Genomic DNA, 222,430 nt, shown 5'->3' with positions numbered 1-222,430 from the left:
GCGCGGCGATTACCTGATCCGCATCAACAACCGCAAGGTTCTGAACGGCATCCTTGAGGCCATGGGCGTCGAATCCGGCAAGCCCGCCGATGACGTGCTGCGCACCATCGATAAGTTCGACAAGGTCGGCGAGCAGGGCGTGCGCCAATTGCTCACCACCGGCCGCAAGGACGAATCCGGGGCCGAGATCGAAGGCGTGGGCCTGCGCCCCGAACAGGCCGATCCGGTCATCGCCTTCCTGACCTCGAAAGGCGTGGATAATGCGGCGACGCTGGAAAATCTGCGCGCGGCGGTTGGGGCATCGGTGACCGGTGCCGAGGGGGTCGAGGAACTTTCCCAGATATCGGACATGCTGGCGGCGATGGGTGTGGGCGAGGATCGCGCGATCATCGATCCCTCGATCGTGCGCGGCCTTGGCTATTACACCGGTCCGGTCTTCGAGGCCGAGCTGACCTTTGAAATCCTTGACGAAAAGGGCCGCAAGCGGCAGTTCGGCTCGGTCGCGGGCGGCGGGCGTTATGACGGTCTGGTCGAGCGCTTCACCGGCCAGAAGGTCCCGGCGACGGGCGTGTCCATCGGCGTTGATCGCCTGCTGGCGGCTTTGCGTGCCAAGGGCCTGATGGGTGGCACCGAACAAGGCCCCGTTGTCGTCACCGTCATGGACCGCGACCGCATGGCGGATTACTACGCCATGGCATCCGAACTGCGCGCCGCAGGCATCCGCGCCGAGGTCTATCTGGGTAACCCCAAAAACTTCGGCAACCAGTTGAAATACGCGGATAAACGCCAATCCCCCGTCGCCATCATCCAGGGCGGAGACGAGGCCGAGCGCGGCGTCATTCAGGTCAAGGACCTGATCCTGGGCGCGAAAATCGCCGCCGAGGCCACCCACGAGGAATGGAAGTCCCAGCCCGCGCAGACCGAGGTTCCGCGCGCCGATCTGGTCGCCGAAGTCCGGCGCATTCTGGGATGAGCAAACGCGAGAAACAGGCGATCGGCCAGCAGATCCTGACGGCGTTTCGCGCTGCCGGGGCCGAGGAGGTCGCGCCCGACCTGCTGCTGCCCGCCGAGACGCTGCTGGACCTGTACGGTGAGGACATCCGTGCCCGCGCCTATGTGACGCAAGACCCGATCCGGGGCGAGATGATGCTGCGCCCCGATTTCACCGTGCCCGTCGTGCAGATGCATATGGAAAACGGTGCGGAACCGGCGCGCTACTGCTATCTGGGCGAGGTCTTTCGTAAGCAGGACCATGGCGAACGCCAGCCCGACCACCCGCGCGACAACGAATATCTGCAGGCCGGATTCGAGCTTTTTGCCCGCGACCCCGATGCCGATGCCGAGGTCTTCGCGCTGTTCCACGACATTCTGTCGCCGCTGAAACTTCAGGCCAGCATGGGCGACATGGACCTGCTGATGGATGCCGTCCGTGCGCTGCCGCTGTCGGGCGCGCGCCGCGCGGCGCTGTTGCACCATATCTGGCGGCCCAAACGCTTTGCCCGCCAGTTGGCCCGTTTTGCCGCGCCGCCCGCGCCACGCAATTTCGCGGAAACTCCGGCGATCTGGACGGGCATGCGCTCGCAGGCCGAGATGCAGGCCCGCATCGACCGGCTTCAGGCTGATGCCGGCGAATTGCCGCTTGCCCCGCAATGGGTCGAGCGTCTGGAGCGGCTTTTCTCCATTGAGGCCCCGGCGCCGCAGGCGCTGGCGGAACTGCGCCAACTGGCTTCGGAAATTCCCGACATTCATGAGGCGGTGGACCGGCTGGAGCGCAATCTTGCGAACCTCGCGCGGCGCGGCATCGACGTGGATGCGGTGCATTTCGACGCGAGCCACGGTCGCCACACGATGGAATATTACGACGGCATGACCTTCAGCTTTGCCGCCCCCGGTCGCCTTGACTGGCCGCCGGTCGCCTCGGGCGGACGCTATGACGCGCTGGCCGCGGTGCTGGGGCAGGCGCAGGGCCGCTCGATCCCCGCTGTCGGTGGCATTATCCGCCCCGGCCTTGTCTACGAACTCGGGGGGCTCGCATGATCCGGCTGGGCGTGCCGTCCAAGGGGCGGCTGATGGAGCAGACCTTCGACTGGTTTGCCGAACGCGGGGTGCGCTTGTCGCGCGCCGGGTCAGAGCGCGAATATGCCGGGCGGGTCGAGGGGGCGGAAAACGTCTCGCTGGTGCTGCTTTCGGCGGGCGAGATCCCGCGCGAGCTTCGCGCCGGGCGTATCCATCTGGGCGTGACCGGCACCGACCTGATCCGCGAGAAGCTGGCCGGCTGGCGCAGCCATGTCGAGGAACTGGCCCCGATGGGCTTTGGCCATGCCGACCTCATCCTCGCCGTTCCCGCCTGCTGGAGCGATTGCGACGATCTGGACGATCTGGCCACCATCGCCCGCGATTTCCGGGCCGAGCATGGCTTCCGCCTGCGGATTGCCACCAAATATCACCGGCTGGTGCGGGCATGGCTGTCGGATCACGAGGTCGCCGATTACCAGTTGGTCGACAGTCAGGGCGCGACCGAAGGCACGGTGGCGAACCTGACCGCCGAGGCGATTGCCGACATCACCTCCTCGGGCGAGACGCTGCGCGCCAACCACCTCAAGATCATCGGGGCCGATCCGATCCTGAAGTCTCAGGCGACTCTGTTGCGTTCGATCGCCGCCGGGGACGAGGCGGCTGTGCGGGATTTCGCCACCCGGCTGGGACTTTAGAAACCGGCACGGGGCAGGGGCGTTGGTCTTGGCACGTCCAAGGAGGAAACCATGCGCCTGCCCATCCTGCTGATCGCCCTTTCTGCTACGCCCGCGCTGGCCGCATCCGATGCGGCATGGGATGAATTCCGCGCCGAGGTCGAAAAAACCTGCACGGCCCTTGCGCCGACGGAAGGCGAAACCGCGATCGAGGTGAATCCCTTTGGCTCGGAAAACTATGGCGCCGCGCTGCTGATCACGACGCTGCCCGATGGGGGTGCGGATCGCTATGTCTGCATCTATGACAAGAAGGCCAAGACGGCCGAACTGACCGCGCCCTTCACCCCTCCGCAGGACGTACAGATGCCCGCAGCCGATGCATCGGGCAATGTCGCGCCGGTCGAGACCACCACGACCAAGGCGCATCCGGTCAAGCCATAGGCTTGGGCCGGTTGCGCGGTTGCTGGGGTATTTGAGAAACGAAGAAGGCCGGGCTTAGCTGTCCAACCCGACGAGGGCGCGCGCGAAATCGCGGGCGTCAAAAGCGTCGAGATCGTCGATCTGTTCGCCAACCCCGATGGCGTGGATGGGCAGGCCGAAGCGGTCTGCCAATGCCACTAGCACGCCGCCCCGCGCCGTGCCGTCCAGCTTGGTCATGACAAGCCCTGAGACATCGGCCAGTTTCTGGAAGGTCTCGACCTGGCTCAGCGCGTTCTGGCCGGTGGTGGCGTCCAGCACCAGCAGGGTGTTGTGCGGGGCCGAAGGGTCCTTCTTGCGGATGACGCGGACGATCTTGGCCAGTTCCTCCATCAGGTCCTGACGGTTCTGCAGACGCCCGGCGGTGTCGATCATCAGCAGATCCGCGCCTTCGGCTTCCGCGCGGGTCATGGCGTCGAAAGCAAGGCTGGCCGGGTCCGAGCCCTCGGGGGCGGTCATCACCGGCACGCCTGCGCGCTTGCCCCAGATCTGCAGCTGCTCAACGGCGGCGGCGCGGAAGGTGTCGCCAGCGGCGATGACGACATTCTTGCCCGACGCCTTGAACTGGCTGGCAAGCTTGCCGATGGTCGTGGTCTTGCCCGAGCCGTTCACACCGACGACCAGCACCACCTGCGGGCGCTTGGGATAGATCGGCAGGGGCTTTGCCACCGGTGTCATGATGCGGGCGATCTCATCGGCCAGCAGTTCCTTGAGCTCGGTGGCCGAGACCCGGCGACCCAGTCGCCCCTCGGCGATATTGGCGGTGACGCGCAAGGCGGTCTCGACGCCCATATCGGACTGGATCAGCATCTCCTCGAGCTCTTCGAGCATCGCGTCGTCCAGCTCACGCCGGGGTTCGGTGTCACTGGTTCCGCGTCCGAACAGCCGACCCAGAACGCCGGGGCGCGGTGCCGCCTGTTCCTGAGGGGCGGGGGGCGCGGGACGCTCAGGCTCGGGTGCGCGTTCAGGCGCTGGGGCTGGCATGGGGGCAGGGGCAGGTACGGGGGCAGGGCTGACGGCTACGGCCGCTTCGGGCGCGTCATCCTTTTCGACCGCACCTTCCGCGACGATATCGTCCAGCCCCGCGCCGATCTTCGACGAGGACCGCGTCAGCCGGTCGCGCAGCTTCGAGAAAAACGACATGCACCCATCCTTCATTCTTTGGCGCAGAACCTAGGCTTTATTGGCCAAAAGGAAAAGGGCGCCCCAGCGGACGCCCCCTTGTTTCTTGGCGGATTCCCTTGCGGGACGCTGCGATCAGGCCTTGCCCAGATAGATGTCGACCAGCTGTTGCAGCATGGCCAGCGCATCCTCGCGCGAGCGCTGGAAGCTGTTGCGGCCGATGATCGAGCCGTTGCCGCCGCCGTCGCGGATCGCGCGGGCGTCGTCGTAGACCGCATCAGCGCCTTTTGCAGCGCCGCCCGAGAAGACGACGATGCGGCGGCCGTTGAAGCTGGCCTGCATGCAGTGCTCGACGCGCTTCGCCTGAGTCGCGATGTCGATTTCCTTGGCTTCGTAGACCTTTTTGGCCTCGGGCAGCATCAGGTGGTCGGTCGACAGCTTGATCTTGATGATATGCGCGCCGATCAGGGCGGCGATCTGGGCGGCATAGGCTGCCACGTCGATGGCGGTTTCACCGTCCTTGGTGATCGCCTCGCCGCGCGGATAGGACCAGATGACAGTCGCGACGCCCTTGGCGGCCGCTTCCTTACGCATCTCGACGATCTCTTCGAACATGTCGAGCGCCATGTCCGAACCCGGATAGATGGTAAAGCCGATGGCGGCGCAGCCCAGACGCAGTGCGTCATCGACCGATGCGGTGATCGCCTGGTTCTTGCCAGCGGTGTCCGACATCAGCGAGTTGGCCGAGTTCACTTTCAGGATGGTCGGGATCTGGCCTGCGAACGTATCCGCGCCAGCCTCGATCATGCCCAGCGGTGCGGCATAGGCGTTCAGACCGGCGTCGATCGCCAGTTGGTAGTGGTAATGGGGGTCGTAGCCCAGCGGGTTCGGAGCGAAGCTGCGCGCCGGGCCATGCTCGAAGCCTTGGTCGACGGGCAGGATGATCATCTTGCCGGTGCCCGCAAGCTTGCCGGTCATCAGCATGCGCGCCAATTGCGCTTTCACGCCGGGGGTCTCGCCTTCGTAATTGGCGAGGATCTTGCGGACAGTATCGGTCATCTGCATCTGAAACTCCAATCCAGTTTGGCCGTGACTTAACAAAACCACGGCCAAGGGCAATTCGGGTTGCGCTAACAGCAACGCTGACTTTTCAGTGCATAGCGCGCGAAGCTGTCGTTCCGGTGAAAATATGTCGCATCATGGGGCTGGCGCACAAAGTTTCCGCGCCGCCGTGGCCTTTCTGGAACCGCATCGGGCACCAAGCGTTTCGATGACACGGCATCAAGATGGGGGAAAGACCCATGGCCAACGAAGACCCGGACAGCATTCCCGAACAGGTGCGCCAGAACCGGCCCTTCTTTCTTGTCTTTGCGCTGGCTTTTGTGATCGCGGCAGGCACGTTCATGTATGTGCTGTCCCGTGATACCGAGTCGCGCGACATCGAACGGAACCTGCCGACCGCGCCCGCTCCGGCCCCGGCTGCTGCTCCGCCCGCAGGCACGGCCCCGGCCGCGAATTAGGGCGGAATGAAAAAGGGGGCCAGCGGCCCCCAAGATCACGGCGCGATCAGCGCTTTTGCAACGCGGCGACGCCGGGCAGTTCCTTGCCCTCCATCCACTCAAGGAAGGCACCGCCCGCCGTCGAGATGAAGGTGAAATCGCCCGAGACGCCCGCCTTGTTCAGCGCGGCGACAGTATCGCCGCCGCCCGCGACCGAGATCAGCTTGCCCGCACGGGTCAGTTCGGCTGCCTCTTGGGCTGCGGCATTGGTGGCGGCGTCGAAGGGTTGGATTTCGAACGCGCCCAGCGGGCCGTTCCAGATCAGCGTGCGCGAGCTTTCGAACACGGTGCGGATCTTTGCGACTGTTTCCGGACCGGCATCAAGGATCATCGCATCGGCAGGGCAGGCATCGGTGGGAACGGTCTGATTCTCGGCACCGGCCTTGAATTCGCGTGCCACGACGACATCGACCGGCAGGTGGATGGTGCAGCCTGCGCCGCTGGCCTTGGACATGATCTCGCGGGCGGTGTCGGCCATGTCGCGTTCGGCCAGCGATTTGCCGACCTCGATGCCTTGGGCGACCAGGAAGGTGTTGGCCATGCCGCCGCCGATCACCAGATGATCGACCTTGGAGATCAGGTTCCCCAGCAGGTCCAGCTTGGTCGAGACCTTGGCCCCGCCGACGACCGCAACGACCGGGCGCTGCGGTGCGCCAAGGGCAGCGTCCAGCGCCTTGAGTTCGGCCTCCATCAGGCGGCCAGCAGCGGCGGGCAGCAACTGCGCGATGCCTTCGGTCGAGGCGTGTGCGCGGTGCGCGGCCGAGAAGGCGTCGTTCACATAGGCCTGACCCAGCGCGGCCAGTGAGGCGGCGAAGGTCGCGTCATTGGTTTCCTCGCCCGGATAGAAACGGGTGTTTTCCAGCAGCAGCACATCGCCCGGCTGCAGGTCGGCTACGGCGCGCTTGGCGGTGCCGCCGATGGCCTCGTCCGAGAATTTCACCGGCTGGCCAAGGGCCGCTTCCAGCGCGGGCAGCACGATTTGCAGGCTCATGGAATCGACACGCTTGCCCTTGGGACGGTCGAAATGCGCCAGCAGGACCGGAATGCCGCCTTTGGACTGGATGTCCTTGATCGTCGGCACGATCTTCTCGATCCGGGTGGCGTCGGTCACCAGTCCGTTTTCGACGGGGACGTTCACGTCCACGCGGGTCAGGACCACCTTACCGTTAAGGTCGAGGTCGTCGATCGTGTTGAAATCCGCCATGCTTGTCCCTTTCCTGAGCCGTTCACGCAGCCGTGCGCGGTTTTCACGCAAGTTGATATTTTCGTCAACCTGCACCGGCGGTGAACCGCCCGGCAATGGCGGCGTTGTGTGGGCGGCACGAAATGCTTATGCCTTTGCGCCAAGCCATCAGAAGGAGAGTCCCATGGCCGAGATCAAGGATCCCGAAAACACGGTCATCATCGAGCTGAAAGACGGCCCGGTCGTGATCGAGCTTCTGGCCGATGTTGCGCCCAAGCATGTCGAGCGGATGAAGGAACTGGCCCGCGCCGGGAAATACGACAACGTCGCCTTCCACCGCGTGATCGAGGGCTTCATGGCCCAGACCGGCGACGTGGAACATGCGAACATGGAATCGGGCTACAATCCGGGCCGCGCCGGCACGGGTGGTTCGGACCTGCCGGACCTGCCGGCGGAATTCTCGCGCCTGCCGCATGACCGTGGCACGCTGGGTGCTGCACGTTCGATGAACCCGAACTCGGCCAACAGCCAGTTCTTCATCAATTTCAACGACAACCATTTCCTGAATGGCCAATACACCGTTTATGGCCGCGTGATCTCGGGCATGGAAAATGTCGACAAGATCGTCCGTGGCGAGCCGCCGGCGAATCCCGACCGCATGATCTCGGTCAAGGTCGCTGCCGATGCTGAATAAGGCCCTGATCCCCGCACTGCTGCTGGGTGCAGGTGCCGTTCACGCCGAGGGTCTGCCGGGCGTGACTGACGGTCCGGGTCCGAATCTGGTGATCGAGGTCGCGGATTCCTCGGGCGCCGCCAAGGGCAAGATCGTGCTGGACCTGTATACCGACAAGGCCCCCAAGCATGTCGAACGTCTGGTGACGCTGGCCAAGGCCGGGTCCTATGACGGCGTGGTCTTTCACCGCGTGATCGACGGCTTCATGACCCAGACCGGCGACGTGGAATTCGGCAAGCATGGTGCGGATACCGCGCGTGCGGGCATGGGCGGCTCGTCCATGCCGGACCTGCCGGCGGAATTCAACGATGTCAGCTTCCAGCGCGGCACGGTCGGCATGGCTCGCTCGCAGGACCCGAACAGCGCCAACAGCCAGTTCTTCATCGACCTGGCCCCGGCCGAGTTCCTTGACGGGCAATACACGGTCGTCGGCCAACTGGTCGAGGGCTGGGAAGTGCTGAACGCCATCAAGAAGGGCGACCCCGCCGCCAATGGCTCGGTCGTTGAGCCCGACTTCATGGTCAAGGTGACCGTGCAGGAGTGATCCTGCCTCACCGACCTGACATGGAGGCCCCGCTTTGGCGGGGCTTCTTTCAAACGGAGCCGCCCCGATGACCACCCTTTACATCGACGCCGATGCCTGCCCGGTCAAAGCCGAGGCCGAACGCGTCGCCACCCGCCTGCGCCTGCCGATGGTGCTGGTCTGCAATGGCGGTTTGCGCCCGTCGCCCAATCCCTTCGTGTCGCTGGTGATCGTCCCCGAAGGGCCGGATGTGGCCGATCAATGGATCGCCTCGCATTGCGGGCCGGGGGATGTGGTGGTGACCTCGGACATTCCGCTGGCGGATCGCTGCCTCAAGGCCGGGGCGCAGGTCGTGCAGTCGAATGGCGAGGTGCTGACGCTGGCCAATATCGGCGGGCGGCTGGCCACGCGCGACCTGATGCAGGATATCCGCGCCGCCGATCCGTTCCATCAGGGCAAGGGCGGCGGCTTCAGCAAGGCTGATCGTGCGATGTTCCTGCAATCCTTGGACCGGGTGATGGCAGCGGCACGGCGCGTGTCGCCTCAGGCAGGCGAGTAACGCAGAACGCCCGCGATTCCCGACGGACCGTCGGCGGGGTGATGCACCCCGTCATTCACGATCACCTCGGGGAAATCGAACGGGCTGACACCGTTGATGCAGGCGACATTCACGCCGTATTGGCTGGGGTCAGAGCGGCGCTGGTGATGGGTATAGATGCCGCAGGTCTTGCAGAACCAATGCTTGGCCGTGCCGGTATTGAATTGATACAGCGTCAGGTTTTCCTGGCCCGACAGAAACTCCAGATCGCCCAGCCGGGCCGAGACCACCACCGCGCCGCGCATCCGACAAAAGGAACAGTCGCAGCGGCGGATCGTATTGAACCCGTCGGCCAGCCGCACCCGGAAGCGGACTGTTCCGCAATGGCAGGCGGCATCGTGAAGATTCGGGTCGTCGGTCATTCTGCTCTCCGATGAAAAAGGCCGGGGTTTCCCCCGGCCTTTCGTTTATCCGATCTGCACCATGCGGTGCTTTTTCTTGCCGACCGAGACCTTCAATCCGTCCCCGATCAGCGCCGCATCGACGGCTAATTGGGGGTCGCTGACCGCCTCGTTGTTCAGCTTCAGCCCGCCCTCGGCAATCAGGCGCTTGGCTTCCTTGCCCGAGGGGGCGATGCCGGTCTGGACCAGCAATTGCACCACCGACAGGCCCGAGGCCAAGGCATCCGTGCTGACCAAGGCCACTTCCAGATCACCGCCCGCGCCGCCTTGTTCGAAAACTTCGCGCGCGGTTGCCTCGGCGGAGGCTGCGGCTTCGGCCCCGTGCAGCAGGGTCGTGACCTCATTGGCCAGGATGATCTTGGCCGCGTTGATTTCCGATCCCTGCAACGCGCCCAGACGGTTGCATTCATCGACCGGCAGGTCGGTGTACAGCTTCAGGAAGCGGCCGACATCTGCATCGGTCGAGTTGCGCCAGAACTGCCAGAACTCGTAGGGCGACAGCATCGCGCCATTCAGCCAGACCGCTCCGCCGGCCGACTTGCCCATCTTGCGCCCGTCCGAGGTCGTCAGCAGCGGCGAGGTCAGGCCAAAGATTTCCCCATCCAGCACGCGGCGGGTCAGGTCGATCCCGTTGATGATATTGCCCCACTGATCCGAGCCGCCCATCTGCAAGCGGCAGTCGTAGCGCCGGTACAGCTCAAGGAAGTCATAGGCCTGCAGGATCATGTAGTTGAATTCAAGGAAGGACAGCGACTGCTCGCGATCCAGCCGCGACTTCACCGATTCAAAGGACAGCATCCGGTTGACCGAGAAATGCCGCCCGATGTCGCGCAGGAAATCGAGGTAGTTCAGGTTATCCAGCCATTCCGCATTGTTCAGCATCTTGGCCTTGCCATCCCCGTAATCGAGGTAGCGGGCAAAGACCTGACCCATCCCGTCGATATTCGACTGGATGGCATCGGCGGTCAGCAGCGGGCGTTCCTCGCTGCGGAAGGACGGATCGCCGACCTTGGTGGTGCCGCCGCCCATCAGGGTGATGGGTCGGTTGCCGGTCTTCTGGAACCAGCGCAGCATCATGATGTTCAGCAGGTGCCCGACATGCAGGCTGGCCGCCGTCGCGTCATAACCGATATATGCCGTGACCGGACCTTCGATGAGGGCGTCGTCCAGGGCCTGCAGATCGGTGCAGTCCGCCAGATAGCCGCGCTCCATCATGACATGGAGGAATTCGGACTTGGCATAATAGGTCATGAGCTTTTCCTTTCGAATGGCGCGGATATACCGTCGCCAAGGGCAAAGGGAAAGTGATGGATATGCTGCAAGCGCTGGGGATGATGTCGGGGACCTCGCTGGACGGGGTGGATGCGGCGATGATCGAAACCGACGGACGCCGGATCGGTGGTTTCGGGCGCAGCGCCTATCGCGCCTATTCGGGCAATGAATCGACGATGCTGCATTCCGCCCTTGGGCAATGGCCGGGTGGGCCGGATGTGGCCGAGGCGGCGGAACTGTCCGTCGCTGCCCATGCCGCATTGGCGGATGACTTCCCCGAGGCGCAGCTGATCGGCTATCACGGCCAGACCCTGGCCCATGACCCGCACGGCCGCGGCACGCATCAGGCCGGCGACGGCGCGGCCTTGGCGCGCAGGCTGGACCGCCCGGTGGTCTGGGATTTCCGCAGCGAGGATGTACGACAGGGCGGCGAGGGCGCGCCGCTTGCACCCTTCTTTCACTGGGCCTGCGCCGAATGGGCGATGGGGCAGGGGCTGCTGCCGCGCGCGCCGGTCGCTTTCCTGAACCTTGGCGGGGTCGGCAACCTGACATGGGTTGATCCCTCGGCCTCCGCGCCCGAAACGGAAGGGGCCTGTATTGCCTTTGATACCGGCCCGGCCAATGCGCCGGTGAACGACCTGATGCGGGCGCGACGTGGTCTGCTGCGCGATGAGGGAGGCGCGCTGGCCGCGGCCGGGACCCCCGATGAAGAGGTGATCACCCGTTTCCTGACCCATCCGCATTTCGCCCGGCCCCTGCCGAAATCGCTGGACCGGGACGCCTTTCCCGATCTGCTGGCAGGGGTCGCGGAGCTGGCGGATGCTGACGCGGCCGCGACGCTGACCCATGCCGCGGCTGCGGCGGTCGCTGCTGGGGTGGCGCTGCTGCCGCAAGCGCCGGAACTGGTGCTGGTCTGCGGCGGGGGGCGGCATAATGGCGCGATGATGGCGGCGCTGGCCGCGCGGTTGCCCTGCCGGGTCGCCCCGGTCGAGGAAGCCGGGCTGGATGGCGACATGCTTGAGGCGCAGGCCTTTGGCTGGCTTGCGGTGCGGGTGCTGCGGGGCTTGTCGACATCGGGGCCGGGCACCACCGGGGCGCCGGGACCGGTCTGCGGTGGGCGCATCAGCCATCCCCGGCTGGGCGGGTAACCAGCCCCGACCGCGCGATCCCCGCCTGCGGCTTACCTATTCGTGATCGAAAAAGCTTCCGCAGGAACGGAACGAAGCGAGATTTCGTGACGTTTCAGAGCCATAGGATGGCCCCGCCGTCACCCCAAGAAAACGACAACCGGAAAGGACATCGTCCATGAAACCCTTTGTCATCGCTGCCGCTGCTTTGGCCTTTGCCGTACCGGCCTATGCACAGACTGCCGCACCCGTGGCCCCCGTCGAGCAGGCCGCCGAGGCTGCCCAGACGGCCGAGACCGCCGCTGAGCAGGCCAAGGACGCAGCCGATGCTGCAGCAACCGAGGCCGGGGCCGCAGCCGAACAGGCGGTGGATGAGGCTGCCTCGGCTGCCGATGCTGCGGCGGATGCTGCGGCAACCGCCGCCGACGAAGCGGCGAATGCCGCGCAGGTAACGGGCGATGCCGCAGCCGAGACTGCCGCCGACGCCGCCAAGGAAGCCGAGGCAGCTGCCTCGGACGCGGCGGATTCGGCGGTTGAGGCGGTGGCCGCCGCTCCGGTGACGCCGCCCGATGTGAACCCGCCCGCGATTTCCGAGGCCGATCCGGGCCTGCTGGGCTCGTGGCTGACCAGCCGCCGCATCTGGACCACCAACCAGCCCTCGTCGACCGATTGGAGCCAGCCCGCGACGCTGGAGCAGCGCCCCGCCGAATGGCAGGACATCGCCAAGGTCAATGATATCGTGCTGAACGATTCCGGGCAGGTGCTGGGCTATATTGCCGATATCGGCGGTTTCCTTGGCATCGGCGCGAAAAAGGTGCTGCTGGGCGTGGACGCGATCCACATGATCTCGGTCGGCAATGACACCTTCTTTGCCACCAACTACACCAAGGAAGAACTGCAGGCCCTGCCTGACTTCGACGAGAAGACCGTCCGCAAGTAACGACGCCTTTGCAAGTGGCATGCGCCAACCGGTTGTGGGGCGTCCTTTGGGGCGCCCCTTTTTGCTTTCCACAGAAGTTTTTTGCGTCGATGTGTTTTTTGCCGAAAACGGCCTTGACGCCACCCGGCTCTCTGCGTAAACCGCCGGCACTCCAGAGACGAACTGGGGAAGCAGAGAGCGGTTGTAGCTCAGTTGGTTAGAGTACCGGCCTGTCACGCCGGGGGTCGCGGGTTCGAGCCCCGTCAACCGCGCCACTCTGCTTCAGGTTTTCGTCAAAAATGATGCGCGGTTGTAGCTCAGTTGGTTAGAGTACCGGCCTGTCACGCCGGGGGTCGCGGGTTCGAGCCCCGTCAACCGCGCCATCATTTCCCTTTAAAATGCAGAAACGCTATGCCCCTTTCGGGGCCGTTTCGCGTTTTCGGCGGATCTTGGCATGGGTATTTGTGAAACGGTGAAGGCGCTCTTGCGACCCGTTGGCAACCTTTCGCACCGGTGCTAGGGGTTTTCAAAGGGGCGCAATCCCCTATGCTGACCGACAGGATCTAGGGAGAAGCCCATGGTGCGGGGAATCGATTACGGCGGGATGATGCATCGGGCCATGCAACGGCTGATTGCGGATGTCCTGAGGGCCGTGGCTGAGGAAGGGCTGCCGGGAGAGCATCATTTCTTCATCACCTTCGACACCCGCGATCCTGATGTCGAAATCGCCGACTGGCTGCGCGAACGTTATCCCGATGAGATGACCATCGTCATCCAGCATTGGTTCGACAATCTGGAAGTGACGCCGGTCGGGTTCAACATCACGCTGAATTTCGGCAACTCGCCCGAGCCGCTGTATATCCCCTTCGACGCGGTGCGGACCTTTGTCGATCCGTCGGTCGAATTCGGCCTGCGCTTCGAAAGCCAGCCCGATGACGACGAGGACGAAGACGAGGAAGAGATCCTTGACGAGGCCGAGGATGACGATGGCGGCGATGATGCGCCCAAGGGCGGTGCCGAGGTCGTCAGCCTCGACAAGTGGCGCAAGTAGCCCGTCACATTCCTGAAACCCGGACGAATTACAGGCGGGCTCTAGCATGATAGCTGGAGGCCGCCTTGTCCGATCTGTCGCTTTTTCTGGGTCAGTTCCTGCGTCGTCCCCGCGAAATTCGCGCGATTGCTCCGACGGGGCGGGCGGTGGCGCGGGAAATGGCGCGGCTGGTCGATCCCCGGATGGAGGCCGTGGCCGAGATCGGCGCGGGCACCGGCACCATCACCAAGGCGATCCTGGCACGCGGTCTGCCGCCAGAACGGCTTGAACTCTATGAGCTGAACGCCGCCTTTTGCAGTCGTTTGCGCCAGCGTTTTCCGGGCGTGCAGGTCCACAACCTGCCCGCACAGGAAATGGTGAATGCGGGGCGGCGGGGGCTGGAAGCGGTGATTTCTGGGGTGCCGACCCTGCCGATGCCGGACGACCTGCAAGCGGCCATTCTGGGCGCTTCGCTGGCAATGATGAAGCCGGGCGCGCCTTTCGTGCAAATCACCTATGGTCCGGTCGTGCCGCTGTCAGAGGCGGTCAGGACGCGCTTTGGACTAAGGCACGAAAAAAGCCGCCGGATCTGGGCGAATCTGCCGCCGGCGCGGGTCTACGTCTTTCGCCAGAAACTGTGATCGCTAACGGCATACATTCGTATACCATTTGCGAATCCGCGGCGTGGGGGATAGAACGCCCGCAAAACCGCGAGGGAATATGACATGACCAATACCCGCACCGAGACCGACAGCTTCGGCCCGCTCGAGGTTCCTGCCGACAAGTACTGGGGCGCGCAGACCCAGCGCTCGATCATCAACTTCCCGATCGGCTGGGAAAAGCAGCCCGTCGCGATCATCCGCGCGCTTGGCATCATCAAGCAGGCGGCTGCCGAAGTGAACATGGCCACCGGCAATCTGGATGCGGATCTGGGCCGCGCGATGGTTCAGGCGGCCTCGGAAGTCGCGGCTGGCAAGTTTGACGACAACTTCCCGCTGGTGGTCTGGCAGACCGGCTCGGGCACGCAGTCGAACATGAACGCGAACGAAGTGGTCTCGAACCGCGCCATCGAGATCATGGGCGGCGTGATGGGTTCGAAAAAGCCCGTCCACCCAAATGACCATGTGAACATGGGTCAGTCCTCGAACGACACTTTCCCGACTGCCATGCACGTGGCCATCGGTATGCAGGCGCGCGACGTCCTGATCCCCGGTCTGGAAAAGCTGCATGCCGCGCTGGTCGCGAAGTCCGAAGAATTCAAGGACATCATCAAGATCGGCCGCACCCATACGCAGGATGCGACGCCGCTGACCCTGGGTCAGGAGTTCGGCGGCTACGCCCATCAGGTCGCCAAGGGCATCGAGCGCGTCAAGCTGGCGCTGGGTGACATCTATGAACTGGCGCAGGGCGGCACGGCTGTCGGCACCGGTCTGAACACCAAGAAGGGCTGGGACACCGCAATTGCGGCGGAAATCGCCAAGATCTCGGGACTGCCTTTCGTCACCGCGCCGAACAAATTCGAGGCGCTGGCCGCGCATGACGCGATGGTCTTCTTCTCGGGCGCGCTGAAAACTGTCGCAGGTTCGCTGTTCAAGATCGCCAATGACATGCGTCTGCTGGGTTCCGGCCCACGCTCGGGTCTGGGCGAGCTGATCCTGCCGGAAAACGAGCCGGGCTCGTCGATCATGCCGGGCAAGGTCAACCCGACCCAAGCCGAAGCGCTGACCATGGTTTGCGCACATGTCATGGGCAATGACGCGGCCATTGGTTTCGCCGGTTCGCAAGGCCATTTCGAGCTGAACGTCTATAACCCGATGATGTCCTATAACGTGCTGCAATCCATGCAGCTGCTGGGCGACGCGGCGGGTTCGTTCACCGACAACATGGTCGTCGGCACGCAGGCGAACATTCCGCGCATCGACAAGCTGATGAAGGAATCGCTGATGCTGGTGACGGCACTGGCCCCGACCATCGGCTATGACAATGCGACCAAAGTGGCCAAGACCGCGCATAAGAACGGCACCACGCTGCGCGAAGAGGCGATTGCCCTTGGTTTTGTCGATGGCGAGACCTTCGACCGCGTCGTGCGGCCGGAACTGATGGTTGGGCCGGAGGATTGAGTTGACCGGAAACGGATCAGCCAAGATCATCAACCTGCGGGCGGCGCGCAAAAGCGCCGCCCGTGATACCGCCCGCAAGCAGGGCGATGCGAATGCCGCGAAATTCGGCCGCAGCAAGGCCGAGAAGCTGACCGACGCCGATGCCAAGGCCCGCGCCGCCCGGCATCTGGACCAGCACCGGCGCGAGGATGGCGACGATGCCTGACCTGCCTGCGATGTCCCCGCCCGTGAAACGATCGGTCACCATCGGCGGACATCGCACCTCGGTCAGTCTTGAAGATGCCTTCTGGCGCGAATTGCGCGATATCGCCAAATCGCAGGAAGAAACGGCGGCCGCGCTGATCGCCGCCATCGACAGCAAGCGCCCGCCCGAGGTCGGACTTGCGACCGCATTGCGGCTGTATGTCCTGTCCGAAGTGCTCAAGCGGCAGTCGCGCGGGGCGTAGTGCTTGCGGCGCGGGCGCTGTCTGACTAAAAGCGCCTGCAATAATCCACAGCAATATTGGGTAGTACCATGGCAGGCCATTCCAAGTGGGCCAACATCCAGCACCGGAAGGGCAAGCAGGACAAGCTGCGCTCCAAGCTGTTTTCGAAACTGGCCAAAGAAATCACCGTCGCCGCGAAGATGGGCGATCCCGATCCCGACAAGAACCCGCGCCTGCGTCTTGCGGTGAAGGAAGCCAAGTCGAACTCGGTCCCCAAGGACGTGATCGACCGCGCGATCAAGAAATCGCAAGGCGGCGACGCCGAGAACTATGACGAGATCCGCTATGAGGGCTACGGCCCGAACGGCATCGCGATCATCGTCGAGGCGATGACCGACAACCGCAACCGTACGGCGTCCAACGTGCGCAGCTATTTCACCAAGCATGGCGGCGATCTGGGCCAGACAGGCTCGGTGAACTTCATGTTCGACCGCAAGGGCGAGATCATGTACGCGGCCAGCGCCGGTGACGCGGACACCGTGATGATGGCTGCGCTGGAGGCTGGCGCCGAGGATGTCGAAAGCGACGAGGACGGCCACTGGATCTATACCTCGGATACCGATCTGGCCGAGGTCTCGACCGCGCTGGAGGCCAGCCTTGGCGAATCCGAGCATGCCAAGCTGATCTGGAAGCCGCAGGCCCCGACCGAGATCGATCTGGAAACCGCGCAGAAGCTGATGAAGCTGCTGGACGCGCTGGAGGAAGATGACGACGTGCAGAACGTCACCGGGAACTTCGACATTCCCGAAGACGTGGCCGCGCAGTTGTAACGCCGCCCCCGCCTTTGGCGGGGCAGTGGGAAAGCAAGGAAACGGGCCGTGATGCATCGCGGCCCGTTTCTTTTTCCGGGCCGGGGCAGGGTGGCTTGCGCCTGCACCGGCAAGCGGTCATGGCTTGCGTCATGAGAGAGATGTCCGAGACAACGCGCCGAGATCTGATCGGCATTTTCTGGATGCTGGCCGCAGGTCTGAGCTTTGTCGCCGTGAATGGCACGGTGCGCTGGCTGGGACAGGCGTTGCCCGCTGCCGAAGGCGCCTTCATCCGTTTCGCCTTTGGGCTGGTCTTTCTGATTCCCCTGCTGCTTCCCGCCTTGCGCCGCGGGTTTACGCCGCGCATCTGGTCGATGTTCGCCCTGCGTGGCGGGTTGCACACGCTGGCGGTGATCCTGTGGTTCTATGCCATGGCCCGCATCACCGTGGCCGAGGTGACGGCGATCGGGTTTCTGAACCCCATCGTGGTGACCATCGGTGCGGCGCTGCTGATGGGTGAGCGGATCTCGTGGCGGCGGGCGCTGGCGATTGCGGTTGCGCTTTGCGGAGCGTTGATCGTGCTGCGTCCCGGTCTGCGGGTGCTGGAGCCGGGGCATATCGCGCAGCTGGGGGCCTCGGTGACGTTCGGCGCGTCCTATCTGGTGGCCAAGCGCCTGTCCGAGCAGGTCCCGGCCGCCGTGGTCGTGGCAATGATGTCGCTGACCGTCTGTATCGGGCTTGCGCCCTTTGCGGCGATGAACTGGGTCCAGCCGACGCTGCTGCAATGCGCCGTGCTGGCCTGCACCGCGTTTTTTGCGACTGCCGGGCATTACGCGATGACGCGGGCCTTTGCCGCGGCACCGCTGACCGTGACCCAGCCCGTCGTCTTTCTGCAGCTGATCTGGGCCAGTCTGCTGGGCGCGCTGGTCTTTGCCGAGCCGGTGGACCTGTGGGTGCTGATCGGCGGCGCGGTGATGATCGGGGCGATCTGCTACATCACCTTGCGCGAGGCGCGGATGCGGCGGGTTGTGACCCCGCCGCCCGATGCGTTGAAGGAAGTCTAGTAGCGGAGCCTGTCGCCACGGGTGCTGCGGCGTCCCGGCTCAAGGCCGATGTCGCGCAGCAGATGCGGCGTGAGGCCGGTGACCGGCGGAGGGCGGTTTTTGCCGCGCCGCAGGGCCGCACGCATCAGCGCAATTCCGACGCGGACCAGTCCGTGATTGTCGATAAGGTCGTCAAGAGGCGCGCGCAGGTCGCGCACGGGGCGTTCTAGAGTCAGTTGCATCTTGTCAGGCCGCCTGCTGACGCAGGTGGCTCCTCTGGTTGGGTTGGATTTGGACATGACGAAGCACGGCGCAAAATTGCGCTGAACGGTCGTCAGTTATGATCGGGAATGCCCTTGGGGCTTTCGGATCGCGTTCCCCAGGCTTTATCGCAGGTTGCGATGCATGCCTTGGTAATCCCAGGAAAGGGCGGCCGGAACGGCGAAAATATTGGTCATGCCAATGCCCTTTCAGTTGGGGTTACGGAACAGGATGATTTTTAGGCATGAATTCTGATTCGGAGCAAGCGGCGAAAATTGCCGCTTGCAAGTCGTCATGGCGAATCGGCAACAGTCAGCCGGAAGTGCGCGCGCGGCCCCCGCTAGCAAGGCGTTGCAGGATGCCCTGCCGGGTCACCGCGCCGCCACCGTCCAGGGCCAATGCATCGGCCCCGGATTCGGTCATGATCCGCATCGCCTCGCGGATCGGGGTGTCGCGAGAGATGGGGCTGCCCGCAGGATCGCCGGCCTCGGCCATGTCGCCCGCGGTCAGGACGGCCAGCGGGTTCATATGGGCCACGAAATCCGCGACATATTCATTGACCGGATTGGCGATGATCTGACGGGCGGTGCCGATCTGGACGATGCGGCCACCCTCCATCAGGGCGATGCGATTGCCCAGACGAAAGGCCTCGTCCAGATCGTGGCTGACGAAAATGATGGTGCGCCGGTCCTGCCGCTGCAGTTCCAGCAACTCGTCCTGAAGGCGGTTGCGGATCAGCGGATCAAGGGCCGAGAAGGGCTCGTCCATCAACAGGATCGGCGCTTCGGTCGCAAAGGCGCGGGCAAGGCCGACGCGCTGCTGCATGCCGCCCGACAGATCCCCCACCTTGCGTTCGGCCCAGTCGGTCAATCCGACGGTGGCAAGCTGGTTGTCGACGCGACGCTGGCGCTCAGCGGCGGGGATGCCCGCCAGTTCCAGCCCCAGCCCGACGTTTTCGCGCACGCTGCGCCAAGGCAGAAGCCCGAATTGCTGAAAGACCATGGCGACCTGACTGCGGCGCAACCGACGCAGCGCCGAGGGGCGGGCGGTGGTGACCGAGGCCATGTGATCGCCGTCCCAGACGCGAACCTCGCCCCGGCAGACCGGGTTCAGCCCGTTGACCGCGCGCAGCAAGGTGGATTTGCCCGAGCCGGACAGGCCCATGAGGACCAGAATCTCGCCCTCGCGCACGGTCAGCGAGCAGTCATGGACGCCCAGAACCTGCCCGGTCTCGGTCTTGATCGGGCCGCGCTCTAACCCCTGATCCATCAGCGGCAGGGCCGCGGTGGGGGCATCGCCAAAGACGATGCAGACCTTGTCGAATTCGACTGCGTTGCGTTCAGTCATCGCGCCGTCCCACCCGAAGCATGCGGTCGAGCATGATGGCCACGACCACGATGATGAAGCCGCTTTCGAAACCGAGCGCGGTATTGACGCTGTTCAACGCGCGCACCACTGGCACGCCCAGCCCCGAGGCACCGACCAGCGCCGCGATCACCACCATCGACAGCGACAGCATGATGGTTTGGTTCAGCCCGGCCATGATCTGCGGCGCGGCCGAAGGCAGTTCGACCTTCCACAGCAATTGGCGCGGGGTCGCGCCGAATGCAGTCGCGGCCTCGACCAGCGGGCGAGGGGTCGAGCTGATCCCCAGATGGGTCAGCCGAATCGGTGCGGGCAGGACAAAGATCACCGTCGCGATCAGCCCCGGCACCATGCCGATGCCAAAGAAGACGATGGCCGGGATCAGGTAGACGAAGGTCGGCAGCGTCTGCATCAGGTCAAGGACCGGTCGCATCCACGCGTAAAGCCGGGGTCGGTGGGCGGCGGCGATGCCCAGCGGCACGCCGATCGCCATGCAGACGACGCAGGCGGCCAGCACCAGCGTCAGGGATTGCATGGTCTCTTCCCAGTAGCCCTGATTCAGGATGAACAGGAATCCCGCAGCGATCAGCAGGCAGGTCTTCCAGTTGCGTTGCAAGGCCCAAGTCAGCGCGACCATGAGTACCGTGAAGATCAGCGGATGCGGAAACTCAAGGGCAGCAAGGATGGCGTTGATCAGCCATTCCATACCGTTCGAGATGGCGTTGAAGATGAAGGCCGCATGGGCGTTCAGCCAGTCGAAGATGGCCTTGGCGGTCTTGCCGACCGGGATCTTGGTCCCGGTCAAAAGCTGGGTCAGTTGGTCCATGCGTCTATCTCTCTCCTGCGTCGGGGTGCCGACCGGGACGGGGCGGGCAAAGGATCGCGCCTTTGCCCGCGTCCGGATTTACTGCGCCAGCGCTGCGTCCAGCGCGGCCGCGGCATCGCCGCCATCAGCGGTGGTGACGCCAGCCAGCCACGGTTTTGCCGCTTCGGGATTGGCCTTCAGCCAGGCCAGCGCCGCCTTGGCCGGTTCCTCGCCATCGTTCAGGATTTTGCCCATGACCTCATTTTCCATGGGCAGGGTGAATTCAAGATTCTGCAGGAATTTCCCGAGGTTGGGGCATTCGCCGACAAAACCGGCACGGGTGTTGGTATCGACGCGCGCGCCGCCGAAATCGGGGCCAAAGATGTCGTCGCCGCCAGCCAGATAGGTCAGCTTGAACTGCGTGTTCATCGGGTGGGGTTCCCAGCCCAGGAAGACGACCGGCTTGCCCGCACCATCGGCGCGCGCGACCTGCGCCAGCATCCCCTGTTCCGAGCTTTCGACGACTTCGAAGGTGCCAAGGCCGAACTTGTCGCCCGCTACCATTTCCAGCAGCAGGCGGTTGCCGTCATTGCCCGGCTCGATGCCGTAGATCTTGCCGTCCAGCGCGTCCTTCTGCGCGGCGATTTTCGCGAAGTCGTCGATGCCCAGCTTGGCCCCGGCCTCGTTCGTGGCCAGCGTGTATTTTGCGCCGACAAGGTTGGTGCGGACCGTGTCGACCGTGCCCGAGTCGCGATAGGGTTTGATGTCGGCTTCCTGCGTCGGCATCCAGTTGCCCAGATAGACATCGACATCACCCTTGGCCATCGCGGTATAGGTGACGGGGACGGACAGGACCTTGATCTCGGTCTTGTAGCCAAGCGCCTGCAGGACAGTGGTGGTCAGCGCGGTGGTCGCGGTGATGTCGGTCCAGCCCACATCCGAGAAGACAACCTCGCGGCAATCCGCCGGTTCGGCGGCCGCGGCCATGCTGGTTGCGGTCAAGGTGAAGGCCAGTCCGGCGACCAGCGCGGTGGCGATGCGACGTTGTGTCATGCTTCTCTCTCCCATGTTTCCATGTAGGTTGGTTTTTTATTGATTGACGAGTCAATCAAAACGCGGCTATCTCCGCTTGCATTCTTGCGCTGCAGACATTGCGGGTGAAGCGAAATGCCCAAGCTTGGTGCAGAGCCTATCCGAAAGGCGGCGTTAATCAACGCCACCATCTCGACGGTGGGGCGTGCCGGATCTTTGGATGTGACGGTCGCGCAAATCGCGCGCGAAGCCGGGATGTCAACTGCCCTCGCTCATCATTACTTCGGCTCGAAGGAGCGGATGTTCCTTGCCGCCATGCGCCATATCCTGAGCCAGTATCGAGAGACAACCTCTATCGCGCTGAAATCGGCGCGAAATCCCCGCGAGCGGCTGCGCGCAATCGTCGGCGCAAGCTTTGATCGCATCCATTTTGAGCATGAGACCATCGCCGCGTGGCTCAGCTTCTATGCGCTGGCTTTGGTCGATGCCGAAGCCGCGCGCCTGCTGCGCGTCTATCACCGCCGTCTGCAATCGAACCTGCTGGTGGCGCTGCGGCCATTGGTGGGTGATGCCGCCGACAGCACCGCCCGGACCATGGGCGCATTGATCGACGGGGTCTATCTGCGCGCGGCTCTAGCCGATGAATATGACGGCCCCGCCGCCGAACGCCTGACATTGGATTATCTGGAGAAAGTCCTGCCATGAGCCATTCCGCCCAGCCCGCCGCCAGCCTGTATATCAACGGAGCGCCGGTCGAGGGGCAGGGGGCGGAACTGGCCGTGCATTACCCCTATACCGGCGAGGTCATCGCCCGGCTGCATGAGGCCAGTGTGGCGCAGGTGGCCGAGGCCACGGCCTGTGCTGCGGCGGCCCAGCCCGCATGGGCGGCGCTACGTCCGATCGAGCGTGGCCGGGTGCTGATGCGCGCCGCCGCGATTATCCGCGAGCGCGCCGAGGAACTGGCCCGGCTGGAAGTGCTGGATACCGGCAAGCCCATTCAGGAAACGCGGGTGGCGGACTGGCCCTCGGGGGCGGATGCGCTGGAATATTTCGGCGGGCTGGCCGCCACCGTGACCGGGCAGATGATCCCCTTGGGCGGCGATTTCGTCTATACGATCCGCGAGGCGCTGGGGGTTTGTGCAGGCATCGGCGCGTGGAACTATCCCAGCCAGATCGCCTGTTGGAAGGCCGCGCCTGCCTTGGTCATCGGCAATGCGATGGTGTTCAAGCCCAGCGAGGAAACGCCGTTGGGCGCGTTGAAACTGGCCGAAATCCTGACCGAGGCTGGGCTGCCCGCGGGTATCTTCAACGTCGTGCAGGGGCGCGGCGCGGTCGGCGCGGCGCTGGTCAGCGATCCGCGCGTGGCCAAGGTCAGCCTGACCGGATCGGTCGCCACCGGGCAAAAGGTCTACGCAGCGGCGGCAGCGGGCATGCGCCATGTCACCATGGAACTGGGCGGCAAGTCGCCGCTGATCGTCTTTGACGATGCCAGTCTTGAGGATGCCGTGGGTGCGGCGATGCTGGCGAATTTCTACTCTTCGGGGCAGATCTGTTCGAACGGGACGCGGGTTTTCGTGCAACGGGGCATCCTGCCCGCATTTCTTGCGCGGCTGTCCGAAAGGGCGGCGCAGATCACGATCGGCGATCCGCTGGACGACGCCACCCAGCACGGGCCAATCGTCAGTCCGGCGCAGCTGCAAAAGATCCGCGATGCCATCGACAAGGGGCTGGATGAGGGGGCGCGACTAGTTTGCGGCGGTCCGGGCGAGGGGGTCTTTGTGCCCCCGACCGTGCTGGCGGACGCGAGCGATGAGATGTGGATCGCACGCGAGGAAATCTTTGGCCCGGTGATGACGGTGCTGGCCTTTGACGAGGAGCGCGAGGTGGTCGCGCGGGCCAATGCCTCGGCCTATGGGTTGGCGGCGGGCGTGTTCACCCGTGATCTGGCGCGGGGGCATCGGGTCGCGGCGGCGTTGCAGGCCGGGACGACATGGATCAATACCTATAACCTGACCCCGGTCGAGGCGCCTTTTGGCGGGGTGAAGCTGTCGGGAATCGGGCGCGAGAACTCGGCCGCCGCGATTGAGCATTATTCGCAGCTGAAATCCGTCTATGTCGGCATGGGGGGCGTCGATGCGCCCTATTGATCGATGTTCCGCCCGTTGCGCGGTCGCGATGGGTATTTGTGAAACGAAGAAGACCGTGGCGTTGCGAGAGGCATGCAGATGACCCCGGATTACGTCATCGTGGGGGCGGGATCGGCGGGTTGCGCGCTGGCCTACCGTCTGGTCATGGCCGGAAAGCGGGTCGATCTGATCGAATATGGCGGCTCGGATATCGGGCCGTTCATCCAGATGCCCGCCGCCCTGAGCTATCCGATGAACATGCGCCGCTATGATTGGGGGTTTTCGTCCCAGCCCGAACCGCATCTGGGCGGGCGGCGGCTGGTCACCCCTCGCGGCAAGGTCGTGGGTGGGTCGAGTTCGATCAACGGCATGGTGTTCGTGCGCGGCCATGCCAAGGATTTCGATCACTGGGCGGAATCGGGGGCCAATGGTTGGGCCTATGCCGATGTGCTGCCTTACTTCAAGCGGATGGAGAATTCGCACAGCGCCGTCAGCGATTATCGCGGGACCGAGGGGCCGCTGCATGTGACGCGCGGCTCGCGTCGCAACCCCCTGTTCAACGCCTTCATCCGGGCCGGTCGCGAGGCCGGCTATGGCGTGACCGAGGACTATAATGGTGCGCGTCAGGAAGGCTTTGGCGCGATGGAGGCCACCATCTGGGAGGGCCGCCGCTGGTCCGCCGCCAATGCCTATCTGCGTCCCGCGCAGGAAACCGGGCGGTTGCGGCTGCGGCGCGGGTTGGCGCGGCGGGTGGTGTTTGAGGACGGGCGGGCTGTCGGTGTCGAGGTCGCAAATACCCGCGGGATCAATGTGTTCCGCGCCAAGGAAGAGGTGATCCTTTCGGCGAGTTCGATCAATACGCCCAAGCTTCTGATGCTGTCGGGGATCGGGCCAGAGGCGCATCTGGCTCAGCACGGGATTGAGGTGCGGGCCGACCGGCCCGGTGTGGGCGCGAACCTGCAGGATCATCTGGAAATCTACATGCAATACAGCGCGACCCAGCCGGTGACGCTCTACAAGCATTGGAACCTGTGGGGGAAGGGCTCGATCGGGGCGCAGTGGATGGCGACGGGGACGGGGCTGGGGGCCTCGAACCAGTTTGAAAGCTGCGGTTTCATCCGCTCGGCCGCCGGGGTCGAATATCCCGACATCCAGTATCATTTCCTGCCTTTGGCTGTGCGCTATGATGGCAAGGCGGCAGCCGAGGGGCATGGTTTTCAGGTCCATGTCGGGCCGATGCGGTCGAAATCGCGCGGCACGGTGCGGCTGGCGTCATCCGATCCCAAGGCCGCGCCCGAGATTCGCTTCAACTACATGTCCCATCCCGATGACTGGGCCGAGTTCCGCGCCTGCGTCCGGCTGACCCGAGAAATATTCGAGCAGCCCGCCATGGCCGGATACAAGGGCCATGAGATCCAGCCGGGCGATGGTGTCGCCAGCGATGAGCAGATCGATGCCTTTATCCGCGAGCATGCCGAATCGGCCTTTCATCCCTGCGGTACGGCGCGGATGGGGCGGGCGGATGATCCGATGGCGGTGGTCGATCCTGAATTGCGGGTGATCGGGGTCGATGGGCTGCGCGTCGTCGACAGTTCAGTCTTTCCGCGCATCACCAATGGCAACCTGAACGCGCCCACGATCATGCTGGGCGAAAAGGCCGCCGATCACATCCTTGGGCAGGGCATGCTGGCCCCCCTGAACCTTGGCCCCGAAACGGCGGCGGGTTGGCAGGAAAGCCAGCGTTCGCAGTGAGTTGCGAGGGTTACTTGTCCTCACCCTTGAGCAGGTCCGCAAGGCCCGCGAAGGGCTTGCGGGTCTCACCATCGGGTTCGGCTTCGGGGGCGTCCAGCGCTGCGCCCGCGGCTCGGGGATACAGCGGCAAGGCCAGCGAAAGGCTCTCGATCATCATGGCTTCGACATCGATGAACGAACCCAGCGGTTCGGTTTCGTCATCGCGCATCTCGACCTCGTCGCCTTCGGGCGTCGTGGCATGGGGCGAGAAGACGCGATGCACGTCCTCGTTCAGCGAGGTCTTGACCGCAGCGAGGGTAACCACGCAGGGTTGCACGACCTTGGCGGACAGGCGGCCGGTCACTTCCCATGCGTCGCTGGCGACGGGACGGATCTCGCCCTTGAAGCGCAGGGCGGGCAGGGCGCTGATGCCAAGCTCGGCCGCGATGGCGGCACGGGCGTCGGCATCGGGGGCAAGCTCGAAGGTGGTGGGTTGCCGAGGGTTCAACTGGGCCACCCGGTAGCGGTTTTGAGAGCGGGCGGTTTGCGTCATGGGGGCCTTTCCGGCGCTTTCGCAGCCGTTACTTGGATATTCTTGAGCGCGGGGCATGAGTTTGCTAAGTCAGTCGCGCGGCGTCAACAGGCGCGTAAGGGACAGGTGCAAGATGAAATTTTCCCGGAGACAGATCATGGCTTTCGCGCTGACTGTTCCCGTTATGCTTGCCGCCTGCACCGCCACCTATCGCAATCACGGCTATGTGCCAGCAGAAGACGAGCTGATGCAAGTCGTTGTCGGCAAGACTAACCAGTCCGAGCTTGACGGGTTGATCGGTCGTCCCAGCTCGCAAGGGCTGCTGACGGGGTCGGCATGGTATTACGTCGGTTCGCGTTGGGAGTATTTCGGGGCGCGAGAGCCGCGCGAAATCAACCGCGAGGTCGTCGCGATCAGCTTCGCCGAAGGCGGGACGGTCACCAATGTCGAGCGTTTCGGGCTTGATCGCGGGCAGGTCGTGGTGCTGTCGCGCCGCGTGACCGACTCGGGGATCAGCAGCATCGGGGTGATCCGGCAGCTGATGGGCAATGTGGGCCGCGTGCAGGCCGGCGACATCATTCAGGACTGATAGTCAGTCCACAGACAAAGCGAAGGGCGCCACAAGGGCGCCCTTCCTCCCTCAGACGGCGTCAGGAACGAAGCGAAGAGCGACGCCGTTGATGCAATAACGCAGACCGGTCGGCGGCGGGCCGTCCGGGAAAACATGGCCCAGATGCGCGTCACAGCGATGGCAGCGCACCTCGGTGCGGGTCATGCCGTGGCTGGCGTCGCGATGTTCGTCGATCGCGCCTCCGGGCCGGGAAAAGCTGGGCCAACCACAATAGCTTTCGAACTTGGCATCGCCGTCGAACAGCCTGGCCCCGCAGCAGACACATTCGTAATGGCCCGGACCCTTGGGAAAGCCCGGATGCGAGAAGGGGCGTTCCGTCCCTGCCTGCCGGGTGACGCGATAGGTTTCGTCGTCCAGTTCGTCACGCCATTCCGCATCGGATTTGATCACGCGATCCGTCATCTTTGCCCTTCATAATGTTGCGCCCGTGTTACAAGATAGGTGCAGGGAGGACAGGAACAAGACGGGCACGCGCCTGTGGGCCGCGCCGTCTTCCGGGTATTGGGCAGGAGCGCCATGATGACATTGCGCAAAGGCCGTTACGACGTCCGAACCGCCGAAACCGCCGAGCAGATCCGCGAGGCGCAGCATCTGCGCTGGCTGTGCTTCATTGGCGCGCGAGACGGCTCTGATCCGTCGCCTGACGCGCTGGATGCCGATGATTACGACAGCCGCTGCACGCATGTGCTGATTCGCGACATCGCTTCGGGGCAACTGGTTGCTTGCTTCCGCATGTTGACCCTGTCGGGCGGCGCGCAGATCGGGGACAGCTATTCGGCGCGCTACTACAACCTGTCCCGGCTGCGCGATTTCGACGGCAAGATGGTCGAGATCGGCCGCTTCTGCATCCACCCCGGCCTGCGCGATCCCGATATCCTGCGCCTCGCCTGGGGGGCGCTGGCACGGCATGTCGATTCCGAAGGCATCGAGATGCTGTTTGGCTGCTCAAGCTTCATGGGCACTGATACGCAGGGCTACGAGGATGCCTTTGCCATGCTGCGGGAACGTCATCTGGCACCGAAACGCTGGCTGCCCCGGGTCAAGGCTCCGAATGTTTTCCGCTTTGCCCGGGCGCTGCGGCTGCGCAAGCCCGATCCAAGGCTGGCCATGGCCGCGATGCCGCCCTTGTTGCGGTCCTATCTGGCGATGGGCGGCTGGGTCAGCGATCATGCGGTGGTCGACAGCCAGCTGAACACCCTGCACGTGTTCACTGGGCTTGAGATCCGGGCTATTCCTCCGGCACGGGCGAAGCTGTTGCGGGCGGCGGGCGCCTAGTCGTCCCCTTTGCAAAGCCCCCCTTTGCAAAAAAGGGCCAAACCGCCTATGAGCCGGGGCCATGAGCGACAGATTCCAGTTTTCCGTCTCGGCCACCGATGGCCGTGCCCGCACCGGCGTGATCCAGACTCCGCGCGGTGAGATCCGCACCCCCGCCTTCATGCCCGTCGGCACTGCCGCCACGGTCAAGGCGATGATGCCCGAATCAGTGCGCGCGACCGGCGCGGACATTCTGCTGGGCAACACCTATCACCTGATGCTGCGGCCCGGTGCCGAGCGCGTCGCGCGGCTGGGCGGACTTCACAAGTTCATGAACTGGGAACGGCCGATCCTGACCGATTCGGGCGGATTTCAGGTGATGTCGCTGTCCAGCCTGCGCAAGCTGACCGAGGATGGCGTGACCTTTGCCAGCCATATCGACGGCAGCAAACACTTCCTGTCGCCGGAAACCAGCATGGAGATCCAGCGGCAGCTTGGCTCGGACATCGTCATGGCCTTTGACGAATGCCCGGCACTGCCTGCGACCGATGCCGAGGTGGCGAAATCCATGCGCATGTCGATGCGCTGGGCGCAGCGCTCGCGCGATGCCTTTGGCGACCGTCCGGGCCATGCGCTGTTCGGCATCATGCAGGGCGGCGTCACCCCCGAACTGCGCGAGGAATCGGCCGAGGCGCTGAAATCCATCGGCTTCGAGGGCTATGCGATCGGCGGTCTGGCGGTCGGCGAGGGGCAGGAGGCAATGTTCGGCGTTCTGGACTATGCCCCCGGATTCCTGCCGGAAAACAAGCCGCGCTACCTGATGGGCGTGGGCAAGCCAGACGATATCGTCGGCGCGGTCGTGCGCGGCGTCGACATGATGGATTGCGTGCTGCCGTCGCGTTCCGGTCGGACCGGGCAGGCTTGGACCCGCCGTGGTCAGGTCAACATCAAGAACGCGCGTCACGCCGACGACCCGCGCCCGCTTGACGAGCATTGCACCTGCCCGGCCTGCACCGGCTACAGCCGCGCCTATCTGCATCACGTCATGCGCGCCGGAGAGATGATCTCGGGGATGCTGCTGACCTGGCACAACCTGCATTACTTCCAGGAGCTGATGGCAGGTCTGCGCGCGGCCATCGCGGCGGGCACGCTGTCCGATTTCGTTGCCCAATTCGAGGCGCAGCGGGCACAGGGTGACATAGAACCGTTGTGAACTGTCACGTCGTGCCTTGATTTTCCACCAAGTCTGGGGGAAGGGCGATGGGTAGTTAAGGCGGATGCCCCGCCCATGTCCCGAAAGTCATCAATGTCCGCCAGCCCAAAACCTGCCCGCCACGAAGACATCCGCACGATCACGACCACGGCCGAACTGGCCGAGTTCTGCGAACTGGCCAAGGCACAGCCCTATGTGACGCTCGATACGGAATTCCTGCGCGAGCGTACTTATTACTCAAAGCTTTGCCTGATTCAGGCGGCCTTGCCCCCGTCCTCCGCCAAGGGCGAAGGCGGGCTGGCCGTCCTGATCGACCCGCTGGTCGAAGGGCTGTCGTTGGAACCGCTTTACGACCTGTTCCGCCACAAGGCGACGGTCAAGGTGTTCCACGCCGCGCGTCAGGATCTGGAAATCTTCTTCCATGACGCGGGTGTGCTGCCCGATCCGCTGTTCGATACCCAGATCGCCGCCATGGTCTGCGGCTTTGGCGAACAGGTCGGCTATGAAACGCTGGTCAAGAAGATCGCGCGGCAGCCGCTGGACAAGTCCTCGCGCTTCACCGACTGGTCGATCCGGCCGCTGTCGGATGCACAGGCACAATATGCGCTGGCCGATGTGACGCATCTGCGCGCGATCTATGAATTCCTCGCCGATCAGCTGAACAAGACCGGGCGTGCACCGTGGCTGGGCGAAGAGGTCGCAGTGCTGCTGGACCCCGAAACCTACATCACCCGCCCCGAAGAGGCATGGCAGCGTATCCGTACCCGCTCGGGCTCGCCGCGTTTTCTGGCCGTGGTGCGCGAATTGGCCCGCTTCCGCGAGGCTTTCGCGCAGGAACGCGACATTCCGCGTGCCCGCGTTCTCAAGGACGATGCGCTGATCGAGCTGGCCTCGACCAAGCCGCTGACCGAGGCTGATTTGGGCAAATCCCGCCTGCTGCTGCGCGAAGCGCGTCGGGGCGAGATCGCCAATGGTATCCTTGCCGCCGTGAAGGCCGGGATCGAATCGAAGGACCTGCCCAAGCCCGCCCCCGATGAGCCCGGCCGCCCCGGCAATGCCGCGCTGTCGGAACTGTTGCGGGTGCTGCTCAAGGCCAAGTCCGATGAGGCCGGCGTCGCGCCGCGCCTGATCGCCTCGGCTGCCGAGCTTGACGCGATTGCATCGGGCGCGCGCGACCTGCCGGCACTGCATGGCTGGCGGGCCGAGGTCTTTGGCGACGATGCCCTGCGCCTTGCCGGGGGCGAAATTGCGCTGTCGGCACATAACGGTGCGGTCAAGGTGGTGACCGTCGCAGGCTGATGGGGACGGGCTAGTTCCCGTCACCCTCGTCGCGGGCGATTGGCTTGACCAACGCCCGCACCAGATACAGCACAATCAGCGCCATGGCCGTGGCAATCATGGCCAGGCGCAGATCACCCGTCCCGCAGCACAATCCGATCGCCCCGCATAGCCACATTGAGGCTCCGGTGGTGATTCCGCGCACATTGCCGCCACTGATGACGATGGAACCCGCCGCCAGAAAGGCCACGCCCGCCGTCACCGCCTCGATCAGGCGCAAGGGGTCGGTGCGCTGCTGGTCTTCGTTGATATTCGAGAAATCGACCAGTTCCATCGCGACCAGCGTGAAGCAGGCCGCTGCAAGGGCGATCAGCATATGGGTGCGCAGACCGGCAGCGCGGGCGCGGACCTCGCGTTCCCAGCCGATCACGCCGCCAAGGATGACCGCCATGCCCAGCCGCAAGACCACCACCCCAAAGGGCAGGGTCATCGGACGCGAGAATTCCCCGGCCAGCTGATCGAGCATCCTGTCACTTCCGTGCGGCTTTTTCCTCGATCCCCGAACGCCCTTCGCGCCGGTCCAGTTCATTTTCGACATCGGCCAGCGTCAGGTCGCGCGCGGCCAGCATCACCAGCAGGTGGTAAAGCGCATCGGCGGCCTCGCTGACCAGTTTCTCGCGGTCGCCCTTGACGGCCTCGATTATCGCCTCGACCGCCTCTTCGCCGAATTTCTCGGCGCATTTTTCGGGGCCTTTGGACAGCAGCTTGGCGGTCCAGCTGGTCTCGGGATCGGCGCCCTTGCGGGCGGCGATGGTCTCGGCCAAGCGGTACAGCGCGCTCATGTCAGCCGCACCGGGATGCCCGCCGCGGCCATATGTTCCTTGGCCTCGCGCACGGTGAAGGTCCCGAAATGGAAGATCGAGGCCGCCAGAACCGCCGAGGCATGCCCCTCCAGCACGCCTTCCGCCAGATGCTCCAGCGCACCGACCCCGCCCGAGGCGATGACGGGGATGTTCACCGCGTCCGATACGGCGCGGGTCAGCGGGATGTTGAAGCCCGATTTGGTGCCGTCGCGGTCCATGCTGGTCAGCAGGATTTCCCCCGCGCCCTTGGCGGCGACAGTGCGGGCGAATGCGATCGCATCGATGCCGGTGGGCTTCCGGCCGCCATGGGTGAAGATTTCCCATTTGCCGGGCGCGACGGTCTTGGCGTCGATGGCGCAGACGATGCATTGGCTGCCGAAACGGTCGGCCGCCTCGGCAATCACGTCCGGGTTCGCCACGGCGGCCGAGTTGAAGCTGACCTTGTCGGCCCCCGCCAGCAGCAGGGCGCGCACGTCGTGATGGCTGCGCACGCCGCCGCCCACGGTCAGGGGCACGAAGCAGGCCTCGGCGGTGCGGGTGACCAGATCGAACATGGTGCCGCGATTTTCATGCGTGGCATGGATGTCCAGAAAACAGATCTCGTCCGCGCCTGCCGCGTCATAGGCGCGCGCGGCCTCGACCGGATCGCCAGCATCCACCAGATCGACGAAATTCACGCCCTTGACGACGCGGCCATCGGCCACGTCAAGGCAAGGGATCACCCGCGTCTTGAGCATCTTGCCCCCTTATGCCAGCGCGCGTAGCGCCTCGCCCAGATTGATCGCGCCATCGTAAAGCGCCCGCCCCGAGATCGCACCCGCAATCACGCGCGTGTCGCGCAGCGCCAGCAGATCCTGCATCGAGCTGACTCCGCCCGAGGCGATGACGGGAATGTTGACCGCCCGCGCCAAGGCCTCGGTCGCGGCGGTGTTCGGACCCTCCATCGCGCCGTCGCGGTCGATATCGGTGTAGATGATGGCAGCCACGCCCGCATCCTCGAACTGGCGGGCCAGATCGGTGGCCATGACGTCGGTTTCCTCGGCCCAGCCGCGGGTGGCGACCCGACCGCCGCGCGCATCGATGCCGACGGCGATCTTGCCGGGAAAGGCCAGCGCGGCTTCGCGCACCAGTGATGGGTTCTCAACGGCAACCGTGCCAAGGATTACGCGGGCAAGGCCACGCTCCAGCCAGCTTTCGATGGTGGCCATGTCGCGGATGCCGCCGCCCAGCTGGACGGGGATGCTGACGGTGGACAGGATCGCGCCGACGGCCTCGGCATTGACCGGGTGACCGGCAAAGGCGCCGTTCAGGTCGACCAGATGCAGCCATTCGGCGCCAGCATCCTCAAAGGCTTTGGCCTGCGCCGCGGGATCGGTTCCGAAAACGGTCGCGGCTTCCATGTCGCCGCGCAGCAGACGAACGCAGTTGCCGTCCTTGAGGTCGATGGCGGGATAAAGGATCATCGCGTCTCTCCTGATGGTTGGCGCCCCTTTGCCACAGAGAGGCGACAATCGGAAGGGGCAGGGCGCCCCGATTGCCCTACGCCACGTCATGCTTGCCTGCGCGCGAGGGCGGAAAGCAATCTCAGCCGCAGGGGACTCGCTCCCCGCATGGGAGGAAAACATGAAGAAACAAATGGCGCTTGCCGCGCTACTGGCGCTTGCTGCCCCGGCCGCGCAGGCCGATGGCATCAGCGGGATCTATCGGACCCAGCCAAATGACAACGGGCAGACCGGCTTCGTCCAGTTCTACGATTGTGGCGGCAAGACCTGCGGCAAGCTGGTCCGGTCCTTTGACAAGGCGGGCAAGGAAATCACCTCGCCGAATACCGGCCGCAATATCGTCGCGAACATGAACGATGACGGCAATGGCAAGTTCTCGGGCGGAACGATCTGGGACCCCGGCTCGAACAAGACCTACAAGTCCAAGATGCAGGTGAATGGCGCGGTCCTGAATGTATCGGGCTGCGTCGCGGTCTTCTGCAAGACGCAGAAATGGACGCCGGTGAAGTAACGCCTCGGCGCATTCTTCGTTTCGGAAATACCCCGGGGGGAAGCCCCTGTCGCCCCATCGAGGGGCGGCAGGGGCTTGGGGGCAGAGCCCCCACTTTCGCGACGCTCGATCCTCAGGGGTTCCAGCGCAGGAAGTTCGCGATGATGCGCAGCCCGACGGCCTGCGACTTCTCGGGGTGGAACTGGGTGCCGACGATATTGTCGCGCCCGACCACTGCCGTTACCGGCCCGCCGTAATCGACGCTGGCCAGTAGGTGCGCCGGTTCGCGGACCTGAAACTGCCAGCCATGGACGAAATAGGCGTGATCGCCGGTCGCGATCCCCTCCAGAACCGGATGGGGCTGCAGCACGGTCAGATCATTCCACCCCATATGCGGCACTTTCAGTCCGGGCGCGCGGATGGCGTCGATCTCGCCGCCGATCCAGCCCAGACCGTCGGTCTCGCGATATTCATGGCCGGTATCGGCCAGCATCTGCATGCCGACGCAGATTCCCATGAAGGGCACGCCACGCGACAGCACTGCCTCGCGCAATGCCTCGACCATGCCGGGAACGGCGTCTAGCGCCACGCGGCAGGCGGGGAAGGCACCATCGCCCGGCAGGACGATCCGGTCCGCAGCACGCACGGCCTCGGGGTCGGCGGTGACAAAGACCTCGGCCCCGGTCTCGCGACCCATCAGGGCGAAGGCTTTTTCCGCCGAATGCAGGTTTCCGCTGTCGTAATCGACCAAAGCGACGCGCATCACAAAGCCCCCTTGGTCGAGGGCAGCACGCCCGCCATGCGCGGGTCGGGCTCGACCGCTTCACGCAGCGCGCGGGCCACGGCCTTGAAGGCGGCCTCGGCGATGTGATGCGAGTTCAGGCCGTGCAGGCGGTCCACATGCAGGGTGATGCCGCCATGCGTCGACAGCGCCTGAAAGAATTCGCGCACCAGTTCGGTGTCGAAGGTCCCGATCTTCTGGGTCGGGAAGTCGACGTTCCAGATCAGGAAGGGCCGCGCCGACAAGTCCAGCGCCGCGCGGATCAGGCTGTCGTCCATGGCAAGGTGAAAGCTGCCATAGCGGCGGATGCCCTTTTTGTCGCCAAGCGCCTTGGCCAGCGCCTGCCCGATGGCGATGCCGCAATCCTCGACCGTGTGGTGGTCGTCGATATGCAGGTCGCCTTTGGCGCGCACCGTCAGGTCGATCAGCGAATGGCGCGACAGCTGGTCCAGCATATGGTCGAAAAAGCCCACGCCGGTCTGGTTGTCGTATTTGCCCGTACCGTCCAGGTTCAGCTCGACCTCGATCTGCGTCTCGGCGGTGTCGCGGGTGATGGTTGCGCGGCGCATCGTTCTCTCCGTTCGGGACCCCAAGCCTTATAGGCAAGCATCCTTTGACTGAAAAGTGAGAGCAGGACTAGGATGCAAAGATAAGCGCGCGAAAAACCGATCCTTTCACCGCCGTCCTGAAGTCCAGACTTCCTGCCGCACCAAGGAGAGCGCATGACCGATACCGCAAAGGGCGCGAGCGAGAGCGCCACCGATACCGCTGCCGACGGTGTCGATGCGCTGCCCGCCCCCGAAGGTCCAACAGCGATCATCGAGACGGATTACGAAATCGGTCAGGACAATATCGCGCGTGAAGGTGTGCTGCCCTTTGATGTGCATCATGTCGTCTTCAGCGTCTCGGCGGTGACCATTGTGATCTTCACGCTGGGCACGCTGGCGCTGCAATGGTTCACGGCGCAGGCCGCGATCGACGGCGTGGCCCAGCCCAGCGGTTCCGAGTTGTTCTTCATCAGCCTCAGAGGCTGGCTGACCGGCAATCTGGACTGGTTCTTCATGCTGGCGGGCAATGTCTTTGTGCTGCTGTGTCTTTGCCTGATCCTGTCGCCCTTGGGCAGCATCCGGCTGGGTGGGCCGCATGCCACGCCCGATTTCACCCGCAACGGCTGGTTCGCGATGCTGTTTGCGGCGGGCATGGGGATCGGGCTGATGTTCTATGGCGTGTCCGAGCCGCTCAGCCATTACAGCGACGCCTATGCCGGGCAGGTGCTGGAGAACGGCGTCCGGGTCGACAGCGCACCGCTGAACGGGGCCGAGGGGAATGCGCTGGAATCGCGCCGGCTGGCGATGGCCGCGACCATCTTTCACTGGGGGCTGCACCCTTGGGCGATCTATGCCGTGGTGGCGTTGGCCTTGGCGCTGTTCAGTTTCAACAAGGGGCTGCCGTTGACCATGCGCTCGGTCTTTTACCCGATCTTTGGCGAAAGGATCTGGGGTTGGCCCGGCCATGTCATCGACATCCTTGCGGTCTTTGCCACGGTCTTTGGTCTTGCCACCTCGCTGGGCTTCGGGGCCGAGCAGGCGACGGCGGGGATGCATTTCCTGTTCGGGATCGGCGACGGCATGGTGACCAAGATCGTGCTGATCATCGCCATTGTCGCGGTGGCGACGATCAGCGTCGTGTCCGGCGTGGACAAGGGCGTGCAGATGCTGTCGCGCGCCAATATGCTGCTGGCGCTGGTGCTGCTGCTTTTCGTCATCCTGACCGGGCCGACGATCCAGATCGTCAGCGGCTTTTTCGCCAATCTCGCGGCCTATACCCGCGATCTGGTGCCGCTGTCGAACCCGTTCGGGCGCACCGACGACCAGTTCCGACAGGGCTGGACGGCGTTCTACTGGGCGTGGTGGATCAGCTGGTCCCCCTTTGTCGGCATGTTCATCGCGCGGGTGTCGCGCGGGCGAACGGTGCGGGAATTTCTGCTGGCGGTGCTGATCGTGCCCTCGATCATCTCGGTCCTGTGGATGACGGCGTTGGGCGGGACCGCGATCTCGCAATACCAGCACGGCATCGATCGCGTCGCCAATGCCGCGCTGGAGCTGCAACTGTTCGAAATGCTCAGCCATCTGCCGCTGCACGGCATCAGCAGCTTTGTCGGCATCGTGCTGGTGGTGGTGTTCTTCATCACCTCGGCGGATTCCGGCTCTTTGGTGATCGACACGATCTGCTCGGGCGGCAAGGTCCACTCACCGACCCCACAGCGCATCTTCTGGTGCGGCTTCGAGGGGCTGGTCGCGGTGGCGCTGCTGCTGGGGGGCGGGCTGACCGCTTTGCAGGCGATGGCGGTGTCCACCGGGCTGCCGTTTACCATCGTGCTTCTGGGCGCGGTCTGGGCGGTAATCCGCGGATTGATGGACGAAAGACGCGAGATCGCCAATGTCTGAGCCTATCAGGCAAGCATAAAAACGCAGACGGGCAGGCCACTACCTCTGCCCGTCCTTGTCATGAAGCCAAAGCGATGCGAAAAAGTCACAAACCCGTGCCCTTGACCAGCGACCCGAAAAGGAATTCCGGCCGATGAAAGACGACCTGAATGCCAGCGAAAAGCGGCTGATCGCGGCTCTGGACCGCATCGACAATTTCATCGACCGGACGGCCCTGCTGCGATCCGCGGTACCCGATGCGGGCGGTGGCGAGGCTGCTGCCGAATTGCAGGAAAGCCGCGCCCATAATCAGCGCCTTTCCGATGAACTGGCTGCACTTCGCGCCAGCCACAGTTCGGCCGTGGCGGGGTTCGAATCCCGCCTCAAGGTGATGAACGAACGTCTGGCCGAGGCCGAGGAGCGCGCCGTCGAACTGGCCGCCGCGAATGAGGCGCTGACCAGCGCCAACCGCGCCCTTGTCGAAGCTGACGGGCCCTTGGCCGAGGACGCGATCCGCCGCGCCCAGAAGGCCGAGATCGAATCGCTGCGCGCCGCCCGTCAGGCCGAACGCGGCAAGCTGGGCGAGATCATCGACACGCTTGACCGCATGTTGGGGGTGGGGCCGGCTGCCGGTCACACCGATCCCGAACCCGCACGGCCCTCTGATGCGGCAACGGATGTCGACATGGCCGATGCCGATGCCGCCGAAATGAGCGACGCCACAGATGAGCAGAGGGGCTGAAGCCATGGCCGAGGTTGAATTCTCGATCGGACACAAATCCTACACTCTGGCCTGCCAGGAGGGCGAAGAGCGGTTGCTGAAACGCGCCGCGAACCTTCTGGACACCGAGGCACAGGCCATTCTGGGGCAGGCGGGCCGGATGCCGGAACAGCGCCTGCTGCTGCTGGCCGGGCTGATGCTGGCCGATCGCACCTCGGCGCTTGAGGACAAGCTGGTCTCGGCCGAACGTGAGCTGGGGCGGCTCAAGGCCAATCCGCCGCGCCACGAGGTTCCGGTGGTCCCCGCCAGTCTGTCGGAAGCGATGGCCGAACTGGCCGCACGGGCCGAAGCCCTGGCCCAGAAGGCCGAGGAACAGCTGGCCGAGTGACCTTCGGCCCATAGAATAATCTTCGCCGCGTCCCTGCCGGGGGCGCGGCTTTTTCGTGCCGAAGGGGAAAATGATTCTCTTTTAAATCCGGGGCGAGTCCCGGATTCGGGCTGTGAAATGCGGCGCAATCCCGCCGGGCATCGCGAAATCAGCGCCACAAGTTGTTGAAAATTAATAACTTTAAAAACGATTGGTTTATTCGTCTTTTCTCTTGAAATAAACGAGTAACCCTGTCGTAATTACGGCGATGAGGGCCTGCGCCTCGACGGGAGAAGGAAGACCGCCATGATCCGCACCATTCGCGTGAACGACACCCAGCTGGCCCATGGCCGCGTTGTCCGCCGCCACCTTGATGGCCGCGTGACGATTCAGGACGGAACCAAAAGCATGACCGGCTATCCGCTGCGTCCCAGCCTTCTGGACCGCTGCTTCGGGTTCGGATCGCGTCGTGTTCTGGCCGCGCTGATGACGGTCGGTGCGCTGTCGCTGGCCGGTGGTGGTCAGGCTCAGGCCGAAAACACCCTGCTGAACGTCAGCTATGACCCGACGCGCGAACTTTACCGCGACGTGAACGCCGCCTTCGCCGCCAAATGGGAGGCCGATGGCAACAAGGCTCCGACCATCGAAACCTCGCATGGTGGTTCCGGCGCACAGGCCCGCGCGGTGATCGACGGGCTCAAGGCGCAGGTGGTGACGCTGGCCTTGGCCTCGGATATCGACAAGATCGCCGAGAAAGGGTTGCTGCCCGCCGATTGGCAGGCCCGCCTGCCGCACAACTCCTCGCCCTATACCTCGACGATCGTGTTCCTGGTGCGCGAGGGGAACCCCAAGGGCATCAAGGATTGGGACGATCTGGTGAAGGATGACGTTCAGGTCATCACCCCCAACCCCAAGACCTCGGGCGGGGCGCGCTGGAACTATCTGGCCGCATGGGCCTGGGCCGAGAAGAACGGCAAGGACCCGAAACAATTCGTGGCCGACATCTACAAGCACGTCCCCGTGCTGGATAGCGGTGCGCGTGGCTCGACCACGACCTTCACCCAGCGTGAGATCGGCGACGTGCTGCTGGCTTGGGAAAACGAGGCCTATCTGGCCCTGAACGAACTGGGCGACGATCAGTTCGACATCGTGGTGCCCTCGGTTTCGATCCTGGCCGAACCGCCGGTCGCGATCGTCGACAAGAACATCGCCGATGAGGAACAGAAGAAACTGGCCGAAGGCTATCTGAACTTCCTTTACTCGCCCGAAGGGCAGGCGCTGGCCTTCAAGCACTACTACCGCGCATGGGATGAAAGCGCCGCGAACCCCGAGGACGTGAAGCGCTTCCCGAAACTGGACCTCGTGACCATCGCCGATTTCGGTGGCTGGAAAAAAGCGCAGCCCGAGCATTTCGGTGACGGCGGCATCTTCGACCAGATCTATACCGGGATGTGACCGATGGCGCTTGCGATGCTCCGCGCGCAGAAATCCCCCATGCCAGGCTTCGGGCTTGGCATGGGAATTACTCTGACCATGCTGTCGCTGATCGTGATCCTGCCGGTCGCGGCGCTGCTGGCCAAGGGGATCAGCTACGGACCCGAGGGCGTCTGGAACACGGTCAACACGCCGCGGGTCTGGGCGGCGCTTTACCTGTCCTTCCGGCTGGCTTTCCTTGCCGCGCTTTTCAATCTGGTCTTCGGCACGCTGCTGGCCTGGGTGCTGGCGCGCTACGACTTTCCGGGTCGGCGCATCGTCGATGCCGTGGTTGATCTGCCCTTCGCCCTGCCGACCGCCGTCGCCGGGATCGCGCTGACCGCGCTTTACGCCCCGAACGGCGCTTTCGGCAGCATCGCCAAGTCGATGGGCCAGAAGATCGCCTATACCGAATGGGGCATCCTGATCGCGTTGATCTTCGTGGGCCTGCCCTTTGTCACCCGCACCGTGCAGCCCGTCATCGCCGAGATCGAAAGCGAGGTCGAGGAAGCATCGGCCACGCTGGGGGCAGGGCGCTTCTATACCATGCACCGGGTGATCCTGCCGATGCTGCTGCCTGCCGCGCTGACCGGTTTCGCGCTGTCGCTGGCGCGGGCGGTGGGGGAATACGGCTCGGTCATCTTCATCGCCGGCAACCTGCCGATGAAGACCGAGATCGCGCCCCTGCTGATCGTTATCAAGCTTGAGGAATTCGACTACGGCGGCGCGGCGGCCATTGGCATTGCCATGCTGCTGATCTCGTTCTCGATGCTTCTCGTCATCAATCTCATCCAGATCTGGAGCCGGCGGAGGATCGGACATGTTTGACAGTACCCTGAACGAGCCCTTCCTGGCCCCGACCGAGCGCGCCACCCATAAATGGCGCCCCGTAACCGAAGAATCCCCGCTGGTCCGCGCGCTGCTGATCGCCGTCGCGCTGGGCGGCTTGGCATTTCTGGTGCTGGCACCGCTGGCCGTGGTCTTTGCCGAGGCCTTTGCCAAGGGCGCGCTTGAGGCGGTGAAATCGCTGGCCAAGCCCGAGGCGCTGTCGGCGATCAAGCTGACGCTGCTGGTCGCGGCCATCGCGGTCCCGGTCAATGCCATCTTCGGTATCGCCGCCGCCTGGGTCATCACCAAGTTCGATTTCCGTGGCAAGGCCTTCCTGATCACGCTGATCGACCTGCCGTTTTCCGTCTCTCCGGTCGTCGCCGGTCTGGCCTTGGTGCTGCTTTTCGGCAGCAACAGCCTGCTGGGCGGTTGGCTGGTTGCCAGCGGCTTCCCGATCATCTTTGCGCTGCCGGGGATCGTGCTGGCCTCGGTCTTTGTTACCTTCCCCTTCGTCGCCCGTGAACTGATCCCGGTGATGATCGAGCAGGGCCGCTCCGAGGAAGAGGCCGCGCTGACGCTCGGCGCTTCCGGCTGGCGGGTGTTCCTGACCGTGACCCTGCCCAATATCAAATGGGCGCTGCTTTACGGCGTGCTTCTGTGCAACGCCCGCGCCATGGGCGAATTCGGTGCAGTCGCCGTTGTCTCGGGTAAGATCCGGGGCCAGACCGCGACCATGCCGATCACCATCGAGATGCTCTATAACGAGTATCTTTCGGTCGCGGCCTTCAGCATGGCGGGGGTCCTTGCGGCCCTGGCGCTGCTGACGCTGCTGCTCAAGACCGTGCTGGAATGGCGTCACGCCGACCAGCTTGCCGCAACCCGCCGTCACTGATTGCCCGAGGTTCCCATGCATATCGAGATCGACGAAATCGCCAAGAGCTTCGGCGCGACGACCGCGCTGCATCCGGTCAGCCTGGCCATTCCCTCGGGGGCGCTGGTGGCGCTGCTGGGGCCGTCCGGCTCGGGCAAGACGACGCTGCTGCGCATTCTGGGCGGGCTGGAATTCCCGTCCTCGGGGCGGGTGCTGTATGACGGGCAGGACGCCACCGGCATGTCGGTGCAGGAGCGCCGTGCGGGCTTCGTCTTCCAAAGCTACGCGCTGTTCCGCCACATGACCGTGTTCGAGAACATCGCCTATGGCCTGCGCGCGCGGCCCCGCCGCTCGCGTCCGCCGGAAGCCGAGATCGAGCGCCGCGTGACCAAGCTGCTGGAGCTGATCCAGCTGCCGCAGATCGCCAAGCGCTTCCCCAGCCAGCTGTCCGGCGGTCAGCGTCAACGCGTGGCCCTGGCCCGTGCCTTGGCGATCGAGCCGCGCATGCTGCTGCTGGATGAGCCCTTCGGCGCGCTGGATGCCCGCGTCCGCAAGGAGCTGCGCCACGGCCTGCGCGAGATCCACGACACCACCGGCCTGACCACGATCTTCGTCACCCATGACCAGGACGAGGCGATGGAACTGGCCGATCTGGTCGTCGTCATGTCCATGGGCAAGATCGAACAGGTCGGCCGTCCGCAGGACATCCGCGCCCGTCCCGCCACGCCCTTTGTGCGTGAGTTCATCGAGGCCTGACGGTCCGGATATCCCCCTGCCAAGGCCCTGCCACGAATGGCCGGGCTTTTCGTTTGCGCGATATCCATGCTGAAAAATTTATAAATATTATGCTATTTGGATAGGTTGAACTGAGCTGCCGTCCCGGTCTTCATTGACCGCGCGGGGGCATGATCCGGGCGCGTTCCCTTGCGCGGCACGGCGTTGCCACCCTCGCGTCCCATTTGACAGGATGTTATTTAGAAATGGCAAGAGTTCAGACCTTTCTTCCCTTTGATCAGAAGGAGGTGGACCTCAACGAACTTTATTGGGGCGATTCCGCTTTCTATAATAACCAAGATCTGGAGATTCTCGGGCGGACCTACGAGGACCTCCAGATGGTCAAGTATGACGTGGCCGGGCTTTACTTCCTCAACGTGGTTGCCGGGCATGGCTTGCGCGCCAATGGCAGGGGCGAGATCGTTTCGGGTACGGTCACGGGCTTTTTCCAGGCCGCTTCGATCAATGGCGAGGACTATTACGACCATCTCTACGTCACCGGAATCTCGGTCTCGGGGGCCGAGTTCTACCGGGCGACAAGCACTTCGGGCACGCAGGACGACCGCGAGTTGTTTGGCCGGGCATTGGCGGGCAATGACCGTTTCGATCTTGGCGGCTATCAGGATCGTGCACAGGGTTATGCTGGCAATGACCTGATGTTCGGCAATGGGGGCAATGATACGCTTGAAGGTGGACAGGGGGACGACAAACTGCTCGGCGGGGCGGGCGTCGACGGGTTGCTTGGCGGTGCTGGTCAGGATCAGCTGACCGGGGGCGCCGGCAATGACAGGTTGATGGGCGGAACAGGCACGGACCGGCTGACCGGCGGGGTGGGGGCCGATGCCTTTATCTTTGCGACGATCTCGGATCTTGGCCTGCGCCCTGGCACGACCGACACGATCACCGATTTCACCCGTGGGCAGGACAGGATCGACCTTTCGCGCATCGACGCCGCGTCCGGCTGGGCGGGGGATCAGGCATTCCAGTTCAACGGCCGTGCCGGAATCGGCATCTCGGGCCATGGCGAGGTGTCGTTCCGGACCTACGACCGGGCCGGCACAGCCGACGATATGACGGTAATAAGCATCGATGTAGATGGCGACCCCGCGGCCGAGGCGGTGATCCGCCTGAACGGTGTGCACAATCTGACCGCCAACGACTTCATCTTGTGAATCGTGCCGCACCCGGTTGGTCGGTCCTTTGCCTGTTCTGGGCGCGGCGCATTTCTGACGGGCGGGATTGATCGCACCCGTCAACCTTTCAGCTTGCAGTTCCCGGCGGGTCGATTCTAGGCTCTCGGTTCTGCGTCGCGGGCTCGCGCCAAGGCGCAACCGATAACTTCCGTCACCGACAGGAAGGCGATTTTTGGCAGGGGGTCGGTTCTGACCCTTGCGCCTTGGCTTGCCATGGCTATAACCCCGGTCGATTTATCAGCCGCCAGCCCGAGGATGCCGACATGCCGAAAAGAACCGATATCAAATCCATCCTGATCATCGGCGCCGGACCCATCGTCATCGGTCAGGCCTGCGAGTTCGACTATTCCGGGGCTCAGGCCTGCAAGGCTTTGCGTGAGGAAGGCTACCGGGTCATCCTGGTGAACTCGAACCCGGCGACGATCATGACCGACCCGGAAATGGCCGATGCCACCTATATCGAGCCGATCACCCCGGAAATGGTCGAAAAGATCATTGCCAAGGAACGCCCCGACGCGCTGCTGCCCACGATGGGCGGACAGACCGGCCTGAACACCGCACTGGCTCTGGCAGATGCGGGCGTCCTGAACCGCTACGGCGTCGAGCTGATCGGCGCGCAGCGCGCCGCCATTGAGATGGCCGAGGACCGCAAGCTGTTCCGCGAGGCCATGGACCGCATCGGGCTGGAAAATCCGCGCGCGACCATCGTTGCCGCGCCGAAGCTGTCGAACGGCAAATACGACATCAATGCCGGCATCGCGCAGGCGCTTGCCGATCTGGAAGAGATCGGCCTGCCGGCGATCATTCGTCCCGCCTTCACGCTGGGCGGCACCGGCGGGGGCGTCGCCTATAACCGCGACGATTACGAACGCATCGTGCGCTCGGGGCTGGAAGCCTCGCCCGTCGCGCAGATTCTGGTCGATGAATCGCTGCTGGGCTGGAAGGAATATGAATTCGAGGTCGTCCGCGACCGCGCCGACAACGCCATCATCGTCTGCTCGATCGAGAACGTCGATCCGATGGGCGTCCATACCGGCGACTCGATCACCGTCGCCCCCGCGCTGACCCTGACCGACCGCGAGTATCAGCGCATGAGGAACGGCTCGATCGCCGTACTGCGCGAGATCGGCGTCGAGACCGGCGGCTCGAACGTGCAATGGGCGGTGAACCCGAAGGACGGCCGCATGGTCGTGATCGAGATGAACCCGCGCGTGTCGCGTTCGTCCGCTCTGGCCTCCAAGGCGACCGGCTTCCCGATTGCCAAGATCGCGGCGAAACTGGCCGTCGGCTATACGCTGGACGAGCTGGACAACGACATCACCAAGGTGACGCCGGCGTCGTTCGAGCCCTCGATCGACTATGTCGTGACCAAGATCCCGCGCTTTGCGTTTGAGAAATTCCCGGGCTCGAAGCCGGAGCTGACCACGGCGATGAAGTCGGTGGGCGAGGTCATGGCCATCGGTCGCACCTTCCACGAGTCGCTGCAAAAAGCTCTGACCTCGATGGAGAACGGGCTGACCGGTCTGGATGAGATCGAGATCCCCGGCGCACCCGAGAAATCGGCGGTCATCAAGGCGATCAGTGCCCAGACCCCGGACCGCTTGCGCCTGATCGCGCAAGCCATGCGCGAAGGGCTGTCGGACGACGAGATCCAGCACGCCACCGCCTTTGACCCGTGGTTCCTGGCCCGCCTGCGCGAGATCGTCGATGCCGAGAACGCCGTGCGCGAAAACGGCCTGCCCAAGGATCTGGACGCGCTGCGCAAGCTCAAGATGATGGGCTTTACCGATGCGCGTCTGGCGAACCTTTCGGCCCAGTCGGAAGCCGCCGTCCGCAAGTCGCGCCGTGCGCTGGACCTGCACCCGGTCTTCAAGCGCATCGACACCTGCGCCGCCGAGTTCGAGGCCCAGACGCCCTACATGTATTCGACCTATGAAGCCCCGGCGATGGGCGATGTCGAAAACGAGGCCCGCCCCAGCGACCGCAAGAAGGTCGTGATTCTTGGTGGCGGCCCGAACCGCATCGGTCAGGGCATCGAGTTCGACTACTGCTGCTGCCATGCCTGCTTTGCACTAACCAAGGCTGGCTATGAAACCATCATGATCAACTGCAACCCGGAAACGGTGTCGACCGATTACGACACCTCGGACCGGTTGTATTTCGAGCCGCTGACGCTGGAGCATGTGCTGGAAATCCTGCGCATCGAGCAGGAAAACGGCACGCTGCACGGCGTCATCGTCCAGTTCGGCGGCCAGACCCCGCTGAAACTGGCGAACGCGCTGGAAGAGGAAGGTATCCCGATCCTCGGCACCACGCCGGACGCCATCGACTTGGCCGAAGATCGCGAGCGTTTCCAGAAACTGCTGAACGATCTGGGCCTGAAGCAGCCGATCAACGGCATCGCCTCGACCGACGCGCAAGCCATCGAGATCGCCGGTCGCATCGGCTTCCCGCTGGTCATCCGCCCCTCCTACGTGCTGGGCGGCCGCGCGATGGAAATCGTGCGCGACATGGACCAGTTGAACCGCTACATCCGCGAGGCCGTGAAGGTCTCGGGCGATAGCCCCGTCCTGCTCGACAGCTACCTGTCCGGCGCGATCGAGGTTGACGTGGACGCGCTTTCGGACGGCAAGACCGTCCATGTCGCGGGCATCATGGAGCATATCGAGGAAGCTGGGGTCCATTCGGGCGACAGCGCCTGCTCGCTGCCGCCGCACACGCTGGATGCTGCCACCATCGCCGAGATCAAGGTCCAGACCGTGGCCATGGCCAAGGCGCTGAACGTCGTCGGCCTGATGAACGTGCAGTTCGCGATCAAGGACGGCGTGATCTACGTGCTTGAGGTCAACCCGCGCGCCTCGCGCACCGTGCCCTTCGTCGCCAAGGCCACCGACAGCGCGATCGCGTCCATCGCCGCGCGCCTGATGGCTGGCGAGCCGATGTCGAACTTCCCGGCCCGCGCCGCCTACCCGGAAGGCGTCGGCCCGGAAACCGCGCTGCCCTTCGCCGACCCGCTGACGCTGGCCGACCCGAACACGCCTTGGTTCTCGGTCAAAGAGGCCGTGCTGCCCTTCGCCCGCTTCCCCGGCGTCGACACCCTGCTTGGCCCGGAGATGCGCTCGACCGGCGAAGTCATGGGCTGGGACCGCACCTTCGCCCGCGCCTTCCTGAAGGCGCAGATGGGCGCGGGGACGCAACTGCCCGATAGCGGTCTGGTCTTCGTCTCGGTCAAGGATGCCGACAAGTCCGAGGCCTTGGCCGAGGCCGCACGTGATCTGACCACGATGGGCTTCACCCTGATCGCCACCCGCGGCACCGCCGAGTTCCTGCGCGGGGCAGGGGTCGAAACTGTTCTGGTCAACAAGGTCTATGAGGGCCGCCCGAACGTCGTCGACCGCCTGAAAGACGGTGAAATCGTCATGGTCCTGAACACCACCGAAGGCACCCAGGCCATCGCCGACAGCCGCGAGATCCGGGCCGTCGCCCTGAACGACAAGATCCCCTACTACACCACTGCCGCAGGCAGCATCGCCGCCGTGGCCGCGATCAAGTCGCGCGGTGAAGGGGAAGTCGGGGTGCGCTCGCTGCAGGCCTGACGGCCTCTCCGCTATTCATGATGTAACACCGAAGGGCCTCTCATCTGAGAGGCCCTTTGTCGTTTCCGGTTCAGACCGATCGTTTATGTTGGTTGCAGTCAACCCGACCGGCCAATGTCGGTCGCTGCACCTGTAAAATGTGGCGCCGCTGATGGTCTCCGAACATGCTTCTGCGCCAAAGCGGACTGACGGCGGCGCAGTACCGCAATCGCGGCAAAACCGGATCAGCGGTCGTAGCTAAGGTCCTAACCCATCACGCATTCTTGGATTCAACCTGCGACGTGTTGGCCTGTTTTTGTCTTTCCGTAAAAACAGGTGAGCATGATGAGTCTTAGATCATTACAGACATTGGCCGTGTCGGCCGCTGTGGCATTCGCCATGCCGGCCTATGCGCAGGACGCGAAGAAGCCCAATATCCTCGTGATTTGGGGTGACGATGTCGGAATGTGGAACCTCTCGGCCTATCGCCGGGGGATGATGGGCGGCACGACCCCGAATATCGACCGCATCGCCAATGAGGGGATGCTGTTCATGGACCACTACGCCCAACCCTCCTGTACGGCAGGGCGGGCGTCCTTCATCACCGGCCAGTATCCGATCCGCGTCGGCCTTGCCACGGTCGGCCTTCCCGGCGCCGAGCAAGGCATGAACGCCGCTGACCCGACTTTGGCGGAACTGTTGAAACCGCTGGGCTATGCCACCGGCCAATTCGGTAAGAACCACCTTGGCGACCGCGACGAGCATCTGCCCACCGCGCATGGCTTCGATGAGTTCTTCGGCATCCTCTATCACCTGAATGCGGGCGAATATTACGAGGAATACGACTATCCCAAAGACCCGGCGGCGCTTGGTCTGGCCGAGGAACGCGGCATCATCCATTCCTGGGCTCAGGCCGATGGCACTCAGAAAATCGAAGACAAAGGCCCTTTCGGTGCCGAACGCCAGAAGACGCTTGATTCCGATTTCCTAGCGGAATCCAAGCGCTTCATCACGGATGCGGTCAAGGCCGACAAACCGTTCTTCGTCTGGCACAATACGATCCGGACGCACCTGCACACCCATTTGTCCGAGAAGTATCTGGGCAAAAGTGGCTACGGCCGCTATGCCGATGGCGTCATGGAGATGGACGACACCGTCGGCGAGTTGCTCAAGCTGCTCGACGACCTCGGCGTCGCGGACAATACCATGGTGATGTTCTCGACCGATAACGGCGCATATTCCGTGGCATGGCCGGATGGCGGCAACCACCCGTTCCGCGGCGAAAAGGGCGTCGGCGGCTATGAGGGCGGCTTCCGGGTACCGATGATGGTCAAATGGCCGGGCGTCATTCCTGCAGGTCGTACGACTGGCGAATTCATGACCATGGAGGACTGGATTCCCACGATCATGTCGCAGTTGGGCCAACCCGACGTGAAGGAAAAGCTGCTCACCAGCTATACGGCCGGCAACAAGACTTTCGAGAAGATCCATCTCGACGGCTATGATCAGACACCGCTGATCACCGCCACCGGCCCGAGTAACCGCAAGGAATTCCCCTACTTCACCGAAACCACGCTTCAGGGCGTCCGCTATGGCGATTACAAGCTGCTGTTCAAGTCTCAGGACGGCTGGTTCGGCGGCACAAGGCAGGACTTTGTCATCCCGCTGCTGATCAACCTCAAGCTGGACCCGTTCGAGCGTTTCACCCAGTCGCGCGGTTATGAGACCTGGCTTGAGGATCGCTCGTGGATGTTCAACCCGCTGATGCAGGTGGTCGCAGGGCTGGTTAAGTCGCTGCAGGAATATCCACCGCGCATGGCCAGTTTCGAGTTCGACATCGACGAAACGATGAAGGCGATTTCTGCTGGCGGGAAGTGATGCTTGAAGCAAGAACCCCCGGTCTAAGCGGGCTGGGGGATTTTTATTGCCAACTGCTGCGTGGCCCAAACGCCAGAGGGCCGTGCCGATTGCATCAGTGCAGGGGCGGCACAGATGGGCTGCGCATTCGCTGCGATACCGGAGAATGTCGGCAACGGGCTCGAAGCGGCAGGCACGCGATGCCGACATTGATGCACCAAAAGTGCGGCATTTCTGGCTGACGTGGTCACAGGAGACCAGCCACTCGCGTATGTGCTTTGAGCATCTCGGTTCTGCAGTCTGGAAGCATGCGTCCACATCGTTCCGCCACATTTCAATGCCGGGGTATCTCAGCTACGGTTCGATCAGCATCGAGCAGGGGGAAAACATGATGGACCAGCTGGCCCGCAACAGCGCTGCTTCCGATGGCGGACACCCCGAAGGCGGGTTTGCGGCGCTCGTGCCCGAGCTTTCCGTCACCGACCTCGACCGGAGCCTTGCCTTCTGGTGTGACCTCCTGGGATTTCAGGTCGCCTATTCGAGGAAAGAGGCTGGCTTTGCCTATCTCCAGCGTGGTGCGATTCAGATCATGTTGTGCCGCGCAAACGGCGAATGGGAGACTGCGGAGCTGCAAGTCCCATTCGGTCGCGGGATCAATTTTCAGATGCAGGTCGATAGTCTCGACCCTCTCGTCGAAAGCCTGACCCACGCCGGGTGGAAGCTTTACCGCCCGATCGAAGAAAAGCGCTACCGTGTCGGAGAAAACTGGTCAATCTGCAGAGAATTCCTCGTCCAGGATCCAGACGGCTATCTGCTGAGATTCGCAGCAGACGAATGAACGGTCCCGTCAGAGTGCGGCGCTTTGGGAGTGATCAACTGAAGGTCGAATGCCCACAATAGGCCATGAGCGTCGCTCGCAACCTCCTACTTCCCCCTCCGCCCATCCAACTCCACTCGCCGCACCGCCGAGGCCGCCCGTTCCGCGTCCAGCACCTCGTCCTTCAGCCGTTGCAACTCGCCCCAGCACGGGCGGGGGCCGTCCAGATATTCCTCGACCCGGCGCCTCATGTAATCCCCCGTCTTGGTGCCCCGGTTCATCCCGGCCAGCCGGGCATGCATCCAGACCGACAGCACCCAGTTCAGCCGAGGCTGCCAGTCGTCTCCGGTCGAGCGAAAGAACCGCACGATCTCCTCGTCCAGCCGGATCGTCACGCGGGTTTTTTTGACTGGCCCTTCTGCGGGTGATCTCGTGCCATTCCTGGGGGATGCACAGATCGTCCATCAGCCGCTGATGCAGGTCTCATTCCAGCGTCAGGACGTCCGCCATATGGTGTTAATTCACCCGGCGCTGTTCATCCGCCTTGCTGGCCATTGTCCGCTCCGCGCCCAAAACTCGGCAACAATTGCGCAGCACGGGGGAATGCGACGCGCGTTGCCTGTTATGTAGGACACGCTGCGCGGGCGGTTCGGGGGAGGGGAAAGGGCGCGGGTGTCTCCGGCCCGCGCCCTCCCTCACCTCTTCTCCGCACCCCACCACAAGCACGAAGAAGTGGGTGTTCCTGGATGTCCGTCCCGGCTGATTCCGGGCAAATCGCCATTGCGGTTGCAGAACGTGCTGCGCCTGCATCATCGCACAAATCGGGGCCTAGCGCTGCCGAATATTATCAAATGCATGATGTAAAATGGAATAATTTCGACCTGCCTGATTCGTCATGTCAAATTTCTCCATACCAGTATCAGGATTAGCCGTTGCCTGACGCGGCCCGCCCGTTTATCGCAGCGCAAAAAGGGGCAGAACCATGAGCTTCAACACTTTCGGCCGCGTCTTCACCTTCACCACCTGGGGCGAAAGCCACGGGCCCGCGCTTGGCGCTACGGTCGACGGCTGCCCCCCCGGCGTCCCTTTGGACGAGGCATTCATCCAGCAATTCCTGGACCGCCGCCGCCCCGGCACTTCGAAATTCACCACTCAGCGGCAGGAGCCGGATCAGGTCCGCATCCTGTCCGGCGTCTTTGAAGGCAAGACCACCGGCACGCCGATCCAGTTGATGATCGAGAATACCGACCAGCGCAGCAAGGACTATGGCGAGATCGCCCAAGCCTTCCGCCCCGGTCATGCCGATATCGCCTATCACCTGAAATACGGCATCCGCGACTATCGCGGCGGCGGGCGTTCCAGTGCGCGGGAAACCGCGGCGCGGGTCGCCGCGGGCGGCGTGGCGCAGGCGGTGCTGGGCGAACTGGCTCCCGGTCTGAAGATCACCGGCTACATGATCCAGATGGGCAACCTGCATCTGGACCGTGCGAATTTCGACGCCGAGGAAATCGGCAACAACCCCTTCTTCCTTCCCGACGCATCGGCCGTTCCGGCATGGGAGGATTATCTCAATGCCATCCGCAAGGACCAGAACAGCGTCGGCGCGGCGATCGAGGTGCTGATCCAGAACTGCCCTGCGGGTCTGGGCGCGCCGGTCTATGCCAAGCTCGATACCGATCTGGCTGCCGCGATGATGTCGATCAACGCCGTGAAGGGCGTCGAGATCGGCGAGGGCATGGCAGCCGCCGCCCTGACCGGGACCGAGAACGCCGACGAAATCCGCATGGGCAATGACGGGCCGCGTTTCCTGTCGAACCATGCCGGCGGGATTCTGGGGGGCATCTCGACCGGGCAGGACATTGTCGTCCGCTTCTCGGTCAAGCCGACCAGCTCGATCCTGACGCCGCGCCAGACCATCAACCAGAAGGGCGAGGAAATCGAGCTGATCACCAAGGGCCGGCACGACCCTTGCGTCGGCATCCGCGCCGTTCCCATTGCCGAGGCCATGGCCGCCTGCGTGGTGCTGGACCATCTGCTGCTGGACCGCGCCCAGACCGGCGGCCAGCGGGGGCGGATCGGCTAGGGGTTTTTCCACAGCTTTCTTGCCGTCGGGACGTTTTCGGCGGTATTGTCACATGGCTGTCATAGTTCCTTTGCATAAGCGTCGCACCACGACACTAGGGATCGCGCAGGCCGATCCCGGCCACAGGAAATGTTCAGGAGTGATCCTATGAAATCCGCGAAACTCGCCGTGTCGGCCCTTGCCATGATCGCCGCTTCGGCGACCGTCGCCACTGCGCGCGACCAGATCCAGGTCGCCGGTTCCTCGACCGTGCTGCCCTATGCCACGATCGTCGCCGAAGCCTTTGGAGAGAACACCGACTTCCCGACCCCGGTCGTGGAATCGGGCGGTTCCTCGGCCGGCCTGAAGAAATTCTGCGAAGGCGTCGGTGAAAACACCATCGACATCGCCAACTCGTCGCGTCCGATCAAATCCTCGGAAGTCGAGGCCTGCAAGGCCGCCGGCGTCAGCGACATCATGGAAGTCCGCATCGGCTATGACGGGATCGTCTTTGCCAGCGACATCGCCGGGAATGATTTCCAGTTCACCGCCTCGGACTGGTTCAACGCGCTGTCGGCCCAGGTCGTCAAGGACGGCCAGCTTGTCGCCAACCCCTACACCAAATGGAGCGAGATCCGCGCCGACCTGCCGGATCAGGACATCCTGGCCTTCGTTCCGGGCACCAAGCACGGCACCCGCGAAGTTTTCGAAGAAAAAGTGATCCACGCCGGCTGCAAGGAATCGGGCGCCGAGGAAGCTTTCAAGACCGCGCTGGCTGACGAGAAAGCCGCCGCCAAGGCCTGCGCCACGCTGCGCACCGACGGCAAATCGGTCGATATCGACGGCGACTACACCGAGACCCTGGCCCGCATCCAGTCGGCCAAGAACGGCATCGGCGTCTTTGGCCTGTCCTTCTACGAAAACAACACCGACAAGCTGAAGGTCGGCACGTTCGGTGGCGTCGTCCCCTCGACCGAGACCATCGCCAAGGGCGAATACCCGGTTTCGCGCCCGCTGTTCTTCTATGTGAAGAAAGCCCACCTGACCGAAATCCAGGGCCTGAAAGAGTTCGTCGAATTCTTCGTCTCGGATGAACTGGCTGGCCCGGAAGGCCCGCTGGCCGCCTATGGCCTGGTTTCGGACCCGGAACTGGCCGCGACCCAGGGCGCCGTCGCCAATGAGACGACCCTGACCAACTGACCCCTTCGGCGCGGGGGCCGCCCCCGCGCCGCTTCCCTTCCTTCCCTCCCCAATCCGAGGCTCACATGCCTGCATCCTGGACCTTGCTGATCGTCCTGGCCCTGGCAGCCGCTGGATTTCTCATCGGCCGCTCGCGTGTTCTCGCGGCGGTCGGTGGCGATTCCCGCAAGCTGCATTCGCGCACCGGCTATTATGGCTGGAACATCGCGCTGTTTACCGCTGTACCTGCCCTGTTCCTGATCGCGATCTGGCTTTTTGCGCAACCGGATGTGAACCGCATGGTTCTGGCCGGGGTCTCGTTGGTTCTGGCGGGGGCAGGGCTCTTCCTGTCGCTTGGCCGCACCGCGCCTGACTTCCGCGCCCGCAACGCCGTCGAGGCGTTCGTTCGCGGTCTGCTGATCCTGTGCTCCAGCATCGCAATCCTGACCACGGCGGGCATTGTCCTGTCGATGCTGTTCGAGACCGGGCATTTCTTTACCCAATACCCCTGGAAAGAATTCTTCTTTGGCACGACCTGGTCGCCCCGCTTCGGCGGTGGTTCGCAACTGGGGATGCTGCCACTGCTTTGGGGCACGCTGTATATCTCGATGATCGCGCTGGCGGTCTCGATCCCGATCGGGCTGTTCGCCGCGATCTACATGTCGGAATATGCCTCGCCGCGGATGCGCAGCGTGGCCAAGCCCCTGATCGAGGTGCTGGCCGGTATCCCGACCATCGTCTATGGCCTGTTCGCCCTGATCACCGTCGGCCCCTTGCTGCGCGACTATTTCGCCCAGCCGCTGGGCCTTGGCACCTCGGGTTCGTCCGTGATGACCGCGGGTCTGGTCATGGGCATCATGCTGATCCCCTTTGTCAGCTCGCTTTCCGATGACATCATCAACGCCGTTCCGCAGTCCTTGCGCGACGGCGCGCTTGGCCTTGGTTCGACCAAGTCCGAAACCGTGCGCAAGGTCGTCCTGCCCGCAGCCCTTCCGGGCATTGTCGGCGCGATCCTGCTGGCTGCCAGCCGCGCCATTGGCGAGACGATGATCGTGGTGCTTGGCGCGGGTGCCGCCGCCAAGATGGGCCTGAACCCGTTCGAGGCGATGACCACCATCACCGTGAAGATCGTCAGCCAGCTGACCGGCGACACCGATTTCTCGGCACCCGAAACGCTGGTCGCCTTTGCGCTTGGCCTGACGCTGTTCGTCCTGACGCTGGGCCTGAACGTGCTCGCCCTTTACGTCGTGCGCAAATACCGGGAGCAATACGAATGACCGACGCAACCAACCCGGCCGCCCCGGTCGAGCGCCCCTCGCTGCTGGTCCCCGACGCGCGCACCGCCAAGCGCAACGCCGCCGAGGCCCGTTTCCGCGCCTATGGCCTGAGCGCCATCATCATCTCGCTTCTGGCGCTGGTCGTCCTGCTGTTCACCATCTTCGCCGGTGGGGCAGGGGCCTTCCGCCAGACCTTCCTGCATGTGCCGGTGACGCTGGACGCGGCGCAGCTGGACAAGAAGGGCAATGGTGACATCGAGGACATCAAGAAGGTGATGACCCTGACCTATGGCAAGCTTCTGGACCAGTCGGTGCAGGATCTGATCGCCAAGCAGGGTATCACCATCGAGGGCCTGACCGACAAAGACGTGGCGAACCTCGTCTCGAAGGAAGCGTCGGCCCAGCTGCGCAACATGGTGCTGGCCGATCCTTCGGTCATCGGCCAGACCGTCGACGCTCGCGTTCTGGTGAATGGCCGTGTCGATGGCTACTTCAAAGGCCGCGTGACCATGGAATCGGCGGCGCGCGACAGCAATACCTCGCCCGCGCAGCTGCAACTGGCCGAGACGCTGAAGGACAAGGGTCTGCTGGCCAAGGAATGGAACTGGGCCTTCCTGACCAATCCCGATGCGTCGGACCAACGCCCCGAGGCGGCTGGCGTGGGCGTGGCCATCCTTGGCTCGCTTTACATGATGCTGGTCGTGCTCTTTCTGGCCGTGCCGATCGGCGTGGCGGCGGCAATCTATCTTGAGGAATTCGCGCCCAAGAACCGGCTGACCGACATTATCGAGGTGAACATCTCGAACCTCGCGGCCGTGCCCTCGATCGTCTTCGGTATCCTTGGCCTTGCCGCCTTCATCAACTTCGCCCATCTGCCGCAATCGGCGCCGATCGTCGGCGGTCTGGTGCTGGTGCTGATGACGCTGCCGCGCATCATCATCCCGGCGCGTGCCGCACTCAAGGCCGTGCCGCCCTCGATCCGCGATGCGGCTTTGGGTGTGGGCGCGTCCAAGATGCAGTCGGTGTTCCACCACGTTCTGCCGCTGGCGACGCCCGGCATCCTGACCGGGGTCATCCTTGGTCTGGCGCAGGCCTTGGGCGAAACCGCGCCGCTGTTGCTGATCGGCATGGTGGCTTTCGTCAAGAACTTCCCCTCGGCCCCGCCTGCGGGCCTGTTCGATCCCGCCTCGGCCTTGCCGGTTCAGGTCTATAACTGGACCCAGCGCGCCGACCCCGCCTTCATGGAACGTGCCTCGGGGGCGATCATCGTCCTGCTTGTGTTCCTACTGTGCATGAACCTTTTTGCCGTCTTCCTGCGCCGCAAGTTCGAGCGCCGGTGGTAAATCCAGAAAGGAATTACCAATATGAACGATATGAGAATCCTGGAGCGCGCCGTGAGCCAGACGGACATCAAGATTTCCGCCCGCAAGGTGCAGGTTTATTACGGCGAGAAACACGCCCTCAAGGATGTCGATGTCGACATTCAGGACAAGACCGTGACCGCCTTCATCGGACCCTCGGGCTGCGGGAAGTCGACTTTCCTGCGCTGCCTGAACCGCATGAACGACACGATCGACAGCTGCCGGGTCGAGGGCCGCATCGCCCTTGACGGCGAGGACATCTACGACAAGCGCGTGGACCCGGTGCAGCTGCGCGCCCGCGTCGGCATGGTGTTCCAAAAGCCGAACCCCTTCCCGAAGTCGATCTATGACAACGTGGCTTACGGCCCGCGCATCCACGGTCTGGCCCGCAACCGCACCGAGCTTGACGAGATCGTCGAGAAGTCGCTGCGCGGCGCCGCCCTGTGGAATGAGGTCAAGGACCGTCTGGCCGAACCCGGCACCGGCCTTTCCGGCGGTCAGCAGCAGCGTCTGTGCATCGCCCGCGCCGTCGCCACCCAGCCCGAGGTGCTGCTGATGGACGAACCCTGCTCGGCGCTGGACCCCATCGCCACCAGCCAGGTCGAGGATCTGATCGACCAGCTGCGTTCGGAATTCTCGGTGGTGATCGTCACCCACTCGATGCAGCAGGCCGCGCGCGTCAGCCAGAAGACCGCCTTCTTCCACCTGGGGAATCTGGTGGAGTTCGGCAATACGGATGACATTTTCACCCGTCCGCACGACCCGCGCACGGAAAGCTACATTTCCGGCCGCATCGGCTGATCCGGTCCCGAAAGGAATTTCCATGACCACCGAACGTCATATCATGTCCGCTTTCGACCGCGATCTGGAAACCGTCCAGGCGCTTGTCGTCAAGATGGGCGGGATGGTCGAAAGCGCCATCCACGATGCCGCTATCGCGCTGGAAACCCGCGACGAGGAACTGGCCGAGGATGTCCGCCGCCGCGACAAGGCCGTGGATGAGCTTGAGCACCAGATCAACGAGGAAGCCGCCCGCCTGATCGCGCTGCGTGCCCCTCGCGCGACTGATCTGCGCATGGCGCTGACCGTCATCAAGATCTCGGCCATTCTGGAACGCGTCGGCGATTACGCCAAGAACATCGCCAAGCGCAGCCATGTGCTGGTCCATATGCCCGCCGTCGAAAGCTCGGGCATGGCGCTGCGGCGGATGTCGCAGACTGTCGAGGGCATGATGAAGGATGCGCTGGACGCCTATATCCAGCGCGACGCCGCCTTGGCTGCCGATGTGCGCAAGCGCGATCTGGAAGTCGACCAGATGTACAACGCGCTGTTCCGCGAATTCCTGACCTACATGATGGAAGACCCGCGCAACATCACCGCCTGCATGCATCTGCACTTCATCGCCAAGAACATCGAGCGCATGGGCGACCACGCCACCGGCATTGCCGAACAGGTGATCTATCTGGCGACCGGCGAACTGCCCGAGGATGCCCGCCCGAAAAGCGACAGCGTCACCCGCGCGACCCTGAACGAAGGCGAGGACTGACATCATGGCGCAGACCCAACCCTGCGTGCTGGTCGTCGAGGACGAGGGCGCTCAGCGCGAGGTTCTGAAATACAACCTCGAAGCCGAAGGGTTCTCGGTCGTCATGGCCGAAAACGGCGATGAGGCCATGCTGCTGGTCGCCGAGGAACAGCCCGACCTGATCGTGCTGGACTGGATGCTGCCGAATGTCAGCGGCATCGAGGTCTGTCGTCGGGTCAAGGCCGATCCCGCCACCCGCCAGATCCCGATCATCATGCTGTCCGCGCGATCCGAGGAAGTCGACCGCGTGCGTGGCCTGGAAACCGGGGCCGACGACTATGTCGTCAAACCCTATTCCGTGGTCGAGCTGATGGCGCGTCTGCGCACGCAGTTGCGCCGTACCCGTCCCGCGACGATGGGCGAACGGTTGTCGTTCGCCGATATCATCCTTGATGCGGGCGAACATCGGGTCTTTCGCGGTGGGCAGACCCTGCATCTGGGGCCGACCGAGTTCCGTCTGCTGTCCACCCTGATGGAAAAGCCGGGCCGCGTCTGGACGCGTGAGCAGCTTCTGGACCGGGTCTGGGGTCGCGACATCTATGTCGATACCCGCACCATCGATGTGCATGTCGGCCGCTTGCGCAAGGCGCTGATGGTGAATGGCGGCGACAACCCCGTTCGCACGGTGCGCGGCACTGGCTACTCGCTGGGCTGATCGCGACCGTATCTGACGAAAAAACCGCGGGGTCGCCCCCGCGGTTTTGCATTTTCAGCTGCCGCTTTGTTCCAGCAGGTCGGTGATCCGGCGCACGCCGACGCGGCGGTTTTCGCGCTGCGGCCCGTCGCTGGGCACCAGCAGGAAATCCTCGCCATAGCCCTGCACGACCATGTTTTCCGGGGGAACCTGGAAATACTCGGTCAAGGCAAGGGCCAGCGATTCCGCGCGGCGATCCGACAACGCCAGGTTCGACGCCTTCGATCCGACGGCATCGGTATAGCCTTCGATCATGAACATCTCGTTCGGGTTCTGGGCGATGGCATCGGTGATGACCTTGCCCAGCGTCGAGAGCTGTTCCGCCTGGCTTGAGGCCAGCGCCGCCGAGCCGGTATCATAGGTGATCTGCGGCACGTTCACCGGGGCGACAAGCGCGCGCACCTCGGGAATGTCGCGGATCTGACCCAGCGTGAAGCGACGGTCGGCTGCGGATTCCTGCAGCAGCGCAGTACGCAACTCGTCTTCCTGCAGCGGGCGGTCGTAATATTCGACCGGCTTCGGCTTCGGCAGGGTCGAGACGCGGACCGGCTGCGCCGCCGTATCGTTGATCAGCGGCACCTGCGTTCCGTCCCGGCGGATCAGCGTCCGGCGCAGGATATTGGCATTGGCATCGCGGATGGTGACGACGCGGCTGCCATCCTCGCGCAGCACGGTGGTGCGGGTCGAGCCGTCCTGGAAGGTCTCGGTCTGCACGTTCGAGCCGGGCTGATACAGCAGCGCATTGTCATCACGCACGATTTGCTGGCTGCCGTCCGGCATGGTCATGACCACGCGGTCGCCGGTGTTCAGCGCGACCTGCCGCCCGTCCAGCATCTTGCCAACGGCCATGCCCGCAGCGCCCGCCAGCAGCAGCGCGCCCACGGTTTTCAGCGTGTCATTGTCGTCGTCATCATTATCGCGCGCTTCATCGCGATCACGGTTGCGATCGCGCTCGCGGTCCCATTGATCGTCCCGACGATCCAGCTGGTCGTCCCGACGATCCAGCGCGCGTTCGCGGCGGTCAGCGCGGGTCTCATCCTCGCGCAGTTCCCGTTCGCGGCGTTCCAGATTGCGGCGCAGGTCGTCGCTGTCGCGATTGTCGCCATCCTGAATCCGGGTCCGGAAATCCTGATCCGAGCGGCGGGCGTTGTCGCGCGTCACCCGGCGTTCCGAAACCTCACCCTTGCCATCGCCGACCAGAGCGGCGGCCGCGGTCGGGGCTTTCTTTTCAGCGGCGCGGCGGGTCACGTCATTGTCGCGATGGCGTGCCTCGGGGGCCTGAACGCGGGCCTCGCCGTCGCCGCGATCCAGACGACGCTTGAGCTCGTCCGAGGTCAGCTTCTCGCGCGGCTTGCCATCGTCGTCGCGACGGGCCTGTTCCGGCTCGGGGCGGCGGTCGCGCTGGTCGTCATCGGCGCGGGGGCGGTCGCGGCGCGGCTGGTCGTCCTTCTGCTTGTCAGCCTCCATCGCGCGGCGCAGTTCCTCGATATTGGCCGGGCGCTTGTCATGGTCCTTGCGCTTTTCGCCTTCGCGCTGGGGCTCATCCTGCGCGCGGTCACGCTGGGCGTCGCGGGCAGGCTCGGCCGGGGTCGCCGGTCGGGCGCGCCCTTCCGGGTTTTCCGAGGCCGGAACCGCCGGAATGGCCGGGGTGGCGCGACGATCGGGATTGTCATCGTTCGCCTCACGGCGCGAGCGCTGCTCGGCATCCTCGCGGCGATTGCGGTCACCGTCGCGATCGTCAGCATTGCGGCGCGGTTCCGGGTCCGCGGCACGGTCCTCGCGGTTCTGGCGCGGCTTCGGCTGATCCTCATCGGCCTGTTTCCGACGCGACTCGGGCTCAGCCTCATGCTTGGGCTTGCGGGGCGCGTCGTCCTGCGCTTCCTGCTGGCGGGGCTTCTGACGCTCGCCCTCGGGCTGGCGGCCCTCGGGTTCGGCCTGCTGCTTGGGTTTGCGCGGCGCATCATCATCCTGCGCCTGCTGCTGGCGGGGCTTCTGGCGGGCCTGCTCGGGCTGCTCGTCGCGGCGCGCCTCGGGTTCCGCCTGATGCTTGGGCTTGCGCGGGGCGTCGTCGTCCTGCGCCTGATGCTTGCGCTGCTGCTTGGGCTGGTGCTCTTCGGCCTGATCCGCGGGGCGCTCACGGCGTGGCTTTTCCTCGCGCGGGCGCTGCTCGTCGGGCTTTTCGTCGCGGTTGGCGGCCTGCTGCTTTTGCTTCTGCTCGTGTTGGCGGCGCTGCTTTTCCTGTTGTTTCTCCTGCTGTTCTTTCTGCTGCTGCAGCTTCTTCTGTTGCAGGATGATCTGTTCTTGATTTTGCGGATCAGCCTGAGCCACAGCAAGCTGCGGCAGGACCAGCGAGATGCTGGTCACGATGGCTGTTGTTGTCTTCAATATGCGACGCATTTCGGTTCCTTTTCCGATGGACGCGTAAAGCCGGTCGCACCATAACCGACCCACGGATGCCCGGTTCATGAACAAGCTTGTGACCGCCAAGTGAGCAAGCTGCATTCCGCCGAGCAGGGAAAAACCGGCAAAGACCCGCCGAGCAGGAGGACGATATGGCGCTGAAACCGAAGGATGCACCGGAACTGGGAAGCTTCGATTGGGAAGACCCCTTCCGGCTGGACCTGCAGCTGTCCGAGGAAGAGCGGATGTTGCGCGACGCGGCCCACGCCTATGCTCAAGACCGGTTGCAGCCCCGCGTCATCGCCGCCTATCGCGATGAGGTCACCGACCCCGAGATCTTCCGCGAGATGGGCGAGATGGGCCTGCTGGGCATCACCGTCCCCGAGGAGTTCGGCGGTCTGGGCGCGTCCTATGTCGCCTACGGCCTTGTCTCGCGCGAGGTTGAGCGCGTCGATAGCGGCTATCGCAGCATGATGTCGGTGCAATCCTCGCTGGTGATGTATCCGATCCATGCCTATGGCTCGGACGAGCAGCGCCGGAAATATCTGCCCAAGCTTGCCACGGGCGAATGGATCGGCTGCTTCGGCCTGACCGAGCCCGATGCCGGTTCCGACCCCGCCGGGATGAAGACCGTCGCGAAAAAGACCGATGGTGGCTATGTGCTGTCGGGTTCCAAGATGTGGATATCGAACGCGCCGATCGCGGATGTCTTCGTGGTCTGGGCCAAGTCCGAAGCGCATGGCGGCAAGATCCGCGGCTTCGTGCTGGAAAAGGGCATGAAGGGCCTGTCCGCGCCCAAGATCGGCGGCAAGCTGTCCCTGCGCGCCTCGATCACCGGCGAGATCGTGATGGATTCGGTCGAAGTCGGCGAGGATGCGCTGCTGCCCGGTGTCGAAGGGCTGAAGGGGCCGTTTGGCTGCCTCAACCGGGCGCGCTACGGCATCAGTTGGGGGGCGCTTGGTGCCGCCGAGTTCTGCATGCATGCCGCGCGCCAATACGGTCTGGATCGCAAGCAGTTCGGGCGGCCGTTGGCCAATACCCAGCTGTTCCAGCTGAAGCTGGCCAATATGATGACCGAGATCTCGCTGGGGCTTCAGGCCAGTCTGCGCGTCGGTCGCCTACTGGACGAGGCGCAGGCCGCGCCGGAGATGATCTCGATCGTCAAGCGCAACAATTGCGGCAAGGCGCTGGAAATCGCCCGCATCGCCCGCGACATGCATGGCGGCAATGGCATCCAGGAGGATTACCAGGTCATGCGGCATGCCGCGAACCTGGAGACCGTGAACACCTATGAGGGCACGCATGACGTCCATGCGCTGATCCTTGGCCGCGCAATCACCGGGCTGCAGGCGTTCTTCTGATCCAGAGACCAGTCCGGCTGTCCGGGTGATTTGTGCCCGGACAGCCGTTGTAGCCTTCCCGGTTTCGGCGAAGGGCTAACGACCTGACCGGATAGTGGGTTGGGTGTCGACAGGCCTGACGAACAGGAAGCCCCCGTGCATTTTTGCAGGGCTGGCGGCGGGTGCATGTTCAGGTCAGGGTGGCTTGATCGCGTTTGTCCGCGGCCCCTTTGGTCAAAGAGCCTGCGTAGGGCCCATGGACCATTCCGAACGAAACTAGACGGCGCGGACGATTCGTCCTCCGGCCAGCCGCTGCACCTGACCAGCCAACTCCAGCGACAGAATTGCCGGAGCGAAGCTGGCGGCAGGCATGCCAAGATCGCGGATCAGCAGGTTTTCCTCGGTCGGGGAGGGGCCGAGCAGGGCGAGGATGCGGGCCTCAAGACTGACGGGGCCGCCCTTGTCTGCTTGCGGCGTCGGTGGTGGATCGGCAATTGCCGCAGCCGTGATCTGTCGCGGCGAGGGCCGCGAGGGCGGGGCGAGCGCCGTTGGTTCCAGCACCATAGCCGGGATGGGGCGGGGTTCAGCGGCAAGCGCGTCGAACACGTCCTGTGCATTGCGTACCAACAGCGCGCCGTCACGGATCAACGCATTGCAGCCGGCGGCGCGGGCATCCATCGGGTGGCCCGGAACGGCCATCACCTCGCGGCCCTGATCAAGCGCGGCCTTGGCGGTGATCAGGCTGCCCGAACGATGCGCGGCCTCGATCACCACGACCGCGCGCGACAGGCCCGAGATGATGCGATTGCGCGCGGGGAAATGCCGCGCGACCGGCTCGGTCCCCGGCGGTTGTTCGGTGACCAGAAGCCCGGTTTCGCAGATTGCTTCGGCCAAGGCGGTATTCTCGGCCGGATAGATCTGGTCGATTCCCCCGGCCATGACCGCGATGGTGCCGGACCGCAACGCGGCCTCATGGGCGACGGTGTCGATGCCGCGGGCCAGCCCGGCAATGACCGCGGCCCCGGCTTCGGCCAGACCAGTTGCCAGACCGCGTGCCATGCGCAGCCCCAGCGACGACGCATTCCTTGAGCCGATCACCGCCACTGGCAGGCGGTCAAAGATCGCCATATCACCGCGAACCCAAAGGGCAGGGGGAGCGTCGGGGATGTCGCGCAGGTGGGGCGGATAGTCGGGGTCGTCCCAGCACAGCAGCCTTGCCCCTGCGCGGCGGCCCGCCTCGATTTCGGACAGGGCCACGCTGGGCGGGCAGGGGGTGTAATCCCCGATCCCTGCGGCGCGGGCCAGTTCCGGCAGGACCTCAAGCGCCGATTCAACACTGCCATGTTCGGCCAGCAGGCGATGAAACGTCGCCGGACCCACGCGGCGCGAACGGATGAGGCGCAGCGTGGCCATGCAACGCGCGGCGTCAAAGTGACTGTGGTGGTCCCTGAGTGGTCGCATGATCCATGCCCTCGCCCCATCCGTCATGGGGTGATGGCATGAATTTGGTTAATAATCGGTTAGCGGGTCGAAGGCCCTCAGGCGGCCGAGCCGCCGATGGTCAGCCCGCCGATCATCAGGCTGGGCAGGCCGACGCCGACCGGAACCCATTGCCCCTGCTTGCCGCAATTGCCGATGCCGGGGTCCAGCGCCAGATCGTTGCCGATGGCGCGGATATGTTGCAGCGCGGTGGCACCGTCGCCGATCAGGGTCGCGCCGCGGATCGGATCGCCGACGACACCGTTCTTGACCCGGTAAGCCTCGGTGCAGGAAAACACGAACTTGCCATTGGTGATGTCGACCTGCCCGCCGCCGAAGCCGACGGCATAGATCCCGTCCTTCAGATCGGCGAGAATGGCCGAGGGATCATCCTGCCCGGCCAGCATGAAGGTGTTGGTCATGCGCGGCATGGGTGCATGTGCATAGCTTTGGCGACGCCCGTTGCCGGTGGGCTCGACGCCCATCAGGCGGGCGTTCTGGCGGTCCTGCATATAGCCGACCAGAATGCCGTCCTCGATCAGCACGTTGCGGGCCGGGGCATTGCCCTCATCGTCGACCGAGATCGAGCCGCGGCGATCCGGGATCGTGCCGTCATCGATCACCGTCACGCCGGGCGAGGCGACGCGGCTGCCCAGCAGCCCCGCGAAGGCTGAATGGCCCTTGCGGTTGAAGTCGCCCTCCAGCCCGTGGCCCACGGCCTCATGCAGCAGGATGCCGGGCCAGCCGGGGCCAAGGACCACATCGAACACCCCCGCAGGCGCGGGAACCGAGCGCAGGTTCACCAGCGCGATCCGCAACGCTTCGCGCACTTGCGCCTGCCAATTCTCGGGCGCGATCAGCCCGTCCAGCGGGATGCGCCCGCCGCCACCGGCATTGCCTGATTCGCGGCGGCTGTTCGATTCCACGATGACCGAGACGTTGATCCGCGCCATCGGCCGGATGTCGGTGGCCAGCCCGCCCTCGGGGCGCAGGATTGCGACCTCTTGCACCGAGGTCGAGATGCTGGCCGAGACCTGCACCACGCGCGGGTCCAGATCGCGGGCGAATGCGTCGATTTCCCGCAAAAGCGCGACGCGGGCAGCAAAGCTGATGCCCTCGGCCGGGTCGATCGCGGCGTAAAGCGGCGTGATCCGGCCCGAAGGCGGCAGCGCCAGCGTGCCACCGCCATCGCCGACGGCCAGCCGCACCGTTTCCGCGGCCTTGCGCAAGGCTGTTTCGTCGATCTCGGTGGAATGGGCGTAGCCGGTGACCTCGCCGCCGACGGCGCGCAGGCCGAATCCCTGCTCGGCGTCGTAGCTGGCGGTGCGCAGGCGACCATCGTCAAAGACCAGCGTTTCCGCGCGCGAACGCTCAAGGAACAGCTCTCCGTCATCGGCCCCGGCCAGCGCATCCTTCAGGATCTGCAACGCCCGGTTGCGGTCAAGATGGGTTTCAAAGGGCGAGAACGGCGAGTCGGTCATGCGAAAGTCCTTATGCCAGAAGGCATCGACTATGGGTTTTTTGGCTGTAAGTCGATAGGTATGGCTTGCCCGGCAGGGGAAGATATGCTTGTCAAACTATACCGATGTCGGCCGGGCTGGAGGACTGGGCCCGCCGGCGGGACATAGGCAACGGGATGGGATAATGGCATTTGCGACGATGCGCCGGGCGATTGCGGCGGGAACCGGGCTTGGACTTGCGGCACTGGCGGGCCTTCCGGCCGCCGCGCAGGAAGTGCTGGGCGATCTGCCCGTGATCGGCAAGCCGGTGAATGGTGGCATGGGTTTTCAGCCCGCATCCAGCCCGCTGGCCCATGACCAGCAATGGCTGGACCATTTCGTGCTGTACATCATCACGGCCGTCACGATCTTTGTCTGCCTGCTGCTGCTGATCTGCATCCTGCGCTACAATAGCCGCGCGAACCCGGTCCCGGCGCGCTTTACCCACAACACCCCCATCGAGATCGCGTGGACGCTGGTTCCGGTGCTGATCCTTGTGGGCATCGGGGCCTTCTCGCTGCCGGCGCTGTTCCGCAGCCAGGAAATGCCCAACAACCCGGATCTGGTCATCAAGGCCATCGGCCACCAGTGGTACTGGTCCTATGAATACCCCAACGACGGCATTGCATTTGATGCGCTGATGCTGGAAAAGGACGCGCTGGCCGAGGCGGGATATTCCGAGGACGAATATCTGCTGGCGGCCGACAACCCCGTGGTTGTTCCGATCGGCAAGAAGGTTCTGGTCCAGGTGACCGCGACCGACGTGATCCACAGCTGGACCGTCCCCGCCTTTGCCGTGAAGCAGGACGCCGTGCCGGGCCGTATCGCGCAGCTCTGGTTCGAGGCGGATCAGGAAGGCGTCTATTTCGGCCAGTGCTCGGAACTGTGCGGTATCAACCACGCCTATATGCCGATCGTCGTCAAGGCGGTTACCCAGGAGAAATATGATGCCTGGCTGGCGGGCGCCAAAGAGGAGTTCGCCGCCGACGCATCCGATTACCTGCCGACCCAGCCCGTGAAGCTGGCCTCGGCGGAATAAGGACCGAAAGTGGCCGATATCAACGCATATCACGGTCCGGCCGAGGCCGGATTCGGGGACTACGTCGCCCTGCTGAAACCGCGGGTCATGTCGCTGGTCGTGTTCACGGCCTTCGTCGGGCTGTGGATCGCACCGGTGCCGATGAATCCCTTCGTGGCCTTCTGCGCCGTGCTGTTCATCGCCCTTGGCGGTGGCGCATCGGGCGCGCTGAACATGTGGTATGACGCCGATATCGACGCGGTGATGAAACGCACCGCCAACCGTCCCGTTCCTGCGGGGCTGGTGCCCAAGGGCGACGCGCTGGCGCTTGGTCTGGCGCTGTCGGGCCTGTCGGTGATGATGCTGGGGCTGGCTGCGAACTGGTTCGCGGCCGCCTTCCTCGCCTTCACCATCTTCTTCTATGCCGTGGTCTACACGATCTGGCTGAAACGCTCGACGCCGCAGAACATCGTCATCGGCGGTGCGGCTGGGGCCTTCCCGCCCATGATCGGCTGGGCCTGTGCCACTGGCGGCATCGGCATTGAATCGCTGCTGATGTTCGCGCTGATCTTCTTCTGGACGCCGCCGCATTTCTGGGCGCTCGCGCTGTTCATGAACAATGACTACACCAAGGCGGGTGTGCCGATGCTGACGGTGACCCATGGCCGCAAGGTCACGCGCCGCCACATCTTTGGCTATGCGCTGGTGCTGGCGCCGTTCGCGATCTGGCTGGGCTTCACCTCGGTCGGGGGTTGGATCTACCTGTCGGTTTCCGCCGTGCTGAACCTACTGTTCATTGCGGGCGGCTGGCAGCTCCTGCGCCGCACCGATGATCAGGCACAGGCCGACAATTACCGGATCGAGAAGCGGTATTTCCGCCTGTCGCTTTACTACCTGTTCCTGCATTTCACCGCCCTTCTGATCCAGCATTGGGTGGGGGCATGGTGATGTTGCCGCGGGTCGAGCACGAGCTTCACAAGCGCCGCCGCAGCCGCAATCTGGGTCTGCTGGTCGTGCTTCTGGCCTTTGTCGCGCTGGTCTTTGGCCTGTCCATCGCCAAGATCACCAGCGGCGACATGATGGAGGGCTATGACCACCAGCCCCGCGCCACGATGCTGCCTGCGGACCCCAATCCTCCGGCGCCGAACGCAGCCCCGGTCGCCGTCCCCGGAACACCGGGGGCCGAGGCTGCGGGAACGGTGGCCAAGCCATGACGCAGCCGCGCTCAAACGCCCGCATTGTTGGCATGCTTGTCGGCGTCGTGGTCGTCATGGGCGCGCTGTCCTGGGCCGCCGTGCCGTTCTACGACTGGTTCTGCCGCGTGACCGGCTATGGCGGCACGACCAATGTCGCCGCAGCGGCCTCGGACGTGGTGCTGGACGAAAAGGTCCGCGTCCGCTTCGATTCCAATGTCGATCCGGACATGGGCTGGACCTTCCGCCCGCTACAGCGGGAAATGGAGCTGCGCATCGGTGAAAACGCCATCGCCTTCTATGAGGCGATCAACACCACCGATCAGCCGATCACCGGCACCGCCAGCTACAATGTCGCCCCGGAGATCGCGGGCTACTATTTCAACAAGATCGAATGTTTCTGCTTCACCGAGCAGACCCTGCAACCGGGCGAGCGGATCGAGATGCCGGTCAGCTTCTTTGTCGATGCGGGTCTGGTCGATGACCGCGACGCAGGCCGCGTCCGCGACATCACCTTGTCTTACACTTTCCACCGGAGCGAACCCGCAGCCCCGAAACAGGCGGCCCTGCAGGTCAAGACCGACACACCAATCAACTAGAGCAACAAGACGCATCAACAGCGGAACGCAGCCATGGCCCATGTAAAGAACCACGACTACCAGATCCTTCCGCCGTCGATTTGGCCGTTCCTCGGAGCGATCAGCGCCTTTGTGATGCTGACCGGCGCCGTCGCCTGGATGAAGGGCATCACCGTCTTCGGTGCCCCGATCGAGGGGCCTTGGATGTTCCTGATCGGCTTTGTCGCGGTGCTTTACGTGATGTTCGGCTGGTGGTCGGACGTGATCCAGGAAGGCGAGACCGGCGAGCATACCCCGGTCGTCCGGCTGGGCCTGCAATATGGCTTCATCCTGTTCATCATGTCCGAGGTGATGTTCTTCGTCGCCTGGTTCTGGGCTTTCATCAAGAACGCCATGTATCCGATGGGGCCGGACAGCCCGATGAAGGACGGCGTGTGGCCGCCGGAAGGCATCACCACCTTTGACCCTTGGCACCTGCCGCTGATCAACACGCTGATCCTGCTGCTGTCGGGCGTTGCCGTGACCTGGGCGCACCATGCCTTTGTCCATGAGGGCGACCGCAAGACCACCATCAACGGGCTGATCGTCGCGGTGATCCTGGGCCTGTGCTTCACCGCGCTGCAGGCTTATGAATACAGCCACGCTGCCTTTGGTCTGGCCGACACCGTCTATGCGGGCACCTTCTACATGGCGACCGGCTTCCACGGGCTGCACGTCATCATCGGCACGATCTTCCTGTTCGTCTGTCTGATCCGCTTCTCGAAGGGCCAGATGACGCAGAAGCAGCATATCGGCTTCGAGGCCGCCGCTTGGTACTGGCACTTCGTCGACGTGGTCTGGCTGTTCCTGTTCGTCGTGGTCTATATCTGGGGTCGTTGATCCCAAGCTGATTTTCCGACGGCGCGGGGCTATTCTCGCGCCGTTTTTCATTGGAATTGCTTATGCGCCGTTACCTGTTTCCTTTGATTGTCGGCATCCTTGGTTGCGCTATCCTGATTTCGCTGGGGCTGTGGCAGCTTGACCGGCTGAAATGGAAACAGGCGATGCTGGACCAGATCGAGAGCCGCATTGCCAGCGCGCCCGTCCCGCTGCCCGCCGCGGTCGATCCCGGCATGAAATACATGCCGGTGCTGGTTTCCGGCACGACCACGGGGCAGGAAATCGACGTGCTGTCGGGCACCAAGGACAGCGGCGGCGGCTATCAGGTGATCTCAAGCTTTGTCACCGATGACGGGCGCAAGATCCTGCTGGATCGCGGTTTCGTCGATCAGGACCATCGCCATGACCCGCGCCCGGCGACCCGGCTTGAGGTCGCGGGCAACCTGCACTGGCCCGAGGAAAAGGGCAGTGCCACGCCCGCGCCGAACCTTGACCAGAACATCTGGTTCGCCCGCGACGTGCCCGCCATGGCGGCGAAGCTGGGGACCGAGCCCGTTCTGGTCGTCGCGGCCGAGATCCGGGGCGACGCTCAGGGCGTCCAGCCGATGCCGGTCGCCGTGCAGGGAATTCCCAACAACCACCTGAGTTATGCCGTCCAATGGTTCATGATCGCTGCGGTCTGGGCAGGGATGACACTGGCGCTGATCTGGCGTATCAGGCAGCGACAATTCTAGAGGATCACGATGCGCTACGTTTCCACTCGCGGCCGGGCAGAGGTTCTGGATTTCGCGCAGGCCATGATGACGGGCCTTGCCCGTGACGGCGGACTTTACCTGCCCGAAACGATTCCGACCTTCTCGGCAGCCGAAATCGCGGCGCTGGAGGGGCTGTCTTATGAGGAGGTCGCGCTGCGCGTCGTCACGCCATTTGTCGGCGACAGCTTTACGCAGGACGAGCTGAAAGGCGCCATCGCCCGTGCCTATGCGGGTTTCGATCACATCGCCCGCGCGCCGATGGTGCAGTTGGCACCGGGGCATTTCCTGCTGGAACTGTTCCACGGCCCGACGCTGGCCTTCAAGGACTTCGCGATGCAGCTGATCGGTCAGCTGTTCCAGCTGGCGCTGGCGAAATCCGGCAATCGCGTCACCATCCTTGGCGCGACCTCGGGCGATACCGGTTCCGCCGCGATCGAGGCGTTCCGCGGCCTTTCCAATGTGGACGTGTTCATCATGTATCCGCATGGCCGCGTCAGCGAAGTGCAGCGTCGCCAGATGTCGACGCCCGCCGATGCCAACGTCCATGCGCTGGCCGTCGATGGGACTTTCGATGACTGCCAAGCGCGGTTGAAGGACCTGTTCAACGACCATGAGTTCCGCGATGGCGTGGGCCTTGCGGGCGTGAACTCGATTAACTGGGCGCGGGTTCTGGCGCAGATCGTCTATTACTTCACCGCCGCCGCCAGCCTTGGTGCGCCCCTGCGCGAGGTGGACTTCACCGTGCCCACCGGCAATTTCGGTGATGTCTTTGCAGGCTCGATTGCCCGCGCCATGGGCCTGCCGATTGGCCGTCTGGTGGTCGCGACCAACCAGAACGACATCCTGCACCGGGCGCTTTCGACCGGCGAATACCGCACTGGTACGGTCGAGCCCTCGATCAGCCCGTCGATGGATATTCAGGTCAGCTCGAATTTCGAGCGCGCCTTGTGGCTGGCCTACGGGCAGGACGGCGCTGCCGTCAGCCAGCTCATGGATGAGCTGAAATCCGGCGGATTCGCGATCAGCCAAGGTGCGCTGGAACATCTGCGCGAGATCTATGTCTCGGGCCGCGCCTCCGAGGCTGAAACCACCGCGATGATCGCCACCATCCGCGATGAGACGGCCGAGGTGATCTGCCCCCATACCGCCGTGGCGGTGAAGGTGGCGCGTGAAAACCTGCGTCCGGGCGTGCCGATGATCAGCCTGTCCACGGCGCATCCGGCGAAATTCCCCGATGCGGTCGAAGCCGCCATCGGCATCCGCCCCGACCTGCCCAAGCATATGGCCGACCTGTTCGACCGCGACGAGCGTATCACCCGAGTTGAAAACAACCCGGAAAAGATTAAATCGCTGATCCTTGAACGGAGAACAGTGTGAGTCAAACCCGCATCAGCACCCTGCCCAACGGTCTGCGCGTCGTCACGCGCGACATGCCCGGCCTGCATTCGGCCGCCATCGGGATCTGGGTCAATGCCGGCTGCCGCGATGAGCGTGCAGAACAGAACGGTATCGCCCATTTTCTTGAGCATATGGCATTCAAGGGCACGCCGACCCGCAGCGCGCTGCAGATCGCCGAGGCCATCGAGAATGTCGGCGGCTATATCAACGCCTATACCTCGCGCGACGTGACCAGCTATTACGCCCGCGTTCTGGCCGGCGATGTCGGGCTGGCGCTGGACGTGATTTCCGACATCGTGCTGAACCCGGTCTTCGACCAGCGCGAGATCGAGGTCGAGCGCGGCGTGATTCTGCAGGAAATTGGGCAGTCGCTGGACACGCCCGACGACGTGATCTTTGACTGGCTGCAAGAGGCCGCCTATCCGAACCAGCCGATGGGTCGCACCATCCTTGGTCCGGCCGAGCGGGTCAGCCATTTTGGCCGCGATGACCTGTCGGGTTTCATCACCGAACATTACGGCCCCGAGCGGATGATCCTGGCTGCCGCAGGAGCCGTCGACCACGACCGCATCCTGCGTCAGGCCGAGGCGATCTTTTCGCATCTGCCCGCACGCCCCGTCACCTCGCGCGAGCCCGCGCGCTGGCAGGGCTCGGAGGCGCGCCGCGTCAAGAAGCTGGAACAGGCCCATTTCGCGCTGGCCTTCGAAGGTCCGGGTTATCAGGACCCCGATTTCTACGCGGCGCAGATCTGGACCTCTGCCTTGGGCGGCGGCATGTCCTCGCGGCTGTTCCAGAAGCTGCGCGAGGAAAAGGGCCTGTGCTATTCGATCTTTGCCCAGTCCGGTTTCCACGACGATACCGGCATGGTCACGATCTATGCCGGGACCTCGGGCGATCAGATCGCGGATCTGGCCAATGTCACCGTGGACGAGATGAAGCGTTCCGCCGATGACATGACCGAGGCCGAAGTCGCCCGCGCCCGTGCCCAGCTTAAGGCGGGGCTGCTGATGGGGCTGGAAAGCCCGACCGGTCAGGCCGAACGCATGGCCCGGTCGCTGGCGATCTGGGGCCGGGTCTCGGAACCCGCCGAGGTGGCCGAGCGGATCGACGCGGTGACTGTTGCCGATGTTCGCGCCCATGCCGAGAAGCTGATCCAGAATGCGCGACCGGCTCTTGCACTTTACGGCCCGGTGCGCTCTGCTCCGTCCCGAGAGAAACTGGCCGAAAGGCTCGCCGCCTGATGTTCAACCGCCGCCGTCCGCCTCGACTTGAAACCGAGCGGATGGTGCTGCGTTTGCCAGCGCATGGCGATTACGATGCATGGTCGGGATTGCGCGCCGAAAGCCGCGCTTTCCTGTCCCCGTGGGAGCCGGTCTGGGCCGCCGACCATCTGTCCAAGAAAAGCTTCACCAACCGCGTCTACTGGGCACAGCGCGCGAACCGCAATGGCAACGCGCTGCCGCTGTTTCTGGTGCGCCATGACGGCACGCTGCTGGGGGCGATCACGCTGGACAATATCCGGCGCGGCCCGGCGCAATCGGCGACCATCGGCTATTGGATCGGGCAGCCCCATGCGCGGCAGGGCTTCATGCGCGAGGCGATTGGCGCGCTGGTCGCCCATGCCTTTGGTGCGATGGATTTAAGTCGAATCGAGGCCGCCTGCCTGCCCGAAAACGTCGCTTCGCGCGGGGCGCTGGAGCGGGCTGGCTTCAAATATGAAGGCGTGGCCCAAAGCTATCTGCAGATCAATGGCCGTTGGAGGAACCACGTGCTTTACGCCAACCTGCGCCATGATCGTCGCGGCAAGACCGAGGTCCGTTGATGCTGAACCCCGCCGATGACCAGTTGGCCGCATCGCTGCCCGAAGGCGTGCTGCGCCCCGTCACCCCCGCCTATCTGGATGAGCCGCGCGGCCGCTATCGCGGTCAGGCCGGTTTGGTCGCAGCGCCGCGTTCCACGGATGAGGTCGCGGCGATCGTCCGCGCCTGTGCGGATGCCCGGGTGGGTATCGTCACGCGCGGCGGCGGCACCGGTCTGGTTGGCGGGCAGGTCATGTCCGACGGTCCCGCGCCGCTGGTCCTGTCGCTGGAACGCATGACCGCGCTGCGCGGCATCTGGCCCGAGGAAAACGTGCTGGTCGCCGAAGCGGGCATGACCCTGCAAGCGGTGCGCGATGCGGCAAACGGGGCGGGGCGGCTGTTCCCCCTGTCGCTGGCCAGTCAGGGCACGGCGGCGATTGGCGGCTGCCTTGCGACCAATGCGGGCGGCGTCACTGCGCTGCGTTATGGCACGGCGCGCGCGCTGTGTCTGGGGATCGAGGCGGTGCTGCCTGATGGCAGCGTCGTTCATGACCTCAAGCGCCTGCGCAAGGACAATACCGGCTATGACATCCGCGACCTGCTGATCGGGGCCGAGGGAACCTTGGGCATCATCACCGCCGCCAGCCTGAAGCTGGTCGTGCCGCCGCCGAATGTCGGCACCGCCATGCTGGAAGTGCCGGGGCCGGACGCCGCGCTTAGCCTGCTGGCCTTGGCCGAGGGGCATATGGCCGGGGGCGTCACCGCATTCGAACTGATCGGCGGGCAGGGGCTGGCGTTTCTGGCCGAAACCCTGCCCGAGATCCGCCAGCCCTTGCCGAATGCGCAATGGTCGGTGCTGATCGAGGTCGGCCTGCCCGAGGGCATGTCCTCGGACACGGCGCTTGAAGGGCTGCTGACCGAGGCGATGGAGCGCGGACTGGTTACCGATGGCGTCATCGCGCAATCAGGCCAGCAGGCGGCAGGCTTCTGGCATCTGCGCGAGCACATCCCCGAGGCCAATCGCCGCATCGGCGCGGTTGCCAGCCACGATATCAGCCTGCCCTTGTCGGAAATCGCCGGGTTCATCCGCGATGCGGGCGCGGCGCTAGCGGCGCGCTCGGATGTGCGGATCAACTGCTTTGGCCATCTGGGCGACGGCAACCTGCATTTCAACCTGTTCCCCGCAGCGGGCCGGAACCGCGCCGAATATGACGATCAGCGCAAGGATCTGTCGCTGATGGTGCATGAGATGGTCGTGGCGCGCGGCGGGTCGTTTTCTGCCGAGCATGGCGTCGGGCGGCTGAAGGTAGCCGAGCTGGAGCGCTGGGGCGATCCGGCACGGCTGGCCGCGATGCGGGCGATCAAATCAGCGCTGGACCCCTTTGGGATCATGAATCCGGGGGCGGTGCTTTCCCCAGCGCGGGGCTGAGATTCTTGCGCAGATGCTCCAGATAGGCTGTCAGCCGGGCCGGGATGAAGGGCTGCGGCAGGTATAGCGCCTGAATGTCCAGCTGCGGGCCGGGAAAACCCTCCAGCAGCCGCTCCAGTCGTCCCTCGGCCAGATCGCGATCCACGACGAAGCGTGGGATGATGGCGATGCCATTGCCGTCCATCGCCAGCCTGCGCACGGCCTGCGGGCTGTTCACGGTGATGCGGCCGGGCAGGGGCACGCTGACCGCCTTGCCCTCTATCACGAAGGTCGCGCGATGGGCTGAGGCGGCGTTACTGTCGCGGATGTTCACGTGCTCGCGCAGGTCGTCGGGATGGCGCGGGCGGCCCTTGGCGGCCAGATAGGCGGGGCTGGCCACGACCAGCGACTCCGTGCGCCCGATCCGCCGGCCGATCAGGCTGGAATCGGCCAGCACCCCAATGCGCAGCGCCAGATCGAAACCCTCGGCGGCAAGGTCCACGTAGCGGTCGGTCAGACGCAGGTCGATGCTGATGCCGGGATTGGTCTCGATGAAGTCGCGGGTCAGGACATGGACGAACATTTCCCCGAAACTGACAGGGGCGGTGACCAGCAACCGGCCGGTCAGGGTGCCCTCGTCGGCGCGGGTCTGGGCATCCAGTTCCTCGACCGCGGCCAGCACGCGACGTGCGGCCAGCAGGAAGCGGTCGCCTGCGGGGGTCAGCGACAGCGAACGCGTCGTGCGGTTCAGCAGCGTAATGCCCTGCTGAGCCTCCAGCGCCGCGACATACTTGCTGACCAGCTTGTTCGAGATCCCCAGCCGCTTGCCCGCGCGGGTGAACGACCCTGAATCCACCACGGCCACGAAAGAGCGGATTCCGTCCAGACGATCCATTCTATCCTCAAATTGGCGGTAATGTTTCGCCGATCATGTCCATTTTTGCGACAGTGTCCATGCGCTAAATTCACCGCATCGAAACAACGAACTTCCTTCACCCCTCAAAGGAACCTCGACATGTCTGATCTGTCTCTTACCGGTGCTACCACCGCTGAAAATCGGGCCGATCTTGCGGCCTTCGTCCTGCGCGCCTCGACCGGCCTGTTCTTCCTGATCCATGGCCTGATCAAGGTCTTTGTGTTCACCCCTGCCGGGACCGCCGGTTACTTCGAATCCATCGGTCTGCCCGGTGCGCTTGGCTACCTGACCATCCTGATCGAGGTGCTGGGCGGTATCGCGCTGATCGTCGGCTACCAGACCCGCTGGGTGTCGCTGGTCATGGTTCCGGTGCTGCTGGGTGCCGCAGTCTTTGGCCATGGCGGCAATGGCTTCACCTTCTCGAACCAAGGCGGCGGCTGGGAATACCCCGTGCTTTGGGCGGTGGTGATGTTCGCCCTGTCGCTGCTGGGCGACGGTGCCTGGTCGGTATCGCGTCGCAAGTGACCTTGCAGGAAATCCCCGAAAGCCGGCCTTTGGGCCGGCTTTTCGCTATGCGCATGGCAGCCTTGATTTGTCGTTCATCTGGCCAGAGCCTATTGCGGTCGGATCGAGGAGACTGAGGACATCATGGTCGAAGAATATCTGCACCGCATCCGTCACAAGGGGTTGCGCGACCGCGTGGTGAGCGCCGATCAGGCCGCCAGCCTGATCAAGGACGGCATGGTCCTGGGGATGAGCGGCTTTACCCGCTCGGGCGAGGCCAAGGCCGTTCCGCTGGCACTGGCCGAGCGCGCCCGTCGTGAGCCGCTGAAGGTCACGCTAATGACCGGCGCATCCTTGGGCAACGATCTGGACAAGATCCTGAACGACGCGCATGTGACGTCGCGGCGCATGCCCTTCATGTCGGACCCGTCGCTGCGCCGCTCGATCAATGCGGGTGAGGTCATGTATATCGACCAGCACCTGTCCGAAACGGTCGAGCAGTTGCGCACCGGCCAGTTGCCCGGCGTCGATATCGCCATAGTCGAGGCCGCTGCCATCACCGAAACCGGTGGCATCGTACCGACCACCTCGGTCGGGAACTCGGCCAGCTTCGCCATTCTGGCCGATAAGGTCATTGTCGAGATCAACCTGAACCAGTCCGAGCAACTGGAAGGGCTGCATGACATCTATATCCCGACCTATTGGCCGGTGCGCACGCCGATCCCGGTCGTGACGCCCGAAAGCCGCGCGGGTTTTCCCTATATCCCGATCCCGCCGGAAAAAATCGCGGCGATCGTGCTGTCGAACAAGCTGGACAGCTCATCCACGGTGACCGAACCCGATGACGGCACGCGCGCGATTGCCGGGAACCTGACCGAGTTCCTGAAGAATGAAGTCGCGCGGGGGCGGATGCCTGCATCCCTGCACCCGTTGCAGGCCGGGATCGGCAGCATCGCCAATGCCGTGATGCACGGCTTTATCGACAGCCCCTTCCACGACCTGACCATGTATAGCGAGGTCTTGCAGGATTCGACCTTCGACCTGATGGATGCGGGCAAGATGGTCTTTGCCTCGGGGTCGTCGATCACCTTGTCGGAACCGAAATATGCCGAGGTCATGGGGCGTTTTCAGGACTACAAGCGCAAGCTGGTCCTGCGCCCGCAAGAGATATCGAACCACCCCGAAGTCGTGCGCCGTCTGGGCATCATCGCGATCAATACGGCGCTGGAATTCGACATCTATGGCAATGTGAACTCGACCCATGTGATGGGCACGAACATGATGAACGGGATCGGCGGCTCGGGCGATTTTGCGAGGAACGCTTATCTGTCGGTGTTTGTCACCAAGTCCATCGCCAAGGACGGGCGGATTTCATCGGTTGTGCCGATGGTCAGCCATGTCGATCACACCGAGCATGACGTGGACATCCTTGTGACCGAGCAGGGGCTGGCGGATCTGCGCGGGCTGGCCCCGCGCGAGCGGGCGCAATTGATCATCCGCAATTGCGTGGCCCCGGAATGGCGCGACGGGTTGCAGGATTATTTCGACAGGGCCGTGGCGCGCGGCGGGCATACGCCGCATCTGCTGGAAGAGGCATTGAGCTGGCATGACCGGCTGCGCCGTACCGGGACGATGAAGCCGGAATGAAAAAACGCCCCGCGAGTTTTGCGGGGCGTTTCTTTTTCTGCGCGGTTCCAAATGGGTATTTGGAAAACGAAGAAGATCACCAGGCCGGGATGACGGCGCCCGAGTATTTCTCGGTGATGTATTTCTTGACCGCGTCCGAGTTGTAGGATTCGACCAGCGTTTTCGCCCATGCGGCATCCTTGTCGACCGTGCGGACGACGATGACGTTGGCATAGGGGCTTTCGGCTGCTTCGATGGCGATCGCGTCTTTTTCCGGGTTCAGGCCGGCTTCCAGCGCGTAGTTGGTGTTGATGATCGCGATATCGGCATCGGCCAGCGCGCGCGGCAGCTGGGCGGCGTCGAGTTCCAGGAACTTCAGGTTCTTGGCGTTCTCGGTCACGTCAAGCGGGGTGGGGACCAGACCGGTACCTTCGGCCAGCTTGATCAGGCCCTTGTCCTGCAGCAGCAGCAGGGCGCGACCGCCATTGGTCGGGTCGTTCGGCAGCGCGACCTTGCCGCCCTCGGGCAGTTCGTCGAGCGATTTCAGTTTTTCCGAATAGACGCCCATCGGGGTGGTGATGGTCTTGCCGATGGCGACCAGATCAAAGCCGCGATCCTTGATCTGGTTGTCCAGATAGGGCTGGTGCTGGAAGCTGTTCGCCTGCAGGTCGCCGTCGTTCAGCGCCTGGTTCGGCACGACGTAATCGGTGAACTCGACGATGTCGATGTTCAGGCCCTTTTCCTTGGCGACGGCCGCGACCTGTTCCATGATCTCGGCATGCTCGCCGACCGAGACGCCGACCTTGATGTCCTCGGCCGAGGCCATGCCCGCGATCAGCGCGAAGGCGGAGGTCAGGGCGGCAATGCGAAGTTTACGCATGGTTAGTCCTTTCGGGTTGGAAATTACCGAGTTCAGTTACCGGCCCCGGTTGCGGGGGGCGCGTTTGTCGAAGCGGGCGGCGATCCATTCGCCGAGGCTTTGGACCAGTTGGACCAGAACGATCAGGATGATGACGACGGCCAGCATGACTTCAGGCATGAAGCGCTGGTAGCCGTAGCGGATGCCCAGATCGCCCAGACCCTCGCCGCCGACCGCGCCGACCATGGCCGAATAGCCGATCAGGCTGACCACGGCGAGCGTGAGGCCAAGGATGATGCCGGGCATGGCTTCGGGGATCAGCACCTTGCGCACGATCTGGCCGGGGGTCGCCCCCATGGCGCGGGCGGCCTCGATCAGGCCGGCATCGACTTCACGGATGGCGGTTTCGATCAGGCGGGCGATGAAGGGGGCGGCGGCGATGGTCAAAGGCACGATGGCTGCCGTGGTGCCGATCGAGGTGCCAGCAATCAGCCGCGTCAGCGGGATGATCGCCACGACAAGGATGATGAAGGGGGTCGAGCGCGCCGCGTTCACGATCAGGCCCAGCACGCTGTTCAGCACCGGGGCGGACAGCAATTCGCCGCGCCGCGAGGTCGCAAGGAAGATCCCCAGCGGCGCGCCGATCAGCGTGCCCAGAGCCGTCGACATGGCGACCATGTACAGGGTTTGCAGCAGCGATTCCCACAGGATCGGGATCAGGTTAGCCGACATAGCCAAGCACCTCGGTCAGAAGGCCGTGTTCCTCGAGGAAGCGGCGGGATTCGTCGAGCCGGGCCAGCGGCAGGCCGACGATCAGGCTGCCGAAGGGCTTGTCACCGATTTCCTCGATGGCGCCGGCAAGGATGTTGACGCTGACCCCGCGCTCGGAGGTCAGGCGCGCCAGCATCGGGTCGGTGGCATGGCGGCCGGTAAAGGTGATCTGGACGACCGCCTCGGCCTGCGGGCTGTCGGGTTCGGGGCGCAGCTGGCCCGCGACGAATTGCGGGACGGCGACGCCGGTGACGCCCTGCAGGAACGAGCGCGTCGTCGGATGGGTCGGGCGCGAGAAGACGGCATAGGTTTCGCCGGCTTCGACGATCTTGCCGGCCTCGATCACGGCGACATGGGAACAGATGTCGCGCACCACGGCCATTTCATGGGTGATGAGCAGGATGGTCAGGCCAAGGTCGCGGTTGATGTCCTTGAGCAGGTCCAGCACTTGCCGCGTGGTGTCGGGGTCAAGCGCCGAGGTCGCCTCATCCGACAGCAGCACGCGTGGGCCGGTCGCAAGGGCGCGGGCAATGCCGACGCGCTGCTTCTGGCCGCCGGACAGTTCCGCCGGGTAGCGCGAGGTTTGCGCGGTCAGGCCGACGCGCGCGATCAGTTCCTCGACGCGGCGCGAGATGTTCAGGGGATCGACGCCCGCGATTTCCAGCGGCAGGGCGATGTTTTGCGCCACCGTGCGCGAGGCCAGCAGGTTGAAGTGCTGGAAGATCATCCCGACTTCGCGGCGGATGCCGCGCAGGGCGCTGTCAGATGCCGCGCCGACGTCATGGCCGTTGACGATGACCTGGCCCGAGGAAGGGCGCTCAAGCCCGTTTACCATGCGCAGGAGCGTGGATTTCCCCGCACCCGAACGCCCGATGATGCCGGTGATCGCGCCTTGCGGCACGTCGAGCGCGATGTCCTGCAGGGCCACCACGTCGCCCGCCCCGCCTTTCTGCGGGTAGCGGCGCGTCACGCCCTGAAATGAGATTGCTGGCTCTGCCATGGGTCCGTCCTGAATGTCAGGCGTGACCTATGCGCGGGACGGTCGTCTTTGCAAGAGGCACTTGGCCCGCAAAACGCACATGGCGTTCCATCCGAGGGGTCCCGGATGGAACTTCTTTCCTTTTGTGCGTTTTACGCGGCGGAAAGGGCCGAAATGATCGGTCCGAAATCGGCGGCTTTCAGGCTGGCACCTCCGACCAGCGCGCCGTTGACATGCGGGATGGCAAAGATTTCGGCGGCATTGCCGGGCTTGACCGAGCCGCCGTAAAGCAGCGCCATGTCCGCGCCATCGGCAAAGCGGGCCGACAGACGGTCACGCATCAGGGCATGGACCTCGGCGATCTGGTCGTTGGTGGGGGTGCGGCCGGTGCCAATGGCCCAGACCGGCTCGTAGGCGATCACGGTATTGGTGGCGGTGGCGCCATCCGGGATCGAGCCCGCCAGTTGCGCCGCGATCACGTCCAGCGTCTCGCCAGCGTCGCGCTGAGCCTCGGTCTCGCCAACGCAGATCACGGCGATCAGGCCGGCATCATGCGCGGCCAGCGATTTCGCGGCGACCTGCGCATCGGTTTCGGCATGATCGGTGCGACGCTCGGAATGGCCAAGGATGACGTGGCTGGCACCCGCATCGGCCAGCTGGGCCGCGGCGATGTCGCCGGTATGCGCGCCCGAGGCCTTGGCGTGGCAGTCCTGACCGCCAACGGCCAGCTTGCCTGCAGCGCGGACGACCATCGGGTGGACCAACGTGGCGGGGGAGCAGATCAGCACATCGCAACCCGCGGCGGGCAGGTCGGCCAGAAGCTGGTCGATCTGGTCCAGTGCGGCCAGAGTTCCGTTCATCTTCCAATTGCCGGCAGCGAGTTTGCGCGGGGCCATCAGCCTCTCCCTTTTTTCATCTGTTCGGACAGGGGATTAGGCCGGGCCTTCCGCGCGATCAAGTCAGCGGAAAGGATGTGTGCGCTAACGGAGGTGAAGAAAGTGTCAGACCTGCGCGCGGGTGCCTTCGATCGGGCCGAAGCTGATCGATTCACCGCAGCCGCAGCTGTCGGTGACATTCGGGTTGCGGAACTTGAAGCCGGATTCCAACAGGCCGGATTCGTAGTCGATCTCGGTCCCGAACAGGAACATCTGCGCGGTGGGCGCGATCAGCACACGGGCGGCACCCTGTTCGACGACCTCATCGCCGGGGGCGGGGGTGTCGGCCAGTTCCATCGTGTATTCCATGCCCGCGCAGCCGCCCTTCTTCAGGCCGATGCGCAGACCGCTGGCGGATTTCGCCTCCATCAGCCGGGCGATCTGGCGCTCGGCTGCGGCGGTGATAGTGACGGGGGTCTTGCCGGGGATCGAGAACATTGCGTCTTCCTTGTTCGCTGCCTTTCACATAAGGGCATGCGGGTCCCGTCTCAAGGGGTGCTTGACTTTACCCCGGTCGCGGCTATAAGCGCCGCTTCATTGGTGTTGGTGGACCCCGCAAGGGGAACCCTGTCGGGCCGATCCTTACGGGTCGAGGCCAAAGGACAACGCCCTTCGAGAAGATAACACAAGAAGGAGATCAGCGATGACCAAACGCACCGCTGCCAAGTACAAAATTGACCGCCGCATGGGCGAAAACATCTGGGGCCGCGCCAAGTCGCCGCTGAACAAGCGCGAATACGGCCCGGGCCAGCACGGTCAGCGCCGCAAGGGCAAGCTGTCGGACTTCGGTACCCAGCTGCGCGCCAAGCAAAAGCTCAAAGGCTACTACGGCGACCTGACCGAGAAGCAATTCCGCCGCATCTATGCGGAAGCCGAGCGCGTCAAGGGCGACACCGGTGAGAACCTGGTTGGCCTGCTCGAGCGCCGCCTGGACGCCATCATCTACCGCGCCAAGTTCGTTCCGACGATCTTTGCCGCCCGCCAGTTCGTGAACCACGGCCACGTGGAAGTGAACGGCAAGAAAGTCAACATCGCCTCCTACCGCGTCAAGGAAGGCGACGTCGTCTCGATCCGTGAGCGTTCGCGTCAGCTGGCCATCGTGCTGGAAGCCGTTGCTCTGACCGAGCGTGACGTTCCGGACTACCTGGAAGTCGACCACAACAAAATGGTCGCGAACTTCGTCCGCACCCCGGCTCTGGGTGACGTGCCCTACCCGGTCGTGATGGAACCGAACCTGGTCGTCGAATTCTACGCGAAGAACTGATCCTTTTCAGTTCGCAAGGTTTCAAGGCCGTCCCTTCGGGGGCGGCCTTTTCGTTTGCGGCGCGGTCCCATGGGTATTTGAAAAACGGTGAAGCCCAAGGGTCGTGCCTGGCAGATCACAATCGGCGGAAGTCATGCAGCTGTGGATTGCAGCTTGCGGCATGATTTCGGATGGATGGGCGCAATTCTGAACTTGGGGGATGCGATGCGGCAGGCTTTCGCACTGATGTTGATCGGAGCGGTTTTGGGCACGGGGTTGCCCGCAACGGCGCAGGAGGCCGAAGCGCCCGCCTCGGATGAACGGCTGTGGACCTGCGAGACTTCGATCGCCGGTGAAAAGACCGAGATCAACTATGTCCGCGATGCCGAATTCCGCGAGAATGTCGGCAAGCTGGAAAAGAACCTGTCGGGTTGGGGGCGGATCACCTGTCCGGGCTATGTCTCGCTGCGCGAGATCCTGCGCCGCAACCAGATGACCGATGATGGCAGCTACTGCCTGCTATGGGACAAGGCGAGCGATACCTATGTCGGCGCGCAGGTCGGCGAACGCAAAGGCAATGCCGTTTGCCGCAAAACCTTCTGCGAGAAGGTGAACGGAGCCAAAGCCGCGACCATGCGCAGCGCCAACGATCTGGCGGTGGCCGGTTTCGATGCCGTGACCCAAAGGCCGGGGGCGACGATTCTGGCGGCGACCTCGGGCGGGGTTGTCGGGATGGCGCAAGCGGCGGGAACAGCGGCGGCCACGGCGGCGGCCGGGGTCGCAGCCTCGCCGGTGGCAGTGGGATCGCTGATGGTCGGCACGGCGGCTGCGGGCGGGACCATGTGGTATTGCGCCGACGAATGACGTGACCGGCCTTTTGCCGGGATGTGCCGTCGCGGGGGACTGCGGCGGCATTTTCGCGTCTGATTGATTTGATGCGGGCGGTGCGGGCTATGGCGCGGTGGCGACGGGAACGCGTGGTCTTGCAAGCGCGTGCCAAGCCGCTGTCGTTGAGGCCTGTCCGGTGTGGGGGTGGCGATTGTTCGACTCGGGTTGCCATGCGATAATTTCGCGCCGGATGTTTCTGGCGATTGGGCAAGGTCACGGTCTTGGATCCGAACGCGAAGGCGATCTACGATCTGTATGAGAATGGAAAAGGCCGCCGCTACGGGCTTCTCTTTGGGGTCAATGGTGGTGCCTATGCGCTGGTCGGGCTGCTCATCGGGAAGGATGCGCGGCTGGACGCCTTGACCTGGTCGCCCTTGACGGTCTGGGCCTTTGTCCTGATCCCGATCGCCATGATTATTTATACAGGGCTGATGTATCAGGATATTCTGGCCTTCGGGATGAAAATGCGGGGCTATGCCCAAGAACTCGAGCGTGACCCGGACATCTTCGGTCCCGCGGGCGTCGCGCATCTGCGCTATGTGTGTCTGCTTTTCGCGGTCGCTTGGGCGATGGCGGCCGTGCTGGCTTGCGTTGAAATGTCCTGAGCGTGCCCGTTCGCCCAATGCAAAAGGCCCCGGATTTCTCCGGGGCCTTTGTCATGTGAAGCAGATCAGGCTTTCGCCAGGTTGCGCAGCACGTAATGCAGCACGCCGCCGTTTTCGAGATATTCGATCTCGACCTCGGTATCGACGCGGGCCTTCAGCTGGATCACCTTTTCGGTGCCGTCGGCGTATTTGATCGTCGCGGGGACCAGAGAGAGCGGCTTGAAGTCGCCCTCGAGGCCGTCGATCGATACCGTTTCGGTGCCCTTCAGGCCCAGCGTCTTGCGATTGTCGCCGCCGGTGAACTCGAAGGGAATGACGCCCATGCCGACGAGGTTCGAGCGGTGGATACGCTCGAACGATTCCGCGATCACGGCTTTCACGCCCAGCAGGTTCGTGCCCTTGGCCGCCCAGTCGCGTGACGAGCCGGCGCCGTATTCGATGCCGCCAAAGATCACCAGCGGAATGCCCGCATCCTTGTAGGCCATCGCCGCGTCATAGATCGAGGTCTGCGCGCCATCGGGGCCGGTGGTATAGCCGCCCTCGACGCCGTCCAGCATCTCATTCTTGATGCGGATATTGGCGAAGGTGCCGCGCATCATGACTTCATGGTTGCCGCGGCGCGAGCCGTAGCTGTTGAAGTCCTTCGGCGCGACCTGCCGCTCGGTCAGGTAGACACCTGCGGGCGTCGTCGGCTTGAACGAACCGGCGGGCGAGATGTGGTCGGTCGTGATCATGTCGCCCAGCAGCGCCAGAACGCGCGCGCCGGTGATATTGTGGATCGTGCCCTTTTCCTTGCCCATGCCCTGAAAATAGGGCGGGTTCTGGATATAGGTCGAGGTCGCGGGCCAGTCATAGGTCTCGCTGTCGGTGACCTTCACGGCCTGCCAGCGCGCGTCGCCCTTGAAGACATCGGCATATTTCGACTGGAACATCTCACGCGTGACGATGGTGTCGACCAGTTCGGCGACTTCCTTCGAGGTCGGCCAGATGTCTTTCAGGAAGACCGGCTTGCCATCGGCGGTATGGGCCAGCGGCTCGGTCGTCAGGTCGATATTCATGTCGCCCGCGATGGCATAGGCCACGACCAGCGGCGGCGAGGCCAGATAGTTCGCGCGCACGTCGGGCGAAATGCGGCCCTCGAAGTTGCGGTTGCCCGACAGGACCGAGACCGCGACCAGATCATTCTCGTTGATCGATTTCGAGATTTCGGGTTGTAGCGGACCCGAGTTGCCGATGCAGGTGGTGCAACCGAAACCGACAAGGTTGAAGCCAAGCGCGTCCAGATCTTCCTGCAGGTTCGCAGCCTTCAGGTATTCCTCGACCACCTGCGAGCCGGGGGCCAGCGAGGTTTTCACCCAAGGCTTGCGGGTCAGGCCAAGGGCGCGCGCCTTGCGGGCGACCAGACCCGCAGCCATCAGCACATAGGGGTTCGAGGTATTGGTGCAGGAGGTGATCGAGGCAATCACGACCGAGCCGTCATGCAGCTTGTAATCCTGACCGTCGACGGTGCCTTCGTTATAGCCCTCGTGATGGCCCGCCAGATCGGACGGGGCAGGGGCGCCGCCTTCCGAATTCCAGCGCTTTTCGCCATTCGCGGTGGGCTCGGGCAGCTTGCGGGTGCCGTAGATATATTTGCGGAACTCGAAGGCCGAGTCGGTCAGCGCGACGTGATCCTGCGGACGTTTCGGACCCGAGATGGCCGGGACGACCGATCCCTGATCCAGTTCCAGCGTCGAGGAGTAGACCGGGGCGTAGTCCTTGGTGCGCCAGAAGCCGTTCGACTTGGCATAGGCCTCGACCAAAGCGATGCGCGATTCCTCGCGGCCGGTCTGGCGCAGGTAGCGCAGGGTCTCGTCGTCGATCGGGAAGAAGCCGCAGGTCGCGCCATATTCCGGGGCCATATTGGCGATGGTGGCGCGGTCCGCCAGCGGCATATGGTCCAGACCCTCGCCGTAGAATTCGACGAATTTACCGACCACACCGTGCTTGCGCAGCATCTGGACGACCTTCAGCACCAGATCGGTGGCGGTGACGCCTTCGGTCAGCGCGCCGGTGATCTTGAAGCCGACGACTTCGGGGATCAACATCGAGATTGGCTGGCCCAGCATCGCGGCCTCGGCCTCGATCCCGCCCACGCCCCAGCCCAGAACGGCAAGGCCGTTGACCATGGTCGTGTGGCTGTCGGTGCCGACCAGCGTGTCGGGATAAGCCACTTCGACGCCGTTCTGATCCGTGTCGGTCCAGACGGTCTGGGCCAGATATTCAAGGTTCACCTGATGGCAGATGCCGGTGCCCGGCGGAACCACGCGGAAGTTGTTGAACGCGTTCTGGCCCCATTTGAGGAAGGTGTAACGCTCCATGTTGCGCTCATATTCCAGTTCGACGTTCTTCTGGAAGGCGCGGGGGGTGCCGAATTCGTCGATCATCACCGAGTGGTCGATGACCAGATCGACAGGGTTCAACGGGTTGATCTTTTGCGCGTCGCCGCCAAGGGCTTTGATGCCGTCGCGCATGGCTGCAAGGTCGACCACCGCCGGAACGCCGGTGAAGTCCTGCATCAAGACGCGGGCCGGGCGATAGGCGATCTCGCGCGGGTTCTTGCCGCCGAGTTTTGCCCATTCGGCGAAGGCCTTGATGTCATCGACGCTGACGGTGCGGCCAGCGTCCTCAAAGCGCAGCAGGTTTTCCAGCACGACTTTCAGCGAGGCGGGCAGTTTCGAGAAATCGCCCAGTCCGGCCTCGGTTGCGGCGTCGATCGAATAATAGGCGACGCTTTGTCCGCCGAACTCAAGCTGGCGGCGCGTTTTCGCGGTATCGGTTCCGATTTCGATGGTCATGACTCGGCTCGCTTTCCTTGTATCAAGGTGGCTGATTGGCGGTGTCATCCCGAGATGTGCCCCTTTTCCAAAGACGGATCAAGAGGCCCGGGTAAGATTGTATGCGATTGTATACCGTTAAAATGCTGCAAGTGCAAGATGTGGGTTTAACGCAACGATCACGCCTGCCGCACCACGACCTAACAAAGCATTGATTTGAGAAGACTGCGAGACAAGCGTTAGGTGAGGCGGGACGGAAATATCGGGAACTGCGGGAATTATGGCTTTTGGCATGGCACTGGGCGGCACGCCTTTCGGCGGCTGGCGGCGGACGGAACATCGGGCCGGTCTGCGCCGCAGGTTGACCGTGCTGGCAGTGATCGCAAGCGCCATGATCGCCCAGCCTGTGCTGGCGCAGGATGCCGGTCCGGGCGACTCGCCGATGGGCGGTGTCTCGGACGGTGGACATGTGGGCGAGGGCTGGGGCGACAGTCCGATCGGCGACACGGCGACAGCGGACGTCTCCGGCAGCGATGACGGCCAGATCGGGCTGATCGAGGCACCCGAAGGTGCAAACCACACCAGCCCCGCGACCTCCGATCTGAATGTCGGCACGATCGACGATATGGACGGCCTGCCCGCTTTTGCCGAACGCCGCACCGCGCAGGGCAGGGGCCGCATGGTCGGGCCGATCGGCCATCCGCCCGTGGTGGTCGAGCTGTTCACCTCGCAGGGGTGTTCGTCCTGTCCGCCGGCCGATGAGATGCTGAACGACCTGGCCGAGCGTGACGACATTCTGGCCCTGTCATGGCATGTCGATTACTGGGACTATCTGGGTTGGGCCGATGATCTGGCCCGCCCCGAATTCACCCTGCGCCAGCAGGCCTATGCCCATACCTGGGGTGAGCGCGCGATCTATACGCCGCAGATGGTCGTCGGCGGCGCGGACACGCTGATCGCCGTCCGTCCGGCCGAGTTGATGGCCCTGATCGAAACCCAGATGGCCCGACCCGCGCCGGTTCTGGTGACCTCGGCCCCGCAAGGCGAAGGCTTCCAGATCGACCTGACCCCGCGCGAGCCGATCCGCAACCGCGTCGCCATCCTGCTGGTGCGCTACCTGCCCGAGCGCCAGATCGAGATCCGCGCCGGGGAAAATCGCGGCATGCAGGTCACCTATCGCAATGTCGTCCTTGCCGCCGAGCGCGTCGGCGAATGGGACGGTCGCGCGCCGCTGCGCATGACCGTCACCGCCGAGGGGCCTGCCGGTCAGGACTTCCCGCCCGAAACCCGCCACGCGATCCTTGCGCAGGAAACCAGCAACGATGCCAAGGGGCGGGCCTCGGGTCCGATCCTTGCCGCGATCCGGCTGGACTAGACCGCGCGGCATTAGTGGGCCAGAACATGGCCCGACCGACAGAGATATCCCGAGGCCGAGATGACCGAACCCCGCAAGATCAAACCCTGGCTGAAAGCCACGCTGGAACTGGGGCCGCTGGTTCTGTTCTTTGTCGTCTTCATGCGGATGCGAGAGCAGACCGTCACCATTGCGGGCACGGAATATTCCGGCTTCATCTTTGCCACGCTGGTTTTCATCCCGGTGCTGGTCGCCTCGACGCTGGCGCTGTGGCGGCTGACCGGGAAGCTTGCGCCGATGCAGATCGCCACGCTGGTTCTGGTCGTGGTGTTCGGCGGGCTTTCGGTCTGGCTGAACGATCCGAAGTTCTTCAAGATGAAGCCCACGATCATCTATCTGATCTTTGCGGGCCTGCTGGGTGCCAGCCTTGCGCTGCGCCGCAACTGGCTGGGACTGGTCATGGCCGAGGCCCTGCCGATGAGCGATGCGGGCTGGCGCATCCTGACCGGGCGCATGGCGCTGCTGTTCCTTGGACTTGCCGTCGCCAACGAGTTCGTCTGGCGCAATATGTCTGAGACCGCCTGGGTCAACTTCAAGACCTTCGGCCTGCCTTTGCTGATGGTCGGCTTCTTCATCCTCAACGCAAAGTTGTTTGAACGCCACGCTTTGCCCAAAGACGGCGAATAAGCGCGACGCGCTCTTGCGCCACTTCCTGCGCGGGGGTAACCGGACATCTTACGCACAGGAGTCCGCCCCATGACCGATAAGCCTTTGCATTCGCGCACGCGCGCCGTCCATCACGGCATCCGCCGTAGCCAGTACGGCGAGATGGCCGAGGCTTTGTTCATGACGCAGGGCTTTTCCTATGACAGCGCCGAACAGGCCGAGGCCCGCTTCATCAAGACCGGCCCGGACGAGTTCATCTATGCCCGCTATGGCAACCCGACCTCGCGCATGTTCGAGGATCGCATTGCCAATCTGGAGGGGGCCGAGGACGCCTTCGCCACCGCCAGCGGCATGGCGGCGGTCAATGGCGCGCTGATGAGCTTTGCCAAGCCGGGCGATCACATCGTCTCGGCCAAGGCGCTGTTCGGCTCGTGCCTGTATGTTCTGGACGTTCTGGCCCGTTTCGGGGTCGAGGTCACCTATGTCGACGGCACCGATCTGGATCAGTGGCGTGCCGCCATCCGTCCCGACACCAAGGCCATCTTCTTCGAATCCGTTTCGAACCCGACATTGGAAATCGTCGACATTGCCGGTGTTTCCGAACTGGCCCATGCGGTCGGCGCGCTGGTCGTGGTCGACAATGTCTTTGCCACGCCGGTCTTTTCGCGCGCGATCGAGCAGGGGGCCGATGTCGTGGTCTATTCCGCGACCAAGCATATCGACGGTTCGGGGCGCTGCCTTGGCGGTCTGATCTGCGGCACCCGCCAATTCGTTCGCGAAGTGGCCGAGCCCTATCTGAAGCATACCGGCGGCGCGATCAGCCCCTTCAACGCATGGATGATGCTGAACGGCATCGCCACCATGGACCTGCGCGTGCGCGCCCAGACGCAGACCGCGCTGGAATTCGCGACCGCTCTGCAGGGTGATGGCCTGAAGGTGATCTATCCCGGCCTTGAGAGCCACCCGCAGCACGATCTGGCACTGCGCCAGATGGGGGCGGGCGGCACCATGGTTGCGGTCGATACCGGCAGCAAGGACGCGGCCTTCGCGGCGATGAACCGGATGAATATCTTCCAGATTTCGAACAATCTGGGCGATGCTAAATCCATCGTCACCCATCCGGCGACGACCACGCATCAACGCCTTGCGCCCGAGGTGCAATTGGGTCTTGGCATCACGCCGGGCCTGCTGCGCCTGTCGATCGGACTTGAGGATGCGGGCGACCTGATTGCCGACTTCCGGCAGTCCCTGGCCTAAAAGCCATTACGCAACGTCATGGGGCGGTTGCGCCGCCCCTTTATTTTTCGGACCCAGACCCCAGATTGTTCCCGACCTGCCAACGGAGACGACGATGACCGAGGCCCGCCCCATTGCGACCGACCGCGCCTATCCGGCGCTGTCACGTGAATACCCCGCGGATTTTCGCGTCGATGACGGCTATAAGGCCAGTCTGCCAGATCTGCAGAATGGCCCGGCCAGCCTGATCGTGGGTGCGCGCGCCCCGATCCAGCACGTCGGCATCTCGAATTTCCGCCTGCCGATCCGCTACCAGACCCGTCCCGATTCCACCCATGAATGCGGTGAGATCACGCTGGAGACCAGCGTCACCGGCACGGTCAGCCTTGAGGCCGACCGCAAGGGCATCAACATGAGCCGCATCATGCGCTCGTTCTATGCCCATGCCGAAAAGCGCTTCTCGATCGGCGTGCTGCAAGCGGCGCTGGACGATTACAAGACCGATCTGGAAAGTCTGGATGCCCGCATCCAGATGCGCTTCAGCTTTCCGATGCGGGTGGAATCGCTGCGCTCGGGCCTGAGCGGCTGGCAGTATTACGACATCGCATTGGAACTGGTCGAACGCGCCGGTCAGCGTTTGCAGATCCTGCATCTGGACTATGTCTACAGCTCGACCTGCCCCTGCTCGCTGGAACTGTCCGAGCATGCCCGCCAGATGCGCGGGCAGCTGGCGACGCCGCATTCGCAGCGCTCGATCGCGCGGATTTCGGCAGTGATCACCGGCGATCACCGCATGTGGTTCGAGGATATGGTCGAACTTTGCCGCGACTCGGTGCCCACCGAAACGCAGGTCATGGTCAAGCGCGAGGACGAGCAGGCCTTTGCCGAACTCAACGCCGCCAACCCGATCTTTGTCGAGGACGCCGTGCGGGCCTTTGCCGCCGGGCTGATGGCCGATCCGCGTATCGGCGATTTCCGCGTCGTGGCCAGCCATCAGGAATCGCTGCATTCGCATGACGCCGTCTCGGTGCTGACGCAGGGCGAGACCTTTGCCCATGTCAGCCTTGACCCCTCGATCTTTGCGGGCCTGCGGGCGTGATGTGAACATCGCGTGAACATGGGCTTTCCCCACGCGCCAGCAGGGGCTATGTTTGCGCCATGAACGAGTACGACGAATTTGACGCCTTCGAGGCGGCTTCACGCCCATCCGTGCCGCTGTCACAGCGTGCGATGGGCATGCGGCCTGCACCCTATCTGGACGGGCTGAACGCCGCGCAGCGCGAGGCGGTCGAGGTGCTGGACGGGCCTGTCCTGCTGCTGGCCGGCGCAGGCACGGGCAAGACCCGTGCCCTGACCACGCGCATCGCGCATCTGCTGACGCTGGGCAAGGCGCGGCCGGGGCAGATCCTGGCCGTGACCTTCACCAACAAGGCCGCGCGCGAGATGAAGGACCGTATCGGCCGCCTGTTGGGCGAGATGGTCGAGGGCATGCCTTGGCTGGGCACCTTCCACAGCGTCAGCGTCAAGATCCTGCGCCGCCATGCCGAACTGGTGGGCGATGCCACCCTGCATCTGAAGCCCAGCTTCACCATTCTGGACACCGACGACCAGATCCGGCTGTTGAAGCAGCTAATGCAGGCTGAGAATGTTGATGAGAAAAAGTGGACGCCGCGCTGGGTAGCATCGCACATTGATAACTATAAAAACAGATGCTGGCGGCCTGATGTCGTTCCCGCCTCTGCGGAGGTGATAGTCGAACGTGTGCCGGGAACATTCACGACCAAGCGTGATGGAGGTTCGGGTCATACAGTAAAAATAACGGAGATCTATCGCCAGTATCAACGCCGCCTGCTGGAACTGAACGCCGTCGATTTCGGCGATCTGTTGATGCATTGCGTCACCATCTTTCAGGCGCATCCCGATGTACTGCAGGCGTGGCAGGACCGCTTCCGCTACATCCTTGTGGACGAATATCAGGATACCAACGTCGCCCAGTATATGTGGCTGCGGCTGCTGGCGAAAGCGCATCGCAATATCTGCTGCGTCGGCGATGACGACCAGTCGATCTATGGCTGGCGCGGGGCCGAGGTCGGTAACATCCTGCGGTTCGAGACCGACTTCCCCGGCGCACGGGTGATCCGGCTTGAGCAGAATTACCGCTCGACCGCGCATATCCTTGCCGCCGCCTCGGGCCTGATCGCGGCGAACAAGGGGCGCTTGGGCAAGACGCTCTGGACCGAGGCAGATGGCGGTGAACCCGTCCGCCTGATCGGCCATTGGGACAGCGAGGCCGAAGCACGCTGGATCGGCGAAGAAATCGAATCCTTCCAGGGCGGGCATCGCCATTCCATCGGCCGCCACAACTTGAACGACATGGCGATCCTTGTCCGCGCCTCGCATCAGATGCGGGCCTTTGAGGATCGCTTCATGACCATCGGCCTGCCTTACCGGGTCATTGGTGGTCCTCGCTTCTATGAGCGGCAGGAAATCCGCGACGCCATGGCCTATTTCCGGCTGGCGGTCAGCCCGACCGACGATCTGGCCTTTGAGCGTATCGTGAACGTCCCGAAACGCGGTCTGGGCGACAAGGCCGTACAGACCGTCCAGCGCGAGGCCCGCGACCGTGGTCTGTCGCTGCTGGAGGGCGCGGTATCCGCTGTCGCCACCGGTGCGCTTGGCGGCAAGGGCGGGGCAGCCCTGCGGCAATTCACCGAAGGCATGGGGCGCTGGCATGCCGATGCCATCGACAGTACCCGCAGCCATGTCGAACTGGCCGAGCGGATTCTGGACGAATCCGGCTATACGACCATGTGGCAGAACGACAAGTCGCCGGATGCTCCGGGGCGGCTCGACAACTTGAAAGAATTGATCAAGGCGCTGGAAGAATTCGAAAATCTTCAGGGTTTTCTGGAACATGTCGCGCTGGTCATGGACAATGACAAGTCCGAGCAGACCGATCAGGTCAGCATCATGACGCTGCATGCCGCCAAGGGGTTGGAATATCCCATCGTCTTCCTGCCGGGATGGGAGGACGGATTGTTCCCCAGCCAGCGCAGCATGGATGAAAGCGGCATGAAGGGCCTCGAGGAAGAACGGCGGCTGGCCTATGTCGGCATCACGCGGGGCGAGGAACTGGTCACGATCACCTTTGCCGGCAACCGTCGCCTGTACGGGCAATGGCAGTCGTCCATGCCGTCGCGTTTCATCGACGAATTGCCCGAGGAACATGTCGAGGTGCTGACGCCCCCCGGCCTTTACGGCGGTGGCTATGGTGCGGCGGCGCAACCCTTCGCGCAATCCTCGATGCATGATCGCGCGGCCAAAGCCGATGTCTATAATTCTCCGGGGTGGAAGCGCATGCAGGACCGCAGCGCCACCCGTCCGGCGGTCACGCCGCGCGCCGCGCCCATCACCATCGATGCCACGCCCGCCACCAGCTATGCGGTGGGCGACCGGGTCTTCCACCAGAAGTTCGGCAATGGCACCATCATGGGCATTGCCGAGGACACGCTGACCATCCAGTTCCCGACCGGTTTCAAGACCATCAAGGCGGGCTATGTGCAGCCCGCATCAGCAGGCGGCAATCTGGACGACGTTCCGTTCTGAGAACCGAAAACCGGGATCATGCGTTGGGATCTGCCATGATGGGAGTTCCCGAAATGCTTGATATCCAGATCGACGAAAAGCGGAACGTGATCCTTGCCCGTCCAGAGGGGCCGCTGCCGGCCTCGGACTTCGAGGGGCTGGGCAAGACCATCGACGATTACATCGCCCAGCATAAGCGCATGCCGGGGCTGGTCGTGCTGCCCAAGGGCGTCCCCCATTGGGAGGGGTTGGCCGCCCTGCGCGCGCATTTCGACGTGGTGCGCAAGCATGCCGCCATCCTGCCGCGGGTGGCGGTGGTGACCGATGCAACGGGTCTTTCCTTCATGCCCGGCATCGCCAATGTCTTTGTCCGCGCCCGGCTGCGTCATTTCGACGTGAAGGATCAGGACAAGGCCATCACCTGGGCCGGCTCGACCGAGGTCGAGCCCGAGGGCTACCGGATGCTGGCAGGCTTCCCCGACAATGTCATCGCGCTTGAGGCTTTGGGCGAGGTCACCTCGCGGGACTATGAGGATGTGCTGATCCCCCTGGTCCGCGACAAGGAAAAGGCACATGGCAAGCTGCGGCTGGTCATGGTGCTGGGGCCGGATTTCGACGGCTACAGCGCCGGGGCGATCTGGGACGATGCGCGGCTGGGTCTGACGCATTGGCGCAGCTTTGAGCGGGTGGCGCTGGTCACCGATATCGGCTGGATCACGCGCTCGGTGAAGCTGTTTGCGCCGCTGATGCCGGGCGAGGTCGCGGTCTTTCCCGGCAGCGGGCTGGAGGCTGCCAAGGCCTGGATCAGTGCTGAGGGTGCTTGACCGCCCGCAAGCGGCGGCTTATCTGGCCCTTGCGCGGATGGCCGGATGACCGCGGCGAGCAATCGTCGAGGAAAGTCCGGACTCCATGAAGGCACGGTGCCGGGTAACGCCCGGCGGGGGCAACCCCAGGGAAAGCGCCACAGAGAACAGACCGCCCATGCATGCATGGGTAAGGGTGAAACGGTGGGGTAAGAGCCCACCGCGGGACTGGTAACAGGACCGGCAAGGCAAGCCCCACCGGGAGCAATGCCGAATAGGGACCGCGTGTCGCAAGACAGGGCTGCTTTCGCCCCAGCAGGTCCGGGTTGGCAGCTAGATCCCGTCAGCAATGGCGGGACCAGAGGAATGGTCATCGAAGGGGGCAACCCCGGAACAAGATCCGGCTTACAGGCCGTCCGCGCGTTTTGATCCGTCTTGAGTCAGTATGGTTTTGTCCCCTTTACATGGTGGAGGGGTGCGTAGCCATTTCGCGTTTTAATGCGGGTCGTTGCGCTTGCCGGCGAACGCCGACGATTCCCCTGTTTGCGATGTCGAGAGGCAGGGCCAGCCGGGAATCACCCTTTGGCATGTCTGGCGACATCCGCCTCATCTGTGCGGCAGGGTGGCATCACTGGGCTGAGCGACGCCCCGAGGGTCGAATACGTTTACTGCCGGGGCTTTCCGGGTGGTTTTCCGAGGAAACGGCGGCTTTCGACCTGATTCCCCGTTGACTTCGACGCCCCGACGGATAAAAGGCGGGCTCCAAGAGATTCCACGGGGTTTGCTATACGCGTTTTGCCCCACAGCAGGAGCGAAGCAAATGGCGAAGCCGACGACGATCAAGATCCGCCTGAACTCCTCGGCCGGGACGGGGCACTTCTACGTCACCAAGAAGAACGCCCGCACGATGACCGAGAAAATGACGGTTAACAAATATGACCCGGTTGTGCGCAAGCACGTCGAATACAAGGAAGGCAAGATCAAGTAAGATCTGCCGATCCGTGACGATCAAGCAGGACCGCGCCTCGAAAGGGACGCGGTCTTTGCGATTCTGGCCCCTAGATCAGTGAAAATCGCGCGAACGGGGCAAAATACGGTGCTGGCGCGGATGGCCGGGACGTGGTGCAGGCAAATCGCCGCGCTGTTGCTCACCCGACAATCGAAGCAGCGCATCCGAGCGGTCGCCCAGCCAGTCCGCCACCACATGAGTCACCCCGTCGCTGCGTTGCAGGTGGCCATGCACTTCCAGCAGCCGCGCCGTCATCGCTACCTTACGGAAGGTGGCAAAGACCTTGGGCCAGACCACCAGATTGACGCTGCCCGTCTCATCCTCAAGCGTGATAAAGCAGACGCCCTTGGCGCTGCCGGGGCGCTGGCGGATCAGCACGATCCCGGCCATGCGCAGTGCCGCGCCATTCGCGACCCCGGCAAGCCCGCTTGCGCCGACATAGCCCTGCCGGGTCATGTTGCGGCGTAGGAAGGTCATGGGATGGGCCTTCAGTGACAGGCGCAGGGTTTGGTAATCGGCAGTTACATGTTCGCAAAGCGGCATGGCGGGCAGGGTGACCTCGGGCTCGTCGCCCTCATCTTTGTTCTGAAACAGCGGCAGGTCAGGCGCATCGCGCAGCGCGCGGGCTTGCTACAGCGCCCCGCCCCGATCGAGTTCCATCGAGCGCATAGCATACGCGACCGCGATCTGGCTGATGGAGCGGGCATCCCAGCCGTACCCGCGGGCCTGAATATCGGCCAGATCGGCAAAAGCCGCGTCCCGCGCCGTCACCAGCCGCGTCGCTTGTGCCCGCGGCATCCCGTCCACCTACCGCAGCCCCAACCGCAGGTGAAGAGCGACCCCGCAAGGCTCCAGCAGGCTGTCCAAGTCGCTGAAATTCACATCCACCGGCAGTACCCTGACGCCATGCTCGCGGTCGTCGCGCACGATCTGGGCCGGGGCATAGAAGCCCATCGACTGGCTGTTCAACAGTGCCGCCGCAAAGGCTCCGGGTAATGGCAGTGCAGCCAGACCGAAACATAGACCAGAGGCGCGAAGACCGCCGCAGGGCTTTCGGAAAAGCCGTATTCTCCGAAACCCTTGATCTGGTCGAAGCAGCAGTGTGTGATTCCGGCTGGTTAACCGCGTTCTACCACGCGCCCGACCATCAGGTATTCCAGCTCGCCAATGGTGCCGCGCGACCGGAATGTGGCCATGGTCTTGCGTAGCATGTTCGCCTCGACTGGGGAAAAGCGCGCGGCGAACATGACGATCTTCATCGCTTGATGCTGAAAGATCGGCATACCCAATGGGCGGCCAAAATCTTTCGCCGTTCGTCCGGGGCACCATCACGGGGCGGGGCATTTGCTCCCCCTGATCCCGTGACGATCATTCTGACCTGAAGCCCGGCATTCTTTACATCCTGCCCTGAAGGTCATTTCACCAGGCAGCAAAATACCTAGCGTTCTGAGTGCAACTCAATAACGCTAGGTATCGCGGGAATATGCAGCCTAAATCTTTACAGATTCAGGCGCAGTGAGTTTTAGAACGGGATCTCATCGTCGAAATCCGGGCGCCCGCCAGCAGGTTGGCCGCCCGAGGACTGGCCGCCGCGGCCACCGCCGGAATAGCCGCCGCCCGAGGAACCACCCTCATAGCCACCACCGTAACCGCCGCCGCCATAGCTGTCGTCACGACCGCCACCGCCACCCGCGCCGCCGCGGCCGTCGAGCATGGTCAATTCGCTGCGGAAGGGGCGCAGGGCCACTTCGGTCGAATAGCGGTCATTGCCTTGCTGGTCCTGCCACTTGCGGGTTTCCAACTGGCCCTCGACATAGATCTTGGAGCCCTTTTTCAGGAACTGCTCGGCCACACGGACCAGCGGCTCGGAGTAAATGGCGACGGTGTGCCATTCGGTGCGCTCCTTGCGCTCGCCGGTATTGCGGTCCTTCCAGGTCTCGGACGTGGCGATGCGCAGGTTGGCGACCTTGCCCCCGCTGGGGAAACTACGGATTTCGGGGTCTTGACCCAGATTGCCGATCAGGATCACCTTGTTGACGCTGCCTGCCATGCAAACGGTCCTTTGTCTTTGTATGTCTCGTTTCCGCTGGTTTACCGCTTCTTGCCCCGTGGCGGCAAGGGGAATGCCGGTCATGTCCGCTGGGTCGCAGGGGACATGATTTGGGCGGGAATCTGCCGATATCGAGTGTGATCGGCCCTTAGTCAAAACAGGCTTGCAGCGTTTTGCCTGCTTTGCGCTATACTGCCACGCAAAAAACCAATGTCGGCATGAGGGACGAGAGATGCTTTTACCTGCACGCGCCCGGCTGCGTTCTCTGGGCCATGCGGTGCTGGCCCTGACTTTGGGGTGCAGCCTTGCGGTACCGGCCTCGGCCGAAGGGCTGCGGCTTCAGAAAAGCGGCAAGTCGCGGATCGCCCAGTTCGAGCGCCAGACCCGCCTGATGGATTCCCGGCTTTCCGGCCAATATCAGCAATCGTCCCGGCTGAAGCCCGCCGGGACATCGTCGAAAAGCGTGGTGGACATCGCTTTGCCCACCGCGATCCCGGCCTATCGCGGCAGTCGCCGCAGCGAATATTTGCCCCATGCCCGCGCCATGGCGCGCAAGCATGGCGTGCCCGAGGATCTGTTCCTGCGCCTGGTCCAGCAGGAATCCGGCTGGAACCCCTCGGCGCGGTCGCATAAGGGCGCGCAGGGGCTGGCGCAGCTGATGCCCGGCACGGCGGCCAAGCTGGGGGTGAACCCCAACGATCCCAAACAAAATCTGGAAGGTGGCGCGCGCTACCTGCGGATGATGTACAACACTTTCGGCAGCTGGAAGCTGGCTCTGGCGGCCTATAATGCCGGGCCGGGGGCGGTGGCAAAATATGGCGGCGTGCCGCCCTATCGCGAGACGACGAATTACGTCCGCATCATCCACGGCAGCTGAAATCAGACAAAATGGGCCGCTGGCAATGCCGCGGCCCTTTTCCATTCCGCCTCAGAAAGTCGAGGGAATCACCCGGCTGTATTTCGTCCCGGCGATCGATGCCCCGGCCATCAGCCCGGATTGGCCAAAGATCATGGCGACGACCGGCTGCTGGGCGGTAATGGTATCGGCGCCAAGCGCCAGCCCGCGTGAGGGCAGGGCGTAATAGGCATCCGCCTCGGCCACCCAGCCGGGGGCGCTGCGGAAATCGGCCAGCGCCGCATCAGTCTGGAAGATCAGCACATGCGCATATTGCTGCGCGCCGATCTGGAAACCGACGCTGGCCTGCGTGGCTGAATAGTAATCCACCGTCGCATTGTTGATGCGCAGCGCGCCCTGACCGTATGCACCGCCGAAACCGAAACCCGCCTCGGTCATCAGGGGCATGTACAGCACGCCCTTTGCATTCTCGATCATGGGCGCGGCACCCGGATAATTTTGCAGCAGGAAGTTGCGCGTGGCATCCACCCGTGCGTCCAGCCGCCCCTCGGCATCCTGCCCGACCGCATTCGAGCAGGCCGCCAGTCCCAGCGCAGCCCCGCCAAGCAGCAGCATGTTGCGCCGGCTTAGCCCGTTGATGGATTTCATACTTCCCTCATCCCTTTGATCGACGGTTGACCCGCCCGTTAGGCGCGGATGATAGGGGCAATCCGCCCCTCATGCCAGCATTTCAGCGACCTGTGGCGCGTAATAGGTCAGGATGCCGTCGCAGCCCGCGCGGCGGAAGGACAGCAGGCTTTCGGCCACGACATCGCGCTTGAGCCAGCCGTTGCGGATCGCCCCCTCGAGCATCGCGTATTCGCCGCTGACCTGATAGGCATAGGTCGGCGCGGCGAACTGGTCCTTCACCATCCGGCAGATGTCCAGATAGGGCAGGCCGGGCTTGACCATGACCATGTCCGCCCCCTCGGCCAGATCGCGGGCGACGCAGCGCATGGCCTCCTCGCGGTTCGCCGGGTTGATCTGGTAGGTCTTCTTGTCGCCGACCAGCCGCCCCGAGGCCCCCACGGCATCGCGGAAGGGGCCATAGAAGCCGCTGGCATATTTCGCCGCATAGGACAGGATCGCCACGTCCTTGTGGCCCGCACCCTCAAGCGCCAGGCGCAGCGCACCGATGCGCCCATCCATCATGTCCGAGGGGCCAAGGATATCTGCCCCGGATTCCGCCTGCACCAGCGCCATGCGCACCAGCGCCTCGACGGTTTCGTCGTTCAGGATCACCCCGTCGCGGACCAGCCCGTCATGGCCATTGGCGTTATAGGGGTCCAGCGCGATATCGGTCATCACCGCCAGATCGGGCGCGACCTCCTTGATCGCGCGGATGGCGCGGTTGCCGATATTGTCCGGGTCCCAGGCGCGCTCGCAGGCTTCGGTTTTCAGGTCGGGATCGGAATGGGGAAAAATGCAGATGGCCGGGATGTTCAGCCGCATCGCGGTTTCTGCCGCCCGCTTCGCGCCGTCCAGCGTCAGCCGGTCCACACCCGGCATCGAGGGGATCTCGCCCTCGCCGCCAGCGATCTCGGTCACAAAGATCGGCCAGATCAGGTTGCCGGGGGTCAGGGTGGTTTCGGTCGTCATGGCGCGCAGTGCGGGCGTGCGACGCAGGCGGCGCAGGCGGGCGGCCGGGAAGGGGGCGACGATCGGGTTGGCGGACATGGCAGCACTTTCCTGACGAGGCACCCGGCAGGGCGGGCGCAATTCCGGCCCCGAAACTGCACCCTCAGTTGCAGAGGCGCAACCCCTGCCGCCGGACCGTCTCAATTCCCGGTTTTCCTTTGTGCAACCCGCGATTAGGGTCCGGGCGATGTCTCAGGAGACGACATGACCTTGACCGAAGGAATCCTTGCCCTTCTCGACAGCAGATCCTTTGGGTCGATCTGGTTCTGGCTGCTGCTGGCGCTGGTCTGGTCGCTGGCGGCGCGCAAGGTCGTGGGCGTGCCCTATGATGTCGTCCAGCAGGTGCGCCGAATGCCGCAGGATGCGAATGACGATGCCGCCGCGTTCCAGCTGCTCGACTGGCTGTCGCTGACCCTGCCGCGCTGGCGGCTGGCCGGGGTCGAGGGCGTGCTGATGCTGTTCGTCGCGACCTTTGCCTTCAGCGCGCTGTTCCTGCTGGGCTTTGTCTATGGGCTGGAGATGGCGCAGGCGCTGGTCCTGCTGATCCTGCCCTTTGTCGCGCTGTTCCCGGTTGAACTGCGGCTGGCCCGGAAGCTGACCCCGCTGGTCGAGGCGGCAGGCGCGGGCGAGTTGTCCGTGGACGAGGCCGCCCGCCGCGCCGCCCGCCTGATGCGTTGGCATCGGGCCGGGGTCACGGTGGTTTCCATCCTTGTCGTGGTGATGACCGCCTATCGCGGCGCGCTGTGGTTTTTGGCCCATCCTTTCGGCTTCTGACGCGCGCCGCTTGACTTCACCGGCAGTGGCTTTACCTCAGCAACCATGTCCGACCATCTGATCCTTTCCGGCGCCCCCGAGGGGCTAGATGCCGCGCTGATCCTGCGCGAGCTTTCCCGTGGCCAGCCGGTGATCCATATCGCCCGCGACGACCGGCGCATGGCCGCGATGCGGGCGGCACTGGCTTTTTACGATCCCAAGGCGCTCGTGCTGGATTTCCCGGCATGGGACACCACGCCCTATGACCGGGTCTCGCCCGCGCCCGGCGTGATGGCCGCGCGCATGGCGGTGCTGACCGCCTTGGCGCATCAGGCGCTGAAGGGGCCGTTCGTGCTGCTGACGACGCTGTCGGCGGCGATGCAGCGCGTCCCCCCGCGCGAGGCACTGCGCGAGGCCAGCTTCGCGGCCTCGGTCGGCAGCCGTCTGGATGAGGGGGCTTTGCGCGCCTTCCTGACGCGGATGGGTTTCTCGCAATCCCCGACCGTGACCGAACCCGGCGATTTTGCCGTCCGGGGCGGGATCATCGACATCTATCCGCCGGGGGATTCCGGTCCGATCCGGCTGGACATGTTCGGGGACGTGCTGGAAAGCGCCCGCCGCTTCGATGCCGAGACCCAGCGCTCGACCGAAAAGCTGGATCATGTCGAACTGGCTGCCATGTCCGAGGTGATCCTGGACGAAACGGCGATCACCCGGTTCCGTCAGAACTACCGCGCCGAATATGGCGGCGGCGCGAATGACCCGCTGTATGAGGGCATCAGCGCCGGTCGCAAGATGGCCGGGATGGAGCATTGGCTGCCTTGGTTCCATGAACGTATGGACAGCCTGTTTTCCTATCTGCCCGACGCCTCGGTGGTGACTGACGATCATGTTGAACAGGTCCGCGATGCGCGCTGGCACACCATTGGCGAACAGTTCGACGCCCGCCGCGAGGCGCTCAAGCGCAAGGGTGGCACGGACAATGTCTATCGTCCGGTGCCGCCCGAACTGATGTTCCCCGATGAGGTCGAGTGGAAATCATGGCTGAGTGCCCATCGGGTGTTGCGGCTGTCGGTGCTGAACCAGCCGCCGGGACCGGGCGTGCTGGATGCGGGCGGGCGCGTGGGCCGGAATTTCGCGCCCGAACGTCAGGCCGAAAAAGGCGATCTGTTCAAGGCCTTGGCGGATCATGTCCGCAGCCTTCAAGCCTCGCGCCGGGTGGTGATCGCCAGCTTCTCGGAAGGTGCGCGCGAACGTCTGGCCGGGCTAATCGCCGATGAGGGGATCAAGGGCGCCAAAAACATCGACACGATGCGCGACCTGCCCGATCAGCCGGGCAGCTTGGGTCTGGCGGTCTGGCCGCTGGACGAAGGCTTCGTCTCGGACGGTCAGGCGACGGGGCCTTTGGCGGTCATCTCGGAACAGGACGTGTTGGGCGACCGGCTGATCCGGGGCGCGAAAAAGCGCCGCAAGGCCGAGAATTTCCTGCGCGACACCCAGACCCTGTCCCCCGGCGATCTGGTTGTTCACGTGGAACATGGCATCGGGCGCTATACCGGCCTTGAAACCGTCATGGCGCTGAAGGTCCCGCATGATTGCGTGGCGCTGGAATATGCGGGCGGTGATCGGCTGTATCTGCCGGTCGAAAATATCGAACTGCTCAGCCGCTATGGCCACGAAGAGGGGATGCTCGACAAGCTGGGCGGTGGCGCTTGGCAGGCCCGCAAGGCCCGGCTGAAAGAGCGCATCAAGCTGATCGCCGACAAGCTGATGCGGGTCGCCGCCGAACGCCTGCTGCGTCCCGCGCCCGTGCTGGAGCCCGAGCATCACGAGATCGAGGGCTTCGCCGCCCGCTTCCCCTATGCCGAAACCGACGATCAGGCGACCGCGATCAGTGACGTGGCCGAGGATCTGGCCGCCGGTCGCCCGATGGACCGGCTGGTCGTCGGCGATGTGGGCTTTGGCAAGACCGAGGTGGCCATGCGCGCGGCCTTTATCGCGGCGTCTCAGGGGCGTCAGGTCGCGGTGGTCGCGCCGACCACGCTGCTGGCGCGCCAGCATTTCCGCACCTTCGCCGACCGCTTCCGCGGCACGGCGATCAATGTCCGGCCCTTGTCGCGCTTTGTCAGTGCGAAAGACGCCACCGAAACGCGCAAGGGGTTGGCCGAAGGCACGGTCGATATTGTCGTCGGCACTCATGCCGTGCTGGCGAAACAGGTGCGGTTCAAGAATCTGGGCTTGCTGATCGTCGATGAGGAGCAGCATTTCGGCGTCGGTCACAAGGAACGCCTGAAGGAGTTGCGCAGCGACATCCACGTGCTGACCCTGACCGCGACGCCGATTCCGCGCACGCTGCAACTGTCGCTGACCGGGGTGCGCGATCTGTCGATCATCGGGACGCCCCCGGTCGATCGGCTTGCGATCCGCACCTATGTCAGTGAATTCGACAGCGTGACGATCCGCGAGGCGCTTTTGCGCGAGAAATATCGCGGCGGGCAAAGCTTCTTTGTCGTGCCGCGCCTGACCGACCTGCCCGAGATCGAGGACTGGCTGAAGGAACACGTCCCCGAGGTCAGCTATATCGTCGCGCATGGACAGTTGGCGGCGGGCGATCTGGATCAGCGGATGAACGCCTTCTACGACCGGGGTGCCGATGTTCTGGTGGCGACAAGCATCGTGGAATCGGGGCTGGATATTCCAACCGCGAACACGATGGTTGTGTGGCGGGCCGACATGTTCGGCCTGTCGCAGCTTTACCAGATCCGGGGACGGGTCGGGCGGTCCAAGACGCGGGCCTATTGCTATCTGACGACCAAACCGCGTGTGCCTTTGACCCCGCAGGCGATGCGGCGGCTGAAATTCCTTGGTGCCATCGACAGTCTGGGTGCGGGCTTCAATCTGGCCTCGCAGGATCTGGACCTGCGCGGGGCCGGGAACCTGCTGGGCGAGGAGCAGTCGGGCCATATCAAGGAAGTCGGCTTTGAGCTGTACCAGCAGATGCTGGAGGAAACGATCGCCAAGCTGAAATCCGGCGAGATCGAGGGCACGCCCGAGGATGAATGGGCACCGCAACTGAACCTTGGCGTGCCGGTGACGATCCCGGAAAGCTATATCCCCGATCTGGACGTGCGGCTGGGCCTGTATCGCCGTCTGGCCGAGTTGACGACCAAGGTGGAACTCGAGGGCTTTGCCGCCGAGTTGATCGACCGCTTCGGCCCGCTGCCGCGCGAGGTGAATACGCTTTTGCTGGTCATCCGCATCAAGGCGATGGCGAAGCGGGCGAATATCTCGAAACTGGACGCCGGCCCCAAGGGCGTGACCATCCAGTTCCACGGCGACAAATTCCCCAATCCCGCCGGTCTGGTCGAGTTTATCCACGACCAGAAGGGGCAGGCCAAGGTCACCGATAACAAGATCGTGGTGCTGCGCGACTGGCCGACGGATGCCGATCGGATCAAGGGGTCATTCGCCGTGGCGAAGGATCTGGCCGCGAAGATCAAGGAAGGCCGGGCGAAGAAATGAGCCCCGCGACGGGAGGTTCCGCAATGCAGGCGCTCATCATCATCGACATGCAGATGGAAATGCAGCACCGGATCGAGAGCGGGCTGGATCATGTGAATCCAAAGGCGGGGAAACACATTGCCGCGCTTGCGGCTGCTTTTCGCGGCACCGGACTGCCCATCATCCATGTCCGCCATCAAGAGGCCGAGCCGGCTTCGGCCTTTCATCCGGATGGACCGGGTTTCCCGCCCATGGCCTGCGCCGAGGCTAAAGGCCATGAGGCCGTTTTCATCAAGCGCACCTCATCGGCCTTTGCCTCGACCGATCTTGCCGCATATCTGGCGGCGCATCGGATAACCGATCTGGTCGTGGCAGGCGCGATTGCGGGGTTTTGTGTGAACTCGACCGTCCGGGCAGGGGCGGATCTGGGATTTCGCATGACGGTGGCAAGGGATGCCGTCATCGGCTTTGCGTTACCTGCCGCCAATCTTTCCGCCCAAACGATCTTTGACGTCACCATGGCCCATCTGGAGGCCGATTTTGCGCGGCTTGCGGATACGTCGACGCTGCTGGGCGAGGTTGCCCTGTCGGCGAAGACCGAGGCCGATTGCGCATGAAAAAAGGGCGGTGCTGATGCGCCGCCCCTTTGGATCATGTTGTGCCGATCAATCTGCGGTCAGCAGCGGCGGCTTTGATTTGCTGATGCGCGGTGCCTCCGGGCCGGTGATGTCGAAGACGGGCTTGTCGTCCTCGATCCGGACGCGGACCACGCCGCCTTTGGTCAGGCGGCCGAACAGCAGCTCCTCGGCCAGCGGTTTCTTGATCGTTTCCTGAATCACGCGGCCCAGCGGACGCGCGCCCATCTTGTCGTCGTAACCCTTCTCAGCCAGCCAATGCGCGGCCTCGTCGGTCAGTTCGATATGGACGCCGCGATCAATCAGTTGGGCTTCCAGTTGCAGGACGAATTTCTCGACCACCTGCACGATGATATCGCGCGACAGCGGAGCGAAGCTGATTACCGCATCCAGACGGTTGCGGAATTCCGGCGTGAAGGTGCGCTCGATGGCGGCGGTATCCTCGCCCTCGCGGCGGTCGCGACCAAAGCCGAAAGCGGCTTTTGCTTGGTCGGCAGCGCCCGCGTTCGAGGTCATGATCAGGATCACGTTGCGGAAATCGACCTGACGACCGTTATGGTCGGTCAGCTTCCCGTTATCCATCACCTGCAGCAGGATATTGTAGACATCCGGGTGGGCCTTTTCGATCTCATCCAGCAACAGCACACAATGCGGATGCTGGTCGACGCCGTCGGTCAGCAGCCCGCCCTGATCGAAGCCGACATAGCCCGGAGGCGCGCCGATCAGCCGCGAGACCGCATGTTTCTCCATGTATTCCGACATGTCGAAGCGCAGCAGTTCCACGCCAAGGGTCGAGGCCAGTTGCTTGGCCACCTCGGTCTTGCCGACGCCGGTCGGGCCCGCGAACAGATAGTTGCCGATGGGCTTTTCAGGTTCGCGCAAGCCGGCACGGGCCAGCTTGATCGAGGAGGACAGCGCCGAGATTGCTACGTCCTGACCAAAGACCAGCCGTTTCAGCGTGGCTTCCAGATCCTTCAGCACCGCCGCATCGTCCTTGGACACGCTTTTCGGGGGAATGCGGGCGATCTTGGCCACGACGGCCTCGATTTCCTTCGGGCCGATGGTTTTGCGGCGCTTGCTTTCGGCGACCAGATGCTGGGCGGCACCGGCTTCGTCGATGACGTCGATGGCCTTGTCGGGCAGCTTGCGGTCATGGATGTAGCGCGCCGACAGTTCCACCGCCATGCGGATCGCGTCATTGGTGTAGCGCAGGTCGTGGTGCTTTTCGAAGCTGGGTTTCAGCCCCATCAGGATCTTGATCGTGTCGGGCACGGTCGGCTCATTCACGTCGATCTTCTGGAAGCGACGGGAAAGGGCGCGATCCTTTTCGAAATGCTGGCGGAATTCCTTATAGGTGGTCGAACCCATGCAGCGCAGCTTGCCGCCCGACAGTGCCGGTTTCAGCAGGTTCGAGGCATCCATCGCCCCGCCCGAGGTCGCGCCCGCACCGATGACGGTGTGGATCTCGTCGATGAACAGGATCGCGTCGGGGTGGTCCTCAAGCTCTTTGACCACGGCTTTCAGGCGTTCCTCGAAATCGCCGCGATAGCGGGTCCCGGCCAGCAGTGCGCCCATGTCGAGCGAGAAGATGGTGGAACCTGCCAGCACATCTGGGGTTTCGCCCCGCGTGATCTTCAGCGCCAGCCCCTCGGCGATGGCGGTCTTGCCCACACCGGGATCGCCCACCAGCAGCGGGTTGTTCTTGCGGCGGCGGCAGAGGACCTGAATGCAGCGCTCGACCTCATCGGCGCGGCCGATCAGCGGGTCGACATCGCCCTTGGAGGCCTTCTTGTTCAGGTTGACGCAGTATTTCGCCAGCGCGGATTCGTCCTTGGCGGGGGGCGTCTCGTTTTGGGTTTCCTCACCGGGCTGGTCCGAGCCCTGCACGGTGCGGTTTTCGGAATAGGACGGATTTTTCGCCACGCCATGCGCGATGAAATTGACCGCGTCGTAACGGGTCATGTCCAGTTCCTGCAGGAAGAAGGCGGCGTTCGATTCCCGCTCGGCGAAGATGGCGACAAGGACATTGGCCCCGGTCACTTCAGTCCGGCCCGAGGACTGGACATGGATTGCGGCGCGCTGGATCACCCGCTGGAAGGCAGCGGTGGGGACGGCTTCCGAGCCCTCGACATCGGTAATCAGCGTCGAAAGATCGTCCTCGATGAATTCAACCAGCATGCGGCGCAATTCGTCCAGATCGACGTTGCAGGCCCGCATTACCTTGACTGCATCGGGTTCCTCGGTCAGCGCAAGCAGCAGATGCTCGAGCGTGGCGAGTTCATGGCGATGCTCATTGGCCAAGGCCAGCGCGGAATGGATTGCCTGTTCCAAAGTGTTCGAAAAGGACGGCACGATTCAGCTCCTGTCAGTCGGCTGGCGGTATGGGCCGCAAGGGGGCGGTCCACCTGACCAGACTGTCACGATACAATTAAGTTTTGGCGGAATCTCGCGCAATTCAAGCGGTATTTGCCTTGCCTGATGCCGAAACTCCGACGGTTGAATGAGATGTGATTGCCGCATGCCGGAATTTCAAGCAGCCCCTCTGCGCAGCCGACAATCATTGGACGGGGACAGGGGGATGGCATAAATCTCTTGCTGCGCTGCGGCGATGGCCTCAGAACCTGTCCTTTCGTGCGCGAAGTTCAGCAAAAACAGCGGCATCCCCGGCATCGGCCATACCCAGAGGGTGACGCAATTCTGCAACGCGGAGAAACGGATTGGTCGCGCGTTCGTCATCCAGCGTCGCCGGGGCACAGGGACGTCTGCCCGCTGCGGTGTCATCAAGGCGTTGCCTCAATGCATCATTGTCCGGATCGACCGAAAGGGCGAATTTGCCATTGCCCAGACAGTAGTCATGGCCCGAGCAGATCAGCGTTTCTCCGGGGAGTGCGTTCAGCCGCGACAGGCTGTCCCACATCATCTGCGGCGTGCCCTCGAACAGGCGTCCGCAGCCAAGCGCCATCAGGCTGTCGGCGGTGAACGCCATGCGTGAGGCGGGCAGGTAAAAGGCGACATGGCCGATGGTATGGCCGGAGACGTCGATGACCTGAGCCTGCTCGTCACAGATCGAAATGGTCTCACCGGGGTGGGGCGCGATGTCCAGTGGCGGTAGCCGTGCGGCGTCCAGCGCGTTGCCCGCGACCTTGGCGCCGGTTGCGGCGACGATCTCGGGGACGGCCTGAATGTGGTCGGCGTGGTGGTGGGTCAGGGCGATCAGATCCAGCGTCCAGCCCCGTGCTGCCAGCTCATGCAGGATGGGGGCGGCCTCGGGTGCGTCGATCAGGGCGGTCTGGCCGTTGCCGTGCAGCAGCCACGCATAATTGTCAGTCAGGCAGCGGACTGGGACCAGTTCCAGCGGCATTGGCAAATCCTTCGCTTTGCCGCAGTCTGGCCCGAGCTGACGAGAGGCGCAATGCATCACGACGTGATCGAGCTGCGGAAATTCTACTACAACCGGGCGCTGGGGCGCGTGGTGCAAAAAGTGCTGCGAGACCGGCTGACCCAGCTTTGGCCGCCCGATAAGACCGCAGGCATGACGCTGGCCGGATACGGCTTTGCTGCGCCGATGCAGCGCCCCTATCTGGGCCGGTCGCGGCGGGTGATCAGCCTGATGCCGGGGCCGCAGGGGGTCATGGCATGGCCGCCGGGCATGCCCAATTGCGCGGTCCTGTGCGAGGAAACCGCTTGGCCGCTGGACACCGGAAGCGTCGACCGGCTGATCCTGCTGCATGCACTTGAGACCGCTGACCATTCGCAGGCCGTGCTGGCCGAGGCGTGGCGGGTGCTGGGGCCGGGCGGACGGATGCTGGTCATGGCGACGAACCGCACCGGGCTTTGGGCGCGATCCGATGCGACGCCCTTTGGCTTTGGCCGCAGCTATACGGTCGGCCAGCTTGAGGCATTGGGGCGCAGCGCGGGTTTTGTTGCCGAGACGACAGGAGCGGCACTGTATATCCCGCCCTCGGACCGCCGCTTCTGGTTGCGCAGCGCCCAGATGTGGGAGCGCATGGGCAGCCGCGTCAGTCAGGTTCTGGTCGCAGGCGTGGTGCTGGGCGAGTTCAGCAAGCAGATGCAGGCCCCCATTGGCCGGCTGCGCCGTTTGACGGTGCCCAGCCCGCTGGACCTGCTTGAGGGGATCGCGCGCCCCAAACCCGCCGGCAGCGGCAAGATCGCGCGGGGGCGCGGCGAGCCGTCGCACCTGCATCGCGCAGCTGTCCCCGAGGCCGGAAAACCCGGTTCCACAGACCGTTAGCGCAATCCTCCAACTCATTGTCGCCGCGTTATCCGACGAAGGGCGCAAACCCTCGCAATTCCGTGTTCAATGCGGTTGCGGCACGGGAAAGCACCTGCTAATGACGCGGCAGATTTTTCGGGATACTTGCGGCCGGGCACGGCCTAAGGAGCCCTTTGACCCGCGCTCCGTGACTGACCTGCCCAAGCCAAGGGTAGGCCCGCCAGCGGAGCTTGCGCAAACCGGAAGGATGACCGTGGCCAATTCCGCTTCGATTTCCGCTGATATCGCCGGGCGTTATGCACAGGCCCTTTTCGATCTGGTGAAGGATTCGGGTCTTGACGCCCTGTCCACGCAAATCGACAGCCTGGCTGCCGCCCTTGACGAAAGCGCGGATCTTCGTGACCTGACCGTCTCGCCTTTGTATGGCCGCAACGCGCAGGAGTCCGCGATTGCCGCGCTGGCCGAGCGCATGGGCCTGTCGGTCGAGCTGACCAACACGCTGCGTCTGCTGGCAAAGAACCGCCGGCTGTTCACGCTGCCCCAATTCATCGCCAAGCTGCGCGGCCTGATCGCCGATGCGCGTGGCGAGATGACCGCCGATGTGGTCAGTGCAACTGAGCTGACCGAAGAACAGAAGACCCGCCTGGCCGATACTCTGGCCAGCAAATCGGGCAAGAAAATCAAACTGAATGCGCGCGTCGATGAGACCCTCATCGGCGGCATGATCGTTAAACTGGGCTCGAAGATGATCGACAGCTCGATCCGCTCGAAGCTCGCCTCCCTCCAGAATGCTATGAAAGAGGTCGGATAATGGGAATCCAGGCAGCCGAAATCTCGGCCATCCTCAAGGATCAGATCAAGAATTTCGGTCAGGACGCCGAGGTGGCCGAGGTCGGGCAGGTGCTGTCCGTCGGTGACGGTATCGCCCGCGTCTACGGCCTGGACAAAGTCCAAGCCGGCGAAATGGTCGAATTCCCGGGTGGCATCCGCGGCATGGTGCTGAACCTTGAAACCGACAACGTCGGCATCGTGATCTTCGGCGACGACCGTTCGATCAAGGAAGGCGACACCGTCAAGCGCACCGGCGCCATCGTGGAAGTCCCCGCCGGCAAGGGCCTGCTGGGCCGCGTTGTCGACGCTCTGGGCAACCCGATCGACGGCAAAGGCCCGCTCGAGAACGTCGAGCGCCGTATCGCCGACGTGAAGGCCCCCGGCATCATGCCGCGCAAATCGGTGCACGAGCCGATGGCGACCGGCCTGAAATCTGTCGACGCCATGATCCCCGTTGGCCGCGGCCAACGCGAGCTGATCATCGGCGACCGTCAGACCGGCAAGACCGCGATCGCGCTCGACACCATTCTGAACCAGCAGAACTACAACGGCCGCGAAGCCGATGGCATGAAGACGCTGCACTGCATCTATGTCGCCGTGGGTCAGAAGCGCTCGACCGTTGCCCAGCTGGTGAAAAAGCTGGAAGAAACCGGTGCGATGGCCTACACGACCGTCGTCGCCGCGACCGCTTCGGACCCGGCTCCGATGCAGTACCTGGCACCCTATTCGGCGACCGCCATGGGTGAATACTTCCGCGACAACGGCATGGACGCTCTGATCATCTATGATGACCTGTCCAAGCAAGCCGTTGCCTACCGTCAGATGTCGCTGCTGCTGCGCCGTCCGCCGGGGCGTGAAGCCTATCCGGGCGACGTTTTCTATCTGCACTCGCGCCTGCTCGAGCGTTCGGCCAAGCTGAACGACGCGAATGGCAACGGCTCGCTGACGGCTCTGCCGATCATCGAAACCCAAGCCGGCGACGTTTCCGCCTATATCCCGACCAACGTGATCTCGATCACCGACGGTCAGATCTTCCTGGAAACGGAACTGTTCTTCCAGGGCATCCGCCCGGCCGTGAACACCGGTCTGTCGGTGTCGCGCGTTGGTTCGGCCGCTCAGACCAAGGCGATGAAATCGGTCGCAGGTCCGGTCAAGCTGGAACTGGCCCAGTATCGCGAAATGGCTGCTTTTGCACAGTTCGGCTCGGACCTCGACGCCGCAACGCAAAAACTGCTGAACCGCGGTGCGCGCCTGACCGAGTTGATGAAACAGCCGCAATACTCGCCGCTGACCAACGCCGAGATCGTGATCGTCATCTATGCCGGCACCAAAGGCTATATCGATGCCGTTCCGGTCAAGGACGTGACGAAGTGGGAGCAGGGCCTGATCCAGTTCCTGCGCAACCAGAAAGCCGATCTGCTTGATGACATGACCCGGAACGACCGCAAGATTGCGGGCGAACTGGAAGCATCGATCAAGGCAGCGCTGGACGGTTACGCCAAGACCTACGCCTGAGGGAGGGATAGATGCCCAGCCTCAAGGACCTAAAGAACCGGATCGGCAGCGTTAAGAACACGCGCAAGATCACCAAGGCGATGCAAATGGTCGCCGCCGCGAAACTGCGCCGTGCGCAGGAAGCGGCGGAAGCCGCGCGTCCCTATGCTGACCGGATGGCCGCTGTCATGGCCGGGTTGACTGCTTCGGCAGCCGGCTCGGACATGGCGCCGCGCCTGCTGGCGGGAACCGGCGAAGATCGCCGGCACCTGCTGGTGGTGCTGACCTCGGAGCGCGGGCTTGCGGGCGGGTTCAACTCGTCCATCGTCAAGCTTGCACGTCTGCGCCTTGCCGAGCTGCGCTCGCAGGGCAAAGAGGTGACCATCCTGACCGTGGGCAAGAAGGGCCGCGAACAGCTGAAACGCGATTTCGGCGATCTGTTCGTGCATCACGTCGATCTCAGCGAGGTCAAGCGCATCGGTTACGACAATGCGCGCGGCATCGCGGATGAGATCCTCGACCGCTTCGAAGCAGGCAGCTTCGACGTGGCCACGCTGTTCTACAACCGGTTCGAATCCGTCATCAGCCAGATTCCGACTGCCCGGCAGGTCATCCCCGCCGTGATCGAAGAAACGTCCGAGGCCGGTGCCTCGTCGCTCTACGACTACGAGCCGGATGAGAATGCGATCCTGAACGATCTGCTGCCCCGTTCGGTGGCCACGCAGATCTTTGCGGCGCTTCTGGAAAACGCGGCGTCCGAGCAGGGCGCACGGATGAGCGCCATGGACAACGCCACGCGCAACGCCGGCGACATGATCGATCGCCTGACCACCGAGTATAACCGCTCGCGTCAGGCTGCGATCACCAAGGAACTGATTGAAATCATCTCGGGCGCCGAGGCGCTCTGACACGTAGGGGTATAACATGGCAGAGGCCAAAGGAAAAATCACGCAGGTGATCGGCGCCGTCGTGGACGTACAGTTCGACGGCCAACTTCCCGCGATTCTGAACGCTCTTGAGACCGAGAACAACGGCAAGCGTCTGGTTCTGGAAGTTGCACAGCATCTGGGCGAAAACACTGTCCGCACCATCGCCATGGACGCGACCGAAGGTCTGGTCCGTGGTCTGCCGGTCACCGACCTGGGCGAGCCGATCATGGTTCCGGTGGGCGACGTCACGCTGGGCCGCATCCTGAACGTCGTCGGCGAGCCCGTTGACGAAGGTGCGCCGCTGACCGTCACCGACAAGCGCGCGATCCACCAGCCGGCTCCGGACTTCGCTTCGCAGGCGACCGCTTCGGAAATCCTGGTCACCGGCATCAAGGTCATCGACCTGCTGGCGCCCTATTCCAAAGGCGGCAAGATCGGCCTGTTCGGCGGCGCCGGCGTGGGCAAGACCGTTCTGATCATGGAACTGATCAACAACATCGCGAAAGTGCACTCGGGTTACTCGGTGTTCGCGGGCGTTGGTGAACGGACCCGTGAAGGCAACGACCTGTATCACGAGATGGTTGAATCGGGCGTTATCGTTCCCGACAACCTGTCGGAATCGAAAGTGGCGCTGGTCTATGGCCAGATGAACGAGCCGCCGGGTGCCCGTATGCGCGTCGCGCTGACCGGTCTGACGCTGGCCGAACAGTTCCGCGATGCCTCGGGCACCGACGTTCTGTTCTTCGTCGACAACATCTTCCGCTTCACCCAAGCGGGTTCGGAAGTGTCGGCACTGCTGGGTCGTATCCCGTCCGCCGTGGGTTACCAGCCGACGCTGGCTACCGACATGGGCGCGATGCAGGAACGCATCACCTCGACCAAGAACGGCTCGATCACCTCGATCCAAGCCGTCTACGTCCCGGCCGATGACCTTACCGACCCGGCTCCGGCCACGACCTTCGCCCACCTCGACGCCACGACCGTTCTGTCGCGCGCGATCTCGGAACTGGGCATCTACCCGGCCGTGGACCCGCTGGACTCGAACTCGCGTATTCTCGACCCGGCAGTTGTCGGCGAAGATCACTACAACGTCGCGCGTGCGGTTCAGGGTATCCTGCAGAAATACAAGTCGCTGCAGGACATCATCGCCATTCTCGGCATGGACGAACTGTCGGAAGAAGACAAACTGACGGTGACCCGCGCCCGGAAAATCCAGCGCTTCCTGTCGCAGCCCTTCGACGTGGCGAAAGTCTTCACCGGTTCGGACGGCGTTCAGGTTCCGCTGGAAGACACGATCAAGTCGTTCAAGGCGGTTGTTGCCGGTGAATACGACCACCTGCCGGAAGCGGCCTTCTACATGGTCGGCGGCATCGAGGAAGTGAAAGCCAAGGCGCAGCGTCTCGCCGCTGACGCGGCGTAAGGGGGCGATATGGCCGACACGATGCAGTTCGACCTCGTCTCGCCGGAACGGAACCTTGTTTCCGTTCCCGTGCGCGAGGTGCGCCTTCCCGGCGCCGATGGCGACCTGACGGCGATGCCCGGCCATGCGCCGGCCATCGTCAACCTGCGGCCCGGTGTTGTCACCGTGGTCGCGGCTGACGGGTCGGAGACGGAGTTCGCGGTGACCGGCGGTTTCGCCGAGATCAACAACGAATCCGTCACCCTTCTGGCCGAGCGGGGACATCCGCGCGCCGAGATGACGCAAGAGATCTTCAATGACATGATGGCTCAGGCCCAGCGTCAGGTGAAGGTCGCGCAGGAGCGTGGCACTGCCGGGGAAGAGATCGTCGCCGCAGCCGTCAAGCTGCTGGCCGACATGGAGGCCCTTGGTACCCATATCGGGCTGGACCCCAACCAGTCTAATTTTCTGCATTAAGCAGGAAACCTGACCGGAAGATCAATTGAAGCCCCGGTAATTCCGGGGCTTTATCTATATAGGGGCGCCGCAATCCGGCGCTTTGGGGGAAAAGCTTTGAGACGGTTCGGTCATTACGCCGTGGGCATCGCCAACGGTTCCATCGACATGTTTTCGGCCTTTGAGGATCTCGGCCCGATGTGGACGGGAGAAGGTTCTCGGCTGGAGGCGCGGGAGGTCAGATTCGACGAGAGCTTCGTCGAACCGCCTGTGGTGCAGATCGGGCTGTCGATGTGGGACATTGGCGTCAACGGCAATCAGCGGGTCGACATCAAGGCAGTCAATGTCACCCGCGAGGGGTTCCGCGCTGAATTCCGCACCTGGGGCGATACGCGTGTGGCGCGGGTCCGGGCCAGTTGGATAGCCGTCGGACCCGTGCCACATCTTGACGATTTCTCGGACGACTAGGCCCTAGCTCTGCTCAATGTTCATCCGGATCAGCCCTGCGACCTGATCCGGGTGGGTAATCGGCAGCATATGCCCGGCCCCCGGCACTGTCGCGAGACCGACCTCCTGCATGCGCTCGGCCAAAGCCTCGGCGATGGACCCGATGACTGGCGGGGAATCCCCGCCCATGATCAGCATCACTGGCGCGTCGATCGCCTCAAGCCCGCCCTCGCGCAGGATATTCGCGCTGTCCCGCATCAGGGTGTCATTGCCCGATACCACCATGGCGATCTGCCGGATCAGCCGGGCCCGGCCTGTGGTGGTCTGTCGGTCCAGATCGACCTCTCCCCAAAGCGACAGGAACTGACGGGTCGCTTCCTCATCCATGCCGTCAAGGGACAGCCGGCGGATGGTCTCCAACTCGGTCTCGGCGGTGGGGTCGGGGGCTGCGGCAAACAGCACCGGCTCGATCAGGGTCAGGCTGCGGACGGCCTCGGGGGCGGCAACGGCGATGCGCAGTGCGATGGTCGCGCCGATGCTGTGGCCGATCAGGTCCAGTGGCCGCGTGATCAGCGGCGCGATCAGGCGGGTGGCATGGGTGTGAAAATCAGGCTCGCCCGGCCAGTCCGGGCTTTGCCCGTGGCCCGGCAGGTCGGGCGCGGTGATCTGCACCAGATTGGCAAGACCTGCCGCGATGGGACCCCAGTAGCTGGCATTGCCCATCATGCAATGCAGCGCCAGCGCCGGGCGCTCGGTTTGGCCCGGCCAGTTTCGAATATGCATGGGCGTCACAGGCTCGACAGATGGCGGTCGAGGAAGTCCAGCCGGTCCTGACCCCAGAACCGCTCGCCGCTGTCGCGGACGATGTAGAAGGGCGCGCCAAAGACCCCGGCCTCGACCGCTTCCTCCAGATTGCGCTCATAGGCCTGCGCGCCGACGAACAGCCCGCTATCGGCCAGACCGGGATCGAAGCCCGCTGCTGTCAATTTCGCGCGGATCACCTGGTCATCGGCGATATTCAGTTCCTCGGCCCAGACGGCGCGGACAAAGCTGCGCACCAGCGCGGGCAGATCGCCACCACCTGCCTTTTGCGCGGCGATGATCGCATAGGATGAGGGGGCAGGGTTCACCGGCCAGAAGGCGGGCTTCAGGTTCAGCGGCATGTCCAGATATTCGGACCAGCGGCGCAGTTCCTGCCCCCGGTATTCCATGCGCGAGGCGTGGCGATTGGCCGGGCGGATACCGCCGGTGCGGTCGAAAAGCTGCAGCAGGTCAAGCGGCTTGTATGTGATCTGGGCGCCATGCCGGGCGGCGATGTCTTCGAGCCGGCTGCCCGCAAGATAGGTCCACGGGCTTTGTGTCCCAAAGTAATAGTCGATATGCGCCATAAGCGGCCCTCCGGGGTTTGCGGGCAAGCTAACGCGGTGATAAGCGGGGCGCAATCTTACGAATCCAGCACCAATACGCCATATTCAGAATGACGGAGCAAGCCATGCCGGCCATGACCGAACCCAAGCTGATTGCGGGCAACGCGAACCGGCCTTTGGCCAATGCGATTGCCCGCCGCATGTCGATGCATCGCGGCATGAATGTCGCCCCGATCGAAGCCCGCGTCGAGCGCTTCAACGATCAGGAAATCTTCGTCGAGGTCTATGAGAACGTCCGCGGCGAGGACATGTTCATCATCCAGTCGACCTCGAACCCGGCGAACGACAACCTGATGGAACTGCTGATCATGACGGACGCGCTGAAGCGGTCGTCGGCACAGCGCATCACCGCCGTGATCCCCTATTTCGGCTATGCCCGTCAGGACCGTCGCTCGAAGGCGCGGACCCCGATCAGCGCCAAGCTGGTTGCGAACCTGCTGACCGAGGCCGGTGTCGACCGCGTCCTGACGCTGGACCTGCATGCGGCCCAGATCCAGGGCTTCTTCGATATCCCGGTGGACAACCTTTACGCGGCTCCGGTCTTTGCACTGGATATCCTGCACCACTTCAAGAACCGCCTGTCGGACGTCATGGTGATTTCGCCCGACGTCGGCGGCGTGGCCCGCGCCCGCGATCTGGCGCAGCGCATCGGCGCACCGCTGGCGATCGTGGACAAACGCCGCGAGAAACCCGGCGAGATCGCCGAGATGACCGTGATCGGTGACGTGACCGGCAAGACCTGCATCATCGTCGACGACATCTGCGACACCGCCGGCACGCTGTGCAAGGCCGCTCAGGTCTTGACCGAGCATGGTGCGACCGAGGTTCATGCCTATATCACCCATGGCGTCCTGTCCGGCCCGGCGGTCGAGCGCGTGCAGAACTCGGTCATGAAATCGCTGGTCATCACCGATTCCATCGAACCGACCGACCATGTCAAAAGCGCCAGCAACATCCGCATCGTTCCGACCGCGCCGATGTTTGCCCAAGCCATCCTGAACATCTGGAACGGCACCTCGGTCAGCTCGCTGTTCGAGGTCGATACGCTGGGCCCGATCTATGAGGGGCTTTACACCAACGTGTAATCCCAAGGCATGCGGCGTGGCCCATCCACGCCGTGCGGAACCCCGGATGCTGCCGCGTCCGGGGTTCTTTTCATTTACAGAAAGCGCGGGAACTCGATCTTGGGGCAGCGATCCTCGATCACCGTCAGCCCCTGACGCCGTGCCCATTCCGTGGATTGAGGATGGCGGATGCCAAGCTGCATCCAGATGGTGCGCAGCCGCGGCAGATAGGCGATCGCATCATTGACGATTCGCGGCACCGCCTCGGCCCGGCGAAAGATATCGACCATGTCGACCGGGATATCGGTCGGGATGGCCGAAAGGTCGGGATAGACCTGCTCGTCAAGGATGTGGTTGCCCGCATGGCCCGGATTGACCGGAATGACCCGAATACCCTGAGACTTCAGGAAGCGCGCCACGCCCCATGCCGGGCGGTGTTCATTCGGCGACAGGCCGACCATGGCGATGCAGCGGGTCTCGCGGGCGATTCGTGCAATATCGACGTCCATCGGCGAACTGCCGACGTCGCGGAGTATGGCGAATTCCATGTGATCCTCCCCCAGATCTCAACCTAAAGTCGCACATAAAAAGCGCCCGGTCCAGAGTTGGCCGGGCGCAAGTCGCGGAACGAGGGACAGTGATCTGACATGAGCGTTCCGTGCTCATGTCATGAAATAAATGACAACTGTGGCCTGAAAGTTCCACTCCTCTCGCGGAAAAGTGAGAATCTAGGGATGAAGCCGTGCCCAGACCGCTTTGGCCTGCATCAGGATGTCCTGCGGGTCGGCCAGCAGGCGTTCGCGGGCCGCTTCCGAGCGCAGCAGATAGGTGCGCTGGCCGATCACCGCGAAATAGCGGGGGTTTCCCGGCTCCGAGCGGCCTTCGGACAGGGCCACGACGCATAGCCCGCCCAGCCCCGGCGCAAAGGCCTTGGGGTTCGCCTCGAACCGCTCGCGATTGCCTTCCGAGACGAAATGCCACGCCTGACCGCGCCACATGGTCACGATGTCGGGCCGGCCGGGCAGGGCCGCGCCCTCTTGCCGGTAGCCGACCGGATCGATTCCGTTCAACGCCCAATCCTGCGCCGACGCGAGTTGCGGCCCGGCGGCAAACGACAGGAGAAGGGCGGCATAACGAAGCATGGCGGCTGCTGGTTGTGGAAAGGCTGGTTTACCCTGCATTTGGCAAATCGGCCCGTGATTCTCAACCACTGCCCCAGCAGCCTATCCGCGATGTGAAGGCTGCGCTCAGTTCCGTGAGGCTGCGTAAAGCGCCACAGCCGCCGCATTCGACACGTTGAGCGAACCGAAATCCGCGGCAAAGGGGATGCGGACGATCTTGTCGCAGGTCTCGCGGGTGCGTTCGCGCAGTCCCGGCCCCTCGGCCCCGAAGACAAGGCAGATGGCCCGGCCCGGCAAAGCCTCCAGCGCCTCGGGCAGGGTTTCCTCGCCGGTGCCATCAAGGGCAATGATCGTGTAGCCCATTTCTTTCAGCTCGATCAGCGCATCGGCCAGATTGCCCACGCGCAGATAGGGCTGGCGTTCCAGCGCACCCGAGGCGGTCTTGGCCAAGGCACCGGTCTCCGGGGCGCTGTGGCGCGACGGTGCGATGACCGCACGCGCGCCAAAGACCTCGGCCGAGCGCAGGATCGCGCCGACATTATGCGGGTCGGTGACGCGGTCCAGCGCGACCAGCAGCGGCTTGCCCGGCCCCGACAGTGCCAGATCGGCCAGCTTGCCCCATGTCAGCGCCTTGACCTCAAGCGCCGCGCCCTGATGGACGCTTTCGGGGGGCAGGGGCACGACGCGGTCGAAGGTGCGCGCGTCGGTGATTTCAGGCTCGATACCGTCGGGAATCTCGCCCAGCCGGTCCAGCGCGTTCTGGGTAACGACCAGCCGCAGCTTTTGCCGTTCGGGGTTGGCCAGCGCGTCGCGCACCGCATGCAGGCCGAACAGCCACACGGTCTCGGCCGCAGCGGCGCGGCGTGCGCGCTCTTTATCGATGACCCAGGTGGGCTTCTTGGTTTTCTGCGGTTTCTCGGCCATGGCGTTTCCTCGATTTCGGTTCTGGTTGCGCAGAAAACACGGAAAAATGCAACCTTTCGCAGGGTCGCAGCAACTTCCTGTGGATGACGCGTTTTTTTGCGCTTCTGCGCTTGACGCCCCCGCTCGCTATGGGTAATCACCGCCCCACGCCGAAAGCGATCGGCGGGCGACGTGCTGCAAGGTGCGGCAGCGGACTGTAACTCCGCCGGGGAGACCCATGCCTGGTTCGATTCCAGGGTCGCCCACCACTTTCCCTTATTTTCGAATAAAGTCAAAGTGGTGGCGCTCTGCCCGAGGGCCGGAGCAATCCAGAAATCCAAACTTGAGCACACTGCTGAATGGCGCATGTCATTGTTTTTCCCTGACTGGGAAAACGCAAGAATATCGAAATCGGCGCAGATGATGCGCCGTGCAGGCCTTGCCAATGCGGCCTGAGGTGACGGGCTAATAGCGACCCGTTCTTCCTGACAAAACGGAAACACCGCCCCGAGGGTGGGGCGGTGTCCCTGTTTCCCGTAATCGCGCGACCGGTTTAGCCGAATCCCGCAAAGGGACATCGGTCGCGCGGCTGCGGGATCACTCGGCGGCGAACTGGTTCATGGTGTTCGCGTGGCCGCCGGCCTTCAGCGCGCGCTCGCCGCCGACCATTTCCTTGAAGGTGTCGCCCAGATCGGAACCCACCTCGTGCTGGTGCTTGACCGCCGAGACGCCGCGACGAATTTCCTCGCGCTGGACGGTTTTGACATAGGCCAGCATCTTCTGGTCGCCGAAGTAGCCGCGCGACAGTTCGTCCACCGATTTCGCGGTCAGGTGGAAGGTCGGCAGCGTGATCAGGTTGTGGAACACGCCAGCGCGGGCCGAGATGTCGGTCTGGAAGCGCTGCAGACGGGCATCCGCCTCAAGGCCCAGTTCGGTCGCGTCGAAATCAGCCTTCATCAGCTCATTACCATCCGGGTAGTCAGCGGCGCTGATCTTGCCCTCGGCCAGCCATTGTTCGCGGACCTGTTTGCGCAGGTTCAGCGTCCAGTTGAAGCTGGGCGAGTTGTTATAGGTCAGCTTGGCATTCGGGACAGCCTTGCGGATCTCGTTCACCATGCCGGCGATCTCATCGACATTCGGGGTGTCGGTTTCGATCCAAAGCATGTCCGCGCCGCCTTGGGTCAGGTTGACGATGCAATCCTCGATGACGCGGGCGCGGCCGGTGCCTTCCTTGAACGGGAACAACCCATTGGCCATGCGCGCGGGCTTCACGAACTGGCCGTTCTGGAAGATCGCCAGCTCACCTTCCTGCATCGGGTTCGCGTCGGTGATCGCCTCGGTCTTGAGCCATTTGATATATTCGGCGGCCAGATCGCCGGGGCGTTGGCTGACCGGAACCTTCTGGGTCAGGCCTGCGCCAAGGCTGTCGGTGCGGGCGACGATGACGCCCTCGTCCACGCCCATTTCCTCAAGCGCCAGACGGCAGGCGCGCAGCTTCTCGATGAAGTCTTCGCGCGGCACGGTGACCTTGCCGTCCTGATGGCCGCATTGCTTGGCGTCCGAGACCTGGTTTTCGATCTGCAGCGCGCAGGCACCGGCCTTGATCAGTTCCTTGGCCAGCAGGTAGGTGGCGTGTTCGTTGCCAAAGCCTGCGTCGATATCAGCGATGATCGGAACCACATGGGTCTCGAAGCTGTCGATGGCCTCGATCGCCTTCTTCTCGGCCAGCGTATCACCGGATTTGCGGGCCTCTTTCAGGTCCTTGAACAGGTCGTTGATCGCCACTTCGTCGGCCTGACGCAGCGAGACGTAGATCTCGTTGATCAGGTCGGCAACGGCAGTCTTTTCGTGCATAGACTGGTCGGGCAGGTGGCCGAAGCGGTTGCGCAGACCGGCGACCATCCAGCCCGACAGATAGACATAAGTGCCGCGCGCGGTGCCGCGCATGCGTTTCACCGCCTTGATCATCTGCTGGGCGTGGAAGCCCGACCAGCAGCCCAGCGATTGCGTGAACTTGCTGCTGTCGGCGTCATAGGCCGCCATGTCGGCGCGCATCACCTTGGCCATGTCGCGGGCGATATCCAGATGGGTGTCATAGCTGTTCTGCATCCGCAGCTGGACGATATCGTCGACCGTGACGCCACCGGGGGTCTGGCCCGAGGGGTAACGCGCGGCAACTTCGGCGCGCAGTTCGGCATAGGTCTTGCGATTGGACATGAATTTCCTCCTCAGGAATTTTGGATAGGGGGCGGGCCGTGGCCCGCCGAAAAGGGTGCGCTCAGTCGAGGGCGTTCAGCACGTCATAGGCGGACGTGGTGATGAAATCGGGCAGGGTGGGCGCGGTCGCGGCCTCCAGCACGATCCGCGCCGCCGAGGGGTAGCGCCCGCGATGGAAGCGGTCCGGCCCGAGGTGTTCGAGGATCGAGACGATTTCGGCCTGGACCAGCTCGCCCAGCCAGTCGGCGGTCAGGCGGCGCTCATCCCCGAATTCGGTCGCGACCAGCGCGCCATGGCGGATCCATTGCCACAGCTGGGCACGGCTGATCTCGGCGGTGGCGGCGTCCTCCATCATGTTGTGGATAGGAACCGCGCCGCGGCCCTGCAGCCATTGCGCCAGATATTCGATGGCGACCGAGACGTTCAGGCGGACACCGGTTTCGGTGATCTTGCCCTGATGCGGTTTCAGCAGCATCGCGGGTTCGATCCGCCATTCCTGACGCGGACGTCTGATCTGGTTCGGGCCGGGCATGGCGTCGTCAAAGATCGCCTGAGCAACGGGGACCAGATCGGGATGGGCGACCCAGCAGCCGTCAAAGCCCATGCCGACTTCGCGGCGCTTGTCGGCGCGGACCTTGTCGAAGGCGGCCTCATTGGCCTCGGGGTCGTTCTTGACCGGGATCGCGGCCGACATGCCGCCCATCGCATGGATGCCGCGGCGGTGGCAGACCTTGACGACGCGCGCCGCATAGGTGGCCAGGAAGGCCTCGTCCATGACAAGGCTGGAGCGGTCGGGCAGGACATAGGCGGCGTGATTGCGCAGATTCTTGATATAGCTGAAGATGTAATCCCAGCGCCCGCAGTTCAGCCCAGCGATATGGTCGCGCAGTTCCCAGACGATCTCGTCCATTTCGAAGGCTGCGGGCAGGGTCTCGATCAGGACGGTGGCCTTGATCGTGCCTTGCGTAATGCCCATGCGTTCCTGGGCAAAGACGAAGACTTCGTTCCAGAACTTGGCCTCGCCGTGGCTTTCGAGCTTCGGCAGGTAATAGAACGGCCCGCGCCCGGTGGCGGCCAGCGCGCGGCCGCAATGGAACAGCGACAGGGCAAAGTCGAACAGCGCCGCGGAAACCGGCTGGCCGCCCATCAGGACATTGGCCTCGGACAGATGCAGGCCGCGGGGGCGGATGATCAGCAGGGCCGGGTTCGGGCCGACGCGGTAGGCTTTGCCCGTCGTCTCATCGGTGAAATCCAGCGTCCCGTCGCGATAGTCGATCAGGTTCGCCAGACCCGAGATGATGTTCTTGAAGCTGGGCGAGGTCGCGTCTTCGAAATCCGCCATATAGACCCGCGCGCCCGAGTTCAGCGCATTGATCATCATCTTGCGATCGACCGGGCCTGTGATCTCGACCCGGCGATCCTCAAGGGCGGCGGGGACGGGGGCGGCCTGCCAGATGCCCTGACGGATCTCGCGGGTATGGGGCAGGTAATCGGGAAGCTCACCCCGGTCCAGCCGTTCCTGACGGCGGGCGCGGGCGACCATCAGCGCGTGCAGGCGCAGTCCGAAACGGGCCTGCAGTTCGGCCATGAAGGTCATCGCATCGGGGGTCAGCACATGTTCCGAGCCTGCAACGGCGCGCAGGACAACGGGGGGCAGCGGGGGTGCGTTGCGATCGAGCGGCATTTTCGGCTCCTGTTGATTGGCCTATGAATGTCACGTTAGTAATGTCAGAAATGTAATGCACCATTTGATTGGGGATCGCGGACCTTCATCGGGTATGGTGGTAGGGTTTGTCACAGGCTTTGCGGCCGCTTTGTAAGGTTTGTCACATGACAAAACGCAACGAGAAACTGATCATCGGCCAGCGGTTGCGGATGCTGCGGCAATCGCTGGGGCTGACGCAGGCGCAGATGGCGACCGAGCTGGGGGTTTCCGCCAGCTACATCACCCTGATGGAGGCCGATCAGCGCCCGGCCTCGGCGCGCTTTCTGATGAAGCTGGCGCAGGTCTATGACCTGAATATCTCGGAGCTGGCGCCCGCGACCGATGCGCAATTGGCGGCGGATTTCTCGACCGCACTGAAGGACCCGGTTCTGGGGGTCGCGAACCTGCCGCGGGCGGAGCTTGAGGCGGTGCTGCAGGCCTCGCCCCGGATCGCGGCGGCCTTTGTGCGGCTGCATGACAGCCACCGCGAGGCGATCCTGCGCCCGATGGCCGATGACAACCCGATGACCGACCGCGACAAGGTCGAGGCATTTGCCGAATCCTCGCGTCCCGTCGATGTGGTACGGAACTGGTTCTATGCGCAAAAGAACTATGTCGATCCGGTCGACCGCGCCGCCGAGGCCTTGGCCGAGGAACTGGCGCTGCATCGCAATGAGCCGCATCTGGCACTGACCAACCGGCTGGCTGGACATGGCATCCATGTCCGCATCCTGCCCTCTCATGTCATGGGCGATCAGCTGCGGCGCTTCGATTTCCACCGCGGCGAGCTGATGATTTCCGAATTGCTGGGCCAGTCCAGCCGCCGCTTCCAGATCGGGGTGCTGCTGGCGCGGCTGGAACAGGAGGAGTTGATCGCCGGGTTGGTGGCACAGGCAGGGCTGTCCGATGCTGCCGCAGTGTCGCTGCTGCGGGTCAGTCTGGCGAATTACTTCTCGGCGGCGTTGATGATGCCTTACGCGCGTTTCCTCGCCGCCTGTGAATCGGCGCGCTATGATGTCGAACTGCTCAGCCACCGCTTTGGGGCAAGCTTCGAGCAGGCGGCGCATCGCATGACGACCTTGCAGCGCCCCGATGCACGCGGGATTCCGTTCTTCTTTGTGCGGGTCGATCAGGCGGGGAACATCTCGAAGCGGTTCAGTGCCGGGCGGTTCCCGTTCTCGCGCTTTGGCGGGACCTGTCCGCTATGGAACATCCATTCCGCCTTCGAGACGCCCGAGCGCGTCCAGACGCAGGTGATCCGCATGCCCGAGGGAGCCAGCTACTTTTCCATCGCGCGCACGGTGACGCGGGCGGGCGGGATGCATGGCGCACCGGCGCAAAGGCTGGCGATCGGGCTGGGCTGCGACGTGTCCTATGCCCCGCGCCTTGTCTATGCTGACGGGATCGACCTTGAACGGACGCGGCCGGTCGATATCGGGCTGAACTGCTATCTGTGCGAGCGGCCCGATTGCTCGGCCCGCGCCCATGCGCCCATCAACCGCCGCATGAAGGTCAATGAGCGCGAGCGCAGCCTTGCGATCTTCAGCTTCGAGGAAGAGGCCGGTTAGGCCGGGCTGTTCCCGGTCAGCTCGTCGATGACCTGCATCCACAGGCTTGCGGGCTGCGCGCCGCTGACGACATGGGTATCGGCGACGACGAAGGTCGGGACCGAGTTGATGCCGCGTTGGCGGGCGTGGATCTCGCGCGTGGCGACCTCATCGCGGTCCTCGGTGGTGGCGAGCAGGCGGCGGACCATCTGTCCATCCATGCCCGCGCCCTCGGCGATGGCGACCAGCACGTCGGGATTCGAGATGTTCTTGCCCTCGCGCCAATGCGCGCGCATCAGGCCGGACATGACCGGGGTCTGCGCAGCCTCAAGGCCCGCCCAGTAAAGCAGGCGATGGGCGTTCAGCGTGTTCGGTACGCGCTCGATCAGCGAGGGGTTGATCCACAGCCCCAACCGTTCGGACGCCTCCATCACCGGTTTCATCGCAGCGATGATGCCCTTTTCGTCGCCGAACTTCATCTTCATGTAGGCGACGTAATCCATCCCCGCCTGCGGCATCTGCGGGTCCAGCCGGAAGGGCTGCCAAGTGATGGCAAAGAGATGCTCGGGGCGGCTTTCCAGCGCCCGGTCCAGCTCGGCCTTGCCGATCAGGCACCAGGGGCAGACGGGATCGGCAAAGATGTCGAGGCGAACCTGTTGGGTCATGTTCTGTCCTTGCGATGGAAAGGCTGTGGCAGGGCGAATGCGCCTATTCGCGCTTTTACCGGGGCGGCGCAAGTCCTTCGGTCTTGAGCAGGGGCAGGCCGGTGCGGTCCTGCCAGCGGGCCGCCAGATCGTCCGGCACCGCATCTGTCGCGACAGCTTGGCGCAGCGCGGGCCAGGGCTTCCAGTCCTGCGCCATCAGCTGATCCAGTTCCTGATGCGCAACGGCAAGAACCGTCGCGCCATGGCGCGATGCCAGCAGCGGCCATTGCGCAGGTGTCGTGGCAGGGCCTGGAACCAGTGCCGCTGCCCCCTGTGCCCATGTCGCGAAAAGCGTGGTCAGCAGGTCCATGCCGGTCCCGCCCGTGATCAGCATCCGGTCCTGCGCAGTCAGGCCGAAGGGGTTGCCGGTCGGGCTGGTGCCGGGATCGAAGTCGTCAAGCGGTTGACCTTGGGCGAGTTCGCGCAGGTCAAGCCGTGGCCGGGCTGTGTCGGCGGTTTCCCCGGACAATAGCAAGGTTGCCGTGGGATGGTGGGTTGCCTTGGACGGATCGGTCACGGGCAGCAGTCCAGCCGCAGTGGCGGCAAGAAAGGCGATGGCGTGTTCGGGGCGGTCGCAAGCGGCAAAGACCAGCGCGTCGCCCGGCGCAAGGCCGGATGCCCGCATCGCCCCGGCCATGGACAGGATCGTGTGATGCAACCGGGCATAGGACCAGCGGTCAGCACGGCTGAGACCGATCACCGACATGGCCAGACGGTCCGGTGTGGCCAGTCCGGTCCGAATAAGCTGTAGCGCCGGTTGCGTCATCCTGTCCCCTTATGTCTGCGGCGTCGGGATAGGGGCAAGCGGCGCGCAAAGAAAGGGGGCTTTGCGCCCCCGTCGCTGACGCGACTCCCCCGCAGGATATTTTTGCAAGAAAGATGCCAGGCAGAACGCAAAACGGCCCGCCAGGGCGGGCCGTTCGAAAATTCGGCGTGCGATCAGAGCAGCTTCAGATCCGAGGCCGAACTGCGACCGTCACGACCCGATTGCAGTTCATAGGCGATCTTCTGGTTGTCGTTCAGGCCGGTCAAACCAGCGCGCTCAACTGCCGAGATATGGACGAAAACGTCCTTGCCGCCATCATCAGGTGCGATGAAGCCATAGCCTTTCGTGGCGTTAAACCATTTTACGGTGCCGGTAGCCATAATACCGTCTCTCCTTCGAAAACTACCCGGTGCGAGATTGCCCCGGGCCGTGCAGCCCTTTCTCGTATATTCCGGCTGCCCGTAGAGGGAGGCGGTAGAAAGTCGTGCTCACGCGTCCGAGAGGATGAATGATTCGCTAAAAAAGGCAAGCGGTAATGCGCCGAGCGTCATGAAGACGCTCGACGTTTTCGGCAATATGTCGCTGATATTGCGGCAGCCTCAGCGCATGTCAGGCGGCGTTGCCTCGGAGCAAAGCATCTGAACCGCTTCGTCCAGTTTCAAGCTTTCGCTGCCCTGTTTGTCAAGGCGTCTGACAGAAACGCTGCGTTCCTCGACCTCTTTCATGCCGATCGCCATGATGGCCGGCACTTTGCCAACGGAATGCTCGCGGACCTTGTAGTTGATCTTTTCGTTGCGCGTATCTGCCTCGGCACGGATGCCGGCGGCGCGCAGCGTCTTAACCACTTCATGGACGTAATCATCCGCGCCCGAAACGATCGAGGCGACGACGACCTGACGCGGCGCCAGCCACAGCGGCATCTTGCCCGCGTAGTTTTCGATCAGGATGCCGATGAAACGCTCAAAGCTGCCCAGCACGGCGCGGTGCAGCATGACCGGCATGTGCTTGTGGCCGTCCTCGGCGACGAATTCCGCGCCCAGACGGTCGGGCAGGTTGAAGTCGCATTGGAATGTGCCGCATTGCCATTCGCGGCCGATGGCGTCGGTCAGCTTGAAGTCCAGTTTCGGGCCATAGAAGGCACCGTCGCCGGGATTGACCTCATAGGGCAGGCCCAGATGCTCGATGGCACCGGCAAGTGCGGCCTCGGCCTTGTCCCAGATCTCGTCCGAGCCCACGCGGACATCCGGGCGGGTCGACAGCTTGATGTCGAACTTCTCGAAGCCGAGATCCTTGTAGACCGAAGACAGCAGGCTGATGAAACCGGCGCATTCCGCCTCGATCTGGTTCTCGGTGCAGAAGATATGCGCGTCGTCCTGCACGAAGCCGCGCACGCGCATCAGCCCGTGCATCGAGCCCGAGGATTCGTAGCGGTGGCACGAGCCGAACTCGGCCAGACGCAGCGGCAGATCGCGATAGGATTTCAGGCCTTGGTTATAGACCTGAACGTGGCAGGGGCAGTTCATCGGTTTCAGCGCATTGATGCGCTTTTCCTTGGCACCTTCCTCGTCGACTTCGACGATGAACATGTTCTCGCGATAGGCTTCCCAATGACCCGACTTCTCCCACAGGATGCGGTCGACGACTTGGGGCGTCTTGATTTCCTTGTAATCCGCGCGGATCAGGCGGCGGCGCATATAGGCTTCAAGCTCGCGATAGATGGTCCAGCCATTCGGGTGCCAGAAGACCATGCCCGGCGCTTCTTCCTGGAAGTGGAACAGTTCCATTTCCTTACCAAGCTTGCGGTGGTCGCGTTTCGCGGCCTCCTCCAGCATGGTCATATGCGCTTTCAGGTCGTCGCGATTGCGGAAGGCGACGCCATAAATGCGTTGCAGCATCGGGCGCGAGGCATCGCCCAGCCAATAGGCGCCTGCGACATGGGTCAGCTTGAAGGCATCGGCCGGGACCTGCCCGGTATTTTGCAGATGCGGGCCGCGGCAAAGGTCCTGCCAGTCGCCATGCCAATACATGCGCAGATCCTCGCCTTCGGGGATGCGGGCGATCAGCTCGACCTTGAAGGGCTCGTTACGCTCTTCGTAATAGGCGATGGCACGGGCGCGGTCCCAGACCTCGGTGCGGACCGGGTCGCGGGCCGCGATGATCTGCTTCATCTTGGCTTCGATCTGGCCAAGGTCTTCGGGGGTGAAGGCTTCGGCGCGGTCGAAATCATAGAACCAGCCCTGATCGCGGACCGGGCCGATGGTGACTTTCACGTCGGGCCACAGCTCTTGCACGGCGCGGGCCATGATATGGGCGAGGTCGTGGCGGATGAGTTCCAGCGCAGGTTCGCTGTCCTTCATCGTGTTGATGGCGATCTTGCCGCTGCGATCGATCGGCCATTGCAGGTCGATATGCGCACCATCAAGGCTGGCGGAAATCGCGTTCTTGGCAAGGCTGGGGGCGATGGAGGCTGCGACCTCGGCGGCGGTGATGCCGGCGGGATAGTCGCGCGAATTGCCATCGGGGAAAGTAAGCGAGATCTGGGACATGCAGTCCTCCTCGTCGGTTTGGCGCCCACGGAACGCCCGGTTGCGGGTTATGTCCGGCGGATTTGGACGGATTGAGACGGCTTGTCAATGCGGTTAGGCAAGGGTGTGATGCCGCGCCTTGTGCCCGTCGGCCAAAACACAGGAACGAATTCAATGACCGAGTTTCTTGAAACGCCGCAGGGTCGGCGCATCGCCTATAACCGCATTGCCGGGCAGGGGCCGGGCGTGGTCTTTCTGGGCGGCTTTCGGTCGGACATGCAGGGCACCAAGGCGATCTGGCTGGAGGAATGGGCGCAGGCGCGGGGCCGTGCCTTTCTGCGCTTCGATTATTCGGGCCATGGGGAATCGGACGGGCGTTTCGAGGACGGCTGCATCGGCGACTGGCTGGAGGACGCCGTTGCCGCGATCTCGGCGCTGACGACGGGGCCGCAGGTGCTGGTGGGGTCGTCCATGGGAGGCTGGATCAGCTTGCTGGTCGCCCGCGCCATGCCGGAACGGCTGGCCGGTTTGGTGACGATTGCCGCCGCGCCGGATTTCACCGAACAGGGCTTCTGGGCCGCCTTCGGCCCGGCCGAGCGCGAGATGCTACTACGCGACGGGCAAGTCGCCATTCCCAGCGAATATGGCGCGCCCTATGTCATCACCCGCCGTTTGATCGAGGATGGGCGCAACCATCTGGTCATGTCCGCGTCGCTGGACCTGCCGTTTCCGGTGCGCTTCCTGCAAGGGACAGCGGATGAGGACGTGCCGGCCCATTGGGCGATCAGCCTGCTGGACCATGCCACGGGGCCGGATATGCGGCTGGCGCTGGTCAAGGGCGCGGATCACCGCTTTTCGACCCCCGATTGCCTTGATCTGATCGGGGCTTCGGTCGCGGAAGTGCTGGAACGGGGCTGATCGCGGCTCAGATTGCGAGCTTACCGTCCTCATCATTGGCGACGGTGCGGCCGCAATCCTCGGGCTTGTTGATGCGGCGTTTTTTCGCCGGGCCGCTGGTGCTGGCCTGTTCGTCGATGAAGTCCAGCACCAAGGGGCGGATGTTCAGCCGCCAGCTTTTCCCGGCAAAGATGCCGTAATGCCCGGCGCCGGGTTCCAGATGTTGCTGCTTGCGCCCGTCGGGCACGCCGCTGCACAGGTCAAGCGCGGCGACGCATTGGCCGGGGGCCGAGATGTCATCATTCGCGCCCTCGACCGTCATGATGGCGACATCGTGGATTTTCGACAGATCGACCCGGCGGCCATGCACCTTGAACTGGTTCTGCGCGATCTCGCGTTCCTTGAAGATGCGCTGGACGGTCGACAGGTAGAATTCGGCGGTCATGTCCATGACCGCAAGATATTCGTCGTAGAAGGTGTTGTGCTTATCGCCTTCCGAGCCAAGGCCGCGGGCCTCGGCGAAGATCTTGTTGATGAAGGCGCGGGCATGGGTGTCGGCGTTCATCGCGATGAAGGACGAAAGCTGCGCAAGGCCGGGATAGACCATGCGCCCGGCACCGCGATACTTGAAGCCGACCTGCTGGATCAGCAGGAAGTCCAGCTCTCCCATGGTCATGCGGTTGCCGAAATCGGTGACTTCGGTCGCGGCGGCGTCGGGATCGATCGGGCCGCCGATCAGGATCAGTGAACGGGGCTGGGCCGCTGGCTCATGCTCGGCCAGTATCGCGGTCGCGGCCAAAGCCAGCGGCGCGGGCTGGCAGACGGCGATCACGTTGGTATCGGGCCCCAGATGGCGGATGAAATCGACGAGGTATTGGGTGTAATCCTCGATGTCGAACTTGCCGGCGCTGACCGGGATATCGCGGGCATTGTGCCAGTCGGTGACATAGACATCGCAATCCGACAGCAGCGAGGTGACGGTGGTGCGCAGAAGCGTCGCGTAATGGCCCGACATGGGTGCGACAAGCAGCACCTTGCGCGGCATCGGTTCGCGACGGGCAACGCGGAAGCGGACAAGGTCGCCGAAGGGGAGGGTCAGTTCCGGCTCGACATAGACGATGTGGTCCTGCCCGTCCTCAGAGACGATCGGCGGGATTTCCCAATCGGGCTTGATCACCATGCGCGAGAAGCTGCGCTCGGTCACGCGACCCCAGGCGGACATCAGCTTGAACATCGGATGCGGGATCATCGCGAAGGCGGGATAGGATCCCAGCGCCCGCGCCGTCGCCCCCAGCCATTCGTTGGTGTTCCGGTACGTTTCCATCACGTCGTAGGAAATGATGCCCTTGGCACCCTTGTAAGTCGCCATCTTGCCTACTCATGATGTTCAGGCCTGCCGGAGAGGAGTCGGCTTTACCTGCGTTTCGGGACAGGCATAATGATTTGACGATGACGGAGGATTGTCAATTATGGCCGCAGAGGACGACAAGCCCAAGGGTGTGACGGGCAAGGGGAATGCGGCGAAATCGGGCAATCGTCCAAAGGCCGGTAAAGCGGCCCCGACGACCACCGAATCGCCCGCCGTGGAAAAGGCTGCGGCCACGAAGCCTGCGGAAAAGCCCGTGCGGAAGCGTGTCGCGAAGCCCAAAATCGAGACGGCATCGGTCGATCAGATGCTGACCCCTGCCAAGCCCGCATTGGCCAAGCCCGCCAGCGTTTCGGCCAGCAAGAAGCCGGGTGCGCGCAATGGTCTGGGCCGCACGCATACGACCGCCCGCGTCGATACCCGGACCTCGCTGCACCGCAAGCCCAGAAAGAAGCCGGCCCCGGTGGCAGAGCCGGTCGCGCCGGTCGCGCCCGCCGAGATCTTGGCCCCTGTCGCGCCGCCCTCGCGCCCGCCAGCCACTGTGCAGGGCGACGCACCGCATAGCCACACCACCGCCGAATTCATGGAGGCGGCTTTTGGCGAACATAGCCGCCTGCCCGAACAACTGGTCCAGAACATCGAGAGGATCGAATCGCTGACCCAGCGGCTGCTGGGTGCGCTGGCCCTGCGTCGGCCCAAGAATCCCGGAGTCGAGGGGCCGGGGGCCGACCTGTTCACCACCGCCGCCGCCGCCTGGGTCAAGCTGGTGGCCGAGCAGCCCGAACGGGTGATGGAACAGCAGGTCAGCTATTGGGGCGAAACCCTGCGCCATTTCGCTGAGGCACAGGCTGCGCTGGCGCGCGGCACCTTCCGCGCCCCGCCCGATGAGGGCCCCAAGGATCGCCGCTTTGCCAACCCGCTTTGGGAAAGCCACCCGTTCTTCAACTTCGTCAAGCGCCAGTACCAGATCAATGCCGAGGCGATGCAGAAGGCGGCCTCGGATCTGGATGTCTCGGAAATGTCCGATCGGCGTCGGATCGAATGGTTCACCCGCCAGATGATCGACATGATGGCGCCGACGAATTTTCTGGCCACCAATCCCGACGCGCTGGAAAAGGCCTTGGCGACCGAAGGCGAAAGTCTGGTCAAGGGGCTGGAGAATCTGGTCCGCGATGTCGAACAGCATGGCGGCGAATTCATCGTCTCGCTGGCCGATCGCGATGCTTTCCGGGTGGGTGAGGATATCGGCACCACGCCGGGCACCGTGGTCGCCCGCACCAAACTTTATGAGCTGATCCAGTACAAGCCAACGACGGAAACGGTGCATGCGATTCCGCTGGTGATCTTTCCGCCATGGATCAACAAATTCTACATCCTCGACCTGAAGGCGCAGAACAGCCTGATCAAATGGATCGTCGATCAGGGCTACACGCTGTTCGTCGTTTCGTGGAAGAACCCCGGACCGGGCTATGGCGATATCGGGATGGACGATTACGTCTCGGCCTATCTGGACGTGTTCGACCGGGTGCTGGACCTGACCGATCAGCCCAAGCTGAACGTGGTTGGCTATTGCATCGCGGGCACGACACTGGCGATGACACTGGCGCTGCTGAAACAGCGAGGCGACGACCGGGTCAATTCGGCGACGTTCTTTACCACGCTGACCGATTTCTCGGATCAGGGCGAGTTCACCGCCTTCCTGCAAGAGGACTTCGTGTCCGGCATCGAGTCCGAGGCCGGGCGCAGCGGTGTGCTGGCCTCGCAACTGATGGCGCGGACTTTCAGTTTTCTGCGCGCCAATGATCTGGTCTGGGCGCCGGCAATCCGCAGCTACATGCTGGGCGAACGTCCTCCGGCCTTTGACCTGTTGTTCTGGAACGGCGACGGCACCAACCTGCCGGGCCGGATGGCGGTCGAGTATCTGCGCGGGTTGTGCCAGCGCAACGCCTTTGTCGGCGAGGGGTTCGAACTGTTCGGCCAGTCGCTGAGCGTGCGCGATGTGACTGTGCCGCTGTGCGCCATTGCTTGCGAAAGCGACCATATCGCGCCCGCACGGGACAGTTGGCGCGGCGTGGCGATGATGGGTTCGACGGACAAGACCTTCATCCTGTCCGAATCGGGCCATATCGCCGGGATCATCAATCCGCCGGGCAAAAAGAAATACGGCCACTACGTTTCGGCTCAGGGCTTCCAGCACGGGTTCGACGCCTGGCGCGAGGGAGGTGAGTTCCGCGAGGGCAGCTGGTGGCCGGAATGGGACAAATGGCTGGCGCCGCAATCGGGCGAACAGGTTGCTGCCCGCGATCCGGGCGAGGGGCTGGGACCAGCACCGGGGACCTATGTCCACGAGCGGTCCTGAAAAGAAATGCTGCATCGCAGCGAAATCTGTTGAAATGCTGCAGCGCAGCATTTATATTCGAAGCTGTAGAGTTTAACCGGCGCTCCAGCACTCTGCGCCTATCCAGGAGACGGACTATGGCCAAGGCCCCAGACTTCACGAAGACCTTTCAGGAAATGATCGCTAAATTCCCGGTGGACACCTCGTCCTTCCAGGACGCGTTCAAATCGCAGACCGCGCTGGGCGAGAAAATGGCCAAGGTTGCCCTGGCCGCAGCCGAGCGTTCGACCGAGATCACCTCGCAATGGGCTAAGGACACCATCGCCCGCATGGGTGAACTGGCCAGCTCGAAGGACGAACCGGCGGAATACGCCAAGGCCGTCAGCGACTTCGCGACCGCCGCCGCCGAAATGGCAGCCGAGCACATGGCCGCCTTTGCCGAAGTGGCCAAGAAGGTCCAGATGGACACCGTCGACCTGATGCTGACCGCTGGCAAGGATCTGGCCTCTGACGCCCAGAAGGCCGCTGAGACCGCCACGCGCGAAACTCAGGCTGCTGTCAAGAAAGCCGCCGCGGCTGCTGCTTCGGCCGCCAAGGTCTGAGGGACGGAACATCGTAGGGAAGGGGGGCAGGCGACTGCTCCCCTTTTTTCATATCCGGGTCATGATGCGGTCGCGGCGATTTTCTTTGCAATTCCGCAACCGTTTTTTCATCATGCTGCAAATGCATAGCCGGAGGAGACATGGCCGAGGTTGACAACACGTCGCCACTTTTGATCAAGCGCTACGCGAGCCGCCGTCTCTATAACACCGAGACCAGCGATTACGTCACGCTTGAGGATGTCGCGATTTTGATCCGCAAAGGGCGGCAGGTCCAGATCGTGGACCTGAAATCCGGCGACGACCTGACGCGCCAGTATCTTCTGCAGATCATCGCCGAGCATGAAAGCCGCGGCGAGAACGTCCTGCCGATTGAGGTGCTGACCGATCTGGTGCGCAGCTACACCACGCAGGCTCAGTCCGTCGTGCCGCAATTCCTTGCCGCCAGCTTCGAGATCCTGCGCGAGGGTCAGTCCAAGCTGATGGAGAACATGGCGACTTTCCCGAACCCGATGTCCACGATGCCGGGCTTTGAGGCGCTGCAGCGTCAGCAGCAGATGTTCCTGCGCGCCATGACCGCCGGCTGGGCCGGCAGCAGCGGCCCCGAGCCGGAAGGCGACGCCGAGGTCGGCAAGCCCCCTTCCGGTGGCAAGACTGCAGCTTCGGCCGACATGGATGAAATCCGTCGTCAACTTGCCGAGCTACAGAAGCGAATTTCCAAGCTGTGACCGCTTGCACAGGCCCGTCGATCACGCTAGACGGGCCTCCACGGACAGTTGGCCGAGTGGTCGAAGGCGCACGCCTGGAAAGTGTGTAGGCGGGGAACCGTCTCGAGGGTTCGAATCCCTCACTGTCCGCCATAATCTCCTGATTAATCAATAAATATCAGATAGATAGAAGCACAGTGGAGCTGCCTCAGATTACACATGAGGTTACACACACGTGCAACTCCTTTTCCAAATCGGGTCTATCTGTGCCAAGTGTCGGCACATCCAGCTCAATGGAAATATTTGGTAGTACCGTCGCCGAATTCCCGAAGATTGCCAGGACCTTCATCGTGATCCGGTGTCTCGGAAGAAGCAGACCCAACTCTTCTCTCTGAAGACCATCAACCAGACGGAAGCCAGCAAGAGGGCCAACAGCCACACACTGAGGCTGGACGCCACTTGGAAAGCCTACAGGGAGGGCATGATCTTATCCCCGGAAACTGGACCGTTTGAATTTGGAGTTTTCCGGTAGGCTTCCTTGGCTGGGAGACTGAGGAGGATCAGAAAACAGTCCGGGGGACTGTTTTCCCTACGAAGCGGAATTGGCATGAAGGCGACAAGTTTTCGGACGCACAGAAGGCGTTCATTCTGAAACAGGGCGAGGAAGGAACACCGGCCGCTGAGATCTTTCGTAAGGCCGGGATCAGCCAAGCCACCTACTTCGCTTGGAAGAAGAAGTATGCAGGGCTTCTGCCCGATGAGATGCGGCGACTGAAGCGACTCGAGGACGAGAACACATGGTTGCAGAAGATCGTGGCCGACCTCACGCTCGACCGCGAGATGCTTCAGGGATGCCATTCGGCGCAAGCTCGTTCGCCGGTTGGCTTGAACCAATGGTGCCCACCGGCTCACTCTGGTCGCATGCGCGAACTGGTTCGCGGGATGTGCAACGATTGGGCGGTATCGATCCGGACGGCTTGTGGGGCCATCGGGTTCGAGCGGTTTTCGTTTCACTACAAGTCCCGCCGCACCGATCAGGCCGCCGTGGCGAAGCGGATCGGTGAGATCTGTGAATATGAGCCGTCGAGGCGCCATCGGTCCGAGCCCGACAGCGATTGGTGTCCGGTATGGCTACCGGCGCGTCCACGTTTTGTTGGATCGTGAAGGCTGGGGCATCAACATCAAGAAAGTCTATCGTATTTACAGAGAGTTGGGGATGCAGCTCAGAAGCAAAACGCCGAAGCGGCGGGTCAAGGCAAAGCTGCGCGACGATCGCACCGAGGCCGTCGGCCCCAATGACGTTTGGGCGATGGAATGAGGCGGATCAGAAAACAGTCCGGGGGACTGTTTTCCCGCCAAATGGGCACGACCAGTTGGCGACAGGCAAGAAGCTCCGCGTCCTTACCGTCGTCGACACCTTCTCGCGGCTCACGTACCGGTGCTGGACGTGCGTCTCAGCTACCGCGGCGAGGATGTGGTCACCACCCTTGACCGCGTATGTCGGAAGATTGGCTATCCGAAGACGATCCGCGTCGATCAAGGCACCGAGTTCGTATCGCGTGATATGGACCTCTGGGCCTACCAACGCGGCGTCATTCTGGACTTCTCGCGCCCAGGAAAGCCGACCGACAACGCCTTCATTTTACGTCGGGAAAACAGTCCCCCGGACTGTTTTTTGATCCCCCCTCACCTTCAATGGCCGGTTCCGAACCGAATGCCTGAACCAGCACTGGTTCATGACCCTTGCAGACGCGGCGGAAAAGCTGGAGGCTTGGCGTAGATGCTATAACGAAGAACGGCCACACGGCGCGATCGGCAACAAGGTCCCGATCATGCTGACGAAACCAGGGGGCGCAACCCGCCCGTCACCCTGAGCGAGGTCGAAAAACTCTGCCTTCGGGCGGGCCAAGGTCGGGGATCAGAGCAGGAGAGCAGGCTCTCCCCAGCCTCTTTGGGCCACCTTTCGAGTTCCGTCTTTCCCGGTCCGATCATGGCTGTCACTGCGGCCTTGACCACTGGGCGGGGCGCCCCCTCCACCTGATTTAGATTTCCTTCCGGCAATCCGGTGTTGGTGATGTGGTGGAGAATGGTCAGTTGTGATGCCTTGATGTCCAACTCAACGACAGAAAGGCCATCTATCAGGATCTGCTTGCGTTGCTCTGGCTTGACGCTTTGGAAATCCCCATTAAGCCGACCTCCCTTATTGAAGTTGCAGGATTTGGTATCTGCTAGGTTGAAGACCCTGCGAACCTCTGGGAACGGAATGCCGCTGAAGGTGTGGCGCGCATAGATGGCGTAGATCCGCTTCATCTCAGCAGCGAGTGCATTTACCTTGCCGAACTTGGGCAGAGGAAGCGGCTTCAGCTTCGCTCGGCCCGATCTGGATGGGCAAGGCATAACCGCAATCGTCGCCCAGCTAGTCGAGGTAGGGTTTGTTGCGATCTATTTCGGCTGGACGGTGAACCGGCCGACTTCTGAGCAGGAGTCAGATATCAGGTCCGGATCGTGTTTCGCTTAATATTTTCAGGATTGTACGAGCTGGTGGCCGATGAGGTCCGGCTGGGCAGTTCAGCAGGAGGACCGTGATCGGCGTGTGGGCGTTAGCTAGGCTGTCGCAAGATGCTTGGGACGCGCCGCACGCTGAGGCATGCCGATCCTTCCAGGCAGAGCTCAAGTGATCAGAAGCGCCTGATCATGATTCCCGATCATGCAACAGGTGTACAGGGCGGCATATATCGAATGGTCATTCCGCTGGTTGCAGCAGCCCTGAGCCTGTCTGCTTTATAGATCTCAGGCCAATGGCAAGAAAGCCGCCCTTTCGGGCGGCTTTCCGGTCTTTCTGTCCCTCGGCTGCGGATCAGCAGCTGTAATACATCGCGTATTCGATCGGGTGGGGGGTGTGCTCGTAGGCGTAGACTTCTTCCCACTTCAGCTTGATGTAGCCTTCCAGCTGATCGCGGGTGAACACGTCGCCGGCGAGCAGGAAGTCCATGTCCTTCTCAAGCTCTTCCAGCGCCTCGCGGAGCGAACCGCAGACGGTCGGGATCTCGGCCAGCTCTTCCGGCGGCAGATCGTAGAGGTCCTTGTCCGAAGCCGGACCCGGATCGATCTTGTTCTTGATGCCGTCGATACCTGCCATCAGCAAGCCGGCAAAGGCCAGATAGGGGTTGGCCGACGGATCGGGGAAACGGGCTTCGACGCGCTTGGCTTTCGGCGATTCCGTCCACGGAATCCGCACTGCGCCCGAGCGGTTGCGGGCCGAATAGGCCAGCAGAACCGGTGCCTCAAAGCCCGGGATCAGGCGTTTGTAGCTGTTGGTGCCCGGGTTGGTCAGGGCATTCAGCGCCTTGGCATGCTTGATGATGCCACCGATGAACCAGAGCGCTTCTTGGCTCAGGTCGGCATATTTGTCGCCGGCGAAGAGCGGCTTGCCGTCTTTCCAGATCGACATGTTCACGTGCATGCCCGAGCCGTTGTCGCCTTTCATCGGCTTCGGCATGAAAGTCGCCGATTTGCCGTAGGCGGCAGCCACGTTGTGGATGACGTATTTGTATTTCTGGATGTTGTCGGCCTGCTGAACCAGCCCGCCGAAGATCATGCCCAGCTCGTGCTGCGCGGTCGCAACCTCGTGGTGGTGCTTGTCGACCTTGATGCCCATGCGCTTCATGGTCGAGAGCATCTCGCCGCGGATGTCCTGAGCGGCGTCGATCGGGTTCACCGGGAAGTAGCCGCCCTTATGGGCTGCGCGGTGGCCGAGGTTGCCGTCCTCATAGGAGGAATCGGTGTTCCAGGCGGCGTCGACGGCGTCGATCTCGAACGAGACTTTCTGCGGCGTGATCTGGTACTTCACGTCGTCGAACAGGAAGAACTCAGCTTCCGGGCCGAAATAGGCCACGTCGCCGATGCCCGAGGCCTTCAGATAGGCTTCGGCCTTGACGGCGGTGCCGCGCGGGTCGCGCGAATAGGCTTCGCCAGTGTCCGGCTCGACCACGTTGCAATGCACGCAGAGAGTTTTTTCAGCGTAGAACGGGTCGATGTAAGCCGAGGCCGGGTCCAGGATCAGCTTCATGTCGGACTGGTCGATGGACTTCCAGCCAGCGATCGACGAACCGTCGAACATGAAGCCTTCCTCGAAGAAGTCTTCGTCGACGAGGTCGGCGACCAGCGTCACGTGCTGCAGCTTGCCCTTGGGATCGGTGAAGCGAACGTCGACATATTCGACATCCTCCGCCTTCATCAGATCCAGTACGTCCTTGACTTGCATTGGATTCCTTCCTCCATTCAGTCGGCCCGACCGCCGCGGCCGGACAGGGTAAAATGTGCGGGCCGGCCTAGGCCGACCCCGTCATGCCATCGCGAGAAGATCAGACCGCGTCGTCGCCGGTTTCACCGGTACGGATGCGGATCGCCTGTTCAACCGGAAGGATGAAGATCTTGCCGTCGCCGATCTTTTCGGTGCGCGCGGCGGAAATGATGGCGTCGACGGCGACTTCCACCAGATCGTCGGGCAGGACCATCTCGATCTTCACCTTGGGCAGGAAGTCGACGACATATTCGGCACCACGGTACAGTTCGGTGTGACCTTTCTGGCGGCCGAAACCTTTGACTTCGGTGACAGAGAGGCCTTGGACGCCCACTTCCTGAAGCGCTTCTTTCACATCATCCAGCTTGAAGGGCTTGATGATGGCTTCGACTTTCTTCATCGCCTGTTCCTTCCTCGCGACTTGCCTGCGATCTGATTGGCGGGTTTGATGGGGATCGTCCATGCGGCTTGATGGGGAAAGCAGCATGGAAACTCTGAAACAGGTCTGGTTGCAATAAATTTGTGCAAAAGGCCCAATGGATGTGCAGTGGATATGGGCAGCTCTTCGCCGATCCTGACGACTCGACAGATGCGCGCGGTCGAAGAGGCCGCGATTTCGAGCGGGGTCGAGACCGGCAGCAGCCTGATGGAGCAGGCTGGCCGGGCCGCGGCATTGGCAATAGCCGCGCATTGGCCCGATTTCGTGGCAGCTGGACGCGAGGCGCTGATTCTGTGTGGTCCGGGCAATAATGGCGGTGACGGTTATGTCATTGCACGCCATCTTGCCGGGTTTGGCTGGCCGGTGCGGGTGGCGGCGCTTGCCGCGCCCTCGACCATCGAGGCCGAGGGCGCGGCCGCCCTCTGGCGGGGCGAAACCAGCGGCATCGGCGGGATTTCCATGGCGCCCGGGCGTAGCATCGGGCTGTGCATCGACGCGCTGTTCGGGACCGGGATCACGCGCCCGCTTGGTCCGGAAATTGCCGGGCTGTTGCGGGGCATCGCGGCGTCGGGCTGCCCCATCGCCGCGGTCGATATACTCAGCGGGATCTGCGCGACCAGCGGCCGGGTTCTGGGCGATCTGCGTCTGCCCGAGGCCGAACTGACCGTCACCTTTCACCGACCCAAACTGGGCCATGTCCTGTCCGATGGTGGGGCGCTGAGCGGGTTGGTTCAGGTCTGCGACATCGGGCTTGAACCGTGGAGCGAGGCCGCAGGAGACAGTGTCGTGCTGGCCGGTCCCTCGGAGCAGCTTCTCAAGCGCGGCGGGCATAAATACGGATATGGCCATGCGATGGTGCTGGCCGGAGGCACGGGCAAAGGTGGTGCGGCGCGGCTTGCAGCGCGTGCGGCGCTGCGCGTGGGGGCGGGACTGGTGACTCTGGCGCCGCCGCCCGAGGCCTTGCCCGAGAACGCGGCAAGGCTGGATGCGATCATGCTGGACGCGCTGCCCGATGCCGAGGCGCTGCTGCAGCGCCTGCGCGATCCGCGGATCAATGCCCTTTGTCTGGGGCCGGGGCTGGGGCTTGCACGGGCGCGGGCGCTGGTCGTCGCGGCGCTGGAATCGGGTCGGGCAATGGTGCTTGATGCCGATGCCCTGACCGCCTTTTCCGATGGACCTGACGGGCTGTTTTCTCAGCTGCATGAAGGCGTTGTTCTGACGCCGCATGATGGTGAATTCGCGCGGTTGTTTCCCGATCTGGCCCGCAAGTTGCGCGACGAGGCGACACGAGGCCCGGCAATCTCGCGTCTGGATGCGGTGCGGCTGGCGGCGGCACGGTCCGGCGCGACCGTACTGCTGAAGGGACCGGATACGGTGATCTCCTCGCCCGAGGGGCGGGGCGTCGTGGCTGCGGCGACAGGCGCGAATGCCGCGCCGTGGTTGGCGACGGCGGGGTCGGGGGACGTGTTGGCCGGGCTGATCACCGGCCTTCTGGCGCGTGGCTTCGCGCCACTGGATGCGGCGTCGCAGGCGGCCTGGTTGCATGCCGAATCCGCGCGCTGCTTCGGTCCGGGTCTGATCGCCGAGGACCTGCCCGAGACCCTGCCGCAGGTGCTGCGCGCCATTGCGGGGCAGGGCGCGCATTTTCCCCCTCGCATCCCCCCAGAGCCTTTGCTATGAGCGCGATGTGAGATGCGGGTGTGGCGAAATTGGCAGACGCACCAGATTTAGGTTCTGGCGCCGCAAGGCGTGGGGGTTCAAGTCCCTCCACCCGCACCACGAAAACCCATGAGCGACACCACCTGACAACCCGCGCCCCGCGCGGGTTTTGTGCGTTTTGCGCATGCGGTTTGACGGTTGTCCGATAAGCTGATTTCCGCCGGTCCGGACTTATCCCATCACAATATTTTGCCTTTTGTCTCAATACGATGACTGTTAGGTCAGCCGCTCTTATCGAGTGGAGAATAAACAATGAAATTGGCATCTTTCGCGATCATCGCAGGTCTGGCCGCTACTGCTGCAAACGCTGGTGGCTATGCAGCCCCCGTCGTCGAAGCCCCGGTGACCCCGATCGTCGAAGCGCCGGTTGAAGCCTCGGCTGACTGGACCGGCTTCTACGCCGGTGTGCAGTACGGCAAAGGCAATGGCGAATTCAGCTATGCTGGTGAGTCGGCCGACGAAGACATGGACGGCTACGGCGTGCACGCCGGCTACATGCGCGACTTCGGTCAGTTCGTCCTGGGCGGCGAGCTTGACTACAACCGCATCAGCCTCGACGAATCCGACGAGGACGGCGACCTGTACCGTCTACGCGGCCGCGCTGGCTACGACCTGGGCAAGTTCCTGCCCTACGCCACCCTGGGTGTTGCCCAACTGGAGCTTGGCGATCTGTCGGAAACCGGCATGACCTACGGCATCGGCGCCGACTACATGATCAACGACAAATTCACCGTTGGCGCGGAATACACCCGCAACGACTTCAAAGACGTTGACGGCGTTGACAACGCGGATCTGGACACCGACCTGTTCCAAGTTCGCGCGTCGTACCGCTTCTGATAGAACCTCAAGGTTCTGTCGAAAACGCCCCCCTTGTGGGGGCGTTTTTTTATGCGTGACGCAATTGCCGCAGGGCGTCAGGCAACGAAAAAGGCCGCCCCCGAAGGGACGGCCTTAATTTCCGGCTGATCGCTGGGATCAGAGCGTGTCCAGAGCCTCGATGGCTTTTTCCAGCTCTTCCTTGGTGACCGATTTGTCGGCAACCTTGGCGCCTTCGACGATGTGGTCGACGACCTTGTCTTCGAAGATCGGGGCGCGCAGCTGTTGCTGGGCTTGCGGGTTCTGCTGGATGAACTCGAAGAACGCACGCTCTTGGCCCGGATACTGACGGGCCTGACGCAGGACGGCCTGGGTCATTTCCTGGTCGGAGACGGTGATCTCGGCTTTCTGGCCGATTTCAGCCAGCAGCAGGCCCAGACGGACGCGGCGCTCGGCAAGCGACTTGTGCTCTTCGGTCGGCTCGATCTCGCCATGGTTATGGCCGTGATCTTCCGGGTTTTCCTCGTGCCACAGCTGGTGGGCGATCTGGGCAGCCTCGGCTTCGACCAGCGATTCCGGCAGGTCGAACTTGACCAGGCCGTCCAGCTTGTCCAGCAGGGCGCGCTTCAGGATCTGGCGCGAAGCACCTTTGAACTCGGCCTCCAGACGCTCACGGATCTGGGTCTTCAGGGCTTCCAGATCGTCGGCGCCGAATTTCTTGGCCAGCTCGTCGTCCAGCTCGGCCGGTTTCGGAGCCTTCACCGCCTTGACGGTGGTTTCAAAGATCGCGTCTTTGCCCTTCAGGGTCGGGTGGCCGTAATCCTCGGGGAATTTCACCTCGACCTTGACTTCTTCACCGGCTTTGGCGCCGACCAGTTGGTCTTCGAAGCCGGGGATGAAGCTGCCCGAGCCCAGGACCAGCGGGTAGTCCTCGGCGGTGCCGCCTTCGAAGGCTTCGCCATCGACCATGCCTTTGAAGTCGATCACAAGCTGATCGCCGTCTTTGGCTTTGGTGCCTTTCTTGCGGTCCTCGAAGGACTGCGCGTTCTTGGCGAGGTTTTCCAGCGCCTCGGTCACTTGCTCGTCGCTGGCCGCAACGACCAGGCGCTCAAGCTCGACGCCCGAGAGGTCGGCTTCCGGGATGGCGGGCAGGGCTTCGTACGAGACGGTGACGACGACATCGTCGCCTTCTTTCCAGGTCTCGCCGTTGACCATTTCGACCTTCGGCTGCAGGGCCGGACGGTCGCCCGAGGTTTCCAGATGGCCGCGCAGCGCCGCGTCGATGGCTTCCTGCATGGCGTCGCCCAGGATGCGTTGGCCGAATTGCTTCTTCAGCATCGCCATCGGGACTTTGCCTTTGCGGAAGCCCTTGATCTCGACTTCGGGCTGGGCCTCTTTCAGCTTCGCTTCAACCTGCGCAGCCAGATCGGCCGCCGGCAGGGTGAATTCGTAGCCGCGCTTCAGCCCTTCGTTCTGGGTTTCCTTGACCTGCATTTGCGTTCCTTCATCCAACCTGAATGCGGGAAGGGATATGCCCCTTGCGGCACGCAGGCCCATGCCTCGCGCCCCCCGCCGTGTTTCAGCGCGCTAGGTATGGGATTTTGCCGCCCATAGCAAGAAGCAAGGCGGTCGCAGACCCCTTCGCACCCCGATTTGACCGGTCGATTTCAGCGTTCTGCACGTGCTGGCAAAGGGCAGGGCGCGTGCCCATAGCGGGGGCGGGATTTGGCGCGTCAAAAAATCGGGGGCGGCGCGTTTTTTCCGCTTGCGCCCATTTCGTGCCCCCCCTATACGACGCCCCACGGAACGGCGGCGACGCCTTCCAGACCTCACGGTGGGGCCATAGCTCAGTTGGTAGAGCGCTTGAATGGCATTCAAGAGGTCAGGGGTTCGACTCCCCTTGGCTCCACCAAAAAATCCTTCAGATAATACAGACAGATACGCGCATTAGCGCGCATTTGGCATGTCCGCGTTCCGGTTGCGTCAGGGGCTGCGGGCTGTCTTGGCATGTCCGGAAAAGAAATATGACGGGACGACAAGAATGCGGATTTTTCCGCTTGCGCCCGTCGGTCCCTCCCCATATAGACGCCCCACGGAACGGCGGCGACGCCTTCCAGACCTCCGGTGGGGCCATAGCTCAGTTGGTAGAGCGCTTGAATGGCATTCAAGAGGTCAGGGGTTCGACTCCCCTTGGCTCCACCAAATTCATCTCGACATTGATATGAACCGACCCTGACGGGTCCCGCGTCTACAGCCTGTGCATGCGTGGATCGTGATCGGCGGGCCCGGCATATTCGTCATCCTGCGGGTCCTCGCCCGTATCCGGGTCGCGAGGAGCGGCGTGGAAGGGGCGTTTGGCGGCCTGCGGATCAGCGGGCGCGCGGCGATCGATGATGTCGCGCACCAGATCTGCCGCTTCACCGAATTCCTTCACAATGGCACTGGTCTGCGCCGCGACCCCGCGAAAGCCGGTGACGGCCGAGGTGACCGTGCGCATCACGTTGTCGACGCTGTTGGTCAGCGTGGCGGTGTTCGATTCGATCTCTTCCATCAGGCTGCGGCGCTGAGGGCGCGGGCCAAGCGGCTCGGGCTCACGCGGGCTTTCCGGTGGGGTGGACAGATGCATGCGCGGCTGCGGAGCGTCTTCGGGGCGGTAGGGTTCGCGGCGCGGGTGGTTGCGCCCGGATGTGCCCAGAAGATGCCGCGCGGCGATCACGGTTCCAGCAGTCAATGCGGCAGCGGCAAGGCCGGTCCCGCCCCAGACAATCCATTTCGCCAGCGGCGAAGGACGAGGGTAGGCCCGCCGTCCATCGGGCGACACATCCCCATGCGGCGGGATCGGGCGATAATCGGCGCGGTCCTCATGCGGGCGGTGGCCTTCGGGCACGGGGCGCGGCCCGAAACGGGTCTGACTGGTCACGTCGGCCTCAGTTTGGGACCGGTCCAGGTCGTCGCGGTGCTCGTCGAAGGGCGGCTGATGGCTCATCGGTCTGATCCTCTGCGAAGCTCGCTTTCGGGATCTCAACCCCCAAGCAGGGGGAATGTTCCGCCGTGCCCGCGGCGGGGCAAGCATGAAAAAACGCGCCGGGTTGCGGCGCGTTCTTCGATTTTTTATCGGAAAAGCAGCGATTAGTTCGCGGCTTCGTCGTCGTCGCGACCGGCCGAGCCGATTTCGTCGAACAGTTCCGCGATCTCGAAATCGGCGGCGGCGTCTTCTTCCGCGGCCAGTTCCTGGATCGATTTGCCCGAGGCTTGCAGCTGCGCTTCTTCGGTCGAGCGGGCGACGTTCAGAACGATCGTCGCATCGACTTCCGGGTGCAGGTGGACGCGAACGTCGTGCAGGCCCAGATCCTTGATCGGCGCGGTCAGGACAACCTGACGACGGTCGACCGCGAACCCTTCGGCAGCAGCGGCTTCAGCGGCGTCACGCGGGGTGACCGAACCGTAAAGCGCACCGGCGTCCGAGGCCGAGCGGATGATGATGAAGGTCTGGCCGTCGAGTTTCTCGGCGACTTTCTGGGCTTCCGCACGGGTCTCGTCGTTGCGGACGGCCAGGTCGGCCTTCTGAGCTTCGAACGCCTTGACGTTGGCGTCCGAGGCGCGCAGCGCCTTGCCTTGCGGCAGCAGGAAGTTGCGTGCAAAGCCGTCTTTGACTTTGACGACTTCGCCCATCTGGCCCAGTTTGGCCACACGTTCCAGCAGGATGACTTGCATGTTCGTCTCTCCTTACTTCACGGCGTAGGGCAGCAGGGCGAGGAAGCGGGCGCGCTTGATAGCACGGGCCAGCTCACGCTGCTTCTTGGCCGAGACGGCGGTGATGCGCGACGGAACGATCTTGCCACGCTCCGAAACGTAACGCTGCAGCAGGCGCGTGTCTTTGTAGTCGATCGCAGGAGCGTTGTCGCCCGAGAACGGGCAAACCTTGCGGCGGCGGAAGAAGGGTTTGTTAGCCATTGTTCTGGTTCCTGTCCCTTAGTTCCGGTCGTCGCGGTCGCGACGCTCGCGGCGTTCGCCACGATCACCACGGTCGCCGCCACGATCACCACGATCACCGCGGTCGCCACGATCACCACGCTCGCGCTCGTCGCGCTTCTGCATCTGGACCGAGGGGCCTTCCTTGTGCTCGTCCACGCGGACGGTCAGCACGCGCATGACATCGTCATGCAGGCGGGCAAGGCGCTCCATTTCCTGCACGGCGGCCGAGGGCGCGTCCGAACGCAGGAAGGCGTAGTGGCCTTTGCGGTTCTTGTTGATCTTGTAGGCGAGAGTGCGGACACCCCAGTATTCGTTTTCAACGACCTTACCACCGTTATCGGCGAGAACGGTCGAGAAGTGTTCGATCAGCCCTTCGGCCTGCGTATTCGACAGGTCTTGGCGGGCGATCAGCACATGCTCGTAAAGTGGCATGACTGCAACCTTTATGTCAGGCGCACTTCAACGGCGGGTAACACCTTCTGCGCCCGCCACGAGAGGCTGCGCCGGTTTCGCATTTGCAGAAGGATGGGGCCTTATATCGGTGAAACCGCCAGATGCAAGCGCAAACCGTGTAAATCCCGGCAAAATCGCCATAGCGGCGACACAGTTTCAACGCGGTGGGGAAACACTTTTTTGTCAGAAAATGTCATGGAAACCTTTGTTGTTATTGTCGCATTTCCTGATCACAACAGCAATCACGACCATTTCCATCAGGAGACCCGCATGAAATCCCTTTTCGCCCCGATCGCAGTTCTTGGCCTTCTTGGTGCAACCGCAGCCTATGCCGAGCCGGTCGCCTATGATTTCGACCCCTCACACAGCCAGGTCGTGTTCGAATACGGCCATATGGGCTTTTCGAACAGCACCGGCATCATCAACGGCGTGACCGGCAAGCTGATGCTGGACGCTGAAAACCCGGCCAATTCCTCGGTCGAGGCCACGATCCCGCTGGCGGGTCTCAAGACCGTTTCGCCCGAACTGGACAAGCACCTGTTCGGCGCCGATTTCTTCAACGCCGATCAGGGCGCGGCTGTCGCCACCTTCAAATCGACCAAGGTCGAACTGGATGGCGAGAAAGAGGCGAAAGTCACCGGGGATTTCACCCTGAACGGCGTGACCAAGCCCGTCACCCTTGAAGTCGAACTGAACCAGGTCGCCGCGCACCCGATGTCGGGCAAGGAAGTCGCGGGCTTTGACGGTGAAACCACCATCAAGCGTTCGGAATTCAATCTGGGCAAATTCGCCCCGGCCGTCGAGGACGAGGTCGAGATCTCGATCACCATCGAAGCCGTCAAGGCCGAGTAAACCTTGCGGATAGCGATGTAAAAAGGGCCCGTTCGGACCCTTTTTCCTTGCGCGACCATCGCGGTGTTGCCGGGTTCGATCAGTCCAGCTTGCCGTTCTTGTCCAGATCCGACGCCGCGAAATCGGCCTTGGACGCGGCTGCGAATTCGGACTTGCTGAGGCTGCCATTCTTGTTGGCATCGACCGCCTGGAATTGCTCGGCCGAGATGGTGCTGCCAACCTCGGCCTGCGACAGGGCACCATTCTTGTCGACGTCCAGCGTCGTGTAGACCTTGTCCGCGAAGGCGGCGAACTCGGTCGCGTCCACGGCCTTGTCCCCGTTGGTGTCCATGGCGGCAAGATGCTCGGCCGTGGCCTGGGCGAAGGCCGGGGCGCTGGCTAGCAGGAAGATCGCGACGGCAGAAAATGTTCTGTTCATGGTTTTCCTCCTTAGCCGCAAGAATAGCGCTGGCCGGCATAGCCGCCCGCCACCGAACCCGCCGCAATGGCAATGTCCCGCCCGGTCCCGCCGCCGATCAGGCTGCCTGCCGCGCCGCCAAGTAGCGCGCCGGTAAAGCTGCCGGTGATACAGGCGACCTCGTGCTGCTGTGCTGGCGTCTGGTTGGCGCAGGCACTCGCAGCAAGTACCAATGCGCCAAGAATAAGGGGTGTCTTCACGATCATGCTCCTGTGCTGTTCCAATCGGGTAGGTTCTGCAGTCAGTTGCTTGTGGGTGTGACGGGACGATCCGTGCTGCGATCTTGGCAAGCAGGCGTCGGCCCGTAACCCTCTGTTGTCGTAAGGTCAGGTGTAGTCCTGCGCCGCGCTTCTGCCAATCTCCGATTTTCGGGGCAGGAGGTGCCCCTGGGCAAGCGTCCTTCGACCCGATCGGTCTTGCGGCAGCGCTGCGCAGGGGCTAATCCCTGCGGCATGCTGCCCCAGGACAGACTTTCCCAGATCGTTCAGCGTTTCGAGTTTCTCGAGGCGCTGCTGAATGCCGGACCCGCTGCCGAGGATATCGCGCGGATCAGCCGCGAATATGCGGATCTGAAGCCGGTGGTCACCCAGATTGCCGAATGGCGCGCCGCCGATGACGGCATCCGCGAGGCGCAGGCCATGCTGGCCGATCCCGAGATGCGCGAACTGGCCGAGGACGAACTGTCCCGCCTGCGCGCCGCGATGCCCGAACTGGAGCATCAGCTGCGCATCGCGCTGCTGCCCAAGGATGCGGCCGATGCCCGTCCGGCCATCCTTGAGATCCGCCCCGGCACCGGCGGGGACGAGGCCGCGCTGTTCGCGGGCGACCTGCTCAACATGTATCGCCGTTTCGCGGAATCGCGGGGCTGGAACTTCCAGCTTCTGGAACTGTCGGAATCCGAACTGGGCGGCGTGCGCGAGGCCATGGCCCGGATCGAGGGCGAGGGCGTTTTTGCCCGGCTGAAATACGAATCCGGCGTCCACCGCGTCCAGCGCGTGCCCGAAACCGAATCCGGCGGGCGCATCCATACCAGCGCCGCCACCGTCGCCGTGCTGCCCGAGGCTGAAGATGTCGATATCGACATCCCCGCCAGCGACATCCGCATCGACACGATGCGCGCCAGCGGGGCAGGCGGCCAGCACGTGAACACCACTGACTCGGCGGTTCGGATCACCCACCTGCCGACCGGGATCATCGTCACCAGCTCGGAAAAATCCCAGCACCAGAACCGCGCCAATGCGATGGCGGTGCTGCGGGCGCGGCTTTATGACATGGAACGCATGCGCGCCGATGCCGAACGCGCCGCCGACCGCAAGTCCCAGGTCGGATCGGGCGATCGCTCCGAACGCATCCGCACCTATAACTTCCCGCAGGGCCGGATGACCGACCACCGCATCGGGCTGACGCTTTATGCGCTGGACCGGATCATGGGCGGCGACCTGACCGAGATCACCGATGCCCTGATCGCCCATGATCAGGCGGCGCGGCTGGCCGCCGAAGTCGCATGACCCAAACCGGACGCGAGATCGTAACCGCAGCCGAGATCCGGTTGCGTGACGCGGGTATCGACAATGCGGCCGGCGATGCGCAGATCCTGTTTCTGTACGCACTTGGCCGCGTGCTGGACCGCACGATTCCCCGTCACACGCTGCGCGATCATCTGACCGCTTTGGTGCCCGAAGGCCTGCCTGCGACCTATGAGACCATGATCGCTGCCCGCGCCGCGCGCCAGCCGGTCAGCCAGATCATGGGACGGCGGGCCTTCTGGAAACATGATTTCCGGGTGACCTCCGACACGCTGGACCCGCGCCCTGAAACCGAGCTGCTGGTCGAGCTGGCCCTGTCGCAACCCTTCGACTCGGTGCTGGACCTTGGCACGGGGACGGGGGCGATCCTGATCTCGCTGCTGGCGGACCGTCCGCAGGCGCGTGGCATGGGCGTCGATCTGTCGCCCGCTGCCCTTGATGTGGCACGGGGCAATGCCCAGATGATCGGCGTACAGGCAGAATTCGCCGTCTCGAACTGGTTTGACGCCGTGACCGGGACGTTTGATCTGATCGTCTCGAACCCACCTTATATTGCACTGGACGAAATGCCCGGTCTGTCCCCCGAGGTTCGCGATTGGGAACCCCGGATGGCCCTGACCGATGAGGGCGACGGGCTGGCCGCCTATCGCGCGCTTTGTGCAGGGGCACCCGGCCATCTGGCTGCGATGGGGCGTCTGATGGTCGAAATCGGACCAAGCCAGGGACAGGCCGTATCGGCGCTGATGCGCGATGCAGGTCTGGTCGGTGTGACGGTTCGGCAGGACCTGGATGGCCGTGATCGCGTCGTCTTTGGTCATAAAGCCGGGCAGCACGGCATCTAAATGCCGAAAAGCCGCGGAACGGCGAAATTTATGCTTGTCAGCAACGTTGCGGGATGTTTAGTGGCAGATGTGACGGGGGCGTAGCGCCCACGCACGGGTCAGTAACTCAGCCTCAAACTGGTAACGCAGGAACAGGGCCTCGGGCCGCACCTGAACTGGCACCCGCTGCAAGAGTTGACCCCAATCTGACCCCAACCTGAGCCGGCCCTTGCCGGACCATGAATTGACAACAAGCTGATGAGATCATCCAAATCCCGTTCGCGTAACAAGTCGAACCGCCAGCGCACGACGCTGGGGAATATCGTCAACCGCGTTTTCGATTCCTCGGGTCCCGAGGGCAAAGTGCGTGGTACGCCGCAACAAATCATCGAGAAATATCTGACGCTTGCCCGCGATGCCCAGCTGTCGAACGACCGCGTGGCCGAGCAGAGCTTCCTTCAGCATGCCGAACATTACACCCGCATGCTGGGTGAGGCGCAGCGCGAGCAGGCAGAACGCCAGCAGCATCAGAACGGCGCGTCGCGCGACGACGACCGCGATGAGGCCGTGCAGGGCGACAACGGCAACGCGAATAACGGCAATGGCCACCAGAACGGCCAGAACCAGCGCGCCGAGCGTAATGACGAGCGTCGCGAAGACCGCCGCGACAACCGCAATGACGACCGCCGCGACGAATCCCGCAACGAAAATCGTTCTGAAAATCGTTCTGAAAATCGCCGCGACAACCGCCGCGATGATCGCCGGGACGAGCGTCGCGAAGATCGTCGTGATGATCGCCGCGAGGATCGCACCACCTCTGAGCGTCCGCAGCCGCCTGCCGAGGAAGCCGGTCTTCCGCCGGTGATTTCGGCCGAGGAGCAGGGCGGTCCGGTCGAGACGCCGGAAACCGCACAGACCCAGCCCGCGGCAGTTGCTCCGGTCGAACCTGCTGCTCCGGTTGCAGTCGCGCCCGCCGCTACTGAGGCTGCTGCCGAGCCTGTCGTCGCCGAGGAAGCGCCCGCCGCACCGCGTCGTCGTACCCGTAGCACGCTCGGAACGACAACCAGCGCGACGGCTGGCACGACGACTGCTGCTGCACCGCGCACGCGCCGTAAACCCGCCGCTGCGGCTAACGCAGATGCGGCCGAGGCTCCGGCGACTCCGGCCACCGAAAAGGCTTCGGGCGAATAAGCCCGAAGCGAAAGCTTAGCGTGGCGCGGCGGCCAGACCCCGCGCCAGCGCGCAGAATTGCTCCAGACCGATTTCCTCGGCCCGCGATGTCGGCGCAATCCCCGCCTCAAGCAGCAGATCCTCGATCGCCGGATGCAGTCCCTTCAGGGACGCGCGCAGCATCTTGCGGCGTTGGTTGAAGCCTGCCGCAACGACCCGGCTGAGCACCGCCGGATCGGCGGGATAGCGGGGTTCGGGCAGAGCGGTCAGATGGACCACAGCCGAGTGAATCTTGGGCGCGGGAACAAAGGCTTCCGGCGGCAGCGTCATCACGATCTTGGCGTCCGAGCGCCATTGCGCCAGCACCGCCAAGCGCCCATAGGCCTTTCCGCCGGGCTTCGCCACGATGCGTTCGGCGACTTCCTTCTGGAACATCAGCGTCAGCGATTGCCAGAAGGGCGGCCACTGGGCAGGCGTCAGCCAGCGGATCAGCAGTTCCGTGCCCACATTATAAGGCAAGTTCGCGACAATGCGGATCGGCGGCGTCAGATGCGCCAGCGGGTCGATCTCCAGCGCGTCGCCGTTGATCACGTGCAGACGGCCCGGATAGGCCTCGGAAATCTCGGCCAAAGCGGGCAGGGCGCGGGCGTCTTTTTCGATCGCCAGCACATGGCGTGCGCCTTCGGCCAGCAGACCGCGGGTCAGCCCGCCGGGGCCGGGGCCGACCTCGATCACGTCGCAGCCGGTCAGATCGCCCGCCGCCCGCGCGATCTTGGCGGTCAGGTTCAGGTCCAGCAGGAAGTTCTGGCCAAGCTGTTTCTTGGCCTGCAGGTCGTGCCGCGCGATCACTTCGCGCAGCGGGGGCAATCCGTCGATCGCGCTCATCTTTTCTCCGCCATGTCATGGGCCATGCGCAAGGCGGCAATCACGCTGGCCGCATCGGCCAACCCCTTGCCGGCAATGTCAAAAGCCGTTCCGTGATCGGGAGAGGTGCGCACGAAGGGCAAGCCCAGCGTGACATTCACCCCGCCCGAAAAATCCAAAGTCTTGATCGGGATCAACGCCTGATCGTGATAGGCGCAGATCGCCGCGTCGTAGCGCGCACGCGCTGGCGCATGGAACATCGTGTCGGCGGGCAGCGGCCCGGCCAGATCGAAACCCTCGGCCCGAAGCCGCGCGAGCAAGGGCGCGATCCAATCGGTTTCCTCATGCCCCATCACGCCATTTTCGCCCGCATGCGGGTTCAGCCCGGCTATTGCCAGCCGAGGCGCGGCAATCCCGAAGTCGCGACGCATCGCGGCGTCGGTAATGCGGATCGCTTGCGTCAGCACCTCGGGCGTCAATGCCCGCGGCACTTCGCTCAGGGCGATATGGATGGTGGCGGGCACCACCCGGCAGGGTGGCGAAACCGTGGTCGAAGCCAGCATCATCACGACCGGGACATCGCCCGCCAGATGCGCCAGATATTCGGTATGTCCCGGAAAGGCGAAGCCCGCGCCGGTCTTCAGGGCTTCCTTGTTGATCGGCAGGGTGCAGATGCCGCCCGCCTGACCTGACATGGCCAACCCGACGGCACGGGCGATGACTTCGATCACGCCTGCCGCATTGGCCGGATCGGGGCGACCCGGAACGGCGGGTGCGGGAAAATCATGCCGCAGCACCGGCAAGACACCGGGCGGGACCGTTTCATCGGGGGACTGGACCTCAATCCATTCAGTGCCCGCAGGCAGATGACGCGGATCGCCCATGAAGACAAAAGGCACGCCCGCAGCCAGCGCCTTGGGCGCAAGCTCGGGACCGACGCCTGCAGGTTCGCCACAGGTCAGGATGATGGGGCGATGCACGCTCATGTTCTTTCTTGTCCAAATAACTCCGGCTTATGCCGGAGTCTGCGCAGGTCTCAGGGCCGGCGGATGATCGCGTTCGCGCGCAGCTCGGCCAGGTAGTTATCCGCCGCGGCCGCGATCTTGCGGTTGAAGATCTGGTCGCGGATATCGTCACGCACCGGCAGCGCATTGGCGGGACGGGCCGGATCGTCGGGGCTGGTCGCCACCGGGGCCTCGGGCGCATTCGCCAGCAGCGCCGGGCTGCGTTTGCACAGCATCAGCAGATCGACGGTGCCGCCATAGTTGACCACTGCGGTTTCATTGTCGTCCAGCGTCGCCAGACGAATCGCCTCGCCTTGCGGGATCTGGCCCTGCGACAGGGTCTGGCGTGTCACCTGCTCGGCGGGAACCTGTCCGGTCGCGGCTTCAAGCTCGTCGCAGGTCCGGGCGCGGGCGGCGAAGTTTGCGGCCTCCTGCGCCGTGGCAAGACGCACCCGGATGTAATCCAGCACCTGTTCGGTCGCACCGGGACGCTGCGTGCCGCGCGTCTCGCGCAGGAAGAACAGGACAACCGCACCTTCGACCTGCAGCGGTTGGCTGACCGTGCCCGCCTGCATCTGCAGCAGGATTGGCCGCAGCGAGGGCGGCAGGTTCGCCAAGGGCGTCATCGGCAGCCGTCCGCCCTGCTGGGCCGAGGGCGTCGCCGAATATTGCCGCGCGAATGCGGCAAAATCGGCCTCGGAACTGGTCTGGCTGACGATACGCTCGGCCAGTGCCATCGCCTTGCCTTCCTCGCCCGGAGGCGCGGGAATGATCAGCTCGGACAAGGAAACATGCGTGATTTCGGGCGTTTCGATGATGTTTTTCATCGCCTGCTCGACCTCGGCATCGCTGACGGTCACCTGACCGACCATGCGTGCGCGGACGAATTCGCGCCACAAAAGGCCCGAGACGACGAAATCCTCGAAGGTCTGGCGATCAACGCCGCTCTGGCCCAGCAGCTGGACGAACTGGTCCACGCCCATGCCGCCCCGGCTGGCGAATTCCTCAAGGCCCGCGGTGATCTGTTCGTCCGTCGCGGCGATACCGGCCTGCTTGGCGGCAAAGCTGCGCAGCCGGTCGTCGATCAGCGCCTTTTCCACCGAGGCGCGGTCGTTGTTCGGCGCGCGCAGAATCTGCATGAAGCGGGCGCGTTGTTCGATCTCGTAGCCGGTGACCGCCGAGTCGTTCACATAGACGACGGGTTGGAACAGGCCGGACTGGGCTTGTGCCTGATGCGTGAAGGGTCCGGGCACGGTTCCCGTTCCCGCCAGAATTGCGGCCAGTGCCGCCCCCAGAAGAATTCGACGCATCAGTTCCCTCGTCGCATGGTTTTGCCGGACCTTATCGCAGGCAGGCGCGGCGCGCCACCGTTCCCGGACCAGACGACTGCTTGCCGAAGCCGCCCAGGCGGATGCCAAGATCAAAGCTGGTATCCTCGTTCAGCGTGTCCGAGTCGCTGAAGCGCCGTTCGACCGACATTTCGACGGTGACGCATTCGTTGCGATATTCCAGCCCCAACTGGGTCTTTTGCGCGCGGTCGGCGCTGAAATCGTAGCGGGTCTCGGCACTGGCCCACCAGCCGTCGCGGACCTGCCATCCGGCGATCGCGGTCAGTTCCGAGACATCCTCGAAACGATCCTCGCTGGGGTCGGCGTCCATCCACAGATACCCGGCCGAGATCTGCAGCCCCGGCCTGAGCCAACCCAGACGGGTTTCGTTCCGGCTTAACGAAAAACTGTCGTCAAACAGCGCCCGGTTCACCAATGCCAGCCCGTTCGTCCCCGAATAGTTCGCCGAAAGCAGCCAGTCCGAGGCCTTGCCGCCCAAGGGGCCGCTGTCGTTGAAGGCAGGGTCGGGATGGCTGCGCAGCACGCGGCCCGCGGTCAGGCCGATCTGCCATCCCTCGGGATCGATCCGTGTCCAGCTGACGCCCAAGTTGGCCCGCAACCCGGATTCGGTCGCGTCCCAGCCGGGGAAGCGGTCCAGCGAATACAGGTTGCCCTCATCGAATTCGATCAGGGTGCTGTCCTCGTTCGGGACCTTGTCTTCTTCTTCGCGGTCGGGGGACCAGACCAGTTGCGCCACCGGCTCGATGATCTGGGTCACGCCATCGGCATGGCGGGCAAAGGGCCAGCGCAATTCGGCGGCCAGCGTCGGATCGGCGCGGACGACCCAATCGTCGTAATTGCTGTCCTGCTTGATATGATAGAGGTCGGCGTTCAGCTGGCCCTGAACCTCGCCGACCATGCCATAGGGCAGGACTTCGGTGCGCAGCCAGCCCATGCCGACCGATCCGCGCGCCATGTCGCGGCCGATGACATCCTCGTTCGAGGAGCGGCGATGGGCATGGGTCGACCATTCCAGATTGGCGATGCCGCCGATGTAATTCGGCTGCCAGCGCCGCTGCCACAGTGCATCCGCGACCAGTGAGGGCGTGGTGTCGTCGGGTTCGTCGTCGCGCAGGGATTCGTAGTTGCCGATCCGCGCCGTCATCATCCGGTCGCGCCTGACCCGGTCCAGCGTCACGCCGCTCCACAAGCGGTCGGCATCGGTGATGTCGTAATCCAGCAGATAGGCGCGGTCCTTGGCCATCTGGACCTGCAGCCCCAGCATGTAGCCGCGCGGCAGTTCAAAGCGCGCCGCGCCGAACAGGTAGCCACGCGTCTCGCCCGGCTCGATATCGTCGCGGCTGATCGCGCCGTTCCACTCCATCTCGCCATTCGAGAAGGCCTGACGGTAGCGCAGTTCCAGCGTCGAGGTGCGGCTGGCGGCCAAGTAGGGCGTCAGCGTCACGTCGGCATGATCGCCCAGCGTGATGAAATAGGGCAGCTTGAAGCCGACCCCCAAAGCCGAGGTGGTACGGAATTGCGGGCGCAGGAAGCCGGTCATCCGCTCGACCGTGGGGTCCGGTGCGGTCAGCGACGGGAAGCTGGCGACCGGAACGCCAAAGGCGCGGAATTGCGGCTGGTCGAAATGCAGCTGCCGGGTCTGGGCGTCATGGGTGATGCGCCGAGCACGGACCTCCCATAGCGGAATCGGGTCCTCGGCGCAGATCTGGCAGCTTGAGGCCACCACATTGTCGAGAACGGTGATGCGGCCGTTCTGCTCGCGGCGCATCTCGCGCGCGGCCATCTGCATTTCCCGCGCCAGCACCAGCCGCGCGCCGCGCAGGATGCCATCCTGCAGGTTGGCATCAAGCTGGGCCGATTGCGCGATGACGATGGTCTCGTCCTGGGTGCCGCGCAGGCCGGGCTTGGTCACGTGGATCGGCCCTTCGATCACCGCGCCGCCGGTCTTGCCGTCATAGATCACGCGTGAGGCGATCAGTCTTGTGCCCTGATGCCAGACCACCACCCCGCCCGAGGCGGTCAGCCGGTCCTGCGCATCCAGCGTCACGGAATCAGCAAGAACGGTGGCCGGGCTGTTATCGGCAGCCGCCCCCGGCGCATTGGAAATATGGACCGAGGCCGGGCGCGAGGCAGATGTCGGCCGGTGCGGCGCCTCGGTCCCGTCGGCAAGGCGCTGGTTGTCGTCGGGCGTTTCGGTCGGGGCCAGCGCAGGCCCCACATTCCGATTGGACAGGAAACCATCGTCCTGTTCATAGATCGGCAGGGTCTGGCCGTCGGTCATCAGGGTCTGCGCGCCCGCAGCGGCGGGAACCAGCCCAGCACAGGCGGCCAGCAACCATGCGGGGGCGGTTTTGCGCCCGATTTTTCTGGCGTTCTTGGCGCGCCATTTCCTATGCATCAACCATCCTCCAGCCGCAAAAGCGCCCCAAGGGCGAAAAGCAGCGCAACGATCGGCGGCGTCCATCCGGCCAATACCGGGGGAATGTCACCGTTTTCACCCAGAACTTGCGCCAAATTGCGCAAGAAGAACAGTCCGATGCCGCAGCCGAAGGCCCCCAGCACCAACATTCCCATCTTGCGCCCGCGCATGTGGCGCATGGTGAAGGCGGCGGCAATCGCGACCATGGCGGCCATCAGCAGCGGGCGTGCCAGTTCCATCTGGAACCAGACCTTGTGCCGTTGGGCCGAAAAGCCGGCGCGCTCAAGCCCGCGGATGAATTGCGGCAGTTTCCAGACCGGGATCGCCTCTGGACGGCCGAAACTGTCGCGGATGCGGGCGGCGGTCAGGTCGGTGGGCAGTTCCATGCGCGGATAGGTCCGGGCGGTGGCCTCGGGGTTCGGGTCGGTCAGCGGCCATTCCTTGACCTCGGAAAGCTGCCACGCGCCTTGGGTCAGACGGGCCTCGGCGGCGTCGATACGGCGGGTCGGGCCGGCATCCGGCGCAAAGACCATGAAGGTCGCGTCGTAAAGCGTGGTCGCGTCGGGGCTGGCGCGGGTGGCGCGGATGACGACCTGCCCCATGGTCTCGGTCCCGTCGGCATCGCGGCTGCGCAGCGCCTGACGCAGCCAGACGCCGCTTTCGCCAAGGCTGACGGTCTGGCCACCATCGCTGCGCAGTCGCGTCACCGCGTCGTCGTAATGCTTGGTGGTGGCCGCGACCATCGGGTTCAGGATGGCGACGCACAGGATGCCCGCCAGCGCCGCCGCGACGGCAGGCGCGGCAAGGATGCGCAGCCCTGATCGCCCCGAGGCGCGGATCGCCACCAGCTCCGAGCTGCGCGACATGTTCAAAAACATCGCGATCCCGGCCAGCACCGTCACCAGCGGCAGGATCGAATAGAAACTGGCGGTGATGTTCAGCGCCGAAAGCCGTGCCGCGCCTGCCAGCCCGATATTCTCGCCCGAGAAGCGACGGATCTGCTCGACGATGTCGATCAGGAACAGGATGGCGGCAAAGATCGCGGCGATCATCAGCAGGGTGCGCAGAAAGCGCCGCGCGACATAGGCGGACAGGATCATGCCGCGTCCTCCGTGGGGGCGGATCGCCGTTTCGGCCCGCGTGGACGTGCGGCCAGCCACAGCACGCCGATGCAGATCAGCCCGCCCACCAGCGGCGGGAAATACATCAGCGGCCAGCGCGAGGCATTCTGCGCAACTTGATTTTCGGCGGCCGTGCCCAGAAACTGCACGACGATCAGCGCGACCACCGCCCAGATCACCTGCCGCCAGACGCCGAAGCGGCTGAAGCCGCCCAGAAGCAGCATGGCAAAGCCCAGCATGGCTGCAACCGGGGCCTGAAAGGGCTTGGCCAGCCGCTCATGCGCCTCGGCCAGCGCCTGATCCCGGCTGTTGCCGGTCGCCGACAGCAGCGCCGCATCGGGATTAAGCAGCCGGGCCGTGGAATAGGCGCGCAGGTCGCGGTTGCGCTGACCTTCCGCCCCCGCCAGCGAGCCGATGTCATAAGCCAGCTCATCGAAGCGGGTGACGGACAATTGCTGGCGGCCATTCGTCAGGCGCAGGTTCTGGGCCATGCCACGCATCAGAACCAGCCTTGGTCCGTTCGCGGTCTTGACCACCAGCGCCTCGGTCGCGGTGTAGGTCGCCTTATTGGTCGGATCGCGCGCATCCTCAAGGAAGAAGTCCTCAAGCCGCCCGTCAGGGGCAATGTCGCGAATATACAGGGTGACGCCCTTGACCGGATACTGGAACGATCCGGCGCGCAGGAATTCGGCGGTGACGTTCTGGGCGATCTCGGCCTGACGGTCGGCCATCCGCCCGCGCGCCAAGGGCACGATGGAATGGACCAGCAGCGCCACCATCAGCGCCACCAGCACGCCAAAGACCAGCACCGGTCGCGCCAATCGCCAGGGCGACATGCCCGCCGCCTGCATCGCCACCAGCTCGGATTCCGAGGCCAGCCGATTCGTGCCATAGGCCGAGGCGGCAAAGGCCGCGATCGGCAGCACCACCGAAATCACCAGGGGCAGGGTCAGCGCGGTGAACTCCAGCACCACCAGCGCCGTCTGTCCGTCCGAGATCAGCTGCTCGAACAGGGAAACGGCCCGGTTGATCCAGTAGACGGATACCAGAACCAGCGCGAAAAACCCAAACAGGGTCAGAAGCTGCGACAGGATGTAGCGGTCGATCCGGGGCATGGGGTCTTTCGCGGAGGGGGCATTGCAGTTTGCTTAGCCTCTGAGCAGGATTTGCGAAAGACCCGGCTCTGGTCAACTGCCTGTCGGGTGACTAGTTTCCGCTCACACGCATCAATTCAAGGAGCTGATTGATGGCAACCCCGGTCGAAATTTCCTTCACCGCAACCGACGGCGCCGGACTTGCCGCGCGCAAGGGACGGATCGCGATCCTCGTGTCGTCGGCCGGGCGGGTCCCCGCGGGTCTGCCGCGCGCAGCGCGCGAGGCGGTGAACCGGGCGCTGGCCTCGGACGCATGGAAAGCGGTGAAGCCGGGCAAGGCGCTGGATCTGGCCTTTCCTGCCGGGCTTCAGGCCGATGCGCTGCAACTGGTGTCGCTGCCGCGTCCGACCGATGTGACCACCGCCCGCAAGGCCGGGGCGTCGATTGGTGCCGGTCTGGGCAAGTCCGAGGCGCTGGTGCTGGCGGGCGATCACCCGATGGCCGCCGAGGTCGCGCTGGGACTGGCGCTGCGGGCCTATGACTTCTCGGCCTACAAGACCAAGAAATCCGATGGCGATGAGGCCGAAGCCGATGCCGATGCCCCGCGTGGCCGGGTCACCTTCATGCACAGGGACCCCGAGGCGCTGGCCCGCAAGGCCGCCGATGGCGCCGCGCTGGCCGAGGGCGTGTTCTTCACCCGCGATCTGGTCAACGAACCCGCCAACGTCCTGACCACCAGCGATTTCGCCGACCGCCTGCTGGCCATGCAGGAGCTGGGCCTTGAGGTCGAGGTGCTGGACGAGGACGAACTGGCCAAGCTGGGCATGCGTGCGCTGCTGGGCGTGGGCCAAGGCTCGGAAAGCCCGTCCAAGGTCGTCGTCATGCGCTGGAACGGCGGTGGGGACGAAGCTCCGCTGGCACTGGTCGGCAAGGGCGTGGTCTTTGACACCGGCGGCATCTCGATCAAGCCCGCAGCTGGCATGGAAGAAATGACCATGGACATGGGCGGCGCGGGCGTCGTCGCGGGCGTCATGCGCACCTTGGCGCTGCGCCGGGCCAAGGCCAATGTCGTGGGTCTGGTCGGGCTGGTCGAAAACATGCCCGACGGCAAGGCCCAGCGACCGGGCGATATCGTGAAGTCGATGAAGGGCGACACGATCGAGGTCATCAACACCGATGCCGAAGGTCGCCTCGTGTTGGCCGACGTGCTGTGGTACACGCAGCAGCGCTTCAACCCCAGCGCCATCGTCGATCTGGCGACCCTGACCGGGGCGGTCATCATCGCGCTGGGCCATGAAAACGCCGGCGTCTTTGCCAATGACGACAAGTTCGCCGATCAGCTTCTGGCCGCCGCCAAGGCCGAGGGCGAGGGTGCGTGGCGCCTGCCGATCTCGTCCGCTTATGACGAGCTGATCAACTCGCGTCTGGCCGACATCAAGAACACCGGCGGCCGGCCTGCGGGTTCGATCACCGCGGCGCAGTTCCTGCATCGCTTCATCGGCAAGGACGTGCCGTGGATCCATCTGGACATCGCGGGCGTGGCGCTGCCGCCGGGCGCGACGGCGCTGGCACCGAAAGGCGCAACCGGCTGGGGCGTGATGACGCTGAACCGGTTGGTCCGCGACCGTTTCGAGACCAAAGCCTGATGGGCTCGGCCCTGTTCTATCACCTGACCCGCTCGGCCCCCGGTCAGCTTTTGCCCATGCTTCTGGGCAAAAGCCTGCAGGCGGGCTGGCGGGTCGAGCTGCGGGGCAGGGACCGTGCGCGGCAGGTCGCGCTTGACGAAAACCTTTGGCTGGCCGAGGGCTTCCTGCCCCATGGGCTGGCCGGAGGCCCGCACGACGACCGCCAGCCGGTGCTGCTGACGGTCGAGGGGCAGGCGGCACCCAATGCCGCCCGCTGCGTGATCGCACTGGACGGGGCCGAGGTTCCCGCCTTCGAATGCGCCGGGTTGGACCGCGTCTGCATCATTTTTGACGGCAACGATCCCGAGGCGCTGGACCGCGCCCGCGCGCAATGGCGCGACCTGAAGGCGGGAGGGGTCGAGGCCGAATACTGGTCCGAGGCGGATGGTCGCTGGGAACGCAAGCAATAGGCGCTAGCGTTCAAGGATCAGCAGGTTCCCCTCGATGCTGACGCGGGCGAAGCGCGACAGGTAGGACATGCCCATCAGCGACATGTCCAGATCGGATTTCAGGACCAGCGCGGGCACCTTGCTGTCGTGGATGTCACCGACGCTGACGCTGTCGAGCATCACTGTCGCCGTCTGGACATTGCCATTGGCGGTTCGCGCGGCACCGATATAGGCCAGCGCCTCGGGATCGATCCCGGCCTTGCGTGCATCGGTCTGTCCCAGCGCGATGGTGGTCGCGCCGGTGTCGATGACAAAGCGGATCGGCGCGCCGTTGACATCGACCGTCAGATGGAAATGCCCGTCATCGCCCAGCGGAACCTCGATCCGGTCGCCGTCAAGGATGCGCGCTTGGGGCGAGACGGTCTGGCGGATCTCTCCCCACAGGCCGGCAATGGCGATCACGCCCAGAAAGATCATCCCCCATGCGGCGGCAAGGCGCAGGGTGCGGCCGGGCTGAGCACGCAATTCGACCAGCAAAAAGCCTCCGATCGCGACCAGCAACAGAACCAGATAGGTCAGGCGGCCCAGATCTTCTGCCATGCTACACGAGTCCCGATCCTTTCAGCCCATCGATCACAAATTGGATCGAGAGCGCGGCAAGAAGCATCCCGAACAGCCGCGTGACCACCATGGTCCCGGTCCTGCCCAGCAAATGGGCAATCGGCCCGGCCAGAGCGAACATCACCGCGACCAGTGCAAGGACAACCAGCATGACGACGTGAATCATCAGCGTATGCGCGGGGGTTGGATCCTGATTGACCAGCAGAATCATCGTCGCCAAAGCGCCGGGCCCGGCCAGTAGCGGCATGGCCAGCGGAAAGACCGACGGATCGTCATGGTCGTCGCGCTCGGGCTCGTCCTTGGTCTGGCCTTCGCGGCGCTGGGTCCGGCGCTCGAACAGCATGTCGAGCGCGGTCAGGAAAAGCAGCATGCCGCCGGCGATACGGAAGGCTGGAAGCGAGATGCCGATGCCGTTCAGGATAGCCTCTCCGGCCAGGCCGAACAACGTCATCAGGGCGCCCGCGATGATCACGGCGCGCCAACCGATCCGACGGCGCCGCTGCGTGCTCATGCCATTGGTCAAGACGATGAACAGCGGCGCCAGACCCACAGGGTCGATGACGACGAACAGGGTAACGAAAGCGCTGATGATCTGGGTGCTATCCATGTCTTGCCTCAGTATGTCGCGGATCGTGGCGACTGGGAAGGCAGTCGCGAATGGCGGCCGGGATCACGCGTTTGGGGGTTTCCCGATGGCCACGCGCACCCTATATCGAATGCAGTCTATGCTATGCACGGCCTGATGGGTCGTGCCACGGAGGTAAACACATGCACGCACCTTCCCCCATGGCGCTTTTGCTGATCGCGATCGTCGTTCTGGTCCTTTTCGGACGCGGCAAGGTCTCGTCCCTGATGGGCGAGGTCGGCAAGGGAATCACCGCCTTCAAGAAGGGCGTCAAAGACGGCGCAGAAGAAGACAAGGCCGAAGCGAAAGAGCTTGAGCTGAACTCGACCGACGACATCGTCAAGGCCCGTGCCGAGCTGGCCGCCGAACGCGCCAAGCTGGACGCCGAGCGCGCCCGCATGACCGCTGATGCGGGTCTGCGCGACGTGACGCCCGCCGATCAGAACAAACTCTGACCGGCTGAACTGAACCGCCATGCTGGATATCGGCTGGAGCGAGCTTCTGCTGATCGGTGTTGTTGCGCTGATCGTCATTGGCCCCGAGGATCTTCCCAAGCTGTTCCACACGCTGGGACGGCTGACGGCGCGCGCGCGCGGCATGGCGCGCGAATTCACCAGTGCCATGGAGGATGCGGCGAAATCCTCGGGTCTGGATGAGGCCGGCAAGGCGCTGAGGGATGTGAACTCGCTGACCTCCAAGAAATCGCTGGGGCTGGACGCGCTTGAGCGTGCCACCGAGCGTTTCGAGAAATGGGACCCGCTGAACCCCCGCGACGAAGCCGCCAAGACCGGGCCAGTGCCCGATCCTGCGGCCCCGGCCGCGCCTCAGGCCTTCCCCGAAGGCTCGCGCTTTGCCGCGCCTGCTCCTGCGCCCACACCTGCTGCTGATGCGCCGCTGCCGCCCGCGCCGGGCGTCGAGGCCCCGCATCCGGTCGCGGATGATGCGGGAAGCGACACGGCAGGGGGCAAGCGGCGGCTGCACGCGGTGCGACGCTCGGACCAATAGACAGACAGGAAAGGCTGCCGCGTGGCGACTAAATCTGCCAAGTCGGAAGATATCGACGATTCCTCCGCCCCCTTGATCGAGCATCTGGCCGAGCTGCGCACCCGGCTGATCTGGTCGGTTCTGGCCTTCGTCGTGGCCATGGTCCTGTGCTATTTCGTCTGGAACCCGATCTTCGATTTCCTGACCCAGCCGATCTGCCATGCGCTGGAAAAGCGCGGCCAGACCTGCGGCCTGATCCTGCTGAAGCTGCAGGAAGGCTTCTTTGTCGCCATGCGCATCGCGTTTTTCGGCGGCTTCGTTCTGGCATTCCCGGTGGTTGGCTATCAGCTTTGGCGCTTTGTCGCGCCGGGGCTTTACCGCAGCGAAAAGAACGCGCTGCTGCCGTTTCTTCTGGCGTCGCCCATCATGTTCCTGATCGGCGCGGCCTTCGCCTATTACGTCATCCTGCCTTGGGCCTTCGACTTCTTCCTGGGCTTCCAGCAGGGACCGCTGGCGTTGCCTGATGATCCAACGGGGACGGCGGCAACGGCAACGACGGCGGCGCAACCTTGGGCCGGGGTCGTCTTCCAGGGCTCGGTCGAGGAATATCTGCGCCTGACCACGAAGTTCATTCTGGCCTTCGGTCTGTCCTTCCAGCTGCCGGTCGCGCTGACCCTGATGGGCAAGGCCGGGCTGGTTTCCTCCGAGGGGTTGGCCAGCGTACGCCGCTATGCCGTCATCGTCATTCTGGTGCTGGCCGCGATGATCACACCGCCTGATGTCATCAGTCAGGTGGTGCTGTTCAGTGTGATCTATGGCCTCTACGAGATCTCGATCTATCTCGTGCGCCGCATCGAGAAGAAGCGCGATCTGGACGAGCAGGAAGCCGATGTCGAGTAATCTTCTGGTCCGCATCGCCGAGGCGCTGGAGCGCATGGCCCCCCCGCCTGCGCCCGAGCCCAGCTTTTCGGAGGCCAGCGCCTATGTCTGGCATACCGATCCCGACCGGCTTGAGCCGGTGGCCGAGGTCAGCCGCGTCGATCTGGTCCAGCTGATCGGCATCGACCGTTCCCGCGATACGCTGCTGGCCAATACCATGCAGTTTGCGCAGGGACATGCGGCGAATAACGCGCTGCTCTGGGGCTCGCGCGGGATGGGGAAATCCTCGCTGGTCAAGGCCGTCCATGCCGAGGTCCGGCGTCAGGGCCTGCCGCTGGTACTGGTCGAGATCGCGCGTGAGGATCTGGGCTCGGTCGGGCGGCTTCTGGCTATTCTGGGCAAGGCCGCGGACCGGCGCTTCGTGCTGTTCTCGGACGACCTGTCCTTCAGCCATGATGACACGCAGTACAAGTCGCTAAAGGCGGTTCTGGATGGCGGCATCGCGGGCCGGCCCGCGAACGTGATCCTTTACGCCACCTCGAATCGTCGTCACCTGATGCCGCGTGACATGATCGACAACGAACGCTCGACCGCGATCCATCCCGGCGAGGCGGTCGAGGAGAAGGTCTCGCTCTCGGATCGTTTCGGGCTGTGGCTGGGCTTCCACCCATGCTCGCAGGACGAGTATTTGGCGATGGTCCGGGGCTATTGCGACGCTTACGGCGTCATCATCAGCGATGAAGACCTGCGGGCCGAGGCGATCGAGTGGCAGGCGACGCGCGGTTCGCGCTCGGGGCGAGTGGCTTGGCAGTTTTTCACCGACCTGGCTGGTCGCCAAGGGATTGCGGTTTGAATTAGGCCGCAATTTCAGGTTGTTAGTTAATTCATGGCAAAAAAACAGGCAAACTCCGCTAAATCTTTAATCTAACATAGCTAAAAGTCGTGCCTTGTCATCGAGAGGCTTTCGCAAAACGCGTTCTGAGGCTATGGTGTCAGAAGGCGGACCCGATCGGGGTCGTCTGGAAATCTCGACCGGGTGAGAGTACTGCCAATCTCACCCGGTCTAGCCATACAAATAAAACAACAACATCGTTACGCGGCTGACTATGAGATTGCCCGTAATGCCGCTATCCCGATAGCTGGCTTTTTGGTGAGGTTTTCGTGTAATTTTCACATGGAAACCGGTATCTTCCGCTCATCCGGGGCGTGTATATTTCCCCAAGTCAGCCAACCATCCCATCCGAGGTGCCGAACGTGGCCGGACCACGCAAGGAAGAAAATGTGTCGGGGGCGGATGCCCCTGCGAAGGACAAAATGGACAAGGCTGCCGAGCGTCTTGCAAGGCGAGAGGCAAACCAGGCCGAGCGCGAGGCGCGACGCGCGGCGAATCAGGCCGAACGCGCCGCGCGCAAATCCGGGCGTGGAGTTGAGGCAGATGGGGCGATAGCAGCGGTCGTGGCGAAGCCCTCGCGCGCCTTTAACATCCTGATCATTGCACAGGCCGGTCGGTTGGAACGCGAGGCAGTGCTGTTCGCGGCCAGCCTGCGGCGGAACGCGCCTGACTGGCAGGGGCGGCTCATTGTGGCCGAGCCGCTGGAGGCCGAGGCGTGGGAAGGGGTCGAGACGCAGATCTCGGATGCTGCCCGAACCTTGCTTGGCGCATACGGGGCCGAGATCCGGCCCTTCACCGCCCGCCATTTCGGCAAGGACTACCCCTACGGCAACAAGATCGAGGCGCTGGCAGTCCTGCCGGAATCCGAACCGTTCATCTTTTTCGACAGCGATACACTGGTGACTGGTCCGCTGGATCGGTTGCCCATCGACTTTGCCCGCCCCTCGGCGTCGATGCGGCGGACCGGGACATGGCCCGCGCCGCCGCTTTACGGTCCGGGATACGGCGATATCTGGCGGTCGCTTTATGACCGCTTTGGGCTGGACTTCGCCAGCTCGCTTGACCGTTCGCAGCCGGTCGAGCATTGGGAGCGCTACCTCTATTTCAACGCGGGTTGGTTCTTTGGTGCCGATCCCAAGGAATTCGGTCGGCGCTTCCTGACATACGCGCTGGAGGTGAATGCCGATCCGGGGGACGAGCTGGCCTGCCAAAGCCTTGATCCATGGCTGGATCAGGTCGTCTTGCCGCTGGTGGTCCACGGGCTTGGCGGTGGACGGCCCGCTGCCGATCTGTCCGGTCTTGATGGCGATGTGACCTGCCATTACCGCAACCTTTCGCTTCTTTACGCGCGCGAATCCGATGCCGCGATGACGCTGGCCGAGGAATTGATCCAAAGCCCGAGGCTGGCAGACCTGTTTGCCGAGGATGAGGAGGTCAGCCGTCTTGTCGCAAGGAACGAAGGGCGGCAGGTGATCCGCCCGATGTTCGCGGACGAATGGAAGATCTCGGAACAGGCGATCCGTCATCGGCTGAAACGAGAGGGGCTGTGGTTCCGTTGACCCCGGAAAAATGAAAAGCCCCGGCGCAGCACGCCGGGGCTTTCTTGTTCATGAAAACGCTGGATCAGCTCAGGGCCGAGTCGCAGCGCTCGCAGGTGCCGGCATGATCATGCGTGCCGACATCGGGCAGGATCTTCCAGCAGCGCTCGCATTTCTCGCCCTCGGCCGCTTCGAAGACCACGCCGACGCCCGCGACATCGGGCAGGCGGAAGGCCTCGTTCGGAGCTGGGTCAGCAGTCAGGCTCAGGTCCGAGGTGATGCAGATATCGGCGAAATCGACCGATTTCAGCGCCTTCAGCACTTCGGCATCCTCGATATGGACGACCGGAGCAGCCTCAAGGCTGGCGCCGATCACCTTGTCGGTGCGCTTGATTTCCAGCGCGGCGGTGACGGCGCGACGGGTGCGGCGGATCGCCTCCCATTTGCGGGCCAGCGGTTCGTTCAGCCAGTCGGCGGGCGTCACGGGGAAGTCGTGCAGATGGACCGAGTCGTCATCCGAGGGATTACGGCTCAGCCAGACATCTTCCATGGTGAAGGGCAGGATCGGCGCAAGCCAGGTCACCAGACGCTGGAACAGGATATCCAGCACCGTGCGGGCCGAGCGGCGGCGCAGGCTGTCCGTCGCGTCGCAGTAAAGCGCGTCCTTGCGGATGTCGAAATAGAAGCTCGACAGGTCCACGGTCGCGAACTGGAACACGGTCTGGAAGACGCCTTGGAAGTCATAGGCGTCGTAACCCTTGCGCAGCTGGTGGTCGATCTGCGCCAGACGGTGCAGCACCCACTGTTCCAGTTCGGGCATGTCCTTGACCTCGACACGCTCGGCGGCGTCGAAGCCGTCAAGGTTGCCAAGGACGAAGCGCAGCGTATTGCGCAGGCGGCGATAGCTGTCGGCGGTGCCCTTCAGGATTTCCTTACCGATGCGCAGGTCGGTGGTGTAGTCGGACTGCGCCACCCAAAGACGCAGGATATCCGCGCCATATTCCTTGATGATATCGGCAGGTGCGACGGTATTCCCCAGCGACTTGGACATTTTCATGCCCTTTTCGTCCAGCGTGAAGCCGTGGGTCAGCACGCCCTTGTAAGGCGCGCGGCCCTTGGTCGCGCAGGCTTGCAGCAGCGAGGAATGGAACCAGCCGCGATGCTGGTCGGTGCCTTCCAGATACAGGTCCGCGATGCCGTCGGGCGAGCCGTCAGCCCGGTCGCGGATCACGAAAGCATGGGTCGAGCCGGAATCAAACCAGACATCCAGCACATCCATGACTTGATCATAGGCCTCGGGATCAGCCACGCCGTCCAGCATCTTCGCCTTGAAATCGGCGTGATACCAGACATCTGCGCCGTCTTTCTCGAAAGCTTCGATGATGCGGTCATTGACGCGCTGATCGCGTAGCAGGAAGTCGGCATCGTCCGGGCGCGCGCCTTTCTTGACGAAGCAGCTCAGCGGCACGCCCCAAGCGCGTTGACGCGACAGCACCCAGTCGGGGCGGTTCTCGATCATCGAGAACAGGCGGTTGCGTCCGGTCTGCGGCGTCCATTTCACCAGCCGGTCGATCGAGGCCAGAGCCCGCGCGCGGATCGTGTCGCCATATTCGCCCATGCCATCGGTCAGCGCCTTGTCGATCGAGGCGAACCATTGCGGGGTGTTGCGATAGATCAGCGGCGCTTTCGAGCGCCAGCTATGCGGGTAGCTGTGCTTGACCTTGCCCTTGGCCAGCAGCGCGCCCGAATAGGCGAGTTGCTTGATGACGCTGACATTGGCCGGGCCTTCCGCGCCTTCCGGCGTCAGGATGGCCTGACCACCAAACAGCGGCAGATCGGCGCGGTAGCTGCCATCGGGTTCGACGTTATAGGTCATCGGCAGGCCGAATTTCAGGCCAAGCTGATAGTCGTCGTCGCCGTGGCTGGGGGCGGTATGGACAAAGCCCGTGCCCGCATCCTCGGTGACATGGTCGCCCGGCAGCAGAGGAACGTCGTAATCCCATTCGGCGGCACCGTTCTCGACGCCGCGGAACGGGTGCGCCAGCAGCACGCCTTCCATCTCGGCGGCGGTGACGTCGCGCAGACGGGTGAAGCCCTCGACCTTGGCGGATTTCATCACGCCCTCGGCCAGCGCATCGGCCAGAACCAGCTTCTCGCCGGTCTTGGCGGTGGCGTTCTCCGGCACAGCGCCGACCTCGTATAGGCCATAGGCGATGGTCGGATTATAGGCGACGGCGCGGTTCTGCGGGATGGTCCAAGGGGTCGTGGTCCAGATCACCACCGAGGCCCCGTCCAGCGCGCCTTGCGCCGCAAACCGCACCCAGATCGTGTGGCTGGTATGGTCGTGATATTCGACCTCGGCTTCGGCCAAGGCGGTTTTCTCGACCGGCGACCACATCACGGGCTTGGAGCCCTGATACAGCGCGCCGTTCATCAGAAGCTTCATGAACTCGGCCGCGATCACGGCTTCGGCGTGGTAGTTCATCGTCAGGTAGGGGTCTTCCCACTTGCCGATGATGCCAAGGCGCTTGAATTCCTCGCGCTGGGTTTCCACCCAGCCTTCGGCGAATTTGCGGCATTCCTGACGGAACTCGACGACATCGACGTCGTCCTTGTTCTTTTGCTGCAGGCGGTACTGTTCCTCGATCTTCCATTCGATCGGCAGGCCGTGGCAGTCCCAGCCCGGCACATAGCGGGCGTCGCGGCCCATCATCTGCTGGCTGCGGGTGATGAAGTCTTTCAGCACTTTGTTCAGCGCGTGGCCGATATGCAGATGGCCGTTCGCATAAGGAGGGCCGTCATGCAGGATGAAGGGCGCGCGACCCTTCTTGGTGCGCAGGCGGTCATAAATGCCCATGCGCTCCCAGCGGTCCAGCCATTCCGGCTCGCGCTGGGGCAGGCCCGCACGCATGGGGAAGTCGGTCTGGGGCAGGAAGACGGTGTCGCGATAGTCGGGCGCGGTCGAGGTCGTTTCGCTCATCTGGCGGGGATCCTTCGGGTGGAGGGCAGGCGTAGATAACCCGACGGCGAGGAACCCCTACGCCGCCGGGCGGATAATTCGAAAGATCCGGCCCATGCTGAACATGCGCCGGGTTATAGGAAACGGGTGCGGCCCCTGCAAGCGCGACGAACCGGCCACTTGCACCCCGCGCGCGCCCGGCCCATATCCCGGCAATGATCCCAGCGCGCTTTCCCGTCTCTGCCGAAGATATCGACCGCGTCGTCGCGGTGTTCTACGCAGCCATCCGCCGGCACGAGGTGCTTGGCCCGGTCTTTGCCGCCCATGTCGCCGACTGGCCCACGCATGAGGCCAAGATTGCCGCCTTCTGGCGCAATGCCATCCTGTATGAGCGCAGCTATGACGGCAGCCCGATGCAGGCGCATATGCGCGCCGGCAATGTCGAGCCGCCGCATTTCGCCGACTGGCTGATGCTGTTTGACGAGACCCTGCGCCGGACCCTGCCCGCAGACGTTGCAGCGGCTTGGTCCGATCTGGCCCATCGCATCGGTGCCGGTCTGCGCATGGGGGTCGAGAATATGCGCCCTGCGCCGGGCGGGCGTCCTCCGATCTTGCGTTGAACCCGCGCAAGGCGTAAACAAAACGGGAACAAACCCGGAGGCTGCCATGCAGATCGACTATCTGGAATTCAGTTCCCCCGACATCGCCGCCACCAAGGATTTCTTCAGCCGCGCCTTTGGCTGGAGCTTCAACGATTACGGTCCTGAATATCAGGAACTGGCGGATGCCGGTGTCTCGGGCGGGATCGCGGCTGCACCGCTGGCCCCGCCGCTGGTCATCCTGAAGGCCGAGGATCTTGAGGCCGCATTGGCGCAGGTCAGCTCAGCCGGGGCGGAAATCACCAAGCCAATCTTCAGCTTTCCCGGCGGGCGGCGTTTTCAGTTCCGCGAACCCGGCGGGACCGAGATGGCGGTCTGGTCGGAAGCCTAGCCCTTGTTCCTGGGCGGGCGGGGGCGATAGGTGGGCAGGTTCCAGCCCAGCAGCATGCTGCCTGCCCGCAGCGCGAAAACCGTGACGCCGCAGGCGATCAGCGCCCATACTCCGGGGCAGCCGATGCCGATCAGCACGACGGCGACGACCGCGCCGCCGAATGTCGCGGTGACGTAAAGCTCGCCCTGTTTCAGGATCAGTGGCAATTCATTGGCGACGGTATCGCGAGCCATGCCGCCGAAAGTGCCCGTGATGATCCCCATGGCAACCGTGACGATCGGTCCTGCTCCGGCCCCGATCGCGACATCGACCCCGGCGGGGACCGCTACGGCCAGTGCCAGCGCGTCCAGCCACAGGATAAGGCTGTAGCGGCTTTCGAACAGATGCGCGGTGAAAAACACCAGCACCGCGGCCAGCGAGGTCAGCACCAGCAATCCCGGCCGCCCGACCCAAAAGACCGGGTCCTGACCCAGCAGCAGGTCGCGCAGCGTGCCGCCGCCGATGCCGGTCAGCGTCGCGAAGAAGATGAAACCGACCAGATCAAGCTGCGCGCGGCTGGCGACCAGCGCTCCGGTCAGGGCAAAGACCAGCACGCTGGCGTAATCAAGGAAAGGAACGGCGTCCTCGGGACTCACCCGGCGGCCTTTGCGGGCTTGTAGGGGGCCATTCCGGCGCGGGCCAATTCATCGGCGCGCTCATTTTCAGGATGGCCGGCATGGCCCTTGATCCATTCCCAGCGCACCTGATGGCGGGCCTGAGCCGCGTCCAGACGCTGCCACAGCTCGACATTCTTGACCGGCTTGCGGTCGGCGGTGCGCCAGCCATTGCGCTTCCAGCCGTGAATCCACTGGGTCACGCCGTTTTTCACATAGGCGCTGTCGGTGGTGATGGTGATCTCGCTGGGGCGGGTCAGCACCTCCAGCGCGGAAATCGCCGCCATCAACTCCATGCGGTTATTGGTGGTGTCGCCCTCGCCGCCGGACAGTTCGCGTTCCTTCAGGATCGCGTCCCCGTCCATGGCGCGCATCAGCACGCCCCAGCCGCCGGGGCCGGGATTGCCGCTACATGCCCCGTCGGTCCAGGCGAAAAGCGCGTTCATGCGTCCAGCGCCTTGTAGCCGGGCAGGGCGGCGATGCGGTCAAGCCAAGCGTTGATCGCCGGGAAGCGCGACATGTCGAAGCCGCCACGCGTCCCCGCCGTGCAGGTATAGCCGTAAAGGCAGATATCCGCGACCGATGCCTTGTCCCCGACCAGCCAGTCCTGTGCGGCCAGACGATCCTCCATGACCTGCAGCAGCGCATGGCCGCGATCCAACAGCTCGGCCAGACGTTCGGGCGTGGCCAGATGGCGGCGCTGGGGATAGTAGAGCAGCGCGGCGCGGACCGCGACGACGCCCTCATGCTGGTTCTGTTCCCAAAACATCCAGCTGAGCATCTCGGCGCGGGTGAAGGGATCGGCGGGGACGAAATCCGTGCCTTCGCCCAGCCAGTTCAGGATCGCATTCGATTCCGGCAGCAGGCGGCCATCGTCCAGTTCCAGCACCGGGGCCTTGCCAAAGGGCAGGCGGCCCTCGGCCTTGGCCGTGTCCAGCGCGGTGGTCTCATATTCGACGTCAAAGGTCGGGCAGTCCCGGCCCAAAAGCGACAGAAGCAGCCGCACCTTGTAGCTGTTTCCCGAAGAAGGCATTGAATAAAGACGCATTTTTCGATCCGACTACTGAAATCACCAAACCCCTGCGGGTCATATGGCGGGCACTATAGGCGGGAAGTCCGGGGGCGGCCAGTGCAAGCGGGATGCAACCGACCGCCCTGCAATCTCAGGAGGGCTTGTTCAGATAGGGGATGGCCCCGGCAATGTCGGTATCGTCGATCAGGCGGAAATGGCTGACCGAGCCATCCTGCCGCGCCTTGCCAAAAGGCAGGTATTCGGGGTCGCTGGTAAAGGCCAGCGCATCCTCGCGGGATGGAAACTGGATCAGCGCGATCAGGGTCTCATCGGTGGCCTCGCCTTCCAGCGTCTCGATATTGCCGCTGCGCGACAGGTAGCGGCCGTTATGGCGCGCCGCGATGTCATGGACCCGCGCGGCGTAATCGGGAATCCAGGCATCGTCGGTGACTTTCACTTCGGCGATCAGAAAGACGGTCATTCTGGGGTCTCCTCCCTCGAGCCTCTGCCGTGGCCAGCCCGGCCCCGGTCAGCGCCGCCAGCATAAGCGGCGGAATCTGAAACGGGCAATCGGACAATGCGCCGAAGATTCAGGCGATGTCCGGTTTCGTCAGATAAGGGATCGCCCCCGCAATGTCGGTATCGTCGATCAGGCGGTAATGGCAGATCGAGCCCCTGCGCCTCGCCTCGCCATAGGGGACGTATTCCGGGTCACTCATCAGGGCCAGCACGTCATCGCGTGAGGGGAATTCCAGCAGCGCGATCCCGGTCACGTCGCGCGGTTCGCCTTCGAGCGTCTCGATATTGGTGCTGCGCGACAGGTAGCGGCCGTTATGGCGCGCGGCGATCTCATGGACACGCACGACATAGTCGGGCAGCCATGCCTCGTCAGTCACCTTCAGTTCTGCGATCAGATAGACGGTCATGTCGGATCACTCCACCCAAGGGGCTGCGACCCGCTTGGCCGCAGCCGACGCGGTCAGAATAGCAGAACGCAGCCAAGGCGTCCTATCTGACCGATGGGGCAGCGTGCCGAGGCTTACGCCTCGCGTAATACGCGGGGAACCTTGAACTCGACGTTTTCGCGGGCCGTCTCGACCAGTTCCACCGTCACCTCGTAGCGGTCGCGGAAGGCGTCGACGACCTCATCGACCAGAACCTCGGGGGCGCTGGCACCTGCGGTGACGCCGACGGCACGCGCGCCTTCGATGGCCCGCCAGTCGATCTGGTCGGCGCGCATGACAAGCTGGGAATAGGCGCAGCCTGCCGCGGAACCCACCTCAACCAGACGGCGCGAGTTAGAACTGTTGGGCGCGCCGATCACGAACAGCGCATCGATCCGCCCCGCAATCGCCTTGACCGAGGCCTGGCGGTTGGTGGTGGCGTAGCAGATGTCTTCCTTGGCCGGACCGACAATGGCCGGGAAGCGGGTATTCAGGGCCACGACGATGGCGGCGGTGTCATCGACCGACAGCGTGGTTTGGGTGATGAAGGCCAGACGCGCCGGATCGCGGGGCGTGATGCCTGCAACATCCTCAACCGTCTCGACCAGCAAAACCTCGCCCTCGGGCAATTGGCCCATGGTGCCCAGCACCTCGGGGTGACCGGCATGGCCGATCATCACCATCTGCAGACCAGCGGCATGGTGGCGTTCGGCCTCGACATGGACCTTGCTGACAAGGGGGCAGGTCGCGTCGACATAGACCATCTCGCGGCGCTTAGCCTCGGCCGGGACGGCTTTGGGGACGCCGTGGGCGGAAAAGATCACCGGACGGTCCGTCGGGCACTCGTCCAGTTCCTCGACAAAGACCGCGCCCTTGTCGCGCAGGCTGTCCACGACGAACTTGTTATGCACGATCTCGTGGCGGACATAGACGGGGGCGCCCCATTTCTGCAGCGCCATCTCGACGATCTTGATCGCGCGGTCCACGCCCGCGCAGAAACCGCGCGGGGCGGCAAGGTACAGGGTCAAAGGCGGTTTCTTGTCCATGCTCATCACCTAGCCATCCGTCCCGCGCGCCGCAAGATCAGGCGCCGTCGAAGGCGGTCAGGGCGTGGACTTCGTGACCCAGATCCTCAAGCAGCTTGCGCCCGCCCAGTTCCGGCAGGTCGATGACAAAGGCACAGCCGATCACCTCGGCCCCAAGGCGCTCGCAAAGCGAGATCCCCGCCGCGGCCGTGCCGCCCGTGGCCAGCAGGTCGTCGACGATCAGCACCCGGTCGCCGGGCTTCAGCGCGTCGTCGTGGATTTCTACCACTGCCTCGCCATATTCCAGCGCATAGGCCTGGCTGAGCACCGCGCCGGGCAGCTTGCCCTTTTTGCGGATCGGCACGAAGCCCACCGACAGCTGATGCGCCACCGCGCCGCCAAGGATGAAGCCACGCGCCTCAAGCCCCACGACCTTGTTGATCGGCTCGCCCGCATAGGGTGCCAGCAGCTGGTCCACGGCCATGCGGAAACCGCGCGCATCGGCGAAAAGCGTGGTCACGTCGCGAAAGATGATGCCTTCCTTGGGGAAGTCCACGATCGTGCGGATATAGTCGCGGACCTCGCGGGTGTCTCGGCTGCGCTTGGCCGGTTTTTCCATCAGGGGCGCTCCATTTCGAAAGTTTCAGTCGTGGCCGTATAATCCTTGTAGCCAAGCCGGGACAACCAGCCGTGGCGACGCAGGTCGAAGCGGCCATTCACGATGCAGTCCTCGCGCATGTGGATGCCGGTGACGACGCCCAGCACCATGACATTGGCCTCGCCGGCAAGGCGGATGATCCGGGTCATGCGGCATTCAAGCGAGGCGGCGGCGCGCAGGACGCGCGGGCAGTCGATGGTCTCGCATTCGGCGGCCTCGATCCCGGCGGTCTCGAACTCGTTGGCTCCGGCGGGCAGCGCGGCCGAGCTGGCATTGACCTGATCGCGCATCGCGCCATCGGCGATGTTGACGCAAAACACCCGTGTCTCGGCGATCTGGGCCACGCTGTCCTTGGTGCCCGGACGGTCGGGCTTCTGCGAGGTCGAAGCGAACATCACCTGCGGCGGCGTATAGGCCGTCAGGTTGAAGAAGGAATAGGGGGCCAGATTGTCGCCCAGATGGCCGCGGGTCGAGACCCAGCCGATCGGCCGGGGGGCCACGATGGCATTCAGCGGGTTATGGGGCAGGCCATGGCCAGCCTCGGGTCGATAGAACATCGTGCAGCCTCGCATCCGGGGGTGTCGGGTGTCGCGCTTACGTCACGCGACTATGGGAACGCTGTGCCTGCCCGGCAGTTTCCCGTCAAGCATGACCCCAACGGCACGGGTCCTGCCGCGCGCCGGGCAACTTTTTGCGCGCTGCCGGACTTGGGATGTTTTCGCGCGCGCGCATGCATGTTAGGGGGCCGCGAAACACCGCCCCCAACACGCATGCGCGCGCAGTGAATCGGGAGACTCAATGTACGAACTCTGCCCCGAAACTCCCAATGACACGCCCGAAGTCGAGGCGCTGATGGACCTGTGCTTTGCACCGGGCCGGACCGCCCTGTCCTCGTATCGGCTGCGAGACGGCGTGCCCCCGGTCGAGGCGCTGTGCCTTGTCCTGCGGGACGGGTCGGGGGTGCTGCTGGGGGCGATCCGCTACTGGCCGGTGCGGGTGGGGGACAAGCCCGCGCTGCTGCTGGGGCCGGTCTCGGTTCACCCGACCACGCAGGGCGAGGGTCTGGGCGGGCTGTTGATGCGCGAAAGCCTTGGTCGGGCGCGCGAACTGGGTTGGGCGCGGGTGATGCTGGTCGGCGATCTGCCCTATTACCGCCGCTTTGGCTTTTCCAAGCTGGAACGCGTCGAGATGCCGCCCCCCACCAACCCCGACCGGGTGCTGGGACTGGATCTGGTCGATGGCGCATGGCTGGGGGTCGAAGGCCATGTCAGCCGTGAAACCGGCGGCGATGTCGCGGCCGGTCTGGCCGAGATCCGCCGCGATCCCCCCGAAAGCCAGACCTGCGTTGAGATGGACGGCTCTGCCAAGCGCTGAAATCCGCCGGGATGCCGCAGGTCGATGAAACTGAACCAATCGGTTCCTATATGTTTCATCATGGCCCGCCGATTGCGGGCGAACAGGAAAGGCCAAGTGTCCTCAGGATGACCGATCATTCCCCAGTCCCGACCCGTCAGGCGGTGCTGCCGCCGATTACCGATCCGACCGTCCACGCCGAGATCGACCGGCTGGCGCGGCGCTACCTGAATGCAGGCGGCATCGGCATGGAGCTGCTCAGCGCCATCGGCGGCAAGGCCGAAGGGCTGATCGACCGCCTGCCCAAGCCCGTCCGCTCGCGGATGGACCGGCTGACCTATGCCGCGCTGAACCGCGCCTTTGACGCGGCCTCGCGGTCGCGCGGCGTGTTGACCGAGCGTGGCGATTGGTTCAACCGGATGCTGTCGACCACATCCGGCGCGGTCGGCGGTCTGGCCGGTGTCGCCGGGGCGACGCTGGAATTGCCGGTGACGGTGACGCTGCTGCTGCGTGCGATCATGGATATCGCGGCTGAACATGGCTTTGATCCCGACAGCGACATTGCCCGGCGCGAGGCGTTGCAGGTCTTTGCCGCGGCGGGGCCGCTGGCGGCGGATGATGCCGCCGATCTGGGCCTGCTCACTGCCCGCATGACCATTACCGGCCAGACGGTACAGACGCTGATCGCACGGGTTGCGCCAAAGCTGTCGACCTCGCTCGCGCAGAAATTCGCGGCGCAGGCTGTGCCGGTACTGGGCGCGGTGGCGGGGGCGGCAATCAACTATAGCTTCACCCGCTACTATCAGGAAATCGCGCGGGTGAATTTCGGGCTGCTGCGCATCTCGCAGGAAACCGGACTGCCGCGCGAATCCGTGGTCGAGGCGCTGCTTCTGCGCATGGAGCAGATCCGCCCCGGCTCGACCCGCAAGCAGCTGCGCCGGGCCGAGGCCTAGTCCTCGGTCTCGGCTTCCAGTTGCAAGGCGACTGGCCCAGTGTCCAGATGGTCAATACCCAGTGGCGCGCTGGGCCGGGCAAGGCGTGACCGTACGATCCAATGCAGCCGTTCCTGCGCGCGGGTGATCGCCACATAGGTCAGCCGCTTCCACAAAGGCACGCCCGCCTCGGTTCGGCCCGACCATGCGGCGGCGGAAATATCCGGGGCAAAGACCTGCACATCCGGCCATTGCGACCCCTGCGCCTTGTGGATGGTCACCGCAGCGCCATGCAGAAATGTTGCCCCCATGCGCGCGGCAAAGGGGATGAAGGGTTCCTCGACATCGGGGATCTCGATCTTGACGATCGAGGCGGCCGACAGGCGCGGGTCCTCGGCTCCCACAACATGCAGGCGCGAGAAGCCCGGTTTGCGACCCGGTCCCAGATAGATGACCTGCGCCCCCTTGATCAGCCCGCGCGCCTCAAGGTCGATGCGCTTCTTGCGATGCTTCAGGGGCAGTTCCAGCCCGTCGCAGATCAGCGGCTCACCGGGCAGCAACGCATCACCCGGCGCGCCATAGGCCGAACGAAAGGCCTGGATCAGCTTGACGCGGGTGATGTTGCGCCAGACCAGAACCGGGCTAAGCGCCATCAGGTCGCTTTCGACCCGTTCGGCCCAGATCACGCGGTCGTCGCGGCGGGCGGCGTCCTGCACCAAACGTTCGAAGGTCGGGAAGTCGACATCGGGATCGGCCAGCGCATGGGCCAGATCAAGGATCGGGCTGTCGTCGGTCTGGCGATGGATGCGCGACAGTTCCAACCGCTGGGATTTCGCCAGCTTGTCAAAGACCATTTCGCCTGACTGTCCGACGGGTGCCAGCTGGGCCGGATCGCCGAACAGGACAAGGATTGGAAAGATCTCGCGCAGGTCCTCGAACTGGCGCTCATCCAGCATCGAGGCCTCGTCGATCAGCCCGATATCCAGCCCGTCCTCGCGCCGCTTCCAGCCCTGAATGAAATCCGAGCCGCGCAGCCCGGCGGCAGCCAGCGCTCCGGGGATCGAGGCGTGCTGCTGGTAAAAGGCATGGGCGCGGTCCAGCGCGGCATCGGTCAGCCCCTCGATCACGCCCTCGACCTGCGGACGCTCACCCACGCCGGTCAGCCAGTCGGCAATGCGTTCGTAATCCGGGTCGTAGACCGGGGTGTAAAGGATGCGGTGGATGGTCGTTGCGGGCACGCCGCGCATGCGCAGCACGAACGCGGCCTTGTTGGTCGGCGCCAAAATCGCGACGGTGCGCCGTTCCTTGCGCTTGCGGCCTTCGTAATCGCCCGAGACGATATCGACCCCGGCTGCCTTCAGCGCCTTGGTCAGTTCCGCCAGCAGCAGGGTCTTGCCTGACCCGGCCTTGCCGATCACCGCCATGACGCGCCCCTTGCCGGGCGTGGCGGGGACGACCTCCTCGGAAACCAGATCGACGCCCGATTCCTCAAGCATCGCGGCCAGCGTGTCCCAGGCTTCGGCCTGATCGTGGGAAAGGGTGGGCAGGGTCATGCGACCTTGTATCCGCTCGTGTCCAGAGCCGAAAGTCCGTTTCCCGTGCCGGCGTTGCGATATGGGTATTTGGGAAACGGTGAATGGCGGGCCGCGACGCCTGAATTTCACCGTTTCTTAAATACCCCTGCGGCGGTTCAATCCGCGGCAGACTTGCCGATCAGGCGCGGTCATCCTTGGGCGAGTTCATCACGACATGGGTGGTGATTGTCGATATCTGCGGAAAGGCCCCCAGCACTTCGGTGTGGAAGCGGCGATAGGCTTCAAGGTCGCGGACCTCGACCCGCAGCAGGTATTCCACCGATCCGGTGATGTTGTGGCATTCGCGGACCTGCCACGAGGCCAGACAGGCACGCTCGAACGCCTGCTGGGCCTCATTCGAATGGCGCGACAGGCCCACCGTGACATAGGCGGTGAAGCCCGCCTCTCGGGCCGAGGGGTGAATGACCGCGCGGTAGCCGGTGATCGCACCGCGGCGCTCCAGTTCCTGAACCCGGCGCAGGCAGGCCGATGGGGACAGGCCGATTTCGGCGGCGAGCTGCTGATTCGGGATGCGTCCATTGCGGGAAAGGATCTGCAATATCCGTGCGGATATCGCATCGGTGTCGGTATCTGGTTGCATCATATGATTGCTCTGGAAAATCTCTGATCAAAAATTGCAGGCGATTTGTAATAGAATTGCATCTCAACCCAAGAGATCCATCCCATGTCCCAACACGTCCTTCTTGCCCTTGTCGCCTTTGCCTTCGTGACCTCGGTCACGCCGGGGCCGAACAACCTAATGCTGATGGCCTCGGGGGCGAATTTCGGCTTGCGCCGGACGCTGCCGCATATGCTGGGGGTGGCGCTGGGATTCGGGGCGATGGTGGCTCTCCTCGGGCTGGGGATTGCGCAGATCATCACCGCCAACCCGGCCATCGCGCAAGTGATGAAGTGGGTTAGCCTTACCTATGTGTTATGGCTGGCATGGAAGATCGCGGGATCGGCTGCGCCGCAATCCGATTCCGCTGCAAGCACCGCCCGGCCGATGAGCTTTCTGGCGGCCTGCGCCTTTCAATGGGTCAATCCCAAGGCGTGGATGATGGCGCTGGGGGCGCTCTCGGCCTATTCGGCCGGGGCGGGCGGAGAGTTCGCCGTGGCGCTGGTCTTTACGCTGGTCAACCTGCCGTCGGTCGCGATCTGGGCGGCAATGGGGCAGGGGTTGCGCGGCGTCCTGCAAGATCCGCGGCGGCTGCGGTTGTTCAACTGGGCAATGGCCGGGCTGCTGATCCTGTCGGTCCTGCCGGTGATCACCGGGCACTGACCGCGATCAAACCAGCCACGCCCGCCACGACCATGGCCATGCCAACCAGTTGGCGTGGCCTCGTGCCCTCGCGCAGGATGCGACCGGATACCAGTTGCGCCATCAGAACCTCAACCAAGGCCAAGGTTCGCACATTGGCCGCAGCCGTCAGCGCAAAGCCCAGAAACCAGAACAGTGAGGCGAAAGCGCCCAGAAATCCTGCGCGCAGCGAATCCCGCCAGTTGCGGGCAATGCCGGTCAGAGCGCGGCGATCCGCTGCCCCCAGCCAGATCAGCATGATCAGGCTTTGCAGCGACAGGCTGATCAGCAGCACGGTGGCGGCGCGGGTGGCCTGATCCCCGTTCGGCAAGGCAAGGATTCCGCCCCGGAACCCGATCGCCGACAGACCGAACAGCACGCCTGCACCGATGCCGAGAGTGACCGCGCGCCATCCGCCGCCGCGCCAGTCGGTGCCCGAGATCAGCATGACCCCAAGGGTTGCGGTTCCAATCGCGGCCAGCCGCGCCGGGCCCAGCGGCTCGGACAGGATCAGTGCGCCGATCAGCGCCAGCGTCACCGGCTCGGTCTTCAGCAGCGCGGTGGTGACGCCAAAGCCGCGGGTCTTCATCGTCAGCAGCATCAGCGCCGTCGCCGCGATCTGGGCGGTGCTGCCCAGCACCACCCAGCCCAGCACCGTCAGGTCGGGCAGGGGGATCGGCTTCCACAGCGACCACAGCGCCAGAAAGGCCGCCGCGAAGGGCAGGCCAAAGATGAAGCGCACCGCCGTTGCGCCCATCGTGCCGACTTGGGCGGTCAGCCCGCGCTGGGCGGCATTGCGTGCCGTCTGCGCCGCCGAGGCGATCAGCGTGGCCGCAATCCAAAGCATATCAGCCCCGGACCGCTTCCAGCATGCGGTGGACGTTGTCCGGGTCGGCATCGGGGGTGATGCCATGGCCAAGATTGAAGATATGCGGCCCGTTCGAGAAGGCCTGCACGATGCGCCGGGTCTCGGTCGCCAGCGCCTCGCCGCCCGTGACAAGATGCCGCGGATCCAGATTGCCCTGCACGCAGCCGTCCGTCTGAACCTCGGCTGCTGCCCAATCCGCGCTGACGGAATTGTCCAGCGCCACGCAATCGGCCCCGACCGCGCGGGCGAAACCGGCATAGCGGGGGCCAGCCTCGCGCGGGAAGGCGATGATCGGGGTATGGGGGTGCTTGGCCTTCAGCGCGGCGATGATGCGGCGGGCGGGTTCCAGCGCGAAATCGTCGAAATCCTGTCCCTTGAGCGATCCGGCCCAGCTGTCGAACAGCTTGACGACCTCGGCCCCGGCCTCGATCTGGGCCGAGAGGTAGGCGATGGTCGCCTCGGTCACGCGGTCGATCAGGGCCGAGAAGGCGGCGCGGTCCGCAGCCTTGAAGGCATGGGCCGGGCCTTGGTCGGGTGTGCCGCGACCGGCGATCATGTATGTCGCGACCGTCCAAGGAGCGCCCGCAAAGCCGATCAGCGTGGTTTCGCGCGGCAATTCGCGGGCAAGGATGCGGACGGTTTCATAGATCGGGGAAAGCGTCTCGTGGATCGCGTCCACGGGCTTCAGTGCGGCGACTTGATCGGCGTGGGTGATGGTGGACAGGCGCGGCCCTTCGCCGGTCGCGAACCACAGGTCCAGCCCCAGCGCCTGCGGGATCAGCAGGATGTCGGCAAACAGGATCGCCGCGTCGAAACCGTAGCGGCGGATCGGCTGCAGCGTCACTTCGGCGGCCAGATCCGGGTTGTAGCACAGCGACAGGAAGTCACCCGCCTGCGCGCGGGTGGCGCGGTATTCGGGCAGGTAGCGCCCAGCCTGGCGCATCATCCACACCGGAGGGGTAGGCAGGCGTTCGCCCGCAAGGGCGCGCAGGATGGTTTTCTGGGTCATGTTCACCTCGCTCGGGCCTTCATGGCGTGCGTGTCCCCGTTGTCAAGGGCGCGGGCGGGCGCTAAGCCCTTGTGCATGACCCAGATGCCCGACCCCCGGACCCCTTTACGCATCGGCACGCGCGGCTCGGCGCTGGCCTTGGCACAGGCGCATGAAACCCGCGACCGGCTGATGGCGGCGCATGACCTGCCGCTGGATGCATTCGAAATCGTGGTGATCAAGACCACCGGCGACCGCGTGCTGGACCGCCCGCTGAAAGAGATCGGCGGCAAGGGCCTGTTCACGCGCGAGATCGAGGACGCCCTGACCGCGGGCGAAATCGACATCGCCGTGCATTCGATGAAGGATATGCCGACGGTTCAGCCCGATGGCCTGCTGATCGATTGCTACCTGCCGCGCGAGGATGTGCGCGACGCCTTTGTGTCGCGGGATTTTGCCAGCATCGCCGACCTGCCGCAGGGTGCGGTGGTGGGGTCATCCAGCCTGCGCCGTCGGGCGCAATTGGCGGCGCGACGGCCCGACCTGCAACTGGTCGAGTTTCGAGGAAACGTTCAGACACGTCTGAAAAAGCTTGAAGATGGCGTTGCTGTTGCGACCTTTCTTGCCATGGCGGGTCTGGCACGGCTGGGCATGACCCATGTCGCACGCGGCGCGGTTGAGCCTGACGACATGCTGCCCGCCGTGGCACAGGGCTGCATCGGTGTCGAACGTCGCGCCTTGGACGATCGTGCGGCCGCGCTGCTGGCCGCGATCAACCACGCCCCTTCGGCCCTGCGGGTCGAGGCCGAGCGCGCCTTCCTGCGCCGCCTCGACGGCTCGTGCCAGACCCCCATTGCCGGGCTGGCCGAACTGTTCGAGGGTGGGCTGCGCCTGCGCGGAGAGATCCTGCGCCCCGATGGGGGCGAGGTCATTGCCGCCGAGCGCTTCGGTAATCCCGCCGACGGTCCCGCCATGGGCGAGGATCTGGCCAGTGAATTGCTGTCCCGCGCGCCTTCGGACTTTTTCGACTGGAAGCCTGCGTAATCAGCCGGGGGCCAGCCGGTTCACGCATTCCACGGCCCAGCCGCCCGGATGGCGGATGAGGATCGTCAGCGATAGCGGCGCCACCGAGAATGACAGCGCGCTCGGGCCAACCGCCATCGCCAGCGCCGCGCGCACCGTGCCGGCATGGGCGATGATGGCGACGGTTCCGCGCGCCGCGTTCAGAACCGGCTGCACCCGCGCGGCCATGTCCAGAAAACTTTCGCCCTGATCGGGCCGATGGGCGGCCAGCGCCTCTGGTGACAGCTCGCCCAGATCGGGCGCTCCGTCCCGCTCCCACTTGCCGAAATCCTGCTCCCACAGCGCGGGGATGAGTTGCGGCCCGAACCCCATCGCGTCGCAGGTCTGGCGGCAGCGCAGGGCGGGGCTGGACCAGACCTGCTCCGCCTGCAACTGCCCGCGCAACCAGTCCAGCGCCGCCCGGTCCGAGCAATCCGCCGCCACATCCCGCCGTCCCGCCAGCCCCGGTTGGGCCAATGGGGCATGTCGGGCGATCAGCAGGCGGGCGGTCTGGCTCATCTGCATGAGATCGCGCGGCGGCCAGCACAAGTCAACGGCGGGCTTGCCCGACTCAGGGGGCGCGGCGCAGCATCCAGATGCCTTGACGGGGGCGGGCGGGGCCCTCATAAACAGATTAAATGAACACTTGTTCAATAAATGGGAGGGTTGGCGGTTGTTCACTTCGGGGATGGAGTTCGATCTGGGCGAGGACGTGAATGCGCTGCGCGAGATGGTACATCGCTGGGCGCAGGAGCGGCTGAAACCCATTGCCGCCGAGGTTGACCGCCAGAACGCCTTTCCCAACGATCTATGGTCGGAAATGGGCGAGCTGGGCCTGCTGGGCATCACCGTCCCCGAGGAATGGGGTGGGGCGGGCATGGGTTATCTGGCCCATGTCGTCGCGACCGAGGAAATCGCCCGCGCCAGCGCCAGCATCAGCCTGTCCTATGGCGCGCATTCGAATCTGTGCGTGAACCAGATCAAGCTGAACGGCACCGATGAGCAGCGCGCGAAATACCTGCCCGGCCTGTGCAGCGGCAAGACGGTCGGCGCGCTGGCCATGTCCGAGGAAGGCGCGGGCAGCGATGTCGTCTCGATGAAGCTGCGGGCGGAAAAGCGCAATGACCGCTACGTGCTGAACGGCAACAAATACTGGATCACCAACGCGCCCGACGCCGATACGCTGGTCGTCTATGCCAAGACCGACCCGGATGCGGGCAGCAAGGGCATCACCGCATTCATCGTGGAACGTGGCATGGCGGGTTTCTCGACCAGCCCGCATTTCGACAAGCTGGGCATGCGCGGCTCGAATACCGGTGAGTTGATCTTTGAAAACTGCGAAGTGCCGTTCGAAAACGTGCTGGGCGGCGAGGGGCGCGGCGTGCGCGTGCTGATGTCGGGGCTGGATTACGAACGGCTGGTGCTGTCGGGCATCGGGACCGGCATCATGGCCGCCTGCCTGGACGAGGTGATCCCCTATGTCCGCGACCGCAAGCAATTCGGCCAGCCGATCGGATCGTTCCAGCTGATGCAGGGCAAGATCGCCGACATGTATGTCGCGCTGAACACCGCACGGGCCTATGTCTATGAGGTCGCGCGTGCCTGCGATGCGGGCCGCGTCACCCGTCAGGATGCGGCGGGCGCGGTGCTTTACGCCAGCGAGCAGGCCATGGTGCAGGCCCATCAGGCGGTGCAGGCACTGGGCGGCGCGGGCTTCCTGAACGACAGCACCGTCAGCCGCCTGTTCCGCGACGCCAAGCTGATGGAGATCGGCGCCGGCACATCCGAAATCCGCCGCATGCTGATCGGCCGCCAACTGATGGATCTGGCATGAGGGTGCATTTCGCCTTGGTTCTGGCCCTGCTGCCCGTGTCGGCATGGGCGCAGGACGCGCAGGTCGACAAATCCGTGATCGCGGCCTGTTTCGACAAGGCCCCGCCCGGCGCGGTCGATCCCGACTGCATCGGCATGGCCGCCGGGATCTGCGAGGCTAAGGTGGGCTCGACCACCGTCGGTATCAGCAGTTGCGCCATGGCCGAGGCCGCGGAATGGGACACGATCCTGAACCGCGAATATAAGGCGACCCGCGACCAGTTCGCCAAGATTCCCGGCATCGGCGATCAGTTGCAGGCCGCGCAGCGGGGCTGGATCGCGCTGCGCGATGCCGATTGCCAGATCGCCTATGACCGTTTTGAGGGCGGCAGCATGCGCAGCATCGCCTCGGCCAATTGCCGGATGCAGCATACGGCGCACCGTGCCCTTGAACTCAGGAACATGCGGGAACCATGAAGCTTTCATCCAATGCCCTGCCGTCCTCGGATACGTTCCGCGCCAATCGCGAGGCGCATCTGACCGCGCTGTCCACCATCCGCGAGGCCGCGCTGAGTGCGGCGGCGGGGGGCGGTGCCAAGGCGCTGGAACGCCATGTCAGCCGGGGCAAGATGCCGCCGCGCGAAAGGGTGGCGAACCTGCTGGACCCCGGCTCTGCCTTTCTGGAAATCGGCGCAACGGCGGCCCATGGCATGTATGATGACGCGGCCCCCTGTGCCGGGGTGATCGCAGGCATTGGCCGGGTTCATGGTCAGGACGTGATGGTTGTCGCCAATGACGCGACGGTCAAGGGTGGCACCTATTACCCGATGACGGTGAAGAAACACCTGCGCGCGCAAGAGATCGCGCAGGAATGCCATCTGCCCTGCGTCTATCTGGTCGATAGCGGCGGCGCGAACCTGCCCAATCAGGACGAGGTTTTTCCCGACCGCGACCATTTCGGGCGCATCTTCTATAATCAGGCGCAGATGTCGGCCATGGGCATCCCGCAGATTGCGGTGGTCATGGGGTCCTGCACGGCGGGCGGGGCCTATGTCCCGGCCATGTCCGACGTGACCATCATCGTCAAGAATCAGGGCACGATCTTTCTGGCAGGCCCGCCTTTGGTCCGCGCCGCCACCGGCGAGGTGGTCAGCGCCGAGGATCTGGGCGGCGGCGATGTGCATACGCGCCTGTCAGGCGTGGCCGATTATCTGGCCGAGGACGATGCCCATGCCCTTGCCATCGCCCGCCGCGCCATCGGCAACCTGAACCACACCCGGCCGCAAACGGTGCAATGGCAATCACCCGAGGCCCCCGCCTATGACCCGGACGACATCCTCGGCGTGGTCCCCGCCGATCTGCGCACCCCCTATGACATCCGCGAGGTGATCGCCCGCGTCGTCGACGGCTCGCGTTTTGACGAATTCAAGGCCCGCTTCGGCGAGACCTTGGTCACGGGCTTTGCCCATCTCGAAGGCTGCCCCATCGGCATCGTCGCCAATAACGGCGTGATCTTTTCCGAAGCGGCGCAGAAGGGCGCACATTTCATCGAGCTTTGCTCGATGCGGAACATCCCGCTGGTCTTTCTGCAAAACGTCACCGGCTTCATGGTCGGGCGCAAATACGAAAACGAAGGCATTGCGCGCCACGGTGCCAAGATGGTGACGGCGGTGGCGACGACCAATGTGCCGAAAATCACCATGCTGGTGGGCGGCAGCTTCGGCGCGGGGAATTACGGCATGTCGGGCCGCGCCTATTCGCCGCGCTTCCTGTGGACATGGCCGAATTCCCGCATCTCGGTCATGGGGGGCGAACAGGCGGCAGGGGTGCTGGCCACCGTCCGCCGCGACGGTATTGAACGTGCGGGTGGCACATGGTCCCCCGAGGACGAAGCCGAGTTCAAGCGCCCCACCATCGAGATGTTCGAGCGCCAAAGCCACCCGCTTTACGCCTCGGCCCGGCTCTGGGACGACGGGGTGATCGACCCACGCAAGACCCGCGATGTGCTGTCCTTGTCGCTGCGCACCAGCCTGAACGCCCCGATCCAGCCGACCCGCTTCGGCATTTTCAGGATGTGACGGATGACACAGGTCAGCTTTAAATTCGGCGACTCGCGTGAGCTGTGCGACCAGCTTCTGGCGCTGGTCCGCTCTGGTGCCAAGACCGCCACCTGCGGCGCCTTGCGCGATTTCGACGATGCCGAGCCCGTACCGCAGGTGGGCCGTCGCGACGTGGCGCTGGACTGGGACGGCAACCCGGCCCTGATCATCGAAACCACCGAGGTCACGCTCCGCCGCTTCTGCGATGTCCCCGAGGATTTCGCCCTGGCCGAGGGCGAAGGCGATTTCGACTATTGGCGTCAGGCCCACATCGCCTATTTCAGCCGCAATGGCGGTTATGACCCGGATATGGTGCTGGTCTGCGAGCGTTTCCGGCTGGTCGAGGTGCTGGCATGACCGCCCAGCCCCTGATCCGTGTCTGGCAGGGCGACATCACCACGCTTGGGGTCGATGCCATCGTCAATGCCGCGAACCGGACTCTGCTGGGTGGTGGCGGCGTCGATGGCGCAATCCACCGCGCCGCCGGTCCCGGCCTTCTGGAGGAATGCCGTAAACTCGGCGGTTGCCCGACAGGGCAGGCCCGGATCACCGGCGGCTACAATCTGCCTGCCCGCCATGTCATCCATACCGTCGGCCCGGTCTGGCAGGGCGGCAATGCGTCCGAGGATGACCTTCTCGCCTCGGCCTACCGTTCCAGTCTGGCTATCGCCCATCAGCACGGGCTGATCACCATTGCCTTTCCGGCGATCTCGACCGGGATCTACGGCTTCCCGCCGGACCGCGCCGCCAGCATCGCCGTTCAGACCATCCGCAGCCATGGCGCTGGCCTGACCGTCACGCTGGTCGCCTTCGACGCGCAGACGGCCAGTGTCCTGTCCGGAGCGCTCGGATGATTTCTTCGTTTCAGAAATACCCCACGGGGGTCCGGGGGTGTGAAACCCCCGGCTCGGGGCCCAGCAACCGGGATGCCGCATGTTCCAGAAAATCCTGATCGCCAATCGCGGCGAGATCGCCTGCCGCGTCATCGACACCGCCCGCAGGCTGGGGGTGCGCACCGTCGCGGTCTATTCCGATGCCGACCGTGGCAGCCGCCATGTCGCGCTGGCCGATGAGGCCGTCCATATCGGAGGCCCCGCGCCCCGTGACAGTTACCTGCGCGGCGACGCGATCATCCGCGCGGCGCTTGATACCGGCGTGCAGGCGATCCATCCGGGCTACGGTTTTCTGAGCGAGAATCCGGATTTCGTCGATGCCGTCACCGCAGCGGGCCTGATCTTCATCGGCCCCTCGGCGCAAGCGATCCGCCAGATGGGCCTCAAGGACGCCGCCAAGGTGCTGATGCAGCAGGCGGGCGTCCCCGTCGTTCCGGGCTGTCACGGCGCCAATCAGGACCCGGATCACCTCGCCTATCAGGCGGATCAAATCGGCTACCCGGTGCTGATCAAGGCCGTCGCGGGCGGTGGTGGCAAGGGCATGCGGCTGGTGGAAGACCCCGCCGATTTCGCCACCGCTCTGCAATCCGCGCAGGGCGAAGCCGCCACCGCCTTCGGTAACCCCTCGGTCCTGATCGAGAAATACATACAGCAGCCCCGCCATATCGAGGTGCAGGTCTTTGGCGACGGCCGACGCGCGGTCCACCTCTTCGAACGCGACTGCTCGCTGCAACGCCGCCACCAGAAGGTGATCGAGGAAGCCCCGGCCCCCGGCATGACCGATGACATGCGCGCCACCATGGGTGCCGCGGCGGTCCGTGCCGCCGAGGCGATAAATTACGCGGGCGCAGGCACCATCGAATTCATCGTCGATGGCCGCGACGGCCTTCGCCCCGACGGTTTCTGGTTCATGGAGATGAACACCCGCCTTCAGGTCGAACATCCGGTGACCGAACTGATCACCGGCGTGGATCTGGTCGAATGGCAGCTGCGCGTGGCCTCGGGTGAACCGCTGCCCGCATCGCAGGCGCAACTCTCGATCAAGGGCCATGCCTTCGAGGCGCGGCTTTACGCCGAGGATGTGCCGGCAGGCTTCCTGCCGGCGACGGGTACGCTGGCACATCTGCATTTCCCCGCTCAGGCCCGCATCGAGTCTGGCGTCCGCCCCGGCGACCAGATCAGCCCGTGGTATGACCCGATGATCGCCAAGGTCGTTACGCATGGTGCCACCCGCGCCATCGCCCTGCGCGCATTGGAGGCGGCGCTTTGCGACACCGAGGTTGCGGGCTCGGTCACCAATCTGGACTTCCTGATCGCGCTGACCCGGCACGAGGGCTTTGGCAAGGGCGAGGTGGATACCGGCCTGATCGCCCGCGACCTGACCGCGCTGGTCAAGGCCGCCGAGCCGGATCCGGGGACGCGGGCGCTTGCGGTGCTTGGTCTTGCCGGGCTGGATGATCCGATGATCCGGGGCGGGATCACCCTGTGGCAACCCCTGCGCCGCACCATCGCATGGGATGGGGGAGAGGCGGTGCTGGAGGTTCTTGGTCCCGGCGCAGCCCGCGTCACGCTGGACGGCACAACGCATGAGATCGGATATGAGGGCGGACGCTGGTGGGTGGATGGCCGGCCTCGACGGGCGCGGATCGTGTCCCATGCGGCGGGAACCAGCGTCTTTGGCGGGCGCTCGCTGACGCTGACCCCGCTGGATCCACTGGCGCGCGGCGGGGCCGAGACCGGAGGAGGGCTGACGCTCTCGCCCATGCCGGGGCTGGTCAAGGCGGTGTTCGTGACCGCCGGACAGCAGGTCGCGGCGGGTGATCGACTGGCGATCCTCGAGGCAATGAAGATGGAACACAGCCTGACAGCCGGGCGCGACGGCCATGTGGCCGAGGTGCTGGTGCAGGCGGGCGATCAGGTCGAGGCAGGTGCCCCGCTGGTCCGACTGGAGGAAGAAAGTGACTGACCTGACCCTGTGGCATGTGCCGCTGTCACGCTCGATGCGGGCGCTGTGGCTGCTGCATGAGATCGGCTGCGATTTCCGGGTAGAGGCGCTGGATTTCTTCGACGGCTCGATGCGCCAGCCGCCCTATGCCGGAATCCACCCGGTCGGGCGGGTCCCGGCGCTACAGGATGGCCCCGTCACGCTGCACGAATCCGGCGCGATCACTGAATGGTTGTGCGAGACCCGCGCGCCGCATCTTGCCCGCGCGCCGGGTGCGTCGGACCGCGCCGCATGGCTGGACTGGCTGCATTTCGGGGAAACTCTGGGTCAGCATCTGGCGAACCTGACCCAGCATCACATCATGCTGCGCGAAGACTGGCAGCGCTCGCCCACGGTGATGAAGCTGGAGGCCGCGCGGCTGTCCCGCGCTTTGGGGCTGGTCGAAGCCGTGCTTGAGGATCGCGACTGGCTGCTGGGGGAGTTCTCGGGTGTCGATTGCCAGATCGGCTATTCGGTTTGGCTTGCCGCCCGTTTCGTGCGCTTCAGCGCACGCCCGGCACTTGCCGCCTATGCCGCTCGCTGCGCTGCACGGCCAGCTTTTCAGGCGGCATTGCCGGCGCCCGGAACGCCCCTGATCTATACCCGAGAATTCTACGAGATTCCCGATGCAACGCGCTGAAATTTTTGAGATGGGCCCGCGCGACGGGCTGCAGAACGAAAGACGCCTGATCCCGGCGGCGAACAAAATCGCGCTGGTCGACCTGCTGTCCCGCGCAGGCTTTCGCCGGATCGAGGTGACCAGCTTCGTTTCTCCGAAATGGGTCCCGCAGATGGGTGACGCGGCTGAGGTCATGGCGGGGATCACCCGTGCCCCCGGCGTCAGCTATGCAGTGCTGACCCCGAACATGAAGGGCTATGAGGGCGCGCGTGCTGCGCGTGCGGATGAGGTCGCGATCTTTGCCTCGGCCTCGGAAGGGTTCAGCAAAGCCAACCTGAATGCGACCATCGCTGAAAGTCTGGAGCGCTTCGCCCCGGTGGCACAGGCGGCACTGGCCGATGGCATTTCGGTCCGGGGCTATGTCAGCGTGGTGACGGATTGTCCCTATGATGGGCCGACGCCGCCCGGCAATGTCGCCCGCGTCGCGGCGGCCTTGCGCGACATGGGCTGCTACGAGATCAGCCTTGGCGACACGATCGGGCAGGGTCGTCCGGAAACCATCGACGCCATGCTGTCGGCGGTGCTGGATGAGTTGCCCGCCGAAAAGCTGGCGGGGCATTACCACGACACGGCGGGCCGGGCGCTGCAGAATATTGACGCAAGCCTTGCGCGCGGGTTGCGGGTCTTTGACGCCGCCGTCGGCGGGCTTGGAGGCTGTCCCTATGCGCCGGGTGCCAAGGGCAATGTCGCGACCGAAGCCGTGGCCGCGCATCTGGCGGCGCTGGGCTATGACACCGGACTGGACATGGCCGTGATCGAACAGGCTGCGGATATGGCCCGCGCCCTGCGAGGAGGGGAATGATGGAAACAATCCGCATCGACACCGACGCGCGCGGTGTGGCGACGCTGTGGCTGGCACGGCCTGACAAGCACAATGCCCTGTCGGCGCAGATGATCCGCGAATTGACCGAAGCCGCGCAGATCCTTGGCACCGATCCCGCCGTGCGCGTGGTGGTGCTGGCGGCCGAGGGTAAGACCTTCTGCGCGGGCGGCGATCTGGGCTGGATGCAGGACCAGATGGCTGCGGATTCGGACACGCGCCGTTCAGGGGCGCGGGAACTTGCGATGATGCTGAACGCGCTGAACACCTTGCCCAAGCCCCTGATCGGGCGGGTCCAAGGCAATGCCTTTGGCGGGGGCGTCGGCATGATCTCGGTCTGCGATGTGGCCTTGGCGGTCCCGCAGGCCCGCTTTGCCCTGACCGAGACGCGGCTGGGTCTGATCCCCGCGACCATCGGCCCCTATGTGCTGGCGCGTCTGGGTGAGGGCAAGGCGCGGCGCGTTTTCATGTCGGGCCGCACCTTTGACGCCGAAGAGGCGACGCGGCTGGACCTGATCGCCAAGGTCGTCGCGCTTGATGCGCTGGACGGGGCGGTTGAGGCCGAAATCGCCCCCTACCTGTCCTGCGCGCCCGGCGCGGTGGCGGCGGCGAAACGCCTTGCGCGCAGCCTTGGTCCGCGTATCGACGCGGATGTGATCGACAGCACCATCGATGCGCTGGTTGCTGTCTGGGAGGGGGACGAGGCGCAGCAAGGCATCAACGCCTTCTTTGCTAAGACAAAACCGGCATGGCAAAGCTAGCCATGCGCTAGGCGCAAGGCTGGCCTGTCCGGGGGCGCACTGACAGGGAAAGGGGCGATCTGTTATCGCAAACCTACCCCTCCCCTCAAAGTCCCGGAATGTGACGCCATGCCGCCCCAGCCGCACCTGAAACTTGCCATCCTTGCTCTTGGGCTGGGATCCTTCGCCATTGGCACCTCGGAATTCGCTGCAATGGGGCTTTTGCCTTGGTATGCCAGCGATCTGGGCATTACCGAGCCGCAGGCGGGCCATGTCATCAGTGCCTATGCGCTGGGCGTGGTCGTCGGCGCGCCGATCACCTCGATCCTGGGGGCCAGGCTGCCGCGCCGGCGCTATCTGGCGGGGCTGATCGCGGTTTACGGCGTGATGAACCTGCTGGCAGCGGTGCTGCCGGGCTATGGCACGCTGGTCTTCACGCGCTTTCTGGCCGGTCTGCCGCATGGCGGCTATCTGGGCGTCGCCATGCTGTTTGCCGCCGATGCCCTGCCGCGCGAGCAGCGGGCCAAGGGCGTGACACAGGTGCTGCTGGGCCTGACCATCGCCAATATCGCCGGGGTTCCGCTGGCAGGGGTGCTGGGGCAGGGCTTGGGCTGGCGCTGGGGCTTTGCGCTGCCGGGCGTTCTGGCGCTGATCGCAGGCTGGCTGATCCTGCGCCTGGCGCCGCGCGTCGGTGCACCGGCCAAGGCCAATCCGCTGGGCGAATTGAAAGCGCTGAAGAACCCCGCCGTGATCCTGACCCTGCTGGTCGGCGCGGTCGGTTGTGGCGGCGTCTTTGCAGTCTATTCCTTCCTTTCGGCGGCGATGCTGGCGACGACCAATCCGCCGTCATGGGCGGTCGCGGCGCTGCTTTCGGCCTTTGGCGTCGGCATGACGATCGGCAGCATCGGCGCGGCAAGGCTGACAATCCGGCTGGGCGAGTTCCGCGCGGCCTTTGTCCTGATGGTCTTCATGGCGCTGACGCAGGGTATCGCCTCGTTGGCGGTGGGGAACTGGGTGCTGATGATCGCATCGTCCTTCATCATCGGGGTCGGGGCCTCGATGGCGGTGCCGTTGCAGACCCGCCTGATGGAGGTCGCCGGAGAGGCGCAATCCATGGCCGCCGCAATGAACCATGCCGCCTTCAACGCCGCGAATGCACTGGGTCCGTGGCTGGCGGGCATGGCGCTGGCCGCAGGCTGGGGCTGGCGTTCCTCGGGGTTGGTCGGCGTCGGACTGTCGCTGGCGGGTCTGGTGGTTCTTGCAATCGCCTGGTGGCAGGCGCGGGCCTCAGGGCAGCCGCTCGAGGATTACCCGGCGCGAGCCTGAGGCGAATTCCCGCCGGATCGAGATGGCCAGCACCGCCATCGTGGCGATGAACAGCCAGAGCGGTCCGGCGAGCCATCCCAAGGCGCCCAACGAGAAGTAGACGCAGCGCAGCCCGGAATTGAAGCTTTTGGCGGCGGTGATATTGATCTCGGCCGCTTGCAGGGCGCGGGGCAGCGCATGGGGGTCGTCCGGTTTGTTCGGGACGGCGGCCATCATGATCGCGCAATAGCCGAACAGCCGATGCGACCAGATGAAGCGCAGCAGGGCATTGGCGACGAAAAACAGCGCCACGACGATCTTGATTTCCCATTTCAGCGCCGGGACATGCTCCATGTCGAATTGCCGCGCGACGCCGGCCAGTTGTTCGGTATTGCCGATCAGCGCCAGCCCGCCGCCAATGCCGATCAGGCAGGCCGAGGCGAAAAACGCCGTTCCCTCGCGCAGCGAGGCAAGAATATTGCCGTCAAAGATCCGCGGTTCGCGCGTCACGAATTGCCGCATCCATTCGCGGCGGTATTCCTTCATCAGCACGGAAACCGACGGGTAGTGCTTGGGCGGGTGCTCGGTGAACCAGCCGACCGCGTACCAGGTGACGAAAAGCCATGCCACCGCGGCCAGATCGGCTGCGGTAAAGGGACCAGAGATCAGGGCGCTGCTGCTTTCCATGTCGCCAGACTAGCCGCGCCGTTCGGCGGTTGCCAGAGCATTGCCGCAGGTCTATCCAGTCAATGTTACCATTGCGTTGGAGGAGGCAAATGGCGGCAATCCTGAACAGGAACAGGGCGCGCATCTGATGCAGATGCCCCAGCCCGATCCGCGCGTCATTGCACGCCGCGAGGCCATCGCCGCGCGGCTGCGTCAGGTCGTGCCCGGCGCGGTCATCGACGACCCGGCCGAGACGCGCGCCTATGAATGCGATGCGCTGTCGGCCTATCGCTGCCCGCCTTTGGCGGTGGTGCTGCCCGCCACGACCGAGGAAGTCGCCGCCGTCCTGCGCATCTGCCATGACATGGGCGTGCCGGTCGTGCCGCGCGGTGCGGGGACCAGCTTGGCGGGTGGCTCGATGCCGACGGCAGATGCCGTGGTCGTCGGGTTGTCGCGCATGAGCGCGGTGCTGGAGACCAGCCTTGAGGACCGTTTCATCCGCGTGCAGGCCGGGCGGACGAACCTGTCGGTGTCGGGTGCAGTGGACGCTTCGGGCTTCTTTTACGCGCCCGATCCCTCTAGCCAGTTGGCCTGCGCCATCGGCGGCAATATCGGGATGAATTCCGGCGGGGCGCATTGCCTGAAATACGGCGTCACCACCAACAATCTACTGGGCGTGACCGTGGTCCTGATGGATGGCTCCGTCATCGAGTTGGGCGGCCCGATGGGTGAGGCACCGGGCTTGGATCTGCTGGGCGTCGTCTGCGGGTCCGAGGGCCAGCTTGGCATCGTGACCGAGGCGACGTTGCGCATCCTGCCCAAACCCGCAGGCGCGCGTCCCGTGCTGGTCGCCTTTGACGCCTCGGAAACCGCCGGGGCCTGCGTCGCTGCCATTATCCGCGCTGGCGTGTTGCCCGTCGCCATCGAATTCATGGACCGCCCCTGCATCCGCGCCACCGAGGAATTCGCCCATGCCGGCTACCCCGATTGCGAGGCCCTGCTGATCATCGAGGTCGAGGGCACGCCCCCCGAGATCGACGAACAGCTGCGCCTGATCGGGGATATTGCGGCGCGCTTTTCCCCGATCGAGTTCCGCGAAAGCAAATCCGAGGACGAATCCCGCCGCATCTGGCTGGGCCGGAAATCGGCCTTTGGCGCGATGGGGCAGATCAACGACTACATGTGTCTGGATGGGACCATTCCCGTCAGCGCGCTGCCCGAGGTTCTGGCCGGAATCGCGCGTCTGTCGGCGAAATTCGGGCTGGACGTGGCCAATGTCTTCCATGCGGGCGACGGCAACATGCATCCGCTGATCCTGTACAATGCCAACCAGCCCGGCGATCTGGAACGCTGCGAGGCGCTGGGGGCCGAGATCCTGAAGCTGTGCGTTCAGGTCGGCGGCTGCCTGACTGGCGAACATGGCGTCGGCGTTGAGAAGCGCGAGCTGATGACGACCCAGTTCACCGATATCGACCTTGAGGCGCAGATGCGGGTCAAGGATGTCTTCGACCCGCATTGGCTGCTGAATGCGGCCAAGGTCTTTCCGCTGGCCGTGTCGGCCCCCCGTCGCGAGGGCATCCGCAATGCGGCCTGAAACCGAGGACGATCTGTCCCAACTGATCCGTTCTGCCAGCGCGCCCCTGTCGCCGATCGGCGGCGGGACGCGGCTCAATCCCGGCGAAGGGCAGGGCGAGCGGCTGAATGTCTCGGGCCTGCGCGGGGTGGTGCTTTATGAGCCCGCCGCGCTGACGCTGGTGGTGCGGGCCGGCACGCCCTTGGCCGAGGTGCAGGCAGCGCTGGCTGCCGAGGGCCAGATGCTGGCCTTTGAACCCGATGCCCGTCCCCGCTCGACCATCGGGGGCGTGGTCGCGGCCAATGCCTCGGGTCCGCGCCGGGTGCAGGCGGGGGCCTGCCGCGACGCGCTGCTGGGCGTGCGCTATGTCAACGGGCAGGGCGAGATCGTCAAGAATGGCGGGCGGGTGATGAAGAACGTCACCGGCTACGATCTGGTCAAGCTGATGGCCGGATCGCGGGGGCGTCTGGGCGTGCTGACCGAGGTGGCCCTGAAAACCGCGCCAATCCCGCCTTGCGTGGCCACTTTGGCCCTGCCGGGCTTGGATGCGGCGGGGTCGGTCGCCGCGCTGACCACCGCGCTGACCGGGCCCTACGATGTCTCGGGCGCGGCATGGTTGCCGGGGCAGGGTGCGCTGATCCGTATCGAGGGGCTGGAAGGCTCGGTTGCCATCCGTCGTCGCGCCTTGACTGAAAAACTGGCGGGTTTTGGCGAAGTGGCCGAGGGCGATGGCGCAAGCTGGTCCCGCATGGTTCCCACCGCGCCAGAAGGCGATCTATGGCGCATCATCTGCCGCCCGTCCGAGGCGCCCGCGCTGTTGACGACCCTGCCACAACCCTTGGCGGTCGACTGGGGTGGCAGCCTGATCTGGGTGGCCCTGCCTGCGGGTGAGGTGCCCGCGTTGCCGAAATGGTCGGGCCATGCGACCCGCGTCAGCGGGGCCGCGGCCCTGACCCTGCCTTTGCCCGACCCGGTGGTCGCGCGCCTCAATGCCAGCCTGAGCGAGCGGTTTGACCCTCGCCGGATTTTTGCCAGCTAGGGTTCCATGCAGACGAATTTCACCGAAGAGCAGCTGAAAGACCCGCTGGTCGCGCGCTCGAACAAGATCCTGCGTGCCTGCGTCCATTGCGGTTTCTGCACGGCGACCTGTCCCACTTACCAAGTGCTGGGGGACGAACTCGACAGCCCGAGGGGCCGCATCTACCTGATCAAGGACATGCTGGAAAACGGCCGCGACGCGGATGAAAAAACCGTCAAGCATCTGGATCGTTGCCTCAGCTGCCTTAGCTGCATGACCACCTGCCCCTCGGGCGTGGATTACATGCATCTGATCGATCATGCCCGTATCCATGTCGAAAAGACCTATCGCCGCCCGTGGCGGGATCGCGCCCTGCGCTGGATGCTGGCCAAGGTGCTGCCCTATCAGGGGCGCTTCCGGCTGGCGCTGCTGGGCGCCAAGATCGCGCGGCCATTCGCCGGGCTGATGCCTGATCCGCGCCTGCGGGCGATGCTGGCGATGGCGCCGAAACAGATCCCGCCGGTCAGCCGCAACGATCAGGGGCAGGTCTTCGCGCCCATTGGCACGAGGCGGGCGCGGGTGGCCCTGATGCCCGGCTGTGCGCAAAGGGCGCTGAACACCGATATCAACGACGCGACCATCCGTTTGCTGCGCCGCGCGGGCTGCGAGGTGGTGATCCCCGAGGCCTTCGGCTGCTGCGGCGCGCTGACCCATCACATGGGCCGCGAAGAGGACGCGCTGCATTCCGCCCGCGCCACCATTCGTGGTTTTCTGGCGGCGGGCGAACTGGACGCGATCATCATCAACACCTCGGGTTGCGGCACCACGGTCAAGGATTACGGCAAGATCTTCGCAGGCGATCCGATGCAGCCCGAGGCCGAGCGTGTGGCGCGGCTGGCGCGTGACGTGACCGAGTTTCTGGACGCGCATGGTCTGCCCGAAGGCAAGACCGATGCGCTGCGCGTCGCCTATCACTCGGCCTGTTCGCTGCAGCATGGCCAACAGATCAAGACCACGCCCAAGACGCTGCTGACAAAGGCAGGTTTCAACGTGGTTGAGCCGGAAAACCCGCATCTGTGCTGCGGATCGGCAGGGACCTACAACCTGCTGCAGCCGGAACTGTCGGGGGAACTCAAGCGCCGCAAGGTCGCAACGCTTGAGGCGACCTCGCCGCAGGTGATCGCGGCCGGCAATATCGGCTGCATGATGCAGATCGGATCGGGCACCGGCGTGCCGGTCGTCCATACGGTCGAGTTGCTGGATTGGGCCACGGGCGGACCAAAGCCCCGCGCCTTGGCCGAGGCTTGAAACGGGGCCCGCGCATTCCTAGCTAAGTCTTGTCGGAGGGCCCAAGGGCGCCGACGGACCTGCCCGCCCGCATAGGGGGGCAAGCCTTTGTATCGCTTGAAGAAGGATGCGAAAATGCGCAACTTTGATCTGACCCCGCTTTATCGTGCCTCGGTCGGTTTTGACCGCATGGCTGACGTCATGGACCGTGCCCTGTCGGCCGATATCGCGAGCTATCCCCCCTATAATATCGAGAAGACCGGCGAGAATGCCTATCGCATCTCGATTGCCGTTGCAGGCTTTGGTGCCGATGATCTGAATGTCGAGGTCAAGGACGGTGCGGTGATCGTCTCGGGCCGGAAATCCGCCGAGGACGAAGGCCGGACCTTCCTGCATCGTGGCATCGCGACCCGCGCCTTTGAGCGCCGCTTCACCTTGGCCGATCATGTCCGCGTCGATGGCGCGAGCCATGAGGACGGGATGCTGAACATCGACCTGATCCGCGAGATCCCCGAAGCGCTGAAACCGCGCCGGATCGAGATCGCGAAGACGCTGAAGGCGGTCGAGAAGCTGAATTCCTGATCGGGGATTAGCGGCGGGGGCATTGCCCCCGTTCGGCTTTGGAAAAGGTCCCCCGGACTTTTTCCGGCCAAGCCTCACCCTCTAGGATATTTGTGGAACGGTGAAATCAAGGCGTTGCATCCCGGATGCAGCGCCTTTTGTCGTTTCAGAATTTGCGGCGGGCGCGCAGGGCGGCGGTGATGGTGCCGTCGTCGAGATAGTCGAGTTCGCCCCCGATCGGGACGCCTTGGGCAAGGCCGGTGATGGTGACACCGGTCACGGCCAGGCTGTCGGCGATGTAATGCGCGGTGGTCTGGCCCTCGACCGTGGCCGAGAGGGCGAGGATGACTTCGGAAACATGTTCGTCCGCGATGCGGGCGATAAGTTGCGGGATGCGCAGATCGTCCGGACCTATTTCGTCCAGCGCTGACAGGCTGCCGCCCAGCACATGGTAGCGGCCCTTGAAGGCGCGGCCACGTTCCAAGGCCCATAGATCCGCGACCTCGGTCACCACGCAGATCTCACCGGTGGCGCGGGCGGGATCGGTGCAGATCGGGCAGAGGTCGGATTGGGTGATATTGCCGCAAGCCACGCATTCGCGGGCGCTTTCGGCGACATTGGCCATGAGGCTGGCCAACTGCGCCATCTGGCCCGCGCGCTTGCGGATCAGGTGCAGGACGACGCGGCGCGCCGAGCGGGGGCCAAGCCCCGGCAGACGCGCCATCGTCGTGATCAGCGTCTCGATGTCGTCGCCGGGGCCAGTGGCCATGTCAGAAGGGCATCTTCATGTCGGCGGGAAGGCCCAGTTCACGGGTCAGGCGGGCCATTTCCTCGGCTGCCTTGTCGGTGGCGCGGCGCTGCGCGTCCTTGATCGCGGCAAGGATCAGGTCCTCGACCACTTCCTTGTCTTCCGAACGGAAGATCGACGGATCGATGTCGAGACCGGTCAGCTCGCCCTTGGCGGTGGCCGTGGCCTTGACCAGACCGCCGCCAGCCTCGCCGGTGACGGTCAGGCGGGTCAGCCCGTCCTGCATCTCGGTCATCTTGGTCTGCATCTGCTGCGCGGCTTCCATCATCTTTGACAGATCGCCCATATCGCCCAGGCCTTTGAACATGTCTTATTCCTCGTCCTCGAAAGGGTCCCATTCCTCGACCTCGGCCACCGGGCCTTCGGTCAGGTCATGGGGGGATTTATCCTCGCCAGCGGGGTTTTCAACCGGGGGCGGGGTGGGAACCGGTCGGATCGCGGTGATTTTTGCAGTCGGAAAGGCCGCGAAGATCGCTTGCACGGTCGGGTTTTCCATGGCGCGGAGGCGGGCCGCGGCCTCGCGGGCGGCGCGCTGTTCGCTGATCGTGGGCTGGCCACCATCCGACACCACCGTCACCGCCCAGCGTTGCCCGCCGGTCCAGCCGCGCAGACGCTCGGCCAGACGCTGGGGGAAGTCGCGCGGGGCAGTGTCGGTCGGCTGGAATTCGATCCGGCCGGGCGAGTAGCGGACAAGGCGCAGGTGATCCTCGACATCCAGCAGCAGCTTCATGTCGCGCATCCGGCGGATCAGCTCGATCACGGATTCGAAGTCCGGGAAGGCCGCCAGTGCATCGGGCGAAACCGCAATGGCCAGCGCGCCGCCATCGGGGCGGGTGGTGATGGGCGCGCGGGGGGCCGCCATGCGCGGCGCATCGGAGGGGCGCTGCGCGGGGGCCGAGGGCGCGCGGCTGAATTCGCCCGCTGCGGCCGAGGCTTGAACCTTGCGGATCAGCGCCTCGGGGTCGGGCAGATCGGCGACATGGGTCAGGCGGATGATCGCCATTTCGGCGGCCATCATCGCGTTCGGGGCTTGTCCCACCTCTTCCAGCGCTTTCAGCAGCATCTGCCACAGGCGGGTCAGGGCGCGCATCGGGATGCGGGTGGCGATGTCCTGACCGCGGGCGCGCTCATCGGGGCCGATGGTCGGGTCGTCGATCGCCTCGGGTGTGATTTTGACGATCGAGATCCAATGCGTGATCTCGGCCAGATCGCGCAGCACCGCCATCGGGTCGGCCCCGTCGGCATATTGCGCTTGCAACTCAGCCAGAGCCTCGGCGGCGGCACCGCGCAGGATCATGTCGAAGAGGTCAAGCACACGACCACGGTCGGCCAGACCCAGCATGGCGCGGACCTGCGGGGCGGTGGTTTCGCCCGCGCCATGGCTGATCGCCTGATCCAGAAGACTGGTGGCGTCGCGCGCCGACCCTTCCGCCGCGCGGGTGATCAGCGCCAGCGCGTCATCGGTTATTTCGGCACTTTCCGCCGAGGCGATGCGGCGCAGCAGCGCGATCATCACCTCGGGCTCGATCCGGCGCAGGTCGAAGCGCTGGCAGCGCGACAGAACCGTGACCGGAACCTTGCGGATTTCCGTGGTGGCGAAGATGAATTTCACATGCGGCGGCGGTTCCTCCAGCGTCTTCAAGAGCGCGTTGAAGGCGCTGGACGACAGCATGTGGACTTCGTCGATGATGTAGATCTTGTAGCGGGCCGAGGCCGCCCGGTAATGCACGCTTTCGATGATCTCGCGGATGTCGTTGACCCCGGTGCGGGATGCCGCGTCCATTTCAAGCACGTCGACATGGCGTCCCTCAGAGATCGCCACGCAATGTTCGCAGGTGCCGCAAGGCTCGGTCGTGGGGCCGCCATTGCCATCGGGGCCGGTACAGTTCAGGCCCTTGGCGATGATCCGGGCGGTCGTGGTTTTCCCGGTGCCGCGAATGCCGGTCATGATGAAGGCCTGCGCGATGCGCGAGGCCTCAAAGGCGTTCCTGAGCGTCCGCACCATCGCGTCCTGCCCCACGAGGTCGGCGAAGGTTTCGGGGCGGTATTTCCGCGCCAGAACTTGATAGGTCTTTTCGCTTTCGCTCATGGTCCGCCTTTTCTCTTCCGCGATACATTAGACGCGGGTCGACAGGGCGGCAACCTTTGCGCGGGGTCAGGGATGGGTATTTGGCAAACGGAGAATTGACCGGGTGCCTGTATCGCAGCGGCGCAAAGGGCGGCATGATCAGGGCATGAAGCGTCGTTCCCTGATCCTTGCCGCCTCCGCCCTGCTGGCCGCGCCGCGTCTGGCGCGGGCGACGGCTGCCGGGCTGTTGCAGGACGCCGGGACCATGCAGCCGCTGCGCGCCATCGCCATCTGGCGCGATGGCGAGGAGGTCGCGGCGCAGGGTTATCGCGGCTATGGGCCAGACCAGCCCACCAATATCAAGTCGGCTTCGAAATCGGTGATCTCGGCATTGGCGGGGGTCGCGATTGCGAGGGGTGTTTTTTCCGGTCCGGACCAGCGGGTGGATGAGGTTCTGGCGCGCGATTTGCCGTCAGAGCCTGATCCGCGGATGGCGTCGCTGACGTTGGGCCATCTGCTGTCGATGCAGGCGGGATTGCAGCGCCAGTCGGGTCCGAATTACGGGCGCTGGGTCAGCAGCCCGAACTGGGTACGTGCGGCGCTTTCCGCCCCGTTTGAGGCCGCGCCGGGCGGAAGGATGCAATATTCCACCGCATCGAGCCATCTGGTCTCGGCCATGCTGACCAGGGCCGGGGGCAAGTCCACCTTGGCGCTGGCGCGGGACTGGCTGAAGATTCCCGGCTTTGCCATTGCGGCATGGGAGCGTGATCCGCAGGGGATCTATCTGGGCGGCAACCAGATGGCGATGTCGACGCGCAGCCTGATGGCCTTTGGCGCGGCCTATGCGCAGGGCGGGCAGGGGGTGATCCCGGGGACCTGGATCGAGGCAAGCTGGCAGCCGCGCACGCGATCAATCTTCAGCGGCGAGCAATACGGCTATGGCTGGTTCATCAGCCGGATCGGCGGACGCGAGGTGCGCTATGGCTGGGGCTATGGCGGGCAGATGATCTATGTCTTTCCGGGGGCCGTGCCGGTGGCGATCGCCATGACCTCGGACCCGGACCAGCCTTCGGCGCGCACGGGCTACCGGACGGAATTGCATGCGCTGGCAGGCGATCTGGTGCAAAGCCTGTGAGCGGGCGTTGACCCGGGCTGCGGCGCAGCATATCTGCGCCTCATGGCACGCGCACCCCTTTTGCAACTCACCGATATTTCGCTGACCTTCGGCGGCAATCCCGTCTTTGACGGTCTGAACATGACCGTCCAGCAGGGCGACCGGCTGGCGCTGGTTGGCCGCAACGGCTCGGGCAAGTCCACGCTGATGAAGGTCATGGCCGGTCTGGTCGAGCCAGATAGCGGTCAGGTCGTCACGCCCGCCGGCGTCAAGGTCGGCTATATGGAGCAGGACCCCGACCTGTCTGGTTATGCGACCTTGGGCGATTTTGCCCGCGCGGGCCTGCATGACGGCGAGGATTACCGCGTCGAAATGGCAGCCGAGGGGCTGAAATTCGATCCCGACCGTGCCGTAACCACCGCCTCGGGCGGTGAGCGGCGCCGTGCGGCGCTGGCCCGGCTGCTGGCCGAAGCGCCGGAACTGATGTTGCTGGACGAGCCGACCAACCATCTGGACATCGAAGCCATCGGCTGGCTGGAAGAGCAGCTTTCCACGACCAAGGCCGGCTTCGTCCTGATCAGCCACGACCGCGCCTTCCTGCGCGCGCTGACCCGCGCGACGCTGTGGATCGACCGCAGCGAGGTCCGCCGTCAGGAACGTGGCTTCGAGCATTTCGAGGATTGGCGCGAGACCGTCTGGGCCGCCGAGGACGACGCCCGCCACAAGCTGGACCGCAAGATCAAGGCCGAGGCCCGCTGGGCCGTCGAAGGCATCAGCGCCCGTCGCAAGCGCAACCAAGGCCGCGTCCGCGCGCTGGCGGCGCTGCGCGACGAACGCGCCGGCCAGATCCGCCGTCAGGGCACCGCCTTGATGGAACTGGAATCCGGCCAGCAATCGGGCAAGCGCGTGATCGACGCCAAGGGCATTTCCAAGGCCTTCGGTGATCGCACCATCCTGAAGCCTTTCGACCTGCGCGTGCTGCGCGGCGACCGCGTGGCCTTTGTCGGTCCGAATGGCGCGGGCAAGACCACGCTGATCAAGATGCTGACCGGCGAGCTCGCCCCGGATGAGGGTGAGATCAAGCTGGGCACCAATCTGGATATCGCCATCTTTGATCAGGCCCGCAGCGCCATTGATGAGACGGTCAGCCTGTGGGATGCGCTGACCGGAGACCCCGAGATGCGGGTTTCGGGACGCGCGGATCAGGTCATGGTGCGCGGCAATCCCAAGCATGTCGTGGCCTATCTGAAGGACTTCCTGTTCGACGAGGCGCAGGCTCGCGCGCCAGTGGGCAGCCTCTCGGGTGGCGAAAAGGCGCGGCTGCTGCTGGCGCGGATCATGGCGCGGCCCTCGAACCTGCTGGTGCTGGACGAACCGACCAACGATCTGGACGTGGAAACGCTGGACCTGCTGCAGGATATCCTTGGCGAATATGACGGCACCGTGCTGCTGGTCAGCCACGATCGTGATTTCATCGATCGCGTGGCCACCACCACCGTCGCGATGGAGGGTGACGGCCGCGCCGTGATCTATCCGGGCGGTTGGTCGGATTACCGCGCGCAACGCCCCGAGGACAGCCCCGCATCCGAGGTGACGAAAACGGTCGCGGCTGCTCCGGCGAAAGCCGATACCAAGCCGCAAGTCTCGAAATCTGGCCTGAGCTTCACCGAGAAGAAGCGGCTGGAATCGCTGCCCGGCGTCATGGAGCGGCTGGAGGCCGAGATCGGCAAACTGAACGAATTCCTGGCCCAGCCCGACCTGTTCTCGACCGCGCCGGCAAAGTTCGCCAAGGCAAGCGAAGGTCTGGCCGAACGGCAGGCAGCGTTGGCTGCGGCCGAGGAAGAATGGCTGGAATTGGCCGAAAAGGACGCGGTCTAAGGCGACTTAGATTGCGTATCCGGTCGGGGATATCTTTGGCCAAGGGGACAGATGGTGACCGTCGGCCGTGCGGTAATGCCCCTTCAGGAACCGGAGGTCGCTTTTCCAGTCTTCGATCGCGACGCGGTAGCGGACCGCGTCGTGCCTGATAAAACAATCGCGATTGAGGCGATGACATTGGCCACATTCAGGATGCGCTTGATCTTCAGCGGTTCGCCGTAATCATCGCCGAAGGTCTTCCTGTCGAGTTCGACGCCTGAAAGCTGCGTGCGCTTGAAGGAAATTGATAACGTCCTCAGCCCGTTCCAGTGAGTGGCGAAACTCGCGATTGCATCGCAAGGCATCGCGGGCTGCCTTCAGTTATGCCCTCGTGGGGAATTATTCCTAGGTCGCGAAAATCGAACGCTGAACCGAAGCCCACCGGGGCTGAGCTAGATCCTGTCCCGCGAACAGGGGGCAAGTCGCTTTCCGTCAAAATGGCTAACGCGCCCTCGAAAAATGGGCGGGTTGAAACCCTGTCCGCCGGCCCTGACCGGAAACGACCTGCCCAAAAAGTGCAGCCCGGGAAAAGCCGGGATCGGGTTAACATCATCCTTGTTTGATTGAGGTGATGGCATGAAATCCGCTCAATCTCTCGGGGCTGCGCAGGCGGCGCGGCTGATCTCTCTGCCCGAGAAAATCTCTGCGCCCAATCCCCTGAAGGAGGCGCTGCTGGAGCCGATCCGAGAGCGCAACGCCTTTCTGGACTATATCTTCTATGATCTGGGAACCCTGCATCGCGATGAGGTCGCGCAACTGGCACCAGGCTATGCGCGGGAGGGAGCGATCCTGCTGGTCCAGCCCTCCGGACGGGGCGGGCTGAGGCTTTGGCAGGATTTCGATGCGTTTCAGGCCGAGGCGCATCGCGGCATGGCCGATTGCATCGCGGTGGCGGGTGTCGGCTCGTCGGCCTTGGGCACGGCGGCTTTCGCGCGCAATGTCGCGGATGCGATTGACGGGCCGGTGCTGGGCGTCGTTTCTGGCTATGGGCTGGCGGACCTGTTTTCCGAGTCCTTGGGCGGGTTCTTCTGGTTCGGCTGGGTCAACGCGGTCCGCCACGCCTTTGAGCCGCTGGATGCTGCGACGCGGATGATGCCGTCCTCGCTTGAGGTGCCGAATGGGCAGATCAGCATGGCGATCCGGCGCAGCCTGGATGTCAAGACGCTGCTGTCGCTGCTGGGGATGATCGACGTCTCGCTTCTGGTCGGCCATTCCAAGGGCAATCTGGTGATTTCCGAGGCCTTGTTCGCGCTGCTCCAGCATGATCCGGCTCGGGCCGGAGCATTGGCCCAAAACGGGCGGATCGTGACGTTCAGCGCCAAGATCGCCATGCCCAAGCCATGGACGCAGGTCGTCGACGTGATGGGCGAACTTGACGGCTTCGGGCTGATGAACTCGCGCCCGATGATCGGAACGGACCGGCGGGTGAAAAGCGCCTGGCATCACACGAATACCGAGCTGCTGTTCCACCTGCCGGTCACGCAGGTCTTGCGAGGACTGCTGTGATCAGCTTGCCTTGGTCGCGCCCTTGACCACGTTCAGCTCGCGCCCGAAACGCGAAACCAGTTCCCAGCGCACGCGGTCGCGCTGACCGGTCTGGACCCAGGGCCAGCAGGTGAAGGTATAGGTATCGCCGGTCATCGCGCTAAGCGTCAGGGTCGGTGCGGGATCGTCCAGAACGTCGGGATGATCGTCCATGACCTGACGCAGCAACGTCTCGGATTCCTCAAGGCTGTGCTTCGAGGCATCGACCTCGACTTCCAGCGACAGGCGGCGGGTATCGGCCCCGGTCGAGTTGACGATCACGTCTTCCCAGATCTTGTTGTTAGGCACGATGACCTTGCGGTTCTCGGCGGTGCTGAGATGGGTCGAGAACAACGAGACCTTCTCGACCTCGCCCGAGACTCCGGCTGCCTCGATCTCGTCTCCGGCATCGAAGGGGCGCAGGAACAGGATCAGCAGACCGCTGGCGAAATTGCTGATCGTGTCCTGCAACGCAAAGGCCAGAATGAAACCGGCGGCACCCAGACCGGCCAGGATCGGCGTCATGTTGGTCCCGATCCAGGACAGCCCGATCAGGAAGCCGACCAACCCGCCCAGACGCGCGATCCACAGGCGCAGGAAGTGGCGCATCAACTTCGAGGTGAAGCGGGTCCGTTTCAGCGCCATGTTCACGATCAGGCTGATCAGCCACCCCCCCGCGACGCCAATCACGGTCCATAGCAGCAGCGTACCCAGACGACGGGCCAGCCGCTGGCCGCCATCCTCGGCATTGGCCCAGACTTTCAGCGTCAGCAGCGCCGAGCGCAGGTTGGTCGTGTCGACCTGAACGCCGCCGACCTCTTTGACATAGGTGCGGTAATCGGCGGTATCCTCGGGCGCGCCGCCCTTGTTTTCATAGGCGTCCATGACCTCGCGGAAACGGTCCGAGATCGCGGTGCGCGTCTCGCGCAGCTTGCCGACCTTTTCAGCCATGGCCTCCTGTTCAGGGGTCAGGACAGGCTTGGCTCCTTCCTCGGGCTTGGGCTTGTCGGCGTTCGCCTTTTCGATCTCGGCGTTCAGGTTGAAGGATTCCAGCTCGGCCGCGGAAAGGTCGGCCACCGCACCTTGCAGCAACTTCAGCCAGCCCGACATCTCGGTCTTGAGCTCGGTCTTGGTCAGCGGCTGCATGAGGAAGCCCAGCTCATCTGACGAGACCATCGGATTGCCGGTCGTCACCGGGTCGGGCTTGGGATCGGATGCCGCCAGCAGTTCCTTGACCGCCGTTTTCACATCCTCTTGTGACACCTTGGGAGGTTCGCCCCCACCGCCCGGACTAAGCACCTGCGCGCTGGCCGGGCTGAGTTGGATAAGCGCCATGAACAGCGCGAGGAAGATCACGCTGACGGCAGCCCGGATGGGGTGCGGGGTGGCGGATTTCCGGGATAAGGCAGGGGTGATGGCGGCAGTGGGCATTGGCAGATGCACAGCTTTTCTCCTTGCGGCGATCGCTTGGTGTCGGCGCGGCAGGCTATCACAGGGCAGGCGATGTGGGCAGGGCGATATGTGCGTTATGTCGTCGCGGGGTGTCGACGGGCACAAAACAGGAAAGCGCACCCGCTGGATGCGCCTTTTCCCGTCAGCTTTCGGAAGTCTTGGCTCCGGCGGTAGGGATCGAACCTACGACCAATTGATTAACAGTCAACTGCTCTACCGCTGAGCTACGCCGGAACAAGTGCCAATCGAATGGCTGCGGTTTGTGTTGGCTCCGGCGGTAGGGATCGAACCTACGACCAATTGATTAACAGTCAACTGCTCTACCGCTGAGCTACGCCGGAACACGAGGGGGTGTATAGCGGCGGTGTTCGGGGTCGTCCAGTGCTTCGGTGAAATTTTTTAATGATTTTTTAGAGGTCTGAGAAGAAAGGGTTTTTACCGGTTCAGATGGAAACGCGCGTCATGGGTCAGCGCGTTTTCGGGGCGAAGCTGGCCTTCCTCGGTCAGGGCGATCAAATGGGCCAGCACATTGCGGGTCGCGGCGGGCTGCAGGGCGGGGGGAATGTCATAGATCCGCGCGGCAAGCTCGGCGGCATTTGCCGGACCGTCGGCCAGAGCCTGCAGGATCTGCCGGGTGCGCAGCTGGCGATGGGCCAGCAGTTCGGCAATCCGGGCAGCGGGATTGTCGATCGGATCGCCATGCGCGGGACGCAGCCGGGCGGCACCTGCCGCATCCAGCCGGGCCAGCGCGCGGTAATATTCAGCCAGATCGCCATCAGGCGGCGAAATCAGGGTCGAGGACCAGCCCATCACCACATCCCCGCAAAAGATCTCGTCCTGCCACTGAAAGCTGAGATGCCCGGCGAAATGGCCGGGCGTATGCAGCGCGGTCAGCGACCATTCCGGGGTCTCGAGCCGTTCACCGTCGCCCAGCAGGATGTCGGGGGTGAAATCGCGGTCGATCCCTTCGCCCCCGGCCAGCGCGCCGTCCTGCGCCAGTCGCTGCATGATCTGGGACCGTCCGGCCTCGGCAGGGCCAAAGCCAAAAATCGGCGCGCCCGTCGCCTGTGCCAGCGCATGCGCGCCTTGGGAATGGTCCAGATGGGCATGGGTGACAAGGATATGGGTGATCCGTCCGCCCGCTGCCGCCGCAAGGATCGCCGCGCGATGGGCGGGCAGGTCGGGGCCGGGGTCGATGACCGCGATCTGGTCGCGCCCCAGCAGGAAACTGTTCGTGCCCGGCCCGGTCAGGGGCGAGGGGTTGGCGGCAGTGATGGTCTGCAGGGCTTTCGGAGCGTGGGTCATGGCGATAGCCTAGACGCAGTTCAGGCAGTTGCGAAAGGCCCTGCGGGGATCAGGCGGAATGGATTTTGAATGGCTCAAGCGGATCATGCCGCGCGGACTCTATGGCCGGGCGGCGCTGATCCTGTTCCTGCCGGTGGTGGTCGTGACCATCGTGGTGACGGTCATGTTCCTGCAGCGCCATTTCGAGGACGTGACACGGCAGATGACCGTCAGCATGACCCGCGAGATATCCCTGGTCGCCACCCGCATCGATGAGGCCGAGGATGCAAAGGCCGCCCGCATCAGCGCGCTGCGCGAGGCCGGGCCCTTGGGGTTGCGGCTGATCCTGCCCGCGACCGAGCCTGCACGCGACTGGCGCGAATATTACGATCTGTCGGGACGCGTGGTGATCGAGGAACTGCATTCCCGCGTGCCGCAGGTTCAGGGGGTGGACCTGAGCAATCACCGCGAGGTCGCGGTGACGCTGGATAGCCGTTTCGGGCAGTATCAGCTGATCTTTCCGCGGGTGCGGGTCAGCGCCTCGAACCCGCATCAGCTGCTGGTGCTGATGATCGGGACCTCGCTGCTGATGACGGCGATCGCGACGATCTTTCTGCGCAACCAGTTGCGGCCGATCAAGCGGCTGGCACGCGCCGCCGAGGAATATGGCAAGGGCCGGATCATCCCCTATCGGCCCGGCGGCGCCAATGAGATCCGCAGCGCCGGCACCGCCTTTCTGGAAATGCGCGGCCGGATCGAGCGCCAGAACGAACAGCGCAAGCAGATGCTGTCCGGTGTCAGCCATGACCTGCGCACGCCGTTGACCCGGCTGCGGCTGGGCCTGTCGATGCTGTCCTCGGATCTGCCGCCGGACCCCGAGGATATCGAGGCGCTGGAAAGCGATGTCGCGGCCATGGGCACGATGGTCGACGCCTTTCTGGAATATGCCCGTGATGAGGCGCAGGACGCGCCCCCTGCCGCCGAACCGGCGCTGGAATTCGTGCGCGGCATTGTCGCCGATGCCCGGCGCGGAGGGCAGGCGGTCGAACTGGGCGAGATGCAGGGCGAACCCGAGGACCGCGCCATCTTTCGCCGCGACAGCCTGCGCCGCGCGGTCGAGAACCTGATCGGCAATGCCGTGCGCTATGGCGAGCGCGCCGAGGTCGAGGCCGCATTGGGGCCGGGCTGGTTCCGCATCTCGGTCGAGGATGACGGGCCGGGCATTCCCGCCGATCGCCGGGACGAGGCGCTGAAGCCCTTCACCCGGCTGGTTCCCGCGCGCAACCAGAACCGGGGCGAGGGGGTGGGTCTGGGCCTGACCATCGCCGCCGACATCGCGCGCGCCCATGGCGGGCAATTGCGGCTGGTCGATGGCAAGCATCTGGGCGGCTTGCGGGCCGAGATCGTCATTCCGCGCTGAGCCGCCACAGTTGCCGTGGAACGCGTCTGGGGGTAAGGCTGTCGCAACTTGAAAAAAGAAGGACTTCAGGATGCGGGCATTCGTTTTTCCCGGCCAGGGCGCTCAGGTCATCGGCATGGGCCGCGAGTTGGCCGAAGCCTATCCGGCCGCGCAGGATGTCTTTGCCGAGGTCAATGAGGCGCTTGGCGAGAAGCTCTCGGACCTGATCTGGAACGGCGATATCGAGACACTGACCCTGACCCAGAACGCGCAACCGGCGCTGATGGCGACCTCGATCGCTGCGTTCCGGGCGCTGGAGGCCGAGGGCTTTGGCATCAAGGATGCCGATTTCGTCGCCGGGCATTCCTTGGGTGAATATTCCGCACTTTGCGCCAGCGGCGCGATCAGCCTTGCCGATACCGCGCGGCTGCTGCGCCTGCGCGGTCAGGCCATGCAAGAGGCCGTTCCGGTCGGGCAGGGCGCGATGGCTGCGATCCTTGGGCTGGATTTTGCCGCCGTCGATCAACTGGCCCGCGACGCCGCCGAGGGCGAGGTCTGTCAGGCTGCGAATGACAACGATCCGGCGCAGGTGGTGATCTCGGGTCACAAGGCGGCGGTCGAGCGGGCCGCGGCTTTGGCCAAGGAGCGTGGCGCGAAACGCGCGCTGATGCTGCCGGTCTCGGCCCCGTTCCATTCGGCGCTGATGCAGCCCGCAGCGGCAGTCATGGCCGAGGCACTGGCCGCGGTCGAGATCGCGGCCCCTGCGGTTCCGCTGGTTGCCAATGTGCGCGCAAGCGCGGTGACCGACCCCGGCGAGATCCGTCGCCTGCTGGTCGAGCAGGTCACCGGATCGGTGCGCTGGCGTGAATCGGTCGAGTATCTGGCCGGGGCGGGTGTCACCGAGTTCTGGGAAATCGGCGCGGGCAAGGCCCTGTCGGGCATGATCAAGCGCATTTCCAAGGAAGCCGTGACGAAGAATGTCGGTGCACCTGCGGATATCGCGGCGCTGAAGGCTTGAGGGCGGCGCCGGGGGCTCTGCCCCCGGACCCCCGGGATATTTGGACAAGAAAGAAAACGAGGTCGGGATGTTTGATCTGACGGGAAAGAACGCGCTGGTGACCGGCGCATCCGGCGGAATCGGCGGCGCGGTGGCCGAGGCGTTGCATGCGGCCGGTGCGACCGTTGCGCTGTCGGGCACGCGTGAGGCCCCCTTGCGCGAACTGGCCGAAAAGCTGGGCAGCCGCGCCCATGTCGTTACCGCCAATCTGGGTGATGCGGCCGCGGTCGAGGCCCTGCCGAAGTCCGCAGCCGCGGCGATGGGCAGCGTCGACATCCTGGTGAACAATGCCGGGATCACCCGCGACAACCTGTTCATGCGCATGTCGGACGAAGAGTGGTCGCAGGTTCTGGAGGTCAACCTGACCTCAAGCTTCCGCCTGTGCCGCGGCGTATTGCGCGGCATGATGAAGGCGCGTTGGGGCCGGATCGTGAACATCACCTCGGTCGTCGGCGCGACGGGCAATCCGGGGCAGGGCAACTACGCTGCCGCCAAGGCCGGTCTGGTCGGCATGTCGAAAAGCCTGGCCTCGGAAGTCGCCTCGCGCGGGATCACGGTCAATTGTGTGGCTCCGGGTTTCATCGAAACCGCGATGACCGACAAGCTGAACGACGAGCAGAAGGGCCGCATTCTGGGCCAGATTCCTGCCGGTCGCATGGGCAATGCTCAGGAAATCGCCGCGGCGGTCCTTTATCTGGCCAGTGCCGAGGCGGGATATGTCACCGGGGCCACGCTGCATGTTAACGGTGGTATGGCGATGCTGTGATCTGTGGTTTATGCGGTTGCAAGATCACGAACCCGTGCTATATCCCGCGTTCAAGGCTACAGGGCTCCGCGCCTTGGGCTCTCGTCAGCGCGAGCTGTCACATCTTGGGCGGATGCCCGCGAAAATGAGGAAGAGACATGAGCGATATTGCTGATCGCGTGAAGAAAATTGTCGTCGAGCATCTGGGCGTTGACGAGGACAAGGTGACCGAGAGCGCCTCCTTCATCGACGATCTGGGCGCCGATTCTCTGGACACGGTCGAGCTGGTCATGGCGTTCGAGGAAGAATTCGGGATCGAGATTCCGGACGACGCCGCCGAAACCATCCAGACCTTCGGCGACGCGGTCAAATTCATTCAGGGCGCGGTCTGATAGACCCCCATCCTGAACGGAACGGGCGGTGCTTTCCCAGCGGAAAGCGCCGCCTTTTTCGTTTCGGCGGCGGCGCTTGCGCCGGAACCATGGGCATGGTGGAGTGGTTGCTTGGATGAAACCGAGTGAGGAGAGCCCGATGCCCGTCAATCTTCAGGGACTGACCGACAATGCCCGCAAGACCGCGATCGCCGAGCTGAACGCACGGCTGGCCGATGCGGTCGCGCTGTCCGCGGCGATCAAGCAGGCGCATTGGAACGTCAAGGGCCGCAATTTCATCGCCGTGCATGAGCTGTTCGACCAGACCTTCAGCAATCTGCAAGTCCATGTTGATGAGATGGCCGAGCGCGTCCAGATGCTGGACGGCGTCGCCATCGGCACGGTCGAGAAGGTGGCGAAAGCCAGCACCCTCAAGGAATATCCGACCGACCTGACCAAGGCCGAGGATCACATCAAGGCGATCTGCGAAAGGCTGCGGGATTACGGCGCCAAGGTTCGCACGGCGATCGACACGACCGGGGATGCGGGCGATGCCAATACCGCCGATCTGTTCACGGCGGCGTCGCGGACGGCGGACAAGGATCTGTGGTTCCTTGAAAGCCATCTGGAATAATCGGTAGCGCGAATGAAAAAACCGGGGCCGCAGCCCCGGTTTTCTTTTGTCAAAAGCCTTACTTCGGCATCGGGGCGGTGATGCCCTCGACATAGAAGTTCAGGCCGGACAGTTCCTCATCCGTGGCGGTCGCGCCATCGGCCAGCCAGTCGCTGCCGTCCTGCTTTTTCAGCGGGCCGGTGAAGGGGTGGTATTCGCCCGAGGCGATCTTGGCCTTGAGCGCTTCGGCCTCGGCCTTGACCTCGGCGGGGACGGCCTCGGTGATCTCACCGATCACGACTTCGCCGTCACCGATGCCAGCCCAGGTGGCTTCGGATTTCCAGGTTCCGTCAAGTGCCTGACCGACGCGCTTGATGTAATAGGGCGCCCAGTTGTCGACGATGGACGAGATGCGCGGCTTCGGCGCGAAGCTGGCCATGTCGGAGGCCTGACCGAAGCCGAGGACGCCTGCCTCTTGTGCTTTGGCCAGCGGCGCGGTCGAGTCGGTGTGCTGCATGAACACGTCGACGCCTTCGGCGATCAGGGCGGCGGCGGCATCGGCCTCTTTGGCGGGGTCGAACCAGCTATAGACCCAGACCACCTTCATCTCGACATTCGGGTTCACCTTGCGGGCGTGGATGAAGGCCGAGTTGATGCCCTGGATGACCTCGGGGATCGGGAACGAGCCGATATAGCCGATCTTGTTCGACTTGGTCATGCGGCCCGCAATGGTGCCGATGACGGCGCGGCCTTCGTAGAAACGGGCGTCATAGGTCGCAAGGTTGTCCGAGCGCTTGTAGCCGGTGGCATGCTCGAACTTGATGTCGGGGAATTTCTTGGCGACGTTGACGGTCGCGTCCATGAAGCCGAAGCTGGTCGCGAAGATCATCTTGTTGCCCGCCAGCGCCAGCTGGGTCAGGGCACGCTCTGCGTCGGCACCTTCCGGCACGGATTCGATGAAGGTGGTCTCGACCTTGTCGCCATATTCCTTCTCGACCGCCTGACGGGCCAGATCGTGCTGGAAGGTCCAGCCGCCATCGCCGACCGGGCCGACATAGATGAAGCCGATCTTCAGCTTTTCACCTTGGGCAAGGGCGGGCAGGCTGGATGCTGCAACCAGCGCCGCGGCGCTGCCAAGTAGGGTTCTGCGATTGATCACTGTCACTCTCCTGTCAGGGTTTGGCTGCTTAGCGCAGCGCGTGGAAGGGTTGCCCGAGCGAGCCGGGGGTGGACCCGGCGCCGGAGCGTCCGAATTTCTGCCGCGCCGAGATCGCGACCAGCACGATAATCGTCGCCAGATAGGGGGCCATCGACAAAAGCTGTACCGGCACGGCGACGCCTGCCGCTTGAAGGCGCAGCTGCAGGACGGTCACGCCGCCAAACAGCCATGCGCCTGCCAGCACGCCCCAGGGATTCCACTGCGCAAAGACGACGATGGCCAGCGCGATCCAGCCCGCGCCTGCGGTCATGCCCTCGGTCCATTGCAGCACGGTGGCGATGGAAATATAGGCCCCGCCCAGGCCCGCCATCGCGCCGCCAAAGGCGATTGCCGCGATGCGGACCTTGCGGACCGGGTAGCCCAGACCATGCGCGGCGTCGTGGTTTTCACCAACCGCGCGCAGGATCAGCCCGGCCCGGCTGCGCATCAGGAACCACCAGACAGCGGGGACCGCCAGCAGGCCCAGCCAGATCATCAGGTTCAGGCCGAAGGGTCCGGCCATCATCGAGGGCGCTTTCACGCCTTCGAAGGGCTTGCCGAACATCGCGGTCAGGCCCAGCCCGAACAGCGTCAACGCAAGGCCGGTGGCGACCTGATTGGACAGCAGGAACTGGGTCAGAGCCGCAAAGATCATCGACAGCGCGGCCCCGGCAATCGCTGCGGCGACAAAGCCCAAGGCGGGGCTGCCGGTGGCATGGGCGCTTGCAAAACCCGCCAGCGCGCCGCCGATCATCATCCCCTCGACGCCAAGGTTCAGGACGCCCGCGCGTTCCACCACCAACTCGCCAAGTGCGGCGAACAGGATCGGGGTGGCGGCGCCCAGCAGCAGGACGAAAACGGCAATCGGGTCGATCATCAGGCGCGCCTCCGGATGCGGTAGCGGGTCAGGATGTCGAAACCCAGCAGGAAGAACAGGAGCATCCCCTGAAAGACCTGCACCGTGGATGCGGGCAGGTTCAGCATCATTTGCGCGAGTTCCCCGCCGATATAGGTCAGCGCCATCAGCAGGCCCGCAAGCAGGATGCCCAAGGGGTGCAGCCGGCCAAGGAAGGCCACGATGATCGCGGTGAAGCCGTAGCCCGAGCCGAAGCTTTCGGTGATCTGGCCTGCTGGTCCCGCGACCTCGAACAGACCCGCCAGCCCCGCCAGCGCGCCGGACAGGCCAAGACACAAGGCCACCAGACGCTCGGGCCGGACACCGGCGAAGCGGGCGGCGCGGGGGGCCGCGCCTGCGGTGCGGATGCGGAAGCCAAGGATATGGCGCGACATCACGAACCACGTCACCACCAGCGCGACCAGCGCCGCGATTCCGCCCCAATGCAGACCGGTATTCGCGATCAGTTCCGGGTTCGAGGCGGCGGGATATTGTTGCAGGTTGCGCGAACCGGGGAAGTTGAAGCCCTCGGGGTTCTTCATCGGGCCAAAGGCCATCCATGCGGCGATCTTTTGAGCTACATAGACCAGCATCAGCGACACAAGGATCTCGGAGGCACCGAACCAATTCCGTAGCAGCGCCGGGATCATGCCCCATGCCCAGCCGCCGACCGCACCGGCGACGATCATCGCCGGGAAGATCCAGAAGGCCTCATGCGGATAGGCGGCCAGCGCCACGGCGGCACCGCAGATCGCGCCGATGATATATTGCCCCTCGGCCCCGATGTTCCAGATGCCTGCCCGGAAACCCAAGGCCAACCCCGAGGCGATCAGGATCAGCGGCCCGGCCTTGACCAGAAGCTGCGGGCGCGAATAGCCCGATGCGGGGCCGAATAGCGGGTCCCAGAAGATCGTGCGGATCGAGGCTACCGGATCGAATCCCAGCGCCGCGAACAGCAGCCCGCCGGTGATCATCGTGGCAATGACGGCCATGACGGGCGTCGCGACCTGCCAAAGCAGGGGGGCGCTGGCGCGCGGCTCAAGCCGGAACATGACCGACCTCCATTCCATGTGCGCCACCCAGCATCAGGCCGATCTCGTCGATGGTCAGGCCCTCGGTGGGGCGGGGCGGCGATAGTCTTCCTTCGTTCAGGGCGCAGAAGCGGTCGGACAGCTCCAGCAACTCATCCAGATCCTGGCTGATGACGATGACGCCTGCGCCCTTGGCGGCCAGATCCAGCAGCGCCTGACGGATCGCAGCGGCGGCCCCGGCATCGACGCCCCATGTCGGCTGGTTCACGACCAGAACCTTGGGCCCGCCCAGCACCTCGCGCCCGATGACGAATTTCTGCAGGTTGCCGCCGGACAGCGCGCCAGCAGCGGTGCCGGGGCCGGGGGTGCGCACGTCAAAGGCCTTGATGATGCTTTCGGCAAAGGCGCGGGCGGCATTGTGGTCGATCAAGCCGCGCTTGACGATGTCCTGCCGACCGCCTGCGGTCAGCAGGGTGTTCTCGGTCAGGCTGAATTGCGGCACGGCGGCATGGCCCAGCCGGTCCTCGGGCGCGGAAAGCAGCCCTGCGGCGCGGCGCGGATCGGGGCCAAGCGCCGACAGGTCAGCGCTGGAAAGGGTGACGGTGCCATGGGGCGTGGTGATCTCTCCCGAGAGCGCGGCCAGCAATTCGTCCTGACCGTTCCCGGCGACACCGCCGATGCCCAGAATTTCACCAGTGCGCAGGGTCAGCGAGATGTTCTTCAGCGTCACACCCTCGGTCGCGGCAGGGGTGGACAGCGCTTTGACATCCAGCACGACGTCGCCGGGCTTGCGGCCCGAACGGTCGACCAGCTTCATCTCGGCCCCGACCATCATCGCCGCCAACTCGCGGGCGGAATGGGCGCGCGGATCGACCGTGCCCACGACCTTGCCGTGGCGCAGGATGGTGGCGCGGTCGCAATGCGTGCGGATTTCCTCAAGCTTGTGGCTGATATACAGGATCGCGGTGCCTGCGGCGGCCAGTTGGCGCAGGGTGGCGAACAGGATCTCGGCCTCTTGCGGGGTCAGAACGCTGGTCGGTTCATCCATGATCAGCAGGCGCGGGTTTTGCAGCAGGCAGCGCAGGATCTCGACCCGCTGACGCTCACCGGCGGACAGGCTGGCGATGCGGCGGGCAGGGTTCAGCGGCAGGCCATAGGCCTGCGACAGTTCCGCGATGCGGCGCGACAGTTCCGCGCGGGGCGGCGGGTTTTCCATGCCAAGGGCGATGTTTTCAGCAACCGTCAGCGCATCGAACAGCGAAAAATGCTGGAACACCATTGCCACGCCTGACGCCCGCGCCGCCCGCGGATCGGCGGGGGCGTGGGGGGTGCCCGAGAGCTGCATATGACCTTCGTCGGGTCGGACAAGCCCGTAGATCATCTTGACGAGGGTGGATTTTCCCGCGCCATTCTCACCCAGCAGCGCGTGGATTTCGCCCGCTCCGACCGAGAAGCTGATATCGTCATTGGCGCGCACGCCGGGATAGGTCTTGCCCAGGCCCTCGGCCCGGAAAACATCACTCACTGTTGCGCGCCTCTCTGCCCCTTTTGTAGTCACCTTTAGCGGTTTTCCGCCGGGGAGCAATTGCACAGTTGGACAGGTAGGGCCTAGATTGCGGGCATGCCGGAAATTTCACCCCGATTCATCCACCTGCGCACGCATTCCGAACATTCGCTTCTGGAAGGAGCCGTGCCGGTCAAGAAGTTAGCCGATCTTGCGGCCCAAAACGGCATGCCCGCCGTTGCCCTGACGGATTCCAACGCCCTGTTCGCGGCGCTGGAATTTTCGGTCAAGGCGCAGGACGCGGGCGTCCAGCCGATCGTCGGCTGTCAGGTGACCCTGTCTGCCGAAGTGACCGCGCCCATCGTGCTGCTGGCCCAGAACGAGGCCGGCTGGCTGAACCTGATGGAGCTGTCCTCGTGCCTTTACCTGCGCAGTGACGGCTCGCTGCCGCATGTGACGCTGGATGAGCTTGAGGCGCGGGCCGAGGGGCTGATCTGCCTGACCGGCGGTGCGCTTGGTCCGCTTGGGCAACTGGTCGGGCAGGGGCGTCTGCCTGATGCGCGGGCGCTGCTGGAGCGGCTTTCCGTCGCCTTTCCGACGCGGCTTTACGTGGAATTGCAGCGCCACAAGGATGGCGGCGGCACGCCGGTGGCCGAGGAAGTGGCATCCGAGGGCGGCATGATCGATCTGGCCTATGCGCTGGACCTGCCGCTGGTCGCCACGAATGACGTCTATTTCCCCAAGCCCGATCTTTACGACGCGCATGACGCGCTGATCTGCATTTCCGAACGCGCCTATGTCGACCAGACCGCGCCGCGTCGTCGCCTGACCCCGGATCATTACTTCAAGACCCCGGCCGAGATGGTGACCCTGTTCGCCGATCTGCCCGAGGCGGTCGAGAACACGGTCGAGATCGCCAAGCGCTGCGCCTTTGCCGTCAAGAAGCACAAGCCGATCCTGCCGCGCTTTGCCGAGGATGAAATCGAGGAATTGCGCCGTCAGGCCTGGGACGGTCTGCGCGACCGCCTTGCGATCATTCCCCATGCCGTGCCGCTGGCCGAATACGAAGACCGTCTACGGTTCGAACTGGGCATCATTGAGCAGATGGGCTTTCCCGGCTATTTCCTGATCGTTGCCGATTTCATCAAATGGGCCAAGGATCACGGTATCCCGGTCGGGCCGGGCCGGGGCTCGGGTGCGGGTTCGTTGGTCGCTTATGCGCTGACCATCACCGACCTTGATCCGCTGCGCTACAGTCTGCTGTTCGAACGCTTCCTGAACCCGGAACGGGTTTCGATGCCGGACTTCGACATCGACTTCTGCATGGACCGCCGCGAAGAGGTGATCCGCTACGTGCAGGAGAAATATGGCCGCGACAAGGTTGGCCAGATCATCACCTTTGGCGCGCTGCTGTCCAAGGCGGCGGTGCGCGATGTGGGAAGGGTGCTGCAGCTACCCTTCGGTCAGGTCGATCGCCTGTCCAAGATGATCCCGGTCGAGGGGGTGAAGCCCGTCAGCGTCACCAAGGCGCTGGCCGATGAGCCGCGCCTGCGCGAAGCCGCCAAGGAAGAGGTCGTTGGCCGCCTGCTGGATTACGCGGCAAAGCTGGAAGGGCTGCTGCGCAACGCCTCGACCCACGCCGCGGGTGTGGTGATCGGGGACCGGCCCTTGGACAAGCTGGTGCCGCTTTACCGCGACCCGGCCTCGGACATGCCCGCCACCCAGTTCAACATGAAATGGGTCGAGGCGGCGGGCCTCGTGAAGTTCGACTTCCTTGGCCTGAAGACCCTGACCGTCATTCAGAACGCCGTCGACCTGATCAACGGGGGCGGGCGGCCCCTGCATGTCGCCGCCGACGGACGCCAGCTTTACCTGCCCGCCGACGGTGCGGAAAACCAGATCAACGCCATCCCGCTGGACGACAAGCCCAGCTATGACCTGTTCGCCAGCGCCCGCACTGTGGCGGTGTTCCAGGTTGAAAGCTCGGGGATGATGGATGCGCTGCGGCGCATGAAGCCCACCTGCATCGAGGATATCGTGGCACTGGTGGCGCTGTACCGCCCCGGCCCGATGGAGAACATCCCGACCTATTGCGAGGTCAAGAACGGCCTGCGCCCGCTGGAATCGCTGCATCCGACAATCGACCCGATCCTGGCCGAGACGCAGGGCATCATCGTCTATCAGGAACAGGTGATGCAGATCGCGCAGGTCATGGCGGGCTACTCGCTTGGCGGCGCCGACCTGCTGCGCCGTGCCATGGGCAAGAAGATCGCCGAGGAGATGGCCAAGGAGCGCCCGAAATTCGTCGAGGGCTGCAAGGAACAGGGCATCGACGGCAAGAAGGCGGGCGAGGTCTTTGACCTGCTTGAGAAATTCGCGAATTACGGCTTCAACAAGTCGCACGCCGCCGCCTATGCCGTGGTCAGCTACCAGACCGCATGGCTGAAGGCCAACCACCCGGTCGAATTCATGGCCGCGGTGATGAACTGCGATATCCACCTGACCGACAAGCTGGCCGTCTACAAGCGCGAGGCCGACCGCATGGGGATCGAGACGGTCCCACCCTGCGTCAACCGCTCGGACGCGACTTTTACCGTCAAAGATGGCCGGATCGTCTATGCGCTGGGCGCGCTGAAAGGCGTCGGCGTCGAGGCGATGCGAATGATCGTCGAGGCACGTGGCGACAGACCTTTCCGCGATCTGCATGACTTTGCCCGCCGCGTCGACATGCGCCGTGTCGGCAAGCGCCCGCTGGAAATGCTGGCTCGCGCCGGAGCCTTCGATCTTATCGAGGAAAGCCGCTCCAAGGTTCTGAAATCGCTGGATGGATTGGTTGCGTGGTCGCAGGCCGTGCAAGAGGCTGCGGCCTCGAGCCAGTCCTCGCTGTTCGGCGGGGGCGAGGATCTGCCGCCGCCGCGCCCGGTCGTGGCACCGATCTGGATGCCCGCCGAAAAGCTGGGCGAGGAACATGCCGCCGTCGGCTTCTACCTGTCCGGCCACCCGTTGGACGACTACCTGCCCGCGCTGCGCCGCAAGAACGTGCAGACGCTGGCCGAGGTGACGGCTGCCGCTGCCGATGGTGCGCTGGTCGCGCAACTGGCGGGCACGGTCGCCTTCCGACAGGAAAAGAAATCCGCCCGCGGGACTCGCTTCGCCTTTGTCGGCCTGTCCGACCCGACCGGGCTTTACGAGGTCACGGTGTTTTCGGATACGCTGGACGCGCACAGGCAGCATCTGGAGCCGGGCGAAAACGTTGTGCTGCAGGTACAGGTCGAACCCTCGGGCGATCAGGTCAAGCTGCTTGCCCGCAGTGTCGTGCCGCTGGATCAGGCGGTGGCCGATGCCGGCGCGAACCGTCTGGCGATCGAGATATCCGGCATCGACGCCGTCCCCGGCATCGCCGAGGCGCTGGCCCGCATCCAGTCCGAGGTCAGTGCCCCCGCCCGCGCTCGCGGCCCGATCACCCTGCGCCTGAAGGACGGCGAGGATCTGGTCGACATCGAAATCACCGAGGACGCCCCCTTGACCACCCCCGCCCGTCAGGCCCTGCGGGTCATTCCGGGCGTGCTGGAGGTGCTGGAGGAGTAGGGGGTGTCCCTACTTGCGTTCATTTGAATGGAAGTGGGAGCGTCGCAAGAGCAAGCGTTTCATGCTCGCAGATCGGCGTGACCTGCGAGCGATATTCAATTGCGCATCCGTCAGATTGCCCGTGGCCGCTCATTTCAAAGACGCTCGGTGGGATTTCCCACCCTTACAAATCGCTGCTCGATCACCTTTTTGCCCCACTGATCACCGGGATGTTCCTCTGCGAGGACAAAGCCGAATGACTCGTAAAGATGCCGCGCGGCCCCGAGGCCGCTGAACGTCCATAGATGAGTTTCGGCGAAGCCATTCTCGTCGACAAAGGCAAGGGCGTCAGACAGCAATTTGCGCCCGCATCCTCCACCTTGGATGCTGCCGTCGACGATGAACCAGCGAAGATGGGCAATGCCATTCCCCAGATCCTCGCCATCGATCGCGACGGAACCGCAGATCTGGCCGTTGCGCTGCGCCGTCCAGATTGCGTTGCGGGGGTTGTCCAACCGATTGCTGAACTCGGCCAAGCCACCCGCCACGACGGCCTCGAAGCGTTGTCCAAAGTCCCATGCCTTTGCATAGTACAAAGCGTGCATTTGGGTGATGCGGGCAATCAGTCCAGCCTGATATCCCCTCACGATATCAATACGAAGATCGACCTCCTGACCGGATGAGGCATTGCTCAGCGCGCGGCTATAAAGGCGCAAGCCGGTCAACACGGCATCCTCCTGCTTGGGGTCCAGTCGCGCCAGCGCGGAGGCAACCTGTGCTTCCGCAAATTGGTGTATCGCCGAGACCTGCGTCTTGCCCGTCGGGGTCAATGACAGGATCTTGACGCGACCATCATCCTCGCCTGCGCTTTCATGAACATCTCCGGCTTCAATCAGCTTTCTCAGCATTCGGCTGACGCTGGATTTCTCAAGATGCAGACGCAGGCCCAGATCTCGGGCGGTGACATTTCCCTGCTCGATCTCGATCAAGGCATGAACAGCCGATGGCGAAAGATCCGTTCCCGCAAACTCCCCGCCCATGAAGCCCCATTCGCGGGCGATGGTACGAGAAACCGCCCTGATTTCGCTGATTGTGGATTCACTCACCATATCGCGCCCATTTGGTTGTTCAATGCAACATTTATGGTTGTGTAACGCAACGATATGGATGGGGTCAATCCATGGTGATGCGGCGATACCTATTCCTTGGGCGTTCACCTGCGGTCGGTGCACAGCAAAAAGCCCCGCACGATGGCGGGGCTTTTCCTTAAGGTCGGAACGCTTAGTTGCGCTCTTTGTCGACCATCTTGCCTTTCGAGATCCACGGCATCATGCCGCGCAGCTTGGCGCCGACTTTTTCGATCTCGTGTTCGTCGTTGATGCGGCGGGTCGCCTTGAAGAAGGGCTGGCCGACGGCGTTTTCCTGCATGAAGTCGCGCACGAACTTGCCGGTCTGGATGTCGGTCAGCACGGCTTTCATGCGGGCCTTGGTTTCTTCATAGGGCAGGATGCGCGGGCCCGAGACATACTCGCCGTACTCGGCGGTGTTCGAGATCGAGTAGTTCATGTTGGCGATGCCGCCTTCGTAGATCAGGTCCACGATCAGCTTCACTTCGTGCAGGCACTCGAAATAGGCCATTTCCGGCTCGTAGCCAGCTTCGACCAGGGTTTCGAAGCCCATGCGGATCAGTTCGACCAGACCGCCGCACAGAACGGCTTGCTCGCCGAACAGGTCGGTTTCGCATTCCTGACGGAAGTTGGTCTCGATGATGCCCGAGCGGCCGCCACCGATGGCCGAGCAATAGGACAGAGCGATGTCCTGCGCTTTGCCGGTCGCGTCATGATGAACCGCGAACAGGCAGGGGACGCCGCCGCCTTTGGTGTATTCGCCGCGCACGGTGTGGCCGGGGCCCTTGGGTGCCATCATGATGATGTCGACGCCGGGTTTCGGCTCGATCAGGCCGAAATGGATGTTCAGGCCGTGGGCGAAAGCAATCGCCGCGCCTTCACGGATATTGTCATGGACGTATTTCTTGTAGGTTTCAGCCTGCAGCTCGTCGGGCATGGTGAACATGATCAGGTCGGCCCAAGCGGCGGCTTCGGCGATGCCCATGACCTTCAGGCCTTCGGCTTCGGCTTTCTTGGCCGAGGGCGAGCCTTCGCGCAGGGCGACGACGACGTTCTTGGCGCCGGAATCGCGCAGGTTCAGCGCATGGGCGTGACCTTGCGAGCCGTAGCCCAGCATGGCGATCTTCTTGTCTTTGATCAGGTTCACATCGCAGTCGCGATCATAGTAAACGCGCATCAGCGTCTCTCCTCATATCCGATGCAGGAGTTTTAGCATTCTGGCATGAGGAGTTCAGTGCATTCTTCGCGGAATCTCTGGAAAATTTCAAATGATCATGCCAATAAATTCGCAAAGGTAAAAAAATCATGCCCGACGCGACAGACCGACGCATACTTCGCCAGCTTCTGGCCGATCCCGCAATGCCCAATGCCGAACTGGCCGAACGCGCCGGAGTGACGACGGCCAGCCTGTGGCGCAGGTTGGAACGCCTGCGCGAAACCGGCGTCATCCGGGCCGTGGAAACCCGCATCGACTGGCGCAAGCTGGGCTATGAGGTGCAGGTCAGCCTGCGCTTTACGCTGGACAAGACCGAGCCGCGCGCCTTCGACAAGTTCCTTGCCGCCGCGCGCAAAGTCCCCGAGGTCACCGAAATCCAGTCCTTCCTTGGCTCGGTCGATTTCCGGCTGTCGGTGATCGCGCGCGACATGGCGCATTGGCAGCAGGTCTACCGCGAAAGCATCCTGACCCTGCCGCATGTCTCGGACAGCGACGCCCTGATGCTGGTTTCCACGATCAAGGACGTGCAGGAGTTGCCGCTATGACCCCCGACGCGACCGATCTGGCGATCCTGCGGCTGCTGGCCGAGGACGCAACCCGCAGCGCGGCCGAGGTCGGGCGGGCGTTGGGAATGACCCAGCCCGCGACATGGCGGCGGATCAAGCGGCTGACCGATGAGGGCGTGATCGCCGGGCGGCGGGTGGTGATCGATCAGGCAGCGCTGGGATTCGGCGTCACGGTTTTCCTTGGTATCCGGTTGGCCGCCAAGGGTCGCGTGGGCCTTGAGGATTTCGAGCGCGCGGTGACCGCCATCCCCGAAGTCCAGACCGTCCAGCACGTGCTGGGCCAGTTCGATTACCGGCTGCGCATCCATGCCCGCGACATCGCCGATTTCGAACGCATCCTGCGGCGGCGGATCATGACCCTGCCGGGGGTCGGGCAGGTCGAGGCGAACGTGCTTCTGTCCGAGGAACGCCGCCCCGGTCCCCTGTAAACGGAAAAGGCCGCCCCGAAAGGGACGGCCTTCGCTGTCTTGCGACGAGCGGATGATTACATCATGCCGCCCATGCCGCCCATGTCGGGCATGCCGCCGCCGGCCGCTTTGGGCTCGGGCTTTTCGGCGATCATGGCTTCGGTGGTGATCAG

Annotated in this window: 220 protein-coding genes, 9 tRNA genes, 1 other RNA gene and 3 pseudogenes (1 of these 233 cut by a window edge); 137 read left to right on the top strand and 96 right to left on the bottom strand. The window is 64.1% G+C overall.

Annotated features, from left to right (window positions below; genetic code table 11):
- The 4 genes in view from hisS to GL300_RS11130 are tightly spaced (at most 51 nt apart) and all read left to right on the top strand, a layout consistent with a single transcriptional unit that may run on beyond the window.
- Positions 1-973, top strand: partial view of a histidine--tRNA ligase gene (gene hisS / locus GL300_RS11145; protein WP_155039693.1) — the 3' portion only. Its footprint begins 512 nt before the window's first position; 973 of the gene's 1,485 nt are visible here — the last part of the coding sequence; the start codon falls outside the window, past its left edge; the stop codon is at positions 971-973.
- Positions 970-2,037, top strand: a complete 1,068-nt coding sequence (locus tag GL300_RS11140) for an ATP phosphoribosyltransferase regulatory subunit (protein WP_155039692.1) — start codon at positions 970-972, stop codon at positions 2,035-2,037. The genes hisS and GL300_RS11140 overlap by 4 nt, the downstream gene beginning before the upstream one ends.
- Positions 2,034-2,711, top strand: coding sequence for an ATP phosphoribosyltransferase (gene hisG / locus GL300_RS11135; protein ID WP_155039691.1), 678 nt, complete (start codon positions 2,034-2,036; stop codon positions 2,709-2,711). The genes GL300_RS11140 and hisG overlap by 4 nt, the downstream gene beginning before the upstream one ends.
- 51 nt (positions 2,712-2,762) lie before the next feature.
- Positions 2,763-3,131, top strand: a complete 369-nt coding sequence (locus tag GL300_RS11130) for a hypothetical protein (RefSeq protein ID WP_155039690.1) — start codon at positions 2,763-2,765, stop codon at positions 3,129-3,131.
- 54 nt (positions 3,132-3,185) lie between these two features.
- Here GL300_RS11130 and ftsY read toward each other — a convergent pair whose 3' ends face one another.
- Positions 3,186-4,310: a signal recognition particle-docking protein FtsY gene (gene ftsY / locus GL300_RS11125; RefSeq protein WP_155039689.1), complete on the bottom strand. Its 1,125-nt coding sequence runs from the start codon at positions 4,308-4,310 to the stop codon at positions 3,186-3,188.
- A 114-nt stretch (positions 4,311-4,424) separates the two neighbouring features.
- Positions 4,425-5,354, bottom strand: a complete 930-nt coding sequence (locus tag GL300_RS11120; protein WP_155039688.1) for a class I fructose-bisphosphate aldolase — start codon at positions 5,352-5,354, stop codon at positions 4,425-4,427.
- A 236-nt stretch (positions 5,355-5,590) separates the two neighbouring features.
- On the opposite strand from GL300_RS11120, the gene GL300_RS11115 reads away from it, so the two are divergent.
- Entirely contained in the window at positions 5,591-5,809 is a 219-nt protein-coding gene (locus tag GL300_RS11115; RefSeq protein WP_155039687.1) for a hypothetical protein, read from the top strand.
- A 46-nt stretch (positions 5,810-5,855) separates the two neighbouring features.
- Here GL300_RS11115 and GL300_RS11110 read toward each other — a convergent pair whose 3' ends face one another.
- The gene (locus tag GL300_RS11110) at positions 5,856-7,052 is read right to left on the bottom strand and encodes a phosphoglycerate kinase (RefSeq protein WP_155039686.1); all 1,197 of its coding nucleotides are present in this window, start codon (positions 7,050-7,052) and stop codon (positions 5,856-5,858) included.
- Between the two features lie 163 nt (positions 7,053-7,215).
- On the opposite strand from GL300_RS11110, the gene GL300_RS11105 reads away from it, so the two are divergent.
- The 3 genes from GL300_RS11105 to GL300_RS11095 all read left to right on the top strand — a co-directional run bounded on the left by GL300_RS11105 (position 7,216) and on the right by GL300_RS11095 (position 8,846).
- Complete coding sequence (locus tag GL300_RS11105) at positions 7,216-7,725, top strand: peptidylprolyl isomerase (RefSeq protein WP_155039685.1); 510 nt, start codon at positions 7,216-7,218, stop codon at positions 7,723-7,725.
- Complete coding sequence (locus tag GL300_RS11100) at positions 7,715-8,308, top strand: peptidylprolyl isomerase (RefSeq protein WP_155039684.1); 594 nt, start codon at positions 7,715-7,717, stop codon at positions 8,306-8,308. Before GL300_RS11105 ends, GL300_RS11100 begins: the two co-directional genes overlap by 11 nt.
- A 67-nt stretch (positions 8,309-8,375) precedes the next feature.
- Positions 8,376-8,846 carry a YaiI/YqxD family protein gene (locus GL300_RS11095; protein WP_155039683.1) on the top strand — a complete coding sequence of 157 codons (471 nt, stop codon included), beginning with the start codon at positions 8,376-8,378 and terminating at the stop codon, positions 8,844-8,846.
- Here GL300_RS11095 and GL300_RS11090 read toward each other — a convergent pair.
- Both GL300_RS11090 and tyrS read right to left on the bottom strand, forming a co-directional pair.
- Positions 8,831-9,247, bottom strand: a complete 417-nt coding sequence (locus GL300_RS11090; RefSeq protein WP_155039682.1) for a GFA family protein — start codon at positions 9,245-9,247, stop codon at positions 8,831-8,833. The two genes, GL300_RS11095 and GL300_RS11090, sit on opposite strands and share 16 nt — an antisense overlap.
- Positions 9,248-9,292: 45 nt before the next feature.
- Positions 9,293-10,537 carry a tyrosine--tRNA ligase gene (gene tyrS, locus GL300_RS11085; RefSeq protein ID WP_155039681.1) on the bottom strand — a complete coding sequence of 415 codons (1,245 nt, stop codon included), beginning with the start codon at positions 10,535-10,537 and terminating at the stop codon, positions 9,293-9,295.
- A 56-nt stretch (positions 10,538-10,593) separates the two neighbouring features.
- On the opposite strand from tyrS, the gene GL300_RS11080 reads away from it, so the two are divergent.
- The 11 genes from GL300_RS11080 (at position 10,594) to GL300_RS11030 (ending at position 18,052) form a co-directional block, all read left to right on the top strand.
- Positions 10,594-11,706, top strand: a complete 1,113-nt coding sequence (locus GL300_RS11080; protein ID WP_394207718.1) for an anhydro-N-acetylmuramic acid kinase — start codon at positions 10,594-10,596, stop codon at positions 11,704-11,706.
- A 157-nt stretch (positions 11,707-11,863) separates the two neighbouring features.
- Positions 11,864-12,625: a PRC-barrel domain-containing protein gene (locus GL300_RS11075; protein WP_155039680.1), complete on the top strand. Its 762-nt coding sequence runs from the start codon at positions 11,864-11,866 to the stop codon at positions 12,623-12,625.
- A gap of 177 nt (positions 12,626-12,802) precedes the next feature.
- Positions 12,803-12,879, top strand: a tRNA-Asp gene (locus GL300_RS11070).
- Positions 12,880-12,910: 31 nt separating this feature from the next.
- Positions 12,911-12,987, top strand: a tRNA-Asp gene (locus GL300_RS11065).
- A 194-nt stretch (positions 12,988-13,181) separates the two neighbouring features.
- Positions 13,182-13,655: an SspB family protein gene (locus GL300_RS11060; protein ID WP_155039679.1), complete on the top strand. Its 474-nt coding sequence runs from the start codon at positions 13,182-13,184 to the stop codon at positions 13,653-13,655.
- A 65-nt stretch (positions 13,656-13,720) separates the two neighbouring features.
- A complete protein-coding gene (locus tag GL300_RS11055; RefSeq protein WP_155039678.1) occupies positions 13,721-14,275 on the top strand; it encodes a class I SAM-dependent methyltransferase in 555 nt (184 codons plus the stop codon).
- An 84-nt stretch (positions 14,276-14,359) separates the two neighbouring features.
- Positions 14,360-15,754 (top strand): class II fumarate hydratase, encoded by a 1,395-nt coding sequence (gene fumC, locus GL300_RS11050; protein ID WP_155039677.1) that lies wholly within the window; start codon positions 14,360-14,362, stop codon positions 15,752-15,754.
- A gap of 1 nt (position 15,755) precedes the next feature.
- On the top strand, positions 15,756-15,959 hold the full coding sequence (locus GL300_RS11045) for a DUF4169 family protein (RefSeq protein ID WP_155039676.1): 204 nt from the start codon (positions 15,756-15,758) through the stop codon (positions 15,957-15,959).
- Positions 15,952-16,200 carry a ribbon-helix-helix domain-containing protein gene (locus tag GL300_RS11040; protein WP_155039675.1) on the top strand — a complete coding sequence of 83 codons (249 nt, stop codon included), beginning with the start codon at positions 15,952-15,954 and terminating at the stop codon, positions 16,198-16,200. Before GL300_RS11045 ends, GL300_RS11040 begins: the two co-directional genes overlap by 8 nt.
- 68 nt (positions 16,201-16,268) lie before the next feature.
- On the top strand, positions 16,269-17,009 hold the full coding sequence (locus GL300_RS11035) for a YebC/PmpR family DNA-binding transcriptional regulator (RefSeq protein WP_155039674.1): 741 nt from the start codon (positions 16,269-16,271) through the stop codon (positions 17,007-17,009).
- A 140-nt stretch (positions 17,010-17,149) separates the two neighbouring features.
- Positions 17,150-18,052, top strand: a complete 903-nt coding sequence (locus tag GL300_RS11030) for a DMT family transporter (RefSeq protein ID WP_394206984.1) — start codon at positions 17,150-17,152, stop codon at positions 18,050-18,052.
- Here the strand turns inward: GL300_RS11030 and GL300_RS11025 are convergent.
- From GL300_RS11025 to choX, 4 genes are all read right to left on the bottom strand, one after another.
- On the bottom strand, positions 18,049-18,273 hold the full coding sequence (locus tag GL300_RS11025; protein WP_155039673.1) for a hypothetical protein: 225 nt from the start codon (positions 18,271-18,273) through the stop codon (positions 18,049-18,051). The two genes, GL300_RS11030 and GL300_RS11025, sit on opposite strands and share 4 nt — an antisense overlap.
- A 331-nt stretch (positions 18,274-18,604) precedes the next feature.
- Positions 18,605-19,639: a choline ABC transporter ATP-binding protein gene (gene choV / locus GL300_RS11020; protein ID WP_155039672.1), complete on the bottom strand. Its 1,035-nt coding sequence runs from the start codon at positions 19,637-19,639 to the stop codon at positions 18,605-18,607.
- Entirely contained in the window at positions 19,632-20,483 is an 852-nt protein-coding gene (gene choW / locus GL300_RS11015) for a choline ABC transporter permease subunit (RefSeq protein WP_155039671.1), read from the bottom strand. Before choW ends, choV begins: the two co-directional genes overlap by 8 nt.
- Before the next feature lie 78 nt (positions 20,484-20,561).
- Positions 20,562-21,515, bottom strand: coding sequence for a choline ABC transporter substrate-binding protein (gene choX / locus GL300_RS11010; protein WP_155039670.1), 954 nt, complete (start codon positions 21,513-21,515; stop codon positions 20,562-20,564).
- 114 nt (positions 21,516-21,629) lie between these two features.
- Here choX and betI point away from each other — a divergent pair, with 114 nt between their 5' ends.
- From betI to betA, 3 genes are all read left to right on the top strand, one after another.
- On the top strand, positions 21,630-22,199 hold the full coding sequence (betI, locus tag GL300_RS11005; RefSeq protein ID WP_155039669.1) for a choline-binding transcriptional repressor BetI: 570 nt from the start codon (positions 21,630-21,632) through the stop codon (positions 22,197-22,199).
- Positions 22,196-23,641: a betaine-aldehyde dehydrogenase gene (gene betB / locus GL300_RS11000; protein ID WP_155039668.1), complete on the top strand. Its 1,446-nt coding sequence runs from the start codon at positions 22,196-22,198 to the stop codon at positions 23,639-23,641. Before betI ends, betB begins: the two co-directional genes overlap by 4 nt.
- A gap of 78 nt (positions 23,642-23,719) precedes the next feature.
- Positions 23,720-25,372 (top strand): choline dehydrogenase, encoded by a 1,653-nt coding sequence (gene betA / locus GL300_RS10995; RefSeq protein WP_155039667.1) that lies wholly within the window; start codon positions 23,720-23,722, stop codon positions 25,370-25,372.
- Positions 25,373-25,382: 10 nt separating this feature from the next.
- Here betA and GL300_RS10990 read toward each other — a convergent pair whose 3' ends face one another.
- Positions 25,383-25,904, bottom strand: coding sequence for a YceD family protein (locus GL300_RS10990; RefSeq protein ID WP_155039666.1), 522 nt, complete (start codon positions 25,902-25,904; stop codon positions 25,383-25,385).
- 136 nt (positions 25,905-26,040) lie between these two features.
- Here GL300_RS10990 and GL300_RS10985 point away from each other — a divergent pair, with 136 nt between their 5' ends.
- Positions 26,041-26,472, top strand: a complete 432-nt coding sequence (locus GL300_RS10985; protein WP_225612118.1) for an outer membrane protein assembly factor BamE — start codon at positions 26,041-26,043, stop codon at positions 26,470-26,472.
- A gap of 51 nt (positions 26,473-26,523) precedes the next feature.
- Here GL300_RS10985 and msrB read toward each other — a convergent pair whose 3' ends face one another.
- Positions 26,524-26,916 carry a peptide-methionine (R)-S-oxide reductase MsrB gene (gene msrB / locus GL300_RS10980; RefSeq protein WP_155039664.1) on the bottom strand — a complete coding sequence of 131 codons (393 nt, stop codon included), beginning with the start codon at positions 26,914-26,916 and terminating at the stop codon, positions 26,524-26,526.
- Positions 26,917-27,030: 114 nt separating this feature from the next.
- Between msrB and GL300_RS10975 the strand changes: the two genes are divergently transcribed.
- The 3 genes from GL300_RS10975 (at position 27,031) to rnd (ending at position 30,280) form a co-directional block, all read left to right on the top strand.
- Positions 27,031-27,789, top strand: coding sequence for a GNAT family N-acetyltransferase (locus GL300_RS10975; protein ID WP_155039663.1), 759 nt, complete (start codon positions 27,031-27,033; stop codon positions 27,787-27,789).
- A 61-nt stretch (positions 27,790-27,850) separates the two neighbouring features.
- Positions 27,851-28,981, top strand: a complete 1,131-nt coding sequence (gene tgt / locus GL300_RS10970) for a tRNA guanosine(34) transglycosylase Tgt (protein ID WP_155039662.1) — start codon at positions 27,851-27,853, stop codon at positions 28,979-28,981.
- 129 nt (positions 28,982-29,110) lie between these two features.
- A complete protein-coding gene (rnd, locus tag GL300_RS10965; RefSeq protein WP_192336428.1) occupies positions 29,111-30,280 on the top strand; it encodes a ribonuclease D in 1,170 nt (389 codons plus the stop codon).
- Positions 30,281-30,290: 10 nt separating this feature from the next.
- Here rnd and GL300_RS10960 read toward each other — a convergent pair whose 3' ends face one another.
- The 4 genes from GL300_RS10960 to hisA are packed head-to-tail and all read right to left on the bottom strand — an operon-like array spanning position 30,291 to position 32,585.
- Positions 30,291-30,785 carry an MgtC/SapB family protein gene (locus GL300_RS10960; protein WP_155039660.1) on the bottom strand — a complete coding sequence of 165 codons (495 nt, stop codon included), beginning with the start codon at positions 30,783-30,785 and terminating at the stop codon, positions 30,291-30,293.
- A 4-nt stretch (positions 30,786-30,789) separates the two neighbouring features.
- Positions 30,790-31,101 (bottom strand): phosphoribosyl-ATP diphosphatase, encoded by a 312-nt coding sequence (locus GL300_RS10955; protein ID WP_155039659.1) that lies wholly within the window; start codon positions 31,099-31,101, stop codon positions 30,790-30,792.
- On the bottom strand, positions 31,098-31,859 hold the full coding sequence (hisF, locus tag GL300_RS10950) for an imidazole glycerol phosphate synthase subunit HisF (RefSeq protein ID WP_155039658.1): 762 nt from the start codon (positions 31,857-31,859) through the stop codon (positions 31,098-31,100). Before hisF ends, GL300_RS10955 begins: the two co-directional genes overlap by 4 nt.
- A 9-nt stretch (positions 31,860-31,868) precedes the next feature.
- Positions 31,869-32,585, bottom strand: a complete 717-nt coding sequence (hisA, locus tag GL300_RS10945; RefSeq protein WP_155039657.1) for a 1-(5-phosphoribosyl)-5-[(5-phosphoribosylamino)methylideneamino]imidazole-4-carboxamide isomerase — start codon at positions 32,583-32,585, stop codon at positions 31,869-31,871.
- A 160-nt stretch (positions 32,586-32,745) separates the two neighbouring features.
- Between hisA and GL300_RS10940 the strand changes: the two genes are divergently transcribed.
- Positions 32,746-33,135, top strand: coding sequence for a DUF2147 domain-containing protein (locus tag GL300_RS10940; RefSeq protein WP_155039656.1), 390 nt, complete (start codon positions 32,746-32,748; stop codon positions 33,133-33,135).
- 112 nt (positions 33,136-33,247) lie between these two features.
- On the opposite strand, the gene hisH is transcribed toward GL300_RS10940, so the two are convergent.
- Both hisH and hisB read right to left on the bottom strand, forming a co-directional pair.
- The gene (hisH, locus tag GL300_RS10935; RefSeq protein ID WP_155039655.1) at positions 33,248-33,877 is read right to left on the bottom strand and encodes an imidazole glycerol phosphate synthase subunit HisH; all 630 of its coding nucleotides are present in this window, start codon (positions 33,875-33,877) and stop codon (positions 33,248-33,250) included.
- Positions 33,877-34,464, bottom strand: a complete 588-nt coding sequence (gene hisB / locus GL300_RS10930) for an imidazoleglycerol-phosphate dehydratase HisB (protein ID WP_155039654.1) — start codon at positions 34,462-34,464, stop codon at positions 33,877-33,879. Before hisB ends, hisH begins: the two co-directional genes overlap by 1 nt.
- 153 nt (positions 34,465-34,617) lie before the next feature.
- On the opposite strand from hisB, the gene GL300_RS10925 reads away from it, so the two are divergent.
- The 11 genes from GL300_RS10925 (at position 34,618) to GL300_RS10875 (ending at position 48,818) form a co-directional block, all read left to right on the top strand.
- Positions 34,618-36,342, top strand: coding sequence for a BCCT family transporter (locus GL300_RS10925; RefSeq protein ID WP_155039653.1), 1,725 nt, complete (start codon positions 34,618-34,620; stop codon positions 36,340-36,342).
- A gap of 133 nt (positions 36,343-36,475) precedes the next feature.
- A complete protein-coding gene (locus GL300_RS10920; protein ID WP_211595038.1) occupies positions 36,476-37,063 on the top strand; it encodes a hypothetical protein in 588 nt (195 codons plus the stop codon).
- Between the two features lie 4 nt (positions 37,064-37,067).
- Positions 37,068-37,430 (top strand): cell division protein ZapA, encoded by a 363-nt coding sequence (locus tag GL300_RS10915; RefSeq protein ID WP_155039779.1) that lies wholly within the window; start codon positions 37,068-37,070, stop codon positions 37,428-37,430.
- A gap of 465 nt (positions 37,431-37,895) precedes the next feature.
- A complete protein-coding gene (locus GL300_RS10910; RefSeq protein WP_170297659.1) occupies positions 37,896-38,864 on the top strand; it encodes a sulfate ABC transporter substrate-binding protein in 969 nt (322 codons plus the stop codon).
- Between the two features lie 3 nt (positions 38,865-38,867).
- Positions 38,868-39,710, top strand: a complete 843-nt coding sequence (gene cysT, locus GL300_RS10905; protein ID WP_155039652.1) for a sulfate ABC transporter permease subunit CysT — start codon at positions 38,868-38,870, stop codon at positions 39,708-39,710.
- Positions 39,703-40,602 carry a sulfate ABC transporter permease subunit CysW gene (cysW, locus tag GL300_RS10900; RefSeq protein ID WP_155039651.1) on the top strand — a complete coding sequence of 300 codons (900 nt, stop codon included), beginning with the start codon at positions 39,703-39,705 and terminating at the stop codon, positions 40,600-40,602. Before cysT ends, cysW begins: the two co-directional genes overlap by 8 nt.
- A 15-nt stretch (positions 40,603-40,617) precedes the next feature.
- On the top strand, positions 40,618-41,337 hold the full coding sequence (locus GL300_RS10895) for a sulfate/molybdate ABC transporter ATP-binding protein (protein ID WP_155039650.1): 720 nt from the start codon (positions 40,618-40,620) through the stop codon (positions 41,335-41,337).
- Positions 41,338-41,486: 149 nt separating this feature from the next.
- On the top strand, positions 41,487-42,527 hold the full coding sequence (locus GL300_RS10890; RefSeq protein ID WP_155039649.1) for a M10 family metallopeptidase C-terminal domain-containing protein: 1,041 nt from the start codon (positions 41,487-41,489) through the stop codon (positions 42,525-42,527).
- A 284-nt stretch (positions 42,528-42,811) separates the two neighbouring features.
- On the top strand, positions 42,812-46,144 hold the full coding sequence (gene carB / locus GL300_RS10885; RefSeq protein ID WP_155039648.1) for a carbamoyl-phosphate synthase large subunit: 3,333 nt from the start codon (positions 42,812-42,814) through the stop codon (positions 46,142-46,144).
- Positions 46,145-46,468: 324 nt separating this feature from the next.
- Positions 46,469-48,001: an arylsulfatase gene (locus GL300_RS10880; RefSeq protein ID WP_246195147.1), complete on the top strand. Its 1,533-nt coding sequence runs from the start codon at positions 46,469-46,471 to the stop codon at positions 47,999-48,001.
- Between the two features lie 145 nt (positions 48,002-48,146).
- Positions 48,147-48,818, top strand: a complete 672-nt coding sequence (locus GL300_RS10875; protein ID WP_211595034.1) for a bleomycin resistance protein — start codon at positions 48,147-48,149, stop codon at positions 48,816-48,818.
- Between the two features lie 86 nt (positions 48,819-48,904).
- On the opposite strand, the gene GL300_RS10870 is transcribed toward GL300_RS10875, so the two are convergent.
- On the bottom strand, positions 48,905-49,255 hold the full coding sequence (locus GL300_RS10870; RefSeq protein ID WP_343043005.1) for a BrnA antitoxin family protein: 351 nt from the start codon (positions 49,253-49,255) through the stop codon (positions 48,905-48,907).
- 524 nt (positions 49,256-49,779) lie between these two features.
- Between GL300_RS10870 and aroC the strand changes: the two genes are divergently transcribed.
- The 7 genes from aroC to phoB all read left to right on the top strand — a co-directional run bounded on the left by aroC (position 49,780) and on the right by phoB (position 56,916).
- On the top strand, positions 49,780-50,880 hold the full coding sequence (aroC, locus tag GL300_RS10865; protein WP_155039646.1) for a chorismate synthase: 1,101 nt from the start codon (positions 49,780-49,782) through the stop codon (positions 50,878-50,880).
- A 147-nt stretch (positions 50,881-51,027) separates the two neighbouring features.
- Positions 51,028-52,059, top strand: coding sequence for a substrate-binding domain-containing protein (locus tag GL300_RS10860; RefSeq protein ID WP_155039645.1), 1,032 nt, complete (start codon positions 51,028-51,030; stop codon positions 52,057-52,059).
- Positions 52,060-52,124: 65 nt separating this feature from the next.
- Positions 52,125-53,315: a phosphate ABC transporter permease subunit PstC gene (gene pstC / locus GL300_RS10855; RefSeq protein WP_155039644.1), complete on the top strand. Its 1,191-nt coding sequence runs from the start codon at positions 52,125-52,127 to the stop codon at positions 53,313-53,315.
- A complete protein-coding gene (gene pstA / locus GL300_RS10850) occupies positions 53,312-54,658 on the top strand; it encodes a phosphate ABC transporter permease PstA (protein ID WP_155039643.1) in 1,347 nt (448 codons plus the stop codon). Before pstC ends, pstA begins: the two co-directional genes overlap by 4 nt.
- Positions 54,659-54,679: 21 nt before the next feature.
- Positions 54,680-55,477 carry a phosphate ABC transporter ATP-binding protein PstB gene (pstB, locus tag GL300_RS10845; protein ID WP_155039642.1) on the top strand — a complete coding sequence of 266 codons (798 nt, stop codon included), beginning with the start codon at positions 54,680-54,682 and terminating at the stop codon, positions 55,475-55,477.
- A gap of 22 nt (positions 55,478-55,499) precedes the next feature.
- A complete protein-coding gene (gene phoU, locus GL300_RS10840) occupies positions 55,500-56,222 on the top strand; it encodes a phosphate signaling complex protein PhoU (protein ID WP_155039641.1) in 723 nt (240 codons plus the stop codon).
- A gap of 4 nt (positions 56,223-56,226) precedes the next feature.
- On the top strand, positions 56,227-56,916 hold the full coding sequence (gene phoB, locus GL300_RS10835) for a phosphate regulon transcriptional regulator PhoB (protein WP_155039640.1): 690 nt from the start codon (positions 56,227-56,229) through the stop codon (positions 56,914-56,916).
- 54 nt (positions 56,917-56,970) lie between these two features.
- Here phoB and GL300_RS10830 read toward each other — a convergent pair whose 3' ends face one another.
- Positions 56,971-59,352, bottom strand: a complete 2,382-nt coding sequence (locus tag GL300_RS10830; RefSeq protein ID WP_155039639.1) for an OmpA family protein — start codon at positions 59,350-59,352, stop codon at positions 56,971-56,973.
- Between the two features lie 155 nt (positions 59,353-59,507).
- Between GL300_RS10830 and GL300_RS10825 the strand changes: the two genes are divergently transcribed.
- Complete coding sequence (locus GL300_RS10825; protein WP_155039638.1) at positions 59,508-60,716, top strand: acyl-CoA dehydrogenase; 1,209 nt, start codon at positions 59,508-59,510, stop codon at positions 60,714-60,716.
- 255 nt (positions 60,717-60,971) lie between these two features.
- Here the strand turns inward: GL300_RS10825 and dprA are convergent, their stop codons facing one another.
- Together dprA and tldD are read right to left on the bottom strand one after the other, a co-directional pair.
- Positions 60,972-62,156: a DNA-processing protein DprA gene (gene dprA, locus GL300_RS10820; protein WP_246195146.1), complete on the bottom strand. Its 1,185-nt coding sequence runs from the start codon at positions 62,154-62,156 to the stop codon at positions 60,972-60,974.
- Positions 62,157-62,233: 77 nt separating this feature from the next.
- Complete coding sequence (tldD, locus tag GL300_RS10815; protein WP_155039637.1) at positions 62,234-63,655, bottom strand: metalloprotease TldD; 1,422 nt, start codon at positions 63,653-63,655, stop codon at positions 62,234-62,236.
- A 163-nt stretch (positions 63,656-63,818) separates the two neighbouring features.
- Between tldD and coxB the strand changes: the two genes are divergently transcribed.
- From coxB to GL300_RS10765, 10 genes are all read left to right on the top strand, one after another.
- A complete protein-coding gene (gene coxB / locus GL300_RS10810) occupies positions 63,819-64,712 on the top strand; it encodes a cytochrome c oxidase subunit II (RefSeq protein WP_370576852.1) in 894 nt (297 codons plus the stop codon).
- 9 nt (positions 64,713-64,721) lie between these two features.
- Complete coding sequence (gene cyoE, locus GL300_RS10805; protein ID WP_343042989.1) at positions 64,722-65,639, top strand: heme o synthase; 918 nt, start codon at positions 64,722-64,724, stop codon at positions 65,637-65,639.
- Positions 65,633-65,905, top strand: coding sequence for a hypothetical protein (locus GL300_RS10800; protein WP_225612114.1), 273 nt, complete (start codon positions 65,633-65,635; stop codon positions 65,903-65,905). Before cyoE ends, GL300_RS10800 begins: the two co-directional genes overlap by 7 nt.
- Entirely contained in the window at positions 65,902-66,483 is a 582-nt protein-coding gene (locus GL300_RS10795; protein WP_155039636.1) for a cytochrome c oxidase assembly protein, read from the top strand. Before GL300_RS10800 ends, GL300_RS10795 begins: the two co-directional genes overlap by 4 nt.
- Positions 66,484-66,516: 33 nt before the next feature.
- On the top strand, positions 66,517-67,341 hold the full coding sequence (locus tag GL300_RS10790) for a cytochrome c oxidase subunit 3 (RefSeq protein WP_155039635.1): 825 nt from the start codon (positions 66,517-66,519) through the stop codon (positions 67,339-67,341).
- A gap of 62 nt (positions 67,342-67,403) precedes the next feature.
- The gene (locus tag GL300_RS10785) at positions 67,404-68,075 is read left to right on the top strand and encodes an SURF1 family protein (RefSeq protein ID WP_155039634.1); all 672 of its coding nucleotides are present in this window, start codon (positions 67,404-67,406) and stop codon (positions 68,073-68,075) included.
- Positions 68,076-68,084: 9 nt separating this feature from the next.
- Entirely contained in the window at positions 68,085-69,473 is a 1,389-nt protein-coding gene (gene thrC, locus GL300_RS10780) for a threonine synthase (RefSeq protein ID WP_155039633.1), read from the top strand.
- A complete protein-coding gene (locus GL300_RS10775; protein WP_192336342.1) occupies positions 69,470-70,735 on the top strand; it encodes an insulinase family protein in 1,266 nt (421 codons plus the stop codon). The genes thrC and GL300_RS10775 overlap by 4 nt, the downstream gene beginning before the upstream one ends.
- The gene (locus GL300_RS10770; RefSeq protein ID WP_155039632.1) at positions 70,735-71,316 is read left to right on the top strand and encodes a GNAT family N-acetyltransferase; all 582 of its coding nucleotides are present in this window, start codon (positions 70,735-70,737) and stop codon (positions 71,314-71,316) included. Before GL300_RS10775 ends, GL300_RS10770 begins: the two co-directional genes overlap by 1 nt.
- Entirely contained in the window at positions 71,316-72,722 is a 1,407-nt protein-coding gene (locus GL300_RS10765) for an FAD-binding oxidoreductase (RefSeq protein WP_155039631.1), read from the top strand. The genes GL300_RS10770 and GL300_RS10765 overlap by 1 nt, the downstream gene beginning before the upstream one ends.
- On the opposite strand, the gene GL300_RS10760 is transcribed toward GL300_RS10765, so the two are convergent.
- Positions 72,682-73,596, bottom strand: coding sequence for a LysR family transcriptional regulator (locus GL300_RS10760; protein WP_155039630.1), 915 nt, complete (start codon positions 73,594-73,596; stop codon positions 72,682-72,684). The two genes, GL300_RS10765 and GL300_RS10760, sit on opposite strands and share 41 nt — an antisense overlap.
- 120 nt (positions 73,597-73,716) lie before the next feature.
- Between GL300_RS10760 and GL300_RS10755 the strand changes: the two genes are divergently transcribed.
- A complete protein-coding gene (locus GL300_RS10755; protein WP_155039629.1) occupies positions 73,717-74,142 on the top strand; it encodes a DoxX family protein in 426 nt (141 codons plus the stop codon).
- 123 nt (positions 74,143-74,265) lie between these two features.
- On the top strand, positions 74,266-75,768 hold the full coding sequence (scpC, locus tag GL300_RS10750) for a succinyl-CoA:acetate CoA-transferase ScpC (protein WP_155039628.1): 1,503 nt from the start codon (positions 74,266-74,268) through the stop codon (positions 75,766-75,768).
- 76 nt (positions 75,769-75,844) lie between these two features.
- On the opposite strand, the gene GL300_RS10745 is transcribed toward scpC, so the two are convergent.
- The 5 genes from GL300_RS10745 to GL300_RS10725 all read right to left on the bottom strand — a co-directional run bounded on the left by GL300_RS10745 (position 75,845) and on the right by GL300_RS10725 (position 79,729).
- Positions 75,845-76,627: a MetQ/NlpA family ABC transporter substrate-binding protein gene (locus tag GL300_RS10745; protein ID WP_155039627.1), complete on the bottom strand. Its 783-nt coding sequence runs from the start codon at positions 76,625-76,627 to the stop codon at positions 75,845-75,847.
- A gap of 36 nt (positions 76,628-76,663) precedes the next feature.
- Positions 76,664-77,338 carry a methionine ABC transporter permease gene (locus GL300_RS10740; protein ID WP_155039626.1) on the bottom strand — a complete coding sequence of 225 codons (675 nt, stop codon included), beginning with the start codon at positions 77,336-77,338 and terminating at the stop codon, positions 76,664-76,666.
- Positions 77,328-78,377 carry a methionine ABC transporter ATP-binding protein gene (locus tag GL300_RS10735; protein WP_155039625.1) on the bottom strand — a complete coding sequence of 350 codons (1,050 nt, stop codon included), beginning with the start codon at positions 78,375-78,377 and terminating at the stop codon, positions 77,328-77,330. Before GL300_RS10735 ends, GL300_RS10740 begins: the two co-directional genes overlap by 11 nt.
- 131 nt (positions 78,378-78,508) lie before the next feature.
- A complete protein-coding gene (gene tpiA, locus GL300_RS10730; protein WP_155039624.1) occupies positions 78,509-79,252 on the bottom strand; it encodes a triose-phosphate isomerase in 744 nt (247 codons plus the stop codon).
- A gap of 105 nt (positions 79,253-79,357) precedes the next feature.
- The gene (locus GL300_RS10725) at positions 79,358-79,729 is read right to left on the bottom strand and encodes a HesB/IscA family protein (RefSeq protein WP_155039623.1); all 372 of its coding nucleotides are present in this window, start codon (positions 79,727-79,729) and stop codon (positions 79,358-79,360) included.
- Positions 79,730-79,934: 205 nt separating this feature from the next.
- Here GL300_RS10725 and rpsD point away from each other — a divergent pair, with 205 nt between their 5' ends.
- From rpsD to GL300_RS10710, 3 genes are all read left to right on the top strand, one after another.
- Positions 79,935-80,555, top strand: coding sequence for a 30S ribosomal protein S4 (gene rpsD, locus GL300_RS10720; protein WP_155039622.1), 621 nt, complete (start codon positions 79,935-79,937; stop codon positions 80,553-80,555).
- A 204-nt stretch (positions 80,556-80,759) separates the two neighbouring features.
- The gene (locus tag GL300_RS10715) at positions 80,760-81,398 is read left to right on the top strand and encodes a hypothetical protein (RefSeq protein WP_155039621.1); all 639 of its coding nucleotides are present in this window, start codon (positions 80,760-80,762) and stop codon (positions 81,396-81,398) included.
- A gap of 227 nt (positions 81,399-81,625) precedes the next feature.
- Positions 81,626-82,027 (top strand): hypothetical protein, encoded by a 402-nt coding sequence (locus GL300_RS10710; RefSeq protein ID WP_155039620.1) that lies wholly within the window; start codon positions 81,626-81,628, stop codon positions 82,025-82,027.
- 65 nt (positions 82,028-82,092) lie between these two features.
- On the opposite strand, the gene acnA is transcribed toward GL300_RS10710, so the two are convergent.
- A complete protein-coding gene (acnA, locus tag GL300_RS10705) occupies positions 82,093-84,864 on the bottom strand; it encodes an aconitate hydratase AcnA (RefSeq protein WP_155039619.1) in 2,772 nt (923 codons plus the stop codon).
- Between the two features lie 259 nt (positions 84,865-85,123).
- On the opposite strand from acnA, the gene GL300_RS10700 reads away from it, so the two are divergent.
- The 8 genes from GL300_RS10700 (at position 85,124) to rpmG (ending at position 93,475) form a co-directional block, all read left to right on the top strand.
- Positions 85,124-86,218, top strand: coding sequence for a DUF1223 domain-containing protein (locus GL300_RS10700; RefSeq protein WP_155039618.1), 1,095 nt, complete (start codon positions 85,124-85,126; stop codon positions 86,216-86,218).
- A gap of 60 nt (positions 86,219-86,278) precedes the next feature.
- Positions 86,279-86,884 (top strand): inner membrane-spanning protein YciB, encoded by a 606-nt coding sequence (locus tag GL300_RS10695; protein WP_155039617.1) that lies wholly within the window; start codon positions 86,279-86,281, stop codon positions 86,882-86,884.
- Between the two features lie 69 nt (positions 86,885-86,953).
- Positions 86,954-88,120, top strand: coding sequence for an O-succinylhomoserine sulfhydrylase (gene metZ, locus GL300_RS10690; RefSeq protein ID WP_155039616.1), 1,167 nt, complete (start codon positions 86,954-86,956; stop codon positions 88,118-88,120).
- Complete coding sequence (gene folE2 / locus GL300_RS10685) at positions 88,092-89,198, top strand: GTP cyclohydrolase FolE2 (RefSeq protein WP_370576849.1); 1,107 nt, start codon at positions 88,092-88,094, stop codon at positions 89,196-89,198. The genes metZ and folE2 overlap by 29 nt, the downstream gene beginning before the upstream one ends.
- Before the next feature lie 59 nt (positions 89,199-89,257).
- Entirely contained in the window at positions 89,258-91,705 is a 2,448-nt protein-coding gene (locus GL300_RS10680) for an ATP-dependent helicase (protein WP_155039614.1), read from the top strand.
- A 53-nt stretch (positions 91,706-91,758) separates the two neighbouring features.
- Positions 91,759-92,508 (top strand): SpoIIAA family protein, encoded by a 750-nt coding sequence (locus tag GL300_RS10675; RefSeq protein ID WP_170297655.1) that lies wholly within the window; start codon positions 91,759-91,761, stop codon positions 92,506-92,508.
- A gap of 33 nt (positions 92,509-92,541) precedes the next feature.
- Positions 92,542-92,911: RNase P RNA component class A (rnpB, locus tag GL300_RS10670), an RNA gene on the top strand.
- 396 nt (positions 92,912-93,307) lie between these two features.
- A complete protein-coding gene (gene rpmG / locus GL300_RS10665) occupies positions 93,308-93,475 on the top strand; it encodes a 50S ribosomal protein L33 (RefSeq protein ID WP_101752137.1) in 168 nt (55 codons plus the stop codon).
- Positions 93,476-93,550: 75 nt separating this feature from the next.
- Here the strand turns inward: rpmG and GL300_RS27270 are convergent, their stop codons facing one another.
- The 5 genes from GL300_RS27270 to ssb form a co-directional block, all read right to left on the bottom strand.
- The gene (locus GL300_RS27270; protein ID WP_343042987.1) at positions 93,551-93,973 is read right to left on the bottom strand and encodes an OB-fold nucleic acid binding domain-containing protein; all 423 of its coding nucleotides are present in this window, start codon (positions 93,971-93,973) and stop codon (positions 93,551-93,553) included.
- A gap of 153 nt (positions 93,974-94,126) precedes the next feature.
- The gene (locus tag GL300_RS27265; protein WP_343042986.1) at positions 94,127-94,294 is read right to left on the bottom strand and encodes a hypothetical protein; all 168 of its coding nucleotides are present in this window, start codon (positions 94,292-94,294) and stop codon (positions 94,127-94,129) included.
- Between the two features lie 9 nt (positions 94,295-94,303).
- Positions 94,304-94,465 carry a hypothetical protein gene (locus GL300_RS27260; protein ID WP_343042985.1) on the bottom strand — a complete coding sequence of 54 codons (162 nt, stop codon included), beginning with the start codon at positions 94,463-94,465 and terminating at the stop codon, positions 94,304-94,306.
- Positions 94,466-94,614: 149 nt separating this feature from the next.
- On the bottom strand, positions 94,615-94,755 hold the full coding sequence (locus GL300_RS27255; protein ID WP_343042984.1) for a hypothetical protein: 141 nt from the start codon (positions 94,753-94,755) through the stop codon (positions 94,615-94,617).
- Positions 94,756-95,018: 263 nt separating this feature from the next.
- Complete coding sequence (gene ssb / locus GL300_RS10655) at positions 95,019-95,546, bottom strand: single-stranded DNA-binding protein (protein WP_155039612.1); 528 nt, start codon at positions 95,544-95,546, stop codon at positions 95,019-95,021.
- Between the two features lie 232 nt (positions 95,547-95,778).
- Here ssb and GL300_RS10650 point away from each other — a divergent pair, with 232 nt between their 5' ends.
- Positions 95,779-96,423 (top strand): lytic transglycosylase domain-containing protein, encoded by a 645-nt coding sequence (locus GL300_RS10650; protein WP_155039611.1) that lies wholly within the window; start codon positions 95,779-95,781, stop codon positions 96,421-96,423.
- Between the two features lie 51 nt (positions 96,424-96,474).
- Here GL300_RS10650 and GL300_RS10645 read toward each other — a convergent pair whose 3' ends face one another.
- Both GL300_RS10645 and hemB read right to left on the bottom strand, forming a co-directional pair.
- On the bottom strand, positions 96,475-97,050 hold the full coding sequence (locus tag GL300_RS10645) for a lipid-binding SYLF domain-containing protein (RefSeq protein ID WP_155039610.1): 576 nt from the start codon (positions 97,048-97,050) through the stop codon (positions 96,475-96,477).
- A 69-nt stretch (positions 97,051-97,119) separates the two neighbouring features.
- Entirely contained in the window at positions 97,120-98,118 is a 999-nt protein-coding gene (hemB, locus tag GL300_RS10640; protein ID WP_155039609.1) for a porphobilinogen synthase, read from the bottom strand.
- A 165-nt stretch (positions 98,119-98,283) separates the two neighbouring features.
- On the opposite strand from hemB, the gene GL300_RS10635 reads away from it, so the two are divergent.
- From GL300_RS10635 to GL300_RS10625, 3 genes are read left to right on the top strand one after another with little or no spacing between them, the layout of a single operon-like run.
- On the top strand, positions 98,284-98,853 hold the full coding sequence (locus GL300_RS10635) for a hypothetical protein (protein WP_155039608.1): 570 nt from the start codon (positions 98,284-98,286) through the stop codon (positions 98,851-98,853).
- 45 nt (positions 98,854-98,898) lie between these two features.
- Positions 98,899-102,354: a transcription-repair coupling factor gene (gene mfd, locus GL300_RS10630; RefSeq protein ID WP_155039607.1), complete on the top strand. Its 3,456-nt coding sequence runs from the start codon at positions 98,899-98,901 to the stop codon at positions 102,352-102,354.
- Positions 102,355-102,377: 23 nt separating this feature from the next.
- A complete protein-coding gene (locus GL300_RS10625) occupies positions 102,378-102,950 on the top strand; it encodes an isochorismatase family protein (protein ID WP_155039606.1) in 573 nt (190 codons plus the stop codon).
- A gap of 48 nt (positions 102,951-102,998) precedes the next feature.
- On the opposite strand, the gene clpA is transcribed toward GL300_RS10625, so the two are convergent.
- Together clpA and gloB are read right to left on the bottom strand one after the other, a co-directional pair.
- Positions 102,999-105,320, bottom strand: coding sequence for an ATP-dependent Clp protease ATP-binding subunit ClpA (gene clpA, locus GL300_RS10620; RefSeq protein WP_192336325.1), 2,322 nt, complete (start codon positions 105,318-105,320; stop codon positions 102,999-103,001).
- Positions 105,321-105,582: 262 nt separating this feature from the next.
- Positions 105,583-106,329, bottom strand: coding sequence for a hydroxyacylglutathione hydrolase (gene gloB, locus GL300_RS10615; RefSeq protein WP_155039605.1), 747 nt, complete (start codon positions 106,327-106,329; stop codon positions 105,583-105,585).
- A 51-nt stretch (positions 106,330-106,380) separates the two neighbouring features.
- On the opposite strand from gloB, the gene GL300_RS10610 reads away from it, so the two are divergent.
- The 7 genes from GL300_RS10610 (at position 106,381) to GL300_RS10580 (ending at position 112,779) form a co-directional block, all read left to right on the top strand.
- The gene (locus GL300_RS10610) at positions 106,381-107,220 is read left to right on the top strand and encodes a class I SAM-dependent methyltransferase (protein WP_155039604.1); all 840 of its coding nucleotides are present in this window, start codon (positions 106,381-106,383) and stop codon (positions 107,218-107,220) included.
- A 229-nt stretch (positions 107,221-107,449) separates the two neighbouring features.
- Positions 107,450-108,013, top strand: a complete 564-nt coding sequence (locus GL300_RS10605) for a F0F1 ATP synthase subunit delta (protein WP_155039603.1) — start codon at positions 107,450-107,452, stop codon at positions 108,011-108,013.
- A complete protein-coding gene (atpA, locus tag GL300_RS10600) occupies positions 108,013-109,548 on the top strand; it encodes a F0F1 ATP synthase subunit alpha (RefSeq protein ID WP_155039602.1) in 1,536 nt (511 codons plus the stop codon). The genes GL300_RS10605 and atpA overlap by 1 nt, the downstream gene beginning before the upstream one ends.
- Before the next feature lie 11 nt (positions 109,549-109,559).
- Positions 109,560-110,435, top strand: a complete 876-nt coding sequence (locus tag GL300_RS10595; protein ID WP_155039601.1) for a F0F1 ATP synthase subunit gamma — start codon at positions 109,560-109,562, stop codon at positions 110,433-110,435.
- A gap of 16 nt (positions 110,436-110,451) precedes the next feature.
- On the top strand, positions 110,452-111,876 hold the full coding sequence (gene atpD / locus GL300_RS10590; RefSeq protein WP_155039600.1) for a F0F1 ATP synthase subunit beta: 1,425 nt from the start codon (positions 110,452-110,454) through the stop codon (positions 111,874-111,876).
- Between the two features lie 9 nt (positions 111,877-111,885).
- Positions 111,886-112,332, top strand: coding sequence for a F0F1 ATP synthase subunit epsilon (locus GL300_RS10585; RefSeq protein ID WP_155039599.1), 447 nt, complete (start codon positions 111,886-111,888; stop codon positions 112,330-112,332).
- A 96-nt stretch (positions 112,333-112,428) separates the two neighbouring features.
- On the top strand, positions 112,429-112,779 hold the full coding sequence (locus GL300_RS10580) for an H-type lectin domain-containing protein (RefSeq protein WP_155039598.1): 351 nt from the start codon (positions 112,429-112,431) through the stop codon (positions 112,777-112,779).
- Between the two features lie 3 nt (positions 112,780-112,782).
- On the opposite strand, the gene GL300_RS10575 is transcribed toward GL300_RS10580, so the two are convergent.
- Together GL300_RS10575 and GL300_RS10570 are read right to left on the bottom strand one after the other, a co-directional pair.
- Complete coding sequence (locus GL300_RS10575) at positions 112,783-113,541, bottom strand: alpha/beta fold hydrolase (protein WP_155039597.1); 759 nt, start codon at positions 113,539-113,541, stop codon at positions 112,783-112,785.
- A gap of 5 nt (positions 113,542-113,546) precedes the next feature.
- The gene (locus tag GL300_RS10570) at positions 113,547-114,146 is read right to left on the bottom strand and encodes a 2-hydroxychromene-2-carboxylate isomerase (RefSeq protein WP_155039596.1); all 600 of its coding nucleotides are present in this window, start codon (positions 114,144-114,146) and stop codon (positions 113,547-113,549) included.
- Between the two features lie 104 nt (positions 114,147-114,250).
- Here GL300_RS10570 and GL300_RS10565 point away from each other — a divergent pair, with 104 nt between their 5' ends.
- Entirely contained in the window at positions 114,251-115,270 is a 1,020-nt protein-coding gene (locus tag GL300_RS10565; RefSeq protein ID WP_155039595.1) for a ribose-phosphate pyrophosphokinase, read from the top strand.
- 74 nt (positions 115,271-115,344) lie between these two features.
- On the opposite strand, the gene GL300_RS10560 is transcribed toward GL300_RS10565, so the two are convergent.
- The 3 genes from GL300_RS10560 to rlmB form a co-directional block, all read right to left on the bottom strand.
- Positions 115,345-115,797, bottom strand: a complete 453-nt coding sequence (locus tag GL300_RS10560; RefSeq protein WP_155039594.1) for a CoA-binding protein — start codon at positions 115,795-115,797, stop codon at positions 115,345-115,347.
- Between the two features lie 180 nt (positions 115,798-115,977).
- Positions 115,978-116,391 (bottom strand): YHS domain-containing (seleno)protein, encoded by a 414-nt coding sequence (locus GL300_RS10555; protein ID WP_155039593.1) that lies wholly within the window; start codon positions 116,389-116,391, stop codon positions 115,978-115,980.
- Between the two features lie 105 nt (positions 116,392-116,496).
- Positions 116,497-117,294, bottom strand: coding sequence for a 23S rRNA (guanosine(2251)-2'-O)-methyltransferase RlmB (rlmB, locus tag GL300_RS10550; RefSeq protein WP_155039592.1), 798 nt, complete (start codon positions 117,292-117,294; stop codon positions 116,497-116,499).
- 164 nt (positions 117,295-117,458) lie between these two features.
- Between rlmB and GL300_RS10545 the strand changes: the two genes are divergently transcribed.
- Positions 117,459-117,542 (top strand) — tRNA-Tyr (locus GL300_RS10545).
- 328 nt (positions 117,543-117,870) lie between these two features.
- On the opposite strand, the gene GL300_RS10540 is transcribed toward GL300_RS10545, so the two are convergent.
- Both GL300_RS10540 and aceB read right to left on the bottom strand, forming a co-directional pair.
- The gene (locus GL300_RS10540; protein ID WP_155039591.1) at positions 117,871-119,490 is read right to left on the bottom strand and encodes an isocitrate lyase; all 1,620 of its coding nucleotides are present in this window, start codon (positions 119,488-119,490) and stop codon (positions 117,871-117,873) included.
- 61 nt (positions 119,491-119,551) lie between these two features.
- Positions 119,552-121,174, bottom strand: a complete 1,623-nt coding sequence (aceB, locus tag GL300_RS10535; protein WP_155039590.1) for a malate synthase A — start codon at positions 121,172-121,174, stop codon at positions 119,552-119,554.
- 146 nt (positions 121,175-121,320) lie between these two features.
- On the opposite strand from aceB, the gene GL300_RS10530 reads away from it, so the two are divergent.
- Positions 121,321-122,763 (top strand): helix-turn-helix domain-containing protein, encoded by a 1,443-nt coding sequence (locus tag GL300_RS10530; RefSeq protein WP_155039589.1) that lies wholly within the window; start codon positions 121,321-121,323, stop codon positions 122,761-122,763.
- Here GL300_RS10530 and GL300_RS10525 read toward each other — a convergent pair.
- The 4 genes from GL300_RS10525 to thrS form a co-directional block, all read right to left on the bottom strand.
- Positions 122,760-123,407, bottom strand: a complete 648-nt coding sequence (locus GL300_RS10525) for a DsbA family oxidoreductase (protein WP_155039588.1) — start codon at positions 123,405-123,407, stop codon at positions 122,760-122,762. The two genes, GL300_RS10530 and GL300_RS10525, sit on opposite strands and share 4 nt — an antisense overlap.
- A gap of 55 nt (positions 123,408-123,462) precedes the next feature.
- Positions 123,463-124,212, bottom strand: a complete 750-nt coding sequence (locus tag GL300_RS10520; RefSeq protein ID WP_155039587.1) for an AMP-binding protein — start codon at positions 124,210-124,212, stop codon at positions 123,463-123,465.
- Positions 124,213-124,385: 173 nt separating this feature from the next.
- Positions 124,386-124,592: a cold-shock protein gene (locus GL300_RS10515; protein WP_011747293.1), complete on the bottom strand. Its 207-nt coding sequence runs from the start codon at positions 124,590-124,592 to the stop codon at positions 124,386-124,388.
- A 219-nt stretch (positions 124,593-124,811) separates the two neighbouring features.
- A complete protein-coding gene (gene thrS, locus GL300_RS10510; RefSeq protein WP_155039586.1) occupies positions 124,812-126,758 on the bottom strand; it encodes a threonine--tRNA ligase in 1,947 nt (648 codons plus the stop codon).
- Positions 126,759-126,911: 153 nt separating this feature from the next.
- Here thrS and GL300_RS10505 point away from each other — a divergent pair, with 153 nt between their 5' ends.
- On the top strand, positions 126,912-127,655 hold the full coding sequence (locus GL300_RS10505) for an alpha/beta hydrolase (RefSeq protein WP_155039585.1): 744 nt from the start codon (positions 126,912-126,914) through the stop codon (positions 127,653-127,655).
- A gap of 7 nt (positions 127,656-127,662) precedes the next feature.
- Here GL300_RS10505 and phaZ read toward each other — a convergent pair whose 3' ends face one another.
- A complete protein-coding gene (gene phaZ / locus GL300_RS10500) occupies positions 127,663-129,003 on the bottom strand; it encodes a polyhydroxyalkanoate depolymerase (RefSeq protein ID WP_155039584.1) in 1,341 nt (446 codons plus the stop codon).
- Between the two features lie 100 nt (positions 129,004-129,103).
- On the opposite strand from phaZ, the gene GL300_RS10495 reads away from it, so the two are divergent.
- From GL300_RS10495 to GL300_RS10475, 6 genes and pseudogenes are all read left to right on the top strand, one after another.
- The gene (locus tag GL300_RS10495; protein WP_155039583.1) at positions 129,104-131,359 is read left to right on the top strand and encodes a class I poly(R)-hydroxyalkanoic acid synthase; all 2,256 of its coding nucleotides are present in this window, start codon (positions 129,104-129,106) and stop codon (positions 131,357-131,359) included.
- A gap of 116 nt (positions 131,360-131,475) precedes the next feature.
- Entirely contained in the window at positions 131,476-131,940 is a 465-nt protein-coding gene (locus GL300_RS10490) for a phasin family protein (RefSeq protein ID WP_155039582.1), read from the top strand.
- A 140-nt stretch (positions 131,941-132,080) separates the two neighbouring features.
- Positions 132,081-132,665 carry a polyhydroxyalkanoate synthesis repressor PhaR gene (gene phaR / locus GL300_RS10485; RefSeq protein ID WP_155039581.1) on the top strand — a complete coding sequence of 195 codons (585 nt, stop codon included), beginning with the start codon at positions 132,081-132,083 and terminating at the stop codon, positions 132,663-132,665.
- Positions 132,666-132,707: 42 nt separating this feature from the next.
- Positions 132,708-132,797, top strand: a tRNA-Ser gene (locus GL300_RS10480).
- A gap of 169 nt (positions 132,798-132,966) precedes the next feature.
- The gene (locus GL300_RS27425) at positions 132,967-133,176 is read left to right on the top strand and encodes a hypothetical protein (protein WP_394207014.1); all 210 of its coding nucleotides are present in this window, start codon (positions 132,967-132,969) and stop codon (positions 133,174-133,176) included.
- 113 nt (positions 133,177-133,289) lie between these two features.
- Positions 133,290-134,518 (top strand): annotated as a pseudogene (locus GL300_RS10475) (IS3 family transposase).
- On the opposite strand, the gene GL300_RS10470 reads toward GL300_RS10475, so the two are convergent.
- The 3 genes from GL300_RS10470 to GL300_RS10460 all read right to left on the bottom strand — a co-directional run bounded on the left by GL300_RS10470 (position 134,475) and on the right by GL300_RS10460 (position 137,347).
- On the bottom strand, positions 134,475-134,954 hold the full coding sequence (locus tag GL300_RS10470; RefSeq protein ID WP_155039580.1) for a hypothetical protein: 480 nt from the start codon (positions 134,952-134,954) through the stop codon (positions 134,475-134,477). The pseudogene GL300_RS10475 and the gene GL300_RS10470 overlap by 44 nt on opposite strands.
- Before the next feature lie 547 nt (positions 134,955-135,501).
- Positions 135,502-136,908 (bottom strand): type I glutamate--ammonia ligase, encoded by a 1,407-nt coding sequence (glnA, locus tag GL300_RS10465; RefSeq protein ID WP_155039579.1) that lies wholly within the window; start codon positions 136,906-136,908, stop codon positions 135,502-135,504.
- Between the two features lie 100 nt (positions 136,909-137,008).
- On the bottom strand, positions 137,009-137,347 hold the full coding sequence (locus tag GL300_RS10460; protein ID WP_028717789.1) for a P-II family nitrogen regulator: 339 nt from the start codon (positions 137,345-137,347) through the stop codon (positions 137,009-137,011).
- Positions 137,348-137,500: 153 nt separating this feature from the next.
- Here GL300_RS10460 and GL300_RS10455 point away from each other — a divergent pair, with 153 nt between their 5' ends.
- The 3 genes from GL300_RS10455 to GL300_RS10445 all read left to right on the top strand — a co-directional run bounded on the left by GL300_RS10455 (position 137,501) and on the right by GL300_RS10445 (position 139,942).
- Positions 137,501-139,066 carry an NAD(P)H-hydrate dehydratase gene (locus GL300_RS10455; protein ID WP_155039578.1) on the top strand — a complete coding sequence of 522 codons (1,566 nt, stop codon included), beginning with the start codon at positions 137,501-137,503 and terminating at the stop codon, positions 139,064-139,066.
- Positions 139,067-139,080: 14 nt separating this feature from the next.
- Positions 139,081-139,165: transfer RNA gene (locus GL300_RS10450), tRNA-Leu, on the top strand.
- A gap of 192 nt (positions 139,166-139,357) precedes the next feature.
- Positions 139,358-139,942, top strand: a complete 585-nt coding sequence (locus tag GL300_RS10445) for an outer membrane protein (protein WP_155039577.1) — start codon at positions 139,358-139,360, stop codon at positions 139,940-139,942.
- A gap of 138 nt (positions 139,943-140,080) precedes the next feature.
- On the opposite strand, the gene tig is transcribed toward GL300_RS10445, so the two are convergent.
- A complete protein-coding gene (gene tig, locus GL300_RS10440) occupies positions 140,081-141,415 on the bottom strand; it encodes a trigger factor (protein WP_155039576.1) in 1,335 nt (444 codons plus the stop codon).
- 342 nt (positions 141,416-141,757) lie between these two features.
- Here tig and GL300_RS10435 point away from each other — a divergent pair.
- Together GL300_RS10435 and GL300_RS10430 are read left to right on the top strand one after the other, a co-directional pair.
- Positions 141,758-141,833 (top strand) — tRNA-Ala (locus tag GL300_RS10435).
- Positions 141,834-142,047: 214 nt separating this feature from the next.
- Positions 142,048-142,123: transfer RNA gene (locus GL300_RS10430), tRNA-Ala, on the top strand.
- Positions 142,124-142,169: 46 nt separating this feature from the next.
- Here the strand turns inward: GL300_RS10430 and GL300_RS10425 are convergent.
- The 4 genes from GL300_RS10425 to rpsF all read right to left on the bottom strand — a co-directional run bounded on the left by GL300_RS10425 (position 142,170) and on the right by rpsF (position 144,328).
- Positions 142,170-142,907: a hypothetical protein gene (locus tag GL300_RS10425; RefSeq protein ID WP_155039575.1), complete on the bottom strand. Its 738-nt coding sequence runs from the start codon at positions 142,905-142,907 to the stop codon at positions 142,170-142,172.
- A 143-nt stretch (positions 142,908-143,050) separates the two neighbouring features.
- A complete protein-coding gene (gene rplI, locus GL300_RS10420; RefSeq protein ID WP_155039574.1) occupies positions 143,051-143,635 on the bottom strand; it encodes a 50S ribosomal protein L9 in 585 nt (194 codons plus the stop codon).
- A 12-nt stretch (positions 143,636-143,647) separates the two neighbouring features.
- Complete coding sequence (gene rpsR / locus GL300_RS10415; RefSeq protein ID WP_022704737.1) at positions 143,648-143,875, bottom strand: 30S ribosomal protein S18; 228 nt, start codon at positions 143,873-143,875, stop codon at positions 143,648-143,650.
- Between the two features lie 18 nt (positions 143,876-143,893).
- Positions 143,894-144,328, bottom strand: coding sequence for a 30S ribosomal protein S6 (gene rpsF, locus GL300_RS10410; RefSeq protein ID WP_155039573.1), 435 nt, complete (start codon positions 144,326-144,328; stop codon positions 143,894-143,896).
- Between the two features lie 291 nt (positions 144,329-144,619).
- Between rpsF and GL300_RS10405 the strand changes: the two genes are divergently transcribed.
- Positions 144,620-145,201, top strand: a complete 582-nt coding sequence (locus GL300_RS10405) for a YceI family protein (RefSeq protein WP_155039572.1) — start codon at positions 144,620-144,622, stop codon at positions 145,199-145,201.
- A gap of 79 nt (positions 145,202-145,280) precedes the next feature.
- Here GL300_RS10405 and GL300_RS10400 read toward each other — a convergent pair whose 3' ends face one another.
- Both GL300_RS10400 and GL300_RS27075 read right to left on the bottom strand, forming a co-directional pair.
- Complete coding sequence (locus GL300_RS10400; protein WP_155039571.1) at positions 145,281-145,619, bottom strand: EF-hand domain-containing protein; 339 nt, start codon at positions 145,617-145,619, stop codon at positions 145,281-145,283.
- Positions 145,620-145,630: 11 nt separating this feature from the next.
- Positions 145,631-145,858: a glycine zipper 2TM domain-containing protein gene (locus GL300_RS27075; RefSeq protein ID WP_370576847.1), complete on the bottom strand. Its 228-nt coding sequence runs from the start codon at positions 145,856-145,858 to the stop codon at positions 145,631-145,633.
- Between the two features lie 252 nt (positions 145,859-146,110).
- On the opposite strand from GL300_RS27075, the gene prfA reads away from it, so the two are divergent.
- The 3 genes and pseudogenes from prfA to GL300_RS27420 all read left to right on the top strand — a co-directional run.
- A complete protein-coding gene (gene prfA / locus GL300_RS10390) occupies positions 146,111-147,166 on the top strand; it encodes a peptide chain release factor 1 (RefSeq protein ID WP_155039569.1) in 1,056 nt (351 codons plus the stop codon).
- Positions 147,163-148,026: a peptide chain release factor N(5)-glutamine methyltransferase gene (prmC, locus tag GL300_RS10385; protein ID WP_155039568.1), complete on the top strand. Its 864-nt coding sequence runs from the start codon at positions 147,163-147,165 to the stop codon at positions 148,024-148,026. Before prfA ends, prmC begins: the two co-directional genes overlap by 4 nt.
- 237 nt (positions 148,027-148,263) lie before the next feature.
- Positions 148,264-148,522: pseudogene (locus GL300_RS27420) on the top strand (DUF4167 domain-containing protein); the annotation flags it as partial.
- A gap of 689 nt (positions 148,523-149,211) precedes the next feature.
- Here GL300_RS27420 and rsmA read toward each other — a convergent pair.
- From rsmA to lptF, 6 genes are read right to left on the bottom strand one after another with little or no spacing between them, the layout of a single operon-like run.
- On the bottom strand, positions 149,212-150,060 hold the full coding sequence (gene rsmA / locus GL300_RS10375) for a 16S rRNA (adenine(1518)-N(6)/adenine(1519)-N(6))-dimethyltransferase RsmA (RefSeq protein ID WP_155039566.1): 849 nt from the start codon (positions 150,058-150,060) through the stop codon (positions 149,212-149,214).
- Positions 150,057-151,025, bottom strand: coding sequence for a 4-hydroxythreonine-4-phosphate dehydrogenase PdxA (gene pdxA, locus GL300_RS10370; RefSeq protein WP_155039565.1), 969 nt, complete (start codon positions 151,023-151,025; stop codon positions 150,057-150,059). Before pdxA ends, rsmA begins: the two co-directional genes overlap by 4 nt.
- A gap of 50 nt (positions 151,026-151,075) precedes the next feature.
- The gene (locus tag GL300_RS10365; protein ID WP_155039564.1) at positions 151,076-152,353 is read right to left on the bottom strand and encodes a peptidylprolyl isomerase; all 1,278 of its coding nucleotides are present in this window, start codon (positions 152,351-152,353) and stop codon (positions 151,076-151,078) included.
- A gap of 31 nt (positions 152,354-152,384) precedes the next feature.
- Positions 152,385-154,790 carry an LPS-assembly protein LptD gene (locus tag GL300_RS10360; protein WP_155039563.1) on the bottom strand — a complete coding sequence of 802 codons (2,406 nt, stop codon included), beginning with the start codon at positions 154,788-154,790 and terminating at the stop codon, positions 152,385-152,387.
- A complete protein-coding gene (gene lptG, locus GL300_RS10355) occupies positions 154,790-155,911 on the bottom strand; it encodes an LPS export ABC transporter permease LptG (RefSeq protein ID WP_155039562.1) in 1,122 nt (373 codons plus the stop codon). Before lptG ends, GL300_RS10360 begins: the two co-directional genes overlap by 1 nt.
- Entirely contained in the window at positions 155,908-157,047 is a 1,140-nt protein-coding gene (lptF, locus tag GL300_RS10350) for an LPS export ABC transporter permease LptF (protein WP_155039561.1), read from the bottom strand. Before lptF ends, lptG begins: the two co-directional genes overlap by 4 nt.
- Positions 157,048-157,178: 131 nt before the next feature.
- On the opposite strand from lptF, the gene GL300_RS10345 reads away from it, so the two are divergent.
- Complete coding sequence (locus tag GL300_RS10345; protein WP_155039560.1) at positions 157,179-158,672, top strand: leucyl aminopeptidase; 1,494 nt, start codon at positions 157,179-157,181, stop codon at positions 158,670-158,672.
- Positions 158,672-159,121: a DNA polymerase III subunit chi gene (locus GL300_RS10340; RefSeq protein WP_155039559.1), complete on the top strand. Its 450-nt coding sequence runs from the start codon at positions 158,672-158,674 to the stop codon at positions 159,119-159,121. Before GL300_RS10345 ends, GL300_RS10340 begins: the two co-directional genes overlap by 1 nt.
- Before the next feature lie 3 nt (positions 159,122-159,124).
- Here the strand turns inward: GL300_RS10340 and GL300_RS10335 are convergent, their stop codons facing one another.
- Complete coding sequence (locus GL300_RS10335) at positions 159,125-159,700, bottom strand: retropepsin-like aspartic protease family protein (RefSeq protein WP_155039558.1); 576 nt, start codon at positions 159,698-159,700, stop codon at positions 159,125-159,127.
- A 1-nt stretch (position 159,701) separates the two neighbouring features.
- Positions 159,702-160,328: a MarC family protein gene (locus GL300_RS10330; RefSeq protein WP_155039557.1), complete on the bottom strand. Its 627-nt coding sequence runs from the start codon at positions 160,326-160,328 to the stop codon at positions 159,702-159,704.
- A 161-nt stretch (positions 160,329-160,489) separates the two neighbouring features.
- Here GL300_RS10330 and GL300_RS27415 point away from each other — a divergent pair.
- The 5 genes and pseudogenes from GL300_RS27415 to GL300_RS10305 all read left to right on the top strand — a co-directional run.
- Positions 160,490-160,684: pseudogene (locus tag GL300_RS27415) on the top strand (twin-arginine translocase TatA/TatE family subunit); the annotation flags it as partial.
- Positions 160,685-160,820: 136 nt separating this feature from the next.
- On the top strand, positions 160,821-161,351 hold the full coding sequence (tatB, locus tag GL300_RS10320) for a Sec-independent protein translocase protein TatB (RefSeq protein WP_155039555.1): 531 nt from the start codon (positions 160,821-160,823) through the stop codon (positions 161,349-161,351).
- Positions 161,352-161,372: 21 nt separating this feature from the next.
- Complete coding sequence (gene tatC / locus GL300_RS10315) at positions 161,373-162,230, top strand: twin-arginine translocase subunit TatC (protein WP_192336290.1); 858 nt, start codon at positions 161,373-161,375, stop codon at positions 162,228-162,230.
- Positions 162,220-163,062, top strand: coding sequence for an ATP-binding protein (locus GL300_RS10310; protein ID WP_155039554.1), 843 nt, complete (start codon positions 162,220-162,222; stop codon positions 163,060-163,062). The genes tatC and GL300_RS10310 overlap by 11 nt, the downstream gene beginning before the upstream one ends.
- 461 nt (positions 163,063-163,523) lie before the next feature.
- Positions 163,524-164,660, top strand: coding sequence for a hypothetical protein (locus GL300_RS10305; protein WP_155039553.1), 1,137 nt, complete (start codon positions 163,524-163,526; stop codon positions 164,658-164,660).
- A 64-nt stretch (positions 164,661-164,724) separates the two neighbouring features.
- On the opposite strand, the gene ileS is transcribed toward GL300_RS10305, so the two are convergent.
- Positions 164,725-167,619: an isoleucine--tRNA ligase gene (gene ileS, locus GL300_RS10300; protein ID WP_155039552.1), complete on the bottom strand. Its 2,895-nt coding sequence runs from the start codon at positions 167,617-167,619 to the stop codon at positions 164,725-164,727.
- A 194-nt stretch (positions 167,620-167,813) separates the two neighbouring features.
- Here ileS and GL300_RS10295 point away from each other — a divergent pair, with 194 nt between their 5' ends.
- Complete coding sequence (locus GL300_RS10295) at positions 167,814-168,218, top strand: group III truncated hemoglobin (protein ID WP_155039551.1); 405 nt, start codon at positions 167,814-167,816, stop codon at positions 168,216-168,218.
- A 46-nt stretch (positions 168,219-168,264) separates the two neighbouring features.
- Entirely contained in the window at positions 168,265-168,588 is a 324-nt protein-coding gene (locus GL300_RS10290) for a VOC family protein (protein ID WP_155039550.1), read from the top strand.
- Here the strand turns inward: GL300_RS10290 and GL300_RS10285 are convergent.
- The 8 genes from GL300_RS10285 to GL300_RS10250 all read right to left on the bottom strand — a co-directional run bounded on the left by GL300_RS10285 (position 168,585) and on the right by GL300_RS10250 (position 173,437).
- Positions 168,585-169,223, bottom strand: coding sequence for a trimeric intracellular cation channel family protein (locus GL300_RS10285; RefSeq protein WP_343042982.1), 639 nt, complete (start codon positions 169,221-169,223; stop codon positions 168,585-168,587). The genes GL300_RS10290 and GL300_RS10285 overlap by 4 nt on opposite strands.
- Positions 169,220-169,687 carry a ribonuclease HI gene (rnhA, locus tag GL300_RS10280; RefSeq protein ID WP_155039549.1) on the bottom strand — a complete coding sequence of 156 codons (468 nt, stop codon included), beginning with the start codon at positions 169,685-169,687 and terminating at the stop codon, positions 169,220-169,222. The genes GL300_RS10285 and rnhA overlap by 4 nt, the downstream gene beginning before the upstream one ends.
- Entirely contained in the window at positions 169,684-170,289 is a 606-nt protein-coding gene (locus GL300_RS10275; RefSeq protein WP_155039548.1) for a glutathione S-transferase family protein, read from the bottom strand. Before GL300_RS10275 ends, rnhA begins: the two co-directional genes overlap by 4 nt.
- Before the next feature lie 115 nt (positions 170,290-170,404).
- The gene (locus GL300_RS10270; RefSeq protein ID WP_155039547.1) at positions 170,405-170,734 is read right to left on the bottom strand and encodes a DUF1330 domain-containing protein; all 330 of its coding nucleotides are present in this window, start codon (positions 170,732-170,734) and stop codon (positions 170,405-170,407) included.
- A gap of 109 nt (positions 170,735-170,843) precedes the next feature.
- On the bottom strand, positions 170,844-171,179 hold the full coding sequence (locus GL300_RS10265) for a DUF1330 domain-containing protein (RefSeq protein ID WP_155039546.1): 336 nt from the start codon (positions 171,177-171,179) through the stop codon (positions 170,844-170,846).
- Positions 171,180-171,292: 113 nt separating this feature from the next.
- Positions 171,293-172,243, bottom strand: a complete 951-nt coding sequence (ispH, locus tag GL300_RS10260) for a 4-hydroxy-3-methylbut-2-enyl diphosphate reductase (protein ID WP_170297654.1) — start codon at positions 172,241-172,243, stop codon at positions 171,293-171,295.
- A gap of 37 nt (positions 172,244-172,280) precedes the next feature.
- Positions 172,281-172,841, bottom strand: coding sequence for an adenine phosphoribosyltransferase (locus GL300_RS10255; RefSeq protein ID WP_155039544.1), 561 nt, complete (start codon positions 172,839-172,841; stop codon positions 172,281-172,283).
- Entirely contained in the window at positions 172,841-173,437 is a 597-nt protein-coding gene (locus tag GL300_RS10250; RefSeq protein ID WP_155039543.1) for a flavin reductase family protein, read from the bottom strand. Before GL300_RS10250 ends, GL300_RS10255 begins: the two co-directional genes overlap by 1 nt.
- Before the next feature lie 241 nt (positions 173,438-173,678).
- On the opposite strand from GL300_RS10250, the gene GL300_RS10245 reads away from it, so the two are divergent.
- Both GL300_RS10245 and GL300_RS10240 read left to right on the top strand, forming a co-directional pair.
- Positions 173,679-174,254 (top strand): GNAT family N-acetyltransferase, encoded by a 576-nt coding sequence (locus tag GL300_RS10245; protein WP_155039542.1) that lies wholly within the window; start codon positions 173,679-173,681, stop codon positions 174,252-174,254.
- A 107-nt stretch (positions 174,255-174,361) separates the two neighbouring features.
- Positions 174,362-175,186 (top strand): EcsC family protein, encoded by an 825-nt coding sequence (locus GL300_RS10240; protein ID WP_155039541.1) that lies wholly within the window; start codon positions 174,362-174,364, stop codon positions 175,184-175,186.
- Here the strand turns inward: GL300_RS10240 and GL300_RS10235 are convergent.
- Both GL300_RS10235 and GL300_RS10230 read right to left on the bottom strand, forming a co-directional pair.
- Complete coding sequence (locus tag GL300_RS10235; RefSeq protein ID WP_155039540.1) at positions 175,183-176,718, bottom strand: ATP-dependent DNA helicase; 1,536 nt, start codon at positions 176,716-176,718, stop codon at positions 175,183-175,185. The genes GL300_RS10240 and GL300_RS10235 overlap by 4 nt on opposite strands.
- Positions 176,719-176,878: 160 nt before the next feature.
- A complete protein-coding gene (locus GL300_RS10230; RefSeq protein ID WP_246195144.1) occupies positions 176,879-177,343 on the bottom strand; it encodes an Lrp/AsnC family transcriptional regulator in 465 nt (154 codons plus the stop codon).
- An 81-nt stretch (positions 177,344-177,424) separates the two neighbouring features.
- On the opposite strand from GL300_RS10230, the gene GL300_RS10225 reads away from it, so the two are divergent.
- Entirely contained in the window at positions 177,425-178,021 is a 597-nt protein-coding gene (locus tag GL300_RS10225) for a LysE family translocator (protein WP_155039539.1), read from the top strand.
- On the opposite strand, the gene GL300_RS10220 is transcribed toward GL300_RS10225, so the two are convergent.
- Positions 178,008-178,886: a DMT family transporter gene (locus GL300_RS10220; protein WP_155039538.1), complete on the bottom strand. Its 879-nt coding sequence runs from the start codon at positions 178,884-178,886 to the stop codon at positions 178,008-178,010. The two genes, GL300_RS10225 and GL300_RS10220, sit on opposite strands and share 14 nt — an antisense overlap.
- A 1-nt stretch (position 178,887) precedes the next feature.
- Positions 178,888-179,916, bottom strand: a complete 1,029-nt coding sequence (gene hemE, locus GL300_RS10215; RefSeq protein ID WP_155039537.1) for a uroporphyrinogen decarboxylase — start codon at positions 179,914-179,916, stop codon at positions 178,888-178,890.
- Positions 179,917-179,991: 75 nt separating this feature from the next.
- Here hemE and hemC point away from each other — a divergent pair, with 75 nt between their 5' ends.
- Positions 179,992-180,939 carry a hydroxymethylbilane synthase gene (hemC, locus tag GL300_RS10210; RefSeq protein WP_211595032.1) on the top strand — a complete coding sequence of 316 codons (948 nt, stop codon included), beginning with the start codon at positions 179,992-179,994 and terminating at the stop codon, positions 180,937-180,939.
- Here hemC and GL300_RS10205 read toward each other — a convergent pair whose 3' ends face one another.
- Positions 180,940-181,476 (bottom strand): histidine phosphatase family protein, encoded by a 537-nt coding sequence (locus GL300_RS10205; RefSeq protein ID WP_246195143.1) that lies wholly within the window; start codon positions 181,474-181,476, stop codon positions 180,940-180,942. It abuts the gene before it with no gap.
- 169 nt (positions 181,477-181,645) lie between these two features.
- Here GL300_RS10205 and GL300_RS10200 point away from each other — a divergent pair, with 169 nt between their 5' ends.
- The 10 genes from GL300_RS10200 to GL300_RS10155 all read left to right on the top strand — a co-directional run bounded on the left by GL300_RS10200 (position 181,646) and on the right by GL300_RS10155 (position 191,310).
- A complete protein-coding gene (locus tag GL300_RS10200) occupies positions 181,646-182,791 on the top strand; it encodes an isovaleryl-CoA dehydrogenase (protein ID WP_211595042.1) in 1,146 nt (381 codons plus the stop codon).
- The gene (locus GL300_RS10195; RefSeq protein WP_155039535.1) at positions 182,788-183,246 is read left to right on the top strand and encodes a lysozyme inhibitor LprI family protein; all 459 of its coding nucleotides are present in this window, start codon (positions 182,788-182,790) and stop codon (positions 183,244-183,246) included. Before GL300_RS10200 ends, GL300_RS10195 begins: the two co-directional genes overlap by 4 nt.
- Entirely contained in the window at positions 183,243-184,847 is a 1,605-nt protein-coding gene (locus GL300_RS10190; protein ID WP_155039534.1) for a carboxyl transferase domain-containing protein, read from the top strand. The genes GL300_RS10195 and GL300_RS10190 overlap by 4 nt, the downstream gene beginning before the upstream one ends.
- Before the next feature lie 3 nt (positions 184,848-184,850).
- On the top strand, positions 184,851-185,225 hold the full coding sequence (locus GL300_RS10185) for an ASCH domain-containing protein (RefSeq protein WP_155039533.1): 375 nt from the start codon (positions 184,851-184,853) through the stop codon (positions 185,223-185,225).
- Positions 185,222-185,722 carry an O-acetyl-ADP-ribose deacetylase gene (locus GL300_RS10180; protein ID WP_155039532.1) on the top strand — a complete coding sequence of 167 codons (501 nt, stop codon included), beginning with the start codon at positions 185,222-185,224 and terminating at the stop codon, positions 185,720-185,722. Before GL300_RS10185 ends, GL300_RS10180 begins: the two co-directional genes overlap by 4 nt.
- A 79-nt stretch (positions 185,723-185,801) precedes the next feature.
- Entirely contained in the window at positions 185,802-187,727 is a 1,926-nt protein-coding gene (locus tag GL300_RS10175; RefSeq protein ID WP_155039531.1) for an acetyl-CoA carboxylase biotin carboxylase subunit, read from the top strand.
- Positions 187,720-188,385 carry a glutathione S-transferase family protein gene (locus GL300_RS10170; protein ID WP_343042981.1) on the top strand — a complete coding sequence of 222 codons (666 nt, stop codon included), beginning with the start codon at positions 187,720-187,722 and terminating at the stop codon, positions 188,383-188,385. Before GL300_RS10175 ends, GL300_RS10170 begins: the two co-directional genes overlap by 8 nt.
- Complete coding sequence (locus tag GL300_RS10165) at positions 188,372-189,226, top strand: hydroxymethylglutaryl-CoA lyase (protein ID WP_155039529.1); 855 nt, start codon at positions 188,372-188,374, stop codon at positions 189,224-189,226. Before GL300_RS10170 ends, GL300_RS10165 begins: the two co-directional genes overlap by 14 nt.
- A complete protein-coding gene (locus tag GL300_RS10160; protein ID WP_155039528.1) occupies positions 189,223-190,005 on the top strand; it encodes a crotonase/enoyl-CoA hydratase family protein in 783 nt (260 codons plus the stop codon). Before GL300_RS10165 ends, GL300_RS10160 begins: the two co-directional genes overlap by 4 nt.
- 108 nt (positions 190,006-190,113) lie before the next feature.
- Complete coding sequence (locus GL300_RS10155) at positions 190,114-191,310, top strand: MFS transporter (protein ID WP_155039527.1); 1,197 nt, start codon at positions 190,114-190,116, stop codon at positions 191,308-191,310.
- On the opposite strand, the gene GL300_RS10150 is transcribed toward GL300_RS10155, so the two are convergent.
- Positions 191,272-191,976, bottom strand: a complete 705-nt coding sequence (locus tag GL300_RS10150) for a DUF599 domain-containing protein (RefSeq protein ID WP_155039526.1) — start codon at positions 191,974-191,976, stop codon at positions 191,272-191,274. The genes GL300_RS10155 and GL300_RS10150 overlap by 39 nt on opposite strands.
- Before the next feature lie 127 nt (positions 191,977-192,103).
- Between GL300_RS10150 and GL300_RS10145 the strand changes: the two genes are divergently transcribed.
- The 4 genes from GL300_RS10145 to GL300_RS10130 all read left to right on the top strand — a co-directional run bounded on the left by GL300_RS10145 (position 192,104) and on the right by GL300_RS10130 (position 196,415).
- A complete protein-coding gene (locus GL300_RS10145) occupies positions 192,104-193,549 on the top strand; it encodes an FAD-linked oxidase C-terminal domain-containing protein (RefSeq protein WP_155039525.1) in 1,446 nt (481 codons plus the stop codon).
- Positions 193,539-194,567 (top strand): FAD-binding protein, encoded by a 1,029-nt coding sequence (locus GL300_RS10140; protein ID WP_155039524.1) that lies wholly within the window; start codon positions 193,539-193,541, stop codon positions 194,565-194,567. The genes GL300_RS10145 and GL300_RS10140 overlap by 11 nt, the downstream gene beginning before the upstream one ends.
- 6 nt (positions 194,568-194,573) lie before the next feature.
- Positions 194,574-195,854, top strand: coding sequence for a glycolate oxidase subunit GlcF (gene glcF, locus GL300_RS10135; RefSeq protein ID WP_155039523.1), 1,281 nt, complete (start codon positions 194,574-194,576; stop codon positions 195,852-195,854).
- Positions 195,855-195,968: 114 nt separating this feature from the next.
- Positions 195,969-196,415, top strand: a complete 447-nt coding sequence (locus GL300_RS10130) for an Hsp20 family protein (protein WP_155039522.1) — start codon at positions 195,969-195,971, stop codon at positions 196,413-196,415.
- 145 nt (positions 196,416-196,560) lie between these two features.
- Here the strand turns inward: GL300_RS10130 and recR are convergent, their stop codons facing one another.
- Genes recR through GL300_RS10115 form a run of 3 tightly spaced genes read right to left on the bottom strand, consistent with a single transcriptional unit; the run spans position 196,561 to position 199,291 of the window.
- Positions 196,561-197,163, bottom strand: coding sequence for a recombination mediator RecR (recR, locus tag GL300_RS10125; RefSeq protein WP_155039521.1), 603 nt, complete (start codon positions 197,161-197,163; stop codon positions 196,561-196,563).
- 1 nt (position 197,164) lies between these two features.
- Positions 197,165-197,509 carry a YbaB/EbfC family nucleoid-associated protein gene (locus GL300_RS10120; RefSeq protein WP_155039520.1) on the bottom strand — a complete coding sequence of 115 codons (345 nt, stop codon included), beginning with the start codon at positions 197,507-197,509 and terminating at the stop codon, positions 197,165-197,167.
- 3 nt (positions 197,510-197,512) lie between these two features.
- Positions 197,513-199,291: a DNA polymerase III subunit gamma/tau gene (locus GL300_RS10115; protein WP_155039519.1), complete on the bottom strand. Its 1,779-nt coding sequence runs from the start codon at positions 199,289-199,291 to the stop codon at positions 197,513-197,515.
- A gap of 145 nt (positions 199,292-199,436) precedes the next feature.
- Here GL300_RS10115 and GL300_RS10110 point away from each other — a divergent pair, with 145 nt between their 5' ends.
- Complete coding sequence (locus GL300_RS10110; protein ID WP_155039518.1) at positions 199,437-200,405, top strand: serine hydrolase domain-containing protein; 969 nt, start codon at positions 199,437-199,439, stop codon at positions 200,403-200,405.
- A gap of 42 nt (positions 200,406-200,447) precedes the next feature.
- Positions 200,448-202,262, top strand: coding sequence for an ABC-F family ATP-binding cassette domain-containing protein (locus tag GL300_RS10105; RefSeq protein ID WP_155039517.1), 1,815 nt, complete (start codon positions 200,448-200,450; stop codon positions 202,260-202,262).
- A gap of 83 nt (positions 202,263-202,345) precedes the next feature.
- On the opposite strand, the gene GL300_RS10100 is transcribed toward GL300_RS10105, so the two are convergent.
- Positions 202,346-202,606, bottom strand: coding sequence for a hypothetical protein (locus tag GL300_RS10100; protein ID WP_155039516.1), 261 nt, complete (start codon positions 202,604-202,606; stop codon positions 202,346-202,348).
- A 271-nt stretch (positions 202,607-202,877) separates the two neighbouring features.
- On the opposite strand from GL300_RS10100, the gene GL300_RS10095 reads away from it, so the two are divergent.
- Entirely contained in the window at positions 202,878-203,807 is a 930-nt protein-coding gene (locus GL300_RS10095; protein ID WP_155039515.1) for a hypothetical protein, read from the top strand.
- On the opposite strand, the gene GL300_RS10090 is transcribed toward GL300_RS10095, so the two are convergent.
- From GL300_RS10090 to GL300_RS10075, 4 genes are all read right to left on the bottom strand, one after another.
- Positions 203,808-205,268 carry a mechanosensitive ion channel domain-containing protein gene (locus GL300_RS10090; protein ID WP_155039514.1) on the bottom strand — a complete coding sequence of 487 codons (1,461 nt, stop codon included), beginning with the start codon at positions 205,266-205,268 and terminating at the stop codon, positions 203,808-203,810.
- A gap of 168 nt (positions 205,269-205,436) precedes the next feature.
- Positions 205,437-205,511 (bottom strand) — tRNA-Asn (locus GL300_RS10085).
- A gap of 32 nt (positions 205,512-205,543) precedes the next feature.
- Positions 205,544-205,618 (bottom strand) — tRNA-Asn (locus tag GL300_RS10080).
- Positions 205,619-205,712: 94 nt separating this feature from the next.
- Positions 205,713-206,582, bottom strand: coding sequence for an MBL fold metallo-hydrolase (locus GL300_RS10075; RefSeq protein ID WP_155039513.1), 870 nt, complete (start codon positions 206,580-206,582; stop codon positions 205,713-205,715).
- 58 nt (positions 206,583-206,640) lie between these two features.
- Here GL300_RS10075 and GL300_RS10070 point away from each other — a divergent pair, with 58 nt between their 5' ends.
- The 5 genes from GL300_RS10070 to dps all read left to right on the top strand — a co-directional run bounded on the left by GL300_RS10070 (position 206,641) and on the right by dps (position 210,767).
- Positions 206,641-207,981: an ATP-binding protein gene (locus GL300_RS10070; RefSeq protein ID WP_155039512.1), complete on the top strand. Its 1,341-nt coding sequence runs from the start codon at positions 206,641-206,643 to the stop codon at positions 207,979-207,981.
- 70 nt (positions 207,982-208,051) lie between these two features.
- Entirely contained in the window at positions 208,052-208,978 is a 927-nt protein-coding gene (gene fabD / locus GL300_RS10065) for an ACP S-malonyltransferase (protein WP_155039511.1), read from the top strand.
- Between the two features lie 67 nt (positions 208,979-209,045).
- Positions 209,046-209,783: a 3-oxoacyl-ACP reductase FabG gene (gene fabG, locus GL300_RS10060; protein WP_155039510.1), complete on the top strand. Its 738-nt coding sequence runs from the start codon at positions 209,046-209,048 to the stop codon at positions 209,781-209,783.
- 137 nt (positions 209,784-209,920) lie between these two features.
- A complete protein-coding gene (locus tag GL300_RS10055) occupies positions 209,921-210,154 on the top strand; it encodes an acyl carrier protein (RefSeq protein ID WP_028720942.1) in 234 nt (77 codons plus the stop codon).
- A 139-nt stretch (positions 210,155-210,293) separates the two neighbouring features.
- Positions 210,294-210,767 (top strand): DNA starvation/stationary phase protection protein Dps, encoded by a 474-nt coding sequence (gene dps / locus GL300_RS10050; protein ID WP_155039509.1) that lies wholly within the window; start codon positions 210,294-210,296, stop codon positions 210,765-210,767.
- Positions 210,768-210,825: 58 nt separating this feature from the next.
- Here the strand turns inward: dps and GL300_RS10045 are convergent, their stop codons facing one another.
- Genes GL300_RS10045 through GL300_RS10030 form a run of 4 tightly spaced genes read right to left on the bottom strand, consistent with a single transcriptional unit; the run spans position 210,826 to position 215,395 of the window.
- Positions 210,826-211,902: a BMP family ABC transporter substrate-binding protein gene (locus GL300_RS10045; protein WP_343043004.1), complete on the bottom strand. Its 1,077-nt coding sequence runs from the start codon at positions 211,900-211,902 to the stop codon at positions 210,826-210,828.
- Positions 211,903-211,933: 31 nt separating this feature from the next.
- Positions 211,934-212,821 (bottom strand): ABC transporter permease, encoded by an 888-nt coding sequence (locus GL300_RS10040; RefSeq protein ID WP_155039508.1) that lies wholly within the window; start codon positions 212,819-212,821, stop codon positions 211,934-211,936.
- Positions 212,821-213,891, bottom strand: a complete 1,071-nt coding sequence (locus GL300_RS10035; protein WP_155039507.1) for an ABC transporter permease — start codon at positions 213,889-213,891, stop codon at positions 212,821-212,823. Before GL300_RS10035 ends, GL300_RS10040 begins: the two co-directional genes overlap by 1 nt.
- A complete protein-coding gene (locus tag GL300_RS10030) occupies positions 213,878-215,395 on the bottom strand; it encodes an ABC transporter ATP-binding protein (protein ID WP_343042979.1) in 1,518 nt (505 codons plus the stop codon). Before GL300_RS10030 ends, GL300_RS10035 begins: the two co-directional genes overlap by 14 nt.
- Positions 215,396-215,491: 96 nt before the next feature.
- On the opposite strand from GL300_RS10030, the gene dnaE reads away from it, so the two are divergent.
- Entirely contained in the window at positions 215,492-218,962 is a 3,471-nt protein-coding gene (gene dnaE / locus GL300_RS10025; protein WP_155039506.1) for a DNA polymerase III subunit alpha, read from the top strand.
- 134 nt (positions 218,963-219,096) lie between these two features.
- On the opposite strand, the gene GL300_RS10020 is transcribed toward dnaE, so the two are convergent.
- Both GL300_RS10020 and ilvC read right to left on the bottom strand, forming a co-directional pair.
- Positions 219,097-220,158 carry a bifunctional helix-turn-helix transcriptional regulator/GNAT family N-acetyltransferase gene (locus GL300_RS10020; protein ID WP_343042978.1) on the bottom strand — a complete coding sequence of 354 codons (1,062 nt, stop codon included), beginning with the start codon at positions 220,156-220,158 and terminating at the stop codon, positions 219,097-219,099.
- A gap of 64 nt (positions 220,159-220,222) precedes the next feature.
- Positions 220,223-221,245, bottom strand: a complete 1,023-nt coding sequence (ilvC, locus tag GL300_RS10015) for a ketol-acid reductoisomerase (RefSeq protein WP_155039505.1) — start codon at positions 221,243-221,245, stop codon at positions 220,223-220,225.
- A 128-nt stretch (positions 221,246-221,373) separates the two neighbouring features.
- Between ilvC and GL300_RS10010 the strand changes: the two genes are divergently transcribed.
- The gene (locus tag GL300_RS10010) at positions 221,374-221,829 is read left to right on the top strand and encodes an Lrp/AsnC family transcriptional regulator (RefSeq protein WP_155039504.1); all 456 of its coding nucleotides are present in this window, start codon (positions 221,374-221,376) and stop codon (positions 221,827-221,829) included.
- Positions 221,826-222,278: an Lrp/AsnC family transcriptional regulator gene (locus GL300_RS10005; RefSeq protein ID WP_155039503.1), complete on the top strand. Its 453-nt coding sequence runs from the start codon at positions 221,826-221,828 to the stop codon at positions 222,276-222,278. Before GL300_RS10010 ends, GL300_RS10005 begins: the two co-directional genes overlap by 4 nt.
- Positions 222,279-222,430 lie beyond the last annotated feature (152 nt).

The sequence above is a fragment of the Paracoccus litorisediminis genome (assembly GCF_009711205.1).
In the GTDB taxonomy this organism is placed as follows: Bacteria; Pseudomonadota; Alphaproteobacteria; order Rhodobacterales; family Rhodobacteraceae; genus Paracoccus; species Paracoccus litorisediminis.
Note: the sequence above shows the minus strand (reverse complement) of the source record. Positions and strands in the feature narration are given on the sequence as shown.

Excerpts from the sequence above, each read along its gene's own strand:
- GL300_RS11140 (WP_155039692.1), top strand. The coding sequence starts at position 970 with ATGAGCAAACGCGAGAAACAGGCGATCGGCCAGCAGATCCTGACGGCG.
- hisG (WP_155039691.1), top strand. The coding sequence starts at position 2,034 with ATGATCCGGCTGGGCGTGCCGTCCAAGGGGCGGCTGATGGAGCAGACC.
- GL300_RS11130 (WP_155039690.1), top strand. The coding sequence starts at position 2,763 with ATGCGCCTGCCCATCCTGCTGATCGCCCTTTCTGCTACGCCCGCGCTG.
- ftsY (WP_155039689.1), bottom strand. The coding sequence starts at position 4,310 with ATGTCGTTTTTCTCGAAGCTGCGCGACCGGCTGACGCGGTCCTCGTCG.
- GL300_RS11120 (WP_155039688.1), bottom strand. The coding sequence starts at position 5,354 with ATGCAGATGACCGATACTGTCCGCAAGATCCTCGCCAATTACGAAGGC.
- GL300_RS11115 (WP_155039687.1), top strand. The coding sequence starts at position 5,591 with ATGGCCAACGAAGACCCGGACAGCATTCCCGAACAGGTGCGCCAGAAC.
- GL300_RS11110 (WP_155039686.1), bottom strand. The coding sequence starts at position 7,052 with ATGGCGGATTTCAACACGATCGACGACCTCGACCTTAACGGTAAGGTG.
- GL300_RS11105 (WP_155039685.1), top strand. The coding sequence starts at position 7,216 with ATGGCCGAGATCAAGGATCCCGAAAACACGGTCATCATCGAGCTGAAA.
- GL300_RS11100 (WP_155039684.1), top strand. The coding sequence starts at position 7,715 with ATGCTGAATAAGGCCCTGATCCCCGCACTGCTGCTGGGTGCAGGTGCC.
- GL300_RS11095 (WP_155039683.1), top strand. The coding sequence starts at position 8,376 with ATGACCACCCTTTACATCGACGCCGATGCCTGCCCGGTCAAAGCCGAG.
- GL300_RS11090 (WP_155039682.1), bottom strand. The coding sequence starts at position 9,247 with ATGACCGACGACCCGAATCTTCACGATGCCGCCTGCCATTGCGGAACA.
- tyrS (WP_155039681.1), bottom strand. The coding sequence starts at position 10,537 with ATGACCTATTATGCCAAGTCCGAATTCCTCCATGTCATGATGGAGCGC.
- GL300_RS11080 (WP_394207718.1), top strand. The coding sequence starts at position 10,594 with ATGGATATGCTGCAAGCGCTGGGGATGATGTCGGGGACCTCGCTGGAC.
- GL300_RS11075 (WP_155039680.1), top strand. The coding sequence starts at position 11,864 with ATGAAACCCTTTGTCATCGCTGCCGCTGCTTTGGCCTTTGCCGTACCG.
- GL300_RS11060 (WP_155039679.1), top strand. The coding sequence starts at position 13,182 with ATGGTGCGGGGAATCGATTACGGCGGGATGATGCATCGGGCCATGCAA.
- fumC (WP_155039677.1), top strand. The coding sequence starts at position 14,360 with ATGACCAATACCCGCACCGAGACCGACAGCTTCGGCCCGCTCGAGGTT.
- GL300_RS11040 (WP_155039675.1), top strand. The coding sequence starts at position 15,952 with ATGCCTGACCTGCCTGCGATGTCCCCGCCCGTGAAACGATCGGTCACC.
- GL300_RS11035 (WP_155039674.1), top strand. The coding sequence starts at position 16,269 with ATGGCAGGCCATTCCAAGTGGGCCAACATCCAGCACCGGAAGGGCAAG.
- GL300_RS11030 (WP_394206984.1), top strand. The coding sequence starts at position 17,150 with ATGTCCGAGACAACGCGCCGAGATCTGATCGGCATTTTCTGGATGCTG.
- GL300_RS11025 (WP_155039673.1), bottom strand. The coding sequence starts at position 18,273 with ATGCAACTGACTCTAGAACGCCCCGTGCGCGACCTGCGCGCGCCTCTT.
- choV (WP_155039672.1), bottom strand. The coding sequence starts at position 19,639 with ATGACTGAACGCAACGCAGTCGAATTCGACAAGGTCTGCATCGTCTTT.
- choW (WP_155039671.1), bottom strand. The coding sequence starts at position 20,483 with ATGGACCAACTGACCCAGCTTTTGACCGGGACCAAGATCCCGGTCGGC.
- choX (WP_155039670.1), bottom strand. The coding sequence starts at position 21,515 with ATGACACAACGTCGCATCGCCACCGCGCTGGTCGCCGGACTGGCCTTC.
- betI (WP_155039669.1), top strand. The coding sequence starts at position 21,630 with ATGCCCAAGCTTGGTGCAGAGCCTATCCGAAAGGCGGCGTTAATCAAC.
- betB (WP_155039668.1), top strand. The coding sequence starts at position 22,196 with ATGAGCCATTCCGCCCAGCCCGCCGCCAGCCTGTATATCAACGGAGCG.
- betA (WP_155039667.1), top strand. The coding sequence starts at position 23,720 with ATGACCCCGGATTACGTCATCGTGGGGGCGGGATCGGCGGGTTGCGCG.
- GL300_RS10990 (WP_155039666.1), bottom strand. The coding sequence starts at position 25,904 with ATGACGCAAACCGCCCGCTCTCAAAACCGCTACCGGGTGGCCCAGTTG.
- GL300_RS10985 (WP_225612118.1), top strand. The coding sequence starts at position 26,041 with ATGGCTTTCGCGCTGACTGTTCCCGTTATGCTTGCCGCCTGCACCGCC.
- msrB (WP_155039664.1), bottom strand. The coding sequence starts at position 26,916 with ATGACGGATCGCGTGATCAAATCCGATGCGGAATGGCGTGACGAACTG.
- GL300_RS10975 (WP_155039663.1), top strand. The coding sequence starts at position 27,031 with ATGATGACATTGCGCAAAGGCCGTTACGACGTCCGAACCGCCGAAACC.
- tgt (WP_155039662.1), top strand. The coding sequence starts at position 27,851 with ATGAGCGACAGATTCCAGTTTTCCGTCTCGGCCACCGATGGCCGTGCC.
- GL300_RS10960 (WP_155039660.1), bottom strand. The coding sequence starts at position 30,785 with ATGCTCGATCAGCTGGCCGGGGAATTCTCGCGTCCGATGACCCTGCCC.
- GL300_RS10955 (WP_155039659.1), bottom strand. The coding sequence starts at position 31,101 with ATGAGCGCGCTGTACCGCTTGGCCGAGACCATCGCCGCCCGCAAGGGC.
- hisF (WP_155039658.1), bottom strand. The coding sequence starts at position 31,859 with ATGCTCAAGACGCGGGTGATCCCTTGCCTTGACGTGGCCGATGGCCGC.
- hisA (WP_155039657.1), bottom strand. The coding sequence starts at position 32,585 with ATGATCCTTTATCCCGCCATCGACCTCAAGGACGGCAACTGCGTTCGT.
- GL300_RS10940 (WP_155039656.1), top strand. The coding sequence starts at position 32,746 with ATGAAGAAACAAATGGCGCTTGCCGCGCTACTGGCGCTTGCTGCCCCG.
- hisH (WP_155039655.1), bottom strand. The coding sequence starts at position 33,877 with ATGCGCGTCGCTTTGGTCGATTACGACAGCGGAAACCTGCATTCGGCG.
- hisB (WP_155039654.1), bottom strand. The coding sequence starts at position 34,464 with ATGCGCCGCGCAACCATCACCCGCGACACCGCCGAGACGCAGATCGAG.
- GL300_RS10925 (WP_155039653.1), top strand. The coding sequence starts at position 34,618 with ATGACCGATACCGCAAAGGGCGCGAGCGAGAGCGCCACCGATACCGCT.
- GL300_RS10920 (WP_211595038.1), top strand. The coding sequence starts at position 36,476 with ATGAAAGACGACCTGAATGCCAGCGAAAAGCGGCTGATCGCGGCTCTG.
- GL300_RS10915 (WP_155039779.1), top strand. The coding sequence starts at position 37,068 with ATGGCCGAGGTTGAATTCTCGATCGGACACAAATCCTACACTCTGGCC.
- GL300_RS10910 (WP_170297659.1), top strand. The coding sequence starts at position 37,896 with ATGACGGTCGGTGCGCTGTCGCTGGCCGGTGGTGGTCAGGCTCAGGCC.
- cysT (WP_155039652.1), top strand. The coding sequence starts at position 38,868 with ATGGCGCTTGCGATGCTCCGCGCGCAGAAATCCCCCATGCCAGGCTTC.
- cysW (WP_155039651.1), top strand. The coding sequence starts at position 39,703 with ATGTTTGACAGTACCCTGAACGAGCCCTTCCTGGCCCCGACCGAGCGC.
- GL300_RS10895 (WP_155039650.1), top strand. The coding sequence starts at position 40,618 with ATGCATATCGAGATCGACGAAATCGCCAAGAGCTTCGGCGCGACGACC.
- GL300_RS10890 (WP_155039649.1), top strand. The coding sequence starts at position 41,487 with ATGATCCGGGCGCGTTCCCTTGCGCGGCACGGCGTTGCCACCCTCGCG.
- carB (WP_155039648.1), top strand. The coding sequence starts at position 42,812 with ATGCCGAAAAGAACCGATATCAAATCCATCCTGATCATCGGCGCCGGA.
- GL300_RS10880 (WP_246195147.1), top strand. The coding sequence starts at position 46,469 with ATGAGTCTTAGATCATTACAGACATTGGCCGTGTCGGCCGCTGTGGCA.
- GL300_RS10875 (WP_211595034.1), top strand. The coding sequence starts at position 48,147 with ATGTCGGCAACGGGCTCGAAGCGGCAGGCACGCGATGCCGACATTGAT.
- aroC (WP_155039646.1), top strand. The coding sequence starts at position 49,780 with ATGAGCTTCAACACTTTCGGCCGCGTCTTCACCTTCACCACCTGGGGC.
- GL300_RS10860 (WP_155039645.1), top strand. The coding sequence starts at position 51,028 with ATGAAATCCGCGAAACTCGCCGTGTCGGCCCTTGCCATGATCGCCGCT.
- pstC (WP_155039644.1), top strand. The coding sequence starts at position 52,125 with ATGCCTGCATCCTGGACCTTGCTGATCGTCCTGGCCCTGGCAGCCGCT.
- pstA (WP_155039643.1), top strand. The coding sequence starts at position 53,312 with ATGACCGACGCAACCAACCCGGCCGCCCCGGTCGAGCGCCCCTCGCTG.
- pstB (WP_155039642.1), top strand. The coding sequence starts at position 54,680 with ATGAACGATATGAGAATCCTGGAGCGCGCCGTGAGCCAGACGGACATC.
- phoU (WP_155039641.1), top strand. The coding sequence starts at position 55,500 with ATGACCACCGAACGTCATATCATGTCCGCTTTCGACCGCGATCTGGAA.
- phoB (WP_155039640.1), top strand. The coding sequence starts at position 56,227 with ATGGCGCAGACCCAACCCTGCGTGCTGGTCGTCGAGGACGAGGGCGCT.
- GL300_RS10830 (WP_155039639.1), bottom strand. The coding sequence starts at position 59,352 with ATGCGTCGCATATTGAAGACAACAACAGCCATCGTGACCAGCATCTCG.
- GL300_RS10825 (WP_155039638.1), top strand. The coding sequence starts at position 59,508 with ATGGCGCTGAAACCGAAGGATGCACCGGAACTGGGAAGCTTCGATTGG.
- dprA (WP_246195146.1), bottom strand. The coding sequence starts at position 62,156 with ATGCGACCACTCAGGGACCACCACAGTCACTTTGACGCCGCGCGTTGC.
- tldD (WP_155039637.1), bottom strand. The coding sequence starts at position 63,655 with ATGACCGACTCGCCGTTCTCGCCCTTTGAAACCCATCTTGACCGCAAC.
- coxB (WP_370576852.1), top strand. The coding sequence starts at position 63,819 with ATGGCATTTGCGACGATGCGCCGGGCGATTGCGGCGGGAACCGGGCTT.
- GL300_RS10800 (WP_225612114.1), top strand. The coding sequence starts at position 65,633 with ATGGTGATGTTGCCGCGGGTCGAGCACGAGCTTCACAAGCGCCGCCGC.
- GL300_RS10795 (WP_155039636.1), top strand. The coding sequence starts at position 65,902 with ATGACGCAGCCGCGCTCAAACGCCCGCATTGTTGGCATGCTTGTCGGC.
- GL300_RS10790 (WP_155039635.1), top strand. The coding sequence starts at position 66,517 with ATGGCCCATGTAAAGAACCACGACTACCAGATCCTTCCGCCGTCGATT.
- GL300_RS10785 (WP_155039634.1), top strand. The coding sequence starts at position 67,404 with ATGCGCCGTTACCTGTTTCCTTTGATTGTCGGCATCCTTGGTTGCGCT.
- thrC (WP_155039633.1), top strand. The coding sequence starts at position 68,085 with ATGCGCTACGTTTCCACTCGCGGCCGGGCAGAGGTTCTGGATTTCGCG.
- GL300_RS10770 (WP_155039632.1), top strand. The coding sequence starts at position 70,735 with ATGTTCAACCGCCGCCGTCCGCCTCGACTTGAAACCGAGCGGATGGTG.
- GL300_RS10765 (WP_155039631.1), top strand. The coding sequence starts at position 71,316 with ATGCTGAACCCCGCCGATGACCAGTTGGCCGCATCGCTGCCCGAAGGC.
- GL300_RS10760 (WP_155039630.1), bottom strand. The coding sequence starts at position 73,596 with ATGGATCGTCTGGACGGAATCCGCTCTTTCGTGGCCGTGGTGGATTCA.
- GL300_RS10755 (WP_155039629.1), top strand. The coding sequence starts at position 73,717 with ATGTCTGATCTGTCTCTTACCGGTGCTACCACCGCTGAAAATCGGGCC.
- scpC (WP_155039628.1), top strand. The coding sequence starts at position 74,266 with ATGGTCGAAGAATATCTGCACCGCATCCGTCACAAGGGGTTGCGCGAC.
- GL300_RS10745 (WP_155039627.1), bottom strand. The coding sequence starts at position 76,627 with ATGCGTAAACTTCGCATTGCCGCCCTGACCTCCGCCTTCGCGCTGATC.
- GL300_RS10740 (WP_155039626.1), bottom strand. The coding sequence starts at position 77,338 with ATGTCGGCTAACCTGATCCCGATCCTGTGGGAATCGCTGCTGCAAACC.
- GL300_RS10735 (WP_155039625.1), bottom strand. The coding sequence starts at position 78,377 with ATGGCAGAGCCAGCAATCTCATTTCAGGGCGTGACGCGCCGCTACCCG.
- tpiA (WP_155039624.1), bottom strand. The coding sequence starts at position 79,252 with ATGGCCCCGCGCAAACTCGCTGCCGGCAATTGGAAGATGAACGGAACT.
- GL300_RS10725 (WP_155039623.1), bottom strand. The coding sequence starts at position 79,729 with ATGTTCTCGATCCCCGGCAAGACCCCCGTCACTATCACCGCCGCAGCC.
- rpsD (WP_155039622.1), top strand. The coding sequence starts at position 79,935 with ATGACCAAACGCACCGCTGCCAAGTACAAAATTGACCGCCGCATGGGC.
- GL300_RS10715 (WP_155039621.1), top strand. The coding sequence starts at position 80,760 with ATGCGGCAGGCTTTCGCACTGATGTTGATCGGAGCGGTTTTGGGCACG.
- acnA (WP_155039619.1), bottom strand. The coding sequence starts at position 84,864 with ATGACCATCGAAATCGGAACCGATACCGCGAAAACGCGCCGCCAGCTT.
- GL300_RS10700 (WP_155039618.1), top strand. The coding sequence starts at position 85,124 with ATGGCTTTTGGCATGGCACTGGGCGGCACGCCTTTCGGCGGCTGGCGG.
- GL300_RS10695 (WP_155039617.1), top strand. The coding sequence starts at position 86,279 with ATGACCGAACCCCGCAAGATCAAACCCTGGCTGAAAGCCACGCTGGAA.
- metZ (WP_155039616.1), top strand. The coding sequence starts at position 86,954 with ATGACCGATAAGCCTTTGCATTCGCGCACGCGCGCCGTCCATCACGGC.
- GL300_RS10680 (WP_155039614.1), top strand. The coding sequence starts at position 89,258 with ATGAACGAGTACGACGAATTTGACGCCTTCGAGGCGGCTTCACGCCCA.
- GL300_RS10675 (WP_170297655.1), top strand. The coding sequence starts at position 91,759 with ATGCTTGATATCCAGATCGACGAAAAGCGGAACGTGATCCTTGCCCGT.
- rpmG (WP_101752137.1), top strand. The coding sequence starts at position 93,308 with ATGGCGAAGCCGACGACGATCAAGATCCGCCTGAACTCCTCGGCCGGG.
- GL300_RS27270 (WP_343042987.1), bottom strand. The coding sequence starts at position 93,973 with ATGACCTTCCTACGCCGCAACATGACCCGGCAGGGCTATGTCGGCGCA.
- GL300_RS27265 (WP_343042986.1), bottom strand. The coding sequence starts at position 94,294 with ATGCCGCGGGCACAAGCGACGCGGCTGGTGACGGCGCGGGACGCGGCT.
- GL300_RS27255 (WP_343042984.1), bottom strand. The coding sequence starts at position 94,755 with ATGAAGATCGTCATGTTCGCCGCGCGCTTTTCCCCAGTCGAGGCGAAC.
- ssb (WP_155039612.1), bottom strand. The coding sequence starts at position 95,546 with ATGGCAGGCAGCGTCAACAAGGTGATCCTGATCGGCAATCTGGGTCAA.
- GL300_RS10650 (WP_155039611.1), top strand. The coding sequence starts at position 95,779 with ATGCTTTTACCTGCACGCGCCCGGCTGCGTTCTCTGGGCCATGCGGTG.
- GL300_RS10645 (WP_155039610.1), bottom strand. The coding sequence starts at position 97,050 with ATGAAATCCATCAACGGGCTAAGCCGGCGCAACATGCTGCTGCTTGGC.
- hemB (WP_155039609.1), bottom strand. The coding sequence starts at position 98,118 with ATGTCCGCCAACCCGATCGTCGCCCCCTTCCCGGCCGCCCGCCTGCGC.
- GL300_RS10635 (WP_155039608.1), top strand. The coding sequence starts at position 98,284 with ATGACCTTGACCGAAGGAATCCTTGCCCTTCTCGACAGCAGATCCTTT.
- mfd (WP_155039607.1), top strand. The coding sequence starts at position 98,899 with ATGTCCGACCATCTGATCCTTTCCGGCGCCCCCGAGGGGCTAGATGCC.
- GL300_RS10625 (WP_155039606.1), top strand. The coding sequence starts at position 102,378 with ATGCAGGCGCTCATCATCATCGACATGCAGATGGAAATGCAGCACCGG.
- gloB (WP_155039605.1), bottom strand. The coding sequence starts at position 106,329 with ATGCCGCTGGAACTGGTCCCAGTCCGCTGCCTGACTGACAATTATGCG.
- GL300_RS10610 (WP_155039604.1), top strand. The coding sequence starts at position 106,381 with ATGCATCACGACGTGATCGAGCTGCGGAAATTCTACTACAACCGGGCG.
- GL300_RS10605 (WP_155039603.1), top strand. The coding sequence starts at position 107,450 with ATGACCGTGGCCAATTCCGCTTCGATTTCCGCTGATATCGCCGGGCGT.
- atpA (WP_155039602.1), top strand. The coding sequence starts at position 108,013 with ATGGGAATCCAGGCAGCCGAAATCTCGGCCATCCTCAAGGATCAGATC.
- GL300_RS10595 (WP_155039601.1), top strand. The coding sequence starts at position 109,560 with ATGCCCAGCCTCAAGGACCTAAAGAACCGGATCGGCAGCGTTAAGAAC.
- atpD (WP_155039600.1), top strand. The coding sequence starts at position 110,452 with ATGGCAGAGGCCAAAGGAAAAATCACGCAGGTGATCGGCGCCGTCGTG.
- GL300_RS10585 (WP_155039599.1), top strand. The coding sequence starts at position 111,886 with ATGGCCGACACGATGCAGTTCGACCTCGTCTCGCCGGAACGGAACCTT.
- GL300_RS10575 (WP_155039597.1), bottom strand. The coding sequence starts at position 113,541 with ATGCATATTCGAAACTGGCCGGGCCAAACCGAGCGCCCGGCGCTGGCG.
- GL300_RS10570 (WP_155039596.1), bottom strand. The coding sequence starts at position 114,146 with ATGGCGCATATCGACTATTACTTTGGGACACAAAGCCCGTGGACCTAT.
- GL300_RS10565 (WP_155039595.1), top strand. The coding sequence starts at position 114,251 with ATGCCGGCCATGACCGAACCCAAGCTGATTGCGGGCAACGCGAACCGG.
- GL300_RS10560 (WP_155039594.1), bottom strand. The coding sequence starts at position 115,797 with ATGGAATTCGCCATACTCCGCGACGTCGGCAGTTCGCCGATGGACGTC.
- GL300_RS10555 (WP_155039593.1), bottom strand. The coding sequence starts at position 116,391 with ATGCTTCGTTATGCCGCCCTTCTCCTGTCGTTTGCCGCCGGGCCGCAA.
- rlmB (WP_155039592.1), bottom strand. The coding sequence starts at position 117,294 with ATGGCCGAGAAACCGCAGAAAACCAAGAAGCCCACCTGGGTCATCGAT.
- GL300_RS10540 (WP_155039591.1), bottom strand. The coding sequence starts at position 119,490 with ATGTCCAATCGCAAGACCTATGCCGAACTGCGCGCCGAAGTTGCCGCG.
- aceB (WP_155039590.1), bottom strand. The coding sequence starts at position 121,174 with ATGCCGCTCGATCGCAACGCACCCCCGCTGCCCCCCGTTGTCCTGCGC.
- GL300_RS10530 (WP_155039589.1), top strand. The coding sequence starts at position 121,321 with ATGACAAAACGCAACGAGAAACTGATCATCGGCCAGCGGTTGCGGATG.
- GL300_RS10525 (WP_155039588.1), bottom strand. The coding sequence starts at position 123,407 with ATGACCCAACAGGTTCGCCTCGACATCTTTGCCGATCCCGTCTGCCCC.
- GL300_RS10520 (WP_155039587.1), bottom strand. The coding sequence starts at position 124,212 with ATGACGCAACCGGCGCTACAGCTTATTCGGACCGGACTGGCCACACCG.
- GL300_RS10515 (WP_011747293.1), bottom strand. The coding sequence starts at position 124,592 with ATGGCTACCGGCACCGTAAAATGGTTTAACGCCACGAAAGGCTATGGC.
- thrS (WP_155039586.1), bottom strand. The coding sequence starts at position 126,758 with ATGTCCCAGATCTCGCTTACTTTCCCCGATGGCAATTCGCGCGACTAT.
- GL300_RS10505 (WP_155039585.1), top strand. The coding sequence starts at position 126,912 with ATGACCGAGTTTCTTGAAACGCCGCAGGGTCGGCGCATCGCCTATAAC.
- phaZ (WP_155039584.1), bottom strand. The coding sequence starts at position 129,003 with ATGGCGACTTACAAGGGTGCCAAGGGCATCATTTCCTACGACGTGATG.
- GL300_RS10495 (WP_155039583.1), top strand. The coding sequence starts at position 129,104 with ATGGCCGCAGAGGACGACAAGCCCAAGGGTGTGACGGGCAAGGGGAAT.
- GL300_RS10490 (WP_155039582.1), top strand. The coding sequence starts at position 131,476 with ATGGCCAAGGCCCCAGACTTCACGAAGACCTTTCAGGAAATGATCGCT.
- phaR (WP_155039581.1), top strand. The coding sequence starts at position 132,081 with ATGGCCGAGGTTGACAACACGTCGCCACTTTTGATCAAGCGCTACGCG.
- GL300_RS10470 (WP_155039580.1), bottom strand. The coding sequence starts at position 134,954 with ATGAAGCGGATCTACGCCATCTATGCGCGCCACACCTTCAGCGGCATT.
- glnA (WP_155039579.1), bottom strand. The coding sequence starts at position 136,908 with ATGCAAGTCAAGGACGTACTGGATCTGATGAAGGCGGAGGATGTCGAA.
- GL300_RS10460 (WP_028717789.1), bottom strand. The coding sequence starts at position 137,347 with ATGAAGAAAGTCGAAGCCATCATCAAGCCCTTCAAGCTGGATGATGTG.
- GL300_RS10455 (WP_155039578.1), top strand. The coding sequence starts at position 137,501 with ATGGGCAGCTCTTCGCCGATCCTGACGACTCGACAGATGCGCGCGGTC.
- GL300_RS10445 (WP_155039577.1), top strand. The coding sequence starts at position 139,358 with ATGAAATTGGCATCTTTCGCGATCATCGCAGGTCTGGCCGCTACTGCT.
- tig (WP_155039576.1), bottom strand. The coding sequence starts at position 141,415 with ATGCAGGTCAAGGAAACCCAGAACGAAGGGCTGAAGCGCGGCTACGAA.
- GL300_RS10425 (WP_155039575.1), bottom strand. The coding sequence starts at position 142,907 with ATGAGCCATCAGCCGCCCTTCGACGAGCACCGCGACGACCTGGACCGG.
- rplI (WP_155039574.1), bottom strand. The coding sequence starts at position 143,635 with ATGCAAGTCATCCTGCTGGAACGTGTGGCCAAACTGGGCCAGATGGGC.
- rpsR (WP_022704737.1), bottom strand. The coding sequence starts at position 143,875 with ATGGCTAACAAACCCTTCTTCCGCCGCCGCAAGGTTTGCCCGTTCTCG.
- rpsF (WP_155039573.1), bottom strand. The coding sequence starts at position 144,328 with ATGCCACTTTACGAGCATGTGCTGATCGCCCGCCAAGACCTGTCGAAT.
- GL300_RS10405 (WP_155039572.1), top strand. The coding sequence starts at position 144,620 with ATGAAATCCCTTTTCGCCCCGATCGCAGTTCTTGGCCTTCTTGGTGCA.
- GL300_RS10400 (WP_155039571.1), bottom strand. The coding sequence starts at position 145,619 with ATGAACAGAACATTTTCTGCCGTCGCGATCTTCCTGCTAGCCAGCGCC.
- prfA (WP_155039569.1), top strand. The coding sequence starts at position 146,111 with ATGCTGCCCCAGGACAGACTTTCCCAGATCGTTCAGCGTTTCGAGTTT.
- prmC (WP_155039568.1), top strand. The coding sequence starts at position 147,163 with ATGACCCAAACCGGACGCGAGATCGTAACCGCAGCCGAGATCCGGTTG.
- rsmA (WP_155039566.1), bottom strand. The coding sequence starts at position 150,060 with ATGAGCGCGATCGACGGATTGCCCCCGCTGCGCGAAGTGATCGCGCGG.
- pdxA (WP_155039565.1), bottom strand. The coding sequence starts at position 151,025 with ATGAGCGTGCATCGCCCCATCATCCTGACCTGTGGCGAACCTGCAGGC.
- GL300_RS10365 (WP_155039564.1), bottom strand. The coding sequence starts at position 152,353 with ATGCGTCGAATTCTTCTGGGGGCGGCACTGGCCGCAATTCTGGCGGGA.
- GL300_RS10360 (WP_155039563.1), bottom strand. The coding sequence starts at position 154,790 with ATGCATAGGAAATGGCGCGCCAAGAACGCCAGAAAAATCGGGCGCAAA.
- lptG (WP_155039562.1), bottom strand. The coding sequence starts at position 155,911 with ATGATCCTGTCCGCCTATGTCGCGCGGCGCTTTCTGCGCACCCTGCTG.
- lptF (WP_155039561.1), bottom strand. The coding sequence starts at position 157,047 with ATGCCCCGGATCGACCGCTACATCCTGTCGCAGCTTCTGACCCTGTTT.
- GL300_RS10345 (WP_155039560.1), top strand. The coding sequence starts at position 157,179 with ATGGCAACCCCGGTCGAAATTTCCTTCACCGCAACCGACGGCGCCGGA.
- GL300_RS10340 (WP_155039559.1), top strand. The coding sequence starts at position 158,672 with ATGGGCTCGGCCCTGTTCTATCACCTGACCCGCTCGGCCCCCGGTCAG.
- GL300_RS10335 (WP_155039558.1), bottom strand. The coding sequence starts at position 159,700 with ATGGCAGAAGATCTGGGCCGCCTGACCTATCTGGTTCTGTTGCTGGTC.
- GL300_RS10330 (WP_155039557.1), bottom strand. The coding sequence starts at position 160,328 with ATGGATAGCACCCAGATCATCAGCGCTTTCGTTACCCTGTTCGTCGTC.
- tatB (WP_155039555.1), top strand. The coding sequence starts at position 160,821 with ATGCTGGATATCGGCTGGAGCGAGCTTCTGCTGATCGGTGTTGTTGCG.
- GL300_RS10310 (WP_155039554.1), top strand. The coding sequence starts at position 162,220 with ATGTCGAGTAATCTTCTGGTCCGCATCGCCGAGGCGCTGGAGCGCATG.
- GL300_RS10305 (WP_155039553.1), top strand. The coding sequence starts at position 163,524 with ATGGACAAGGCTGCCGAGCGTCTTGCAAGGCGAGAGGCAAACCAGGCC.
- ileS (WP_155039552.1), bottom strand. The coding sequence starts at position 167,619 with ATGAGCGAAACGACCTCGACCGCGCCCGACTATCGCGACACCGTCTTC.
- GL300_RS10295 (WP_155039551.1), top strand. The coding sequence starts at position 167,814 with ATGATCCCAGCGCGCTTTCCCGTCTCTGCCGAAGATATCGACCGCGTC.
- GL300_RS10290 (WP_155039550.1), top strand. The coding sequence starts at position 168,265 with ATGCAGATCGACTATCTGGAATTCAGTTCCCCCGACATCGCCGCCACC.
- rnhA (WP_155039549.1), bottom strand. The coding sequence starts at position 169,687 with ATGAACGCGCTTTTCGCCTGGACCGACGGGGCATGTAGCGGCAATCCC.
- GL300_RS10275 (WP_155039548.1), bottom strand. The coding sequence starts at position 170,289 with ATGCGTCTTTATTCAATGCCTTCTTCGGGAAACAGCTACAAGGTGCGG.
- GL300_RS10270 (WP_155039547.1), bottom strand. The coding sequence starts at position 170,734 with ATGACCGTCTTTCTGATCGCCGAAGTGAAAGTCACCGACGATGCCTGG.
- GL300_RS10265 (WP_155039546.1), bottom strand. The coding sequence starts at position 171,179 with ATGACCGTCTATCTGATCGCAGAACTGAAGGTGACTGACGAGGCATGG.
- ispH (WP_170297654.1), bottom strand. The coding sequence starts at position 172,243 with ATGGACAAGAAACCGCCTTTGACCCTGTACCTTGCCGCCCCGCGCGGT.
- GL300_RS10255 (WP_155039544.1), bottom strand. The coding sequence starts at position 172,841 with ATGGAAAAACCGGCCAAGCGCAGCCGAGACACCCGCGAGGTCCGCGAC.
- GL300_RS10250 (WP_155039543.1), bottom strand. The coding sequence starts at position 173,437 with ATGTTCTATCGACCCGAGGCTGGCCATGGCCTGCCCCATAACCCGCTG.
- GL300_RS10245 (WP_155039542.1), top strand. The coding sequence starts at position 173,679 with ATGTACGAACTCTGCCCCGAAACTCCCAATGACACGCCCGAAGTCGAG.
- GL300_RS10240 (WP_155039541.1), top strand. The coding sequence starts at position 174,362 with ATGACCGATCATTCCCCAGTCCCGACCCGTCAGGCGGTGCTGCCGCCG.
- GL300_RS10235 (WP_155039540.1), bottom strand. The coding sequence starts at position 176,718 with ATGACCCTGCCCACCCTTTCCCACGATCAGGCCGAAGCCTGGGACACG.
- GL300_RS10230 (WP_246195144.1), bottom strand. The coding sequence starts at position 177,343 with ATGATGCAACCAGATACCGACACCGATGCGATATCCGCACGGATATTG.
- GL300_RS10225 (WP_155039539.1), top strand. The coding sequence starts at position 177,425 with ATGTCCCAACACGTCCTTCTTGCCCTTGTCGCCTTTGCCTTCGTGACC.
- GL300_RS10220 (WP_155039538.1), bottom strand. The coding sequence starts at position 178,886 with ATGCTTTGGATTGCGGCCACGCTGATCGCCTCGGCGGCGCAGACGGCA.
- hemE (WP_155039537.1), bottom strand. The coding sequence starts at position 179,916 with ATGACCCAGAAAACCATCCTGCGCGCCCTTGCGGGCGAACGCCTGCCT.
- hemC (WP_211595032.1), top strand. The coding sequence starts at position 179,992 with ATGACCCAGATGCCCGACCCCCGGACCCCTTTACGCATCGGCACGCGC.
- GL300_RS10205 (WP_246195143.1), bottom strand. The coding sequence starts at position 181,476 with ATGAGCCAGACCGCCCGCCTGCTGATCGCCCGACATGCCCCATTGGCC.
- GL300_RS10200 (WP_211595042.1), top strand. The coding sequence starts at position 181,646 with ATGGAGTTCGATCTGGGCGAGGACGTGAATGCGCTGCGCGAGATGGTA.
- GL300_RS10195 (WP_155039535.1), top strand. The coding sequence starts at position 182,788 with ATGAGGGTGCATTTCGCCTTGGTTCTGGCCCTGCTGCCCGTGTCGGCA.
- GL300_RS10190 (WP_155039534.1), top strand. The coding sequence starts at position 183,243 with ATGAAGCTTTCATCCAATGCCCTGCCGTCCTCGGATACGTTCCGCGCC.
- GL300_RS10185 (WP_155039533.1), top strand. The coding sequence starts at position 184,851 with ATGACACAGGTCAGCTTTAAATTCGGCGACTCGCGTGAGCTGTGCGAC.
- GL300_RS10180 (WP_155039532.1), top strand. The coding sequence starts at position 185,222 with ATGACCGCCCAGCCCCTGATCCGTGTCTGGCAGGGCGACATCACCACG.
- GL300_RS10175 (WP_155039531.1), top strand. The coding sequence starts at position 185,802 with ATGTTCCAGAAAATCCTGATCGCCAATCGCGGCGAGATCGCCTGCCGC.
- GL300_RS10165 (WP_155039529.1), top strand. The coding sequence starts at position 188,372 with ATGCAACGCGCTGAAATTTTTGAGATGGGCCCGCGCGACGGGCTGCAG.
- GL300_RS10160 (WP_155039528.1), top strand. The coding sequence starts at position 189,223 with ATGATGGAAACAATCCGCATCGACACCGACGCGCGCGGTGTGGCGACG.
- GL300_RS10155 (WP_155039527.1), top strand. The coding sequence starts at position 190,114 with ATGCCGCCCCAGCCGCACCTGAAACTTGCCATCCTTGCTCTTGGGCTG.
- GL300_RS10150 (WP_155039526.1), bottom strand. The coding sequence starts at position 191,976 with ATGGAAAGCAGCAGCGCCCTGATCTCTGGTCCCTTTACCGCAGCCGAT.
- GL300_RS10145 (WP_155039525.1), top strand. The coding sequence starts at position 192,104 with ATGCAGATGCCCCAGCCCGATCCGCGCGTCATTGCACGCCGCGAGGCC.
- GL300_RS10140 (WP_155039524.1), top strand. The coding sequence starts at position 193,539 with ATGCGGCCTGAAACCGAGGACGATCTGTCCCAACTGATCCGTTCTGCC.
- glcF (WP_155039523.1), top strand. The coding sequence starts at position 194,574 with ATGCAGACGAATTTCACCGAAGAGCAGCTGAAAGACCCGCTGGTCGCG.
- GL300_RS10130 (WP_155039522.1), top strand. The coding sequence starts at position 195,969 with ATGCGCAACTTTGATCTGACCCCGCTTTATCGTGCCTCGGTCGGTTTT.
- recR (WP_155039521.1), bottom strand. The coding sequence starts at position 197,163 with ATGGCCACTGGCCCCGGCGACGACATCGAGACGCTGATCACGACGATG.
- GL300_RS10120 (WP_155039520.1), bottom strand. The coding sequence starts at position 197,509 with ATGTTCAAAGGCCTGGGCGATATGGGCGATCTGTCAAAGATGATGGAA.
- GL300_RS10115 (WP_155039519.1), bottom strand. The coding sequence starts at position 199,291 with ATGAGCGAAAGCGAAAAGACCTATCAAGTTCTGGCGCGGAAATACCGC.
- GL300_RS10110 (WP_155039518.1), top strand. The coding sequence starts at position 199,437 with ATGAAGCGTCGTTCCCTGATCCTTGCCGCCTCCGCCCTGCTGGCCGCG.
- GL300_RS10105 (WP_155039517.1), top strand. The coding sequence starts at position 200,448 with ATGGCACGCGCACCCCTTTTGCAACTCACCGATATTTCGCTGACCTTC.
- GL300_RS10100 (WP_155039516.1), bottom strand. The coding sequence starts at position 202,606 with ATGCCTTGCGATGCAATCGCGAGTTTCGCCACTCACTGGAACGGGCTG.
- GL300_RS10095 (WP_155039515.1), top strand. The coding sequence starts at position 202,878 with ATGAAATCCGCTCAATCTCTCGGGGCTGCGCAGGCGGCGCGGCTGATC.
- GL300_RS10075 (WP_155039513.1), bottom strand. The coding sequence starts at position 206,582 with ATGACCCACGCTCCGAAAGCCCTGCAGACCATCACTGCCGCCAACCCC.
- GL300_RS10070 (WP_155039512.1), top strand. The coding sequence starts at position 206,641 with ATGGATTTTGAATGGCTCAAGCGGATCATGCCGCGCGGACTCTATGGC.
- fabD (WP_155039511.1), top strand. The coding sequence starts at position 208,052 with ATGCGGGCATTCGTTTTTCCCGGCCAGGGCGCTCAGGTCATCGGCATG.
- fabG (WP_155039510.1), top strand. The coding sequence starts at position 209,046 with ATGTTTGATCTGACGGGAAAGAACGCGCTGGTGACCGGCGCATCCGGC.
- GL300_RS10055 (WP_028720942.1), top strand. The coding sequence starts at position 209,921 with ATGAGCGATATTGCTGATCGCGTGAAGAAAATTGTCGTCGAGCATCTG.
- dps (WP_155039509.1), top strand. The coding sequence starts at position 210,294 with ATGCCCGTCAATCTTCAGGGACTGACCGACAATGCCCGCAAGACCGCG.
- GL300_RS10040 (WP_155039508.1), bottom strand. The coding sequence starts at position 212,821 with ATGATCGACCCGATTGCCGTTTTCGTCCTGCTGCTGGGCGCCGCCACC.
- GL300_RS10035 (WP_155039507.1), bottom strand. The coding sequence starts at position 213,891 with ATGTTCCGGCTTGAGCCGCGCGCCAGCGCCCCCCTGCTTTGGCAGGTC.
- dnaE (WP_155039506.1), top strand. The coding sequence starts at position 215,492 with ATGCCGGAAATTTCACCCCGATTCATCCACCTGCGCACGCATTCCGAA.
- ilvC (WP_155039505.1), bottom strand. The coding sequence starts at position 221,245 with ATGCGCGTTTACTATGATCGCGACTGCGATGTGAACCTGATCAAAGAC.
- GL300_RS10010 (WP_155039504.1), top strand. The coding sequence starts at position 221,374 with ATGCCCGACGCGACAGACCGACGCATACTTCGCCAGCTTCTGGCCGAT.
- GL300_RS10005 (WP_155039503.1), top strand. The coding sequence starts at position 221,826 with ATGACCCCCGACGCGACCGATCTGGCGATCCTGCGGCTGCTGGCCGAG.